Below are 228,878 nucleotides of genomic sequence, written 5' to 3' on the forward strand. Positions count from 1 at the left end.
TGTGCTCTCCCGACCCCCCCACCGAGACCCGGTAGACCCACCTCCCCACCTCCTGGTGGGGGGGGGGGTGGCGGGCGTACAGGTTCCCCCCCCCCCCCCGCCAGCCGTGGGGGATGCGCCCGCCGATCCGCCCTTGCAGGCCCTTGACCCAGGCGCGGGACGGATGGTGGCCGGAGTCGAGCGAGCGGGCGTGCAGGCCGTCCGCGTACAGGGTGGTGTTCTCGCCGTCGAGCTTCTCCGTGACGACGACCTCGCGCCCGCGCAGCCCGGACAGGTCGCCCGCGCGCACGTCGTCGGGGGTCGCGCCGGGCGACCAGGGCAGGTGAGGGGTACGCGGATAGTGCACGCGCATGATCCCTCCCCCGTCGATTGGAGGTCACTGTACAAGCGGCGTGACAAGGCTCTCCAGCCAATATTCAGCGGGGATCGGCGGCCCGGCCGAGGTACACGCCTTCCGGCGCCGGCGAACCTGCGCACGCCCCGGACGCGCGCCACGTCCAGCGCGTCGAGCAAGCCGAGCTGACCGAGCCGTCCACCGGCTCCAGACGGGCGGCAGCCCGCTCACCGCGAGGGAGACGCCCTGCGCATCTCCCGCGACGCGGGCCGGCTCCGGCCGACGGCCGAAGCTCCGGACGCCGTTCGGCTTGCGTCTCAAGCGGCTTGAGATAAGAAGGTGGCCCCATGACCGACGACGAGCTGTACCCCATCGGCGACGCGGCCCGCCGCAGCGGCCTGAGCGTGAGCGCCGTCCGCTTCTACGCCGACACCGGCCTGGTCACGCCCACGGCGCTGAGCGAGGCCGGTCACCGCCTGTACGACATTCACGCCATCGCCCGGCTGGAGCTCGTCCGCACCCTGCGCGAGCTGGACGCCGACCTGGACGAGATCCGCCGCCTGATCGACGGCGGCACCACCCTGCACGACCTGCTCACCACCCACCTGCGGGTCGTCGAGCGCCAGGAGCGCACCCTGCGGGCCAGGCGCGCGGTGCTGACCGCCCTGATCAGGCAAGGCGGCACGGCCGCGCAGGCCGGCCTGATGCACAGGCTCGTCTCGATGACGGACGAGGAACGCGAGCGGATCATCGACGACTTCTGGAACGACGTCGGCGCGAACCTGGACGTCCCCGAGGGCTTCGTCGACCGGTTGCGCACGATGCGTCCCGTCCTGCCCGCCGACCCCACCGCCGCGCAGCTCGAGGCCTGGATCGACCTGGCCGACCTGGTGTCGGACCCGGCGTTCCGCGACGCGGTCCGCGCCTACCTGCGCGACGCCTACGCCGCGCCGGAGACCAGGCCGCTGGCGACGGCGCCGTTCCAGGAGTTCATCCACGTGAGCGGGGTGCCGCTCATGGAGGAGCTGCTCGCCGCCTGCCGTGCCGGGGAGTCGCCCAGGTCGCCGCGCGCGCAGCGGGCCGTCACCCGCTTCATGGAGGCGGCCACCGCGCTGTCCGGCACGCCGCTCACCGCCGAGGTGCGCGACCGCATGGCGGACGGGTATCGGCAGATTCCCGACATCGTCCGCCGGATGGCCGAGGAGGACGCCTCCTCCGGGAGCCTCGTCTACGACGACACTCACGGCCGGTACGTGTCGCTGGTGGCACGGATCAACGGGGTCGCGATCGAGGAGGGCCACGACTCCGTCCCCTATGCCTGGATCGCCGAGGCGATGCGCGCCGAGGAGCCGCCGTCGCCCTAGCGGACGGGCCGGGACGTCATCGTCCCGGCCCGCGATGACCGGCAGGGCACCGGCGTCAGGGGATCACGCAGGGGCGGCCCTGGCCGTCCACCCCGCTGGACTCCCTGAGGTTCACCGCCGACCCGAGCGGCACCGTCGTGCCGGCGCTGGGGGTCGAGAACAGCACGGTGCCGAACACGTCTCTGCAGGTGTTGTCGAAAGTGACCGCGCCGACCGTCAGGCCGGCCGCCACGATCGCCTGCCGGGCGCTGGCGTCGTCGAAGCTCTGCACGTTCGGCACGGCCGTGAGACCGCACTGGACGCGGAAGATTTCCCACGACTGGATCAGGGTCGCGTCGCTGTGGATGATGTCGGTGATCCGGCCGCCGCCGCCGACGGCGGTGAGGAAGCGGCCGTTGACGGTCCGGATGGCGAACCCGTCCCCGCCCTGGCGGATCAGCGCGAACTTCTCCCACGCCTGCAGCACGGTCGCGTTGGTGTGGACGACGTCGGTGGTGCGACCGCCGCCGCCGACGGCGGTGAGGAGGTGCCCGGTCACCGTCTTGATGCCGAAGTGCAGGTGGTCGGCGTCGCGAACGGCAGCGCCATGGCCGCCGAGGCGGGCCGCGTGAGCCCCGCCAGGCCGGCGGCGGCGAGCACCGTGGCCGCGATGACGCCGAACACGCGTCTGAGATTCATCGTTGTCTTCTCCTGCTTCGGCTCCTCGAGTGGGAGTCCTCATGTGCAGGGCGTTCCACGGGCGTTCCGGCGGATGGAACGGATCAGCGCGCCGCCGGTTTCAGGAAGGTTTCGGACCCTTGACAGGACGTGGGCCGCGCCTCAGTATCTTCACCACTAACTTTATTCCTAAAGAAAGTCCTCTCACATGGCAGGCACGGACCGCGGCGACCTCACCAGGACGGCGATCCTCGCCCTCCTGGGCACGGTCGGCCCGCTGAGCCGCACCGAGATAGCCCGCGAGCTCGACCTCAGCCCCGCCACCGTCACGCAGCTCACCAAGGAGCTCATCGGGCACGGAATGCTGGAGGAGCTGGACCTGAAGCCGTCACGCGGCGGCCGTCCCGCCCAGCGGCTCGGGCTGGTGGGCAGCGCCGGGCGGGCGCTCGGCGTGAAGGTGACGGCCGACCACCTGGTGCTGGTGGACGTACGGCTCGACGGCGAGGTGCTCGGCTCCTGGGAACGGCCCCACGACCCGGCGGCGCCCGACGCGCTGGAGCAACTGGCGGACGCGGTCGAGTCCGTGGTCCGCGAGATCTCCGGGGTGCCGCCGCTGCTCGGCGTCGGGGTGGGGGTGCCGGGCAGCGTGGACGACCAGGCCGTCGGCACCGTCAACGCGCCGACGCTCGGCTGGCAGGCCATGCCGGTCGGCGAACGGCTGCGCCGCCGGCTCAACCTGCCCGTCCTGGTCGAGAACGACGTCAACGCGCTGGCGGCGGCCGAGCGGTTGTACGGGCGGGGGCGGACGCACAGCGACTTCCTCGTGGTGACGATCGGGCGCGGTGTCGGTGCGGCGATCGTCGCCGATGGGCGGGTGTATCGGGGGGCGCGGGGTGGTGCGGGCGAGTTCGGGCACCTTCCGGTGGATCCTGAGGGGCCTGCCTGCGGGTGCGGTGCCAGGGGGTGCCTGGAGGCGTTCGTCGGCTCGGCGGGGCTGCTGGCCGCGGCCCGCGCGAGGCAGAGCGCGGCCCAGGGCGACGGCCGGACGCATGCGGGCCGGACGGACGCGCGCCGGTCGGAGGAGGAGCGGGCACACATGGACGCGCGCCGGTCGGAGAAGGAGCAGGCACACATGGACGCGCGTGACACGGGTGCGCGTGGTCTCGACGCGCGTGACCCGCTGGGGGCGGTGGCCGCGCTCGGCCGGGCCGCCGCCGGGGGCGATGGGGCCGCGCGGGAGGTGTTCGCCGAGGCAGGCGCGATCCTGGGCCGCGCCACCGCAGGCCTGATCAACGTGGTGGACCCCGAGGTCGTGGTGGTGCTGGGCGAGGGCACGGCCGACTGGCCGCTGTGGCGGACGGGCTTCGAACCGGCCCTGCGCGCCCAGTTGTACCCGGGCCGGCGCGACATCTCGGTCGAGGTGGAAAGCTGGGACGACACGAGTTGGGCGCAGGGAGCGGCGGCCCTCGTGCTGGCCACCCCGTTCGACTCCGCCGGCGCGGCGGGCGAGCAGGGCCGCCTGGTCCGCGCCCGCCTGATCGGAGCCACGACATGAGCGTCCGTCAGGCCTTGCCCGAGGCGCCGCCCCAGCCCCGGCCGCCCGTCGGCCACGCCCGCCCGAGGCGGCGCGGCGGCTGGCGCTACGCCGGCACGGTGGCGCTGTTCCTCCTGCCGAGCCTGATCCCTCTGACCCTCTACACCCTGATCCCGATGGTCGGCTCGTTCTGGACCAGCCTCCACGAGTGGGACCTCATCACCGACATGCGCTGGGTGGGCCTGGGCAACTACGCCGAGCTGATCGCCGACCCCGACACCCGCGCCGCGTTCGGTCACACCCTGTACTTCATCGCCGGCTACCTCCCCCTGGTCTACCTGGGCGGCCTGGGCCTGGCGGTGCTGCTGAACCGGGTGATGCCCGCGCGCGGCCTGCTGCGCGGCATCTACTTCCTGCCGGTGATCACGAGCTGGGTGGTCGTGGCGCTGATGTGGAAGTGGCTGCTCAACCCGGCCAGCGGCATCGTCAACTGGGCGCTCGGCCTGGTGGGGGTGAGCGGGCCTGGCTGGTGGACGGATCCGGACTGGGCGATGCCGTCGATCATCCTCGCCTCGGCCTGGAAGGACCTGGGCTTCGTGATGATCATCCTGCTGGCGGGGTTGCAGGCGATCCCCCGGGAGTACCAGGAGGCCGCGATGGTGGACGGGGCGACGGCCTGGCGCAGGTTCCGGCACATCACGCTGCCGCTGCTGTCTCCCTCGACGTTCTTCGTGGTGGTGATCTCGCTGATCAACGGCTTCCAGGTGTTCGACCAGGTCCAGATCATGACGGGCGGCGGGCCGGGCGGCGCGACGCAGGTGGTGGTCTCGCAGATCTACGACCTGACCTTCCGCTACGGCCGGGCCGGCGCCGCCTCGGCGCTGTCGTGGCTGCTGTTCGCGCTCGTACTGCTGGTGACGATCGTGCAGATCCGCGGCCAGAAGAGGTGGGTGACCTATGGCTAAGGTCCTGAGGTACCTGCTGGTGGGGCTGGGCGCGCTGGTCATGTTGTTCCCGTTCGCCTGGGCGGTGATCACCTCGATCACGCCGAGCGACGCGGTGCTGGCCGTGCCGCCGGACTTCACGCCCGAGGGCGCGAGCCTGGACGCGTACGGGCGGCTGCTGGAGACGCTGCCGTTCTGGCGGATCGTGCTGAACAGCGCCTGGATCGGCGCGGCCTCCACCACGTTGCAGCTGGTGACCAGCGCGATGGCGGCCTACGCGTTCGCCAGGCTGCCCTTCCCCGGCCGGGGCGCGCTGTTCGCGGTCTATCTCGCGACGCTGATGATGCCGCTGCCGGTGCTGGTCGTGCCGCTGTTCATCGAGATGCGCGCGTTCAACCTGGTGGACACCTACTTCGCGCTGCTGGCGCCGACGATCGCCTCGGCGTTCGGCGTGTTCCTGCTGCGGCAGGCCGTCAACCAGGTGCCCAGGGAGTTCGACGAGGCGGCGGTGCTCGACGGCGCCGGACATCTCCGCATCTTCCTGTACGTGGTGCTGCCGCTGATCCGCCCGGCCCTGGCCACCTTCGCCATCTTCGGCTTCATGGCGAGCTGGAACAGCTACCTCTGGCCGCTGATCATCATCAAGTCGCCGGAGTTCATGACCCTGCCGCTGGGTCTGGCGACCCTGCACGGCCAGTTCACCACGCAGTGGGACGTGGTGATGGCGGGCTCGGTCGTCAGTGTCGTCCCGATCCTCATCCTGTACGTCTTCGCGCAGAAGCACGTCATCGCCAGCGTCGCGCAGAGCGGGCTCAAGTAGAAGGAATCCCCCCATGTCACGACACATCAAGTTCGTCGGCGCCGTCGCGGCCGCCGCGCTGCTCGCCACCGCCTGCTCGCAGGGATCGGCCACCCGGGGCACCACCGCCGAGGCGGGCGGCAAGGTGACGCTGCGGTACTTCACCTTCTCCGCCGCGCCCGACCACGTGAAGGACCTCGACACGATCGAGAAGGCCTTCGAGAAGGAGAACCCGAACGTGGACGTGGTCGTCGAGACCGCCCCGTTCGACCAGTACTTCACCAAGCTGCAGACCAGCATCGCCGGCGGCACCGCGCCCGACACCTTCGAGCTCAACTACGAGAACTTCGTCACCTACGCCAGCGCGGGCTCCCTGCTCGACCTCGGCACCGTGGCGGGCGACGTGGACACCTCGGTGTACGCGCAGTCCTCGCTCGACGCCTTCAAGCGGGACGGCAAGCAGTACGCCCTGCCCGCCTCCTTCTCCACGGTCGTGCTCTTCTACAACAAGGACCTGTTCGACAAGGCCGGGGTGCCCGCGCCCACGGCGGACTGGACGTGGCAGGACGAGCAGGCCGCCGCCGAGAAGCTGACCGACAAGAAGAAGGGCGTCTACGGCGACTTCCAGCCGGTGCAGTTCTTCGAGTTCTACAAGACGCTGGAGCAGGCGGGCGGCGAGTTCCTTTCCGCCGACGGCAAGAAGTCGGCGTTCAACAGCCCGCAGGGCGTCAAGGCCGCCACCTGGCTGGTGTCCAAGGTGGGCAAGACGATGCCGACCGAGGCCGAGATCGGCGGCACCGCCGACTACGACACCAACCTCTTCAAGTCCGGCAAGCTCGCCATGTGGCACAACGGCATCTGGCAGTTCGCCGGGCTGAAGGACGTGCCGTTCGAGTGGGACGTCGTCGTCGAGCCCGGCGACTCGGCCAAGGCCAGCGCGGTCTTCCACAACGCGGTGGCGGCCTCCTCCGGCACCAAGCACGGCAAGGAGGCCTGGGCGTGGGCCCGGTTCCTGTCGGCGTCCGACACTGCGGCCACCACCCGCATCCAGTCGTCGTGGGAGCTGCCGCCGGTCTCCGACCAGCAGGTGCTGTCCGGCTACCTCAAGGACCCGGAGCCGGCCAACCGGCAGGCGGTCTTCGACTCGCTCAAGTCGATCGCGCTACCTCCGGTGATCAAGCGTCAGCAGGAGATGCAGGACGCGGTGACCAAGGAGCTCAGTGAGGCCGCGGCCGGGCGCAAGAGCGTGCAGGACGCGCTCACGGCCGCCGCCGCCGAGGTCGACGCGCTGCTCGGCTAGCCGTTCCCCGTTTCTACGTACTCAGGAGAGATTCGTTGTCCCTCGTCGCGCACAGCCTCGACGTGATCAAGAGTTTGCAGGCGCCGTCAGGGGCCTACCCGGCCTCGCCCACCTTCTCCGCCTACCGCGGCTACTCCTGGCTGCGGGACGGCGCGTTCATCGCCGAGGGGGTGAGCAGGCACGGCGACGTGGCCGGCGCGGACGCCTTCCACGCCTGGTGCGCCCGGGTGGTCGGCGACCGCGCCGGGCAGGTGGACGTGCTGGTGTCCCGCGCGGGGCGCGGCGAGGTGGTCACGGCAGCCGAGATGTTGCCGACCCGGTTCACGCTGGACGGGGTGGACGGCGACGACGACTGGTGGGACTTCCAGCTCGACGGGTACGGCACGTGGCTGTGGGCGCTGCGCGAGCACGCCGTCCGGCACGGCAGGGCGGTGCCCGGTGTGGAGAAGGGCGTCAGGACGGCGGCCCGGTACCTGACCGCGTTCTGGCACGTGCCCTGCTACGACTGGTGGGAGGAGCACGTCGAGCACCGGCACGTGGCGACGCTCGGCTCGATCCACGCGGGCCTGCGGGCCGCCGTCGCGCTCGGCGTGCTGAGCGCGGCGGAGTCGGCGGCGGCGGCCGAGGCGGCCGAGAGCATCGCCCGGCTGGTCACACAAGAAGGCGTCACCGGGAACGGGCAGGGGCATCTGCGCAAGTGGCTCGGCAGTGACGCGGTGGACGGCAGCCTGCTGGCCTGCGTCGAGCCCTTCGGCCTGTACCCGGCCGGCCACCCGGTCGGCGAGGCCACGGTCGCCGAGGTGGAGCGGCAGCTCGCCCGCGACGGCGGCGTCTACCGCTACCTCGCCGACACCTTCTACGGCGGCGGCCGCTGGCTGCTGCTGGCCGGTTTCCTCGGCTGGAACCACGCCCGCGCGGGTCGCCGGAAGGAGGCCGAGCGCTACCTGGAGTGGATGGCGGCGCAGGCGACCCCCGCGGGCGACCTGCCCGAGCAGGTGCCGGGCCTGCTGCTGGCCCCCGACCGGCGGCAGGAGTGGCTGGATCGCTGGGGCCCGGTGGCCACGCCGCTGTTGTGGTCGCACGGCATGTACCTGATCCTCGCCGATGAACTGGGGGTGACCGCGTGATCCGGCACAGGCCCCACGGCTCGGGGCATCCCTACGCGGACACGGAGGACCAGCGCGTCCCGGCCAGGCCGCTCGACGGTGAGAGCGTGGAGCTGCGGGTGCGCGCTTCCGCGGAGGTGGTCTCCGTCGTGTGCGACTGGTCGGTGAACGGCGCCGCACCCGCCGAACTGCCCCTGACCAGGCGGGACGGCCGCCGGGAAGCCGGCGCGGCGGAAGGGGCCGACGCGGCGACCGGCGCGGCCGAAGAGGCCGGCGCTGTCGGCGCGGTGGATGGTGGGCACCTGGCCGCCGCTCAGGCGCGTGCCGCCCGCGCCGCCGCCGGTTCCTGGGCCGTCCGCACTCCCGCCCTGCGAGCGGGCTCCCGCTACGCCTACCGCTTCCGTTCGAAGACGGCCGGCGGCGCCACCCGTACGAGCAGGTGGTTCGAGGTGACGGCGGCGAGCTGGTCGGACGCGGGCGGCAAGCTGGAGATCGCGGGCGATGACCGGGTCGTGCCGGGCAGCGTGCGCTGGCTCGCCGACGGCGACGGGCCGCTGCGGGTGCGGTTCGAGCTGGCACTGGAGCCGCGGGAGCACGTGGTGGGCTTCGGCGAGCGGTTCGACGCCGTGGACCAGCGGGGCCGGAGCCTGGACGCGGTGGTCTTCGAGCAGTACAAGGCGCAGGGCCGGCACGGCCGCACGTACCTGCCGATGCCGTACGCGATGGTGGTGGGCGGCGCGGCGAGCTGGGGCTGGCATGTGCGCACGTCGCGGCGCACCTGGTACGACGTGGGCGCGTCGCGGCCCGGCAGGATCGTGGTGGAGGCGGAGACCGGCCGGGACGGCGAGCTGGGCGTGCGCTTCTACGACGGCGAGCGCCCGGCGGACGTGCTGGACGCCTTCCTCGACGAGGTGGGGCGCCCGGCCGAGCTGCCCGACTGGGTGTTCCGGCTGTGGGCCAGCGGCAACGAGTGGAACACCCAGGAGCGGGTGCTGGCCGAGCTGGACCGGCACCGCGAGCACGGCATCCCGGTGGGCGCGCTGGTCATCGAGGCGTGGAGCGACGAGACGACGTTCACGGCGTTCCGCGGCGCCGAATACGAGCCGTCGCAGGACCCGCACCGGCTGGCCGACTACACCTTCCCCGCCGACGGGCCGTGGCCCGATCCGAAGGGCATGGTGGACGAGCTGCACCGCAGGGGCGTCAAGGTGCTGCTGTGGCAGATCCCGCTGCAGAAGATGCGCCCCCACCCGCGCCACCAGGCCGCGGTGGACGCCCGGCAGCTCGTCGAGCGCGGTTACGGCGTGCGCGAGGCGGACGGCCGCCCCTACCGCAACAGGGGCTGGTGGTTCCCGCTGGCGCTGATGCCCGACCTGTCCTCGCGGGAGGTGCGCGACTGGTGGACGGCCAAGCGCCGCTACCTGGTCGAGGAGGTCGGCGTGGACGGCTTCAAGACCGACGGCGGCGAGCACGCCTGGGGCCACGACCTGCGTTACGCCGACGGGCGCGACGGCGCGGCCGGCAACGGGCTGTTCCCCGTGCACTACGCGCGCGCGTTCGGCGATCTGCTGCGTGACTGCGGGAAGGCGCCGGTGACGTTCAGCAGGGCCGGGTTCGCGGGCTCGCAGCCGCACGGCGCGTTCTGGGCGGGCGACGAGGACTCGACGTGGGAGGCGTTCCGCTCTTCGATCCGGGCCGGGATCACGGCGTCGGCCTGCGGGATCGTCTACTGGGGCTGGGACCTGGCGGGCTTCTCGGGGCCGGTGCCGGACGCCGAGCTGTACCTGCGGGCGGCGGGCGCCTCGGCGTTCATGCCGATCATGCAGTACCACTCCGAGTTCAACCACCACCGCACCCCGATCAGAGACCGCACGCCGTGGAACGTGGCCGCGCAGACCGGGGACGAGCGGGTGATCCCGGTGTTCCGGCGGCTGGCCGAGCTGCGCGAGCGGCTGGTGCCGTACCTGGCGGAGCAGGCGCGGGCGGCGACGGCGGGCGGGGCGCCGCTGATGCGCGGCCTGTTCTTCGACCACCCGCACGACCCGCAGGTGTGGCGGCATCCGCTGCAGTACCAGCTCGGTGACGCGCTGCTGGTCGCGCCCGTGACGGAGCCCGGTATCAGCGAGACGTCCGTCTACCTCCCAGACAGGGAGGGCGGCTGGGTCGACGTCTGGACCGGGCGCGAGCTGCCCGGCGGGCGGACCGTGAGCCTGCCCGCGCCCCTCGACCGCCCGCCCGTGCTGTGCGCGGCGGAGCACTGGAGCCGATTGTCGTCGTTGTTCGCCGTTTGAGAGGAGCCACCCCCCATGAGCCGGTTACGGTCGGTCGCCGTCGTCACGGTGCTCGTCCTGCTCGCGTCCCTGGTCACCGCCCCCGCCTACGCCCTGGACGGCGTCCACCACAACCCGACCGGAATCGACGACCTCTACTCCTCCGAGCCCACGGAACGCACCCCGCGCGACCCGATGGCCGGCGAGCCGGTCCAGATCAACGCGACGACCTGGCCGATCGAGCCGGGTCAGAGCGTCTGGGTCACCTGGACGAAGAACGGAGCGGCGCAGACCCCGGTGGGCGCCGCCTGGGACCACAACAACGGCAACAACAGCTACTGGAAGATCAACCTCGGCACGTTCGCCAGGGGCGACAAGATCTCCTACACGGTCAACGCCGACGTGAACGGCGCCGGCCAGCGGAGCACCGGCCCGTTCGCGTTCACCGTCACCTCGTGGAGCACGGTGACGAACGTGACGGGGTTCGTGAACAACGGCACGTCGGTGGATGTCACGACCGGTGACAGCGCGGGGAGCTTCACGCCGAAGATCCGCTTCGCGTTCCCCGCGCTCGACCGGTTCCGCACGCAGATCGCCCCCAGCGGGTCGGGCCTGAACATCTCCGGCGTCTCCGGCTACACGGTGACGGACTCCGCGAGCACGCTGACGATCTCCACCGCCTCCCTCGTGCTGAAGATCCAGAAGGCGCCGTACCGGCTGTCGGTCTTCAAGGGCGACGGCACGACGCTGATCACCCGCCAGTACGACCCCGCCACGTTCCGCAACATCGGCTGGGCCAGCGACGGCGCCACCACCATCACGAAGATCGAGGACCACTTCCTGTCGCCGCCGGGCGAGCGCTTCGAAGGCTTCGGCGAGCGCTACGACCGCCTGGACCAGCGCGGCACCGACGTGCACCACTACGTCTACAACCAGTACCGCGACCAGGGCGCCACCCGCCGCACGTACCTGAGCGTGCCGTTCTTCCTCAACTCGGCCGGGTACGGCGTGCACGTCAGCGGCACCCGCTACGCGATCTTCAACCTGAACACGCACCTGAGCGACCTGGCCGGCTTCACCGTGGACACCGGCGGCGCGCTCAACTCGACGCTCGACTACCACTTCTTCGCCGGCTCCCCCGCCGAGATCGTGGACGACTACACGGCCGTCACCGGCCGGCCGCAGCTTCCGCCCAAGTGGGCGTTCGGGGTGTGGATGTCGGCCAACGAGTGGAACACCCAGGCCGAGGTGAGCGCCGAGCTGGCGAACGCGGGCACGTACCAGATCCCGCACACCGCGATGGTGCTGGAGCAGTGGAGCGACGAGGCCACCTTCTACGTCTGGCACGGCGCCACGTACACGGCCAAACCGGGCAGCGGCAAGCTGGCCTACGGCGATCTGACGTTCCCGGCGGGCAGCGCGTGGCAGAACCCCAAGGCCATGGTCGCCGACGCCCACAGCAAGGGGATCAAGATGATCCTCTGGCAGATCCCGGTGCTGAAGGAGAACTTCGACAGCAACCCGTCCACCCCGCCGCAGCAGCACCTCAACGACAAGGCCTACGCGCAGGCGCAGGGCTATCTCGCCAGGAACGCCACCAACGGCCCCTACCGGATCCCGACGGGGCAGTGGTTCGGCGACAGCACGATCCCCGACTTCACCAGCGCGGCGGCCACCGCCTGGTGGATGAGCAAGCGCGACTACCTCATCGACGAGGTCGGCGTGGACGGCTTCAAGACCGACGGCAGCGAGGCCGTCTTCGGCAGGGGCGTGCAGTTCGCCGACGGCCGCAAGGGCGACGAGATGCACAACGCCTACCCCAACAGCTACACCGGCGCCTACAACGCCTACGTCAAGGGCAGGAAGCCCGACGGGACGATCTTCAGCAGGGCGGGCACGACCGGCGCCCAGACCAAGTCGATCTTCTGGGCCGGTGACCAGAACTCCAGCTTCTCCGCCTTCCAGGAGGCGGTGCGGGCCCAGCTCAGCGCGGGGCAGTCGGGCGTGCCGTACACGGCGTGGGACCTGGCCGGCTTCACCGGCGACTTCCCGAGCGCCGAGCTGTACCTGCGCTCGGCCGCGCAGGCCACGTTCTCGCCGATCATGCAGTACCACTCGGAGAAGGCCAACCCGGGCGTCTCGGAGGCCCGCACCCCGTGGAACGTGCAGGCCCGCACCGGCGACCCGAGCGTGGTGCCCGCCTTCCGCAAGTTCGCCAACGTGCGGATGAACCTCATCCCGTACCTCTACACCGAGGCCAGGGCCGCCGCCACGACGGGCGTGCCGATGATGCGGGCCATGAGCTTCGCCTTCCCCGGCGACGCGGCGGCGGCCGGGCACGACCAGCAGTACCTGTTCGGCTCGCAGCTCCTCGTCGCGCCGATCACCACGCAGGGCGCCACGTCCAAGAACGTCTACCTGCCCGCCGGCGAGTGGTACGACCTGTGGAACGGCGGCCGCTTCACCGGCCCGGGCACCAAGACCTACGCCGCCGGCCTGGACACCATCCCCGTCTACGCCAGGCCCGGCGCGATCATCCCGCTCAACCTGAACGCCGACTACCAGCTCGGCGGCCAGACCGGCAACAGCGTCGACACCTATGCGAACCTGACCTTCCGCGTCTACCCGGCGGGCTCCACGTCGTACGCCTACTTCGAGGACTCCGCGAACGCCACCCGCACGATCACCTCGGCCGAGAACTGGGCCGCGCACACCGTGGCCGTCACCGTGCCCGCGCTCACCACGACCAGCACGCTGCAGGTCGCGAGCACGAAGCCGGCGTCGGTGACGGGGGCGACCGCGCGGGCGAGCCTGGCCGACCTGAAGGCCGCCGCCGAGGGCTGGTGGTGGGACCCGGTCCAGCAGCTCACCCACGTCAAGCTGGCCGCCGCCGCGTCCAGCCGCACCGTCACGCTGAACGGCGTGGACAAGGCGGCCTACGAGTCGGAGTTCGCGACCGGCGCCGGCACCTCCGCCAACAACGACCACGCAGGCTACACCGGCACCGGCTTCACCGACGGCTTCGCCACCTCGGGTGACGCGGTGACGTTCAACGTCAAGGCCGACGCGGCGGGCGGCCACCAGCTCAAGTTCCGCTACTCCACCACGGTGGCCGCCACCAGGACCGTCTACGTGGACGGCGTCGCCGCGGGCACGCTCTCGCTGCCCGCGCTGCCGAACTGGGACACCTGGGGCACGGCCACGCTGAGCACCTCGCTCACCGCGGGCGCGCACACCGTGAGGATCGCGTACGACGCCTCGAACACCGGTGGGATCAACCTCGACAACCTGGTGGTGGCCCGGCCATGACCCGACGTGCGATCGTCTTCCTGACCATCCTGCTCCTGCCCCTGCTGGTGGCGCCGCCCGCGCAGGCGGCGGTCCAGCGGGTGCAGTTCACCAGCGGCTCCACCTACCTGATCGTGGAGTTCCTGGACGACGACCTGGTGCACTTCGAGCTGGCCAACGGCACGTCGCCGGGCACCGGCTCGCCGCTGTTCACCACGCCGCAGATCGCCAAGACCGACTATCCGGGGCCGTCCAGCTTCAGCCAGTCGGGCAACACGCTCACCACGGCGGGGATGAAGGTCGAGGTGACGGCCGGCACGCTGTGCGTGAAGGTGTCCGACCCCGTCCGGCTGCTGTACGAGGCTTGCCCGCGCAACCTGGCCCAGGCGTGGAAGGGCCTGACGGTCAGCAAGGCGTCGGCGCAGCACGCGTACGGGCTGGGTGAGCAGTTCTTCACCGGCGGCAGCGCGGACGGCGACTGGGTCGGCCGCACCCGCGGCCCAGGCGGCCCGTACGGCAACGCGATGGCCTATGACGCCGACAACGGCCCGGTCGGCAACGCCCAGATCCCCGTCCTGTTCGCCGTCGGCGCCTCGAACCTGAACTACGGGCTGCTGCTCGACCAGGTCTACAAGCAGGAGTGGAACCTGACCGGCGACCCGTGGACGATCGACACCTGGGGCGACCAGCTCAGGTGGTACACGATGACCGGGCCTGACCTGCCCGACCTGCGCAAGGACTACATGGAGCTGACGGGCAGGCCGCCCGTTCCGCCGAAGAAGGCGTTCGGCCTGTGGGTGTCGGAGTTCGGCTACGACAACTGGGCGGAGATCGACAACCGGCTGTCCGGGCTGCGCGCCGCCGCGTTCCCGGTGGACGGCTTCGTGCTCGACCTGCCCTGGTTCGGCGGGGTGAGCGCCGGCTCCGACAACACCAGGATGGGCACCCTGGCCTGGGACACCGCCGCCTTCCCCAACCCGTCGGCCGCCATCGCCGACTACCAGGCGAACAAGGGCGTCGGCCTGATGACGATCGAGGAGTCCTACGTCGGCAAGAACCTGCCCGAGCACGCCGACCTCGCCACCCGCGGCCATCTCGTGCGGGCCGGGTGCGCGGCGTGCGCGCCGGCGTACCTGACCGTCAACGACTGGTGGGGCCGTGGCGGCATGATCGACTGGACGCAGAACGCGGCGGGCGACTACTGGCACACGCTCAAGCGTCAGCCGCTCATCGACGCCGGCGTGCAGGGCCACTGGCTCGACCTCGGCGAGCCCGAGATGTACGACGCGGGCGACTGGACCGCCGGCGTGCTGCCCGGCAAGCACGCCCACGCCGACTACCACAACGTCTACAACCTCAAGTGGGCCGAGAGCATCGCCCGCGGCTACGCGTCGGGGACGAAGCGCCCGTTCATGCTGGCCCGCTCCGGCGCGGCGGGCATGCAGCGGCACGGCGTGGCCATGTGGTCGGCCGACATCGGCTCCAAGCTGACCGCGCTCGCCCAGCAGCAGAACGCGCAGCTGCACATGTCGATGTCCGGCATCGACTACTACGGCTCCGACATCGGCGGCTTCCGCAGGGAGATGCTCAACTCCGACCTGAACGAGCTGTACACGCAGTGGTTCGCCAACGGCGCCTGGTTCGAGGTGCCCGTGCGCCCGCACACCGAGAACCTGTGCAACTGCGCGCAGACCTCCCCCGACAAGATCGGCCACACCGCCAGCAACCTGGCCAACCTCCGGCAGCGCTACGAGCTGACCCCCTACTACTACTCGCTCGCCCACCGCGCCTACCTGCACGGCGAGCCCGTCGTGCCGCCGCCCGCCTACTACTACCAGAACGACCAGAACCTGCGCGAAGCCGGCCACGAGAAGCTGATCGGCCGTGACCTGCTCGTCGCCGTGGTGGCCGGCGCGGGCGAGCGCGAGCGGGACGTCTACCTGCCCGCCGGCACCTGGTACGACTACGCCACCGGCGAGAAGCTGACCAGCACCGGCCAGTGGTTCACCGACCGGCCGCTGTGGGTGAACGGCGCCTTCAGGCTGCCGGCCTTCGCGCGGGCGGGCGCGATCCTGCCCAGGATGCACGTGGACGACAAGACGATGAACGTGATGGGCAAGCGCACCGACGCCACCACCAGGAACGAGCTCATCGCCCGCGTCCACGCCGGCGCCACGGCGACGAACTTCACCCTGTACGAGGACGACGGCGCCTCCACCGCCTACCGGACGGGCGCCGTCCGCACCACCCAGATCAGCCAGCAGCTCACCGGCGGCACGGCGACCGTCACGGTGGCCGCCTCCAGCGGCACCTACACGGGCGCTCCGGCCAGCAGGCAGAACGTCGTCGAACTCGTCACCGACACCCAGGCGTCGGCCGTCACCCTCAACGGCAGCCCGCTGACCCAGCACGCCACCAAGCCCGCCTTCGACGCGGCCACCAGTGGCTGGTACAACGCCGGCGGCAACCTCGTCGTCGCCAAGTCCGCCGCCACGTCCGTCACCACGGCCAAGTCGTTCGTGTTCACGCTCGGCCAGACGCCGGTGTCGGCCACCTTCACCTGCCACAACGGCACCAGCACGCCCGGCCAGTCGGTCTACGCGGTCGGCAGCGCGCCGCAGCTCGGCGCCTGGTCGGTGGCCAGCGCCGTCAAGCTGTCGCCGACCGCCTACCCGACGTGGACGGGCACGATCGGCAAGCTGCCGCCCGGCACCCCGGTCGAGTGGAAGTGCGTCAAGCGGCAGGAGGCCGGCTTCCCCGACACGGCCGACCAGTGGCAGCCGGGCGGCAACAACGTCCTCACGACACCGGCGAGCGGGAGCGCCGGCACCACCACCGGCACCTTCTGACCCAGCAGCGGCAAGCGGCGTGCAAGAGATCGGCAAGCCGCCCTTCCTACCGTCCTGGCAACACAACTGGATCATGCCAGGGGGAGAAAGCATGAGACCGTCACTCAAGACCATGGGGACGCTGGCGCTCGGGGGCGCGCTGGCGGCGTCCCTGCTGAGCGCCCCGGCCGCGTCAGCCGCGACGCTGCCGGGCTGCCCGGTGCCGCGGACGGCGAACGTCGATCACGGCACGGGCGTCATGAAGGGCACCTTCAACCTCAAGACCGCCCCGTACGCCGCGTGCGGCAACGTCGCCAGACTCCGGGCGGGCCAGGTCCTCTACTTCCACTGCTGGACCCTGAACAGGTACGGCAAGCACTGGGTGTACGCCCGGGTCAAGGGCAGCAAGACGTACGGCTGGATGAGCCTGGACAACCTGCGCTCGGTCAAGAACAGCCGCCCGACCTTCTGCCCGGGTGAGGACCACCGCTCCGAGGGCTGACAGACCTGAGAAACGGCGGTACCGGCTCGCTGGTGCCGCCGTTTCCTCATGTCAGGCCGGGACCGGTCTGCGTCTACGGTCTGAGTGTGCTCACCTTGCCGGACATCCTCGCCGACGCGGAACGCGGACACCTGCCCGAACCTGGCGCCGGGCCCACGATCGTCCCGCAGCCCTCCCCCAGGGACGCGGGGGTCATCGCCTTCACCGCGCACAACGTCATCTGCGCCGATGTCGACGAGGGCTGGATCAGGTCCCGCCTCCCCGACGACGGCGACCTGTCGGCGCCGCTCAACCCGCCCTTCCTCCGGGCACTGGAGGAACGCACGGGACGCCGGGTCAACAACCTCGATCTGCTCGCCCTGGCCCATCCCTGCGCCGGTGACCCGCCGATGGACCTGACCGAGATCACGGACGCGGCGCATCCGCGCGTCCGGCGCGCCCACCGCTACCGCGACGACGTACGCGTCTGGACCTGCCCGGGAGGGCTGCTGGTCCTGGGGCGGGGCGTCGCCGGCCGGTGGGAGGTCGCGATCGAGGTGGACGCGGGCCATCGGGGGGCCGGGCTGGGGCGGGCGCTGGCGCGTGCGGCCAGGCAGCTCGCCGCGCGCCCGCTGTGGGCGCAGATCGCGCCGGGGAACGCGGCCAGCGTCCGGGCGTTCCTCGCCGCCGGGTACGTGCCGATGGGCGCGGAGGCGCTGCTCGTTCCGGACGTGGGGGGAAGCGACAGCCGCGGCTGATCATGGCATCGTGGGCGCATGGGAAAGGATCTCGTCCGTGGCGCGGCCGTCGGCCTGGCGGCGGGCCTCGTGCTGGCGCATCCGGTCGCGCAGACGTACCGTCCGGACGTGCTGGACTACGTGGCCCACATCAACGTGGTCCTGGCCGTGAGCGTGGTCGTCCCCGCCGGTTGGTTGCTCGCCCACCTGCTGAGGATCACCCATCCCGTACGCGCCGCGCTCCTGGCCCCGCTTCTGTTACTGGTCGCCAAGAACGCGGCCGACCTCACCGTGACGAGCCCTTCCCCGGAGCTGGTCGCCTTCGCGTTCACCGCGCTGGCGGTCTTCAGCTACGCGACCGCCGCGGCGCTGACGGCCACGACGTCGCGCTTGCCCCGGGGCGTCGCGGCCGCCGCCGTGTCCGTGTGCGTGATCGCGTCCGCCACGGTCCAGCAGCAGCGGGACGAGGCCATGGACCGGCGGTTCCGCGAGGAGCTGACCGCCCTCTACGCCGCGTCCCTCCCTCTGGTGGTGCCGGAGGAGGTGCCCGGCCGCACGCTCGCGCACGTGTGGACGATCTCCGACGAGGTTCTGGCCCTGGACTACGCCGTGAACCGCGCGAGCGAGCCCGACGTGTTCGTGCAGATCTCGACCGGGGACCCGGCGGCGAGCTGCGCGGAGTGGGTGCGGGAGAGCGCGGACGGCTGCGAGCGCCTGGCGGCGGATCGATGGCTGGTCACCACGGGCGGCAGGATGGTGCTGTTCACCACCTCCGGGAAGCACCTCGTCCAGGTGGACTCGGCGGCCCTGGCCCGCGACGACCTCCTCACCGTGGGCGGCGCGCTGCGCCAGGTCACCGCGGGATACCTGGCCGCCCTGTCCTGACCCGCGTCACGACGGCGACGAGCAGCCCGAGCGCGCCGTACGCCGCGCCGAGCAGGCTGGTGGCCGCCCATCCGGCGGTGGCGTAGGCCCAGGTGGTGGTGATCGCGCCGAGCGCGGAGCCGAGCGAGTAGAACGCCATGTACGCGCCGATGACGCTGCTGCTGCGGCCGGGCCTGGCGGTGGTGAGCAGGTGCTGGCTGCTGACGTGCACGGCCTGCACGGCGAAGTCGAGGACGATCACGCCGGCGATCAGCAGCCACAACGACCACCCCGCCTGAGCGACGAGCAGCCACGACGCCGTGAGCAGGGCCAGCGCCCATCCGGTCACCGGGAACGCCCACCCCCGATCGGCCCACCGGCCCGCCCGGGCCGCGCCCAGCGCCCCCGCGAGCCCGGCGAGTCCGAACAGCCCGATCTCGGTGCTGCCGAAGTGCCACGGTGCGGCCCCCAGCGGGAGCGCCAGCCCGCTCCACAACGTACCGAAGGAGGCGAACAGGAAGAACGCGACCAGCCCCCGGCCGAGGAGGAGCCGGTCACCGGCGACCAGGCGGCCCAGTGACGCCAGCAGCTCCCCGTACCGGGCACGGGGGCGGTGCGGGTCGGCGGCGAGGGTGTGCCGGGCGGCGAGCGCGAGCAGCGCGCAGAGCCCGGCGATGACCAGGTAGACCGCCCGCCACCCGGCCAGTTCGCCCAGCGTGCCCGCGACGATGCGCACGCCGAGAATGCCCACGACGACGCCGGAGGTGACCGTCCCGATGTTGCGGCCCCGTTCGCCGGGCGGTGAGACGGCGGCGACGTAGGCCACCGCGATCTGCACGACCACCGCGAACAGCCCCGCCACCGCCATCCCGGCGATCGCCACGCCACCCTGACCCGCGGTGGCGGCGACGACCGCGCCCGCCCCGGTGAGCAGCAGGTGGACCGTGATGAGCCTGCGCCGGTCGAACAGGTCGCCGAGCGGGACGAGTAGCACCAGCCCCGCCAGATAGCCGATCTGCCCGGCGGCGACCAGCCGGCCCAGCGCCGCCCGTCCGAGCCCGAGGTCCTGGCCCGCGGCCTCCAGGACGGGCTGGATGCCGTAGACGGCCGACACCGCCACCGCGCACACCATCGCGAGCACGGCCCGCTGCCTTCCGGTCATCCCTGACACCCTCCGATAGGTTTCAATTCGCAACCTATTCGACGCTAGGGCATAATGGTTTCAGTTTGCAACTCACCTTGAGGGGGCCGGATGGACGTCACGCTCGCCGCGGGAAGCGCCTGGACCGACCCGGCCTGCCCGGTGGCGCGGACCGTCGATCTGGTGGGCGACCGGTGGAGCCTGCTGATCATCCGTGACGCGATGGACGGGGCGACCACGTTCACCGAGTTCCGCCGGCGGCTCGGGATCGCCCGCAACATCCTCACCGACAGGCTGCGCAGGCTCGTCGAGCAGGGCATCCTCGACAGGAGCGCCGACGACGGCGACGGCAGGCGGCACGCCTACCGGCTCACCGCCGCCGGGCAGGACCTGTTCACGGCCGTCGTGGCGCTGCGGCAGTGGGGCGAGCGGCACGCCTTCGCCCCCGGCGAGCCGCACTCCGTCCTGCTCGACGGTCAGGGCAGGGAGGTCGCCGAGCTGCTGCCGCTCGGCCAGGACGGCACGCCGCTGTCCGCCGGCGCGTCACACGTCCGCAAGATCGAGGACTGAGAGGCTCCGCAGCAACGCAGCGCCGGGCTGCGGGAACGTCCTGCTGAGCCCTGCAGGGCCGAGGCCGGGCACGGGCGTGCCGAACCGGCGGGCCAGGTCGCCCATGACGGCCCGCGCCGCGGCGGCGTCCGGCACCCCGGAGCGCACCACGTCGTGGACGCGGGCCTCGAACGGATCCCACGCCCCGTACGGCGCCCCTGGCTCGTCGAGGGCGAAGATCCGCCGGACCCGGCCGACGTGGTGGATCAGGCCGTCGAGCCGCGGCAGATGCGCGACGAGCAGCAGCTTCGTCGCGGACCGCCGACTGATCTCGATCATCCCTGGGTCGCCGTCGACCAGGATGGTACGCCGGTACGTGCCGCCGTCCACCGCCTCGACGGCCGGCGTCGCGCGGGCGGACAGGTGCCGCAGGGCGTCCGCGAAGTCGAGCGTCCCGTCGTGGGCGAGCCTGACGGCCAGCCCGCCGTCGGCCCGCAACCGGTCGGCGACCCGCCGCCGCGCCCGCAGCTCGCCCGGCGTGGCCCGGAACACCTCGGCCAGGACGCGGTTGAGCTGCCGCACGCTGCCGAACCCCGCCGCGAACGCGATGTCGGCCACCCGCAGATCCGTGTCGTCGAGCAGCCGCCGGGCGAAGTGCGCGCGCCGCGATCGGGCGAGCTGGTCGGCCGTCACCCCGGCGTACTGGAGGAACACCCGCCGCAGGTGCCGCGGCGACACGCCGAGCCGGTCGGCGAGGCTGCCCTCGGTCGCGTCGTCCAGCGCGCCGCCCGCGATCAGCCGCACACCCCGGCACACCAGCTCCGGCATGCCGTCGGCCACCGTCAGATCGCGCCGGTACGGGCGGCAGCGGTGGCAGGCGCGGAACCCGGCCGCCTCCGCGGCGGCGGCGAACGGGAAGCGGGCGGTGTTCGCGGGGAGGGGGCGAGCCGGGCAGTCGTCGCGGCAGTAGATGCCGGTGGTGCGGACGGCGCCGACTGCGTTCATCACTCCAGCATGGCACCACGCGAAGTGCGGGGGCGAGGTTGACCGAATATGGCCAGATCCGGCGGCCGGCGGGCCGTGAGAATCGGGGCGTCCATCAGACAGGAAGGTCGCCGCGATGAGCTCCGTATCGAACAAGCAACTCGTCATCGACGCGTGGAAGGTCTTCGCCACCCGCGACGCCGCCCAGGTGCGCGCCGTCTTCACGCCCGACGCGGAATGGCTCGCCCCGGCGGGCAACGCCACGTCCCTCGCCCTCGACGGGACACACCACCTCATCGGCCGGGAGCGGATCGTGCGCTTCCTCACCGAGGAGTTCTCGACGGTGTTCGTCGACGACGTGTCGCTGCGCTTCGGTGGTTGTTACGCCGATGGTGACGTGGTGGTGGTCGAGATGCGGTTGCTGGCGACGCTGAGCCATGGCGGGCATTACGACAACGAGTACTGTTTCGTGTTCGAGCTGGAGTCGGGGTTGATCAAGCGGGTCCGCGAGTACATGGACACGCAGCGCGGCGCGGCGTGGTTCCGTTCGCCCGCTCCGGCCGGCCCTGACGAGCGACCCTGATCAGCGGCACATCCCGTCGATGAGGTCCGAGAAGTGCGGGAACTCCGCCCGCGCGGCGGCCACGATCTCGGCGGGCGGACGGCCGCGGCCGGACGCGTACCGCTCGGCGATCACGCGGAAGGCCTCGTTCGGCTCCGCGGACACCTCGGGGTCGTCGGCGGCCTCGCCAGGGCCCAGACCGGCGGCGAACAGCCACAGGAGGTCGCCGAGATCCCGGGCGATCACGTCGCGCTCCCCCTCGGAGCCGATGTGCACCACGGGCTGGCCGGTGATCGCCGCGCCCGGTCTCGTCAGCCAGAAGCCGGTGTAGTCGCCCGCCCCGGTGGTGCCGAAGAAGCGGAACTCGCCGCCGTCCACCTCGGGGTTGCCGGTCCACAGGCGCCACCACCACGCCGTCCGGTCGGGCTCCTCGAACTGGGGGTAGAGCTGGAAGTCGCAGCCGCGGTCCTCGTCCGTCTCCTCGTCGTACTCCCACTCGAAGCCGATCCTGGCCACTTCGGTGAGGGCCGCGGGGAGTGCGAGGTCTGCAGTCGTGTCCGCCACGACGAAGAGATTAGCGCCTGCGGGGGGTTCCTTCCGGCGTGAAGGTGAAGGTGTCCTCGAAGGTTCCCTTCCGCGGCGGACGGTGAGCAGGACGGGCTCGTTTGACATCTCAAGCTAATGGGTTTAGCTTTAGGGCTACTAAGTTGAGCCTGGAGGCAGAAATGACCGAGTTCCTCACCGTCGACGGCGGACAGCTTGCCTACGACGTGACAGGGCAAGGCCCCCTGATCGTGCTGGCCCACGGCATGGGCATCACCCGCAGCGCCTTCCGCCACCTGACCCCCCTGCTGACGGACGCCGGCTACCGGGTCGCCGCCCTGGACATCCGCGGCCACGGCGAGTCGACCACCGGCTGGCCCTCCTACACCCGCACCGACGTGGCCGGCGACATCGCCGCGCTGATCCGGCACCTGGGCGGGCCGGCCGTGGTGGTGGGGCACTCGTTCTCCGGCGGGGCCGCGACCATCGTGGCGGCGCGGCACCCCGAGCTGGTCAGCGCCATCGTGGAGCTGGGCCCGTTCACGCGGGCGCAGAAGATCGACGTGGGCGGGCTGCTGAGTGTCGCGCGGCACCGCAAGGGGATGACGCGGCTGATGGGCGCCGCGATCTTCAAGAGCCCCGGCCTGTGGAAGAGCTACCTGGACGTCGCCTACCCCGGCGTCAAGCCCGCCGACTACGCCGAGTACGTCACCGCGCTCGAAGCCGGCCTGCGCCGGCCGGGCAGGATGGCCGTGGTGGCCACGATGGGGCAGTCGGCGCCGACCGACGCGGGCGAGCACCTGGCGGGCGTCCGGTCCCCCGCGCTGATCGTGATGGGCGCGCAGGACCCCGACTGGGCCGCCCCCGAGGCCGAGGCGAACGGCATCGTGGCGGGCATGGCGCCCGGCGTGGGCAGTGTCGTCATGATCGAGGGGGCGGGTCACTACCCGCACGATCAGCGCCCTGCCGAGGTCGCGCAGGCGATCCTCGGGTTCCTGAAGAAGTGACCGGCGATAGACGAGAAGGGGGCCGTGAATGGCCAGGGCGGCGTTGTCCCGTGAAGCCGTGGTGGAGATCGCGCTGGGGCTCGTGGACGAGGAGGGGGAGCCGGGGCTGACGCTCTCGGCGGTGGCCGCGCGGGCGGGCGTGGCCACCCCGTCCCTCTACAAGCATGTGCGCAACCTCGCCGAGCTGCGCGAGCTCCTGTCCGTGCGGATCATGAACGAGATGGCGGACGAGACGAGCGGCGCCGTGCTCGGCAGGTCGGGCGGCGAGGCGGTCCGGGCGCTGATGGAGAGCTGGCGCGGGTACGTCCTGCGCCACCCGCGCCGCTACTCGGCCATGCTGCAGACGCCGGGCCCCGGCCTGGCGCAGGCGCAAGCGCGGCTGGTGGGCATCGTGCTGGCGGCGCTGCGGGCGTACGGGATGAGCGACACGGAGGCGATTCACGCGACGCGCTGCATCCGGGCGGCGATGCACGGGTTCTCGGTGCTGGAGGCGGACGGCGGGTTCGGGCTGCCGGAGAACGTGGACGAGTCGTACCGTCTGCTGATCGACGTGATGACCTCGGGGCTGGGCGAGGCGGCCCGGTAGGGAATACCCCACTGCGTGAGGCGTGCAGGCGTGACTGATCGCGCATGATCTTCACGCCACAGTGGAGTCATGTCGAAATTGCTCGCCGCCGCCGTCGCCGGCGCTCTGATCGCCGCCCCTGTGGCTCCCGCCTTCGCCGCGGCCTCTTCGCCGCAGTCCGCTCTCGACCTGCTCACCGGGCAGGACGGCATGGCGGGCGCGCTGAGCCAGGTGCGTGCCGCGGACGGCACGAGCGTGACCCTGCGTTCCGGCACCGCGCGGCGGGGCACCGGCAAGCCGATGGTCGGCCCCGAGGGCCGGTTCCGGATCGCCAGCATGAGCAAGCCGATCATCGCCGCGACCGTGCTGCGCCTGGCCGAGCAGGACAAGCTCGACCTGGCCGCGCCGGTGGAGCGGTATCTGCCCGGCGTGCTGCGCGGCACGGGGGACGGTGCGGCGATCGACGGGCGGAGGATCACCGTCCGGATGTTGCTGCAGCAGACCAGCGGCCTGCCCGAGTTCCTCGACGCCGTCGAGTGGAAGGAGCCGTTCCCGGACTTCCTGCGGGTGGCGCTGTCGCGCAAGCCCACGGCGCTCGGCTCGTTCGCCTACGCCAACACCAACTACCTGGTCCTCGGCATGATCGTGACCGAGGTGACCGGCAAGGACTTCCGGCAGGCGAGCCGCGACCTGGTGCTGAAGCCGTACGGGATGCGGGACACGTACTGGCCGGCCAAGGGCGACTACGGCATCCGCGGCCCGCACGCCCACACGTACGGGGTGCATCCGGCCCGCCCGCAGGACGGCGAGGTGGATCTGACCGACCGGCTGCCCACCTACGCGTTCGGGCCCAGCGGCGGCCTGGTCTCCTCCCCTCGGGACCTCAACCGGTTCTGGAGCAAGGCTCCGCTGCGGACGTTGACGGCCGAGACGGTGCCGGTCGAGGAGGAGGGCTGGCCGGAGGGGGCCCGGTACGGCTACGGGGTGGCGCGGATGGAGTCGGGCTGCGGCCAGGTCTACTTCGGGGCCGGGGACATGCCGGGGGCCGCGGTGTTCAGCGGCAGGAACCGGGCCGGGCGTGCGGCGACCGTGTACGTCACGGGCGTCCCGCAGAACCGGCAGCACCTGATCGGGGCCTTCGTCGCGGCCATGTGCGGCCGCTAGCCGACCGGCCCGCCGCCGGCGCGGTCGCCGGCCCCCGGCAGTACGGCCGGTGGTCAGCCGACCCAGCGGTGGTAGGCGTGCACGTCGACGTTGCTGCCGCAGACGACGGTGACGACGTGCCGTCCGGCGAACCGGTCGCGGTCCTCGAGGATCGCCGCGACCCCCAGCGCGGCCGACGGTTCGACGACGAGGCCGGCGTGGCCGAGCAGCAGCCGCATCCCTGCGATGATCGACTCCTCCCGGACGAGGACGGCGTCGTCGGCGACCAGGAGCAGGTCGTCGAGGACGGCCGGGATGGGGCGGCGGCCCGCGACGCCGTCGGCGATGGTGTCGGTGGAGTCGGTGGTGACGACCTGCCGCTTGTGGAAGGAGTACGTCATCGCCGGCGCGCCCAGCGGCTGCACGCAGATCACCTCGACGCCCGGCGCGAGGTCCTTCATGACGTGCCCGATGCCGGTGGCCATCGCCCCGCCGCCGAGAGCGATCAGGACGGTGTCGAACGGCGTCTTGGCGAGGCTTTCGACCAGTTCGAGGCCGATGGTGGCGGCGCCCTCGCAGGTCTCGATGTCCAGGCTGTCCTCGACCAGCCGGATGCCGTCGCGGCGGGCGATCTCCGACGCCCGGTCGCGGGCCAGGTCGAAGTCGCCGTCCACCAGCTCCAGCCGCGCGCCGAACGCGCGGATGCGATCGAGCTTGGCCACGGGCGCGAAGCGGGACGCCACGACGGTGACGTCGAGCCCGCGGCCGCGGCCCGACCAGGCGAGGGCCTGGCCGAGGTTGCCTGCGCTGGCGCACACGACGGCTCGCGAGCCGCCTGCGGCCAGCTCGCTCGCGATCACCTCGGTGCCGCGGCCCTTGAAGCTGCGGACCGGGTTCGCCGTTTCGAGCTTGACGCTCACCGCGCAGCCCAGCTCGGGCTCCAGCGTCTCGCAGCGGTACAGGGGGGAGTCGAGGAAGAGGGGGTCGATCGACCGGCGGGCCACCCGGATCCGCTCGGTGTCGAGGCGCGTCTGCTGCACGCCACCGGAGCCTAACAGCCCCGCCGGCACCTCATGCGTCCCAGGTGACCGGCAGGCTCTTGACCCCGTAGACGTCCGCGGTCTCCGGCCGCAGGGCCACCTCCTCGGCCGGCACGGCCAGGCGCAGCGTGGGGAAGCGGGCGAGCAGCGCGGTGAACGCGACGCGCATCTCGACGCGGGCGAGCTGCTGCCCCAGGCACTGGTGGATGCCGTGCCCGAAGGCCAGGTGACCGCCCTCCTCCCGGCCCAGGTCGAGCACGTGCGGGTCGGCGTGACGCCCGGGGTCGCGGTTGGCGGTGTTGTACGACAGGATGACCGTCGTCCCCGCCTTGATCGTCTGGCCGCCCAGCTCGACGTCCTCCAGCGCGACCCGCTGGGACTGCTTGACGACGCTGAGGTAGCGCAGCAGCTCCTCCACGGCCGGCTCGGCGAGCGCGGGGTCGGCGCGCAGCGCGGCGAGCTGCTCCGGGTCGCGCAGCAACGCGAACGTGCCCAGCGCCAGCATGTTCGTGGTGGTGTCGAGCCCGGCCGCCAGCAGGATGAGGCTGACGTCCTGCAGCTCCTCGTCGGTCAGGTCGCTGTCGGTGAGGTCGCTGAGCACGTCGTCGGTGGGGTCGGCGCGCTTGGCGACGACGAGTTGCCCGAGGTAGGTCTGCACCGCGGTGTAGGCGGCGATCAGCTCCTCGTCGCTGGTCTCGCCGCTCATGAACTTGTCGACGTTCTCCTGGAAGGAGTCGCGGTCCTCGTACGGCACGCCGAGCAGCTCGCAGATGACGATGGCCGGGATGGGCTTGGCGAACGCGGTCACCAGGTCGGCTCCGGGCCCGGCCTTCTCCATGGCGTCCAGGCAGGCGGCGGTGATCTGCTCCACGCGCTCGGTGAGCAGCCGCATGCGCCGCACGGTGAACTTGCCGACCAGCGGCTTGCGGTAGCGGCTGTGCTGGGGGTCGTCCATGAGCAGGAACTCGCCGGGCGCGGCGGGCGGCACTTCGATGTCGCCGTAGTCGACCAGCGGGTGCTGCTTCATCAGCTCCTTGCGCGAGCTGAACCGCGGGTCGGCGAGCACCGCCCGCACCAGGTCGTAGCCGGTGACGAGCCAGCCCTGGTGCCCGCTGGGGAAGGGGAAGCGGCTGATGGGGCCGTGCTCGCGCGCCTCGACGAGCTCCTTGGGCGGGTCGAAGGGGCAGCCGGCGGCCCGCTCGGTCGGCATCGTCGTCAAGGTGTAAGGGGAGTCGCTCTTGGTCGTCCTCGTCCGGTGAAGTCAGGTGCGGTTCAGCCTTCCTGACGGCGCTGACACGGGGCCGTCATCGCGCTGACACGGAAGCCATAATCGCGGCTTATGGGAGCGATCAGAACTAGCTGTTGGACTTCTAGATCCGTTCTCGGCAGGCTGGAAGAGACCCCGAACACGAAACTGGAGAAACCGTCATGAGCGAGAAGGCCATGCGGCCGGAGGACATCACCCGGCTCTTCGTCGAACGTTCCAACGCCGGGGACGCGGCCGGAGTGGCCGCGCTCTACGAGGAGGACGCCGTGCTCGCCTACCCGCCGGGCAGCAGGACCGTCGGCCGGGCCGCCATCCGGGCCCTCTGGGAGAAGGTGCTGGCGAACCGGCCGCACTTCGAGGCCGAGGAGCCGCTGCCGACCCTGGTCAGCGGCGACCTGGCCCTCACCTCGACCCCGCCGCGGGACGGGGCCGGGGCCAGGGCGCAGGTGGTGCGCCGCCAGCCGGACGGGAGCTGGCTGCGCGTCCTCGACCAGCCCGAGTTCGTCACCCCGCCCCGCTGACCCTCGACCGGCGGCCGGCCTGCGTCAGCCCGCCCCGCTGACCGTTCAGCTCGCGGCGAGCGTGGTGTCGGCCAGTTCGCGCCAGTCCAGCTCCCGGCCGGCCCGCACCGCCTCGGCGTACTCGTTCTCGCCGAGGCGGCCACGCGCCTCGTCGGCGATCCTGGCGGCGTCCGGCTGCGAGTGGTCCACGGTGCCGCGCACGCCCTCGCTCGCCGCGAGCAGCCGCACGGCCTGCTCGTCCTCTCCCCTGCGCAGCGCCAGGTCCGCGATCCCGATCAGCACCTCGGCGATCAGCGGCGGGAACGCGTGGTCCACGACGGTCTCGAGCGCCGCCGCCCGGTGGGCGCGCGACTCCTCCAGGTCGTCGGTGAGGTAGCCGTACAGGTTCGAGGCTCCGGCGCTGAGCCCCTCCCCCAGATCCGTGTGGACCAGGATGCCCTGCACGGTGGCCAGGTGCTGCCGCGCCCGCTCCGGCTCGCCACGCCAGCGCGCCAGGTGCGCCTTGGCCATCTCCAGCTGGGCGAGCGCGTCCGGCCATGTGATCCCGCCCGCCCTCAGCTGCGCCCCTTCCAGTGCGGACGCGCTGGCGCGCTCGTCGCCCAGCAGCCAGTAGAGCTGGGCCTGCCGCGCCCGCAGGATCACCACTTCCTCGGTCGCGCCCAGCTCGGTCAGCGCCACCACCGCCTCGTCGTAGAACGCGCAGGCGCGCACGAACTCGCCGCGCATGGCGAGCCGGTCGGCCAGGAACATCAGGGCCAGCGAGATCCCCCACCGGTCCCCCAGCGTCCTGAACTCGGCGAGGGCGACCTCGGCGTCGGTGTCCACGTCGGTCTCGTCACCGCTGAGCGACAGCCGCAACCGGCCGCGGGCGAGCCGCGCCTGCGCCCGCACCCACGGGTCGTCCGCGGCGATGAGCGGGTCGAAGGCGGGCAGGAACTCCGTCGGCCCCTGCAACATCCGCTCCAGCGGCACGACGAACCCGAGCAGCGGGCCGCTGGACCCGCCGCTGCGCTGGATGTAGCGGTGCGCCTCCTGGATCCACTCGCGCGCCTTGAACTGGTCGCCGTACCCGGACGTCACGAACACCGTCACGATCGTGTACGCCAGCGCCCGCACCTCGTCGGGCACCTCGCCCTCCAGCGAGGCCGCCGCGATGCTCAGCTCCGTGCCCTCGGCCCTGTCGCCGCCGAGGTACCAGAACCAGCCCGCCGCGCCGACCAACCGCATCGCCTCCAGGGCCCACCCCTCGGCGATCGCGCCGCGCAGCGCCACCACGATGTTGTCGTGCTCGACCGCGAGCCTGGCCATCCACTCCAGCTGCTCGCCCCGCCGCAGGTGCGGCTCGGCCGTCTCCGACAGCTCGGTGAAGTACGCCAGATGCGCCCGCCGCGCCGACTCGCTCTCGCCCGCCTCGGCGAGCCGGTCCGCCGCGTACTCCCTGATGGTGTCGAGCATCCGGTAACGCGGCGCGCCCTCGCCGTCCTCCAGCAGCAGCGACTTCTCGATCAGCGCGGTCAGCACGTCGAGGACGAGCTCCCCGGCGAACACCTCGCCCCCGCACACCCGTTCGGCCGCCTCCAGGCTCGCCCCGCCGGAGAACACCGACAGCCGCCGCAGCACGCCGCGCTCTGCCTCGCTGAGCAGGTCCCAGCTCCAGTCGACGACCGCGCGCAGCGTCTTGTGCCGGGGCAGCGCCGTACGGCTGCCGCTGGTCAGCAGGCGGAAGCGGTCGTCGAGCCGGCGCGCGAGCTGGTCCACCGACATGGTGCGCAGCCGCGCGGCGGCCAGCTCGATCGCCAGCGGGATCCCGTCGAGCGCGGCGCAGATCCGCGCCATGGCCGCCAGGGTCCCGGGGTCGGAGCCGATGTCCTTGCGCACCAGCTCGGCCCGGTCGCGCAGCAGCCGTACCGCGGGCGAGGCCAGCACGTCGGCGGGCGGGGCGCCCTTCTCCGGCAGCGCCAGCGGCTCGACCTGCCACAGCACCTCGCCGGTGATGCCCAGCGGCTCCCTGCTCGTGGCCAGGATCCGCAGCCTGCGGCACTCGCCCAGCAGCCGGTCCGTGAACTCCGCCGCCGCCTCGATGACGTGCTCGCAGTTGTCCAGCACCAGCAGGATCGCGCGCTCCCGCACCGCGGCGATCAGCCGGTCCATCGTGTCGCCGCCGCGCGCGTTGCCGAGCAGCCCCTGGTCGCGCAGGCCGATCGCGGTGAGCGCCGCCTGCGCCAGCTCGCCGCCGGCCCGCACCGAGGCCAGCTCCACCAGCCACGCGCCGTCCGGCAGCTCGCCGAGCATCGTCCGCGCCGTCTCGGCGGCGAGCCTGGTCTTGCCGGAACCGCCCGGCCCCGTCAGCGTGACGAGGCGGTGCTTGACGGCCAGCCCGGCGACCGTGGAGACGTCCTCCTCCTTGCCGACGAAGCTCGTCAGCTCGGCGCGCAGGTTCGTCCTGCCGCTGTCCGCGCGCTCGCCCAGCTCGCCGCGCAGCAGCGCGGTGTGCAGCGCCGACAGCTCCGCCGACGGGTCGGCGCCCAGCTCGTCGGCCAGCCGCTCGCGCGTGCGCTGGTACAACGTCAGCGCCTCGTTGCCGCGCCCGGCCTCGGCCAGCGCCCGCACCAGCGCGGCCACGAAGCCTTCCCGCAGCGGGTACGTCGCCACCAGCTCCGTCAGCTCGGAGACCATCTCCGAGCCGCGCCCGAGGCGGATGTCGGCGTCCACGCGGTCGCTGAGCGCGGCGACGTGCAGCTCGTCGAGCCGCGCGACCACGGCGTCGAACGCCTCGCTGTCGCGCAACGCGATGTCCGCCATGGCCGGGCCGCGCCACAGCGCCAGCGCCGGCCGCAGCAGCTCCGCCCGCGCCGCCGGCTCCGCGGCGCGGGCCTGGCTGACGAGCTGCTCGAAGCGGCACACGTCCACGTCCTCGGCGGCGACCGCCAGCCGGTACCCGCCGGACTCCGCCTCGATCACGCCGTCCGGGAGCACTCTGCGCAGCCGCGACACCAGCGCTTGCAGGGCGTTCACCTCATCGGCGGGCGGCTGCTCGCCCCAGATCCAGTCGACCAGCCTCGACCGGGTGACGATCCGCCCAGGCTCGAGAGCCAGCACGGCCAGCAGGGCCCGCAGCCGCGCCCCGGGAACCTCCACCGGGGCCCCGTCACCGTTCCGGACCTCGAACGGCCCGAGCAATCCAACTCGCACGACGGTAATTGTGCCGAAGTATGGCGACGCCGACGAATCGGCGGGCCGGTGCGGTCAGCGTGCCGCGTACCGAAGGCCGATACGACCAGCGCCGCCGTGGCCACCCACCGGCCCCGGCCGATGGGCCGTCGCGGCGCGACCAACCACGACGGCCGCGCCGCCGGCCCCGTGCCACGTCCGGACGCCGGAGGAAGATCCATGACGCCTCGCCCCGGCGAGCGGCGCGTGTAGGTTGTGGTGATGTCCACGCTGGGCCTCTTACCAGGCCGGTCGCGGGTGGCCGCGGGCGTCGTCACCGCCGTCCTGCTGACCGCCCTGACCGGCTCCACGGGCGGGCTGACGACCGCCCGCCCGTACGACCTCGGCTGCCCCGCCTGGACGGAGCGGCACCGGAGCATCGACGCCACGCGGGCGCAGGACCGCGAGCGCGCCTTCCTCTGTCTGGTACGGGACGCGGGCGGGCCGATGTTCCCGCCGGGCGAGCCTGACCAGGCCCTCCTGGGGCGCGGCAGGGCCCTGTGCGCCCAGCCGGGCTGGCGCAGAGCCGACGAGTGGCTGCGCAGCGGCGACTTCACGATCAACCTGCACGGCCTGGACAGCGCGCTGGTGTTCCTGTGCCCCGACGCCGTCGGCGGCGCGGCCCTGCGCCCCTCGGACGAGCTGCTGGCCGCCGACGAGGCCGATTATGTCGCCGCGAGCAACGCCGCCTGCCGCGACCCGTGGCCCCGCACCCGGGCCCGCGCGCAGGGGACGGCCGCGTACTTCACCTCCGAGGGCGGCGGCTACCACCTGGCCGACGACCGGGACCCGGCCAACGAGGACGGCGTCGAGCACGACTACGACGGCCTGCTGGCGGCCGGGGAGACCGGCGTGGCCGTCCGGACGATCGGGGGACGGGGCCTCTGCGTGACCGTCAAGGCGTTCGGCGAGGCTCCGCCGCTGCGGCTCAAGGGGTGGCAGGAGGTCGCCGAGGTGGGCGTCACCAGCCGCAGCGGCCGGCTGGCGGTGCCGGTGTTGCGGCCGGGCGGCGAGGAGGGGGCCGGGCGGGCCCTGCCGAACCTGGCGATCGACGGGCCGGGACACTACCGGGTGCGCGTGTACGCGCGGGCCGATGCGGACAGCGCCGGCATGCTGCCCGCCGAGTGGCATCTGATCGTGGTCCATCCCGGGCGCTCCAGGAAAGAGGTCGTCCACCGATAGCGGAGCCGATCATGCGAACTGCAGTCGCCGTGCAAGCGGCGCCTGATCCACTACCGGCGTAAGTACGGACCAGGCGGCCCGCCGAGGCCCGCCGCCCAGTGTGAGGAAGAAGCAGGGATGGGATCGATCGTCTTCGGGACCGCCGCCGTGATCGCCGCGATCGTCGGCGTGGTGCTGTTCGTCAGATTGAGGCGGAAGCCGGAGACGCGGGCCGGGGCGTACGTCAGCGCCACGTTCCTGTTCCTCGGCGCGGGGGTGCTCACCATGGGCTCCATCTCGTTCGCGAGCCTGGAGTCCACCGCGCTGCGGACGTTCACCGCGCAGGAGCGGGCGGCGGCGGTGCCGTGCAACGCGACGGTCCTGGGGGCCGAGCAGACCTCCAACAAGCAGAACGGCCGCTACTTCTGGCTGCTGCGGCTGCGCGTCACCCCTCAGTCGGGCAGCCCGTACGACATCGAGCGCACCACCCGGCTCACCTCGTCCATGGGGGAACGCCTGGAGAAGGGCAACGTGGTGCTGCCCTGCCTGGTGGCGCCCGCCGACAACACGCGCATCGAGATCGCGGCCCTGGCCTGACTCAGGTCGCGGCCGCGACCCGGCCGCTCTCGCGGACGCAGGCGTCGACGACGGCCGCGAGCAGCCCGGGAAAGCGGCCGTCGAGATCACCGGGCCGGAGGCTGTTGATCTTGGTGGTGCCCTCGTAGTGCTGCCGGATGATGCCCGCCTCCCGCAGCACGTTGAAGTGGTGGGTGGCGGTCGACCGGGAGACGGGCAGGTCGAAGGTTCCGCAACTGAGGTCGCGCCCCGCGACGGCGAGCTGCGCGATCATCGAGCGGCGCACGGGGTCGGCGACCGCTTCGAGGAACTGCTGGAGGGTGACCTCGGCGGCCGGGGGGTTGTCCACGGTGCGCGGGCTGGTCTTCGGGCGGGCCACGCGGTCTCCTCCTCGGGCGATCAGGGCTGGCACGCCATGCTACGACGGCCGTCGCGGGACCGCGTCACCTCGCGGGCGGCTGCAGCACGAGCGTGCCGCTGCCGGTGTCCAGCTCGGCCGTCGTGCCGAGGGGGACGGCGTGCGGGTCGGGGCCGTGACCGAGCTCCAGGCCGCCGAGCACGGGGACGCCCAGCGGGACCAGCCGGTCGCGCAGCACGTCGATGAGGTTCCAGCCCCGGTCCGTGTAGTCCTCGAACCCGGGGAAACGGCCCAGCGCGACCCCGCGCAGACCTTCGAGCGCCCCGGATCGGATGAGCTGGGTGAGCTGCCGGTCGATCTGGCCGATCCCGACGGTGCGTTCGGCCTCGATCAGCAGGATCGCCCCGTCCAGGGCGGGCAGCCCGGCGCCCGCCATCCCGGCCATCGAGCCGAGGTGCCCGCCCATGAGGTAGCCGGTGGCGCGGCCCGGCACCTCGGCGGCCACCGACATGAGGTGCGGGTTGCGGTGCCGCACCGACGGTTCGGTGCTGGTGAGCAGGTGCTTGACGGTGGCGACGGCGTTCTCGCCGACCAGGCAGCCGTGGATGACGGGCACCCGGCAGCCGTGCCAGATGGCCAGGTGCAGGTACGTGATGTCGCTGAAGCCGACGAGCGGTTTGGGGTCGGCGCGGATGGCGCCGAGGTCGAGCCCGTCGATGATCCGGTAGGCGCCCGCGCCGCCCCTGGTGGTGATGACGGCCCGGATCTCGGGGTCGGCGAAGGCGGCGTTGAGGTCGGCGAGCCGGTCCGCGTCGTGCCCGGCCAGGTAGCCTCGCTGGTCGAGGACGTGCGCGCCGACCTTCACCGCCAGGCCCCAGCCCCGCAGGATCTGGATGAGCTGCTCCACCGAGGCGGCGTCGGGGAAGCTGGCCGGGGAGACGATGCCGACGTGGTCGCCGGCCCGCAGCCGCGGCCAGGGGGTTCCGGGGGTCGTGCTCGAAGTGGTCACCGTGCCTCCTGTTCCGGGTCCGAGAAACAGCAGTCTCGCGTAAAGGTCAGTGCACCCCGCCCGGCACCGGCCGCTTGCGCGGCGAGGGGCGGCCCTGGAGCATCTCCTTGCCGACGCGCGCCGACGTCCCGGGAGTGCCCCTGTGATCACCGACGATCTCTTCGAGCCGGAACTCGTCCTCTGGGAGGCCTTCCCGACAGCGCGTCCCGTGGACCTGCCCGGCGCTCCCGTGCGGGCGGCGACGATCGCGCGGCTGCTGCTCGGCGCCCAGGAGCGCCAGCCGGGGCGGACGCCCGGCGTGCACCTGTCCGGAGCCAGGATCACCGGCCGGCTGGACCTCTCGCACGCCGAGGTGCAGCACCCGCTGATCCTGACCGGATGCGAGTTCGAGGAGGCCCCCGTACTCACCGGGGCCCGCACAGGACCGGTCGATCTCACCGGCTCCCGGCTGCCCGGCCTGCGGGCCGCCGACGCGGTGATCGGCGGGGGCCTGAGGCTGGAGGGGTGCGTGTTCGGCGGCCCGGTCCTGCTCGGCGGCGCGCACGTGTCCGGGACGCTGGACCTGGGCGGCGCGGCGATCCACGCGGACCCGGCCGTGCACGCCGACGGCCTCGTCGTCGACAGGGACCTGCTGTGCGCGGACGCCGCCGTACACGGAGAGTTACGCGTCGCGGGCGCCAGGATCGGCGGCACGCTGATCCTCGACGGCGCGCGGGCCGGGCTGCCGGGCGGTCGCGCCCTCACTGCCGAGGGGATCGTCGTGGACGGCGGGCTGCTGTCCCGTCACGGTTTCCGCTCGTACGGCGAGGTGAACGTGCAGGACTCCCGGATGGGACGCCGATGCGTGTTCAGCGGAGCCCGGCTGTCGAACCCCGGCGGCCTGGCCATGAACGCGGAGCGGCTCACCGTCGAGGGCGCCCTGCTGCTGAACGACGGTTTCACCGCCGAGGGCGAGGTCCTCCTGCGCGCCGCCCACGTGTCCGGCCAGCTCTCCCTGGCCCATGCGAGCCTCGCCGGCCCGGCGGGACGCGCGCTCAACGCGCCGCTGATGGAGATCGGCAGCGGGCTGCGCGCCACCCCGGCCTTCACGGCGGCGGGAGAGGTGTTCCTCGACTCCACGCAGGTGCGCGGATCCGTCAACTTCGACGGCGGGAAGCTGTCCAACCCGGGGGCGACGGCGCTGTCCCTGCGGCGGCTGGGCGTCACCGGCAGGCTGAGCTGCAGCGAGGGCTTCACCGCCGACGGCGAGGTCCTGCTCGTCACCGCCAGTGTCGAGGGCAGCATGGAGTTCCACGGGGCCACGATCCGCAACCCCGCCGGGCGTGCGCTGACGATGTGGGAGGTGGTTGTGGGCGGCGGCGTCGACTGCTGCGAGGGGTTCACGGCCGAGGGGGCCGTCTCGGTCAGGAACGCCCGGATCGCCGCCACGCTCTGCTTCGCCGAGACCACCGTCGACGGCGACCTGCACCTGCGTGGCGTCGAGGCGGCGTCGCTGAAGATCGGGCCGCAGACGGTGCTGCTGCGCGCCGCCGACCTGCGGCACACCCGGGTGGGGGTGCTCGACGACGTCCCCGACAGGTGGCCGGCCGACCTCCGGATGAACGGCTTCGCCTACGACGGCCTGGAGACGCCCCTGCCCGTCCGGGATCGGCTCGGCTGGCTGGGCAGGCAGGCCTACCAGCCGCAGCCGTACGAGCAGCTGGCCGCTGTCTACCGCAGGCACGGGCACGACGAGGCCGCCCGTGACGTGCTGCTGGCCAAGCAGCGCCGGCTGCGGACGGGGCAGCGGCTGGGGGCGCGGGTGTGGGGGCACCTCCAGGACTGGACCGTCGGGTACGGCTACCGGCCGCTGCGTGCGGCGCTGTGGCTGGCGGCCCTTCTGGTCGTGGGCACGCTGGTGTTCGCCGTCCAGCAGCCGCCCGCGCTCAAGCCCGGCGAGGCGCCTGCCTTCAACGCGTTCCTGTACACGCTGGACCTGCTGCTGCCGATCATCAGCTTCGGGCAGGAGGGCGCGTTCGGGCCTCGTGGGTGGCAGCAGTGGTTCGCCGCGGCGCTGATCGCGGCGGGGTGGATCCTCGCGACCACCATCCTGGCCGGTCTCACCCGCGCCCTGTCCCGCCAATGATCAAGCTCATCGTTGGCGGCGCAACCCCCGCAGGAAGGACCAGAGCGGGGATCGGGCCGGCTTTCCCGCGGCCTCGTCCGCGACAGGCGCCTGCGGGGCGGGCGGCTCGGCGCCGCCGCTCCGCACCGGTGCCGGCCCCTGGGCCAGCTCGTACTGGACGGGCAGCGACCGCAGCGCCCGCATGAACGGCGAGGGCCGCCACGGGAGCTGGTCGGCCGGGAGCGCCAGCTTCACCTTGGCCAGCCGCTTGAACAGCCGGTGCACGGCGATGACGGTGATCCGGGTCGCCAGGAGCTGCCCGAGGCAGTTGTGCGGCCCCGCGCCCCACGCGAGGTGCGCCCGGGTGGTGCGGATGGCGTGCCAGTCGATCGCGCCGGCGAAGCGCGGGTCCTGGTGGGCGGCGGCGACGGAGAGCATCACGGGGTCGCCCGCGGCGATGGTGTAGTTGCCGAGCTTCACGTCCGTCAGCGCGTACCTGAAGGTGAGGTTGGCCATCGGCGGGTTGAGCAGGGCGACCCTGTTGACCGTCTCGTCGATGGCCCCCACCGACACGCTCTCGCGCACGTCGGGGTTGGCGGCGACCTCGACGACCACGTTGCAGACCAGGCTGGCGGTGAAGTCGAGCAGGCCGGGCAGCATGAGCAGCTCGCGGGCCAGCTCGTCCTGGGTGATGTCCGGCTTGGCGTTGATCATGTGGGACGGCAGGTCGTCGCCGGGCGTCCGGCGCTTGGCCTCGCCCAGCTCGGTCATGGCGGCGTAGAGGCGCTCGAAGGCCGCGGCGGCGTCCGGGCCGGCGTCGATCATGCGCCAGATGTCCATGACGACGTCCTCGCCACGGGCGGCGGGGAAGCCGAGCATGCGGTTGGCGACCATGAGCGGGAGCGGGCGCGCGTACTGGGCGGCCAGGTCGGCCACCCCCGTGGTGCCGCCTTCGGCAAGCACGCCGATGAGGTCGTCGGCGTACTGCGCGACGGCCTGCTCCAGTCGCTGCGCCTGAGGGTGGCCGTGGTTCTGGAACGGGGCCAGCGCGGCGGTCCAGGCGTTGCGCAGCTCGTGCTGGACGGCGCCTTCCTGGAACGTGGAGTTGTTGACCTGGAAGACGGGGTGCAGCGGCCAGTCGGCCGGGATGCGGCCCGTCGCGTGGGCCTTCCACCGGTCCAGGCGCTTGCTCCAGACGCCCCCTGAGTTCTGCAGGACGCGGAGCACCTCCTCGTACCCCAGGACGAACCAGACCGGCACCCCGAGGAGGTCGACCGGCGCGACCGGCCCGTAGATCTTGCGCAGTCTCTCGTGCACCTGCGCGGGGTTCGCGTCGTAGTCCCTAGTCAGCAGTGGCTCGGCGGACGCCGGTGCCGGGGAGGCGGGGGGCTGCTGGGGCCACGGGCCTTGGGTCACGTGCTGAACTACCTCTCTGCTCGCTGCTCCGCCGTCACCTCGTCACAGATCATGAACGAGTGACACGCTCTGGGAGCTTACGGCTGTTTCACGCAGAAGGTGTGCAGCACCACGAATTGTAACCAAAGCCCGCGCGATCTCGGCGGCGCCGTACCGCTCCGGCTAGGGTCGAGCGCATGAAACCTGAGGAAATCCCCCTCTTGCATGCTCTCGGCACGCCGACGATCTCGCCCGACGGGAAGCATGCGATCGTCGCCGTCACCAGGCCCGATCTCGACGCCGACGAGTACCGCGGGGGCCTGTGGCTGGTTCCGTCGGACGGTTCCGCCGAGCCTCGCCGCCTGACGGGAGGCCCGAACGACGCCGACCCCGCCTACTCGCCCGACGGCGCGTGGCTGGCCTTCGTCCGGGGCGGCGACGGCGCCAAGCCGCAGCTCTACGTGATGCCGACCGGCGGCGGCGAGCCGCGCAAGGTGACCGGCCAGCCGCTCGGCGCCGGCTCCCCGGCGTGGAGCCCCGACTCGCGGCGGCTGGCGTTCGTCGCGCGCGTGCCCGAGGAGGGCAGGTACGGCGACGGCGAGCCCGGCAAGGAACGGCCGCGCCGCATCACCGGCTTCCAGTTCCGGCGCGACAACCTGGGCTTCTTCATCGACCGGCGGGCGCACGTCTTCGTCGTCGACCCGTTCGCCGACGACCCCTCCCCCACCCGGGTGACCGAGGGAGACTTCGACCACGGCGAGGTGACCTGGAGCCCGGACGGCTCGCTGCTGGCGTTCGTGGCCGCCCGCCACGACGAGCGCGACAGCACGCTCACCGGCGACGTGTGGGTGTGCGCCCCCGACGGCTCGGAGCTGCGCCGGGTGACCGCCACCGACCTGGCCGTGGCCGCGCCGCGCTTCACCCCTGACGGCGACGCCGTGTGCTTCCTCGGCGCCGACGCCGGGTCCGACGGCCGCAGGCTGGTCTGCAGGAACCTGGGCCTCTGGCTGGCGCCGCTCGGCGGGGGCGCGGCTCGCCGCCTCACTGACGAGGAGCGCTTCCACGTCGCCGAGAGTTCCTACGTCCCCACGGCCGGCGGCGTGCTCGTCACCGTGGAGAACCGGGGCGCCAAGGACCTGCTGCGGGTGCCGTACGCGGGCACGGAGCCGGATGTCCTGATCGACGGCCCGCGCGAGGTCACCGCCGTCGCGCACGCGGCGGGCGTCACCGTCGCGACCGTCGCCGACACCCGCACGCCCGGCGAGCTGGTCGCGCTGCGTGAGGAGGGCGAGACCACCCTCACCTCCTTCGGCCGCGACCTGGACGTGCTGCCCATCGAGGAGGTCACCGGCACGGCCCCCGACGGCTACCCGGTGCACGGCTGGATCGTCCGCCCGGCGGGCGCGGGCCCGCACCCGGTGCTGCTCATGATCCACGGCGGCCCCTTCACGCAGTACGGCTGGCACGTCTTCGACGAGGCGCAGGTCTACGCCTCGGCCGGGTACGCGGTCGTGATGGGCAACCCGCGCGGCTCGTCCGGCTACGGCCAGGCGCACGGCCGGCACATCCTCGGCGACGTCGGCCGCCTGTCGGCCGTGGACCTGCTGACGCTGCTGGACGCCGCCTTGGCCACCGGCGGCCTGGACGCCTCCCGCGCCGGTGTGCTGGGCGGCTCGCACGGCGGCTTCATGACCACCTGGCTGGCCGCTCACCACGGCGAGCGGTTCAGGGCGGCGATCAGCGAGCGCGCGCTGAACGCGATCGACAGCTTCCACGGCAGCAGCGACATCGGCTGGTCGTTCACCCGCGACCTGTACGGCGAGGACCCGGCGAGCTGGGTGGAGCAGGCCCCGCTCACGCACGCCGACAAGATCGAGATCCCGTTCATGATCATTCACTCGGAGCACGACTGGCGGTGCCCGGTGGAGCAGGCGCAGCGGCTGTTCGTCAAGCTCCGGCTACGCGGGGTGGAGACCGAGATGCTGCTGTTCCCCGGGGAAGGCCACGAGCTGTCCCGCTCGGGGCTGCCCAGCCATCGGGTCGCCCGCTTCGAGGCCATCCTCGACTGGTGGGGCCGCCACCTCTGACCCCGTCCCGCCCCTTACGGTGGTCTCATGAACATCTGCGTCTTCCTGTCGGCCGCCGACCTGTCCGAGACCTACACCCGTCCCGCCCGCGAGTTCGCCGAGCTGATCGGCAAGGGCGGGCACACGCTGGTCTGGGGAGGCTCCGACGTGGGCCTGATGAAGGTGGTGGCCGACGGGGTGCACGCGGCCGGCGGGCGGCTGATGGGCGTCTCGGTCGACTTCCTGGTCCACAAGGCGCGCCGTGGCGTGGACGACATGGTCGTCGCGGCGGACCTCGCCGAGCGCAAGAGACTCCTGCTGGAGAAGGCGGACGCGGTGGTCATCATGGTGGGCGGCACGGGCACGCTCGACGAGGCCACCGAGATCCTGGAGCTGAAGAAGCACGGGCGGACGGACAAGCCCGTGGTGCTGCTGAACACGGCGGGGTTCTACGACGGGCTCAAGGAGCAGTTCCGGCGGATGGAGGACGAAGGGTTCCTGCCTCGTCCCCTTACCGACCTGGTGTTCTTCGCTGAGGAGCCGGTGGGGGCGATGGCCTATCTGGAGGAGTCGCTCGGCATGCGCTGAGCGTCCTCCGCGACGGCCTGGCTGTCCGCGGATGCCCCGGGCACTCCAGGCGCGACGGCCTCGCGGACGGCGGGCGCCGCCGCCTCGCCTCCCCCGCGCGCGACGGCCTCGCGGACGGCGGGGGCGATCTCCTGGCCCCAGCGGGCCAGCGTGGTGGCGTCCACGGCGCCGTGCCCGGCGGCGAAGAGCGTGAAGCCCGAAGCGCCGTGCTCCAGCACCGCCGAGGTCAGCTCCTCGACCCACTGTCCGGCGGAGCCGCCGACCCACCGCCCGTCACCGTCGCGGGTGGCGGGCAGCGGCCGGTCGGTGATCCGCCCGGGCAGGTTGAAGACGGTGCGGATCTCGCGCGGATCGCGCCCCGCCGACGCCGCCGCCTCGTCGATGACGGGCCGGGACGCCCGGTAGCGCGCGCTGAGCCAGTCGGCCGCGTGCCCCGGGATCCAGCCGTCGGCCACCCGGCCGGTGGCGGCCAGGGACTTGGGCCCGACAGAGCCGGTCCACACGGGCGGCGCGGCGACGGGCGCGGGCTCGATCTGGCGCACCTGGTAGTGGACGCCCTCGAACGTCACCGGAGGGCCACCGCCGGACAGCAGCTTGACCAGGACGATCGCCTCCTCGAAGGCGTCAACGGCGTCACCGGGGGCCAGCTTCGGCACGCCCATGTCGGCGATGCGGTCCCACAGCCCGCCGGCGCCCATGCCGAGCACGACCCGGCCCTGCGACAGGGCCGACAAGGAGGTCACGGTCCTGGCCAGCATGGCGGGCGGCCGGGTCGGCAGGTTGGTCACGTTGACGAGACCGGCCAGGCGGCTCGTCCGCCCGAGGACGAAGCCGAGCGCGGCGTAGGCGTCCAGGCGCCCGCCGATGTAGGGGTGGTCGGCCAGGGTGAACAGGTCCAGCCCGTCACGGTCGGCCTGCTGGGTGAGACGCGACAACTCGGGTATGTCGTCGAGCCCGGGATGCGTGCCGAATCCGAAGACGACATCAGGTGCGGACATTTCTCCGCCTTTCAAAAAAGGTCGCAGTTCGTGTCACGAACCATATTAGTTCGTGACACGAACTGCAACCTCAGCGTTCCACGAAGACCATGGGCACCTGATTGTCCGCCACCACGCGGCCGAGCAGACCGGCCAGCGCCTCGCGCTCGTCCTGGGCGAACCCCGAGATCAGCCCATCGACCCGGCGGCACGTCTGCGCGTAGAACTCATCGGCCAGCTTGGCGCCCCGCCGCGTCAGCCCCACCCGCACCGCGCGGGAGTCGTGCGGGTCAGGGGTCCGCTCCACCAGGCCGTTGCGCTCGGTGCGGTCCACCAGACCGGTCAGGCTCGACTTGGCCAGGCCCAGCACCGCACCCAGCTCGCCCATGCCGTACGACTGCGCCATCAGGACGCACAACAACTGGCCCTGCTGCTGGGTCAGCCCGAACTCGCGGGCGGAGGCCTCGTACACGGCGTTCACCAGGAACGTGGACCGCACCAGCCCGACCACCGCGCCGATCGGGCCCTCGACTTGCTCATTCACCGCCCAAGAATAGCAAAATTCGCGGCGCGAACTAACGCTGAGCCGTGGGTTCGGGGTGGACGAGGGCGCTGTCGGCGATGTGCAGGACGGCGTCCGCGCCGTCGAGGGCCGAGGCGTCGAGCGGGAAGTAGCCGTACTGCTGCGGCCCGGTGCCGGTGCGGACGCGGGCGGCGCCGGGCAGGTCGGCCGGGGTGAGCCCCCAGGTGGTGACGCGCGACTGCAGCAGCCCCTCGAACGTGTCCGGCTCGGGCTCCGCGACGCCGATGGGCTCGCTCCGGCCGAGGCTGCCGGCGACGAAGGCGTACCGGTCGCCCAGCAGGTGCCCCACCAGGGCGCCCGCGCCGATCCAGCGGAGGTCCAGGTCGGCTGCGCTCATCGTGGTGACGGACTTCTGCAGGTGTGCGTTGTGCGCGTGGACCAGGGTCGGGCCGCGCCCGGCCTCGATGGTGCGGATGTCGAGGAGGTTCTGGGCCATGAGCGCGTCGCGGGTGGCCGACAGGCGGGTGATCCGCTCGTTCCGTTCGAGCGGGACCGCGGCCTGCTTGTGGTAGCGGAGCAGGCCCAGGCCGGCGGTGAGGTGCGTCCTGGCCCTGAGCCATGCGGCGCGTGCGGTCGCTTGCGGCTCGCGGGCGTGCAGGGCGGCGAGCAGGTCGCCGGCGATGGCGCGCAGGCGCCCGGCCTCGGCGCTGTCACCGGGCGACATGGCCGGGTCCATGATCGCCTCGGTACGGCTCCACCGTTCGTCGTCGCCCGCGACGCCGGCGATGTCGAGGTCGAGCCCCAGGTAGTCGCGGGCGTGTTCGAGGTAGCGCCGCGGGCTTGGCGCGTTGAAGTTCTCCGTGGACGCGTCGAAGCCGTGCAGGGCCAGCCGCTGCTCCGGCGGCCGGCTCTCGTTGTGCTCGCGCATCCAGGTGAGAAGCTCCCTGTTGGCCTCCTTGGCGCCCCAGCCGTGGGAGAAGCCCTCGTTCAGCGCGGTGTCGAGGTCGCCGACGCCCTCCCGTACGTAGTCGTCGGCGGTGAGCGCGGCCACGCGGTCGATCTCCAGGGCGATCGACCGGAAGCCGCGCTCGGCCAGCCGGGCGAACAGCTCGTTGCGGACCCGCCCGAAGGCGGGCACCGTGTGGGTGGGCTCGCCGACCGCCAGCAGGTCGCATGACGGGGTGATGAAGTCGCTGATGTCCTGACTCATGTGTGTAAATCGTATCGCTGAAACGTCGATTGAGACTTCGGCGGCGAGCTGCCTGGTGGTGGATGGAGAAGTCTCAAACGAGCAGACCTCCCGTCACCATGAGGCGGGCGGAGCCGGAGCGGTTCGGAGCGGGCGCGTGCAGGAGGTGGGGGTGCAGGAAGACCACGTCCCCCGGCTCCCCCGTCAGCTCCACGACCCGCACCGGAATCCCCGACACCGTCACCTCCGGACGCCCGCGGAGGTCCCGCAGCCGGGGATCCATGCCGAACACCGCGTCGCGCACGGCGGGCGAGCGTCCCGGCTCGGCCTCGCCCGCCTCCCGCAGGAACCGCGCGACCAGCCGGTGCGAACCGGACAGCACCACCGTGCCGCCCCCTCCCCTGCCGACGGGCGCGAGGTAGCCGAGCCACTTCAGCAGCAGGCCGACCCCGTTCGCGCCCCGCGCGGGGAAGTCGAGGTGCCAGCCTCCGGTCGGCACCTCCCACGGCCCCGGCGTCGGGAACGTGACCAGCGGGCCGCCCCAGTTGCCGGGCCGGGGCCAGTCCTGGCGGCCCAGCAACGCGCCGATCGCGGCCACGACGGCGGGCGAGCCCAGCCGGTCGAACACGCCGACCTTGCTCAACCGGCCGAGCCCGCCGGGTTGCGCCGGGGTCCAGGTGCTTGGCCGTTTGGGGTCGATGCCGTGCTTGCGGGCCAGGGCCGACCACACCGCCCCGGCCATCTCGGCCGCCGCCGTCGCGGGGAAGGCGCGATCGAGGCGGGCGTAACCGTGTTCGTCGTAGTGCGTGCGAAGAGCGTGGCCGTGCTCGTCGTCGTGCTTGCGTGGAGCGTTGACGTCCATGGGGCGGATCGCCTCTCGGGTCGTGACCCCCGGGCGCGGCGCGGGCGCGCGGCGGCCCACGCCGACTCGACGGTCGGTCGCGGGCGGGCCGGTGAGCACGCCCCGGACGGCGCGCTCCAAGGTGAGGCGCCTGGCATGGTGCCTGCCCCGAGCTGAAGCGCTTGGATGGCGCGCCAGGGGCGGGTGCCGTCGTCACCTCAGGCTAGCGCGGGCGTGAGCGCGGCGGCATCGCGTTTTGCGCCGGACGCCGCCTAGCTCGCTGCGTTTCGTATCGTGTAACTTCGTTTCCATTGCCCGGCGCAGGGAAGGGACGTTCATGGGACCTCATCCGCACGGCTGGTGGATCGTCCTGCACCTGGTGCTGTTCGTCTTCTGGCTGGGCGGCGACCTGGGCGTGTTCTACTCCAGCAGGTTCGTCCTCGACCCGGCGTCCACCCCCCAGGCGCGGGCCACCGCGTTACGGATCATGAGCGGCCTCGACCTCGGGCCGAAGATCTGCCTGGTGCTCTTCCTGCCCAGCGGGGTCACGCTGATGGCGCTGGAGCCGCACGGGGCCGAGCTGTTCGGAGTGCGCTTGTTCCCGCTCTGGTCGGTGGTGCTGGTGTGGGTGCTCGCGCTGGGGTGGCTGGCGCTGACGGTGGCCGATCACCGGACGCACGGGCGGTTCCCGGCGGTACGGCGGGCCGACTGGGCGATCCGGCTGGGGCTCGTCGCCGTGATCGCCTGCTCCGCCGTCTACACGCTGGTCGCCTCGCGGCCGTTCGGGGTGGAGACCAACCCCCGGTGGCTGGGGGCCAAGCTGTTGCTGTACGCGCTGACCATCGCCGCCGGGCTGGGGATCCGGCTCAAGCTGCGCGCGTTCGGGCCCGCGTTCGCGGCGTTGAGCGCGTCAGGGTCGACGCCCGAGGTGGAACGCGCGTTGCGCGGCTCCGTGGACGGCTGCCTGCCGTATGTGTGGACGATCTGGGCCGGAGTGCTGGGGGCCGCCGTGCTGGGGGTGCTGAAACCGGGCGCCACCTTGTGACAGGCGCGCGGGCTCAGCCGTGGTAGCCGAGCCGGGCCGACAGGCGGGCCGCCGTCTCCAGCAGCGGCTGCGCCGCCTCCTGCAAGTGCGGCTTGAAGCGGGTGGCCGGGCCCGCGACGCTCACGGCCGCGATCACCAGCCCGTCGTGGTCGAAGATCGGCGCGGCGACGGAGGCGGCGCCCTCCTGACGCTCACCGAGCGAGGTGGCGTACCCCCGGCGCCGGACGGTGGCGAGCTCGGCGCGCAGCTTGTCGGGCTCGGTGATGGTCTTCGGGGTGAGGGCGTCGAGCTGGTGCCTGACCAGGTACGCCTCCACCTCCTCCGGCCGGAGGAAGGCGAGGATCGCCTTGGAGGAGCTGCCCGCGTGCAGCGGGTAGGGGATGCCGAGCGAGACCTCCATGCGCAGCTCCTGGGCGGGCACGGCCTGGTCGACGTACAGGCGGGTGTCGCCGCGCCGTACGGACAGGGTGACCGTCTCGGCCGTCTGCTGCGACAGGCGGCGCAGCTCGGGGCCGGCCATGGCGCGCAGGTCGGTGCGGGCCATGTAGGCGCGGCCGAGCGCGATGGCGGCGTGCCCGAGGGAGTAGCGCCTGGTGACGGGGTCGAGCGCGATGAGCTCGCGGCTGCGCAGGGCCGTCAGGATGCGGTGCACGGCCGCCTTGGTCAGGTCGAGCTCGGTGGCGATCTCGGTGACGCCCAGGTCGGGGCGGCTGCTGCGGCCGAACAGCAGCAGGACGTCCATCGCCCGCTCCACCGACGCGATGGACCTGCTCTGGCTCTCGGTCTCGGCTTGAGCGCTCACCCGCCCAGTGTATTTCCGTGAGCCCGGGTCGAAGCCACATGATCCGCCGGTCCACCGCGGCAGGCCGCCGACCGCCTTCGCGGTCAGCGGCCGCCCGGCCGGCTCGCACCGCTCCGACGAGCGCGCGCAACAGCCCGCCGGCGTGCGGGTGCGGGTGCGGGTGGCGACGGGGCGCTCAGCTGACGCCGACGCAACCGGCGAGGGGAACCTCGGCGAGGAACGACGGAGCCGTTGGATCAACGGCGGGCGTGGAGTTGATGGTGTGCGTGGTGAGGCACTCGGCGATGACGATCGGATCGACGACGGCGTTCGCCGCGGGCGCGGTGAAGCACACGGCGGAGCAGAGGCCCGCCACCGTCAGGGAGGCGATGGCGAACAGGCGCTTGCTGTGCTGCATGGGGGTCCTTTCCGGACGAGCGATGATCGTGCGTGCCACTGATCTACCGGTGGCCCGTCTGCACCCAGTTGCCGTCGTGACAGGTGAAATAGTTGGTTCCGCTCCAGTCCCAGGCGCCTTCCCCGTGCTGGTAGTAGGTGCGGTTGAACCAGCTCCAGTAGCAGCCCTGCTCAGCGTGAGCGGTGCCGGTGAAGCCCGGCGCGAGTGCGGCCAGGGCCGCACTGGTGGCCAGGACGGCGGCGAGTTTGCGGGCATGGCGTGTCAAGGGGTCCTCCCGACCGTGCTGGATGCCTCTGGTGTGAGGCGTCCCGTGGTTGCAGGGTCCCCGCGGCCTCCCGGGATGCCAACGGTAAGTAATCAATCTCTTACTATTGGTGACTGTTCTCTCATGACGCCGAACCAGAGGCCCACGGTACGGAGACCGCGTCACATTGACACCCAAGAGCCAACTCGTTACCTTCAGCGTTACAGCGTTTCCCATGTTGAAACAGCGAGGAGCAGTGGCGACTGACGGCGAGGCCTTCCGCGCGGTCATGGCGCAGTGGCCGAGCGGCGTGGTGATCGTGACCACCGGGAGCGGGGGCCATTGGCACGGGATGACGGCCAGCGCCTTCTCCAGCGTGAGCCTCGACCCGCCGATGGTGCTCGTCTGCCTCGCGCGCGGCACCCGCACCCACGACCTCGTGAGCGGGCACGGCGCGTTCGCGGTGAGCATCCTCGGCAAGGACCAGGCGGTGCTCGGCAGCAGGTTCGCGGGGCCGGACGCCGACCGGTTCTCCGGGGCCGCCTGGCAGACGGGGCGGACGGGGTCGCCCGTGCTGGCCGACGCCGTGGGGTGGCTGGACTGCCGGGTGGCGCACGCGTACCCGGGAGGGGACCACACGATCTTCGTCGGGACGGTGCTCGCCGCCGCGACGCCGCGGCAGGTGCCGCCCGTGCTGTTCCATTCGCGAGCCTGGAGTCAGCTCGCCGATCCGCTGCCGGAGCGGATCTCGGTCGCCGACACCGGGCTGGTCGCCGTGCTGCGGGCCCGGGGGTTTCCCGAGGTGCGGGTGGCGGCGCTGGCGCGGGGGTCGCGGTGTGCCGGGGTGCGGGTGCGGGTCTTCGACGGGTACGGTGACGCGCTCCGGGCCGGGGATCTCGACCTCGCGACCGCGTCCGGGCTGGTCGTCCGGCCGGGGCAGGTCGCGGATGTGGTGGCGGCCGGGGCGGGGGCGGTGGAGTTCCGCGCCAGCGACACCGGAGCCGGGACCGGGGCGCTGGTGGGGGCGGCGCGGGAGGCCGGGTTGACGGTGGTGGCGCGGTTGCCCGACGCGTTCGCCACCGGCGGCGAGCGGCGCGTCGTGGCGGAGGTCGCCCGCCTGGCCGCGCTGGGCTGCGACGAGATCGCCCTGGAGGAGGGCAGGTCGCCCGCCACGCCCCTCCGGCTGCGCAAGCTCCTGCAAGAGGCGGCCACCGTCGCGGGAGGCGCCGCGCTCAGGGTGGCGCTCAGGGAGCGGCACGGCATCGGCCTGGTGAACGCGCTGGTGGCGATGAAGAGCGGGGTGTGGCGGTTCGACACCACGCTGGGCGGCGTGGACGGCGCGCTGCCCGCCGAGGACGTCCTGTTCCTGGCCGGGGAACTGGAGGTGACCAGCACCGCGGACCGGGCCGCGCTGGTCGCGGGCGCGGCGGAGCTGGAGCGCTCCTGGGGCTCGGTGCTGCCGGGACGGACCTATCGATTCGCGGACCAAGCACACTGACGCACTGCGAAGGGGCGAACGTGACCGACACGCTGACGGGCGAACGGCTCGTCGACGACATGACCGGGGCCGAGCGCGACAGGGCGCAGCGCGTGGAGTCGGTGCTGCCCGCGCTGCGCGCCGCCGCCGCCAAGGCCGACGAACAGGCCCGCTTCCCGATCGAGCACGTGGCGCTGCTGCGGGAGGCCGGGCTGCTCGGGCTGGTGGTGCCGCGGGAGTACGGCGGGCTCGGCGGGACGCTGCGCGACCTGGCGGCGGCCACGTACGCGATGGGCACCGCCTGCCCCTCGACCGCGCTGGCGTACTTCTTCCACAACACCAGCGCCTCGCGCGGCCTGCTGCCGCTGGAGGCGATCGAGGCGGGCCTGTTCACCGGCGAGGAGGTCCCGGTCGTGCGGGCCTTCGCCGAGAAGCTGCTGACCAGGATGGCCTCCGGCGCGTGGCTGGCGAACTTCGCCTCCGAGTCGGTCAAGAGCTCCGGCGCCAACATCACGATCGCCACCACCGCCCGCCGTACGGAGGGAGGCTGGATCCTGGACGGCGAGAAGTCGTTCGGCTGCGCGACCGGGGTGGCCGACTACTACCTCACCACGGCCAAGCTGGAGGGGCACGAGACCGCCGACGGCCTGGTGACGTTCTTCGTGCCGCGTGACGCCCCCGGCGTCTCCGTCCGGGCGCCCTGGGACGGGCTCGGCATGCGCGCCACCGCGAACAACGGCATCCGGCTGGACGAGGTGTTCGTGCCCGCCGACGAGGCCCTCACGATCCCTGGCGCGTTCACCCGGATGTTGAGGATGAGCCGCGGCAGCTTCGTCGGCAACCAGCTCGCCATCGCGGCCGTCTACACCGGCTGCGCGCAGAACGTCTACGACGTCGTGATCGAGCAGCTCACCGGGAAGACGTTCGCCGACACCGGGCGGCCGATCGCCTCCTCCCCCGTGCACCAGCAGCTCATCGGCGAGATGACCGTCCAGTTGGAGACCGCCTTCCTGTGGTTGCGCAGGCAACTGCTGCTGGAGACGTCCGAGCCGCCGCTGCGCCCGAAGGCGGAGGTGTTCCGGCAGTGGCGCCTGGGCAAGGGGTCGGTGACGGAGTGCTGCTTCCAGGTGGCGCTGACCGCGTTCAAGGCGTCGGGCACGTCGGGGGCGATGATGGGCGGCGTCGTCGGGCGGGCGCTTCGCGACCTGGCGATGGGTCTGGTGATGACCTTCCCGGCCGAACGCGGCCGGCTGGAGGTCGCCCAGCTCGTCACCCAGGACAAGGAGAACGAGCTGTTCGCCGTGGCGGACCGGCCATGATCCGCGACCTGGTGGACGGGGTGTGGGCGGACTGCCCGGACGATCTCGGGTTCGACCTGGAGGACCCCGCCACGGGAGAGGTCAGGGGGCGGGCGCTGGGCTCGTCCGGGGAGCGGGTCGAGCGGGCGCTCGCGGCGGCGGCGCGCGTCCCGCTGCCGTGGGCGGCGGCCGAGCGGCGGGCCGAGCTGCTGGAGGCGGCGGCGGACGCGCTGGCCGGGCGGGTGGCGGAGATCGCCCGCCTGGAGTCGTACGCGACCGGGGTGCCCATCCGGCAGACCGCCGGCCTTGGCATGATCGTGCACGGGTCGTTCGCGCTCGCCGCCGCGCAGGTGCGGGCCGGGCTGCTGCTGTCGGTCAGGGACGGGGTGGAGGTGCACCGGCTGCCGTGGGGGCCCGCGCTCTGCCTCGTCCCGTGGAACGCGCCCGCGCCGATGGCCGCGCACAAGGCCGCCAGCGCGCTCGCGGCGGGCTGCCCGGTGATCGTCAAGGTCAGCGAGTACGCCCCCGACGGCACCCAACTGCTGGCCGAGGTGCTGCACGAGGTGCTGCCGCCCGGCGTCTTCCAGCTCGTCCACGGCGGCCCGCGCACCGGCGCGCGGCTCGCCGCGGACCCGCGGATCGCCGCCGTGTCGTTCACCGGCGGCCTCGCGGGCGGCAGGTCGGTCGCCGCCGCGTGCGCGGCCGGCCTGCGCCCCGCCCAGCTCGAACTGGGCGGCAACAACCCGCTGATCGTCATGCCGGACGCGGAGACCGGGGCCGCCGCCGACGCCGCCGCCCGGCTGCTCACCACGCTCAACGGGCAGTGGTGCCGCGCGCTGGGGCGGCTCGTCGTGCCGCGCGAACGGCTCGGCGAGCTGGTGGCGGCCACCGGAGAACGGCTGGCCGCCCTGCGGGCCGGGGATCCGCTGGCGGAGGAGACGGAGTTCGGGCCGCTCGTGCACTCCGGGCATCTGCGGCGGGTGCGGGAGGCGGTGGCCGGCGCGGGAGGGCGGGCGGTCTCCTACGGGACGGTGCCGGACAAGGGGAACTTCCTGGCGCCGACGCTGATCACCGGGGCCGACCTGGCCGAGGAGGTGTTCGGACCGGTCGCCGCCGTGGTGCCGTACGACACCGTGGAGGAGGCCGTGGCGGTGGCCAACGCGACCCCGTACGGGCTGGAGGGGTATGTGACGGGCGGGGACGAGGAGCGGGCGCTGGCGGTCGCCCGGCAGGTCAGGGCGGGTGAGGTGAAGGTCAACGGGGCCAGCGTGATGAGCCTGCACCTGTTCACACCGCGGCCCGCCTGGGGGCTGTCGGGGGTGGGTGAGGAGGGGACGGCGGAGAGCGTCCTGTTCTTCACGGGGGCCCGGGTGGTCGGAGTGGAGCGGACGCCATGAGGCGCCCAGCGGCCGGAGCGCGGCTGTGAGGCGGGTGCTGGTGGCCGGTGCCGGGCCCGTGGGGCTGGCGGCGGCGCTGACGCTGGCGCGGGGCGGGGTGCCGGTGACCGTGCTGGAGGCCGGGGACGGGCTGGCGGCGGAGTCGCGGGCGTCCACGTTCCACCCGCCGACGCTGGAGATGCTGGCCTCGCTCGGCGTCCTGGACGAGCTGATGGCGCGCGGCCTGGTCGCCCGCACCTTCCAGTACCGCGACCGCCGCGGCGGCCCCATCGCCACGCTCGACCTGGCGGTGCTGGCCGGGGACACGCCGTACCCGTTCCGCGTGCAGTGCGAGCAGAGCAAGCTCACCCCGATCCTGCGCGAGCACGTCGAGCGGCTCGGCGGCGAGGTGCTGTTCGGGCAGGAGGTCGCGCGGGTCGCCGCCGAGGAGGACGGGGTGCGGGTGACGACCGGGCGCGGCGGGCACTTCACGGGCGACTGGCTGATCGGCGCCGACGGCGCGCACTCCGCCGTGCGGCGCTGTCTCGGCATCCCCTTCGAGGGCCTCACCTATCCCGAGCGTTTCCTGGTCGCGTCCGTCCGCGAGGACCTGGAGGCCATGCTGCCGGGCCTCGCGCCGATCAACTACGTGTTCGACCCGGACGAGTGGCTCGTCCTCCTGCGCACCCCCGACCACTGGCGGGTGCTGCTGCCCACGCCGGACGGCACCGCCGACGAGCAGGAGCTGGCCAGGCTTCCCGGACGGCTGCGCGCGGTCGCCGGCCCCGGCCGGGACTGGGAGGTGGCGCACGCCTCGCTCTACCGGGTGCACCAGCGGGTGGCGGCGCGGTTCATGGACGGGCGGGTGCTGCTGGCGGGTGACGCGGCGCACGTGAACAATCCCCTCGGCGGGCTCGGCATGAACAGCGGCATCCACGACGCGGTCCTGATGGCCTCCTCGCTGGTGAACGGGGCCGTCGAGGTGGTGGGCGGCGCGGCCGTCGAGGCGGTGGCCGGGCGGAGGCGGGAGGTGGCGCTGGGGCACGTGCAGGCCATCAGCCACGGCAACTGGGCGAGGATGCGCTCCCCCGGCAGGCACGACGAGCTGCGCGCCCTGGCGGCCGACCCGGCGGCGGCGCGGGCGTACCTGCTGCGCGCCTGCCTGATCTCGTCGCTACGGCCGTGATCACCAAGGAGAACCCGGCGCGGACCACCGAGGTGGTGGGCGTGCTGCCGATCACCGGCCCCGCCGGGGTGGACGCGGCCGTCAGGCGGGCCGAGGCCGCGCGCCGCGACTGGTCGGCGCATCCGATCGCCGGCAGGGTCGCGGCGCTGCGGCGCTGCGCGGCGGCGATCGCGGGCCGGGCGGAGGAGCTGGCGGTGCTGCTGGCCAGGGAGTCGGGCAAGCCGCTGGCCGACTGCAGGGGCGAGATCGGGTTCGCGCTGGCGTACCTGGAGTGGGTGTGCGAGCGGGCGCCGGACGTGCTGGCGGAGCGGGTGACCGACGACGGCGCGGGGCGGCTGGTGACGCGGCGCAGACCGTACGGCGTGGTGGCCTGCGTGACCCCGTGGAACGCCCCCGTGATCCTCACCATGACCAAGCTGGCCCCCGCGCTCGCGGCCGGGAACACGGCCGTCGTCAAGCCGTCGCCGCTCGCCCCGCTGGCGGCCGGCGCGGTCGCCGCGGCGCTGCCGCACGTCGAGGTCGTGCACGGCGGCGCGGAGACCGGGCAGGCGCTCGTCACCCATCCCCTCGTCCGCAAGGTGGCCTTCACCGGCGGTGACGCGGCGGGCCGGGCGATCGCGGCGGCGGCCGGTGCGATGCTGACGCCGTCGGTGCTGGAGCTGGGCGGCAACGATCCCGCCGTGCTGCTGCCGGACTTCGCGCTGACGCCGGACGACTACGAGCGGCTGGTGATGGCCTCGTTCGCGACCAGCGGGCAGGTGTGCATGGCCGCCAAGCGGCTGTACGTGCCGCGGCGGCGGGCCGGGGAGTTCACGGAGGCGTACGTGGCGGCGGCCGAGCGGATCCTCCTGGTGGGCGACCCGCTCGTGCCCGGCGTCACCATGGGGCCGGTCATCTCCGGTGAGGCCGCCGCCAGGGTGCGGGAGCTGGCCTGGGGGCGGGGGGTGGCGGTGCCGCTGGGGCGGGCCACCGGGGACCTCAGCGCCGGATATTTCGTGACTCCGGTGCTGGTGGGCGGGCTGGCGGATGACGATCCGCTGGTGGTCACGGAGCAGTTCGGGCCTGCCGTGCCGCTGCTGGTGTACGACGGCGAGGAGGAGGTCGTGGGCCGGGCCAACGCCAGTGAGCTGGGGCTGGGCGCGTCGGTGTGGTCGGGGGACGAGGAGCGGGCGTTCGCCGTGGCGGGGCGGCTGGAGGCGGGGTTCGTCTTCGTCAACACGCACAACAGGACCGGGATGTCGCTGCGGGCTCCGTTCGGCGGGGTCAAGCGGAGCGGGTACGGGCGTGAGTACGGGGAGGAGGGGCTGCTGGAGTACGTGCAGACGGCGGTGACGCATGCGCCGGCGGCCTTTCGGCCCGGGGGTTCCGGAATGCCCGCCACCGCCTACCCGGATCGCGCCTGAGCCGCCCCGCGAAGGCCGGAGCGCGCCTGAGCCGGTCGCCGCGGGGTGTCATCCGGCGGCGGCCGTCCGGCGAATCCCCCACACCGATGCGGTCGAGGAGGGCTCATGGGGAGCTGGCCGTTCGTGGGGCGGGATGGGGAGCTGGACACGATCCGGGCGTGCCTGGGGCGAGGCGGCGCGCAGGACGGCGGATCGAGGGGCGGCGGATCGAGGGGCGGCGGATCGAGGGGCGGCGGATCGAGGGGCGGTGACACGAGGAACGACGAGGTCGGGAGCGGCGGGGACGCGGAGGGGATCGTGATCTCCGGTGAGGCGGGCATCGGCAAGACCCGCCTGGCCAGGGAGATGCTGGCGCTGGCCGGCGACCTGGGCTGCCACACCGAGTGGGTGGCGGCGACGGCCTCCCTGGCCGCGATCCCGTTCGCCGCCGTGGCGGGCCTGCTCCCCGCCGGGCACGTCCCCGACGGCCAGGGCCTGCCGGTGCTGGCGGCGGCGGCACGGGTGCGGGAGCACGGCAGGGACCGGCGCGTGGTCGTCGGGGTGGACGACGCGCACCTGCTCGACACCGGGTCGGCCGCGCTCATCGGCCATCTCGCCGCCCAGCACCTGGCGTTCGTGGTGGCGACCTGCCGGGCGGGCGAGCCCGTCCCCGACACGATCACGGCACTGTGGAAGGACGGCCAGGCGCCGTGGCTGGACCTCGGGACGCTGCCCGCGTCCGCCGTGGACCGGCTGGTGGACCACACCCTGGACGGGGACGTGGACGGGGTCACCCGCCGCCGTCTGCGCGACCTGGCGGCGGGCAACCCGCTGGCGTTGCGCGAGCTGCTGTCGGCGGCCGTGGCCGGGCAGGCGCTGCACCGGCGGCACGGCGTGTGGCACCTGGCGGGGCACTACCGGCCTCGCGGCGCCGTCCAGCAGCTGCTCGCCGACCGGCTGCGCCCGCTCGGCGCGCGCACCCCGCTGGTGCTGGACCTGCTGGCGTGCGGCGAGCCGCTCCCGCTGGCGCTGCTGGAGCGGCTGGTGGACGCGGCGGCGATCGAGGAGGCGGAGGCGCACGGGCTGGCCGTGTCGGAGCGGGCGGGCGAGCGCGTGCAGCTCAGGCTGGCGCACCCGCTCTACGGCGAGGTGCTGCGCGCCGGGTTGTCTCCGGGCCGTGCCAGGCAGTTGTGGTGGCGGCTGGCGGGGGCGCTGCTGGAGACGCCGCTGCGCCGCCGCGACGACCTGTTGCGGGCCGCGCTCTGGCAGGTCGAGGGCGGGGCGGTGGCGCGCGCGGACATCGTGCGGACGGGCGCGCGCCAGGCCGTGGACCGGGCGGATCTGGCGCTGGCGGAGCGGCTGGCGCGGGCCGCCGGGCAGGCCGAGCCGTGCGTCGAGGCGGACGCGCTGCTGGCGCAGGTCCTGGAGTACCGGGGCCGCAGCGCCGAGGCGGCGGCCGTGCTGCGCGAGCAGCCGCCCGCCGGGGACGAGCTGCCGGCCTGGGCGCTCGCCCGCGCCGAGACCCTGTACTGGGGCAGCGGCGACGCCCCCGCCGCCGAGCGGACGCTCGACCTGGTGCGCGGCCTGCCCGGCGAGGACCTGGCCGAGGGCGTCCGGACCTGGATCCTGCTGTTCGACGGCCGCTGCGCCGCCGTGCTGGAGGTCACCGAGCGGCTGCTGTCCGCGCGCTCGGCGAGCGCGCAGTCGGCCATCTGGGCCACCGCCGCCGCCACGGCCGCCGCAGGCTTCCTCGGACGGGCCGCGGACGCCGCCGCCTATCACCGGCGCGGCCTGCGCCTGGCCGAGGAGCGCCGGGCGGAGCTGCCGTGGGGCGTGGTCGAGCTGAGCATCGCCCGGTCGCTCGCCCACCTGGCCATGGGCGAGCTGGACGCGGCCTGGACGGTCGCCGACGAGGGGTACCGGCAGGTGCTGTCCGGGCAGAGCCCGATGATGTCGGCCGGGCACGTCGGGCTGCGCGGGCTGGTGGAGCACGCCCAGGGCAGGCCGGACAGCGCCGGGCGTTCGCTGCGGGAGGCCGTCAGCGCGCTCGACGGCCGCGACACCTTCCGCCTCACCCACCTGTTCCTGGCGGGGCTGGCCGCCGCCAGCGCGCTGGGCGGCGCGGGGGCCGACGCGCGCGGCTGGATGGAGCGCGCCGAGGCGACAGGCAACGACGCCAACCGGCTCTTCGCGCCGTGGACGGTGCTGGCCGGCGCCTGGACGCTGGCAGCGGAAGGGCGGCTCACCGACGCCACGCACACCGCCGCGTACGCCGCCGACCTGGCGCGCGGCATCGGCCTGCCCACCGTGGAGGCGTCCGCCCGCTACGACGTGCTGCGGCTCGGCGGGAACGGCGAGGGGCGGCGGCTCGGCGAGCTCGACGGCGTCCTCGGCACGCCGTTCAGCGGGGCGCTGGCCGCGGCGGCCGGGGGGCTCAGGCGCGGCGACGGGCAGGTGCTGTCGGCTGCCGCCGACTCCCTGGTGCGGCTCGGGCAGCGGCTGCTGGCCGCCGAGGTGGCGACGGGGGCGGTGCGGGCGTACCGGCAGGCGGGGCTCGCGGGGCGGGCGGCGATGGCGTCGGAGCGGGCGGCGGCGTTGCGGGCCGGGTGTGAGGGGGCTGTCACGCCGCTGCTCCATCATGAGCGCGTCACGGCGGTGCTCACGCGGCGGGAGCGGGAGGTGGCGTTGCTCGCCGTGCATCACAGCAGCCGGGTGATCGCCGAGCGGCTGGGGTTGTCGGTGGCGACGGTGAACAACAATCTGGCCCGGGTGTACGGGAAGCTCGGGGTGGGGAACCGGGCCCGGCTCGCGGCGCTGCTCGACGCCGCTCCACCGGGCAACGGGACCGCGGGTCCGCCGGGTGACGCGCGCGGAACCGGCGGCTCCTCAGGCCGCGAGTGATGGACCGGCCGGCTGGTGTGCCGGCCGGTCCTGAGGGTGCGCGGTCAAGCCGCTCGCACGTCGAACGAGACCGTGGCCCTGGCCTGCGAGGTGTTGTACACGCACGCCGACACGGCCACCACGTCCGCCGGCACCGTGATCGGCTGGTCGAAGGCGGTGCCGGTCACGTCGAGGATGGTGCGGTTCTGGTCGTCCTGGTCGACTCCGGAGATCTTGAACCGGACGGGCACGTCCGAGCTCGCCACGAACCGCAGGCTGCCCGAGACGAGCCCGCCGCAGAAGTTCCCGCCGCTCACGTGCGGCGTGAGCACCGCGGTGTGCGGCCCGACCCCGGCCTGCCCGGCCGGGTCCTTACCGGTCATGGTGAACTTGACGACCATGCGGAACCCGTCGGTACGCGGGTTAGTCGCGCACATCCGGTAGAAGCGGAACCCGCCGTCCGGGTGGGTGACGGTCGGGTAGGTGTCGATGTCGGCCGTGACCCGGCGGAAGATCTCCGTCTCCGCCCCGCCGGCCGTGGCGGCGGCTCGTACCGTCCACACGGCGGGCCCGTTGTTGTTGGTCGCGTGGATGACCACTCCGGCACCCGACCCGGTCTGGTCCGTGCAGACGGTGCTGCCCGGGGCGATCCAGCCGGCCTCGGCCTGCGCGGGAACGGCCACCAGTGCCACGCCTACGAGGCCCGCCACCAGGGCCAGGGCCAGGACCGTGATGCGTCTTGTCACCGATGTGTCTCCTCCCACTCAAGGGTCCGGCTACAGCGTGATCGGTGGCGGCGGGCCGCGATAGATGAACGGCTCTCATCCATCGCGACGCCGCCGGGGCGCGGGTTCATCACAGGCCGTTGACGGAAACCGTTCAGCCGCCGGTCTCGTAGTCGACGACGGCGCGCGCGGCCAGCCGGGGGCGCAGCCAGCCGGCCAGCTCCAGGTGCGCCGGGTGCTCCTGGTAGCCGCGCAGCGCCTGCGCCGACTCGTGGACGGTGGTCATGCACAGGTCGTACGAGACCGGCGACCCGACCACGTCCAGGCCGACCGTCAGCTCCTTGATCTGCTCGACCCGCCCCCGCAGCCCTTCGAGCAGTTCCTTGGCCCTGGCCGCGTCGCCGGGGTCGGCGAACTTCATCAGCACCACGTGGGTCAGCACGGGCCGCCTCCTCTGGACATTCGCGTATGGTTCGCGAGATCCTACTTGTTGGAAACAGCGTTTCTCCAGAGGTAACAGGAGGCCGCGTTGGTGCGCGTCGCCGCAGTGCAGTACGAAGTCGGCACGGATCCGCAGGCCAACCTCGCGGCCGGGCTGCGCCTGATCGACGCGGCCGCCGGCCAGGGCGCCGAGCTGATCGTGCTGCCCGAGTTCTGCAACCACCTGTCCTGGTACGAGAGCCGCGAGCACGCCCGAGCGCTGGCCTGCCGGCACGGCGACGCGTTCCTCACCGCGATCGCCGCGCGGGCCGCCCGCCACCGCGCCCACATCAAGATCGGCGTCACCCTGGCCCGCCAGGACGGCCGCACCACCGGCGCCTCCCTGCTCTACGGCCCCGGCGGCGAGCTGCTCGGCGAGGCCGACAAGCAGGTGCTGATGGGCGCCGAGAACGACCACCTCGACCCGGGCGACACGGCCGGGCCCGTGGTGCGGACCGCGGTGGGCCGGCTCGGCATGTACGCCTGCATGGAGGGCGTGATCTGCGAGGTCACCCGCGGGCTGGCGCTGCGCGGCGCGCAGGTGCTGCTCAACAGCCTCAACTCCTTCGCCGTGGACGAGGCCGCCCTGCACGTGCCCGTCCGGGCGGCGGAGAACAAGGTGTGGGTGGTCGCCGCCAACAAGGTCGGGCCGCTGATCCCGGCCGATCGGCTGGCCCAGGTGAGCGCCGGGCTCGGGGTGCCGGTCGAGTGGCTGCACGGGGCGGGTGAGAGCCAGGTCGTCGCGCCGGACGGCACCGTGGTGGCGCGGGGGCCGCGTACCGGCGAGGCGGTGGTCGTCGCCGAGATCGACCCGCCTGCCGCCGACGCCGAGCGCGCCCGCCACTTCGCCACCCGGCGGCCGGGCCGGTACCTGCCGCTCACCGCGCAGGGCCGCGAGCGCACCGGCCCGCCGGGCGCTGCGACGCTTCCGGTCGCGGTGGTGCGCGGCGACGCGGGGCTGGTGCGGCGGGCCGTCGATGAGGGGGCCCGGCTGGTGGTGCTGCCCGAGGGCTCGGTGGTGACGGCGGAGGAGGCCGCGGACGCGGTGAAGGGGACGGACGCGCACGTCGTCACCGGCGCGGGCGTTCTGGTGGCGGCCGGCGGAGCGGTCGCGCGGGTCGACGACGTCTACGACCTGTCCTGGGGCAGACTGGCCGTGATCACGGGGAGCGCCGCACGGCACCCCGAGGAGTTCAGGCTCGCCGCCCTGGCCGACGCCGACGTGGTGGCCGTGCCGTTCACCCCGGCCGAGCCCTGGGAGCTACGCCTCGGCCTGCTGGAACGTTCGGCGGAGAACCGGCTCAACATCGTCGCCGCCGGCCAGGACGGCCCCGGCGGCCTGGCCGGGGCGATCCTGGCGCTGCCCGCCGACTTCACCCTGTGGACGAGGTGGCAGGGCCCGTTCACGGGGCAGATCAGTCACCCCATGGTGACTCACGTCAAGAACTCGGATCTGCTCGTCCAGGGCGCCGTCTCCCCCGCCCGGAGCGTCAACCGGCTCGTCTCGCGCGGCACCGACCTGGTCGCGGGCCGGCCGTGGCGGCTGGCGGGCGCACTCGTGGAAGGCCCCAGCGAAGGAACCCCCGTGAAAGAAACCCTGCAGCACGTGGAGCAGATGCTCGACGAGTCGCCCGTGATCGACGTCACCGAGACGTTCGAGCGGCTCAAGCGCATCCTCGAAGAGCTCAAGGCCAGGATCGACGCCAGGTTCGAGCTGAGCGCCGACCCGGCCTCGCCGGGCGCGTACGGCACGCATCCGGACGGCCCCGGCGGGCGGCTGGACGCCTACGCGGGGCCGGAGATCGACTGGCTGGTGCACTCCTGGCTGGGCAACCCGACGGCGAGCTTCGCCAACCTGCACCTGACCGCCTGGCTCGGCCCGCACGTCAGGGTGCCGCACCTCGGCATCGCGCTGCTGGTCTGGCCGGAGGGCTGGTTCTACCAGGACTTCATCCCCCGGGCGAGCCTCACGGCCGACGGCGGGCACTTCGACCGCTACTACGCGCCGCTGGACGCGCAGTGGCTGGCGTTCAAGGAGGAGAACCCGGACTTCGCCTGGTTCACCAGCCGGGCCGGGTTCATCCGCGCCAGCCTGTCGCCGAACGCCTACTGCTACTCCTTCCCCCGCTCGCCGGGGAACCTGGACATCGTGCGGGACCTGCTGCACGCCCGGGTCGGGCGGTGGCTGGAGTGGGTGGACGAGGCGGAGCCGGTGCCTGAGGGTGAGCGGGCGGCGCTGGCGGCGGCCGACCTGGCGGTGCGCCGCAACATCGCCGAACGTGACCCGGCCAACGTGATGGGCGTGCGTTACTTCGGGCAGGAGCTGACGGACCGCCTGGTGCGGGGCCTGTGGGGCGGCGACCGCACCCTGCCGAGGCCCTCATGAGCGTGTCCGAGCCGATCGTGCGGTCGTTGTGGTGGGCCGCCAGGACCGGCGGCGAGCCGCCCTTCGACACCGCCCACCTCAAGGTCCACTACCCCGCCGCCCCCGGCGGCGACCGCCTGACCGGCGTCTTCCCCCCGCACGGCGGCCCGTACCCGGTGGTGCTGTTCGTCTCGGGCATCAACGTCGGCCAGGACGCCTACCGCTGGCTGGCCGTCGAGATCGCGAGCGCCGGCTTCGTCTGCGTGACGTTCGACCGGGTCGGCGAGCTGTTCGGCGGCGAGCACGGCCTGACCCCCGGCGTGGACCTCGACGCCGCCGCGCCGGCCGCGTACGGCACCCGCCCGACCTGCCCCGCCATCGGCGCCGTGCTGGCGTCGCTGAACGAGATCGAGCTGCTCAAGGGCGTGCTCGACCTCGACAGGGTGGCGCTGGGCGGGCACTCGGCGGGCGGGTCGGTGGTGCTGCAGTCGGCCCGGCACTTCCCGCAGGTGCGGGCGGTGTTCGCGTACGGCGCGCACACCATGGTGGCGACCATGCTCGGCTGGCCGCCGGGGACCGTCCTGCCCGCCCAGGTGGACTGCCCCGTCCTGCTGTCGGTCGGCACCCGCGACGGCGTGATCTCGGGCAGCGCCGACCGCTACGGCCAGGAGGGCCACGGCCACGACCCGGTCACCCGTACCTTCGAGGAGGCTCTGAGCGGCGGCGAGCACCTGCTGGCCGTCCTGGAGGGCGCCAACCACTTCGCCGTCGCCGACCCCGTCGATCCCACGGCGGCGCGCGCCTTCCTCGACCTGCCCGCCACCGCCGACCGCCGCCCCGAGCTGGCCAGGCTGATCACCTCCTTCCTGCGCGCCCACCTGCACGGTGACGCGCGGGCACGCGCGGCGCTGGACGGGCTCGACCTCAGGAGGAGCCATGCTTAAGAACTTCTGGTACGCCCTCGAGTTCAGCCATGCCGTCGAACGCAGGCCGCGCAAGGTGACGTGCCTCGGCCAGGACTTCGTCCTGTGGCGGCGCCGCGACGGGCAGGTGGCCGTGCTGTCGGACCTGTGCGTGCACCGGGGCGGCGCCCTGTCCATGGGCACGCTGGCCGGCGAGGACCGCATCGCGTGCCCGTACCACGGCTGGGAGTACGAGCCGGACGGCACCTGCGTGAAGATCCCGGCCAACCCGCCGGGACGCGGCATCCCGAAGAAGGCGCGGGTGGACGCCTATCCGTGCGTGGAGCGTTACGGCCTGGTCTGGGCGTTCCTGGGCGACCTGCCGGAGGAGCGGCGCCCGCCGATGCCGCACTTCCCCGAGCACGACGACCCGGCCTTCCGCGCCGTCTACTGGGAGACGACGGTGGAGGCGAACTACGAGCGCACGATGGAGAACGTCGTGGACGCGGCGCACACGCCGTTCGTGCACGGCACCGCGTTCGGCAACCCGGACCGGCCGGAGATCCCCGACTTCGACGTCACGCAGGACGAGTGGCAGGCGGAGGCCGACATCCTGCTCAGCCCGCCGCCACCGAAGGGCCTGTGGGGGCTGCTGCGCTCGGGGGTGCGGCCCGAGCACGTGGTGGTCACCAACGGCTGGTACCTGCCGAACATCGTCAAGCTGCACGTACGGCTGCCGTTCGGCGACCTCATCCTGTACGACCACAACATCCCGCTCACGCAGGGCCGCACCCAGGTCAAGATCGTCGGCTACCGGAACTTCTTCACCGGCAAGTGGGCCGACGGCAACGCGCTCAAACGCATCGGCCGGATCTTCGAGCAGGACCGGCCGGTGGTGGAGTCGCAACGGCCCGAGCTGCTGCCGTTCGACCTGTCGGCGGAGCTGCACATCCGCAGCGACGCCCTCCAGGTCGCCTACCGGCGGCGGCGCGAGCAGCTCATCAGGCAGGGCTGGTGGGTCGGCGGCGACGACGTGGTGACGGGCGACGTGCCGCGCCGCCAGGCCACCGTCATCCCCTCGCCGGCCCGCCGCGAGAACCCGGAGCTGGCCCGCGCCTGGGTGCACAAGACACGCGGCACCGACGCCGAACCCGAGGAGGAACAGTTGTGAGCCTGCCCGCCACGCTGAGCGAGCACACCCTGGAACGCCTGGCCGCCGCGCTGGGCCTGCGGGCGGCCGAGGACCTGCCGCTGTCCTCGCCGATGTCGCCCGCGCCGGTCGGCCGCCTGCGCGTCCTGCGCCCGGCCACGGATGCGGACGTGGCCAAGGTGGTCGCGGTGTCGCTGGTGGTGCCGCCGATCGGCCTGGACAGCCACATGATCTTCGCGTTCACCCGTCCAGGCTCCGCGGTCCCGCACTTCACGCTGGACGCGGTCGCCTCGGCCGACTACCACGCCATGCACCTGGACCTGATCCCCCGCGCCGACCTCGCCGTCCACCTCGGCTACCTCGACGTCTGCTTCCTGCCGCTCACCGAGCCGCTGGAGAGCGCCTGGCGGCTGGACGGCCTGTCCCCGGCGGCGGTCGGCCCCCGGCAGCGGGCCATGATGTCGCCCTGGATGCTGGTCTGCCGCGCCACCGAGGAGGCGTTCGCCAAGCTCGGCCCCACCGTGGACACCTACCTCGACCACTGGCTGCGCCTGCTGGCCTCGGGCGTGCCACCGGCCGGCGAGGACCCGGCCGCCCGCGACCGCGCCAACCGGGCGAACCTGTTCTCCCCCGAGGTGGACCCGGTCTGGCACCAGGTCACCAGGCTGCTGGGCGAGGAGCAGGCCGAGCGCGTGCGCGGGGAGTTACTGTCATGAGCGGGCCGAGCGAGTGGCAGCAGCGCATCCAGGGCGAATGGCACGGCCGCCCGTCCCTGTTCGACGCCGGCGGCACCTGGCGGGGTTACGAGGACATCCGCCGTTCCTCGGTGTTCGACGCCGGCACGGTCACGTACTACATGGACGGCGGGCTGGAGGGCGGCGGGCCGCTGGCCGGCCGGTTCAAGCTGGGCGCGCCGTTCGCGTTCGGCGTGACCGACGCGGGCGGCGACCGCCTCTACACGGGCCCCGACTTCTACGGCGCGGGCACCCCGTACGGGGGCTTCGTGGACGCCCGCTACTACGGGCCCGGCTGGCAGGTGGACCTCAACACCTGGAACCAGACGATCGGCGACACCCAGGTGTACTCGTCGCTGCTGTTCCAGGGCCCGGCCGTGGCGGGCTGCTTCAACGGCCTGTACACGCGCGACCCCGCCCTGGTCGACGGCTGGCTGCGCGACGAGACCGTCAACGGGCCGGTGCCGTTCATCCTGCCCACGAAGGACGCCGGCGCGTACGGCGGCGCCTGCGAGGTGTTCGGCCCGGACCGCAAGCCGCTCGGAAGCGTGCGGGTCACCGTCGAACTGGAGCCGATCGACCTGCTCAGGACCCGCCACCACGTCACCTGGACGGGCGCGCTGGAGCGCCGCCACACGGTGGAGGTGCGCAGGGACGGGTTCCGCTCCTTCTGCGAGGGGCCGGGCGCGTGGGGCAACGCGCAGGCGTACGGCCGGGCGAGCTACCCCAGCCTGCACTTCGCGGACGGGACGCGGCTGGCCGGGCGCGAGTTCATGATGGACGCCACGCCCGGCATGGGCGCGGGCGCCACCCTGGCCGTGGCCTACGAGCTGTTCGAGGGCAACGCGATGGCCGCCGTCCTGCACGGGGTGCTGACATGGTCATCGTCCTGACGGGCGCCACCCGGGGCATCGGCCGCGGGCTGGCCGGGGAGTTCCGCGCCCGCGGCCACGAGGTGGTCGGCTGCGGCACCAGCGGCGGCGACGTGAGGTGTGACGTCCGTGACCGCGAGCAGGTGGCCAAGCTCTGGGACACGGCCGTGGAACGGCACGGCCGCGTGGACCTGTGGATCAACAACGCGGGCATCACGCACGCCCGCCAGCCGCTGTGGGAGCTGGACGCCGACGAGGCCCGGCGGGTGCTCGACGTCAACCTCGCCGGCGTGCTGAACGGCTGCGCGGTGGCGTTGCGCGGCATGGCGGCGCAGGGGCACGGCCACGTGTGGAACATGGAGGGCCTCGGCAGCGACGGCCGTACCGTGCCGGGCCTGGCCGTCTACGGCGCGAGCAAGCGCGCGCTCACCTACCTCACCCAGGCGCTGGCCAAGGAGGTGCCGCCGGGCGTCTCCGTCGGGCTGCTCAGCCCCGGCATGGTCGTCACCGACCTGCTGCTGCGCGACCTGAACCCGCGCTCGCGGCGGGTGTTCGGCCTGCTGGCCGACCGGGTGGAGACCGTGACGCCGTGGCTGGCCGAGCAGGCCGTCGCGCGGGCCCGCAACGGCGCCCACGTGCGCTGGCTGACCGGCCGCAAGATCCTGACCCGTTTCGCGCTGGCCCCGTTCACCGATCGGAAGGTGCTGCCATGACCGACGCGCTCGGCTGGCGCCGCAAGTTCGGCGTGATCGCCCCGTCCACGAACACCATCGTCGAGCCCGACTTCTACCGCATGACCGTGCCGGGCGTGACGGCGCACTTCAGCCGCATCCACATCCGCGACCAGAGCATGGCCGGCGACGAGGGCATGGAGCGGCTGCTGGAGCAGATCCGCGCCGAGATCGGCGCGGCCTGCGAGCGGGTGCTGACGTGCGAGCCCGACTACATGGTGATGGGCATGTCGGCCGAGACGTTCTGGGGCGGCGCCGAGGGGAACCGGCAGTTCGTCCGGCAGATCCGCGGCCTGACCGGCCTGGAGGTCGCCACCGGCGCCGAGGCGTGCGAGCGGGCACTGCGCCTGTACGGGGCGCGCCGCATCGGCGTCGTCACCCCCTACCAGCCGGTCGGCGACGAGAACGTGGTGCGCTTCTTCTCCGAGATCGGCTTCGAGGTGCTCGCCATCAAGGGGCTGAAGTGCCCCACGGCGGTGTCGATCGCGCACGTCACCGAGGCGGAGCTGCGCGAAGCCGTCAAGGAGGTCGCCACGGGCGCCGACGCGGTCGTGCAGTGCGGCACCAACCTGTCGATGGTCGGCCTGGCCGACGAGGCGGAACGCTGGCTCGGCCTGCCCGTCATCGCCATCAACGCCGCCACCTGGTGGATGGCCCTGCGCGAGAACGGCATCGAGGACCGGGTGCACGGCGCCGGCAGCCTGCTGCGGGAGCACTGACATGGACTACCCGCTGGCTCTGGCGCTCGTCGACTTCCTGCCCGTGCTGGCCATGGCGGCCGGGATCGCGCTGCTCGTGCCGTACATCGCCCGCACCGCCGGGCCGCTCGCCGGGCGGGCCGCGCTGGCCGGAGGCGTGCTGGTGGTGCTCGGCGGGCTGCTCAAGGCGGTGTGGAAACTGCTGGTGGCGGCGGGCGGGCCGGACGTCGCCTGGCTGGCCGGGGTGCAGTTCTACCTGTTCGGGCCGGGGTTCGCGCTGCTGGCATGGGCGGTGCTGAGCGGCCGCAGGCCTGGGCTACCTGGGCTGGCTGGGCCGGTTGGGTCGGCTGGACCGCCGTCGAGGCCGGGGCCGCCGTTCTGGGCGCTGGCCGGCTTCGCGCTGGCGGGCGTCGCGGGCGCGCTCGCCACCGGCGCCACCTGGCCGCTGCTGATCGTGACCACCGTCTGCGCCACGATCCTCGGGGTGCGGCTGCTCCTGCTGTCCCGGCATCCCGCCGGGCGGGCGCTGTTCGGCTTCAACCTGCTCGGCACGTACGTCATGGGGCTGCTCGCCTCGCGCCCCGAGCAGACCATCGCCCTGCAGTGGGTGGAGGAGACGCTCAACACGCTCATCTGGACGGCCTTCGCCGTGGCCGTCCAGCGGCTGACGCGGGAGGACGTTCCCGCCGGCGGCCGCTCCGAACTGACAGGAGAGACGCCATCGCCACTTCAGTGAGGCGGCTGATCGCCGCCCTCGCCCTCGCCGTCGCCGTCCTCGTCGTCCCCGCCTCCCCCGCCGGGGCCGCGCCCGCGTGGGTGAGCTCGTACGAGCTCCAGATCGGCGCGGACCCCGCGACCGTCTACCTGCCGCCCGGCAGGACCGAGCTGCCCGTCGCGCTGCTGCTGCAGGGCGGCAACGTGCCCAGGGAGAGCTACGGCCGCTTCGCCAGGACGGTCGCCGGATTCGGCTTCGCCGTCGCGGTGCCCGACCACCGGCGGGCCGTCGGGCCGGTCAGCGGGCTGTACCCGGAGAGCGCGCAGCTCGCCGCCACCGTGACGTGGGCCGCGCAGGAGAACACGCGCGCGGGCTCGCCGCTCGCCGGGCGGCTCGACGCCGACCGGCTGGTGCTGCTCGGGCACTCCTTCGGAGCCGCGGCCGGGCTGTTCGCCGCCGGGAACGCGTGCGTGCCGCCGTTCTGCTTCGGCCCCGTCTACCAGCGTCCCGCCGCGCTGCGCGCCGCCGCCTTCTACGGCGCCGCCACCGCCACGCAGGGCGGGCCCGTGGTGCCCGTGGCCAACGCCGGGGTGCCTGTCGCGCTCGTCCAGGGCGAGGTGGACGGCGTCAACCCGCCCGCCGCCGCGCGCGCCACCTACGACGGGCTGTCGTCGCCGCCGAAGGCGTACGTCACCGTGCACGGCGCCAACCACTACGGCGTCACCGACACGCAGACGCCCGCGGGCGCCCTGCCCGACCCCTCCGCGCAGACCGTCACGCAGGACGCCAGTATCGACGCCACCGCCAGGTGGAGCGCGCTGTTCCTGCGCGCCTCGCTGGGCGACGCGCTCGCCGCGGCCTACGTGTACGGCTTCGGCGACGGCTCCGACGACAGCGTCACCGTCGTGTCGGTGCGCGGCACATGAGCTCGGTGACCGTGGTGGAGGTCGGGCCGCGCGACGGACTGCAGAACGAGCCGGTCCTGCTCGGCACCGACGACAAGGTCGCCTACCTCGAGGCCCTGGCCGGGGCGGGGCTGACCAGGATCGAGGCGGTCAGCTTCGCCCACCCGCGCCTGGTCCCGCAGATGGCCGACGCCGAGCAGGTGATGGCCAGGGCGCCCAGGCGCGACGGCCTGTCCTACATCGGGCTCGTGCTCAACGCGCGCGGCCTCGACCGGGCGCTCGGCGCGGGCGTGGACGAGGTGAACGTCGTCCTGGTCGCCACCGAGACCTTCTCCCTGCGCAACCAGAACATGACCGTCGCCGAGGCCCTGACCTCCTTCTCCGCCATCGCCGGGCGGGCCTCCGGGGTGCGGGTGACCGCCACCGTCGGGGCCGCGTTCGGCTGCCCCTTCGAGGGGGAGGTCCTCGCCGAGCACGTGGCCGAGCTGGCGTGGCGGTGCGCAGAGTCGGGGGCGGACGAGATCGCGCTGGCCGACACCATCGGGGTGGGGGTGCCCGCGGACGTGCGGCGGCTGGTGGCCGCCGTGCGGGAGCGTACCTCGCTGCCGCTGCGGTTCCACTTCCACAACACCCGCAACACCGGCTACGCCAACGCGCTGGCGGCCGTGGAGGCCGGGGCTTCCGCGCTGGACGCCAGCAGCGGCGGGATCGGCGGGTGCCCGTTCGCGCCCGCCGCCACCGGGAACATCGCCACCGAGGATCTGGCCTACGCGTTGCGCAGGTCCGGGGTGGGGACGGGGGTGCGGATCGATCGGCTCGTCAGCGCCGCCGCCTTCATCGGGGAGCGGCTCGGGAAGCAGGTTCCTGCGCTGCTCGGCCGGGCGGGCGACTTCCCGCCCGAGGCCGCTTCCCCATCGCAGCCCGCGCAAGGCGCCGCCCCTGAGCGGCGCGGCTCCGGGCGGGGGGCCGTCGGGTGACGGTGCGGCTCTCGATCGCGGGCGGCATCCGCGAGGTGGCCGCCGCCTCGCCCGACGCCGTGGCGGTGGTGGACGGCGACCGGCGGCTCACCTACCGCGGCCTCGACGACCGTTCCAGCCGCCTGGCCAACGCCCTGCTCGCCGCCGGGCTGCGCACGGGCGAGCGGGTGGCGGTCCTGCTGGGCAACCGGCTCGAATACCCGGAGGTCGCGGCGGGCATCGCCAAGGCGGGCCTGGTCATGGTCCCGCTCAACCCCCGCTCCACACCCCCGGAGACCGCGTACGTGCTGGGCCACTCCACCGCCCGGGCCCTCATCGCCGACCAGGCGCACGCCACCGCCGTGGAAGGCGTGACGCTCCCGCCCGTGACGTGGTGCCTGGGCGGCGCGGGCCTCGGCCCGTCGTACGAGGCGGCCCTGGCCACGGCGGGAGCCGCCGACCCGCGGATCGGTACCGGCGACCTCGACCCGTTCTGCGTCGCGTACACCTCGGGCACCACCGGCAGCCCCAAGGGCGTGGTGATCAGCCACCGCTCCCGCTGCCTCACCTTCTACGCCTCCGCCCTGGAGTGGGGCCTGGGTCCGGGCCGCCGGACGATCGCGGTGGCCCCCATGTACCACGGCGCCGGGTTCGCGTTCGGCTACACGCCGCTGTGCACGGGCGGCACCGTCGCGATGCTGCGGTCCTGGGACCCGGAGCGGCTCCTGGCGATGATCGAGCGGGAGCGCGCCCAGTCGGTGTTCCTCGTCCCCACGCACGCCCACATGCTGCGCGCGCTGGGCCCCGCCGCGCTGCGCGCGCACGACCTGTCCTCGCTCGACACCCTGTTCTTCAACGCGGCGGCGCTGCCGGGGCCGCTCAAGGAGTGGGTGCTGGACACGTTCCCCGGCGTCGGCGTGCACGAGCTGTACGGCTCCACGGAGGCGGGCATCGTCACCGACTGCCGGCCCCCGGACGCCCGCCGCAAGCTCGGCTCCGTCGGCCGCCCCTGGTTCATGACCGAGATCAGGATCGTGGACGGCGACGGCAACCCGGCCTCGCGCGGCGAGCTGTTCAGCCGCTCCCCGTTCCTGATGAACGGCTACCTCGGCGACCCCGGGGCCACCGCCGCCTGCACCACCCCCGACGGCTTCCTGACCAGCGGCGACATCGTCGAACGCGACGACGAGGGCTTCGTCTACATCGTCGACCGCAAGAAGGACATGATCATCTCGGGTGGCGTGAACATCGCGCCGCGCGAGGTCGAGGAGGTCCTGGCCGCGTTCCCTGGCGTGGCGGAGGCGGCGGTGGTCGGCCTGCCGGACGAGCGGTGGGGCGAACGGGTCACCGCGTTCGTGGTCGCCCTGCCCGGCGTCCGGCTGGAGCCGGCGGCGCTGGTCGCGCACTGCCGTACCCGGCTGGGCGGGCCCAAGGTGCCGCGGGCGGTGGAGCTGGTCGAGGCGTTACCGAGGAACGCCGCGGGCAAGATTCTCAAGCGCGCGTTGAAGGAGAGGCATGCGCCCCCACGTTGAAGTGATCCACGAGGACGACTACATCTGGCACGCCGCCGAACTGGCCGGCGGCGAGGGCCGCGCCAGCGAGCGGCGGCTGTCGGTGGACGAGGAGGACGGCTCCTGCTCGCTGCGCGTGGACTTCCACACCCGCTGGGGCCGCGGCCCCGGCATCCACCACGCCACCACCGAGTTCTACGTGCTGGACGGCTCCATGACGTACGGGGGGCGGCGCATCGGCGCGGGCGGCTACCTGTACCTGCCCAAGGGGGTTCCGGCCGACGCGGTCACGTTCGCGGAGGGCACCAAGGTGCTGCACTACAGGGAGTACGGCGACGCCGGCTTCGACCCGGTGGACAGCCCCGGCGCGCCCCGCTGGGAGGGCGCCCGCGAGGACGTCATCGTCGTCGACTCCGCCGCGATGACCTGGGACGCGGTGCCCAACCCCGGGCCGATGCCCGGCCTGTTCATCAAGTACCTGCACGTCGATCCGGTCACCGGCTTCTACACGCGGCTCGTGCACGCGCAGGAGGGGTGGGCCGATCACCGGCTGGCGCACCATCCCTGCTACGAGGAGGCGTACACGATGCAGGGGTTGATGGAGTACAACTTCGGCACGCTGGACCTGGGGACGTACTTCTTCCGTCCCGCCCGCGTCAAGCACGGCCACTTCACCTCCCTGGAGGGCGGCGCCACCTGGCTGCTGCGCTCCGACGGCGAGCTGTACAACTGGTACACCGAGAACTCGTGGGTGCGGTGGGGCGGCGAGTCCATCAACTGGGGGCCCGGCGAGGGGCGCACGCGCTTCTCCCAGTCGGCGCACGACCTCGGCCGGGGGTCCACGCGGCGCGGCGACCACGATCGGGAGCTGCTGAACGCGTCGCTGGGCTTCGCGCGCTCGCAAGGGGCGACGGACTCCGACTGGTTCCCGCCCGGCCACGGCCCCGACCCGAGCCTGGTGGCCGTCGCCAAGGCCATGGACGCCGCCCGCCTGCAAGGCGGCCACTCCCATGAGCACAACCATTCTCATGAGCACAGGCATGAGCACGGGCATGAGCACTCGCACGACCATTCGCATGGAGATGCGCACGGGGATGCGCACGGGGATGCGCACGGGGATGCGCACGGGGATGCGCACGAGCCCAGCGACGAAGCCGGGCGCGCGCACGGGCAGTGGGGTGCGGGTCCGGCCGAGCTGGAGCACGCGCACGAACGCGAGTCGCACAACTGGGGCCAGGGCCGCCCCTGGAAGCCCGGCGACCCGGTGCCCGCCCCCATCATCTCCACCCTTCCGGTACGCAGCCGTTCCCGTGGACGATGGGACGGCGACGGCATGTGAGGAGAACGGATGACGTACGTGCGGCGGCTGGCCGAGTTCGCGGTCGCGTGCAGGGACGGGGAGCTGCCGGCGGCGGTGCGTGAGGACGTGCCGGGCCGGGTGCTCGACGTGCTCGGCAACTGCCTGGCCGCCTACGCCGACCCGGACGGCGACGCCGCTCCCGCGGTGCTGCGCGCCGTGCGGCGGTGGGGCGGCAGCGGCGAGGCGACCGCGATCGGGAGCGGTGACCGGCTGCCCGCCCCGTCGGCGGCGCTCGTCAACGGCACCCTCGCGCACGCGCTCGACTTCGACGACACGCACCTGCCGTCCGTGCTGCACCCGAGCGCGTCCGTGGTACCGGCGGCGCTGGCCGCCGCTCAGAGCATGGGCGCCTTCCGCACGGGACCGGCAACGCCCCGGAACCCGCACCCGTCCGGGGGCGAGCTGATCGCGGCGATCGCGGCGGGCATCGAGGTGTGCGAGCGGCTCGGCATGGCGTCCTACCTGCCGGAGGAGCGCAACTCGCGCTTCTTCGAGCAGGGCCAGCACGCCACCTCCATCTGCGGCACCCTGGGAGCCGCCGTCGCCGCGGGGCTGCTGTTCGGGTTGACGGCCGGGGGAATCGCGGACGCGGTGGGCGTGGCGGCCTCGATGGGCGCCGGGCTGATCGAGGCCAACCGCACGGGCGGGACGGTCAAGCGGGTGCACTGCGGCTGGGCCGCGCACGCCGGGGTGTCGGCGGCGGTGCTGGCCGCGGAGGGGCTGACGGGGCCGCCGACGGTGCTGGAGGGGCGGTTCGGGTTCTTCCAGGCGTGGCTGGGCGGCCGGTACGACGCCGAGGCGCTGCTGGAAGGGCTGGGCGAGCGGTGGGAGCTGCTGCGCACCGTGTACAAGCCGTACCCGACCAACCATTTCACCCACCCGGTCATCGACTGCGCGCTGGCGTTGCGGCGCGGCGGGCTGGATCCGGCGCGGATCGCAGAGATCGAGGTGGGGGTGCCCGCGCCGGTGTTGCGGACGATCGCGGAGCCGTGGGAGGAGAAGGTCAGGCCGCGTTCGCCGTACCACGCGAAGTTCTCCGCCCCTTACACGGTCGCCGCCGCGCTGCTGGGCGGTGGCGGGCTCGGGCTGGCGCTGGAGGACTTCGCGACGCTGGACCCGGCGCGGCTGGAGCTGGCGGGCCGGGTGCGGTGCGTGGCCGACGCGCGGGCCTCGGAGATCTTCCCGGCGGCGTTCGCGGCGGTGGTGCGGGTGCGGCTGCGTGACGGCTCGGCGCTGGAGCACCGGGTGGACTCCTCGCGTGGCGGCCCTGAGCATCCGCTGTCGGCGGCGGAACTGGAGACGAAGTTCCGCTCCAACGCGGGCCGGGCGCTGCCGCAGGAGCGGGTGGGCGAGCTGGCGGAGGCGGTGCGGAAGCTGGGGGCCGGGGGCGCGGCGGACGACGTCCTGGCGCGGAGCGTCCGCCTCGGCTGAGGTCGGCCCGCACCATGTCCTCGGCGAGTCCGTCCGGCACGCCGGGCACGCCGGCATCCTGCGCGAGGGCCTCGACGGCCGGACCGGGTCGCGCCCCCAATACGAGCAGGCGATCGACGAGGAAGCCCGTGCGGCCTACCGCGCGAAGATCGAGCAGGCCGCCAGGACGGTCGCGCCCATCAGGGCTTGACCACGATCGCGCCACCGTGGCCCCGCCCAGGTTCACCTCGATCGCGAGGCAGGAGTCACTGCTTGACCGTGAGCAGGCCGTACAGCTTGCTGATCTTCTCCTGGCCGGCGATGAGCGGCAGCGTGTCGAACGTCAGGTTCCAGTCGGTCACCTTGCCGCTCCGGTGGCCGAAGCGCTCGATGATGCCGAAGGTGATGTCACGGCCATGGCTGCGGACCGTGCCGTACCACTCCTGGTAAGTGGCGTTCCTGGTGCGGACCGTCTGCCCTGGTTCGAGCTTGCCGGCGGGGGTGCCGTCCTGGCCGGCCTCGAACTTGCCGACCAGCTTGCTGATGTAGGCGAGCTTGGCGGATCGGGTGCGCAGCGTGCGCTCGCCGAGCCCGATGCCTGACAGCGGCGCCGTGCCGACGCCGTCCACCAGCGCCTCGGCGTTCTTGCCGTTCCAGGCGGCGGCGCGGGCGAGCAGGTCCTTGGTCAGCCGGCTCACGCGCATCGCTTCGCCGGTGGCGCGTTCGCCGGAGTCGGTGATGCCGCCGAACATGTCCTCCAGGCGCAGCTCCGCGGGGGCGATCGGGTTGAACCAGGTGAACCTGTCGTAGTAGCGCCGTCCCTGCACCACGTCGCCGTCCTTGTTCAGCACGACGCGGTAGACGGCGGGGTAGTCGATGGTGTGACCGTGCACCACGATCCGGTTGTCGGCACCGTACATGACCGTGTTGCCGCCGATGGCGATGCGGGTCGGACGCATGTTGAAGGACGGGACGAGCGTCAGGCTGTTGGAGATCGACTTCTTGATGTTTTCCCTGCCCTGGACGATCGGGCCGGCCGCCTCCCAGAGGGTGGCGTCCTGCGACCAGAGCTTCTCGTACGCCGCCACCCGCGCGTCGAAGCCGTCCTCGGTACGCATGGCGCCGAAGGTGGTCTGCCGTCCGATGAAGGTACTGGCCTGCGCGGTCATCCGCCCCTCGATCTGCGGGGGCGCCGGTTCCTGGGCTTGAGCCGGAGTGGCCATGACACCGCTAGTGAGAGCACCGGCCACAAGGGCGAGGCTGAGGTTTCGCTTCACGTTCATGACCATCATTCAGCCCTGCATCGCCCATACCTGTCGATTACCTACCAAGTAGGCGGATTTCGCCCAGCGCATGGAGGTGGCCCGCTGCGGGCGGAGCGCGCCCGCTCACCCCACGAGATGACGCCTGGCGGGTGCGGATCCCGGCAGGCGGGGCCGGCTGCGGAGGTGCTCGTCGAGTGCCAGCGCCCGGTGCAGGGCGGGCAGGGCGGCGGCGGGGTCACCCGCTCGGGCGTGCGCCTGGCTGAGGTGGCGGTAGGCCAGGCACTGGACGTCGGCGGCGCCGAGGCGTTCCGCGGCGAACACGGCGGTCTGCCAGACCTGGACGCGCTCGCGCACGTGGCCGCGGCGCCGGAGCATCTCGTCCATCGACCAGGCGATCCGCCAGGCGTCCTCGTTGCGGTCCTGGTCGGCGGTCCAGCGCAGGAGGGACAGCAGGCAGTCGTGTTCCGCGTCGAACCACTCCAGGGCGTCCTGCTCGGTCGTCAGCGGGGTGAGGTCGACGCCGTGGGCGGGTGGGTTCAGGGGGATCGGGCGGCTGTGCGGAGCCAGGGTGAGCCGGCCGCGGTGGGCCGTGTGCAGGTAGTGGTCGATCAGCCGGCTCAGCGCGGTGGCCGAGGAGGCGGGGTCGGCCTGCTCGATCGCGTACAGGCGGGTCAGGTTGTGCAGGTGGTAGCGGCCCGGCCGGTGCTGGGTCACCAGGTGCGCGGCCTCCAGCAGGCGCATGAGGGTACGGGTGCGGGCGGCGGGGACGGCGGCCAGCGAGGCCGCCGCGGCGAGGCCGACGTCGGGCACCGGTGCCGGGCCGAGGGCCAGGAACAAGCGCTTGGCGTCCTCGGCGAGGGTCAGGCAGGAGGCGTCGAGGGCAGCGCGCAGGCTGGAAGTGATCTCGCGGTGCACGCGGGAGGCGGCGGCGTCGTGCGGGCCGGGGGCGTCGTGCCCGCCGGGGGCGGCGCCGTGCGGGCCGGGGGTCGCCTCGCCGGGGGCTGGTGTGTTCAGGCGGGTGGTGGTGGTGGTGCGTGGTGCGGAGGTGAGGGCGTCCGGGGGCAGGTGGGGCCGGGCCGCGACGAGGGCCAGCGTCAGTGGCAGGCCGGCGCAGTGGCGCAGGAGGTCACGGACCGCGTGGGGACGGGTGGCGCCGACGGTGCGGACGAGCAGCCGCGACGCCTCCTGCTCGCTCAGCCCTTCCAGCGGCAGCACCCGCCCGGCAACCGTCCCGTCCGGAGACCGGCGGCTGGTGACCAGGACGGCGCTGGAGGCGGTGCCGGGCAGCAGCGGCTCCACCTGCTCGACGGAGGCGGCGTCGTCGACCAGGACGAGCATGCGGCGCCCGGCCGTCATGCGGCGGTACAGCGCGGCCTGGGCCTCGGGTGCGGAGGGCAGGGTGCGGGGGTCGGCGCCGAGCGCGGCCAGGAAGCCGCGCACCGCGTCCTCTGCCGTCACGGGCGGGGTCACGGGGTCGGAGCCGCGCAGGTTGACGTGGAGCTGCCCGTCCGGGAAGAGACCGGCGTTGCGGTGGGCCCAGTGCAGGGCCAGCGACGTCTTGCCGGCGCCGCCGGTCCCGACGATCACGACCACCGCCGCGGCGCCGTCCGGCGACGGGGTTCGGCCGAGCCCGCCCAGCTCCGTGCCGTCCGGCGACAGCACCTCGTCGAGCCGGCTCAGCTCCGCCTCCCGCCCCTCGAACGGCTGCCCGCACACCGCCGGCAACTGCCTGGGCACCACAGCCGACGACACAGCGGGCGACACGGCGGGCGACACGGCAGGGGCTTCCGGTTCAAGGGGCGGCGGGGCGGTGTGCGCCTGCTCGAACCACATGTGCGTCCCCAATGCGACCTCTTGCCCTGATCGTCCGCGCCGATGAAAGATCGACTGTAGCCGCTCACACACGACTCAAGCGGACGAATCAGGCAAGTGGGCCCAGGGACCGCGACCCGCCCCTCAGCCGTCGCGCTCGAAGACCGGCAGGCGGCGGCCGTCGTCCAGGTCCCGCCAGGCGAGCCGGACACGCTGGTCACAGCGCCACTCGGTGTCCCCGATCAGGTGCGTCAGCAGCACCGGCCCCTCGTCGAGCCTGACCCTGGCCACCACGTACGGCACCGGCCACCCCGGTGACGGCGGCCGGTGCACCACGGTGAAGGAGTCGACGGCGCCGAGCCCGGCCGACTCGTGCCAGGCCAGGTCGGTGCCACCGCAGCCGGTGCACAGGGCGCGCGGGTAGTGCTGGAGGTGGCCGCAGCCCGTACAGGACTGGAGGAGCAGCCGGCTCTCGCGGGTGGCCGCCCACCAGGGCGCGGTGAGGTCGTCGCTCATCGGTCGGCTCCCAGCAGCACGGTGGCGTGGGTGGAGAGGATCCCGCCGACGCCGTGTGCGAGCGCGACCTCCACCCCGGGGACCTGGCGCGGCCCGCACTCCCCGCGCACCTGCCGGACCGCCTCCACCAGCAGGAGCAGGCCGTACATGCCGGGGTGGCAGTACGACAGCCCGCCGCCCGTCGTGTTGAACGGCAGCCGCCGGGACCGGACGAGGTCGCCCGCCTCGCCCGGCCCGCAGAACCCGAGCCCTTCGAGGGTGAGCAGGACGGTGATGGTGAAGGAGTCGTAGAGCTGGGCCACGTCCACGTCGCGCGGCCCGAGCCCCGCGCGGGCGAAGGCGCGCCGCCCCGCCGCGATGGTGCCGGTGCGCAGCAGGTCCGCCGGGGCGGCCATGCCGTCGTGGGTGGTGGACTCACCGTACCCGAGCACGACGACGGGGTCCTGGCGCAGGTCGCGGGCGCGTTCAAGGGTGGTGAGGACGAGGGCGGCGCCGCCGTCGGTGACCAGGCAGCAGTCCAGGGCGGTGAGCGGGCTGGAGATCATCGGCTGGGCGAGCACCTGCTCCACGGTGAGCGGGCCCGCCCGGTGGCGGTAGGCCTTGGGGTTCAGCAGCGCCCACTCGCGGGCGGCGACCGCCACCTCGGCCAAGTCCTCGCGGCGGGCCCCGCGCTCGTGCAGGTACCGCTGGGCGGCCATCGCGTAGTACGACACCGGGTACAGCGGCCCGTACGGCGCCTCGAACTCGGCCTGCGGCGTGTGCGGCTCGACCACGCCCGCCAGCGAGCGCGACCGGGCGCTGCGCTGGTCGGAGCCGTAGCTGATCAGCACCGTGGTGCACTGGCCCGCCTCGATGGCCTGGACGGCGCGCGCCACGTACATCTCGAAGGCCGACCCGCCGGCGAACGTGGAGTCCGTCCAGGCGGGCTGGATGCCCAGGTACTCGGCGACCTGCGCGGCCGAGAAGCGCGAGGCCCCGGCCGTGGCCAGGCCGTCGATCGCGCCGAGCGGGAGCCCGGCGTCCCGCAGCGCCCCGGTGATGGCCTGGGCCTGCAGGTGCAGGATGGACTTGCCGGTGACCCCGAGGTCGGACTCGGCGGCACCCACGATGGCGACGCTCATCCCGGCCGCACCTCCGCCCCGGCGGGCGCGACCGCCACCCTGCCGTCCTCGACCACCTCGACCTGCTGCTCGACGGTGATCAGCCCGCCGTCGTGGCCGGTGACGCGCCCGGTGCAGCGGACGGTCTCCCCCGCGAACACCATGCTCCTGAACCGGAAGCGCAACCGGACGACGCGGGCTCGCGGGCCCAGCCAGTTCTGGAGCTGCTCGGCCAGCAGCGCGCCGAAGAGCTGGCCGTCCACCACCGGCCGGTCCAGGCCCTCGGGGGCGTAGTGCAGCCGGTGCCAGTCCCAGGTGGCGCCCGCGTAGGCGATCATGTCGGGCAGCTCGATGCGGCGCAGCAGCGGCGGGATCAGCGTGCCGGGATCCATATCAGCGTCTCCTCGTTGACCGCCAGCAGGTCGCCGTGCTGGTTGCGGTAGGTGGCGCGGGAGGTCACGAAGAGCTTGCCCGCCTTCTCCTGTACGTCCTGGACGCGCCAGGTGGCCGTGATGACGTCGCCGGGGCGTACCGGCTGGTGGAACTCGTAGGCGTTGCCGCCGCGCACCAGCCGGGCGCCGGGCACGTCCAGGTGCCAGGAGTGGCCGGCGGAGCCGTCGGCGTCCCTGGGCAGCCCGGTGTACTGGTTGGTCTCGCAGATCAGCGTGGGCGGGGCGACGACGCCGTCGTAGCCGTGCTCGCGGGCGTAGGCGTCGTCGGTGTAGAGCGGGTTGTCGTCGCCGACCGCCTGCGCGAAGTAACGCAGCGCGGCGCGGCCCAGCTCCTCCGGCGCGGTGTACGACACCTCCCGGCCGACCATCGCCTTGAGCTCGTCGATATTCACGGGAACACCGCCGTCGGGACGACCTCGATGAGGAACTCCGGGCGCAGCAGGGCCGAGCAGACCACCGAGGTGCGGGCGTGGGCGCCGGGGAAGCGGCGTTCGCGTAACCCGTCCAGCTCGTGGTAGCGGGGCAGGGCGGCGGGCGTGACGTACTCGACGAGCCGCACCACCGCCTCGCCCGCCAGCCCGGCCTCGCGCAGCACCGCCTCGATGGCGGTGTAGACGTGGTCGGCCTGCGCGAGCAGGTCGCCGCCGGACACCGCCTGCTGCGTGACCGGGTCGAGCGCGCCGAAACCCGACATGAACAGCGTGTCGCCGGCCGCGACGCCCGGCTGGTAGGTGAGCGTGTCGTAGCGGGTCCAGCCGGGGTTGACGCCGCGCAGGGGGTGCAGGGAGGCGAGCGCGTCGAGCGACACCATCGCCCCCTCGGCCACCGGGTGGTCGACGAGGATGCCGGCCGCGCCGGGGTAGCCGCCCTCGCCGCCGCCGAGCAGTTCCTTGCGGGGCCGGCCGCAGCGGGGGTAGTCGGCGCGGGTGGCGGTCGCGGTGTAGTCGGTGGTGCGGACCAGGGCGTGCAGGCCGGTGCCCGCCGCCTCCAGCAGGCGGGCGGCTGTTTCGAGGCAGGAGCGGTACTGGTCGCGGAAGGGCGCTGTCAGGTCGGCGGGCAGGGTGGTCGGGAGGTGGACGATGTCGCCGGCGATCGTGACGACGCCTGCGGGGGTGGGGATGCGGTGGCCGCCGCCGGGGTGGGCGGTGACCTCGACGGCGACGCGGTCGTGCGGGGCGATCAGCCGCTCGACCGGCACCCTGGACACGGTGACCGCGCCGAATCCCGCCGCTTCGGCGACGCTGCCCGGGGTGACGTATTCGACCACGTGCACCACGTCGTCGCCGCTCAGCCCGTTCCGTGCGAGCACCGACGCGGCCCGCGCGTAGGCCTCGGCCGCCGTGGGGGCGGGCAGCGCGGGCAGCCGTACGGTGCCATGCGCGACGGACACGCCCACCGGCGCGCCGTCCTCTTGCCGGTCGTTCATCGAACCTCCCGTCCGGCCGCGAGCCCGGCCATCAACGTCGTCACCCCGGGCAGCTCCTGCAGCCGCAGCAACCGCTCGACCACCGCGACGGGCAGCCCACCGGCCAGCGCCTTGCGCCGGGCCAACTCGTCGATCCCCGGATCACCGGGCCCGCCCGAGCTGCGCGGCACCTGCGCGACCGCCCCTCCGCCGTCCGCGTACCGCACCCGCAGCCGCCCCGGCTGGTCGGCCGCGACGCCGGGAAAGGCGACCACCTCGTGCGTGATCCGCGCCGCCAGCGCCGCCACCTCCGGCCGGTCCACCCGCTCGTAGGTGCGCACGCCCACCTCGCCGTCGAGCAGCATCGCCGCCACACTCCACGCAAGACTGAACTTCGCCTCGTACGGCGTGCGCGGCCGCTCCTTGCCCGGCCCGCAGACGATGGCCGCCGCGTCGGGATGCACCTCGGCCACGACGCTCTCGACGTCCTGCGGGGAGGGGACGGTCGCGGCGGCGTCGAGGGCGGCGTGCAGGAGCTGGCAGGCGGGATACGGCTTGATCGTGATCCGGGTGACCTCCCACACCTCGCCGAGCCCGGCCGCCGGCCGCAGCCCCGCCTCGCCGAGCAGCGCCCCGTACAGCCCGTGCTCGCCTTCCAGCACCGTGCCGGGGCCGGTGGCGCCTGCCCTGGCCAGGCGGGCGGCGAGGATCCCTGAGTGCGCGGCCAGCCCGGGGTGCAGCCGTTTGGTGTCGGCGCCGGTGCTGAGGAACTCCAGCAGCCCGCCCGCCTGGCTGCCCGCGATGCCGAGCGCGTCGACCGCCTGCGGCGGCGTCAGCCCGTACAGGCGGGCGGCGACGAGGGCGGCGGCGAGGACGCCGCACACGGAGGTGGCGTGCAGCCCGCGCGCGTGAAAGCCGTGCGGCACGGCGGCGCCCAGCCGGCAGATCGTCTCGTATCCGGCCAGCGCCGCCACCAGCACCTCCTCGCCGGTGGCGGCGGTCTCCTCGCCCACCGCGAACGCGGCCGCCAGCACCGGCGCGGTCGCGTGGACGAGGCCGCCCGCGTGGGTGTCGTCGAAGTCGAGCGCGTGCACGAGGGTGCCGTTGGCCAGCGCCGCCGCCGGGGCGCCGACGCGGTGCCGGGTTCCGATGACGGTCGCCTGCGGTGGGCCGCCAAGGCCCAGCGCCACCTCCACGGCGGGCGCCGCGTGCGGGGCTCCGGCGATGGCGCAGCCGAACCCGTCGATCAGGTGCCGCCTCGCCGCCGCCACGGCCGGCTCGGGGACCGCGTCCAGGGTGAGGCCGAGCGCCCAGGACGCGAGCCTGGCGGCCTGGGTCGGGGCAGCACTGCCCGGGGAGGCACTGCTCGGGGCCGTCATGGGCTGTCCCCGAAGGCGCCCGCCGCGCGCAGCTCCGCGAAGCGTTCCGCCGGGTAGCCGAGCAGCCCCCGCACGACCTCCTCCGTGTGCTCCCCCCGTCCCGGCGCCCGCCGGTGCTCGGCGGGCTCCTGCCCCACCCGCACCGGCGAGGCGAGCTGCCGCACCGTCCCGTACCGGGGATGGGCGGTCTCCACGACCAGTTCCCTGGCGGCGGTGTGCGGCTCGCGCAGAGCCTGGTGCACGTCGTTGACCGGCCCGCAGGGGATGCCGACCGCCCGCAGCTCGGCCAGCCACCCCGCCACGTCCCTGCCGCGGAAGATCGCGGCCAGCCGGGGCAGCAGGTCCCCGGCGTGCAGGCGGCGCGTGGCGAAGGTGGCGTAGCGGGGATCGGCGGCGAAGCCGGCGCCGGGCGACTCCCGGTCGAGGATGGCCGCCAGCCGCTGCCAGAACTTCTCCTTGGCGCACCCCACGACCAGCCACCCGTCGGCGGCCTCGAAGCTCTGGAACGGCACCAGCGACGGATGGGCCGAGGACGCGGTGCGCGCCGGGACGTAGGAGGTGTTCAGCGCCCACGTCCCGACGTAGGTGAGCATGCCGATGGCGGTGTCGTACAGGGACAGGTCGCAGTCCATGCCGGTGCCGTCGCGGCGGGCGGCGTGCACCCCGGCCAGCAGCGCGATGGCGGCGACGAGCCCGCCGGAGTAGTCGACCAGGGACAGCCCCGACTTGGCGGGCGGCCCCGACGGCTCGCCGGTCAGGTCCATCCAGCCGGCCAGGCCCTGGAGGATGTAGTCGTAGCCGGGCTCGGCCGCGCGCGGCCCGGTCATGCCGAAGCCGGTCAGCGAGCAGCACACGACGCGCGGGTTGAGGTGCTTGAGGTCGGCGTAGCGCAGCCGCATCTTGGCGGGCACGTCGCCGCGCAGGTTGGAGTAGACGGCGTCGCCGTGCCGGACGAGGTCCTCGAAGACCGCGCGGCCGGCCGGGACGGACAGGTCCAGCGAGATGGATCTCTTGTTGCGGTTGAAGGTCTCGAAGAACAACGAGTCCTCCTCATCCGCGTAAGGAGGGACATAGCGGCCGACGTCGCCGCCGGCGCGCGGGTCCTCGATCTTGATGATCTCGGCGCCGAGGTCGGCCAGGTGCACGCTGCCGAACGGTCCGGCGCCGTACTGCTCCAGGCTGACGACTCTGACGTCCTCCAGCGGTCTCATAACTGTCCGATCAGCTCGATGATGCGGGCCTGGTTCCGGCGGATCTGCCCGGGCGTGTTGCCGTGCACGGCCGGGGTGAGCTTGACCGTGTCGGCCAGCCCTTCGTAGCGGGCCAGCCGCCCGGCCACCTGGTCGGGCGTGCCCGCCAGGACCAGCGGGTCGATCATGTGGTCCGGCACGCCGGGCCGCTCGCCGGCGCGGAAGGCGGCGACGGCGGCGGCGTGCTCGGCGGCCAGGTCGTGGAAGGCGAAGAAGTCCCGGTAGGTGGCGACGCCGGCGTAGAAGGCGAGCGTGCCGGCGGCGCGGCGGCGGGCGGCGGCCGGGTCGGGGTCGAGGGAGCAGCAGGCGGAGACGACCACGTCGAACTCCTTCCTGTCGCGGCCGTCCAGGCCCGCGCTCAGGTTCGGCAGGACGCGTTCGCGCAGGTAGGCGGGCGAGCACAGCTCGTGGGAGAGCCAGCCGTCGCCGATGCGGCCGGCCAGCCTGGTGAGCTGCGGCCCGACGGCGGCCAGGTAGATGGGGACGCGGGTGCGGACCGGCTCGTAGGGCCGCCGGAAGCCGGGGGCGTGCAGGCGCTGGCACTCCCCCTCGTACGCCATCGGCCCGCCGGCGACGACGGCGCGGATCACCTCGACGGTCTCGCGCAGCCGGGTGAGCGGCCGGTCCCAGGCCACGTTGTGCCAGTCCTCGTTGAGCCGCCGGGTGCCGGTGCCCAGGCCGAGGACGAGCCGGCCGCCGGTCAGCTCGTCCAGGTCGAGCGCCTCCAGCGCGGTCACCAGGGGGCTGCGGGTGAAGGCGAGCGTGACGGCGGTGCCGACGCCCGCGCGGGTCAGCGCGCCGGCGACGGCGGCGGCGCTGACGGTGGCGCTGCGGTGCAGCTCGGGCACCCAGACGACCTCGGCGCCTGCCTGCTCGGCGGCCCGGGCGGCGGCGGCCAGCTCCGCCAGCGTCTCCCCCCACGGGCCGTAGGTGATCCTCACGACTCGGGCCGGTCAAGTGGCTCGGGCCGGTCAAGTGGCTCGGGCCGGTCGAGCGAGGGCCGGTCGGGCGAGGGCCGGTCGGGCGAGGGCCGGTCGAGCGAGGGCCGGTCGAGGGGGGCGAGCCGGTCGAGCACGGCCTGCTCCTCCCACACCTCGCCGTACTTGGCCTGGATGTCGTACAGGCTGGCCTCGTGCGAGGCGGGCGTGCGGTCGCCCACGGCCTGGCGCACCACGATCGGCACGAAGCCGTGCTGGACGGCGTCCACGGCGCTGGCCCGCACGCAGCCGCTGGTGGACACGCCCGCGATGACCAGGGTGTCCACGCGCAGCGCGGTGAGGGTGGAGGCGAGGGTGGTGCCGAAGAACGCGCTGGCGTACTGCTTGACGACGACCACCTCGCCCTCCTGCGGCGCGACCTCGGGCATGAGCCGCCCGGCGGGGCCGTGCAGGTCGCGCAGCGGCGTCGCCTTGCGGTAGAACAGGCCGCCGTCGAGCCCGCCGGGGGTGTGCGCGACGCGGGTGTGCAGGACGGGCACGCCCGCCCGGCGGGCCGCCGCCAGCACGCGCGCGGCCGAGCGCAGGCAGTCGCGCGAGCCCACGTAGAGGCCGCCGTCCGGCTCGAAGTAGGCGGCCATGAGGTCCACGAGGATCAGCGCGGGCCGCTCGCCGAACGGCAGGACGCCGTCGTAGGGGTCGGCGTGGGGGCCGGCTTGGGGGTCGGTGTGGGGGTCGGTGTGGGGGCCGGCTTGGGGGCCGGTGTGGGGGTCGGCGCGCATGTCAGATGATCCCCTTCTCGCGCAGCGCGGCCCGCTCCTCCTCCGGCAGGCCGAGCAGCCCGCCGTAGACCTCGTCGTTGTGCTGGCCCAGGGCGGGCCCGGCGGTGCGGACCGCGCCGGGGGTGTCCGACAGCTTCGGCACGACGTTCTGCATGGCCAGCTCGCCGAACTCGGGGTGCGGCACCCGCACGATGGCCTCGCGGGCGGCGAAGTGCGGGTCGGCGAACATGTCCTTGGCCGTGTAGATGCGCCCGGCGGGGACGCCGCCCTCGTGCAGCGTGCGCAGCAGGTCCTCGGCGGGCAGCTTCGCCGTCCAGGCGGCGACGAGCGCGTCCAGCTCCGCCATGTGCTCGCCGCGCGCGCCGTGGGTGGCGTAGCGGGGGTCGGCGGCCAGCTCGGGGCGGTCCATGACGCGGGCCAGGCGGGCGAAGACGCTGTCCTGGTTGGCGGCGATGAGGACGGCCTCGCCGTCGGCGGTCGGGTACACGTTGCTGGGCGAGACGTTCGGCAGCACGGGGCCGGTGCGTTCGCGCTGGTAGGAGGCCTGCTGCCATTCGGGCAGCAACGACTCCATCATGGCCAGCACGGCCTCGTAGATGGCCGAGTCGACGACCTGGCCCCGGCCGCTGCGCTCGCGCTGGTGCAGCGCGACCAGGGTGCCGACGCAGGCGTGCGTGGCGGCCAGGGAGTCGCCGAGCGAGATCCCGGCCCGCGACGGCGGCCTGTCGGGGTCGCCGGTGACGTGGCGGATGCCGCCCATCGCCTCGCCGATCGACCCGTATCCGGCGCGCGGCGCGTACGGGCCTGTCTGCCCGAAGCCGGTCACCCGCGTGATCACCAGCCGCGGGTTGATCGCGTGCAGTTCCTCCGGCGACATGCCCCAGCGTTCCAGGGTGCCTGGCCGGAAGTTCTCCAGCAGCACGTCCGCCCCGGCCAGCAGGCGTTTGACCAGGTCCTGGCCTTCCGGGGTGCGCAGGTCGCAGGTGACGGACTTCTTGTTGCGCGCCACCACCGGCCACCACAGCGACCGCCCGTACGGCTTCTCCCTGCCCCACTGGCGCATCGGGTCGCCGCGCCCCGGGTCCTCCACCTTGATCACCTCGGCGCCGAAGTCGCCGAGCAGTTGCCCGCAGAACGGGCCGGCCAGGAGCTGGCCGAGTTCGACGACGCGCACGTCGTCCAGGGGCAGCGCGCCCATCTCCACTCCCTCAGCGGTGCAGGTACGAGCCCGACGGCTCGCCCGCGGTCTTGCCCTCGTGGAAGGCCACCCGGCCGCCGACGACCGTGGTCACCGGCCAGCCGGTCACCCGGACGCCCTCGAACGGGCAGTGGTCCTGCCCCGACAGCAGCAGGTCGGTGCTGACGGTCCTGCTCAGCTCCGGGTCCAGGACGGTGAGGTCGGCGTCGAAGCCGACCCCGAGGCCGCCCTTGCGGCCCCACAGGTTGAAGGCGCGGGCGGGGTTGGCGGCGGCGACCTCGGCGATCCTGGTCAGCGGCAGCCCGCGCCGCAGGTGCCCTTCGGAGAACAGCACGGGGTACAGCAGCGCCGTGCCGCCGAACCCGGGCCGCGCCGGCCACAGGTCCTCGCCCTTGTGCTCCTCCATGCAGCAGGCGTGGTCGGAGGCCACCCAGTCGATCCGCCCGTCCGCGACGCCCGCCCACAGCGCCTCGTTGTGCTCGCGGGTGCGGATGGGCGGGTTGACCTTGCCGCCCAGGCCGCCGCGCGCGTCCAGGTCGTCGTGGTCCAGGCACAGGTGGTGCAGGGTGGTCTCGCGCCTGGCCGGGGTGCGAGCGGCCGCCTCCAGCGCCTCGGCGCTCGACAGGTGCAGCAGGTTGACCTCGACGCCGGTGTGCCCGACGAGCACGGCCGCCTCGGCGATGGCGAGCTGCTCGGTCAGCGGCGGGCGGGCCTGGGCGTAGGCGCGCAGGTTCTGGGGGCCGCCGCCGGCGCGGACGCGGTCGATGAAGACGCGCATCAGCTCCGACTGCTCGCAGTGCAGGCTCAGCGACAGCCGCCGGCCGGGGTGGGCGGCCTGCGTCCCGGCCAGCTTCTCCATGATCAGGTACAGGTGGCCGAGGTCGTACTCGTCGCTCATGGTGAACGCCCGCGCGTCGCGGCTGTTGGCCGCCAGGTCGAAGCCCTTGTAGAACATGTAGTACTTGAACGAGGTGACGCCGTGCTCGGCGACCAGGGCGGGGATCTCGTCGATCTGGCCGGAGGTCATCGGCGCCAGGTGGAAGCCGTAGTCGGTCCAGGCGCGCCCGGCGACCGCGGCCAGCACCTCGGGCAGGATCACGCCGTACGGGCCGGTCTTGCCGAGGTAGTGCTGCCCGGTCCTGAAGTAGGACAGCACCGTCGTGGCCCCGCCGACCAGGGAGGAGCGCGTCTCCTCGAACGCGTCCACCCCCAGGTCGCGGTAGATGCCCAGGTGGAAGTGGGCGTCCACCGCGCCGGGTAACACGATCTTCCCGGTGGCGTCCAGCACCTCCTCGCCGCCGTCGAGGTCCTCGCCGATGGCGGCGATCCGGCCACCGCGCACGGCCAGGTCGGCGCGGACCTCGCCGTGGTACGGCAGGACCAGGGTTCCGCCCTTGACGAGCAGGTCGTATCGCATCATGGTGTCCCTTCCGCGGCGGTGTGGCCCATCCGGGCCGAAAGTTGGCGGGTGGTCTCCAGCAGCGCCGCCGCGCACCGCTTCTCCTGGGCGCGGAAACGCTCCAGCGGCCCGCACACGCTGATCACCCCGGCCGGCCGCCCGTGGTGGTCGAGCACGGGCGCGGCGACGGACGCGGAGCCCGGCTGCCGCTCGGCCTGCGAGCGGGCGTAGCCGCGCCGCCGCACGGCCGCCAGCTCCCTGCGCAGCGCGGCCTCCTCGACGGGCGTGCGCTCGGTCAGGCGGGTCAGCGGCTGCGTGGCGAAGTAGTCGTCGATCTCCTCTTCCGCCAGGTACGCCAGGAACGCCCGCGACGACGCGCCCGCGTGCAGCGGGTACGGCACGCCCAGCGTCACCGCCATGATCACCTCCCGGCTGGGGGTGGCCTGGTCGACGTAGACGCGCGCGTACCCGGTGCGGATCGACAGCGTGGCCGTCTCCGACAGCGCCGTGGACAGCGCGACCAGCTCCGGCGCGGCCAGCCTGCGCAGGTCCAGCCGGTCGAGGTAGGCCAGCCCGAGCCGCATCGCGGTCAGGCCGAGCGAGTAGCGCCTGCTCTGCTCGTCCAGGTCGATCAGGCCGCGCAGCCGCAGCGACGCCAGGATCCGGTGCACCGCCGCCTTCGACAGCTCCAGCCGCTCGGCGATCTCGGTCACGCCGAGGGTGCGCGCGGCCGGGTCGGCGAACAGCACCAGCACGTCGGCCGCGCGCTCGACGGTCGCGACGGTCTGGCTGGCACCGTCCGCGCCGCGGCGCCGGGGGCGCTCGGTCGTCGGCATGAAAGTCCCTACTCCTCGGCGGCTTCCTGACGTACAGTTTGGAACAGCTTTCCTCGTATTGGAACACCCCAGAAGGATGTCGTCGCGTGGAAGTTCCGTGGGAGGCGCTGGCCGGAGCCGAGGTGTTCGACCTGGCCCAGCCGATGCGCACCGGCATGCCCCAGTCGCCCAACCATGTGCCGTTCCGGATGCTGCTGGAGCGCCGCCACGGCGACATGGTGCGCGCCGACGGCGGGTCCGCCGCCAACGAGGTGATCGTCACAGGCGGCCACGTGGGCACCCACGTCGACGCGCTGGCCCACGTCTCACAGGAGGGCAGGCTGCACGGCGGGCTCCAGGCGGCGTCGGTGCAGGGCCACCACGGGTTCACGGAGCTGGGCATCGACGCCTTCGACCCGTACGTGGGCCGCGCCGTGCTGCTCGACGTGGCCGCCGCGCACGGCGTCCAAGCGCTGCCGCCCGGCTACGAGATCACCCCCGCCGACCTGGACAGGGCCGCCGACGGGCTGACGGTGCGGCCCGGCGAGGCGCTGCTGATCGGCACCGGCTGGTCACGGCACTGGGCGGAGCGCGAGCTGTTCACCGGCCAGTCCGGCGGCGCGCCAGGCCCCGGCGCCGCCGCCGGCCGCTGGCTGGCCGAGCGGCACCCGCGCCTGGTCGGCGGCGAGAGCATCGCCTTCGAGCACATCCCCGCCGGGCGCGGCCACGCCACCCTGCCGGTGCACCGGATCCTCCTGGTCGAGGCCGGGATCAACATCGTGGAGACGATGCGCCTGTGGCCGCTGCTGGACGCCGGCCACCGCGAGGTCCTGCTCATCGTCAACCCGCTGCCGCTGGTCGGCGCGACGGGCGCGCCCGTCAGGCCGCTCGCCGTGACCGTACGCCGACAGGTGTAGCGCGAGTGCCGACCCCGGGCTGATTCGTCGCGCCCCGCGCCGCCCGCATGCTGATCACATGAAGGTGATGCCCGCCAGGGGTGCGCGCAAGGTGTGGGTCATGCTGGCCGCCGCGGTGGTGTCCGGCGCCGTGCTCGTGACCCCGTACGCCGGGCTGGACATCGCCGGCAACAGGCTCGACATGCGCGGCGGCGCGCACTACGCGCTGCTGGTGGCGCACGTCTTCACCGCGCTGGTCGCGCTCGTGCTGGGCCCGCTGCAGTTCATTGCGGCCGTACGGGCGCGGCGCCGCCTCCACCGCACGATCGGGCGCTGCTACCTGCTGGCCGGGGTGCTGCCCTCCGCGCTGGCCGGGATCCCGGTGGCGCTGCTGTCGGGCCGCCTCGTCACGCAGGCCGGCCTGACCATCCCCGCCGTGTTGTGGCTGGTCACCGGCGCTCTGGCCTACCGGGCGGCGCTCCGCCGCGACTTCGCCCGGCACCGGGAGTGGATGATCCGCAACTACGCGCTGACGTTCCTGGCCGTCACCTCACGGATCGTGGTGCCGCTCATGCTGGTGGCACAGCTCCCCTTCGGCGTGACAGCGGCCTCCATCGCCGACCGCGTCACCGGCCTGATCCCGGCCGGCCAGGTGCTCGGCTGGGTCGTCAACCTCGCCGTCACGGAGGCCCTGATCAGGCGGTCGCGACGCGCGTAGCGCTACGCCTGTGAGGAAACGGCCGTTGCGTACAATGCGGATCATGGATCCGACCTCCTCGTCCGCCCGTGGCCGCAACAAGCGCGGCCAGGGCGAACGGCTGCGCCGCGACATCATCGACGCCACGCTGCGGATGCTGGACGAGCTGCGCGACGACGAGGCGCTGTCACTACGCGCCGTCGCCCGCGAGGTGGGCATCGCCGCCACCTCGGTCTACATCCACTTCGCCGACCGCGACGCGCTGGTCTTCGCCGCCCTGGAGCAGTGCACCCGCGACCTGCTGCACGACCTGGAGGCCGCCGAGACCGGCGGGGACGACTCGGTGGCCCGGCTGCGGGCGCGCCTGCTGTACCTCGGCTCGTGGGTGCGCGACCACGCCGGGCTGTACAAGGTGCTGCACGAGAGCACCATCAACCAGCGCATGCACCTGGCGTTCAAGGAGGAGCTGGCCGTGCGGACCACCGCCGCCGTGCGGCGCTGCATGGACGAGGGGCTCGCCCCGGCCGGGGACGCCGCCGAGGTCGCGCTCGACCTGCGGGCGGCGGTGCACGGCGCGGTGTCGATGCGGGTCAACGAGCCCGCGCTGGCGCTGCCGCCGCTGGACGAGCAGGTCGATCGGTTCCTGGTCAAGCTCGTCGGCGTACGCGCCGCGCCCGCCTAGCGGCACCCAGGCCCGTTCAGGAGCGCCGCGCCCGTACAGAAGCCTCGGGCCCCCATGACGTCCCGGTTGCCGAGCATGGCGAGGTCCTCGACCGGGGTGACGAACATGCGAGGCTCACTGAACACTTGCATCGCTTCCAATACATTTGTATAGAATCCTGATCGTGCGACCAATCTCCGAAGAGGACCTGACCACCCGGGCCCGCATCCGCGACGCCGCCATGACGCTCTTCGCCGAGCAGGGGGTCAAGGCCACCACCGTCCGCGGCATCGCGGAAGCCGCCAAGGTCTCCCCCGGCCTGGTGCAACACCACTTCGGCACCAAGGAGGCCCTCCGGCTGGCCTGCGACGAGTACGTCCTGACCTACATCCGCGCCCAGGTCGCCGCCGGCGTCACCGACCGCAACCTGAGCAACCCCGAGTTCGTCGACAGCGTGCACCGCACCGCACCGCCCCTGATGAAGTACCTCGGCCGCGCCCTCGTGGAGGGCTCACCCGCCGCCGCCGCCATGTTCGACGACCTCGTCACCGTCACCGAGGAACACCTCTCCAGCGACGACCCCGCCGCCGGGACCGACCACCGCGCCCGCGCCACCGTCCTGACCGCGATGAAACTCGGCCTCACCGTGCTGCACGAGCACGTCTCCCGCGCCCTCGGCACCGACCTCTACGGCCGGCAGGGCGCACTGCGCGTCGGCAAGGCCCAGCTCGACCTGATCAGACCCGAGTTCCTCGGCCGCGAGCTGTTCGAGCAGGCGCGAACCGGCCTGGAGAAGTACGAAGGACAACAATGAACGCCGCAGTGCACGCCCACGGCCTGATCAAGACGTTCGGCAGGACCCGCGCCCTCGACGGGCTCGACCTCACCGTCGACACCGGCGAGGTCCACGGTTTCCTCGGCCCCAACGGCGCGGGCAAGACCACCACGATCCGCATCCTGCTGGGCCAGATGCGCGCCGACGGCGGCCGGACGGAACTGCTCGGCGGCGACCCCTGGCGCGACGCCACCGAGCTGCACCGGCGGCTCGCCTACGTGCCCGGCGACGTCACCCTGTGGCCGTCGCTGACCGGCGGCGAGGTCATCGACCTGCTGGGCAGGGTACGCGGCGGCCTCGACCCCGAACGCCGCGCCGAACTGCTCGAACGCTTCGAGCTCGACCCGCGCAAGAAGTGCCGCACCTACTCCAAGGGCAACCGGCAGAAGGTCGCGCTGGTCGCCGCGTTCGCCTCGGACGTGGAGCTGCTGATCCTGGACGAGCCCACCTCCGGCCTCGACCCCCTCATGGAGGCCGTCTTCAACGACTGCGTCCTGAAGGAGAAGCGCGACGGCCGCACCGTGCTGCTGTCCAGCCACATCCTGTCGGAGGTGGAGACGCTGTGCGACCGCGTCAGCATCATCCGCGCCGGACGCACCGTCGAGACCGGCACCCTCGCCGACCTGCGCCACCTCACCCGCACCTCCGTCACTGCCGAGCTGGCGGGGCCCGCACCCGGCCTGGCCACCCTGCCCGGCGTGCACGACCTGACCCTCGACGGCGCCCGCGCGCACTTCCAGGTGGACGGCGACGCCCTCACCGCCGTGCTGGCCGAGCTGGCCGGGGCGGGCGTGCGCACGCTCACGACCCGCCCGCCCACCCTCGAAGAGCTGTTCCTGCGGCACTACGAGAGAGCCACCCGATGACCCTCCCGCGGCACGACGAGGGGGCCGCCCGATGACCGGCACCCTGGCGCTGGTCCGGCTGATCCTGCGCCGCGACCGCGTGCTGCTGCCGGTGTGGATCGCGATCACCGCGCTGCTCCCCGCCGGCATCGCCGCCGCCACCACCGACCTGTACGCCGACCAGGCCGCCCGCGACGCATTCTCCGCCGCCTCCATGAGCAACCCCGCCCAGCTCGCCACCCGCGGCGCCATCTACGCCACCGGCGTCGGCGGCCTGACCGCCTGGACGCTCGGCTCGTCCCTCGCCCTGATCGGCGGCCTGGTCAGCATCCTGCTGGTGACCCGGCACACCCGCGCCGAAGAGGAGACCGGGCGGCGCGAACTGCTCACCTCGGGCGTCGTCGGCCGCCACGCCCCGCTCACCGCCGCGCTCACCGTCGTCCTGGCCGCCAACCTGCTGCTGGGCCTGCTGTCGGTGCCCGGCCTGGTCGCCACAGGCCTGCCCGCCGGCTCCTCCCTGCTGTTCGGGCTGTCCACCGCCGCCGGCGGCTGGGCGTTCACCGCGGTGGCCGCGCTCACCGCACAGCTCACCGCCTCGTCCGGCACAGCGCGCGGCCTGGCCGTCGCCGCCGGCGGGCTCCTGTTCGCGCTGCGGGCGCTGGCCGACACCACCGGCGAGCCCGCCCTGGCATGGCTGACGCCGTTCGGCTGGGTCCGCCTGACCAGGCCGTACGCCGGCGACCACTGGTGGGTGCTGAGCCTGGCCGCGGCCTTCACCACCGCCCTCGTCGCAGCCGCCTACGCCCTGTCCACCCGCCGCGACCTCGCGGGCGGCCTCCTCCCCACCCGCCCAGGACCCGCCGCCGGCGGCCCCTCAGGCGCGTTCGGGCTGGCCGGACGGCTGCACCGCACCACCCTCACCGGCTTCGCCATCGGCTTCGGCCTGCTCGGCGCGCTGCTCGGCGTCTCGGCCCGCGGCCTGGACACCCAGCTCGGCACGCCGCAGCTCCAGGAGCTGGCCGCGACCGTCGGCGGACCGGGCGCCCGCGTCTCGGAGGTGTTCTTCACCTTCGTCATGTACGTCCTCAGCCAGCTCGTAGCCGGAGCCGCGCTGGTCTCCGCCCTGCGCGCCCGGGGCGAGGAGGCGGCAGGCCGGGCCGAGCTGCTGCTGTCCACCCCGGTCAGCCGGCTGCGCTGGGCGCTGAGCCACCTCGCCTTCGCCACCGGCGGCCCCGTGCTGCTGCTGGGCGTGCTCGGCGCGGCGGCCGGGCTCACCAGCGGGGACGTCCCAGGGGTCACCGTCGCGACGCTGGCGTACCTGCCGGCGGTGTGGACCGTGGCCGGGATCGCGACGCTGCTGTTCGGGGTGCTGCCCCGGCTGGCGGCGGCGGTGAGCTGGACGGCGCTCGGGCTGTTCCTGGCCGTGGATCTGCTGGCGGAGTTCGAGCTGGCCGATGGGGTGGTGCTGACGCTGTCGCCGTTCGTGCACGTGCCCGCGCTGCTGCTGGACGGGCCCCGGTCGCCGGTGATGCCACTGGTGGGGCTGACCGTGCTGGCGGCAGGCCTGGCAGCGGCCGGGCTGGCGTCGCTGCGCCGCCGCGATCTGGCACCCACAGCCTGAACGGACCCCTTCGCCGGAATACCGCGTGACCTGCCGCTGTTCACGCCACCAAGTTCAAACTTAAACTTCTGACGAAGGGAATTTCCGATGGCCATCGCCTTCATGCTCATCATGAGCCTCATCGTGGGCGGCTTCCTCACCGGCGCCATGATCGCCATCGTGCTGAACGGCATCCGAGACCACCAGTGGCCCGTCCTATGGCGGCGACGCGTGGTCTACCGCGGCTTCATCCCCCGCTGAACACCCATAACCTTGATCCATGGTGCGCTTCGCGATCGGCCTGCCCAACGTCGGCGAGTTCGGCGACCCGACCCTCCTCACCGAACTCGCCGTCACCGCCGAAGAACACGGCTGGGACGGCGTCTACCTCTGGGACCACCTCCTCTACCACGACCCCGGCTGGCCCGTCGCCAACCCCACCGTCACCCTGTCCGCCATCGCCGCCCGCACCCACCGCGTCCGCCTGGGCATCCTCATGACGGCACTCCCACGACGCCGCACCCAGACCGTCGCCAAGGAGACCGCCAGCCTCGACCGGCTCTCCGGCGGCCGGCTCGTCTTCGGCGCCGGCCTCGGATCCATGGACACCGAATACACCGACTTCGACGAGAACCCCGACCTCAAGGTCCGCGCCGCCAAACTCGACCGCGGCCTCGACGACCTCACCCGGCTGTGGCAGGAGCTCCCGCCAACGCCCGTCCAGCACCCCCGCATCCCCATCTGGATCCCCGGCCGCTGGCCCACCCGCGCCGGGTTCCGCCGAGCCGCCCGCTGGGACGGCGCCATGCCCACCTTCCACGACTACGGCCAGGACCGCCCCGTCCCACCGGACGAGTTCGCCCGCGTCGTCGACTTCCTCGGCGAACAGCGCGGCACCCTCGACGGCTACGACATCGCCCTCGAAGGACGCGCCGCCGACGGCTTCGTCGACGCCTACACCGCAGCCGGCATGACGTGGTGGATCGAGGCCATGGGCTGGTGGCGCGGCGGCGTAAACGACGCCCGAGCCACCATCACCGCCGGCCCACCCCACTAAGCACACAACCCGGGACATACCCCTCCACCAGCCAAAACTACAGAGCGCGGCATCCCCCGCACCGGCCCCCGCCACCTATAAGGTGCCACGCGGGCCGCACACGACAAGGGGATGCCGATGCTCGACCACACCACCACCACAGGCACACCGCAAACCGACCCCCACACCCTCGACCTCGACCTCGCCGCAGCGGGCGTCGTCGGCGTCATCATCACCTGGGCCGACAACAACGGCATCCCCCGCTCACGCACCGTCCCCATCGAACAACTCACCGCCGCCACCCAACGCGGCCTCGGCATCACCCCGCTCTTCGCCGTCTTCGACTCCCACGACACCATCACCTTCGACCACCCACCACTCGGCACCCCCTCCGGCGACATCCGCCTGTTCCCCGTCACCGACCGCATCGTCCAGCTCGCCGGACAACCCGCCTTCGCCTGGGCCCCCGGCCGCCAGGTCGCCGCCGACGGCTCCCCCTGGCCCTACGACCAGCGCACCGCACTCGAACGCCAAGTCGCCCAGGCCGCCGAGATCGGCATCCAGCTACGCGCCGGATACGAAATCGAGTTCCACCTCAGCGCGGCCGGCGACACCGACGACGACCCCCACCCCATCTACGACGGCCCCTCCTACGGCCCCACCAAAATGCTCGCCGTCGACGCCTTCGCCGAACAACTCCTCAGCGACCTCGTCCGCAACGGCATCCCCATCGGCCAGCTCCACGGCGAATACGGCCCCGGCCAGTACGAACTCAACATCGCCCCCACCGACCCCGTCACCGCCGCCGACCGCCAGCTCCTCACCCGCCAGACCATCCACGCCGCCGCCCGCGCCCACGGACTACGCGCCGCCTTCGCCCCGCTCGTCACCTCCGGACACGTCGGCAACGGCTGGCACCTGCACACCTCACCCTCCCGCGCCGGCACCAACCTCCTGTCCGGCGGCGACGGCCCCGCCGGCCTCACCCCCGAAGGCGCCGCCTACCTCGCCGGGCTCCTGCGCGACCTGCCCGCCATCGTCGCCATCACCGCACCCAGCCTCTCCTCCCTGCAACGCCTGCGACCCGGCTACTGGTCAGGCGCCTACACCTGCTGGGGCGTGGAGAACCGCGAAGCCGCGCTCCGCCTCGTCCCGTCCACCCCACTGCTCGGCCCGCAACACGCCAACGTCGAGCTCAAGCCCTCCGACGCCGCCGCCAACCCCTACCTCGCCCTCACCGCCGTCATCGCGGCCGGCCTGGCCGGCATCGAGGACGGCCTCACCCTGCCCGCCCCCGTCCAGGAGGACCCGGCCACCTGGAGCGACCAGCGGCGCGCCCAGCACGGCGTCCACCGGCTGCCCACCACCGTCGAACAGCAACTCGACGCACTCCAGGGCAACCCCCGCATCCGCGCCGCGCTCGGCGACGAGATCGTCGGCGCCTTCCGCGCCGTACGCACCTCCGACGCCAACCGCGCCGCCGACCTCGACCCCGCCGACGTCATCCGCGCCTACCGCTGGCTCTACTGACCACTCCCGCTTACGCCACCGGCTCGCACGACTACTGGTCAGGCGCCTACGTACGCCCACCGCCGGCTCCACCGACCCTTCACCCCTTGCGCCCCACCGCGCACACCGCACTGACCACGCCCGACGACGCCTGCGGCGGCCCCGGCCGCCACAGCGGCGTCGGCACCACACCGGGAGGCACCAGCTCCAGCCCCTCGAAGAACCTGCCGGACGGCAACGCCTTCACGAATCGCCGCACCAACCCCGCGCCTTTACATTGTAGATTCACTGCTGGAGCAGGTCGAGCACCGCGTTGACGGCCGGGGTGGCGGTGCGGATGAGGGCGTGCGTGGTCCTGGTGATCTCAACAGTGGCGATGGCCCGCAGCACCACCCCCTCGGGGACGCCGACCACGGTGGCGACCAGCTCGGGGACGAGGCCCGCGCCCAGCCCTTCCCGCACCATGCGCAGCACGAGCGCGTAGTCGTCGGCCGTGTGGACGACGTTCGGCCGGAAGCCCGCCAGGGCGCAGGCCCGGTCGAGCATCTCGTGGTCGCTGGTCCCCTCGGAGCCCGCGATCCAGGGCGCTTCGCGCAGCGCGCGGAGGTCGATCTCGCCGGCCGCCGCCGGATGGCCGGCGGGCAGCGCCATCAGCATCGGCTCGACGCCGAGGAACCGGCGCGTGACCCCGGCCGGCGGCTCCTGCGGGATCAGGCTGTAGGTGAACGCGACCGCCACGTCGCACGTGCCCGCGCGCAGCGCCTCGACCGCTTCGCGCGGTTCCAGCTCGTGCACGATCACGTGCAGGCCGGGATGGCGGGCTCTGGCCGTGGCGATGGCGGGCAGCAGCCGGGCGACGGCCGCCGTGGCGAAACAGGCCACGCTGACCGGCCCTCGCGGCGTCGAGGCCGAGCGGAGATCCTGCTCGGCGGCGTCCAGTGCGTTCAGGACGACGCGCGCGTGCCCGACGAGCCGCCGCCCCTCGGCGGTCAGCCGGACCCGCCGCCCCGCCCGCTCGAACAGCGGCACCCCGGCCTCCCGCTCCAGGGCGGCGAGCTGCTGCGAGACGGCGGACGACGTCAGGCCGCACACCTCGGCGACGGCCGTCATCGTGCCGTGCTCGGCGAACTCGCGCAGCAGGCGCAGCCGGACCGGATCCAACATCAAGCACATCTTATAGATCAGTGCAGAAATACTAAGTGGACGTTGCCGTTCGGTCCGGTCGAAACTGTCGGTCCACCCACTGATGAGGAGAGCGACATGCTGACCGTTGTAGAGGTGCCGCAGTGGCGGGGATCGTTGTCGCCCACCGCCCCCCGGCTGGCCGAAGGGGCCGCCCGGCTGGCGGCGATGGTGCCGGGGGCGTCCGCGCACGTGCGGGTCGGGACCGGTGACACCCTCGCGGAGACGGCCGCCCGGGTACGGGAAGCACTCCCCCGTGACGGGTTCGTCGTCACGGTCGGCGGTGACTGCGGCGTCGAGCTGGAGCCGGTCACGGCCGCGCTGCGCCGGCGCGGCGACCGGCTGCACGTCGCCTGGTTCGACGCCCACGGCGACATGAACACCCCGGAGTCCTCGCCCTCGGGCGCCTTCCACGGCATGATCCTGCGCACGCTGCAGGGCGAGGGCCCCGACGATCTCGTCCGCTCCCCCGTTCTGCGCCCCGGCCAGATCGCGCTGGCGGGCACCCGCGCGCTGGACCCGGCCGAGGCCGACCACATCGAGCGGGCCGGGATCGGCGGCCTGGACTCCATCGGCCCTGACGCGGTCGTCTACGTGCACGTGGACCTCGACGTGCTGGACGGGATCACCTCGGTCGGCTACCCCGAGCCGGACGGCCTGTCCGCTGAGGCTCTCGCCGAGGCCGTCGAGGGGCTCGCCGCCCGGCACGAGATCGCCGGGCTGGGCATCACCGAGTACGCGCCCGCCGATCCGCGCGACGAGAAGCTGCTGCGGAAACTGGTCCCCCGGCTGGTCGAGGCGTGCACCGCCTGAAGGTGCCCACCCTTGTTGGCCAACAACCGTTGACACCGATGCGGAGGCGGTGGTTAAGTTGTGCCAACAAGCGTTGACCTGAAGGGAAGGCGTCATGGCCGAGGTGATCATCGTAGGGGCAGGCCCCACCGGGCTGCTGCTCGCGGGGGACCTGGCGGAGTCGGGCATCGAGGTCACGGTCCTGGAGCGCCGTGACGGCAAGGTGTCCAACCTGTCCCGCGCGTTCGGCGTGCACGCCCGCACCCTGGAGCAGCTCGACGCCCGCGGGCTGGCCGACCGGCTGGTGCCCATGGGCGCCGCGCTGAGCAAGGTGCGGCTGTTCGAGCGGGTGGAGGTGGACCTGGGCACGCTGACCAGCCGCTTCCCGTTCCTGCTGATCACTCCGCAGTACAACGTGGAGCACCTGCTGCTGGAGCGGGCGCTGAAGGCGGGCGTGGAGATTGTCTACGACGCCGAGGTGCTCGGCCTGACCCAGGACGCCACCGGCGTCACTGTCACCACCCCGGCCGGCGAGCGCCGCGCCGCCTACGTGGTGGGCGCCGACGGCTACCACAGCGCGGTGCGCCAGGCCGTCGGCCAGCCCTTCGCCGGCAAGTCCGTGCTGAAGTCCATCATGCTCGCCGACGTGAAGGTGGCCGAGCAGCCGGCCGAGATGCTGACCGTCAACGGGGTGGGCGACGCGTTCGCGTTCGTCGCCCCGTTCGGCGACGGCTACTACCGGGTCTTCGCCTGGGACCGCCGCCACTCCGTGCCCGACGACGCGCCGCTCGACCTGGACGAGGTGCGCGAGGTCACCCGGCACGCCCTGGGCACCGACTTCGGCATGCACGACCCCCGCTGGCTCTCGCGCTTCCACAGCGACGAGCGGCAGGTGCCCGAGTACCGGACGGGCCGGGTCTTCCTCGCCGGGGACGCCGCCCACGTGCACTCCCCCGCCGGCGGCCAGGGCATGAACACCGGGCTGCAGGACGCCGCCAACCTGAGCTGGAAACTCGCCGCGGTGCTGCGCGGCGCGCCCGAGGCGCTGCTCGACACCTACCAGGCCGAACGCCACCCGGTCGGCCGGTCGGTGCTGCGCAGCAGCGGCGCCCTCATCAGGGCCGCCATGATCGAGTCGGCCGCCGGGCGCGCCATCCGCGGCTTCGCCGCCCGCCAGGCGCTGTCCATCCCCAAGATCCACAAGAAGATCACCGGACAGCTCACCGGCATCGGCTATCACTACCCGGCGCCCGAGCACGCCCACGAGCTGGTCGGCACCCGCGCCGGCGACCTCCCGCTCGCCGGCGGCGACCGCCTGTACGAGGCGCTGCGCGAGCGCCGCTTCGTCCTGGTCGGCGACGCCGACGTCACCGGCTGGCAGGACCGGGTCCGGGTGGAGCCGCCCGCTGAGCCCGGCGGCCCCCTGGTGCTGGTCCGCCCCGACGGGTACGTGGGCTGGGCGGGCACCGGCACCGCCGATCTCCACCGCGCCCTGACCGAGCTCGCCGGCCCGCCGGTGATCCGCTAGCCGGGCGGCACAGGGGTAGTGTTCGCATGAGGAGGGTCCGGAGGCGTGGCCGCGACCGATCACCTGCTCAAGGTGAGGTGAGTGAGCCATGGCTTACATGTCGAACCTTCTGACGCACGACCGCTGGGCCGTCGTCCGCGTCACCGGCACCGCCGACGACCGGCGGATGCCGGCGCTGCGCGCCCAGCTCGACCAGGCCGTGGACAGGCATCCGCGGGTGGCCGTGGACCTGTCCGGCTGCCGGCTGACGGGCACCCGCTGGATGAGCGTCCTGCTCGGGGCCGGGCGGCGCGCCCACGACCGCGGCCACCTGTTCGCCGTCGTCAGCCCTCCGCCGCACGCGGCGCGCCTGTGCCTGCCGGTGCTCGCCAGGGGCGGGCGGCTGCTGCTGTGCGAGCACACGGAGCAGTTGCCGAGGCTGGAGCGACCCCACTAAAAGGACGAGTACCAATAAATCGGCGGGAACCCGTCGAGTCCGTACGACGTCCAACCAGAGCTAGCGCCCGCGCCGGGCATCCACGCCACCGACTTGGCGGTGCCGGCGCCGTAGTCAGACGTGTTCGCCTACGACCAACGACGCGAGTCAGCCCTTTTCGTACGCCGCCGTGGCGATCGCCGCCATGCGCCGGGGAGGACTCCCGTCCCCGATCCGTTCCCACCGACACCCGTGGAGGACCAGGTGACGCCCATGCAGCCGGACGAAAAACGTCCCCGCCACAGGCGGATCCCGCAACATCTCCTGAAGATCGCCACCATCGCGATCGTCGCGGGCAGCGGCCTCGCGGTGACCGTTTCGGCCTCCGCCGCCACCCCGGCCCCGTCCCCGACCGAAACCCCCACCACCACGCCGACCGCACCGACCACCACGCCGATCCCCACGACCACGCCGACCGCGACGCCGATCCCCATCGAGCAGCTGCCGCCCATCAACCCGCTGGCGTTCATCGGCACGATGCACGGCGAGTTCGCGGTCGCCACCAAGGACGGGTGCGGCACCGTCACGCTGATCACCCAGACCGGGCAGGTGACCGCGCTGACGGTCGACTCCATCACGGTGCGCAGCCAGGACGGGTTCGAGCAGGCGTACACGATCGAGGACGCCACCCGTCAGCCCCGGGTACGGCTCCGCGACGGCGAGGAACGGCAGATCGCGCAGGACAGCTGGGTGTCGGTGACGGCCACCACGGACGGGCAGACGGCCAGGGCGGTCTACATCCTCGACCTGTCGCAGCCCATCCGGCTCTACCCGCGGAACAAGAGCGAGTGGCGGCGCGCCAAGCAGTGGTGGGGGATCGTGCCGAACTGGCAGACCCCGGCGCCGTGCCCCACCCCGACCCAGACGGTCACGCCGACCGACGTCCCCACCGAGCCGCCGACCTCGGCGCCGACGGAAACACCGACAGAAACGCCTACGGAAACGCCGACCGAGACGCCAACCGAGACACCGACAGAGACGCCAACGGAAACCCCGACGGAGACGCCGACCGAAACTCCGACCGAAACTCCCACCGAGGAGCCGACGGAGACCCCGACGCCGGCCTCCTGACCTGATCCGTGCGCTCGTGCAGTTGATCGGCGCATGTCACCCGGGCGGCCACCCTCACCCGAGCCCGCTCAGAGCGCCCGCAACTCGGCGACCGCCTCCTCCAGCGTGGGCCGCAGCTCCAGCACCCGGTCGAGCCCGCGCTGCCGGAACACCGCCCTCATCAGATCCCCGGTCGCGCACACCAGCGCCAGCCCGCCCAACTCGAGCGCGTGCCGGTGGGTGGCGAGCAGCACGGTCAGCCCGTACGAGTCGGCCGAGGTGAGCGCGCCGAGGTCGATCGCCACCCGGGGCAGCGCCCTGGCCAGGGCGGACTGGAGCAGGGGGCAGGTGTCCATGTCGAGCTCGCCGCTGACGGTGACCACGGTGACGTGGGAGTCGAGCTCGGTCTCGGTGATCCGCAGGCGTTCCGTCATGGGGCGCCTCGCTGGAGGCATGGGCCGCCTCGCTGGTGGGCCTCCGTCAACCAGGTGATCATCGTGACGACTCTATCCGGATCCCGGCCGGTCGCCGTCCGCGGTTGGCGTACACGCTGCCGTTTCTTGACGACGCCCGCGCGCGGTCACCATGAGGTCACTGTGAGATCACGGCGCGGTGAGATCATGGCGCGGTCAGCGCCGCGTCGAGGTCGGCCCCGTGCCGCTCCAGCCACGCCTCGCGCCGCTTGATCCGGTCGCCGATGCCGTCCTGCCACATGCGCGCCCACCCGCCGCCCAGTTCCTCGGCGTTCTGCCGCATCAGGACCCACGACCGCCGCGTCCGCATGACGGCCACCTCCACCACCCGTGACCGGTCCACTTCCGACATTCCGTACGCGTCGGCGAGGATCCTGCACCGGCGCGGCACGTCCACCTCCCGCAGCAGCGGGTCGGCGTCGGCGGGGTCGCCGAGCGGCGCCCAGTACAGCATCGCGTTGCACAGCTCGTCGGCCCTGGTGACGGGCTTGGCGAGGTCGAAGTCGATCAGCGCCGCCGCCTGCCCGTCGCGGAAGACGATGTTGTCCGGCGTGTAGTCCATGTGGCCCACCAGCTCCGCCGGGTACGGCGGCGGGGGCGGCGTGCCCGGCGGCTCCGTCACGCCGATGCCCGGCCGCACCCCGTCCGGCACGGCGAAGCCCGCGACGGCCTCGTGGTAGGCGCGCACGAGCCGCCCCACCGAGGCGAGCCGCCCCTCGTCGGCGATCCACGGCGGGCGCGGCCGTCCGGCGACCTCGCCGGGCAGGAAGCTGAGCACCTCCCGCCCGGCCGCGTCCACGCCGAGGAACCGCGGAGCGCCGTCGAATCCCGCCTGCTCCAGGTGCCGCAGCAGCGCGTGCACGAGCGGCGCGTTCGGGCCGACCGGGCGGCGGACGGTGTCGCCGACGCGCACGACGCCTTCGGTGACGTCCCCGCCGGCCAGCGGGATCTCGGCGTGGGGCTCGGACGGCTCGGCGTAAGTGATCGCGTTCATCGCACCTCAGAGGACGGTCGGGGAGCCCCCATGATCGCATGCGACGGGGGTGAGCAGCGGCCGCTTGGCCGTCCGGCCGTCGCCCGAGGAACGCCCGCGCAGCCGCCGCCCGATCCACGGCCCCGCGAACGTCGCCACCCACCGCGCCTCGGTCGCCGCCGCCCGCCAGACGCCCGGCGCGGGAAGCAGCGGCAGCGGCGCCATCCACGTGTCGTCGCTGCCCGGCACCTCCAGCGCGTGCGCCACCGCGGCCGCGAACCTGGCGTGCCCCGCCGGGCTGGCGTGGAGCCGGTCACTGCTCCACATGCGCGCATCGGTGATGTACGTCAGCGGGAAGGTGTCCACCAGGGTGACCCCGTGGCGGGCGGCGGCCTTCCTGATGCGCTCGTTGACGTCCAGGACGCGCGGAACCAGCCGCCGGGCCAGCGGCGCGATCTTGCCGATGTCCGGGAACGTCACGGTGACCACGTGCGCGCCCGCCCCCACCAGGGCGGCGAACATCTCCTCCAGCACCCCGGCCACCCGCGCGGCGTCGAAGCCGGGGCGGATCACGTCGTTCATGCCGGCCATGACCGTCGCCAGGTCGGGCCGCAGCGCCAGCGCGGCGGGGAGCTGCTCGTCGCGGATCTGCTCGGCGTTCCTGCCGCGCACGGCGAGGTTGGCGAACAGCAGGTCCGGCTCGGCGCGGGCCAGGTGCTCGGCGAGCCGGTCGGCCCAGCCGCGGTGGCCCAGGACGTCGTCGCCGTCGCCGAGCCCCTCCGTCTGGCTGTCGCCGAGGGCGACGTACCTCGTGTACCTCATCGCACCCTCCTTTTCGCGCGTTCCTCCAGCGTCCGCGCGGTCTCCAGGCACCAGTCACGCATCTCCCGCTCCAACCGGCAACCGGCCAGGCAGGACAGGTAGGGGCCGACCCGCTCGCCCGCGCGCAGGAACTCCTCCTCGTCGAGGTCGCCGCGCAGCCGCCGCAGGGTCTGCTCGAAGAAGGCCAGTCTGGCGGCGGCCTCCTCGGCGCGTTCCCGTAGCTGGGCGATCAGCGGGGCCGCGTCCACCAGGTCGGCGGCGTGCACCTTGACGGCAAGGTCGTCGCGCAGCAGCAACGGCTTGGCGGGGGTGGCGGCGAAGGCGGCCAGCTCGTCCAGGCCGGCCTGGGTGACCTTGAACACCCGCTTGTTCGGCCGGCCCCGCTGGACGACCTCGCGCCCCGCGACCAGGCCGTCGGCCTCCAGTTTCGTCAGCTCGGCGTAGAGCTGCTGAGGGGCGGCGTACCAGAAGTTGGAGACGCCGACGTCGAAGATCTTGGTGAGCTGGTAGCCGCTGTACTCGCCGTCGAGCAGGGCGGCCAGCACGGCGTGCCGGAGAGCCACTTCGCTAGTCATCTCCATTACTACTCATGTCGATGACTATAAGCTCCTTGCGCCGGTCGCTGCAAGGGCGACGCCTTTACGTTGTAGATCACTGAAAAGTCACCGGTCGGAAGTCGTACGTCATCCGCTCCCCTCGCCTCCGACGTAGAAGAGGCATACCGAAGCGAGGAGATCCGAGATGCGCACCACTCGTACGACGATGCGGCCCAAGCCGGCACGCCCGCGTCCGAACCTGGATCTGCGGACGCCGTCCGGGCGCCGGCTCCCATACTGAGCCGCCCGCCTCCGGACCACGGAGGCGGGCACACCGTCAATCGGGGCGAGCGGCCGCGATCACGCGCGTCAGCGACTCGTGCAGCCGCTGCAGCTCCTCCAGGCTCATGCCGAGCCGCGCCACGATGGCGGGCGGGATCTTCTCCGCCTGCGCCCGCAACGCGCGCCCCTCAGGGGTGAGAGTCACCGCCAGGGCACGCTCATCCTTGCTGCTGCGCTCGCGCCGGATGTAGCCGAGCACCTCCAGCCGCTTGAGCAGGGGCGACATGGTGCCGGGGTCGAGCTGGAGCAGCTCCCCCAGCTCCTTGACCGACAGCGGCTCCCGCTCCCACAACGCCAGCATCGCCAGGTACTGGGGATGCGTCAGCCCCATGGGCTGCAACAGCGGCCGGTAGAGCGCGATCACGCTGCGCGAGGCGACGCTGAGGGCGAAGCACACCTGCCGGTCCAGCGCGAGCAGATCTGTCGTCTCCGTCACAGCCTCCATCGGCGCGCACCTCCGTCGTTCCCTGGTAGTTTACTTGGTGTACAAACCATTAGGGCACAAACAGATTTTCGGCGGGTTGGAGGACTCCCGTGTTTCACCGCAAGCCGCTGGAGGAGCGCATCGCCGAGCGCCAGGCCAAGTTGCCGCCCCTGAAGGAGGGCAAGCACTTCGAGCACGGCCCGGCCAAGTTCGTGTTCGTGTCGCTGCTCGTGGCCGTGGCGCTCATGCACGTCGTCGGGCTGGCCGTCGTCATGCACTTCTACTCCTGACGGGACGGCCCGCCCCGCGCTCAGCGGCGGCGGCAGATCATCATCTCGGTCGTCGGGCTCTCCCGCAGCAGCCGGACGAGCCGCCGTTCCAGCGGGTAGAGCAGCGAACCCGCCATGCCACCGGTCCGCTCGCTCAACGTGACCGCGCGCAGCAGGCCGCCCCACAGCTTGCGCCAGACGGGGTTCGCGTCGACCTGGGCGTTCATCAGGACGAGCATCGGCATCCGGCGCATGACGTCGAAACCCGCCTCGTCCAGAGCGTGCGTGATCCACGGCAGCGTGTGGTTGACCTGGTGGTCGCCCCGTTGCTCGGGCCGCTGCAGGAAGTTCTCCGACAGGACGAAGATCCCGCCAGGACGCAGCGCCGCCGCCACCGAGTGCAGCGCCGCCCGGTAACGGGCGTCGTCGGTGATGTGGAAGAGCATGTCCATGGCCGAGACCGCGTCGAACGAGCCGGGCTCCAGCACGTCACCGGGCTCGGCGATGTCCACCTCATGGAACTCCACGCCGGGGAAGCGCCCGCGCAGCCGCTCCACCGCCGCCGCCGTGAGGTCGCAGCCGACGATCGACTTGACGCCCAGCCCCTGCCAGCGGCGCACGTAGAAGCCCGTGCCCGAGCCGATGTCGAGCACGCGCGCGTCCGGCAGGTGCAGCGGGATCGTGGCGGCCTCGCGGTCGAAGACCTCCGCGCGCACGCGGTACATCCAGGTGTTGAACGCCCGGCCGAGCGCCGCGTAGCCGACCCCGCTCTCGGTCCAGTCGGACTGCAGGCGGCGCTCCCAGAAGCCTTTCAGCTCACCATGCGTCTTCATCCGGCCAGGCTAACCGTCACGGCCGCACGACGCCCGCAGGTCAGGCGATCTCGACGTGATCCAGCTCGGCCCAGCGGTTGTGGTACTGCAGGCGCAGCGTGTTCCAGCCGCGGGTCAGCGGCAGCGACGCCGTCACCTGCCGCCAGACGTCCCAGCCGTGGTGGAGGTAGTCGAGGGTGAAGCGGGTGGAGCCGTTCACCGTGACGGCGTGCTGCGCGTCGCCGTAGCCGGCGGCGTAGGTGACGTGCGCGGTGAAGCGGCCGGTCCGCGGCGCGTAGACGCGCAGGTCCACGAAGCTGTCCGGGTGGTCGAGGCCCGCCACGACCGTGCCCTGCGAGGCGCCCACGGCCCCCGGGCGCACCCGCGCGTGGTTGACCCGCCCCGCCTCGGCCTCGTAGCGGACGCGAGGGGCCGCGCGGCCGTCCGCCTCGGGCGGGGCGTCCAGGGTGCGGGTGCCGCGGAAGGTCTCGCCGGTGATGCGGTAGCCGTGCGCGGCCTCCGCGCCGGTGTGGGCCGGGCCGACGTCGAGGGTGTCCGTGGTCGTCCAGGCGCCGTCGGACTGCTGGCCGACCGTGTAGCCGAACTCGTTGAAGTCCCACTCGGACGAGACGAACGCGGTGGCGACGGTCAGCGAGCCGCGGCCCGCGGTCAGGGACGGCGGGAGGTCGAGGTGCTGGTCCGCCCACCCGGCGGCGCCGTCGGGCAGCGGCTCCCAGTGGCCGGCTGAGACGCCGTTCACGGTGATGGCGGCGCGTTGCCTGGAGACCTGGGCGTCGAGGCGGCGGATCAGCCGGACGGGGCCGCCGGCCGGGTCGATCCTCATCGTGAAGCTGCTCGAACCGCCTGGGCCGAAGGCCCGGCCGTCGTCGGTGCGGGTGTTCCTGCCGCTCGTCCAGGCGACCGCGGTGATCGTGGACGCGATCGCGACGGCGACCAGCGCCGCCACCAGCAGCAGCAGGGGCGTCCTGCGCCGCTTCGGGGCGGGCCCTGCGACCGGCCCCGCGACCGGCCCCGCGTCGCCCGCCGTCCCCGCCTCACCCGCCGCGGTGGCGGGCATGCGGGCCAGCCGTACCCGCTCCCAAGCCCTCTCCCAGGCAGGCAGCCGCTCCTCGGGCACCTGGCAGGCGCGCAGGAAGGCCACCATCACCGCCTTGCGCGGAAAGCGCCGCCCCGCCAGCATGTCGGCGCACGTGGCGCGCGGCAGCCGGGTGCCGCCCGCCCGGTCGGCGCGCGCCTGCAACTCGCGCAGCGACACGTCCGCCCGCGCGAACTGCTCGGCCAGCAACGCCACCAGCTCCGCATGGCTGTGCACCGTCTCCGGCGCGGGCCCGCCCTCCTGCCCCGCCGCCGGCGGCCGCGTGTTCGTCGGCCCCGCGCTCGCCGGCCCCGCGCTCGCCGGCCCCGCGCTCGCCGGCCCCGTGTTCGCCGGCCCCTCGGACCCTGGCCCGCTCCTGACCCCACCCACGCCGGAAAGTATACGAACCATTACGCACCGCGTCCGGGTCTGGCCGCGAACTGTCCGAGTCCGGCGCTCTCCCGGACCACCTCGGACGAGTCCGCACGGGTCCGTCCGCCTCCCTGTTGGACACCCCGCCGGCCCCGTTCAACTGGGACAGCGCCGCCCGGGAACCCCCGGATCGCGGTCGACCCACTCGAGAAAGCAGCACCACCATGCGTGAGAACCTCCGTCAGGCCGCCACCCGCACGTCCCGTCTTCGCAGCGCGCTCGCCTCCTGCGGCGTCACGGCCGTGGCGGTCGTCGCCTCGCTGTCCCTGCCTGCCTCCGCCGCCACGCAGCACTCGGCGGCCACGGAGCTGGAGCGCGCGAGGGCGGCGTGCCCGTCCGGTTACGTGTGCATCTACCCGGACGCGTCCGCCAGCGGCGACCCTGACATGTACTTCGAGTACGGCTCTTACAACCTGGAGAACGTCTTCGGCAACCGCCTGGTCGTCAACAACCAGACGGGCGGCGCGGGCGTCCGCTTCTGCAAGTCCTACGGCGGCCAGAACTGCGGCGACCGGTACGCGCCCGGCGACTATGTCCTGAACCTGTCGCCGATCAACTCCATCATGCTGGAGCCGTAACCAGAGCCGGTCAGGCCGGGCCTTCCCCCTGAGGCCCGGCCTGACCCGTCCGCCGGGAAAGACGCCGCGGACCAGCCCCCACCTCGGCAGACAACCGCTGGTTGTGCCCGCGGGCGCGTCCGTTGTTTGAGCGCGCTCCCCTCCCCCGTGTTGGATCGGCATCCGGTTCGGTGCGATCGGGGGAGCGGGATGGCGGGCGGCGACGGTCTCGGGCGTGACTTCGGCCGGTTACAGGCGGCGTACGCGACCAGCTCCCTGGGGACGTGGCTGGCGCTGGACTCGCTGCCGCTGATCGCCGTCCTCGTGCTGGACGCGAGCGCCGCGCAGCTCTCCTGGATGGCGGCGGCGGCCGGGGCGGCCGGTGCTCTGCTGGCCGTGCCGCTGGGGCCGTTCGTGGAGTTCCGGGCGAAACGCCCGCTGATGGTGCGCGCCGACCTGGTGCGTTTCCTCGTGCTCATGAGCGTGCCGGCCGCGTACCTGCTGGGGTTGCTGAGCTACGCGCAGCTCCTGGTGGTGGCCGTGGTGGTCGCGGTGTCGGACATCGTCTTCGTCGGGGCGAGCGGCGCGCACCTGAAGGCCCTCGTCCCCGACCGGCAGCTCGTCCGGGCCAACGGCCGGTTCGAGACGATCATCTGGGTGTCCACGGCCGTCGGCCCGCCGGCCGGCGGCGCGCTCGTCGGCCTGCTCGGCCCGGTCGCCACGGTCGTACTCAACGCCGTCAGCTACGCGCTGTCCGCGCTCGGCATCCGCGCGATCGCCGCGCCCGAGCCCGCCCCGCCCGTGCGCGAGTCCGGCGGCTCCCGGATGGCGCAGGTGGCGGCGGGCTGGCGCGTCATCGCCGCCGACCGGGACCTGCGCCTGCTGTTCGCCAACACCGTGCTGGTGAACGCCCTGATCATGGCCACCGCTCCGCTGCTGCTCCACCTCATGCTGCACGACCTGGGCTTCACGCCGCTGGAGTACGGGCTCGGCTTCGGCGTCCCCTGCCTCGGCGGCATCGTGGGGGCGCGGCTGTCGCGGCCGCTGGTGCGCCGGTTCGGGGAGCGGCGGATCCTGCTCGGGTTCGGGGCGGCGCGGGCGCTCTGGCTGGTGGGGCTGGCGTTCGTCGGGCCGGGCACGGGCGGGCTCCTCGTCGTGATGGCGACCGAGATGGCGATGATCACGTGTGTGGGCGTCTTCAACCCGGTCCTGGTGACGTACCGGATGCGCAGGCCGCCTCGGGAGACGCTGGCCCGCGTGCTGACCGCCTGGACCATCACCGGCCGCGCGGTCACCGCCGCGGCCACCGCTCTGTGGGGTGTGCTGGCCGGGCTCGCCGGCGGGCGGGCGGCGATCGCCGTCGCGGGCGTCCTCCTCATCGGCACCATCGCCCTCCTGCTGCCGTTGACAGGTTCTCAAAAAGTGTCAATGTGACGGACATGGCGGTGGACGAGCGGGAGCGCGAACAGGCGATCCTCGACGCCGCGGCCGGTCTGCTGCTGCGGCTCGGCTACGACAAGCTGACCATGAGGGACGTCGCCGAGGCGGCGGACCTGCACCGGGGCCTGCTCTATCTGCGCTTCAAGTCCAAGGACCAGCTCGTCGAGGCCGTCCTGGTGCGCGAGCTGGGCCGCTACGCCGAGACGTGGCGCGGGCACCTGGAGGCCGATCCGCGGGGCGGTGACGTGGCCGGCGTCTACCGGGCGATGGTGCACGTGCTGAAGACGCTGCCGCTGGCCGCGGCGATCAGCGCGCGGGATCCGGTGGTGTTCGGCAAGTACCTGCGCAAGCCCAGCAGCCTCTTCCAGCGGCGGGCGGGCGCGTTCGGCATGCGGGAGTTCCTGCGGCTGATGCAGGAGGCGGGCACGATGCGGCGTGACGTGGACGCGCGGGCGGTGGGGTTCATCCTGGACGCGTTGACGCCCGCGCTGCGTGAGTCCTTCATCGCCGACCGGGCGCGGCCCGCCGACCCCGACCGGCCCAGCTCGGACGAGGTGCTGGCGGCTCTGGCCGACCTGCTCGATCGTGCGCTGACGCCGCCGGGCGGCGCTGACCTCGCGGCGGGGAAGGCGCTCCTGCTGGACGGGGTGGACCAGGTACGCGCCGCGCTCGGCACGGCGTCCGGCGGCACGCCCGGCCCCGCGCCCGGCCCCGCGCCCGGCCCCACATCCAGTCGTCGTGAAGGAGAGCCGTCATGACCGAGTTCGTGCTGCCTCTGGACGACGAGCGCGCCACCTTGGAGCGAGCCGGTGGTCGTGGACGGCGAGGCGGGCACCGTCACCAGACAGGCCCGTTGACCCGGCGCGAGGTGGGAGGGGCCGGTGAGCCAGGCAGGCCCCGGTGCTCTCACAGGTCGCCCCTGCGCCAGACGTCCGCCTCGGCGCGCAGGGCGTTTTCGTCCGGAGTCCCGGGACGGGCGCGGGCGAGCCATTCGCGCAGGAGGCGGGACAGGAGGGCGGCGTGTTCGGGGCGGGCGGTGCCGTGGACGGCGAAGTACGTGACGAGCGGATCGCCCGCGTCGCAGCGGGCGCACAGCAGCACCTCGCCGAGCCCCCGCACCGGGCGGCCCGACGCGTTCGTCCAGGTGCGCGGCAGGCGCAGGACGGCCAGGATCTCGCCGGTGCGGCAGCGGGGGCAGGCAGGCGCGCCGCCCGGCAGCGCCTTCACGCGTCCCCGCCGATCGCCGTGGCGCCCAGGAGCGCCTTGATGTCGCCGTAGAAGGCCGGGCCCGGCGCGACCTGGAACGGGGCCAGGTCGAGCAGCAGGTCACCGGCGTGCCGGCGGTGCAGGTGCACGTGGACGGGCGCGCGCCCCGGATGGGCGGTGAGGATGTGCTTGAACTCGCGCACGATCCGCGCGTTCAGGTGACCTTCCCGGATCGAGATGACCACGGGCGGCTCGGCGCCGGCCGTGGCGACGTCGAGCACGGCGATCTCCTCGCCGTACACGCTGATCGTCTCGTCCCGCACGTTGATCCGGCCGCGCACGGAGATCACCCGGTCCTCGGCCAGCGCCTCGCCGTACAGCGTGTACGTCTTGGGGAAGATCAGGCACTCCACGGCGGCGTCGTGGTCCTCCAGGGTGACGATCGCCCACGGGCTGCCCTGCTTGGTGACCTTGCGTTGCAGGCCGGAGACGATGCCGCTGATCCTGACGGTCCCGTCCTGGCGTCCGGAGGCGAGCAGGTCGGCGATCGTGGTATCGCGGCCGGCGTCCAGGACGCTCTCCGCGCCGTCGAGGGGATGGCTGGAGACGTACAGGCCGAGCATCTCGCGCTCGTAGGCGAGCAGGGTGGCCTTGTCCCATTCGCCGTCCGGGACGGCGATCGAGAAGGCGCCGCTCCCGGCGGCCTCGCCGAAGAGGGTGTCCTGGCCGTGGGCCTGGTTGCGTTTGACGTCGATGACGGTGTCGACGGCCTGCTCGTGCACCGCCACCAGGGCCTTGCGGTGGTGCCCGAGCCCGTCGAACGCCCCCGCCTTGGCCAGCGACTCGATGACGCGCTTGGCGCAGACGACGGACGGCACCTTGGTGAGGAAGTCGTCGAAGCTCGCGTAGCGGCCCTTGGCCTCGCGGGTGGTGACGATGGCGTCCACGACGCCGGCGCCGACGTTGCGCACGGCGCCGAGGCCGAAGCGGATGTCGGAGCCGACGGCGGTGAAGTCGAGCCTGCTGGCGTTGACGTCGGGCGGCAGCACCTTGATGCCGAGGCGGCGGCAGTCGGACAGGTAGACGGCCATCTTGTCCTTGTCGTCGCCGACGGAGGTGAGCAGCGCGGCCAGGTATTCGCAGGGGTGGTTCGCCTTGAGGTAGGCGGTCCAGTAGGAGACCAGGCCGTACCCGGCGGTGTGCGACTTGTTGAAGCCGTACCCGCTGAAGGGCACGAGCACGTCCCAGACCGCCTTGGTCGCCTCGGCGGAGAAGCCGCGTCCGCGCATGCCCGCCGAGAACCTGTCCCACTCGGCGTCCAGCACCTCCTTCTTCTTCTTGCCCATGGCGCGGCGCAGCAGGTCGGCGGCGCCGAGCGAGTAGCCGGCGAGCTGCTGGGCGATGGCCATGACCTGTTCCTGGAAGACGACCAGGTGGTAGGTGTCGCCCAGGATGGGCTCCAGCGCCTCCGCCAGCTCGGGGTGGATCGGCTCGACCCGCTGCTTGCCGGTCTTGCGCAGCGCGTAGTTGGTGTGGGCGTTCATCTCCATCGGGCCCGGCCGGTAGAGCGCGTTCACGGCCGCGATGTCGGTGAACGTGGTGGGCTGCATGAGTCTCAGCAGGACGCGCATGCCGCCGCTGTCGAGCTGGAAGACGCCGAGCGTGTCGCCGCGGGCCAGCAGCTCGTACGTCGTCGCGTCGTCGGTCGGCACCTCGAAGATGTCGATGTCGAGACCCTTGTTGGCGCGCACGTTGGCGATCGCGTCGCCGATGACGGTGAGGTTGCGCAGGCCGAGGAAGTCCATCTTCAGCAGGCCCATGTCCTCGGCCTGGGTGAACGGGAAGCCGGTGATGATCGGCCCGCCTGCCTTGGGCTTGACCAGCGGGATCACGTCGATGAGCGGCTCGCTGGACAGGATCACGCCGGCGGCGTGCACGCCGGTGCCGCGGGTCAGGCCCTCCAGGCCGGTCGCGGTGTCGATGACCCGTTCGACGTCGGGGTCCTGCTCGTACATGGCGCGCAGCTCGGCCGCCTCGCCGTGGCGGGGGTGGCCGGGGTCGTGGATGGCCGACAGGGGGATCTCCTTGCCGCCGGCCGCGGCGGGGAAGGCCTTGGTGATGCGGTCGCCCACCGCGTACGGCAGGCCGAGGACGCGGCAGGAGTCCTTGACGGCGGCCTTGGCCTTGATGGTGTTGAACGTGACGATCTGGCAGACGCGGTCGTCGCCGTACTTGCGGGTGACGTAGTCGATCATCTCGTCCCGCCGCCGGTCGTCGAAGTCGAGGTCGACGTCCGGCATGGTGACGCGTTCGGGGTTGAGGAAGCGCTCGAAGATGAGCTGGTGCTCGATCGGGTCGAGCTGGGTGATGCCGGTGCAGTACGCGACCATCGACCCGGTGGCGGAGCCGCGTCCGGGGCCGAGGCCGATGCCGTGCTCGCGGGCGTACCGGCAGATGTCGGCGACCACGAGGAAGTAGCCGGGGAAGCCCATGGCGCCGATGACCGACAGCTCGTGATCGATGCGGTCGAGCACCTCCCGGGGCGGGTCGCCGCCGTAGCGGCGGCGGGCGCCGGCGAGCGTCTCGGCGCGCAGCCAGCTCGCCTCGCTCTCGCCGTCGGGGACGGGGAAGCGCGGGGTCAGGTCGCGGTGGGCGAACACCTCGGCGTAGTCGCCGACCCGTTCGGCGATGGCGAGGGTGTTGTCGCAGGCGCCGGGCACCTCGGAGTCCCACAGGGCCCGCATCTCGCGCGCCGTCTTGACGTGGTAGCCGCTGCCGGAGAAACGGAAGCGGTCGGCGTCGGCGAGCCGCTTGCCGGTGCCGACGCACAGGAGCGCGTCGTGGGCGGCGGACTGGTCCTCGGTGACGTAGTGGGAGTCGTTGGTGGCCAGGGGCGGCAGCGCGAGCCGCTTGCCGAGTCTGAGCAGGTCGTCGCGGACGCGGCGCTCGATGGGCAGGCCGTGGTCCATCAGCTCCAGGTAGTAGTCGCCGTCGCCGAAGAGGTCGCGGTGGCGGGCGGCCGCCTCGACGGCCCGCTCGTACTGGCCGAGGCGGAGCCGGGTCTGCACCTCGCCGGACGGGCAGCCGGTGGTGGCGATGAGGCCGGCGCCGTGCTCGGCCAGCAGCTCATCGTCCATGCGCGGATATTTCTGGACGTGTCCTTCGAGCCAGGCCCTCGACTGGAGGCGGAACAGGTTCCGCAGCCCCTCCGCGCCGGCCGCCCACATCGTCAGGTGCGTGTAGAGGCCGCGCCCGGAGACGTCGCCGCCCTCGCCGGTGTCGTCGTTCGAGCGGCGCAGGGCGAGGTTGTCGCTGTAGTAGACCGGTGCGCGGTGGTGCCGGGAGGTGGGCGCGACGTACGCCTCGATGCCGATGACCGGCTTGACGCCGGCCTTGGTCGCGGACCGGTAGAACTCATACGCCCCGTGCACGTTGCCGTGGTCGCTCATCGCCACCGCGGGCATGCCCTGCCGGGACACCTCGTCCATCAGCAGGCCGACCTTGGCGGCGCCGTCGAGCATGCTGTACTCGGTGTGCACGTGCAGATGGACGAAGGACTCCACCGATGGATCACCCCTGCTGGTTGTAGGCTCGGGAACGGCCCGCGCAATTCGACCCGAGAGCAGGTGGCGTTGTCCAACAATCGACACGCCGGTCCGGCACAACCTCCGGTTGTAGAGGAAGGTGAGGCGGACCTGGATCTCGGCGCGGTGCGCGCCTTCGTCGCCGTCACCGAGGAGCGGTACTTCAGCGAGGCGGCGGCCCTGCTGGGGGTCAGCCAGCAGGCCGTGTCGAAGCGGGTCGCGAAGCTGGAGTCCGATCTGGGGCTGAGGCTGTTCCGCCGCACGCGCGACGGAGCCGAGCTGACCGAGGACGGGCGGGCGTTCCTGCCGCACGCCCGCGCCCTGACCGGGCTCGCCGACCAGGCGCGCGAGGTGCTGCGCAGGCGGCGGCGGGCGCTGCGGGTGGACGTCCTGGACACCCGGCTGGCCCCGGTGGACCTGATCAGGGACTTCCACCGGCACGACGAGAGCGTGGAGGTGGAGATCGTCACCTCCAACGGGCTCAGGAGCGCCCGCGCCGCGCTCGACCGGGGCTCCGTGGACGCCGCCTTCTGCAGGGCGTCCGGCCCGCTGGAGGAGCTGGACGGCGTGCCGGCCTTCCTGGAGCCGGTGCACCTGCTCGTCAGCCGCGGCCATCCGCTCGCCGGCCGCGCGTCGGTGCCGGTCCCGGAGCTGGCGGGGTCGGTGGTGTGGATGCCGGGCAACGTGCCGGGCAGCGAGTGGGCCGAGTTCTACCGGCTGCTCGGCGACGCGTTCGGCTTCCGCATCGACGCCTCGGGGCCCGACTTCGGCTGGGACCACTTCGTGGCCGACGTCGGCGCGGGGCGGGGGGTGAGCCTCGTCGGGGAGACGATGCGGCTGCCGTGGCATCCCGGCACCGTGCGGATCCCGCTCGTCGATCCGGCGCCCGTGTACCCGTCCTCGCTGCTGTTCCACCGGCGCAACCGCCATCCGGTGCTGGAGGCGCTCGTCCGGTTTGTGCGGGGCAACCGGCCGCCGTTCGACCCTGCGCGGCAGTGGCTGCCCGAGGCCGACCTGGCGGTGTTCAGCTGACCTTGGGGGTGGCGCGCATGCTGACGTACACGCAGGGGGTGCCGCCGGGCAGGGTGACGAAGACGACCGGGATGTGCGCCTCGCCGTACGGGCCGCCGGTCGCGGCGAACACCGCGCGCGACGCGGACCTGGAGACCGGCACCAGGGCCGACTCCAGCGGCGGCGACAGGTGCGCCATGTCGTCCACGAACGCGTAACGCAGGCGCGGCCCGCCGTCGCCGGCCCTGAACACGGTGATGGCGACGCCTTCCCGCCGGTACGTGCCGAGCAGCGGCTCCAGGTCGATCGCGGGCGGGACGGGCGGCGGGGCGAACGGGGGCGGCATGCGCACCCCGGTCACCGCGGCGACCAGGCCGGGGATCAGCTCGTCGTACAGGCCGGTGAAGCCGCCGCCGTTGGCCAGCAGCACGGCGGCGAACCCCGCGCCGGGGATGACGCGCAGGTAGGAGTGCTGGCTGACGGCGCTGCCGTCGTGGCCGAAGCCGGGGACGCCGCCCAGGTCGTACAGGCTCCAGCCCAGGCCCCAGGCGGCGGCCGAGACGGTCCACTCGTCGGGGCTGTCCACCTCGCGCCGCCGCATGGCGGCGGCGGACTCCGCGGACAGCACGCGGACGCCGCCCGGGGCCAGGCCGCCGTCCAGGTGCATGCGGGCGAAGCGGGCGATGTCGCCCGCCGAGGCGATGATCCGGCCGCCCGGCGCGACCGAGCGCGGCATGAGGTCCCACGCCGGGGCCGGCTCGGGGTCGTGGCCCGGCGCGCCGAGGTGGCCCATGGCCACGCGGAAGCGCAGCGCCTCCTCGGGCAGCGTCACCGTGTGCTCCAGGCCGAGCGGGCCGAGCAGGCGTTCCCGCAGCGCCCGGTCCCAGGTCAGGCCGGTCAGCACCTCCACGACGCGGCCCAGCACGACGTAGCCGAGGCTGCCGTAGGAGAACGCGGCGCCGGGCGGCAGGTCCAGCGGCACGCCCGCGGCGGCCTCGGCGTAGCGGGCCAGGCAGTCGTCGCCGCGCCCGGTGTCGTGGTTGAAGTCGTTGGTCACACCGCCGGTGTGGGACAGCAGCCGCCTGATCGTGATCGCCTCGTGGCCGGGCGGGGTGAACCCGGGCAGCACGTCCGTCACGGGCGCGTCGAGGTCCAGGGCTCCCGAGTCGGCGAGCTGCATGATCAGGGTGGCGGTGTAGGGCTTGGCCATCGAGCCGGCCAGGAAGAGCGAGCCGGGCGCGACCGGCACGCCGGTGCCGCGGTGCAGCACGCCGGAGGCCAGCTCGTGCACGGCGCCGCCGGTCAGCACGGCCAGCGCCGCGCCGGGCACGCGGTGGGCGGCGCGCAGCTCGTCGAGCCTGGCCTGCCAGTGCTCCTCGTCGAACGTCATGAGAACCTCTCTCCGCACAGTGTTCGTACACCGCACACCGTACGGACAGAGAACAGTGTGCGCAACCCGCACAGCGTGCGGGAGTGTGGAAGATCACAGAAGGCCGGGATTTACCCGTATGATCCCGTCGTGGATGAGAACGCCCCCCAGGGCATCGACCCGACGGTCCCCAGCGTCGCGCGGATGTACGACTACTACCTGGGCGGCAAGGACAACTTCGCCGCGGACCGGGAGGCGGCCGAGCAGATCATGCGGCTCGCCCGCGAAGCCGGCTCCGACGTGCGCGAGGTCGCCCTGGCCAACCGTGGGTTCCTCATCCGCTCCGTACGGCACATCGCCGAGTCGGGGGTGCGGCAGTTCCTCGACATCGGCGCGGGGCTGCCGACGCAGGACAACGTGCACCAGGTGGTGCAGCGGGTCGCGCCGGGCTCGAAGGTCGTCTACGTCGACAACGACCCGATCGTGCTGACCCACGCCCAGGCCCTGCTCGCCGACAACCCCGACACGTTCTCCGTCCAGGGGGACCTGCACCGGCCCTCCGACATCCTCCAGGCCGCCGCCGCCCACCTCGACTTCAGCCGGCCCGTCGCCGTCGTGCTGGTCGCCGTCCTGCACTTCTTCCACGACGACGACGAGGTTTCCAAGATCGTCTCTACGCTGCGGGACGTACTGGTGCCGGGCGGGCATCTGGTGCTTTCGCACGGGTACGTCGAGCCGGACGAGGGCGACCCCGCCAAGCTGGCCGAGGCCCGGGGGGTCTACCGGCGGTCGGCCTCGGGGGCGATCGCCTGGCGCGACCGGGAGACGGTGCGCGGTTACTTCGACGGGCTGGAGCTGCTGGAGCCGGGGGTGGTGCCGGCTCAGGAGTGGCGCAACGACGACCCGTACCGGCCGCCGGGGCTCGCCAAGGGCGGCGTCCTCGGCGCCGTCGGCCGCCGCGCCTGAAGCCCTCTCGCCGACCGGGGATCAGAAGGTGCGTGAGGCGTCGCAGGTGGCCGCTCCCACCACGCACAGGAAGCTGTTCGCGTAGGCCGAGGGCTGGTGGATCGTGCCGGGGTTACGGAACGGCGGCCCGTCCGGCGTGCCGTCGGAGCGCACCACCATCTCCTCCGTCTTCCCGTCCACCGTCACCGTGACGACGATCTCCCAGGAGATGTCCCAGGTGCTGCTGACGGCGAGGATCTCGAAGACGACGGGCTCGTTGAGCGCGAGATGCACGAACTTCTCGTCGAAGTACGCGCGGGCGGGCCGGCCGTCCTCCCCTTCACTTGCCAGGCGTTCCGTCGTCGGGTTCTCCTCGAAGATCAGGTAGCCGGCCTCGATGTCCGCCGAGCCGCCGACGGGGCCCTGCAGGCGGGCGCCCGTGGGCGGCTTGCGCCGTTCGACGACGCGGCCGGTGATGTCGGTCACCCTGACCTCCCCGCGCCGCCGTCCCGTCAGCGCCAGCTTGAACCGGGTCATGGCCGCGTCGCAGGCGCTGGTGAGGCAGTACGCGGAGTGCCGGATGCCGCCGTGCGCGGCGGCGAACGCGACGACGGCCTGCTGGTCGGACGGAAGGTTCTCCAGCTCGCGGACGGCCTCGGGCGGCAGCGGGCGGTCGAACACCCAGCTCTGGTCGATGTCGTCCTCCCAGGACTCCTCGATGCCGACGCGGAGCGGCGGCTCCGAGGCGGACACGCCCTCCTTGACGTCCTCCTGGAACGGCCCGATCACGACCGTGGCGACGAAGACGATCACGGCCAGCGCGATCGGGAGGGAGATGCCGGTGAAGACAGCCATTCTCCGCTGCGACCGGCTCTCCGGCGGCCCCGGCGGCCCCGGTGCTCGCGGGACGGCGGGTGGGAGCGGCGGCGGCCAGCGGGTCGCGGGATCGGGGGGAGGCGCGTCACGCCTGCGGGCCGGCGGCGGAGGGGCCTGCGGAGGGGCCTGCGGAGGGGACGGTAACGCCGCCGGGGGGACCCATCTCGTCGCCGGGTCGGGAGGAGGAGCCTTCTGCAGATCGGACGGCTCGCCGGAAGCGTCCGGCCCCGTGGGGCGTCCTCCCCCTGATGCTGCCATGGAGCCATGATGCGGCAGTGAGCGTGGCACGGTCCAGACCGGCCCGGCCACGATCGGCTGACACTCCCCCTCTGGCCCGCGCGGGCACCCGCGTCTACCGTGGCATCTGAATCCCCCAGCGAATCGGAGGCCTCGCCATGCCTACAGAGATCAGCGGAGGCGACCGGGAGGCGACCCGGTACCTCATCGACGAGGCCCTCGGCTACGTCTACCCGGGCGCGCTGCGCGCCGCCGCCTCGCTCGGCGTGGCGGACCTGCTGGCCGGCGGGCCGCTCACCGTGGCCGACCTGGCCGGGCGGACCGGCGTGCACGAGGACGGCCTGCGCAGGGTGCTGCGGGTGCTGGCCACACGCGGCGTCTTCGAGGAGCTGCCCGACGGCCGCTTCGCCCTCACCCCGACCGGGCAGTCCCTGCGCTCCGACGTGCCGCTGTCGGCGCGGCCGGCCGTCCTCATGCTCACCGACACCACGCTGTGGCGGCCCGCCGGCGAGGTGGAGCTGTCCCTGAGGCAGGGCGGCTCGGTGTTCGAGGACCTGTTCGGCATGTCGTTCTTCGACTACATCGCCCGCAACCAGCAGACCGCCGCCGCCTTCCACACCGGCATGGCCGCCTTCTCCGACCAGGAGAACGAGCTCATCGCCGCCTCCTACGACTTCCCCGGGTCCGGGGCGGTGGTCGACGTCGGCGGCGGGCACGGCGGGTTCCTGCTGGAGATCCTGCGGCGGCGCCCCGGCCTCGACGGCGTGCTGATGGACGAGGAGCACGTGGTCGCCGGGCACCGGCTCGACACCGAGGAGGTCAAGGGCCGGTGGCGGCTGGCCCCCGGCGACTTCTTCACCGAGGTGCCCGCCGGTGCGAACGTGTACGTGGTCAAGCGCATCCTGCACGACTGGGACGACGACGGCTGCGTGACCATCCTGCGCAACTGCCGGCGCGCCATGGTGCCCGGCGGGCGGATCCTGGTCGTCGACGCCGTCATCCCGCCGGGGAACGAGCCGCATCAGGCCAAGGCGGTGGACATGATGCTGATGACCGCGTTCCCCGGGCGGGAGCGGACGGAGCCGGAGTTCGCGCGGCTGCTCGCGGCGGCGGGCCTGCGGATCGCGCGGATCGTGCCCACGGGGACGGTGGTGTCGATCGTCGAGGCGGTCGAGCAGTAGCGCGCCCGGATCACAGGCAGGACAACCGGACCGGGCCCGCCGCCATCGACTGGTCGCCTGTCGTGTTGCCCTTGCCGGTGTCCCTGATCTCCACCATCACCAGGCCGCTGGCCACCGTGACGGTCGACGGCGCCGCCACCCACGTGCCCTGGCGCATGCGCTGGTCGAGCGTGAACTCCGCGACCGTGCGGGCGCCCTTGTCGAAGCCGTCGCTGACCGTGTACCAGACGCGCTGGCCGGCCAGTCCGGACTTGGGCACGTACACGCCCACCACGCACTCGTGCCTGCCGCTCAGGCCCGTGGTGAAGCGCCACTGGAAGGTGTTGGCGGGCTGACCCGCGGTCTCCGGGTCGTAGGTGCGGTCCGAGAAGAGGAAGCCGTCGCCGCAGCCGGCGCCGGTCCAGCCGCCCGCCTTGGCGTCCTTCCAGCCGTTCCTGTTGGGGCCGCCGATGATGTTCACGCTGCGGCGGGTGTCGCGGGGGCAGCTCGGGCCCGCCACCGCCGAGAAGGCCAGGCGGGGGGTGGTGGCCTTGCGGGTCTGGTCACCGGGTTGCCTGGTTGCCTGGTCCTGCTGGGTGGACGGGGTCGCGGTGGTGGTGGTGGTGGGACCGGCGGGGGCGGCGAGTGCTGTGGTGGTGGGCTGCTCGTCCTGGTTGAGGAGGAAGGTCGCGGCGAACAGAGCGGCTTGGGCGAGGACTCCGGCGATCACCCACAGCTTGATGGAGCCGCGCGATCGGCGTGCGGGAGGCGCCGCCGCAGGAGGTGCCGCCGCAGGAGGTGCCGCCGCAGGAGGTGCCGCCGCAGGACGTGCTGTCTCAGGGGCTGCCGTCGCCGGAGTCGCGGCGGCATGCTGGACGCGGGCTGAAGGCGCGGGCGCTCCTGCTGGACGCGGCCCCTCTCCTGGACGGGACGCCTCCGCCGGACGGAGCGCCTCCACGGGGCGGGGCGACGGCGCGGGCCCCTCCGCCGGGCGGGACGACGGCGCTGCGGCTGCGCCCCCAGCCGGGCGGGTCGTCGGCGCCGGGGGCGGCGTCCGGCGGGGCGGTGGGATGGCGACCGGACGGACCTGCCGGAACTGCACCGTGGCCGCCGCCTCCTCACCCCCCGCGGATCGCCGCTCCGGCTCAGGCGGCGGCGACGCGGGCACGGGCCGCTGTCCCTGCCTGTGCCGCCCACCCGCCGATCTCTTGCTCGTCATAGTGGCCCCCTGGATCCCGGATGCCGCCCTCCCTCGGAGCGGCTCTCCGCTCCTGAATACGACCGGACACGATGACCGGCCTGCTCGCCACGATGACCGGCATTGACCACGACCTGCGTGGACAAATCCCCGGTACCTGAGGATGACGCCCCGCTCGTCCTCCAGCCGGATGGCCTGACCGGCCGCCCACGGTCCACCATCGAAACCCTCAGATCCTGAGGAGGATGCATGAAACGCGCCATGACCGCCTTCCTCGCCGCGTTATCGCTGGGCGCCGTGACCCTGGCCGGCACCGCCACCGCCGCTCAGGCCGGCGGCGGGCTCGACAGGGAGAACCTGCGCCGGACCTTGGACGCGGTGCACGAGGCCGGCATGTACGGCACCTACTCGCACGTCGTGGACGCCGGCAGAGCTGGAAGGGCGCCGCCGGCGTCGCCGACGTCGAGACGCGCCGCCCGGTACGCCCCGACCTGGTGCACCGGGTGGGCAGCATCACCAAGACGTTCACCGCCGTGGCCGTCCTGCAGCAGGCCGGCAAGGGCACGATCGACCTGGACGCGCCCGTCGCCCGCTACCTGCCCGGCCTGATCCAGGACGGGCGCGGCGAGCGGATCACCGTCCGCATGCTGCTCAACCACACCAGCCACATCTCCGACTACGACCATCTGATCTTCCAGCGGGTCGAGGACCTGGACGCCAACCAGTTCCGCACCTGGCGGCCGGAGGAGCTGGTGAGCCTGGCGCTGGCGGCCCCCGCGACCGGGCAGCCGGGGGCGCTGCCCGGCGAGTACTCCAACACCAACTACCTCATCGCCGGCCTGCTGCTGGAGAAGGTGACGGGCGTCAAGGCCGAGCGGTACATCACCGACCACGTGATCCGGAAGGCGGGGCTGCGGCACACGTCGTTCCCGCGCACGCCGCACATCCCCGGCCCGCACTCCAAGGCGTACGAGGGGCTGTCGGGGCTGATCGACCCACCCAAGGACTACAGCGTCTACGACATGTCCTGGGCGGGAACGGCGGGCGCGATCACCTCGACGATGGAGGACCTCAGCCGCTTCTACCGGCTGCTGCTGCGCGGCGAGCTGCTCGACGCGCGGCTGCTCGCCGAGATGCAGAAGACGGTCCCCCTGCGGGCGGGCGACGGCGTGGCGGCCTACGGGCTCGGACTCGTGCCCGCCGACCTGCCGTGCGGACGGTTCTGGGGGCACGAGGGAGGCGTCATCGGCATGACCACGGTGTCGGTGACCAGCGCGGACGGGAACCGGCAGGTCTCGATCGGGTTCAACCTGACGGGCTATCAGCGGGTGGACGAGGGCGGCAACCCGGTGCCGCATCCCATCGACGCGGCGGTGGTGGCGCACTTCCAGGCCGCGACGTGCGGCACCGTGGACGCCACCGTGGACGCCACCGCGGACGCCACCGCGGACGCCGCGCCGCCGTTCCCGCGTCTCCTGCTCGACAGGATCCCGATCAAGGGCTGACGCGTCTCGGACGGGTCGCGACGGCCACGACCGGGGCGACGGCCAGCAGGAGGGCCAGGACGGCGAAGCCGTACGGCAGCCCCGCGACCGTGGCGACGCCGGCGACCAGCAAAGGGCCGCCGGCGTCGCCCAGCTCGCGGCCCAGCTCGGCCGAGCCCATGGTCTGGCCGAGCCGTTCGCGGGGGGTGGCGGCGGCGAGCGCGGCGAAGCCGAGCGGCGTGATCAGGCCGGTGCCCGCGCCGATCAGCACAGCGGCGGCGAGCACCCCGATCAGGCCGGGCAGCGTCGCGCACAGCAGGCCGGCGGCGGTGACGGCCAGGCCCGCGATCATGCCGGTGCGGGCGGTCAGCCGCCCCGCGTCCAGGGCGCGGCCCGTCCACGGCTGGACGAAGGCGGCGGTGGCGGCCAGCACCGAGACGGCGGCGCCCGTCGCCACCGTGCCGAGGCCCGTCGCCGCGCCGGAGACGGGCAGGAAGCCCACCCCGACGGACAGGGCGGCCGTGGCGGCGGCCAGCGCGGCGGTCGGCGCGAGGAAGGACCGGTCGGCCAGCCGCCGGGCCAGGTCGAGCAGCGTCTGCCTGGCCTTCGGCAGTGGCGGCGTGGCGGGGACGGCGAGCGCCGCCCAGCAGGCGACCACGGCGGCCAGCACGGCGAGCACCACGAACAGCAGCCGCAGGCCGCCGATCCAGGCCAGGACGCCGCCGAGGAGGGGGCCGAGGGTGTAGCCGATGGACTTGTAGAACCCGTACCCGCCGAAGGCCCGGCCGTGGCCCGTCGCCGGAGTGAGGCGGGCGACCAGGGCGGAGGCCGATGGGGAGAAGGCCGAGGCGGCGGCGCCCTGGCCGAGGCGGGCCGCCCACAGCCAGCCGGGGCTGTCGGCGATCGCGTACAGGGCCGAGGCGAGGGCGAAGGCGATCAGGCCGCCGAGGAGGACGGGCTTGGCGCCGACGCGGTCGGCCAGGGTGCCGAAGATGGGCTTGAGCACGACTTCGGCGCCGTCGTACAGGGCCAGGAGGCCGCCGAGCACCAGGAGCGAGGTGACGGCGTCCTCGGCGAAGCCGCCCAGGTTGGCGGCGATGCCGTGCGCGCCGAACGCGGTGGTGAAACCGGCGGCGTACAGCGGCCACAACGCCTGCTTCGGCGCGTGACCGCCCGCGCCGGCCGCCTCGGGTGGCGTGCCCCTCCCGCCCGGCCCCGCCGCCAGGTCGCTCGCGTCCCTGCCACCGGGCCCCGCCGCCGGGTCACTCGCGTCCTTGCCGCCGGGCCCCGCCGCCGTACCGCTCGCGTCCTTGCCGCCGGGCTCCGCCGTCGTACCGCTCACGCCTGTTCCTCCTGCCGGGCCCGATCAACCTGCCCATTCTGCTCGATCCGCGCATCCACGGCACGAGCCGGCCCCGTGACCAGCGGCAGGTAGACCTCGTCGACGATCTCGACCAGCACCTCGTCGGGCACGGTCGGCGCCCCCCGGGTGACGAACTCGTTGCGCAGCAGCCCGATCGCGACGGTCGCCACCCTGGGCGTGACCTCGATGCCCGCCCGCCGCAGCACGTCCTGCCACATCCCCGCGCCCCCGTCCGTGGCGCGCGAGTGCAGGACGGCGAGCAGCTCGGGGTCGTCGGCCGCGCCGGACAGCAGGCCGCGCAGGATCTCGCCGAGCGGCGACGACCAGTGGCTGTTGGCGGCGCGCAGCAGGGCGAGGACGTCGCCGCGCAGGCTGCCGGTGTCGGGAATGACCGTGCGGGTGACGGCCAGCTCGGCGTAGGCGGCGACGCCGAGCGCGGCACGGTTGGGCCAGCGGCGGTAGAGGGCGTTCTTGTTGGTGCCCGCCCGTTCGGCGACCCGCTCCATGGTCAGCCCGGCATATCCGGATTCGAGCAGCTCGTCCTGCGCGGCCTTGAGGATGGCCCGCTCCAGCTCTTGACCTCGACGCCTCATGCACAGCAGGGTACGGTACGGACCGTACCTTGCGGAAGGGATGACGACATGCGGGGCAAAGGCATCGTGTACGACACCGGCATCGTGATCGGCGACCACGACACCAGGCAGACGTTCGACCTCGGCGCGGTGCGGCACGACCTCCAGGCCATCGCGCGCGACCTGCACTGCACCGCCGTCAGGATCATCGGCTCGAACCCCGGCAGGCTGGAGGCCGCCGCCCGCGAGGCCGTCGCCGCCGGGCTGGAGGTGTGGTTCTCGCCGTTCACCGCCGACCTGACGCCGCCGGAGCTGCTCGACCTGTTCGCCGACTGCGCCGGGCGGATCGACGGCACCGGCATGGTGTTCGTGGCGGGGGCGGAGCACAGCCTGCTCAACCGGGGGTTCCTGCCCGGCGACACGATCGGCGACCGGGTCGGGCTGCTGTCCGAGCCGGAGACGCTGCGCGCGCACCTCGGGCGGGTGCCCGCGCTGGTCAACGCGTTCCTGGAGGACGCCGTGACCGTGGTCAGGGAGCGGTTCGACGGGAGGATCACCTACGCGTCGATCCCCTTCGAGTCGGTGAACTGGGAGCTGTTCGACATCGTCGGGGTGGACCTGTACCGGTCAGCGGAGATCGCCGACCGGTATCGGGACGGCGTGCGCGGCCTGGTCGCGCAGGGCAAGCCCGTGGCGATCACCGAGGTGGGCTGCATGACGTTCCGGGGCGGCGGTGATCTCGGGGCCCGGGGGACGGAGGTGGTGCGGTACGACGGGCACCGGCCCGCCGGGCTGTCCCGGGCGCTGGCGCGGGACGAGGGGGAGCAGGCCGGGTACCTGCGGGAGGTGATGGACGTGTTCGAGCAGGAGGGGGTGGACAGCGTGTTCGTCAACACCTTCGCCCAGTTCGACATGCCGGGCGAGCTCGACGCGGCCAGTTACGGGGTGGTGCGGGTGACCGGGGCGACGTCGTGGGAGCCCAAGGAGGCGTTCCGGCTGCTGGCCGGGCGCTACGCCTGAGCGCCACGCGGCGCGGGCGGCGCGGGCGGCGCGCCACCCGTGCCGGTCACTTCCTCCGTGTCTCGCTCAACGCCACGTGGATGTGGTCGTTGTGATCGGTCCTGAAGTCCTTGGCCCTGATGACCTGGTTGTCGATCCGGCTCCAGGCGCCGATCCCGAGATCGACCTCCTTGCTCTCCTTCTTCGCGTCCGTGAACTCGTACCTGCCGGTCCTGAGCAACGCGCTCGCCCACCCCGTCACGAACCGCGCATCGCCCTTGACCTGGCTCCCGGCTGCGTAGTAGATCCGCACCACGTTCTTGTTGTCGATCAGCTTGCCGAGCCGCGTCCTGGTCGCCTCCGCCCACTCCGTGACCTGGCGGAGCCCGTCCTCGTCGGCGTTCATCGCGGCCTTGGTGGCGGCGACCAGCCTGTTGTAGTTCAGGCCGCCCGACCCGAGCGCGCCGGCGTCCACGCCGGAGAACCGGTAGGGGTGGAAGGCGTCGATGTCGTTGCCGGTCAGGTGCGTCCCGTGGCCGAGGTTGCGCGCGTGCTCGCCGGAGATGTCGTTGATGCGCGGCAGCAGCGCCTTGTTGGCCGCGACGGACAGCCAGCCGTGGGCGAAGGAGGAGCACCAGTCGTCGCCGCCGCGCTTGTCGTCGCGCTGCCCGTACCGGTCGAACCCGGCGGGCATCCGCCACAGCGGGAAGAAGTCCGCGGAGTCCTTGCGGGCGGTGATCACGGTGCCGTCCCGGTCCTTGCCGAACAGGCTCACCCGGTACCCGACGCGGGTCACCTCCGACGGCTTGCCCTTGACCTTGGAGGGGTGCTGCTCGTCGAAGGTGGCGCGGACCTTGAGCTCGTCCCTGCCGATGCTCTTGACCCCCTCGCCGCCGTCGGCGGTCGGCGCCGCGCGCGTGACCGTCTGCAGCACCGGCCTGCCGGCCTGCGGGCTGGTGTTCAGCAGGTCCACCCGGACGCAGGTGAGCTCGACGCCGGTCGGCAGCAGGTACTCGACGGTGAGGTAACGCTGCTGGACGTTCGCCTCGTTCAGGCGCGGGATGCTGACCCTGTCGTCCCTGGCGGCCTTGGCGTACTTGGGGCTGGTGCTGCGCGGGACCCGGTCGGGGGTGATCGCGGTGACCTCGAGGGCCGACTCGCCGGGTTCGGCGTCCGAGACGTCGCAGTCCTTCTCCGTGGTGTCCGGATCCAAGCCCTCGCCGGGATCCGAGCCCTCGTCGGGGTCCAAGCCTTCCTCGGGGTCCAAGAGCTCGTCGGGCGACTCGGGGCTGGCCGCCGTGGCGGCCCACGCGGTCGCGCCGCCGAGCTGGAGCGTGCCCGCCGAGATCACCGCGACGGCGGTCACGGCGACGGCCAGGAGCCTGCGCGGGCCTAAGCGCCGGAGCGTCATGGCGCCCTCCGCTCCGCGGCGCCGGTCAAGCTGATCATGCTGCCTCCTCAGTCGGTGTCTGAGGTCGTTTGTACGGCGCCGCGCGTTGACCAGCCAGGACAGCACATTGACCAGCGATGTCCATGGTGATCGAGCAGGGTGCGGATAGCATGGGCGGTGGCGGCCGTCCGCGCCCAACCTCCGGCGACCTGCCCCAGCCGGGTCACCTCCAGGAGGCAAAGGGAGGCTCACCTCTCGGGCGGAGCGCAGCCGTCCCCCGGGGCGCGCGCCCGCCGCCGCGGCCGCTGGGGGGCGAGCGGAGGGCGCGCGGGAGACGTTCCATGACCAAGCACGCTGACTTCAAGCGGCGGGTACGCGCCCGCATGGCCAAGACCGGCGAGTCGTACGCGATCGCGCGCCGCCGGCTGCTGGGCGAGCAGCCCACGCCCACCGAGGAGCGGATGGCGGCGGCGCTGCACATCAGCAACGGCGACTGCACCGACCTGGCGGGCACCGGCCTGGCCAGGCACATCGTGTACTGGCGCGACGTGCTGCACGAGGGGCCCGTCCCCGCGCTGGCGCACGAGGAGCTGCGCCGGGTCAGGACCGCGTTCCTGATGGGCGCGGACGCCGACGACCACGCGGAGGGCACCCGCATGTTCCAGCGGCGCGACGCCGCCGTGGAGGCGCACCGCGACGGCGAGTACGTGCTGTGGTTCGAGGCCGACCTGTACGACCAGCTCCAGATCGTGCAGATCCTGTCCCGCCTGGCCGAGCTGGAGGTGCCCGCCGGGCGGGTCACGCTGATCTGCATCGGGGAGCATCCCGGCATCGCCCGCTTCGGCGGCCTCGGCGAGCTCCGGCCCGACCAGCTCGCCGAGCTGCCCGCCACCCGGGCCTGCGCCACCCTCACCCCGGACGCCCTCGACCTGGCCACACGGGCGTGGGCCGCCTTCCGCGCCCCCGCGCCTGACGGCCTGCCCGCCATCGCCGCCGTCCGCTCCAGCGAGCTGCGCTTCCTCGGGGAGGCCTTCGACCGGCTCAGCCGCGAGTACCCCTCGACCCGCGACGGGCTCTCCCTCACCGAACGCCGCATCCTCGCCGCCGCGGCGCAGGCGCCCACGGCGAGCTCCACTGCGGGCTCCACGGCGGGCTCCACGGCGAGCTCCACTGCGGGTGACGTGTTCGTGCGCGCCTCGGCCCGTGAGGCCCGCCCCTACCTCGGCGACACCTGGTGCTACGCGGCCATCGACCGCCTCGCCCGCGCCCCGCACCCCCTGCTGTCCGCCCTGCCCGCGGACGGCCCCGCCGGGCCCGCCACCGAGGTCCGCCTGACCGGCATCGGCGCGCGGGTGCTGGCCGGCGAAGCCGACCATGTGACGCTCAACGGGATCGACCGGTGGATCGGCGGCGTCCACCTGACCGGCCACGACGTGCGCTGGAGGTGGGACGAGGGCAGGGAATGCCTGACGGGGTGGGACTAGGGCGGGGGAACCCGGACGGAGAACACGATCCACGCGGTCGTCAGGTGCAGGGGGATGACCAGGAGGGCGAGCAGCCCGAGCGGGTAGACGGAGTCGCCGGTGCGGACGGCCGCGTCCTGGATCGTGCCCGACACCTCGAACGCGCCGAACACCGGGGCCTCCAGCGGCACCTCCACCCGCACCGTGCGCTGCTCACCAGGTCGGATCGTGCCGAGCTCCGGCGGGGTGATCGTCGCGCCTGGCGCGCCCTTGGGCCCTGCCGCCAGGGTGACCGGGGGGTCGGTGGCGGGGGCGGCGCCGTCGTTCCTGATCGTGATCTCCAGCGGGGTGGTGCCGGACAGGCCGAACAGCCACCACCACGACGGGCCGTCGGGCAGGCTCGTGTTCACGATCGTGAGCTCGGGGTCCAGGCGGGCGGGTGCGGCGGGTCGCGCCGCGGCCTGGGGAGCGCCGGTCAAGGTGAGGGGGGTCGTCACGGTGGTGGCGGCTGCCACGCCGGTGGCGGCGATCACGCAGGGGCATGCGGCCGGCGGGGGTGAGAGGGTGAGGGAGGCGGTGGCGGTGCCGGCGGTGAGGACGACGGTGGTGACGCCGGTGGAGACGGCGCAGTCGGCGGAGCCCGCGCGGCGGTCGTTGCCGCACAGCTCGATGAGCACGTTGCCCTGGGGCCAGCCGGACAGGGTGACGGTGATCATCTCACCGGCCGTGGCCTGTGCCCGATCGAGGCTGATCGCGGGCGCGCCGGCGGAGGCGCCGGCGGACGCGGGTGTCATGCCGAGCAGTGGGCTCATCAGCGCCCACACGAGCAGGATCGCCGCCCTCATTGCCGCCGCCCTCATAGCCGCCACCCTCATGGCCGCCACCCTCACTGCCGCCGCCGGCGGCGGACCCGCAGCGCGACGACCGTCGCGGCGACGGCGACCAGGCAGGCGGCGAGCAGCAGCCACGGCACGGCCCACCGGCTCGCGGCACGCGCGATCGGCTCGGAGACGGCCACTCTCGGGCTGAGCTCCACCGTGGCGGTGACCCGCCCCGCCGGGAACACGCCCTCGAACCGTTCCTTGACCGTCAGCGAACTCCCCGGCAACACCTCGGGCAGTTCCTTGCCCCGCTCCCCGAGCGCCCACCCCAGCGGCCCCGCCAGGCTGACCTGGCTGCCCGCGCCGAGCCGCACGTTGCCGGTGTTCCGCAGCGTGTACGTGACCTCGGCCCCGCCCCCGGCGAATGGATTGACCGGATTGTCGTAAGCCACGTCCAGGGAGGTGAACTGGATGGCGGGCCGCAGCGGCCCCGCCACCCGCAGGTAGACCCGCGCCGCCACCCGCCTGTCGACCTTGATGCGCTGCCCGTCGCCCGACAGCGCCTCCCCCGACACCGACCCGATCACCCCGCCCACGTGATCGCCCGGGGTGGCGTCGGCGGGCACGGTGACGGCGAACGGGACGTCTGCCCGCTTGCCCGGCGCGATGGTGTGCGTGGCGGTGGAGACCGCGATCCAGGTGCCGGCGTCGGTCGGGCCTCGGTCGGCGGTGAGCAGCGCGAACGATCCGTCGGACGTGGTGAAGGCGTCGGTGCCGTAGACGTTGACGGTCAGCGGCTCGGTGCCGAGGTTGGTGACGGCCACGTAGTCGGTGAGGGTCTGACCTGGCTGGACGTCGTAGACGAAGTAGTCGCGGCCGGTCGGGCCGCTCGCCGAGGACGGCTGCACCGCCCAGCGGAACTCGTCGGCGCCGCCGGGCATGACCCAGCCGGCCAGCAGGGCGAGTGCGGCGACGAGCTGCTTCATGGTGATCCTTCGTACGAAGAGGGGATGGGTGGTCGCCGGGCCGTTAGCCTTCGGGGTGAGGGTGGTGGACGATTGAGGCGTCCACCACCCCGCTTACGACAGCGTGAGCGTCAACGTGGCGCTGTAGCTGCCCGGCTTGGCCCCGGACGGGATGCCGAGGTTGAGCCCGGCGCCGCAGTCCGTCGCGCCGGCGCCCTTGCCGGCGGCGGCGGTGCACAGCGCGGCGGCCGTGCCGAACCCGGTGCCCGGCTGCACCGTGCCGCCCGGCGTGACGCCGTCACCGGTGGCGGTGGGCGTCCAGCCGAGCTGGGCGGCCGGGATGGTGCCCGCGTCCCCGGTGAAGTCGCCCACCTGACCGACGAGGCTCCACCCGGAGGCGCTGCCGCGCTGGTCGGTGACGGTGGCGGTGTTCATCTGGCCGGTGGCGGTGCCGCCGACCGTCGCGGCCGACAGGGCCACCGCGTTGCCCGCCACCGACAGCGACAGGGCGCCGCCGGTGACGTTCACGGACAGCGTCTGGTCGGCCGAGGCGACGGGGCCGGTGCCCGGGTCCGGATCGGGATCCGGGTCCGGGTCGCCGCCGCCGGTCTTCCAGGTGACGGGGATCTGCACGTCCTGCGAACGGTCGCCGCCCCGCGTGTGGTCGGCCCTGGTGTAGATGACGCACTGCACACCGGCCGCGGTGCAGTCGGTGCCCTGGTCGTCCACGGCCTTGACGTCCAGGTTGAGGTCGAACCCGCCCTTCCCGTTGCCTTCGTCCGTGTACGGCTTGGCGATGCCGACCCCGTACGGCGGCGGGTTGGACGAGATCCAGTACATGCCGTGGCTCTGCCCCGTCATGTCGATGCCGCCCACGCACGGCGTGGCCACCTGCCCCGCGCCGTTCGACACGCACAGCGCCAGGTAGATGCCCTTGGCGATGTCGTATCCGGTCCCGGTGACCCGGATGCTCTCCCCGGCGGGGTCGATCTCGGCCTTGGCGGCCGTCAGCGTCTGGCCCTCGGGCCCGGTGGCGTCGACGTCCGCCAGGGCGGGTCCTGCCAGCGAGCCGAGGGCGAGCGCCATGCCGGTCACCACCACTGCGGCGCGCCGCAGCTTCATGGTGCTCATGTTCCTCACTTCCTGTGATGGGGGTTTCGGGGCGTGACGCCCCGGTCGCGCCGGAAAGGCTCCGGCGACGTCTCTACCGGCGGGCGCCGGCGCGGATCTCACGGCCGATGAACATGAGCATTCCGCCGCCCGCGAGGACGGCCAGCCCGATCACGGTGGCCATCCACACGTCCACGCCGGTCTTGGCCAGTTGGGTGCGTTTGGTGGGTTTGGGGGTGGGTGTCTGCTCGACCTTGGCGTCGATCTGCGTGTCGGTGTCGCCGCTCGGCGTGACCTCCGGCGTGGACGTCGGGCTCGCGCTGGCCGACGGGCTGGCGCTGGCCGACGGGCTGGCGCTGGCCGAAGGGCTCACGGACGGGCTCGCGCTGGGAGTCGTGGAGCCGCCTCCCGTGAACGTGAGCGGGATCCGCACGTCCTGCGTACGGTCGGCGCTGCGCGTGTGGTCGGCCCTGGTGTAGACGACGCAGGTGACCCCGGCCGCCGTGCAGTCGGTGCCGATCTCGTCCCTGGGCTTGACGCTCAGCTTGATGCTGAAGCCGCCCTTGCCGCCGCCCTCGTCGGTGTACGGCATCGCGAGGTCCTTGCCGTAGTCGGGCGGGTTGGAGGAGATCCACTTGGAGCTGCCGCTGCTGCCGCTCATGTCGACCCCGCCGACGCAGGGCGTGGCGAGCTGCCCCGCGCCCTTGTCCACGCAGACGGCCACGTAGATGCCCTTGGCGATGTCGTAGCCCTTGCCCGTGACGGTGATCTCCTGACCGGCCGGCGCGAGCGCCGCCCCGGACACCGTCAGCGTCTGCCCCTGAGAACCCGTCGCCGACTCGTCGGCGGCGCGCGCCGGGCCCGCGAGCAGGCAGATCACGCTCGCCAGGATTCCCGCCGCGATCAGCGGTCGGGCCGTAACCCACACGTGGACACTCCCTTGTCTCCCATGTACATTGATCTCGCTCTTGTTAGGTGAGCCTTACCTAAGTTGGCCGGTGTATTGGATCACCTCGCGAGGGAGAAAGTCAACATTTTGATGACACGACGTCATAAAGCTGGCGCCTGGGGCCTGCTGCTGCTCCCCCTGGCGCTCGCCCTCTCGCCGGCGCCGGGCGCCACTGGCGGCGCCGGTCAGCGGCTCACCGTCTCCCAGGCAGACGGCCTGTCCCCGGACGGGCAGACGGTCACCGTCACCGGGTCGGGCTACGACCCCGCCAAGGGCGTCTACGTCGCCTTCTGCGTCCTGCCGAAGCCCGGCGAGCTGCCCACGCCCTGCGGTGGCGGGGTGGACATGTCGGGTGCGTCCGGCTCGTCCAAGTGGATCTCCTCCAACCCGCCCAAGTACGGGGAGGGGCTGGCGCAGGCGTACGGGGCGGGCGGCTCGTTCACCGTGCAGCTCAAGATCAGCCCGGTGATCGGGGTGGCCGCCGAGGGGTCGCAGGTGTTCGACTGCCGTGAGGTCGCCTGCGCGGTCGTCACCCGGGCCGATCACACCCGCACCGCCGATCGCACGCAGGACGTGTTCGTGCCCGTCACGTTCTCGGGCGGGTTCCCCACGGTCGCGGTGGCGGCGGGTGGCGGTGGAGTGCTGCTGCTGGGTGCCGCCGCGAGCGCGGTCGTCGTGGTGCGGCGGAGAAGGCGAGCATGAGGCCTCCCCTCCGGCTCCGCGCACCCCGGGTGGCGTCGCTGCTGGTCCTGCTCGTCGCCGCCTGCGCCTGCGCGGCCACCGCACGGCCGCCCCTGGCCACCACCACACCCGCCCAGGCGGCCCAGCAGCCCTCGGCCCCACCCCTGGAGATCCTCCCCGGCACCCCGGAACCGAAGCTCCCCACCGAAGTGACCTCCGCCGACGGCAAGCAGGTCACGATCACCGACGCGTCCAGAATCCTCCCGCTCACCGGCGCCATCTCCGAGGTCGTCTTCACCCTCGGCCTGGGGAACCGCGTCGTGGGCAGGGACATCGCCGCCACCTTCCCCGAGGCCGCGCACCTCCCGCTGGTGACCCGCGCCCACGACGTCTCCGTCGAGGGCGTGCTGTCCCTGCGCCCCACCGTGATCCTGGCCGACGAGGAGACGGGCCCGCCCGAGGCGATGGAGCAGCTCCGCGGCTCGGGCATCCCCGTCGTCATCGTCAAGCCCGCCTGGAGCCTGCCCGAGGTGGCCCCCAGGATCGAGGCGATCGCCCGGGCCCTGGGGGTGGCCGAAGCGGGAGAGCGGCTGGCCGGGCGTACCGAGGCGCAGGTGAGGGCGGCGCGCGCGAAGGCGCCCGCCGGGGCGGCCAGGCCGCGCGTCGCGTTCCTCTACCTGCGCGGCACGGCGGGCGTCTACCTGATCGGCGGAAGGGGATCGGGCGCCGACTCGATGATCGAGGCGGCGGGCGGCATCGACGCGGGCACGGCGATGGGCCTGACGAAGGCGTTCACCCCGATCACCAGCGAGGCGCTCATCGCCGCCCGGCCCGACGTCATCCTCGTGATGAGCAAGGGGCTGCAGTCGGTCGGCGGGATCGACGGCCTGGTCAAGATCCAGGGCATCGCGCAGACGCCCGCCGGGCAGCGGAGGCGGGTCGTGGACGTCGAGGACGGGTCGCTGCTCAACTTCGGGCCGCGCACCGCCCGCGTCCTGGAGTCCCTGGTGGAACGGATGCACCAGGCATGAGATCCCGTCGTGGCGCCCTGCTCGTCACCGTCCTGGCGGGGGCGCTGGCCGCCGTGTTCCTGACCTCCGGCGCGAGCGGCGCCTACCCGGCGGGCCCGTCGGACGTGCTCGGCTCCGTCCTGCACAGACTGGGCGCGGGCGCGCCGCTCGACCCGCTCACCGAGACCGTCCTGTGGGACGTGCGTTTCCCGCGCGTGCTGCTCGGCGTGCTCGTCGGCGCGAGCCTCGGCGTGGCGGGCGCGCTGATGCAGGGCGTCTTCCACACGCCGCTGGCCGAGCCCGGCGTCATCGGCATCTCCTCAGGGGCCGCGATGGGCGCGGTGCTGGCGATCGTCACCGGGTTCACGCTGCTGGGGACCTGGTCGGTGAGCGCCGCCGCGTTCGCCGGCGGGCTGGCGTCGGTCGTCGGCGTCTACCTGGTGGCCAGGAGCGGGGGCCGGGCCGAGGTGATCACGCTGCTGCTGACGGGCATCGCGCTGAACGCCTTCACCGGCGCGGTCATCGGCCTGCTGACGTTCTTCTCCGACGACGCCGAGCTGCGTTCGATCACGTTCTGGACCTTGGGCAGCCTGAGCGGCGCCACCTGGCAGACGGTGCTCGCCGTCGTCCCGTGCGCCGCGCTGGGGCTGCTGGCCGCGCCCCGGCTGGCCCGGCCGCTCGACCTGCTCTCCCTCGGCGAACGGCCGGCCCGGCATCTGGGGGTGGACGTGGAGCGCGTACGGCTGATCTGCATCGTGCTCGTCGCGCTGCTCAGCGCGGCGGCGGTCGCGGTCGCGGGCATCATCACGTTCGTCGGGCTGGTCGTGCCGCAGCTCGTCCGCATGGTCACCGGGCCCGCGCACCGCATCCTGATCCCCGCCAGCGCGCTGGGCGGGGCGGTGCTGCTCACCGTGGGCGACCTGGTGGCCAGGACGGTCGCGGCGCCCGCCGAGGTGCCGCTGGGCGTGCTGACCGCGCTGGTCGGCAGCCCGTTCTTCTTCTGGCTGCTGATGCGTACGCGGGCCAAGCAGGGCGGCTGGGCATGATCCCCGCACGCCCGCCCGCCGGGACGGCATCCGGCGCCCCCGCACGCCCGCCCGCCGGGGCGGTGTACGCCGCGGTCCGTGCGGTGCGGTTCGGCTACGGCAAGGCCGAGGTGCTGCGCGGGGTGGACCTGGACGTGCGGGCCGGCGAGGTGCTCGCCCTCGTCGGGCCGAACGGCTCGGGCAAGTCCACGCTGCTGTCGGTGCTGGCCGGGGACGAACGGCCGGCGTCCGGCACCGTGCGCCTCGACGGGCGGCCCGTGTCCGGGTGGACGGCGCGCGAGCAGGCGCTGCGCCGGGCCGTCCTGCCGCAGCAGCCCGGATTGTCCTTCCCGTTCACGGTCGAGGAGGTGGTGATGATGGGCCGGGCGCCGTGGGCGCGTACCCCGCAGGAACGCTACGACGAGGAGATCGTCGAGGCGGAGCTGGAGCGCACCGCGACCGCCGGGTTCCGCGCGCGGCCGTTCCAGGAGCTGTCCGGCGGCGAGCGGGCGCGGGTCTCGCTGGCCAGGGTGCTCGCCCAGCGCGCTCCCCTGGTCCTGCTGGACGAGCCGACGGCGGCGCTGGACATCCGCCACCAGGAGGCCGTGCTGTCCATCGCCAAGGAGCAGGCGGCGGTGGGTGACGCGGTGGTCGTGGTGCTGCACGACCTGGCGTTGGCCGCCGCGTACGCCGACCGGGCGGCGGTCCTGTCGGAGGGCGTGGTGGCCGCCTGCGGCGCCCCGGCCGAGGTGTTCACGGACGAGCTGCTGTCGGACGTCTACCGGCACGCCATCGAGGTGATCCCGCACCCGAGGACCGGGATCCCGCTGGTGGTGGCCCGGCGATGAGGCTGCTCGCGGCACGCGCCGCCGGGGCGTTCGGCGAGCTGGTGCTGACCTGCGGGATCGTGCTGACCTTCTTCGCCGTGTACGGCCTGTACGGCACGGACGGCGAGATCGAGGAGCAGCAGGCCCGCCTGTCCACCGTGTGGGCCACCACCACCGCGCCCGCTGCCGTGCCCGCTTCCCGGGAAGAGGCCGAGCCGGTGAGCCGGATGAGCATCCCCCGGCTGAAGAAGAGCTGGGTGGTGGTGGAGGGAGTGTCGCAGAAGGCGCTGCGGCGCGGCCCCGGCCACTACCCGGAGACCGCGCATCCGGGCCAGGAGGGCAACTTCGCCGTCGCCGCCCACCGGATCCCGGCGTTCTTCTGGGACCTCGACCGGCTGCGCGAGGGCGACCCCATCGTGGTGCGGACGCGCGGCGCCTCCTACGTCTACCGCGTCACGGAGCAGCTCGTCGTGACGCCCGACGCGGTGGACGTGCTGGCCGCCGATCCCGGCGAGCGGCTGCTCACGCTCACCACCTGCCATCCCAAGATGGCCAACCACCAGCGGCTGGTCGTCCACGCGGAGCTGGCCGAGACCGTCAGGAAGGACGTCTGAGATGTACGCCTGGCTCTGGCGGCGCCTGCCGGGCGGGCCCGGCACCCGGCTGCTGTGCTGCGCGGTGCTGCTGGCCGCCGTGGCCGCCCTGCTCTGGTTCGTGATCTTCCCCTGGGCCGAGAGCCTGCTTCCCTTCGACGACAGCGTCGTCGGACCGACCCGAGAAAGCTGACCCATGCGCGTACTACGAAGCCTCGTCGCCTCGGTCCTGGCCGCGGCGGCCGTGCTGACCGCCGCCCCGTCGGCACACGCCGGCACCATCGCCATCGACGAGGGTTCCCTGGATTGGGGCGTCAAAGAACGCTTCCGCTCCTACATCACGGGCTCCATCGCTCACGGCACCATCACCGCCGGCGACGGCGCCACCGTCAACACGGACGGCACCTTCCGCTTCCCGCTGACCGAGGGCGTCTACGACACCGGGCAGCGCACCGCGCTGCTCTCCTTCTCCGGTCAGGTCCGCTTCACCGGTCACAACGGCGCGCTGGACCTGGTCGTCGCCAACCCGAAGGTGGCCGTCGGCGAGACCGGCAGCACCCTGTACGCCGACGTCACGAGCCTCCCGCTGGACGGCACCAAGCCCATCTCCTACCCCCTGGTGGCCTTCGCCGCCCTGACCCCGGAAGCCACCAGCGGCGCCATGCCCGCCACCCTCAGCGCGGCCGGGGTGCCCGCCTTCGCCGACTTCTACCCGGAAGGCGAGCCGCTCGACCCGCTCACCGTCGCCTACGACGGCCCGACCGGCTCTCCGGCGCCCGGCTCCACGGCCCCGGTGCCAGAAGGGGCGGGGGGCGGACCGGGCGAGCCCGGGGAGGAGTGGACGCCGCCCGGCACCGCCAAGCACACCTCCGAGCCGGTCCCGCCCGGCCTGGCCATCGCCTCGGTGGACGTCGACCAGCGGCGCAACCGCGTCTACGTGGCGGGAGGCGGCAAGGTCACCACGGTGCCGGGAGGCACGGCCGTGGAGATCCCGGGCGCGCAGTTCGTCCGCGTCGATCCTGGCAGCGGCGAGGCGTACGTGCTCAGCGGGCGCACCTACGCCCAGGCCGGCGACCAGAGCACCGTGGCGCTGTGGCGCGCCGACGGCGCCAAGCTGCTCGACCTGGGCGCCACCTACGCGCAGGACCTCGCGCTCGACCTCGGCCGCGACCGCGCCTACGTGATCCACTACGAGGCGGGCGGCAACCTGAGCGACGCCAAGCTCTCCGTCCTGACGCGGGACGGCGAGGGCACGTGGACCCGCTCGGCCACCGTCAACCGGCCGTACGCCTCGTCCGTGGCCGTCGCCCCCGACGGCACCCCTTACACGGGGGCGGCCGTCAAGCCCGGCATCGTCCGCCACGCTCCCGGTGACCTCGCTCCCGCCACGGTCGCCGAGGACGCCTACGGGCTCCTGGCCTTCGCACCCGACGGCACGCTCTACGCGGGCAGCCTCTTCGGCAACGCCGCCAAGATCACATCGTCGGGCGTGCAGACGTTCAGAACGGTCCTCTACCAGACGGCCATGCAGGTCAACCCGCGCACCGGCGACCTGTACGTGGCTCGCGCGCTCGGCTCGGACGTGCTGGTCTACCGGGACGGCGAGCTGGTGGAGGAGGGCATCGCGGGCGGGGTCGCCCGGCGCGGCATCGCCATCGGGCCCGATGACAAGGTGTACGTGCCGGACGACGGCCAGGACCGCCTCGTCGTCCTGACCCGCAACGTCTCCCCTGCCGTCACCCGCGACCCGGAGGACGTCACGGCGCGGGAGGGCGAGCAGGTCACCTTCACCGCGGCCGCCTCGGGGACGCCCGCGCCCACGGTGGCCTGGCAGAGCAGAGCGGCCGAGGGCGGCCAGTGGGCCGCCGTTCCCGGTGCGGACAGCGCCACACTGACGGTCCGGGCGGGGGCCGACGGGACGCGGTACCGCGCGGTCTTCACGAACGTGGCCGGGTCCATCGCCACCGCGGCCGCCACCCTGAGCGTCGGGAGTCCGGGGGCGGGCTCCGCCACGCAGACGCTCGCCGCCGAGGTGGTCGCGGGGCCGCTGTCGCTCAGCGTGGCGGGCACCGGAGCCAGCCTGCCGGACGTCTCCGCCGGGCAGTCGGCGTCCGGGGAGCTCAACCCGGCCACCGTCACCGACCTGCGCGGAACTGCGGCGGGATGGAGCCTGGTGGGGCAGGTCACCGACTTCACCTCGACCGGCGGCGGCACCATCGCCGCCGGATCGCTGGGGTGGGTTCCCCGGACGGACGGCAACGCCGCGCCCGGCCCGGGGGCGGGGCTGGGGCAGGCTGCCACGCTCTGTGCCGCCGGTGCCGGTAGCGGGAGCGGGGTCAGCGCGTGCTCGGCCGGCCTCAGCCTTCAGGTTCCGGACGGCACCCGGGCGGGGGCTTACACGGCCACGCTGACGCTGACGCTGTCGTAGCCTGGGCGACCTGTGCGGCCACCGTGACGGTGGCCGCACAGGGGTCTGGTCATGCCTCTACCAGCACGCGCACGTCCCACGGCCCGAGCCGCAGCTCGGCCCCCGCCGCATGCTCACTGCCGTCCAGCACGTCGCGGACCGCGACAGGGACGGTCACGGCGGTCTCCGCCCAGCTCCAGTTGTGCAGGAACCGCACCCGCCGCCCGTCCCGCGCCGTCGCGCCGGTGGAGGTGACGCCGGACGGGGCCGGGTGCCACGGGCTGGTGCCCGGGGCGAGCCACCGGAACAGGGCCTGCCCGAGCGAGGGGTTGGGGAGGGTGCCGACGCAGGTGATGCGGCCCGCGCCGTGCGCGCGCGTGGTGACGGCGGCGAAGCGGCCGAAGTGCGGGTGCCGGTAGGTGGCCAGCACGTCGGCTCCCCCGGCCAGCAGCCCATCGGCCCACCGCGTGGCAGCCCAGCCACCCGGGTCACCGTCCGGCACGGCAGGCGTCACCGCGCCCCCCGGCGACGCGAGCGGCGAGCCCTCCACCGCGTGCACCGGCAGCTCACCGTCGAGGTTGCTGAACTCCTCGTACCAAGCCCCCGCCACCTCCGCCAGCCGCGCAGGCTGCACCTCCCGCCGCGCCCGGGCCTCATGATCGGCGTAAGCGGTCCGCGGCCCGATGACGAGGTGCCCACCAGCCGCCGCGTACGCCGCAAGCCAGTCGAGCGTGGCGTCGTCGGCCACGTACAACCCGGCGGCCACCAGCACCGGGTGCCGCCCGGCCACCACCGCGGGCTCCTCCCCCACGGCCTGCCCCGCGTGCAGCACCCGCGCCTGCAGCCCGGCGTCGAAGGCACCCCGGTAGAAGGCGTCGAAGACGGCCTCGTACGAGCGCCGGTCGGGCCCGCCGCCGGCCTCCGGGAAGGGGGGCTGCGCGGCGAGCGCCCACTTGCTGGGGTGCGAGTACAGCAGGGCGACGTCACCGTCCGGCGTCAGGCCTTCGACCAGGTCACCGGCCTGCTCGAGCTCGGCCCCGATCCGGGCGACCTCCCGGTACGTGCGCCCCGGCCGCCCGCTGTGCGGCAGCACCCCGCCCCAGTACGTCTCGGCGCCGAACACCAGCGTCCGCCACTGCCAGTATTCGATCATCGAGGCGCCGCGGGACACGAGCGCCCAGGCGGCCTGCCGCCACTGACCGTCGTAGGCGGGCTGGTTGACCCAGGGCGCGCCGATGGCCTGGGCGTTGGTCTCGGTGACGAGGAACGGCTCCTGCCGGGAGGAGTACATGCGGTCGGCCACCCGGTAGAACGCCCACGTGTCGCGGGTGCGCCAGTCCTGGGCGGCGTGCGGCCTGGCGGGCAGGGCGAGGCCGTCCTGCATGGCGTAGTAGGGGTTGCCGGCGGTGACGTCGAGCGCGGCGGTCAGCTCGTCGTCGGCGACGGCGGGACGGTCGTAGGCGATGCAGGTGGTGACGAAGTGTTCCGGGCGGGCGTACTCGCGCACGATGCCGGCCTGCCAGCCGATGAAGCGGGTCACCTCGTCGGCCTGGAAACGCCGCCACGCCTGCTCGTACTGGGGCTGGGCGTTGCCGTCGGGGGTCCACAGGTCGGCCCAGGTGGACAGCCGGTGCGACCAGTAGACCAGGCCCCATTCCTCGTTGAGCGTCTCGACGTCGCCGTAGTGGTGCCGCAGCCGGTCCACGAAGCGCTGGAAGACGCCGTGGTTGTGCAGGAGGTGCAGGCCGGGCTCGTTGTCGACCTGGTAGCCGATGATCGACGGGTGGTCGGCGTACCGTTCGACGACGCGCCGGATGACGCGTTCGGCGTGGAAGAGGAACGCCGGGTGGGTGAAGTCCATCTCCTGGCGGGCGCCCCAGCCGATGCGCCGCCCGGTCTCCCGCTCCCCCGCGATCTCCGGGTAGAGGCGGGTCAGCCACGGCGGCGCGGCGTAGGTGGGGGTGCCGAGGATGACGCCGATGCCGCGCTCGTGGGCGCCGTCCAGGGTGGGTTGCAGCCAGTCGAGGTTGAAGCGGCCGTTCTCGGGCTCCCAGGTGGACCAGACGGACTCGCCCACGCGGATCACGGAGAAGCGGGCCTCGGCCATCAGGTCCAGGTCGGTCTTCAGCAGCTCGCTGGGATGGTACTCGGGGTAGTAGGCGGCGCCGAAGAGCACTCGCGACACGGATGTTCCTCTCATTGTTTGACCCCGCCCGCAGCCAGGCCGCTCTGCCAGTACCGCTGGAGCAGCAGGAACGCCGCGATCAGCGGGATGATCGACAGGAGCGACCCGGTGACGACGAGGGGGATGACGTCGCCGCTGCCGCCGGCGACCGTGGCCTGCGCGGCCCAGTTGGCCAGGCCGACGGTCACCGGGTACAGCGACGGGTCGTTGAGCATGATCAGCGGCAGGAAGTAGTTGTTCCAGGTGGCCACGAGCGTGAACAGCAGCACGGTGACGAAGCCGGGCGCGAGCAGCCGCATGACCACCTTCCAGAAGATGCGCAGCTCGCCGGCGCCGTCGATGCGGGCGGCCTCCAGGAGGCTGTCGGGCACGGCGTCCTCGGCGTAGACGCGCATGAGGTACAGGCCGAACGGGTTCACCAGTGACGGCAGGATGATCGCCCACGGGGTGTTGACCAGCCCGACCTGCGCGAAGATCAGGTACGTGGGGATGGCCAGCGCCGTGCTCGGCACCATGATCGCGCCGAGAACCAGGCCGAACAGCGCCTTCTTGCCGCGGAAGCCGAACTTGGCGAAGCCGTAGCCGCCGAGCGCGCACAGCAGGGCCGCGCCGCCGGCGCTGACGACGGCGTACAGGGCGGTGTTGAGCAGCCAGCGGCCGTAGACGCCGTCCTCGGCGGCGAAGACGTCGCGGATGTTGCCGGCGAGGGCGAGGTCGTCGGCGAACCACAGGCCGAAGCTGGAGAACAGGTCGGCGGTGGTCTTGGTGGCGGCGACCAGCAGCCAGAACAGCGGGAGCAGGAAGTAGATGAGGAAGGCCAGCATGCCGATCGTGAGCAGGGGGCTGCGACGCCTGCGGGGCGCCGCGCTCACGCTGCCGCCTGTGGCCGGGGTGGGAGGCGCGGTGACGGTGGCGGTCATGTGCGCCTCCGGGTGAGGGCGAGCTGGACGGTGTAGGAGACCGCGACGATGACCAGGCCGAGCAGGAACGACACGGCCGCCGCGTAGTTGAGGTCCTGACTGGTGAAGGCCAGGGAGTAGGCGTACAGGTTGGGGGTGTAGGCGCTGTCGATGACGCTCGGCGCCAGGCGCTGCATGAGCTGCGGCTCGTTGAAAAGCTGGAAGCTGCCGATGACCGAGAAGATCAGCGCCATCACCAGGGCGGGCCGCAGCGCCGGGATCTTCACGCTCCACGCGGTGCGCCAGGCGCCCGCCCCGTCCACGGCCGCCGCCTCGTACAGCTCGGAGGGGATGGCGCGCAGCGCCGCGTACAGGATGATCATGTTGTAGCCGGCGAACTCCCAGGTCACGATGTTGGCCAGCGAGCCGAGCATGAGGCCGCCGCCGAGCAGGTTGGGCGCGGGCAGGCCGAGCGACTCCGCGAGCTGGGCGATCGGGCCGAACTCGGGGCCGTACAGGTAGCCCCACATGAGCGCGGCGACGACGCTGGGCACCGCGTACGGCACGAAGATGCCCAGCCGGATGAAGCGGGACAGCCACAACATGCCGCTGTCGAGCGCGAGCGCGAACAGCAGGCCGAGCAGCAGCATGAGCGGCACCTGGACGAGGAAGAACTCGGCCACCCGCAGCACGCCGCCGAGCAGCCGCTCGTCGGTGAGCGCCCGCACGTAGTTGTCGAGGCCGACGAACGTCGTGCCGCCGATGAGCTGCTCCCTGAACAGGCTCAGGTATCCGGCGTAGGCGAGCGGCACGACCAGCATGGCCACGAACACGATCATGAAGGGCGCGATGAACAGGTATCCCGCGGCCGACCTGCGCGGGCTGGTGCGGGCGTTCACTGGGCGACCTTGAAGCCCTGGCTCTCCGCGTACGTGGTGATCCGCTGCTGCCACTGGTCCAGCGCGGCGTTGGTGTCGCTCTTGTCGGCCAGGGACTTGCCGACGGTCTCGTCCCAGTCGTTGACGGTCTGGTCGAGGAACGGCGGCCAGCCGAAGCCCTTGTCCACGGTGTCGCTGATGCCGGCGAAGAGCTCGTTGACGGCCTGCCCGCCGTAGAACTCGGGCTTCTGCCCGGCGAAGGCCGGGTCGCTCAGCAGCGCCTTGGTCGGCGGGAAGAGGAACTGCTCCGTCGCCATCATCTTGGTCGACCCGGGGTCGGTGTTGAGGAACTCGGCGAACTTGGCGGCGGCGATCGGGTTCTTCGTGCTCTTGATGACGGCGCTGGTGGAGCCGCCCCAGTTGCCGGACTTGTTCTCGCCGGCCGTCCACTGCGGCAGGGGTGCCGCCCGCCACTTGCCGCTGGTCTCCTTGGCGTTGCTGGCCAGGAACACCGGCCCCCAGGCGGCGGTCAGCCAGGTGGCGTACTTGCCCTTGTTGAGCGCCTGGTACCACTGGTCGGTGAAGTCGGGGTCGGCGGAGACGACGCCTTCCTTGACGAGCCCGCCCCAGTAGCCGCCGAGCTTCTTGGAGACCTCGTCGTTAACGCTAACATCGATGTCCTGGGCGCTCGCCATCTGGAACGGTTTGCCGCCCGCCTGCCACAGCAGCCCCATCCAGGCGCCGTTCTGGTTGGAGGCCAGGTTGGTCAGGTAGACGTCGGGGTCGGCGGCGTGCAGCTTGCGGGCCGCGGCGGCGAACTCGTCCCACGTCCTGGGCGGCTCGATGCCGTGCTTGTCGAAGATGTCCTTGCGGTAGAGCATGCCCATCGGGCCGGTGTCCTGCGGGATCGCCCACACCTCGCCGTTCTTGCCCGTGACCTGGCCCCACGTCCAGTCCACGAACTTGTCCTTCAGCGCCTCGGCGCCGTAGGGCCGCAGGTCGAGCAGGCTGTCGATGATGGTGAAGGTCGGGATGTACTGGAACTCGATCTGCACGACGTCGGGGGCGCCGCTGCCGGCCTTGAGCGCGGTGCGCAGCTTCGTGTACTGGGGCTCGCCCTGCCCGGCGTTGACCACGTTGACCTTGATCGCCGGGTACTTCTGCTCGAACAGCGCCACCTCCTTGCCGATGTCCGGCACCCAGGTCCAGAACGTCAGCTCGGTGGGGGTCCGCATGGCCTTGTCGATGTCGGCCTGGCTCACGGCCGCGGCGGGCGGCTCGCCGGCGGCCGGTTCGGCACCGCCGCCACCGCCGCAGCCGGCCAGGAACAGGGTCGCGGCGGCCGCCGTGGCGAGCCATCGGGTACGTGGCATGGTCATGTCTTCTCCTTGGGGGGTCGGGTGGACTGACGCTTCACCAGGTTCGTGGTCGGCAGGAGAGGCTCCGGCGTCGCCGCGCGGCCCTCGATGCGCTCGACGAGCAGTGCGAGGCCCTGCGCGACGGAGGCCGCGAAGTCCTGCCGGATGGTGGTCAGGGGCGGCGACAGGTACGCGGCGGCGGGGATGTCGTCCATCCCGATCACGCTCACCTGCTCCGGCACCGCGCGGCCCGCCTCGGCCAGGGCGCGCAGCACGCCGATCGCCATGTCGTCGTTGGCCACGAACACCGCCGTGACCTCGGGGTCGGCCGCGAGCGCCCGGCCCGCCGCGTAACCGGAGGCGGGTGACCAGTCGCCCGACGGCATCGGCGGCTCGGGCGCCCCCGCCGCGGCCAGCGCCGCGCGCCAGCCGCGCACGCGCTCCCGGGAGGCCCACCACCGTTCCGGTCCCGCGACGTGCCACACGGTGACGTGGCCCAGGGCGAGCAGGTGCTCGGTGGCCTCGCGGCCCGCGTCCACGTTGGACGGGCTGTTGATGATCACGTCGGGGCCGGTGAGCCCCGGCATCGGCCCCAGGCTCAGCACCGGCACGCCCGGCTCGACGCGCAGCTCGCCGACGTCGATCGGCTCGGACAGCACGATGCCGTCCACGCCCTGCTCCAGCAGCGTCTCCACGGCCCTGGCCACGCCGCCGTCGTCGTCCTCCAGGGTGTTCACCACGCTGAACGCGTAGCCGATCCGCCTGGCCCGCCGTTCCAGCTCGATGAGCTGCGAGGCGGGGCCGTAGAGCGCGCTGCCGAGCGAGACCACCCCGATGCGGTGGAAGCGGCCCAGGTTGAGCGCGCGGGCGGCCGTGTTGCGGCGGTAGCCGAGCTCGCGCGCCGCGGCGAGCACCCGGCGGCGGATCTCGTCGCTGACGTACGGCTCGCCGTTCATCACACGGGAAACGGTCTTCTGCGACACCCCGGCCAGCCTGGCGACGTCCGTGCTGCCGGGAGGCCTGCGTCTGGTCTCGGACATCCGCAGCTCCTCGCGTCTGACTACGTAGTCAGCCGTGGCTAGTACTGTGCGTGCCCGGTGACGTGATTGTCAAGGGAAGGTTTCCGGCCGGTTCCGGGCTCATTCCTTGGCGCGCGGGAGAGCTTCGTTTTGCGAACGATTCGCAGTACCCTCTCGGGCACGGAAGGGTAAGGGGGATTCTCGCCCGTGAGCGCTCACACAGGCTCTGCCGCACCGGCACGGACCACGTTCGCCACCGACGACATGGAGCAGGTCCGCGAGTATCTGGGCCGGATCTACGGCACCCGGCTGCTGATCGGCCGCGTCAGCGAGGGGAGCAGCCGGCTCGCGCTGTCGGTCGTGGACGCGGGATCCTTCGTGATCACCGACCTGACCCTCCCCGGCACGCAGAAGTGCCGCAACCAGGACATCGAGACCGTGCGGATCGGCGTCGTCGTCAGCGGCACCGTCACGATCGACGACGGGGACGCCGTCAACCGCTACGGCCCCGGCGACGCGCTCGTGGCCACCTTTCCCAGCGACGACCTCGTCTCGCACGCCGAGGAGCTGCGCATCCGCACCGTGAGCCTGCCTCTCGACCTGCTGGCCGACGTCGCGGGCGTCGCGCTGAACGGCGAGCCGCCGCGGCTGCTGTCGCGCTCGCCCCTCGGCCCCGCCGCCTCCCGGACGATCGCCAACACGCTGGCCCTGACCGACGAGCTGCTGTCCGGCCAGGCCGCCCGGCATCCGCTCGTCGTCGGCAACGCCGCGCGGCTGCTGGCGGCCGGCATCCTGGCCACCTTCCCCACCACGCTGACCCTGCGGGAGGAGGCGCGCGCCGATCACGCCGACGCCACCCCCGTCGTGCTGCGCCTGGCCACGGCCTACATCGAGGAGCACTACGCCGAGCCCGGCCTGTCGCTGGCCCACATCGCCGCCGCGGCGTGCGCCACGCCCCGGGCCGTCCAGTACGCCTTCCGCCGCCACCACGACATCACGCCGATGGGGTACGTGCGCCGCGTGCGGCTGGCCGCGGCGCACGCCGATCTGCTGGCCGCCGATCCGGCCACCGGCGCCACGGTCAGCGCCATCGCCGCCCGCTGGGGCTTCTACCACCTGGGCAGGTTCTCCGCCTACTACCGCCGCGTCTACGGCCACACCCCCAGCACCACGCTGACCACCTGAGCCCAGCGGCGTCACTCCTCGCCACATCCCGACCCGCCTGAGCGCGCCGGCGTCACCCCTCGCCACATCCCGACCCGCCTGAGCACGCCGGCGTCACCCCTCGCCGCACCCCGACCCGCCTGAGCACGCCGGCGTCACCCCTCGCCGCACCCCGACCCGCCTGAGCACGCCGGCGTCACCCCTCGCCCCATTCCCGGTCGGCGCGCTGAAGGCGGATCGCGAGGTAACCGGCCCTGAGGCGTTCGCGCTGCTCGGCGAGGTCGCGGCGGATCCTCCTCCCGGCGGCCATGACGCGCCTGGCATCGGCCTGGATCTCGCGCGCCTGCGACCTGATCCTCTCCGCGTCCGTGCACACCTCCGCGACCTGTTCCACCAGGCAGGGGCCGTCATCATCACGCCAGGCCGCCGGATCACGGCTCACGACCTGCATACCGCGTCGTCCTTCCCTCGCCAAAGGACCCGGTGTCGCTCTTTCACCATGGCTCGCTCCGCCGCGCGGGTCAGGTCGGGCGACGAACCGGTTCATCCGGAAAACGAACAACGTCGCCGCTCAGCCGCGCGTCCGCCGCCGTCCCTGTTTCGGCTGCCCGGCGCGGACGCGTTCGAGATGCCGCTCGTACAGCTCCCTCGACCTGCTCAGGAAGAGCCGCACGCGCTCCAGCTCGGCGGCGTCGTAGCCGTCCATCACCGCCTCCCCCTCGGTGGCGATGGGCCCGTACAGCTCCCACGTCCTGGCGGCGGCCTCCTTGGTGATCCGGATGACGACCTTGCGCCGGTCGGACGGGTCCGGCGAGCGGGTGAGGTAGCCCAGCTTCTCCAGCCGGTCGAGCATCGCGGTGACGCTGCCGGTGGTCAGCCCGAGCGCGGGGCCGAGGACGCTGGGCGTGACCGCGTCGTGGGTGCCGAGGATCTCCAGGCAGCGCAGGTCGGTGCGGTTCACGCCGAGAGAGATCGCCGCGGCCTCGTCGTAGGTGTCCACGGCCGCCTGCATCTGCTGCATCTCCTGGGCGACGGCGGCTTTCAGCTCGTCCAGATTTTCACTTGACATTCAAGCTTCTTGCCTTTCAAGATAAAAGTGTCTCGACCATCAAGATACATGACCTTCAAGGAGACTTCCATGCACGTCATCGTGATCGGCGCGGGGACCGGCGGCATGTGCCTGGCACACGGGCTGCGGCGGGCCGGCGTGTCCGTGGCCGTCTACGAGCGCGACCGCACCAGGGCCGACAACCTGTACGGCTACCGCGTCGGCATCGACTCCACCGGCAACCGGGCCCTGCGCGCGTGCCTGCCGCCCGACCTGTTCGACACCTTCGTCGCCACCTGCGCCCGCGCGCCCCGCTTCTTCAACGTGCTCACCGAGAAGCGCGGCACCACCGCCTCCTTCCCGCTGCGCCCCGACGACGACCCGGTCAACAGCGAGCGCTCGGTCTCACGGATGACGCTGCGCCAGATCCTGCTGACCGGCATGGAGGACGTCGTCCGCTTCGGCAAGGAGTTCACCCGCTACGAGAGCAACGCCGACGGCACCGTCACCGCCCATTTCGCCGACGGCACCAGCGCGACGGGCGACCTGCTGGTGGCCGCCGACGGCACCGGCTCCCGGGTGCGCCGCCAGTACCTGCCGCACGCCGCGATCGAGGACTCCGGCATCGTGGCCATCTCCGCGAAGGTGCCGGTCACCGAGGAGACCAGGGCGCTGCTCACGCCCGAGATGTTCCACGGCATCTCCTCGGTGTTCGCCCCCGGCGGCCTGTTCTGCATCTGGCACGTCATGGAGTTCAAGTGGGACAGGGACGGCGGGCTCAAGCACGAGGTGGGCGGCAACGAGCGGGAGCTGATCGAACGCTGGCCCGGCCTGCTCTACGACAACACCCGCGACTACATCAACTGGGGCCTGTCGGCGGCGGCGCGCAGGTTCCCCGCCGGGGTCATGGACCTGGGCGGCGAGGAGCTGATCGAGGTGGCACTCGGCATGACCGGGAGCTGGCACCCCGACCTGCGCAGGCTGTTCGCGCTGGCGGAGCCGGAGACCTGCTTCCCCGTCAGCATCCGCACGTCCGTGCCGGTCGAGCCGTGGCGCAGCACGAACGTCACCCTGCTCGGCGACGCCATCCACACCATGACCCCCGGCCAGGGCGTCGGCGCCAACACCGCGCTGCGCGACGCCATGCTGCTGTGCCGGGAGCTGGCCAAGGGCGGGCCCGTGGTCGAAGCCGTGGCCGCGTACGAGCGGGAGATGATCCCGTACGGCTTCGCCCGCGTGCAGGACTCGCTGGCCCGCATGGACGGCGACGCCGCCATCCACAAGCCGGTCATCGGCCGCGCGGTGCTGGCGATGACCCGCGCCTACTTCGGGGTGACCGACCGCGTCCCCGCGCTCAAGCGCAAGTTCCTGGACGACATGTACGCCTACCGCGGCGCGGAGGAGCACGCCGTGGACAACTCATGACGGTGGACGCGCCACCCCGCCATGTCAACGTTTTGACATCATGACGGAAAAATCCATATGCTGCACAGCATGCCCGTTTTCAGCGTGTCCGCTCTGGGCGCTCTGGACACCTGCCACCGCGACCGCGCCGTCCGCGCGCTCGTGCCTGCTCTGCATGCCCTCACCGACGGGCAACGGGACGCCCTGGGCTCCGTGCTCGGCGCGCTGACGTCTCTCTGACGCGTCACCGCCTCCAGCGTCCCTCCTTCACAGACAAGGCACCCGCATGTCCTCCACCACCGTGGACGTCTCCACCCTGCCCGCGCACGCCCCGCCGGGCAGGCGGTCCAACCCCTGGCTGACGCTCGTCGCCGTCGCCATCGGCCTGTTCATGGTCAACCTCGACGGCTCCGTCGTCGCCATCGCCAACCCCGAGATCGGCCGCGACCTCAACGCCTCCACCGCCGACCTGCAGTGGGTCACCAACTCCTACCTCATCGCGATGGCCGCCCTGCTCATCCTCGGCGGCAAGCTCGGCGACCGGTTCGGCCGCCGCACGTACTACATGATCGGCACGCTCGGCTTCACCGCCGCGTCGGTCGCGATCGGCGTCGTCGGCTCCATCGAGGGCGTCATCGCCTTCCGCGCCGCGCAGGGCGTCTTCGCCGCCCTGCTCATCCCGAACACGCTCGGCCTGCTGCGCGCCGTCTTCCCGCCCGGGAAGTTCGGCATGGCGGTCGGCCTGTGGGCCATGGTGGCCTCCTGCTCCACCGCGCTCGGGCCGATCGTCGGCGGGCTGCTCGTCGAGCACGTCACCTGGGAGTCCGTCTTCCTCATCAACCTGCCCATCGGCGTCGCCGGCCTCGCCTTCAGCGCCCTCGTCCTGCCGCAGAGCAGGAACTCCACCGGCCACCACCGCTTCGACCTGCCCGGCGTCGTGCTGCTCGCCATCGGCCTGATCGCGCTGGTCTTCGGCGTCATCAAGGGCGAGACATGGGGCTGGACGTCCGGCGGCACGCTCGGCGCGCTCGCCGCCGGCGTTCTCGTCCTGGTCGTCTTCGGCTGGTACGAGACCCGCCTGGCCCACCCGCTGCTGCCGATGCGGCTCTTCCGCAGCCCCGCGCTCACCATCGGCGCGATCGTCACCGCGGTCAACTTCTTCGTCCTGCTCGGCGTGGTCTTCTTCCTCATGCTGTACCTGCAGAACGTGCGCGGCTTCACGCCCGTCGAGTCCGGCGTGCGGACGCTGCCGCTGAGCCTGGCCACCGTGGTCGCCTCACCGCTCGGCGCGGCGGTCACCGGACGGTTCGGCGCCCGCGTGTCCATGCCGATCGGCATGGCGCTGCAGGCCGTGGCCTCCTTCTGGATGCTGACCTGGGACGCCCACTCCTCCTACGCCGCCATGTGGCCGCCGTTCCTGGCGCTCGGGCTGGGGGTCGGCATGGTGATGTCCGCCTCCTCCGACGCGATCGTGGGCAACGCGCCCGCCAGGGACGCCGGGGTGGCCGGGGGGCTGCAGGCCACGGCGTTGCAGGTCGGCGGGGCGCTCGGGACGTCCGTGCTGGTGTCGCTGATCAGCGCCCGGGTGGGCGCGACGCTCACCGGCGAACTGACCGGCGCCGGCGTTCCCGCCGGCGTCGCGGCGGGATTGGCGGGCGCCCGGGACGCCGTCGCGATGGGCGTCTCGCCCGTTTCCGGGGGGATGTCCGGGCAGGTGGCGGCCGCCGTGGCCGAAGGCAGCGGGGCGGCGTTCATGAACGGCGTGCACACGGCGGTGCTGCTCACCGGCGCGCTCTGCGTCGTCGGCGGCGTTCTGGCCGCCGTCGGCGTCCGCCGCACCGGCACGCCTGGTTGACCTGGAGTGCGCTCCAGGGGCCAGGGTGGTCCCATGCACAACACCATGAAGACCCGCACCATCGGCGACCGGCAGGTCGGCGTCATCGGCCTCGGCGCCATGCCGATGTCGGTCGCCGGCCACATGCCGGACGAGGAGCAGTCCATCCGGACGATCCACGCCGCCCTCGACGCCGGCATCACCTTGATCGACACGGCCGACGCCTACACCCCGTCCCACGAGGACGTCGGCCACAACGAACGCCTGGTGGCCCGGGCCCTGTCCCTGTGGGGCGGCGACACCGGCGCGGTGCTGGTCGCGACCAAGGGCGGGCACACCCGCACGCCGGACGGCTGGGACGTGGACGGCAGCCCCGCCTACCTGCACCAGGCCTGCGACCGCTCGCTCAAGGCGCTCGGCGTGGACAGCATCGGCCTCTACCAGCACCACCGGCCCGACCCGAAGGTGCCCTACGAGGAGACGATCGGGGCGCTGAAGGAGCTGCACGACGCGGGCAAGATTCAGGCGGCGGGCATCTCCAACGCCAACCCCGAGCAGATCAGGCTCGCGCACGGCATCCTGGGCGAGCGGCTGGTGAGCGTGCAGAACGAGTACTCGCCGCGGTTCCGCTCCAGCGAGCCGGAGATCGACGTGTGCGCCGAGCTCGGGCTGGCCTTCCTGCCGTGGTCGCCGCTCGGGGGCATCGGGCGTACCGGGGAGCTGCGCGCCGCCTTCGTGGAGATCGCCGACGCTCACGGGGTGTCGGCGCAGCAGGTGTGCCTGGCCTGGGAGCTGGCGCGCAGCCCTGTCGTCATCCCGATCCCCGGGTCCAGCCGGCCGGAGAGCATCGTGGACTCGGCCGCCGCGGCCTCGCTGGAGCTGAGCGAGGAGGAGCTCGCCCGCCTCGGGTGAGCACCCCTTCACAACGCCCGCGCGCGCAAGATCCTGACGTGGACGTCGCTGCCGACCGGCGGCAGGTCGGCGGCGAGCACGTCCCCGGGCTGCAGGCAGGTCAGCGGACCTGAGCAGGTGTCCACGTCCACGCGAGTGGCGATGCCGAGCGCGACCGTCCGCCGCAAGGTCCCGGCGGCCACCACCTCACCAGGGGTGGCGCCACCGGCCGGCCCGAGCACGAGCCGGGTGTGCTCGGGCCGCGCCGCCAGCGTGTGCGGCTGACCGGTGAGGGCGGGTGGCAGCAGGTTCGTGTATCCGAGCAGCCGCGCCGTGTCGGCGTCGCTCGGCTGGTCCAGCACCTCCGCGGTCGGGCCGTGCTGCCGGATCCGGCCGCCGATCAGCAGCGCCGTGTCCTCGGCCAGGGCGAGGGCCTCCTGCCGGTCATGGGTGACCAGGATCGTGGCGGTGGGCTGCCCGGCCAGCGCGGCGCGCAGGTCGGCGAGCAGGTCCGCGCGGGTGGTGCTGTCCAGCCCGCTGAACGGCTCGTCGAGCAGCAGCACCCGGGGGGCGGCGGCGAGCGCGCGGGTGATGCTGACCCGCTGGGCCTCGCCGATGGACAGGCTGCGGGCGTCCCGTCCCGCCAGCGGCGCGAGGCCGAGCGCCTCGATCCACGGCCACGCCCGCTCGCGCGCCTCGCGCCGGCTCACGCCGCGGAAGCGCAGCCCGCTGATCACGTTCGCCGCCACGGTGCCGCGGCGCAGGATCGGCCGTTGCAGCACCGCCGCCAGCGCGCCCCGCATCAGGGACGGCGTCGCGGGGCGGCCGTCGAGCAGGACCTGGCCGCTGACCCGGTGCTGGCTGAGCAGGCCGAGCGCGCGCAGCAGGGTGGACTTGCCCGCGCCGTTCGGACCGAGCACGGCCAGCGTGCGCCCCGCCGGGACGTGCAGCTCCGGCACACTGACCAGCTCCCGGCCACCGCCGCCCTGCGCGGACCGGCCACCTGAACGCACTCGCAGGTCCCGGCACCCGATGCCGGCGCTCGGGTCGCTCACCGCGGCACGGCCCGTCGCTGCTGCGCCATCGTCAGCGCCAGGTTCACCCCGAACGCGATCACCAGCAACACCAGCCCGAACGCGATGGCCAGGGAGAACTGCCCCCGGCTGGTAGCCAGCACGGCGGCGGTGGTCAGCACCCGGGTCTGCCCGGCCAGATTGCCCCCCACCATCTGCGCGGCCCCGACCTCACTCACCACCGCCCCGAACCCCGCCATCGCCGCCGCCAGCAACGGCAGCCTGGCCTCCCCCAGCAACGCCGCGAACGCCCGGACCGGAGTCGCCCCCAGCGCCTGCATCTGCACCCGGAAATCCGGATCCACCTGCTGCACCGCCGCCGCGACCAGCGCCACCACGATGGGCGTGGCGATGGCGCCCTGCGCGATGACCATCGCGGCGGGGGTGTAGAGCAGCTCCATCCCGCCCAGCGGCCCGCTACGCCACAGCAGCACGGTGACGAACAGCCCGATCACCACCGGCGGCATGCCCATCCCCGTGTTGGCCGCCGCCAGCGCGATCCGCCGTCCGGGAAAGCGGACCAGCGCCAGAGCCGCGCCCAGCGGCACGCCCACGAGCAGGGCGACGGCGGTCGCGGTGAGCGAGACCCGCAGGGTCAGCAGGATGATCGACCAGCTGTCCTCGTCCCCGGACCAGAGCAGCCCGACCGCCTCCACCAGCCCGTCGAACAGCACGTCCATCGCTCACTGACCCAGCTTCGCCTCGTCCGCGCCCGCGTCGGGAGTGAACAGCGGCTGGCCGAACTTCTCCTTCCCGTACGCGCCGATGAGCTGCTGCGCGGGCGCGGCGACGATCCAGTCGGCGAACGCCTTCGCGCCCTCCGGCCGGACGCGGTCACCGGCCTTCTTCGTCATCTCGATGACGTGGTAGACGTTCAGCAGGCTCGGATCGCCCTCGCTGAGCACCTCCAGCTCCAGGGTGTCGCGCTGGGTGAGGTAGGTGGCCCGGTCCGACAGGGTGTAGCCGGCCTTCTCGCTGGCGACCCGCAGGGTCTCGCCCATGCCCTGCCCGGTGGACTGGTACCAGGAGCCGCCGGGGGTCACCGCGGCCTTGGACCAGATGTCCTTCTCCTTGGCGTGCGTCCCCGACTCGTCGCCGCGCGAGACGAACGCCGCCCGGGCGTCCGCGATCCTCTTCAGCGCCTCCGCGCTCTTCGTGCCCCGGATCTTCGCCGCGTCGGCGGGCGGGCCGAGCAGCACGAAGTCGTTGTGCATGACCAGCCGACGGGAGCCGGCGCTCCCTTCGGCCACGAACTTCTCCTCCGCCGCGGGCGAGTGCACCAGGAGCACGTCCGCCTCGCCGCGCCGGCCCAGCTCGATGGCCTGGCCGCTGCCGACCGCGAGGGTCTTGACCTGCCAGCCGCTGTCGCGGGTGAAGGCGGGCAGCAGCTCGTCGAGCAGCCCGCTGTCCTGGGTGCTGGTCGTGGTGGCCAGAATCAGTGACTTGTCCGCCGCGGGGCTCGATGCCGCCGGGCCGGCTGTGGAGGGGGTGGTCCCGCAACCGGCGACCAAGACCGCCGCGACCCACGCGCCGATGAGCAAGAGCCTTCTACGTATCATCGTGGCCCTATCTGTGCTACTGCAGAGCAGTGCAAGTGTAAATTACCCAAGCGTGACCCGATATCGGGAAATCTGCACCGACCTCGCGCATCAGGTGACGGCGGGAACCCTGCACCCCGGCGACGAACTGCCCGGCATCCGCGAGCTCGCCCAGCAGTGGCACACCACCGCCTCCACCGTCAGCCGCGCCCAGCGCGCCCTCGCCGACGCCGGCGTGCTGGAGCTGGCCGACCGCCGCCGCGCCCGCATCGCCCCCGGCGCCGCGCTCGCCGCCCGCCGCTTCCTGCACGTGGACGCGGTCTTCACGCTCGCCGGCAGCGACGACCCCGCCCTCGACCTCCTCACGGGCACGATGGACGGCAAACTGAGGATCGTCACCCGCGAGGGCAGCGTCGCCGGCCTCAGCGCGGTACGCCAGGGCCACGCCGACGGAGCCGCCATCCACCTGCTGCACCAGACCGGCGTCTACAACGCGCCCTTCGCGCTCGGCATGCTGCGCGGCCACGAACCGCACCTCATCCACCTCTGGCGGCGCGAACAGGGCCTGATCGTCGCCCCGGGCAACCCCCACCGCATCACCCGGATCGCCGACCTCGCGGACCGGCGTGTCTCCGCCCGGCGCCCCGGCACCGGCACCCGGATCCTCCTCGACCGGCTGCTCCTGGCCGCCGGCCTCGACCCGGACGGCCTGCGGGGCCCGCAGGTGGGCTCCCACCTCGAAGCCGCCCTGGCCGTCGCCACCGGCACCGTCGACGCCGGCCTCGGGGTGCGTTCCGCCGCCACCGACCTGGGCCTCGAGTTCGTTCCGCTGACGTGGGAGGACTTCGACATCGGGCTGACCGGGCAGGCGCTCGGCCCGGCCGTCCACCTCATCGCCGCGCTGCGCACCCCCGCCCTGCGGCGCAGGATCGCCGCGCTGGGCGGCTACGACACCTCCCGTTCCGGCACCGTCACGAAACTCCCCGGCAACGTCGCGCGACACGTACCCACAGAACCGGAGCACGCACATGGGCCTGGGCGAACTCCCGCACGACCATGACGAGCACCCCCACTCGGGCGGCGCCGTCCACCACCTGCCCGCCGGCGCCAGACCGGAGGCTCCGCGCGATACGTCCCGGCTCGTAGCCGGACCTGGCGCAAAACCCTTTGAGACGGCGCGGGCGCGCTGGCTAGCCTGCCGTCCATGATCTCCCTCGCGCGGCACCGCCTGACCCCTGCCGAGACCGGCCCCGCGCTGCGCGCCCTGAGCGAGTGGACGCCCGCCGACGCCCCGTCCGGCGGCCTGCATCCCGGGGACGTGGGCTGGCAGCTACGGTTCGGCGACGCGGCCTTCTTCCTCTGGACGGACGGCACCGCCCCCGCGGCGGTCGGCTTCCTCGACGGCCCCGTCCTGCGCGTGACCGCCGCGCCGGACGCCGACCTCGAGGCGCTCGCCGCCGACGCGGAGGAGCTGGGCAACGACCAGTGCGACGGCCTGCCCATGCCGGGGTGGGGGTTCGACGAGGAGGCCTGGGCCGTCCTGTCGTGGACCCCGCGCCCGGTGACGAGCCGCGCCCAGCCGGTCGGCGAGTCCGACGCCGCCGACCGGGTGCTGGTGCAGCGGTCCGCCTTCGCGGGATCCACGTTCACCGTCGAGCGGTGGCGCACGATGAAGGAGTCGCCGGCGGGCGGGCTGGCCGTCGAGACCCTCGTACGCACCCCGTCGGGAGAGCCCGCCGCCGCCGCGACCGGATGGTTCGCGGGCGCGGGCCGGTGCGGCCTGCTCGAACCGGTCGGCACCCACCCGGACCATCGCGGGCACGGTTACGGGCGCGACGCCGTCCTGGGCGCGTGCGCGGCCCTCGCCGAGCGGGGGTCCAGCGCGGTCGCCGTCCTGACGCCGGCCGGCAACGAGGCGGCGGTGGCGCTCTACCGGTCGGCGGGGTTCACGGTCCTGCGCGAGAACCACGACCGGGTACGCCCTCGGCCCGCCTGAAGCCCTGCCGGGCCGGTCACCTGCCGGTCCGCCAGGCGTTCAGGAACGGCCATTTGACGTCGAGGTTCACCAGCTCGATGACCCGCCGATCGTCGAAGATGATGCGCTCGTTGCCCTTGTAGTAGCTGAATTTCGGCGTGTCCTTCTCGATCTCCAGGGAGATGTCGTCGAGGTCGCTGCGGAACCGCTTGGGCAGCAGCGCCTCACCGTAGAACGGCAGGGTGGGCACCTCGAACGTCTTGGAGAACAGCATGGTGGCGGATCCGCCCCGCACTCCAAGGTGCTGGATGGGGGCGGCCTTGGGGTCGGTGGAGTTGAAGTCGGTCAGGCCGTCGTACGGGATGGGGATCCTGAAGGGGCCGCTGACGATGCCGCTGTCCTCGAAGATGATCGCCTGGGTGCCCTTCGTCCAGGTGTGCCGCCAGCGGAACTTGGGCCCGCTGAACGCGATCGCCGCCGCGTCGATGTCGCGGGTGAACTGCTTGGGCAGGAACGGCCACTTCTTCTTGATCGACGCCGGGCCCTCGATGAGCCCGCGGTCGTTGAAGATGGCGTACTGGCTGCCGATCAACGCCATGTGCTTCCACAGGTTCCGCTCCTTCACCGTGGTGACCGCGTCGAAGGCGCGCAGTTCCGCGGCGGGTGAGCGGTCCTGGGGCGCGACGGCGGCCGTCGCGGACGGGGGTGCGGTCGCCGCACCCAGGGCGGCCACGGCCACCGCCAAGGCCAGCAGCCGCACTCTTGATCTCATCTTGCGCACGCTCCACTCCCATCGCCGGGTCGAGTTGCTCGAAGGTCACGAACGGTTCGCCCGGCAGGCGGCGGTGGATGAGGGGTGAACCGTCCAGGTGTGCCCGGTCCTGCCTGCGCCATGGCGGGCGGGTGATCAGGGCCGGGGCGTGGTCCGCGCTAAACTCGGCGGCGACGGCCAGGTCAGATCGGGATCGGACGGCGGGGCGCGGCATGGTGACCATGGAGGACGTTGCCCGGCTGGCCGGTGTGTCGAAGATGACCGTCTCCAACGTCGTCAACAACCGTGACGGCGTCAGCGACCAGGTGCGCCGGCGGGTGCTGGCGGCCATCCGGGAGTCGGGTTACCGCGTCAATCTCTCCGCCCGCTCGCTGAAGTCCGGGCGCACGGGCGTTCTCGGCCTGGCGGTGCCCGAGATCGACCTGCCGTACTTCAGCCATCTGGCCTCCCTCGTCATCGACGCGGCCAGGAGCCGGGGCTACCACGTCGCGCTGGAGCGGACCGGCGCGGTGGAGGCGGGCGAGGCCGACGCGCTCGCCCATTCCCGCATCCTGCAGTTCGACGGCCTGATCATGAGCGCCGTGGCCCTCAACGGGCTGGACGACCGGCTGACGGAGGCGGGCCATCCCATCGTGATGCTCGGCGAGCAGGACTTCGGCGACCGTCTCGACCACGTCGCCATGCCGAACGAGGAGGGCGTCAGGGCGGCGACGCTGCACCTGGCCGATCAGGGGTGCCGCCGGATCGGGATCGTCTCGGGCGTGCCCCGCGACGGGGTGAACGTGATCACCCGCCGCTACCACGGCTACCTGGCCGCGCTGGCCGAGCGCGGCCTGGACGCCGATCCGCCCCTGCTGCTGCCGCTGGAGGACATGACCATGGAGGCGGGCCGCGACACGGCGTACCGCATGGTGGATTCGGGGGTGGAGGTGGACGGGCTGGTGGCGGTGACCGACACCGTCGCCGCCGGGGTGCTGCGCGGCCTGGCCGACCGCGGTCTGCGGGTGCCGGACGACGTCCGGCTCATCGGTTTCGACGACGTCCCGCAGTCGCGGTTCCTGGTGCCCTCGTTGTCGTCCGTGGCGCCGGATCACCGGTGGATGGCGGAGACGGCGGTCGATCTGGTGGTGCAGCGGATAAGCGCGCCGTTGCGCCCGGCCGGCCAGTACGTGGCGCCGTTCGAGCTCATGATCCGCGAGTCGACACGCTGACTCGCCCTTGACGGTCGCGCTGTTCGCGTTAACACTCGTGCACATCTCCAAGTGCTCGGTCGTTACCGGTCCTCCCCCAGGCCGGATGTTAACGCTAACAAAGGAGTCCGCCGTGAATCTCCGCCGCAGAGCACTCGCCCTCCTGGCCGCGTTATGCGCGGTCCTCGTGGTCAACGCCTCCCCGGCCGCCGCCGCCAACACCGCCTACGTGTTCGCGTACTTCACCGAGTCCCCGAACATGAACGGCGCCAACTACGGCCTGCACCTCGCGGTCAGCCAGGACGGACTGAACTGGACCCCGCTCAACCAGAACAACCCCGTCGCCACCCCCACCGCCGGCACGCTCGGCCTGCGCGACCCGTTCATCCTGCGCAAGCAGGACGGCACGTTCGTCATCCTCGCCACCGACCTCAACGGCACCGACTTCAGCCAGAACAGCCAGTACCTGCACGTCTGGGACTCCACCAACCTGACGAGCCTCACCGGCTACCGCCGCATCCGCATGCACACCCTCAACACCCACACCTGGGCGCCGACCGCCTTCTGGGACGCCTCCCGCGGCCAGTACGGCATCGTCTACTCGGCCAACAACGGCACCGACGTCTTCATGGTCAACTACACGACCGACTTCCGCACCGTCACCGCCAACCAGGTCTACTTCAGCCCCGGCTTCCCCGTGCTCGACGGCGACATCGTGGTGGACGGCTCGACGTTCTACCTCTACTACAAGAACCTGTCCAACGGGCTGCTGTACGGGGCCCGCTCCTCCACCGGCGCCGCCAACAGCTACACCACCTACACCAGCGGCCTGCGCCAGGGCAACGCCATGGAAGCCCCGCTGCTGATCAAGAACAACGCCGGCACCGGCTGGTGGCTGTGGGGCGACTCCTTCAGCCCGGTCAACAACGACTACTACGCCTGGTCGTCCCCGAACGTCGGCGGCAACTCCTGGACGGTGCTCGACCAGCGCGCCTACACCCCGCCGCTGAACGCCAAGCACGGCTCCATCGCCGGCATCAGCGCCGCCGAATACAACGGCCTGATCTCCCGGTGGGGGACTCCCGCCTGGACGCGACTGAAGTCCTCGAACTTCCCCGACCGGTACGTGCGCCACGCCGACCTCGCCGGCCGCCTGGACGCCTACCCCTTCGACCCCTACCAGGACCAGCTCTGGCGGATGGCGCCCGGACTGGCCGACAGCACCGGGGTGTCGTTCGAGTCGGTCAACTACCCCGGCCGCTACCTGCGGCACAGCAACTACGCGATCCGGCTGGACATCAACGACAACACCGCCGCCTTCCGGGCGGACGCCACCTTCTACCGGGTCGCGGGGCTGGCCGATTCGGGCTGGTCGTCGTTCCGGTCGTACAACTTCCCTGACCGGTACCTGCGCCACTCCGGCTACCTGCTGCGCGTCGATCCGATCAGCACGGCCACCGATCGCGCGGACGCCACCTTCCGCCTCACCCCCTGACCCCGGGTCCAGGCGAGACACGACGCTCCAGTCGTACGACTTCCCCGACCGCCGCCTTGGCCATTCCGGGCCGGCGCGACGTTCCGCCTCACCGGCTGAGCGGCTCCCGTGCGGGCCGCGTCACCACGCGGCCCGCACGTCCCTGTAATTCCTTGACGGAGTGAGTACTCACTCCGTACCGTGTCGGGCATGACGAACTCCACGAACCGGCGCCGCGCGCCGGCCATGAGCCCCGAGCAGCGCCGCGAGATGATCGTGCGCGCCGCCCTCCCCCTGGTGGTCGAGTACGGCACGTCCGTGACCACCGCCCAGATCGCCCGGGCCGCGGGCATCGGCGAAGGCACCATCTTCCGCGCGTTCGGCGACAAGGAGACCCTGCTGGCCGCCTGCATGGCCGAGGCGGCGCGGCCCGACGACACGCTCGCCCACGTGGCGGCGATCTCCCTGGACCTGCCGCTGGCCGAGCGGCTGGAGGAGGCGGCCGACACGCTGCGCGGCTACCTGGCCAGGATGGGCGCGGTCGCCGGCGCCCTGGCCGCCTCCGGCGGGCTGCGCCGCGAGCCCGGCCTCCTCGCGGGCGCCCGCCCCGGCCAGGAGGCCGCCACCGGCACGAGCGACGCACGCGCGGGCTCCACCGCCGGGAGCAGCACGTCCGCGGGTTCGTCCGGCACGGCTGACGGTCCCTCCCAGGGTGCGGCGGCCCCTGGCGGCGGTGGTTCGCCCGGGGGCCCGGTCTCCGGCAGGGAGGCCTCGATGGCCGCCACCCGCGAGGCGCTCACGGGCCTGTTCGAGCCCGAACACGACCGCCTCAGAGCCGCCCCCGAACGCCTCGCCGACGCCTTCGCGTTCATGACCATGGCGGTGGGCCGGGGCGGCCCCTCCCCTCTCACCTCGGCCGAGCTGGTGGATCTCTTCCTGAACGGCGCGCTCCTCAAGGAGGGCGAACAGGGATGACCCCACCGGGCCTGTACAGCGACCTCCCGTCCCGCAGCCGCAAGCCGGTCACCTACGCCCTGCTCACCTCCTCCGTCAGCGTCCCGGTCTACGGCCGCTTCTCCGGCCTCCACTGCCGCGGGTCGGAGAAGACCTGGCGGGAAGGTGGGTGGTGGCAAGCTTCATGGGAGCCGACGCGCGTCAACGCTCAGGCTGCGAGCCCTGGGGTGGAGCGAAGGCCGTCGCAACGGGACGGATGACGCGCGGGCGCGTTGGGATCAGGCGCGACCTGTGACGTGTGAGTCCACGGCGATCATGTCCCGGCATCAGGTGCCGCCTGCCCGCCGCCGTCTTCCCGGCCGGCGTCACACGGCACGCGGCCATGAGAAGCGGCGCGACGATCACTTGTCAAGACGCGTTCCGCGCGGGCGGCCGGGATATACTCGCCAGTCAAAGCGATGCGGCCATATCGAGAAGGTGGTGACATGGCCGAGCGACGTACCCGCGGGCCGGGAGCGCACCATGAGGAGCGCCGTCATCAGATCGCCGACGCGGTGCTCGCCATCGTCGCGGAACGCGGCCTGGCCGCCGTGTCCCTGTCCGAGGTGGCCGTGCAGGCGGGCATCTCACCTGGCCGCGTGCAACACTATTTTCCAGCCAAGCGGCAGCTCATCGAGGCCGCCTTCGAGCGTGGCAACGCCCTCAGCAGCGCCCGCGTCAGGGAACGGACCGGCCGCGACCTCGACGCCGCCGAGCCGCGCCTGGTGCTCACGGTGGTGCTCACCGAGCTGATCCCGTACGACGCGACGACCGAGGCGCACCTGCGGGTCCGGCAGTCCTTCCACGCCTTCGCCTTCGCCGACGAGACCATCGCGGCCCGGCTGCGCGTCCTCTACTCCGACCTGCACGGCCGGTTGGGCGACCTCATCCGCGTCGGCCAGCGGGCCGGTCACGTCTCCGCGGGCCTGGACGCGCGACGGACGGCCGTGGCGCTGGTGGCCCTGGCCGAAGGGCTGGCCGCCAACGTCCTCATCGGCGTCACCAGCGCCGATGACGCCCGGGAGAGCGTGCTGGGCGCCGTCGCCGATCTCTACGCGGCGTAGCCGGACGTCGAGCGGCTCAGCCCTCCCGATGCCCCGGGCGTGCGGGCAACCGCCGCAGCAGGCTCAGGGCGGCATCCGTGATCACCGTGCCGGGCTGTCGCGCCTGCCTCCAGGAGGGGGAGCCGATGTGAACGGCAGATCGCCGGCGTCGTACAGCGCCGCGACGGTGATGCCGTCGCAGGTCGTGGTGGCAAGCTCCTCCTGCGAACGCACCAGCTCCAGTCCCGTCACGGCTCGTCCTTGATCTCGCAGAGCACCGCCCCGGCCGTGACCGTCGCACCGGCCACCGCCGACAGCCCGACCACGGTCCCGGCCTTGTGGGCGGTGAGCGGCTGCTCCATCTTCATGGCCTCCAGGACGACGACGGTGTCCCCCGCCTCCACGGTGTCGCCATCGGCGACCACGACCTTGACGATCGTCCCCTGCATGGGGCTCACCAGGGCATCGCCACCCGCCGCCGGAGCCGCCGCGCTCCGGCCGCGCCGAGGGGCGGGGCGAGCCGCGGGCTTGGCGGCGCCGCGTCCGGCGAGCCCTGCGGGCAGGACGACCTCCAGGCGCTTGCCCCCGACCTCGACCGTGATGCGCTCCAGCTCACCCGCCTCACCACCCGCGACGGCCGGCCCGGCGTACGGGGTGATGTCGTTGGCGAACTCGGTCTCGATCCATCGGGTGTGCACGGCGAAGTCGACGAAGGCCGGGTCCGTGACGACCGCGCGGTGGAAGGGCAGCGCGGTGGGCATGCCGTCGATCTCGAACTCGGCCAGGGCGCGGCGGGCACGCTGCAGGGCCTGCTCCCGGCCGGCGCCGGTGACGATCAGCTTGGCGATCAGGGAGTCGTAGCAGCCAGGCACGGTCTCGCCCTGCTCGTACCCGCTGTCCAGGCGGACGCCGGGGCCGGAGGGAGCACGCCAGCGCGTGATCGTTCCTGGCGCGGGCAGGAAGCCGCGGCCCGGGTCCTCGGCGTTGATCCGGAACTCGATGGAGTGGCCGCGCGGCGCCGGGTCGTCGTAGCCGAGCGGTTCGCCGCCGGCGATGCGGAACATCTCGCGGACCAGGTCGATGCCGGTGACCTCCTCGGTGACCGGGTGCTCGACCTGCAGCCGCGTGTTGACCTCCAGAAACGAGATCGTGCCGTCCTGCCCGACGAGGAACTCGCAGGTGCCCGCGCCGACGTAACCGGCCTCGCGCAGGATGGCCTTGGACGACTCGCGCAGCAACGCCTCCTGCTCCGTGGTGAGGAACGGGGCGGGCGCCTCCTCCACCAGCTTCTGGTGGCGGCGCTGGAGCGAGCAGTCGCGGGTGGAGACGACCACCACGGTGCCGTGGGCGTCCGCCAGGCACTGGGTCTCGACGTGGCGCGGCCGGTCCAGGTAACGCTCGACGAAGCACTCGCCCCGGCCGAACGACGCCACCGCCTCACGGACAGCGCTGTCGTACAGGTCGGGGATCTCCTCCAGCGTGCGGGCGACCTTGAGCCCGCGCCCGCCGCCGCCGAACGCCGCCTTGATCGCGATCGGCAGCCCGTGCTCCCGCGCGAAGGCCACCACCTCGCCGACGCCGGCCACCGGGTCGGCGGTCCCGGCGACGAGGGGCGCGCCGACCTTCTGCGCGATGTGCCTGGCCTGAACCTTGTCGCCGAGCGCGGTGATCGCGGACGGCGGCGGCCCGATCCAGGTCAGCCCCGCGTCGAGGACGGCCTCGGCGAAGGCGGCGTTCTCGGCCAGGAAGCCGTAGCCGGGGTGCACGGAGTCGGCGCCGGACCGCGCCGCCACCTCGACGATCTTCTCGATCGACAGGTACGTCTCCCCGTCGAGCGCGTACGCCTCGTCGGCCATCCTGACGTGCAGCGCGTCGCGGTCGGGTTCGGTGTAGACGGCCACGCTGCCGAGGCCGGCGTCCCGGCAGGCCCGGATGACGCGGACGGCGATCTCGCCGCGGTTGGCGATGAGCACCTTGCGCAGGCTCACGACTGTCCTCCGAAGTTCGGCTCCCGCCAGCGGCCGGGGCCGGGCGTGAGGGGGCGCCGCAGCGGGGGGCGGTGGCGGCGCGTCACGGGTACGGGTTCTGAACGGGCGGCGTGCAGGGCGACGAGCAGAGCGGCCAGTTCCTCGGGCGTCGGGGTGCCTTTGGTGATCTTCACAGCGGGATGTTCCCATGCTTCTTGGGCGGCAGGGCGTCGCGTTTGCCGCGCAGCAGCCGCAGCGCGCGGGTGACCTCGCGGCGGGTCTCACCCGGCCGGATCACCTTGTCCACGTAGCCGCGCTCGGCCGCCAGGTAGGGGGTGGCCAGGGTGTCCTCGTACTCGGCGATCAGCTCGGCGCGCAGCGCCTCGGGGTCGCCGGCGGCGGCCAGGCGCTTGCGGTGCAGGATGTTGACCGCGCCCTGGGCGCCCATGACGGCGATCTGCGCGGTGGCCCAGGCCAGGTTGACGTCCGCGCCGAGGTGTTTGGAGCCCATCACGTCGTACGCGCCGCCGTACGCCTTGCGGGTGATCACGGTGACCAGCGGCACGGTGGCCTCGCCGTAGGCGTACAGGAGCTTGGCGCCCCGCCGGATGATGCCGTTCCACTCCTGATCGGTGCCGGGCAGGAAGCCGGGCACGTCCACCAGCGTCAGCACCGGGATACTGAAGGCATCACAGGTGCGGACGAACCGGGCGGCCTTCTCGGAGGCGTCGATGTCGAGCGTGCCCGCCAGCCGCATCGGCTGGTTGGCGACGACGCCGACCGGGCGGCCCTCGACCCGGCCGAAGCCGATCACGATGTTGGGCGCGAACAGCTCCTGCACCTCCAGGAACTCGCCGTCGTCCAGCAGCGCGGCGATCACCTCGCGCATGTCGTAGGGCTGGTTCGGCGAGTCGGGGACGAGCGCGTCCAGGGCCGGATCGTCCGGCAGGTCCGCTTCGACGTGCGGGTGCGGCGGCTCGTCGAGGTTGTTGTCCGGCAGGTACGACAGCAGCGCCCGCGCGTAGTCGAGGGCGTCGTCCTCGTCGGAGGCCAGGTAGTGGGCGACGCCGCTGCGGCTGTTGTGCACCCGGCCGCCGCCCAGGTCCTCGAAGGACACGTCCTCGCCGGTGACGGTCTTGATGACGTCCGGGCCTGTGACGAACATGTGCGACGTCTCGTCCACCATGATCGTGAAGTCGGTGAGCGCCGGCGAGTACACGTGGCCGCCCGCGCACGCGCCCATGATGAGCGAGATCTGCGGGATCACCCCGGACGCCCGGATGTTGCGGCGGAAGATCTCCCCGTACAGGCCGAGCGAGACCACCCCCTCCTGGATCCGCGCCCCGGCCCCCTCGTTGATGCCGATGACGGGGCAGCCGTTGCGCATCGCCAGGTCCATCACCTTGCAGATCTTCTGCCCGTACACCTCGCCCAGCGAGCCGCCGGCCACCGTGAAGTCCTGCGAGAACACGCACACCTGGCGGCCGTCCACCGTGCCGTAGCCGGTCACCACGCCGTCGCCGTGGCCGAGCGATCCCTTGGCGAGCGCGTCCAGCTCGACGAACGAGCCGTCGTCCAGCAGCCGCTCGATCCGCTCCCTGGCGGTCAACCTGCCCTTGGCGTGCTGCTTGGCCGCCGCGCGCGCCTCGGCGGCGTGCACCGCCTCGTCCAGCCGCTCCTTCAGGCGGGCGAGACTGCCCGCGGTCCCCTGCGCTGCCATCCACCACCATCCGTAAGACTGAGTTTCATAAGTACGGTACTCAGTTCCGCAAGTGTTGAACACCCCTGTTTCCCGGGAGAATGACCCCTGTGCCGAAACCGCCGATCAAACACCGCCTCGCCGAGGCCGCCGTGGCGCTGTTCGACGAGCAGGGCTACGACGCGACCACCGTCGACGACATCGCGGCGCGCGCGGGCGTGAGCCGCAGCACGTTCTTCCGCTACCACCGCTCCAAGGAAGACGCGATCTTCCCCGACCACGACGCGCTGCTCGACAGGATCGACGCGCGGCTGCGCGCCTCCACGGCCGGCACCGCGATCGTCGCCATCACCGACGCCGTGCGCATCGTGCTCGCCCACTACGTGGACGACGCCGAGGTCTCACTCCGCCGCTACCGCCTCGTCCGCCAGGTCCCCGCCCTGCGCGACCGCGAGATCGCCAGCGTGGCCCGCTACCAGCGGCTGTTCCGCGAGTTCGTCGGCGCGTGGCTGGGCGACTCGCCCGACGCCGGGCTGCGCGCCGAGCTCATGGCGGCCTCCGTGGTGGCCGCCCACAACCAGGTGCTGCGGGGATGGCTGCGCTCCGGCGGCACGTACGACCCGAGCGGGCCGCTCGACCACGCGCTCGGGTACGTCATCGCCACCTTCCGCCATCTCGAACAGCCCCAGGACGACGACCAGGTCGTCGTCGCCACCTTCAGCCGCGCCGCGACGCCGCAGGCCGTCATGGCGGCCATCCAGCAACATCTGGAGTCCGGCGGCTGACGCGTCCCGCCGACGGTGACCGGCATGGGACTACGCATCGGTGCCTTGATCGTCGATTGTCAGGATCCCGGACGGCTGGCGCGGTTCTGGGCTGGTGATCAGCCGCCTGGAGGGGCTGGGGGCCACGCGCGCCGACGCCGGCCAGGGCGGCGACGTGCCGTGGGTGGTGATGGCCGACCCGGAGGGCAACGAGTTTCGCGTGCAGAGCGCCCATGCGCCGGACGTCCGGGCGGAGTGGCTGCGACGGTACGAGTCGCACCAGTTGCGCGGCCAGCTGTTCCAACCCGTGGAACTGCATGGAACGCCCCAGGGGGTGAGCGGACGACAGATCGACCCCGAAAGGGCGCGAGATGGCCCCATCCCCCTGGGCGGACGGCGCGGACTGCCCGCACGTTCACCCCCGTCCCCCGTCGACCTGGCTGCACTACGGCCTGATCCCGGCGCCCGACCGGCGGCCCGCCCTCTACGCCGAACTGCGCGCCACCGCCACCGCCCTGCTGGACGGCGGCAGGGCCCGCGAGTTCTTCTTCATGCACAAGCCGCCCGGCCTGCGCGTCCGCTTCCAGTCCGCGCACGCCGGCACGCACGCCGGCACGCGCGCCGGCCTCGACGGCGAGCTGAGCGAGGTGCTGGACGGGTGGCGGCGCGACGGGCTGCTGCGGGAGTGGCGCGGCGGCGTCTACGAGCCTGAGGAGTACCTGTTCGGCGGCCCCGTCTCCATGGCCGGCGTGCACCGCGTCTTCACCGCCGACTCGCTCGCCTGGCTCGGCCACCACGCCGCCCCTGCCGGGGTGCGCGCCGGGCAGGCGTGGACCATGTCGCTGCCGATGATGCGCGCCGTGCTGGACTCGCTGGACATCGCCGGCTGGGAGGACCTGGACGTCTGGGACCGCCTGCGCCGCCAGACCGGCCGCCGCCTCGCCGACCCCGGCCGCCTGCCCGCCGGCGCGGTCACCGTCGCCTCGGCCCTGCGCGCCGCCTGGTCGGCGCCGCACCGGCTCGTCGCCGCCCTTCCTCCGCATGCGGCCGAGCTGGTCGAACGTTACCGGGAGGCGGTGATGGCGGCTGGGCGGCGGTGGCTGGACAGCTACTTCACCGTGGGGCAGCCCGCCGTCGGGCCCAGGGAGGCGGCGGCGTTCGTGATCGTGTTCCACTGGAACCGGGCCGGCCTGTCCGCGGCGCGCCAGGCACTGATCGTGGAGGCGCTCATGGCCAGGCCCGGCGAGACGCTGGCGGCCAGGCCGGGGCTCGGCGGCGATGAGGCGCTCCCAGCCGGTTCGCACGGCGATGAGGCGCTCCCAGCCGGTTCGCACGGCGATGAGGCGCTCCCAGCCGGTTCGCACGGCGATGAGGCGCTCCCAGCCGGTTCGCGCGGCGATGAGGCCGGTTCGGGCGGCGGTGAGGCGCGATGACGGCGCTGTTGCGGACGGCGGGGCTGCCGGTGCGGTTGTGGGTGGCCGCCGGGTCGCCTGAGCTGTTCGCGCTGCTACGGACGCTGGAGCGGGCCGAACGCGACCACGCGGCGCTGGGGGTGGCGCTGGCCGAGGCCATCGGGCGTGAGGTGGTGCCGTCGGCGGAGCTGACGGTGGTCGAGCGCCGGCTGGCGCTGGCGGCACGACGGCGGCTGCACCGCGCCCTGCCGCTCACGTCCGGCGACCACGCACGACTCGCCGAGCTGGCCGATCGTCTTGCGAGCGCGTCCGCACCCCGCTGGACCGCGAACGGGAGCGACCGCCCCCTTGCCGCCGCACTGGACCGGGCCGGAAAGTTGTGGCAGGCGCTGGAGGACCTGCGGGCGAGCGTCGCGCGCCACCACGACGGCGAACGCGAGCGCCTGGCCGCCGCCGCGTACGAGTCGCTGCTGCGCACCCCGGCCGGACGGAACGCCCTGCGGGACGGCACGATCCCGGTCGGCGCCGAGGTGGCGGAGCGGCTGGCCGCGGGGCGCACCTGGGCGGACAGGGGACTGCGGCACCGTTCCGACCACCTGTGGCGCATGATCGCCAGAGGCTCGGCGAAGGTCACGCCCAGAAGCTGGCTGGGCCACGTGGCCCTGGTCCACGCCGGCGAGGCGGCCACTCCGTCCGGGCCGCTCACCCTCACCGGCGAGTTCTCCACCGACTGGATCGAGAACGCCCACAACACCCACACCGCCCCCGGCGGCCTCCCCGCCCCGGACGCCCGCGTGTCCTTCGCCCCGCTCAGCCACCTGACACCCACCCAGGTGGAGGTCCTGGCCCTCGACCCGCGCGAGGACGTCGTGCTCACCCCGGTCCGCATCCGCCGCACACCCCTGATCGACGCCCTCTCCCACGCCTTGAAGCAAGGAGCCCGCCCGCTGGCCGAGGTGGAGACGGCCCTGCTGCCCCCTCAAGCACGCCCGGAGGAACGCGAGACCCTCCGTCACTTCGTCTCCCGCCTGGCAGCGATGGGCGTCCTGCAGATCCGCCCGCCCGCCACCCGCCGCAGCGAGCCCTGGCGCTCCACCACGTCGGCGACCCCACGCGTGGACGGCGGCTACCTCGACGTCTACCGGCGCACCACCAGCACGATCCCGGACCTCGGCACCCTGCGCCAGGCGATCACCGGAGCCCTCCGCCTGCACGCCCTCACCCCTACGACCCACCACGACGTACCCGCCCACGTGCACGACGACGACCGCCCGGTCCTGGACATCCTGCGCGACCAACTGGCCGGCCTCCCCCACTCCCCCGCCCGCCGCGCCCGCGACCGCCGCCACGGCTGGCCACCCCCACACGGCGGAGCCTACGAACGCCTGCTGACCTGGCTGAACGACCAGGCCGCCGCCTCGACGGGCCCGATCGACCTGAGCCAGACCGTCCTGGACACGTTCGGCGCGCCCCCGCGCCGCACCCCCTGGCCCCTGGACGCCATCGTGCGCCCCCTCCCCGGCCACCGCTGGGCCCTGGACCTCATCGGCCCCGCCGCGGTACTCGACGCCCGCTTCGTCACGACTTTGGAACGTTTGAACGGCCCCCTCCCCCAGGCCGACGCCTACCGCGCGTTCCTCCGCCACCTGACCGCCGCCACCGGCGTCCCCTCCGTCGAGGTGCTCTTCCCGTCCCTGTCCCGGTACGCCGCCAACGCCGTACGCCGCCCCCTCTACACCACCGCCTGGACCGGCGACCCTGACCTGCCCGCGTACTGCGACGGACCACCGCGCAGCGGAACGACATGCTTCCTGCCGCTCGGCGACCTCACCGCGCGGCGCGAGAAGGACCGGGTCGTGGTCTCCCATCGCGGCGAGCCCATCAGGCCGCTCTACCACTCCGTCCGCAACGCCCCACCCCCGTGGGACCTCCTGACGGCGCTGCTGCTCGGCTCCTCCCCCCAGACCGCCGCCTGGCGGCGCAGGCTACGGCACCCGCTGGCCGCCCTGCCGGACCGGGACCACGTCCCCCGGCTCACCGCCGGACCTTCGCTGGTGCTGTCGGCGGCCCAGTGGCGGGTCCCGCCCGCCCTGCTGCCCCCGCCGGGCGCGGGCGAGCTGGCCAAGGCCCGGCGCCTGATCCGCCTGCGCGACCGCCTGGGCCTGCCGCGCTGGATCTACGTCTCCACCGGCCCGGGCGCGGCCCGGCCGCAGCCGTGCGACCTGGAGAGCCTGTACGCCGCCCGCGTGCTCGAACAGGCCGCCGCCCAGGCCACGACGGACGGCACCGACCTGGTGATCGAGGAGATGCTCCCCTCACCGGACGAGCTGACGGTCCTCGACCTGGCCGACCCCGGCGGGTCGCCCGTGGCAGCCGAGCTGATGATCCGCATCCCCGCCGACGGGAGCGACGAGACGTCCCTGCCCGCAATCGTCCAGGAGAGGAGGTGAAACGCATGGAGAACAACCCGTCCAAGGTGATCGCGTTCGGCGACCTCGACGCGCTCATCCAGGAGCTCGAGTCGCAGTTCGACGACAGCGTCATGCTGCCGCAGGACGTCCTGGGCCAGACCCAGGGCTGCACGCAGACGCCGAAGTGCACCGGTAGCTGCCCGTGCTAGCAGCGCTCCTTACCCGTCGCCACCGGCGGAGGAGGTGAAACACATGGAGCACAACCCGTCCGAGCTGGTCGCCTTCGACGACCTCGACACGCTCATCCAGGAGCTGGAATCGCAGTTCGACGACAGCGTCATGCTGCCGCAGGACGTCCTGGGCCAGACCCAGGGCTGCACGCAGCACCCGAACTGCACCGGTAGCTGCCCCTGTTAGCGGACCGGCCCGCTGAGGAGAACGGGTGAGCCGCCGGCGGGGAATGGCCGCCGGCGGCTCACCCTCTCACCCAACCATCTACCTGACCGAGGGAAGGGCTGGCGCTTCGATGACGGCGTCCACACGTGAGAACGACACCTTCGCGCTGATCGGCCCGCTGGCCAGGCGGGTGCTGACGGCGTTCGCGGAAACGGCGCCGGCGGGGCGGCGCGGCGAGGAGTACAGCATCGACTTCGGCCCCGCCGTCATCGCCTCCCTCCTCACCGGCCCGCCCGCACCGAGCCCCCACAAGCCAGGCCCGCACGAACCGAGCCCCCACAAGCCGGGCCCGCACGAACCGAGCGCCGTCGTTCGCGGGACGGGCCCCGGCGAGCCGGAGTCACGGGCGCTGGCCGCCTGGCTGCACCAGCTCCGCGCCGCCTGCACCCATCCCGGCCTGTACGGGTGGGGCGGTGCGGGCTACCTGCTCGGCCTGCGCCTGGCCACCCCCGCCTGGCCCGCGCTGGCACCCCTGGCCGCCCGGCTGCGGCGCGAGCTGGCGCGCGAACACGTGCACTGGCACCGCCACCCCCTCGCCTGGTACGACTACGACATCGTCACCGGCACAGCCGGAACCCTGATGGTGCTCGCCACCGACCCCGATCTCCAGCCCGGCGACCTGGACCTCGCGGTGAGCCACCTGACCAGGCTGTGCTCCGACGACGAGCTGACCGGGCTGCGCGTCGGCAGCTACCGCGACGAGCCCATGCGAGGCTGGAACCACGGTCGCGTCAACACCGGCGTCGCCCACGGCGCGGCCGGAGTGACGCTCGCACTGTGCGCCGCCGCCGACGCAACCGGCCTCCACAACCCGCCCGCCGCCCGGCCGGCCCAACCCGACGCCGGACCCGCCCAACCCGACGCCGGACCCGCCCGACCCGACGGCCGACCCGACGACAGGCCGGCCGACCGGCTCGCCACCGCACTGACCCGCCTCTCCCGCTGGCTGACCGCCCAGAGCCGCGTCAACGACGACGGCATGATCACCTGGCCGCAGGCGGGCGACATGAACCGCCTCCAGCGCCGCCCACAGGCCTGGTGCTACGGCACACCCGGCGTCTCCTGGGCGCTGTGGGAGGCCGGACGGATCCTCGGCGACGACGAGACACAACGCTTCGCCCTGACGGCCATGTCCACCTTCCTCGAAACGTACGACGAGAACGTGGACCGCCCGGACGTGAGCATCTGCCACGGCCTGCCCGGATTGATCCTGCTGTGCGACACCTTCGACCGGCACACCGGCCTGGAGGGCGCGGCGACGCTGCGCGACCACCTGGCAGGCCGCCTCACCGACCGCCTCGCAGAGGTCGCCGAGCTGTCGGCACAGGACAACAACACCCTGCTCAGCGGCGCCGCCGGAGCATGCGCCGCCCTCCTGACCGTGTACGGCGGCAACCGCGCCTGGCTGCCCGCCCTCGGCCTCCGGTGAGCGACGATGCCCACCCCTGCCTCCGTCGAGACGCGGACGGCCCGCACCCCGGCCGGGTTGTGGCGCCGTCTGTCACGCGCCCCCGTGTGGGCCCTGCTGCGGATCCTGCCGCGCGCCTCGCGCCCCCTCACCCTGGCGCTGGCCGTGCTCATGCTGGCCGACGCCGTCCTGGCGCCCGCGCTGATGATCGCGATCTCCGCCCTGATCGGCGGCCTGCCCGCCCTCCTCTCCCCGGGGGCGGGCACCCCCGTCCCGGACGTGCTGACCGCCTTCGCCCTGCTGGTCACCGTGTACGCGGCGAGCCTGCTGACCGGCCCCGCCGTCAGAGTCACCTCCTGCCGCCTCGGCCGCCGCACGGCCGCCCTGCTGGCCCGGCTCACCATGGACGGGATGCTGCGCCCGCCGGGCATCGGCCCCCTGGAGGACCCGGGCGTGGCCGACCGGGTGCTGATGGCGCGCGGCGAGGCCGCCGGTCTGCTCCCCGTGACCAGCGCCGTCACCGCGCTGCCCGCGCTGGTCTCCTCCCGCCTGGCGGGGCTGAGCGCCGCGGCGCTGCTGCTGGGTTTCCGCTGGTGGGCGCCGATCCCGCTGATCGTGACCTGGACGGCGGTCGGGCTGTGGCGCAACAAGGAGGTACGCCGGGCGGTCGAGGCGCAGGCGGGCACCACGACCGAGCTGCGCCGCGCCGACTACCTGCGCACGCTGGCACTCGACGGCGCGGCGGCCACGGAGGTGAGGATCTTCGGCCTGGCGGGCTGGCTCGCCGAACGCTTCACGGAGGCTTGGCTGGCAGGAATGGGCGGTCTGGGCCGCACCGGCTCCCCAGACGGCACCGGCTCCTCAGACGGCACCGGCTCCTCAGACGGCACCGGCTCCTCAGGCGGCACCGGCTTTTCAGGCGACGCCAACGCCGCACGCCGCGCCAGCACCTCGCGCCGCGGCAAGGCGTTCGGCGGCTCCAGGGCCTCGGCTCGCGACGGGCTCGCGCTGCTGCTCCTGGTCCTCTCGCACGCCGCCGTCCTCATCCCCCTGGCCGCCGATTCCGCCACCGGCCGGATCAGCGTCGCGCAGACCGCGCTCTACCTCCAGGCGATCGCGGCAACGGCGGCCCTGGGCTGGCTGGGCGACCTGGAGTGGACGCTCAGCAGGGCCGCCGCCGCTGTGCCGCCCGCGCTGGAGCTGGCCGCGCTGCCCGACCCGGCTCCCGTCGTGAGCGGCCCGCGCCCCGCCACCGGGCTGCCGCGCCGGGGCATCTCCTTCGAACGGGCCCGCTTCGCCTACCCCCGCCTGGCCCGTCCCGTGCTCGACACGCTGGACCTGTGGATCCCGGCGGGCTCGTCCCTCGCGCTGGTGGGCGACAACGGCGCGGGCAAGAGCACCCTGATCAAACTGCTGGCCCGCCTGTACGACCCGCAGGAGGGCCGCGTCACCGTGGACGGGACGGACCTGCGCACCCTGGACGTCGAGGACTGGCGGCGGCAGGTCGCCGTGGTGTTCCAGGACTTCCTGCGCCACGAGCTGACCGCCCGCGACAACATCCTCTTCGGGGCGGTGGACCGTCCGCCGGACGAGGGGGCTCTGCGGGAGGCGGCCAGGCTGGCGGCGTTCGACGAGGTGGCGGCGGGGTTGCCGGGCGGCTGGGACACTCCGCTGTCGCGGCGCTTCGACGGGGGTGTGGATCTGTCCGGCGGGCAGTGGCAGCGGCTGGCGCTCGCCCGCGCCCTGTACGCGGTCGAACAAGGCGCGAGGGTGCTGGTTCTGGACGAGCCGACGGCGCATCTGGACATCCGGGCCGAGGCCGAGCTGTACGAGCGGTTTCTCGACCTGACGCGTGGCATCACCACGATCCTGGTCTCGCACCGCTTCGCCACCGTGCGGCTGGCCGACCGGATCTGTTACCTGCACGGCGGGCGGGTCGCCGAGCAGGGCACCCACGAGGAGCTGCTGGCGGCGGGTGGCCGTTACGCCCGCGCGTTCGCCCTGCAAGCCACCGCCGTGACCGGCGGCGACCGAACGCACACGCCACCGCCCAGCACCGCCACCGCCACCGCCCAGCCCACGCAGACGCCACCGCCCGCCACTGCGGTTAGAGGTGATTCCCGTGCGTGACCGGCTGCGCGCCACCGCCCTCCTCATCACCACCGCCTTCCACGCCGACCGCTGCACCGCGCTACTCGTCCTGACCCTGGCCCCCGCCGTGGGCGCCTGCGGCGTCCTCACCGCCCTCGCCGTGGGCCAGGCCACCGACGCAGCGGTGAGGCAGGACGCCCAGGCGGCCCTGTCGGCCGCCGCCCTGCTGGTGACCTCCGTCGTCATCACCTTCTCGGCGGGCGCCTACGTCTCCACCCTCCGCATCCGCCTCCAGCAACACGTCGGCCTCCTGCTGGACCACCGCCTGATGACGCTGGCCGCGGGCGTCCCCGGCCTGGCCCACTTCGAGCATCCGGCGTACCTGGACCGCATGGACCTGCTGCGCGCCGGCCGCGCCCAGCTCAGCGGCGCCTTCGGGGCGCTGGTGGAGAACCTGAGGGCGGTGTTCGAGCTGCTGGCCACGGTCGTGGTGCTCGCCTCGGTGCATCCGGCGCTGCTGGTGCTGCCGGTGTTCGCGCTGCCGGCGCTGTTCGCCGCGCACGTGGGCGACCGGCTGGTGGGGCGGGCCGAGTGGGACACGGCCGGGCAGGACCGGTTGCGCCGTACCCTGCTGGATCTGGCGTGTTCGCCGGTGGCCGCGCGGGAGGTGCGCCTGTATCGGCTGGCGGGCGAGCTGACCCGCCGCCACGACGGGTTGCGGCACGACGTGGACCGGGTACGCGACCGGGCCGACACATGGGCGGGCGTGTGGTCGTCGGCCGGATGGCTGATCTTCGGGGCAGCGTATCTGGGGGGCGTGCTGGTGTCGGTGCTGGCGGTGGCGCAGGGCCGGGGCTCACCCGGCGACGTGGTGCTGACGCTGGTGCTGGGCGGTCAGCTCGTCGGCACGGTGTCGGCGACCGTCGCGCTCGGCGGCTGGCTGCAGCAGGCGTTGCGGGCGTCCGGACATCTGCTCTGGTTGTCGGATCACGCCGCCGCGCACGTCCGCGAAGGCGGCGCGGCGCCGCCACCGGCGGCGGGCGCCGATCTGGTGCTGGACGGGGTGAGTTTCACCTATCCGGGCACCGGGCGCCCGGTGCTGCGCGAGGTGTGCCTGCGGGTTCCCGCGGGCAGCACGGTGGCGATCGTCGGGGAGAACGGCGCGGGCAAGACCACGCTGGCCCGGCTCATCGCCGGCCTGTACGAGCCGGACGCGGGCACGATCTCCTACGGCGGCGCCGATCTGGCGGAGCTGGACGTGGTGGCCTGGCGGCAGGGCCTGACCGCCTGCCTCCAGGACTTCCAGCGGCTCGAACTGCCGCTGCGCACCGGCGTCGGCGTCGGCGACCTGCCCAGGGCGGACGACGCGCGGGCGGTGTCGGCGGCGCTGGAGGCCGGAGGAGGCGGCGACCTGCCCGGCCGGCTGCCGTACGGGATGGACACCCCGCTCGGCGCGGTGCTGCCCGGCGGCGTGGAGCTGTCGGCGGGTCAGTGGCAGAAGGTCGCGATGGGCCGGGCGATGATGCGCCGATCGCCGCGCGTGCTCATCCTGGACGAGCCGACCGCGAGCATGGACGCCGCCTCCGAGCACGCCCTGTTCGCCCGGTACGCGGCCGCCGCGCGCGCCGCCCAGGACCCGCCGATCACGGTGCTGGTCTCGCACCGCTTCGCGACCGTCCGGATGGCCGACCTGATCGTGGTGCTGGACGGCGGCCGGGTGCTGGAGGCGGGCGGCCACGCGGAACTGCTGGCGCGCGGCGGCGTGTACTGCGAGCTGCACGCCCTGGGCCTGCGCGGATACGAGGGCTCCTGAACGCGCCGCTGAAGGACCTGCCGCCGTCCCCGGCGTCGCGTTCAGCGCCCCGTCGACTGGCGTTCGACCAGCTCGGCGGGGAGCCGGGTGCTGGTCCTGGGCCGGTCCGGGTCGGCCATCCTGCGCAGCAGCAGGTCCACCCCGGCGGTGCCCACCTCGTCGGCCGGCAGCCTGATGGTGGTCAGGGCCGGCTGGAGGTAGGCGGCGAACGGGTGGTCGCCGTACCCGAGGACGCGCACGTCATCGGGCACGCTCAGGCCGCACTCCCGGATGGCCCGGTAGACGCCCAGCGCCACGTAGTCGTTCGCGGTGACCACCAGGTCCGGGTGGTTGCCCGGCGTGATCACGTTGGCGGCCAGCGCGTACGCGTCGTCGGGGCTCCACGGCAGGCTGGCGCCGCTCGTCCGCCGGGTGGGCACCTTGAGCACGAGCGAGTGCTCGTGCGCGACGCCCAGGTCGTCGAGCGCGCGGCGGAAGCCCGCGATCCTGGCGGCGACCGTGCTGACGCGCAGGTCCTCCTCCAGCAGCCAGATCCGCCGGACGCCGGGAGGGGCCACCCGGACGATCGCGTCACGGATGGCCGACTCCACGTCGATGCCGACGAAGTCCAGCCCGCGGCCGGGGATGTCGCGGCTGAGCTGCACCACGGGGATGCCCGCCTCGCGCAGCGCGTCCCACACGTCGCTGCTGGACTCGGTGGCGACGCCGAGCACGCCGTCCACGCCGAACCGCAGCAGCTCCTGGACGGCGCGTTCCTCGTTGTCCGCGGAGTCCTCCGTCACCAGGAGCAGCACGGAGTAGCCGCCGGCCCGGCACTGCCGTTCGACCGCGGAGATGAGCGCGGCGTAGAACGGGTTGGACGGGTTGGTGATGACCAGGCCGACGACCATGGTGCGGCCTGACACGAGCGAGCGGGCGTGGCTGTTCGGGACGTACCCGAGCCGCTTGGCCTCGGCGCTGACCAGGGCTCTGGTGTCCTCGCTGACCTGGTCCTTGCCGGCGAGGGCGCGCGACACGGTGTTGACCGACAGGCCCAGCCGGTCGGCCACGTCCCGTAGCGTCACCCGTTGCGAACGTGCCATCCCGTCATCCTCCGGCTCAGCTCTTGCCCACCAAGTAGATCCGCAGTCTGGCAGCCGCGGCGGCGTCGCCGGAAACCCTGCAGCGTACGCGCAGCCACTGGCCGAAACCGCTGACCGGCCAGCTCGTCATCCCCGGCTCCTCGACCCGCACCGGCGGCACGTCGGCGGGGCACCAGGTGAGGCCGTCCGGTGAGATCTCGGTGGTCAGCTCCAGCGTCCCGGTCAGCTCGTGCGCCTGGACGAAGAAGCGCGCCTCCGCGGCCCACGGCAGCTCGTACGGCTCGGTGGCGAGTTCGTCGTTCACCAGCGCGGCGCGTTCCAGCACCGCGGTCATGGTCGATCGCATCGTCGTCACCAATCCACCGAGATGAGCACGGAGTCGAGGAAGAGGAAGTTGCGGATGCCGGCGTGGGTCCGGACCGAGAAGTAGAAGTTGAGCAGGTTGTCCAGGGTGCTGTAGCGGTCGGGGTAGATCGGCACCGGCACGTCGCTCATGTCCATGACGCGGTCGTTGAGCCGCAGCTCGACGTTCTTGCGGGTGGAGGTGTCGATGTCCCAGCGCAGATAGTGCCAGTTGATCTTGGTGGGCACCTCGTTGGCGCACAGTTCCAGGGGGTCGCCGAAGTAGCGCCAGTCGTCCGGGTCGGGCGCGGTGAAGTCGGCCGCGTACGGCAGGGCGAACTTGCCCTCCTGGTGGTCGCGCGGCGTCGGCTCGGGCACCACCGGATACATGAACCGCTGCGTCATCTCGCCCGCCAGGTTCGTGTTCTGGTAGCGGATCACGTTGTGATAGCGCACCCCGTTGTCGGCGCAGATGTCGGTGGCCACGGTGAACGCGCCGAACTGCGACTCCGACGGGTGCCGGTTGCCGTCCCAGGCGACGCTGGCGGGCAGCTCGTGGCCGACGGTAGCCTCCGCCTTGTACGCGAAGTACGTCTCGATGCGGACGCGGCCCCGCCCGGCCATGGTGAGCCGGCGGATGCCTGTGGCCGTGTGCCCCGGGTAGGGGCGGGTGGCGAGCTTCAGCGCGTAGTTGCCGCTGAGCGTGCCGTGCGTGCCGACGTCGAAGAACGAGCAGGAGGAGAGCTGCGGCGGCCGGAAGTCGCGCATGTGCTCGTCGACCGTGCCGAGGTCGCCCCGGCCGTCGTAGTTGCCGATCAGCTCGGTCCAGCCGTGGGTGGTCGAGTCGAACCGGTCGAAGCACAGGATCCGGCCGAGCGGATCGTACTTCGACAGCCCGGCGTCGGTGGCCGGCGCTGCGAGTCCCATGCGCAGTCCTCTCTCATTAACGCTCACGTAAACACCTGATTGCCGAAACCCTTGACCTGCTGAGCAGGCCACTCGTAATGTTGCGGCCACATTAACGTTAATGGTCCGAATGCGGGTGCGCAATCAGCAAGCTGGATTGAGGGAGCCAAGGATGACGAAACGGCTGAGCCGGGCGACGATCGCCTCCACGGTCGGCACCGCGCTCGAGTGGTACGACTTCTCGCTGTACGGCACAGCCGCCGCGCTCGTGCTGCCCCAGGTGTTCTTCCCCGCCGGCGACCCCGTGGCGGCGACCCTGTCGTCGCTGGCCACGTTCGCCGTCGGGTTCTTCGCCCGGCCCGTCGGCGGCATCGTCATCGGCGTGCTCGGCGACCGTATCGGCCGCCGCACGATGCTGTTCGTCACCCTGCTCCTGATGGCGGCGGCGTCCACGCTGATCGGCCTGCTGCCCTCCTACGCCTCCATCGGCGCGGCAGCACCGGTCATGCTCGTGGCGCTGCGCGTCGTGCAGGGGCTCGGCGCGGGCGGCGAGTACGCGGGCGCCATGCTGATGTCCGCCGAACACGCCGAGACCCGGTCACGCGGGCTGAACGCCAGCGCCCCGACCCTCGGCAACGCGGTCGGCTCGCTCGTCGCGACGGGCGTCTTCTTCCTCGTCTCCGCGGTCATGCCGCACGACGCCTTCATCGACTACGGCTGGCGCATCCCGTTCCTGCTCAGCGTCTTCGTCGGCGTGGCCGGCGTGATCGTACGGCTGAAGGTCTCCGACACCCCCGAGTTCCGCGAGGCGCGCGACAACGCCGGCCCCGGCGGCGAGCACGCGATGGCGCCGCTGCGGGCGCTGTTCGCCTCCTCCCGCCACAAGATCGTGCCCGGCATGCTCATCAGCATCGCGCCGAACGTGATCAGCTACCTGCCGTCCGTCTACGCCCTGACCTACCTGACCACGCACGTGCACACCGAGGCGTGGGTCGGCCTGATCGGCATCGTGATCGCCAACCTGGTCAAGCTCGTCACCGTGCCGACCGCGGGCTGGCTCTGCGACCGGTACGGGCGGCGGCCGGTCATGGTCGCCGGATCGGTGGCGGCGGCCGTGCTGTTCTACCCGTTCTTCTTCATGCTCGACACCGGCACCCCCGTCGTGATCTGGGCCGCCTTCGTGATGATCTACACGCTGTGCAACGACCTGACGCTCGCGTCGCAGGCCACGATGATGTCGGAGCTGTTCGACGTCCGGTACCGGTACACGGGCGTCACGTTCACCCGTGAGATCGCGGGTGCCGTCGTCGGTGGTTGCATCCCGTTCGTGGCGGCCTGGCTGGACGGGTGGTCCGGTGGGCAGCTCTGGCCGATCGTGGTGGTGTCGGCTGCGCTGTGCCTGCTGTCGGCGCTCGGCACCAGGTTCATCGAGGAGCCCGCCCACCTGCGTGAGCCGGTTCCGGCTACGCGTTGAGGCCGCACGGGGCATCGGCGCCCCGCTCCCGGGCGCGGCGCGGACCACACCGAAGGCGGAGATCGCGCGGCGTGCCGGAATATCCGCCGAACGGTGGCCGGTGGAGCGCCCGCGCCGCCCATAATGCGAGGAAGACGCATCACAACGGGAGGCCGTATGACGACCCCCGCCTCCGGGGTGGGCTCCAGGCTGGGCCGCGCGCTCCTGCTGGGGCTGGCCGTCGCGCCACCGGCGGCGCTGGGCGTCGCCCTGTGGGAGTGGGTGCGGCAGAACGTCACCGCGGCGGTGCTGCTCACCGCCGGGTACGAGCTGGTGCTGCTCGCGGGCGGGTTCGCCGGGAAGGTCTTCGGCGACTTGCAGGACCGGTGGGTGAAGAGCGCGGCCGACCGTGCGGACGAGCTGCTGCGGCGTACCTCGTCACGGTTCGAACGCGACTACCGCCGGCAGGTGCGTGAGACGGTCAGGTTCGTCGACCAGAAGGGGTTGATCACCCGGGGCGACGCCCCGGAGCTGGAGCAGATCTACGTCGACGTGAGCCTCGAATCCCGCCCGCCCCGCGAGAGCGCCGGCGGCGCGCTGGTCGCCGGCCTGCCGGCGGTCTCCCACGAGCGCCGCTCGCTCGGGGACTTCCTGCAGCGGGGCCGCCCCGCCGTGCTGGCGCTGATCGGCGCGCCCGGCACGGGCAAGACCACGCTGCTGCGGCACACCACCCTGCGCCTGTGCTCGCACGACCGGGCCCTGCCCGTCCTGCTCTACCTGCGCGACCACGCCGCGGACATCGTCGAGCGGCCGGACGTCGGACTGCCCGAGATCATCGCCGCCCGGCTGGGACGGCTGCGCGAGCAGGAGCCGGCCGGCTGGTTCGACGGCCGGCTGGAGCGGGGCCGGTGCGTCGTCCTGCTGGACGGCCTGGACGAGGTGACCCGCGAGGAACACCGCCGCCTGGTGGTGGACTGGGTGGAGCGCCAGATCGCCCAGTACGCCCAGAACGACTTCGTGATCACCAGCCGACCCTACGGCTACCGCGAATACCCGCTCGACAGCGCGGCCGTGCTGCTCGTCCGGCGCTTCACCGCCGAGCAGATCGCCATGTTCGTCCACGCCTGGTACCGCGCGGCCGATCGGGCCCCCGGCCCCTCCAAGGGCGGCCCGGAAGCCCTGCTGGCGGAGCTGCGGCGCAACACGCAGCTCTACGACCTGGCCGCCAACCCGCTGCTCCTCACCATGATCGTCAACGTGCACCGCATCCGCGGCGACCTGCCCGGCACCCGCGCCGAGCTGTACGCCGAGATCTGCCGCGTCGTGCTCTGGCGGCACGACGTCAGGCGCCCCGGCACCTCGCTGGACGGCGAGCCCAAGGAGCAGGTCTTGCGCGAGCTGGCCTACACCATGATGGAGCGCGGCACCCGCGACCTGCCCCGCGCCGAGATCACCGCCCTGATCGAGGCGTCACTCGCCCGCCTGGCCCCGGACGACCCGCCGCCCCCCGCCACCCTGCTCACCGACCTGGAGAACAGCGGCCTGCTGCTCGAACGCGAGGCCGGCGCCTATTCCTTCTCCCACCAGACCTTCCAGGAGTATCTGGCCGCCGCGCACATCCACGACCACCCCGACCTGCGCCCCGGGCTGCCCGCCGCCGTGAACGACCCGTGGTGGCGCGAGACGATCCTGCTGTACGCGGCGCGCGCCGACCCCACCGCCATCGTGCGGGCCTGCCTGCTCTCCCGTACGGTGCCCGCGCTGGCGCTGGCCTTCGACTGCGTGGACGAGGGCCGCCCGATCGCCCCACGGGTGCGCGCCGAGCTGGAAGGGCTCCTCGACACCCCGCAGGACGGCGACCCGGAGCGGAACCGGTTCCTGTCGGCGGTCGCGGTCCCCCGTCACCTGCGTGACGTGGTCCGCGTCAGTGACCAGGTGGCGGTGTGCTCCCGCCCCGTCACCCCCGACCTGCACCGCCGGTTCGGCCTGTCCTCGCTGACCTGGCCCGAGGACGTCGAATCCTTCCTGACCTCGGTCAACGACCTGTTTCCCGGCGGGCCCGTCTACCGGCTTCCCACCCGCGACCTGGCCGCCGACCCGGCCTTCGCCGTCATCGCCGACCCGGCCGCGCGTCCCGTCTGGGTGGCCGAGCCCGGCGGGCCGCCGGGCCTGCACACGGCCGGCCCGCTCCCGCACCCGTTCACCGCCACGCCGCAGGAGGTGACCGACCGGGTGCAGGAGGACCTCAAGGACGCCAAGGTGCGCGACACCGCGCTGCTCGCCTGTCTCCTCTACCGGGTCTACCTGCGCAAGGCACTGAACAGCAACGTTCCCTACCAGGAGGAGTTCGGCAACCTGTTCCAGCTCGCCGAGTTCGTCAAGGATCCGCGGCGGGCGCGGGAGCGCGAGCTGGTCAAGGCCGACCTGGACGACTCAGGGGCGTACCACGACCGGGTCCTGCGGTTCGTCCACGACCGCACCGACCTGCTCAAGTCCGACATCGACCAGGTCCAGAGCCTCGTACGCGGCCTCACCCGCGACCGCCGGCTCGCCGACGCCCCCGGCGTCGATCTGGCCGGAGCGCGGCGCGCCTGCCTCATCGGCGGTATGGCGATCTTCCTGTGCCGCTGGATCGCCGCCAACAAGCGGGCCCCTGTTGTGGAGGTCCGGGCCTCCGCGTCCGCCTCGATCCTCCAGCCCGACCGGGGCCGGCCACTCAGGCTCTTCCAGCTCGTACGGACGTATCTGCTCAAGTCCGGCGCCCCGCCACTACCTCCGCAGGCCCTGCTGGCCGCCGTCCGGGACGGCGTCGCGGAGCTGTCCCGGCTGACCGGCCTGGGCGGGGACCGGGTGAACCTGGAGAGGGTGGGCACGGAGGCGCGCATGGCCTACGACGTGGCCACGTCGCTGCGGGCCGTCGCCGAGGAGGGGCTGGCCGGGACGGGGACGTCCGACGCCGACTTCGTCCGCTGCGTGCGGCTGGGCGCGCTGGCGGTGGCCGCGGGGATCATGCACAAGCCGACGCTGAAGCCCGTGGCCAGAAGCTTCTGGGAGATCGCGGTGGGGATCACGGCGCTCGAACGCCGCGTCACCGGCTCCTCCGCGGACGCGCTCATCCTGGTCCGCTCCTGACCTCAGCACGACGGCGACGGAGGCGATCAGGAGCGATCAGCGGCGATCAGCACTGCCTCGCCGACCGGGGACGGGCCCGCCCCGCCCCCTCGGCCACCCGCCGGACGACGAGGGCGTCAGTCATTGTGGTATCCGCCATCAGGCTGGTAACCGCCGTCAGGCTGGTATCCCCCGTCAGGCTGATATCCGCCGGCCGGGGAGACCGGGATGCCGGATGCCTCCCAGGGGAACTGCCGCGCGACACCCGGCGCCGCCGCAGTCCTCTCAATGCAGCTTCCGGTGCACGAAGCCGCCCCTGCCGCCGTCCCACCGAACGTCACCATGGCCGTAGCCAGCAGACCCGCCGTCGCCGTGGTGGTCACGATCTTCCTGATCATCTTTACCCCGTTTCCCGGTTGGCTGTCGTCGGCGTCCAGGGCTGAGAGCCTCCGCAGGCACCAGTCGCTCTCCCCGCGCGGTGCCCTCTGCCGGATCGCCTCCTGAACCGTACGGGCCTGTCGTTGAGGAGGCTGTTACCGAGGACACTAAAGTGACGTTGGCTCGTCTCATCGCGCTCGCCGGCGGGTGTCGCATGGTCAGTCCGAGCGGGCGGTGAGGCGTTCCCAGTTGCGGTGGCCGATGTCGGCCTTCTGCCCGTCGGTGAAGGGCGCGTTCTCCAGGAAGGAACGGGCGGCGCCGTCGCTGGTGTCGACATAGGGAAAACCGCCGGGCCGGAAGCCGTAGGTGAAGGGGTAGTCGGTGGAGTACAGCATCCGGTCGGTGCCCATGACCTCGGCGGTCCAGCGCAGGTAGCGTGGGCTGTTGGTGCCGCTGCCCGCGACCCAGAAGTTCTGCTTGAAGTAGTCGGCGAGCGGCCGCTGGAGGCCGCCGGCCTGGGCGAAGAATCCGATGTGGTCGAGATAGAACAGGACGACCTCGCCCCAGTGCCCGGCGATCACCTGCAGATCGGGGAACCGGTCGAAGACGCCTGAGAAGATCATCCGCAGGTACTGGACACCCAGGTCGTAGTACCAGCCGATCGCCGCTCCGGCCAGCGGCGCGCCGATCGGGCCGATGCCGGCGTAGTAGGCGTCGATCACCGGCTGGACCGGCGTCTGCGGGTGGAAGTGCAGCGGCACACCGAGCCGCTCGGCGGTGGCGTACAGCTCGTCGTTGCCGGGGTGGTCGGCCGGTTTGTCACCGGTGCGGCCGTACAGCATGGCGCCGGGGAAGCCCAGCTCGCGCACCGCCCGCTCCAGCTCGGCCGCGGCGGCGGCCGGCGACTGGGTGGGGATCGCGGCGAACGCCTGAAAACGGTCGGGGCGCGAGGCGACGATCTCCGCGAGCTGGTCGTTGGCCTCGCGGGCCACCGTGATCGCCTCGGCGGCGGGCAGGTCCTGCACGCCGGGTGAGGACATGGACAGTACGGCGACGTCGATGCCCTGGTCGTCCATGTGGGCCAGGCGCTGCTCGCCGGTCTCGCGCAGGTTTCTGGCGATCGGGCTGTCGCCGAAGCCGCGGGCGGGGATCTGTGGCGATCCGGCCCGCTGGTACGCCTCGTGGACGGCGGGTACGACGACGGTTTCTTCCACTCCGATGATCCGCAGACGGTCGGACATGCTGACGCTCCCCAGATGGCTGTCTCCGATGGCAACGAGGACACGTTATCACCGTAAACAGCACAGCGTTAACAGCGATATGATCTGCGATACGTAAGAGGCGTTATCATTGATACATGGTTGACAGAGCGCGTGAGCAGACCCGCCGCCGGATCATCGACGTCGCGATCGACCTGCTGGAGCGCGGCGGCCGCGACGCGGTCACCACCCGCGCGGTCGCCGACGCCGCCGGGCTGCAACCACCGGCCCTGTACCGGCTGTTCCGCGACAAGGAGGGGCTGCTCGACGCCGTGGCCGAACACGGCTTCATCCGGTTCCTCGCCGCCAAGCACCTCGACCCGGACCCGCAGGACCCGATCAGGGAACTACGCGTCAGCTGGGATGTCGCCGTCGAGTTCGGGCTGGCCAACCCCGCGCTGTACGCGCTCATGTACGCCGAGCCCGCCAGATCCACCGCCGCCTTCCGGGCCGGCCTCGAACACCTCATGGAGCGCGTCCGCCGGCTGGCCCTCACCGGCTTGCTGCGCGTGGAGGAGAACCTCGCGGCCCAGATCATCCACGCCACCGCCCGCGGCGCCGTCCTGACCTGGCTGTCCCTGCCCGAACCGCAACGCGATCCCGCCCTCCTCCTCGCCCTGCGCGAAGCGATGATCACCGCTGTCACCACCCAGGAGGCGGCCGTGCAGGAACAGGGCCCGGCGGGCGCCGCCCGAGCCCTGCGCGCCGCCTTGCCCGACCAGAACGTTCTCAGTCACGCCGAACAGCGGCTACTGACGGAATGGCTGGATCGGCTGTCCGCATAGCCGTGAGCGCCGGACGCCGACGGCTGTCCGCCGCCCCCTCACACCCGCTAGGGCCAGGGGACGACGACGTCGCGGGTGACGGTTCCGGCCGTGGTGCCGTTGCACAGCACGCCCTGGCCGGTGGAGATCATGACCGTCGAGCAGCCCTCGTTGTCGGTGACGACCAGGGCCACCCGGTACGTTCCCGCTCGCGCGTAGCGGTGGCCGGTCCGGGGATCGGCGGTGGTGCTGGTGGCGCCATCGCCGAAGTCCCAGTGGTAGGCGGCGACGCGCCCGTCGGGGTCGGCCGAGGCCGAGGCGTCGAAGGTCACCGATCGGCCACCGGGCCTGGCGGTGAAGGCGGCGACCGGCCCCTGGTCGGGCAGGACGGCGGCCGAATTGTAGGCGGGCTCGCTGCCACCGGTGGGGAAGGGCGCGCCGGGCAGGGGCCGCATCGTCCCGCCGGGGCCGATGCGGAACGCGCTGAGCCCTCCGGTGGGGCCCTCGGTGACGTCGGGAAGGCCGGTGGAGGCGTACAGGAATCGTCCGTCCGGCAGGGTGACGATGCCGACCGGACCGAGGCCGGCCGGGACCGGCGGACCCTTGACCGGCGTGAGCGAACCGTCGGCGCCGACGGAGAAGCCCGACACCGCGCCGTCGCCCGGAGTGGTGCCGCCGCCGCCCGCGGCCGGGCTGGCGACGTGGACGAAATGTCCGTCGGGTGAGGTGGTGATGCCTTCCGGGAAGGTGGACACGTCGTACGGCGAGCGTGGCAGCGCGGTCAGCGTGCCGTCGGAGCCGATCGCGAAGCCGTAGACCTGCGAGGTGTCACTGCAGGTCAAATAGATCCGGCGGCCGTCGGGAGAGATGGTCATGGCGCCGCAGAACCGGCCGAGCCTGATCGGCGGCTTGATCTCGGTGATGGTGCCGTCGCCGTTGATGGCGAAGGTGCTGATCGCACCGACGGAGTCGAGCCGGTCGGGGCCTGGATCACCGTGGCCGACGTACAGGAAACGGCCGTCGGGCGTGACCGCCAGCCCGCGCGGGTTGGCCACGCTGGTTTCGGTGGGCGCGCCGGGCAGCGGTCTGAGCCGGCCGTCGGGGGCGATCGTGAAGCCGGCCACCGACTTGCTGAAGACGTGGGCGACGTACAGGAGGCGCCCGCTCGGTGTGACGACGATGCCCAAGGGGGTGTCCCCGCCGGTCTCGACGGTGTCCGCGCCGTTGGGCAGCGGGGTCAGCCGCCCTCGTGGCCCGACCGCGTAGGCCGAGATCGTCCCCGCCTCGTCCCCGCCCGCGTTGGACGCGTAGGCCAGGCGGGCGTCCGGGGTGAACGCCATCTGACGGACGCCGGGGCCCGCGGGCACGGGGTCGCCGGTCAGGACCGGGCGCCCGTCGGACAGGTCGACGACGAACCTGGAGATGCTGGGGGAGTCGCTGTTGGACACATAGACGACGCGCTCCCCCGCGAACGCCTCCTGAGGGGTGCCGCCGGGCGGGATCAGCGTGGCCGGAACCAGCAGGGCGGCGAGAGACAACAGGCGGCCAGTACGCACAAGGCCCTCCGTGCATCGAATGTAGTCGCGTTTTCAATCACCAAGGCGTGCCATCGCGTTCCGTGCCGTTCCATCGGCGTTGCGGCCTCGACCCGTATGTTGTACGGTACAGCGTACGGTTACTGTTGAGGGGAGAAGCGGATGTATGAGCCGAGCAACGAGGAGCTGGCGAGCGTCGAGCAGTGGTTCGCCGAGTACGACGCGCTGGCCGAGCAGGGCGCGATCGAGAAGCTGGCCGACCTGGCCGTCTTCCCGATGAACTTGGCCACCGACGTGCCAGGAGGCCACGCGGCCGTGCGGCAGTGGACGCGCGAGGAGTACCTGGAGGCGATGCGGGAGGCCATGGGCGGCGGCACTGCCGGGCTGGACCTGCGGTCGAAGCGGGTCCCGCACTTCCTGAGCCCGAACCTCGTGGTGGTGGAGACCGAGGCGACCATGACGATCGAGGGCGCGCGGCAGGAGATGCACTACGCCGATCTGCTCGTACGCACCGAGGACGGCTGGGCCTTCCAGACGATGGTGCAGAGCGGCTGGGGCCACGGCTGGGCTCCGGCCAGGCGCGGCTGACGCCGTTGCTCCAGCCCCTCAGACCGCAGGCCCGCCGCCTGCTCCGGCGAAGGGTGAGGACCGGCGACGGCAGGGCCGCGAGGCGAGTCCCGTCAGGGCGGCCGCACAGCGGTGACCTTCGGTGCGGCGCCCATGCGGGCTGCCGTGCGCCGTCCGTCGCGGGCAGCCCGTCCGGGCCCCATCCCGGCCGGCTTTCAGCCGGCGACCGGGGAGGCGATGACCACGGTGACGTCGGCGGGCGTGTCGTCGGTGCGGTAGGAGTGCGGGGCGTCGCCGGCGAAGGCCAGCATGTCGCCGACGTCCAAACGGCGCAGATCGTCCGCCGGACCCGCGAGGAGGCCCCCGGAGGCGACCAGGAGATGCTCGACGGTGCCGAAAGCGTGGGGAACGCCGTCGATGGCGGTGTCCGGCGGGAGCCGCAGCCGCCAGATCTCGAGACTGTGGCCGCCACTGATGCGGCGCAGCAGCTCGCGGGTGGGTTCGTCCCGGCCGGCGACGGTCGAGGCGAGGTGGACGGTGCCGGGGTCGCCGTGGCGGATCAGCAGGTCGGTGAGCGGGATGGCCAGGGCGACGGCGATGGCGTCCAGGGTGTCGAGGGTGGGGTTGCCCAGGCCCGCCTCCAGTTGCGACAGGGTCGCCTTGCTCAGCCCGGTTCGCCGGGCCAGCTCGGCCTGGCTCATGCCGCGCTGCTGCCGGCGACGGTGGATCTGGGCGCCGGCCGCGGCGGCGGCGCTGCTGGCGGGACGGCGATCCCGGCCGGGGGCGCTCATCGCAACGGCCTGTGGGCGGCGGTGTAGGAGACGCGGATGCGGCCCTTCTTCAGCTTCACGGCGGAGACGGTCACCTGTAGCAGGTCGGCGAGGCTGCGCACGTGGGTGCCGCCGCAGGGGGCGGCGTGGACGTCGCCGATCCGTACGACCCGGTGCCCGTCGCCATCGTGGTCGGCGGTGACCGGCAGGTCCTCGGCGATGGCCGCGCGGACGAAGGCGCGCAGCCGGTCGGCGGCCTTCTCCCGCTCCCCCGCATCGGCGAGCTGTGCTCCGGTCGCGGGCGGGGTGAGCTCGATGCGGGACTGGCCGGGGAAGTGGTTGCTGCCGGCCAGCGTCCAGCCTTCGGCGCGGCAGGCCGCTTCGACGAGGTGACCGGCGGTGTGCAGCGCGGCGTGCAACAGACGCGGGCCTGGATCGATGCGCGCGTGCACGGGATCGCCTTCGGACAGGTCGTCCAGCCCGGTGCCGGAACTCTCGATGGGGTGGAGCACCACCAGGCCGGTCGCGGCGTCGCGTACCGGCACGATCTCACAGTCGGCCAGCCAGCCGCGGTCGGCGGGCTGGCCGCCGCCTTGGGGGTGGAAGAGGTTGTGCCGTACCGCGAGCCACTTGCCGCCGGTCTCGTCGCGCCCGGTCGCGGTCACGCTGGTGTGGACGTCGGTGAGGTAGGTGTCCTCCAGGTACAGGGCGTCCTGGGAGCCCGTCCGGCACTCATTGAGCTGAACCATTCGTTCATCTTATCGAACGACTGGCGGCGCGTAGATGCTGCGATGCGCGTACAGCAGGTTCTCCCCTGCTTCCGCCGCCACCCCGAAAGGATCCGCCGGGCTGTCGTGCAGGTCCACGGGCATCGCCTCGCGCGCACTCAGGAACCACACCATCCCGGCGATCGGCCTGGCAGCGGGGAAGGGGAACGGCACCTCGTCCCCGTTGACATGCAGGATCTCGTACAGGGCGCTGCTCACATCCGGCACCTCGGCGCGCACCTCATCCTCCCCGGCCTCCGGCTGGATGGTGCGGTACGCATCCCGCCCCGCCTCGACGAGCTGCCCGAAGTCCTCGACGTAATGATCGGTACGGGTCAGGACCGAGAGCACGCCGCCGGTCCTGGCGGGTTCCGGCGCCGTCTGGCTCGTCACTGTGACGGAGGCGAGGGCATCGTCATAGGACGCGAGCGCCTGCAGCACGACGCCGCGCTCGGCGGAGGAATCCGTGCCGGCCGTCAGTGCGGCCAGATGCCCGTCGATGGCCTCCATCAGTGATTGAGCCGCGAGCCGTAACGCCGCGACACTGCTCTCATCCGTCTGCGTAGCCTCATCGGCCATGCGGTCACCCTCCATCTGCCGTGAGCCGGTGTCTTCGCGCCAATCCCACCTGACGGAGGAACGATGATCAAGTAGGTGCGCCGCGGCAGCAGCCCGCCTGCCCTTACCCGCCCGCGACTCCGCCACGGCGGCGTGCGTCGGCAGTTCCGAACGCGGCTCGTCAGCCGTGGTGAGCCGCCACCGCCGCGTCGAACAGCACCTGCAGCTCCCCCACCCGCTCGGGCGTGGCGCGCGGGGCGACCACGGCGGCCAGTTCGGTCAGCGGCAGCGGCAGGCCGCGCGCGGCCAGCGCCGCCGCGCCCGCCTCGTCGCCGGCGATGCCCTCCGACGCCATGATCGCGGTCAGCCGCCGCCACAGCCCGGCGTCGTCCAGGGCGTCGGCGATCGACTCCGGACGTCCGGGCGCGCCGGGGCAAACCGTCCGCCACCGGTGGCTGCCCGCGCCGACCCGTTCCGGCTCCGAGCCCGGCAGGTGGACGGTGGCGTGGGTGCCCGGCGGCACCTCGACGTCGAGCGTGAGCGTGCCCTCCGCCACGCGCCAGGCGACCGCGGCCCTGCCGTACCTGGTCTCCAGGTCAGCCTCCGCCCAGGTCAGCCCGAACCCGGGGAGAGGGCGCACGTCGAGCTCCCGGTAGCCGGGCGCGGCGGGCGCGAGCCCGGCCACCCGCCGGTGCAGCCAGTCGGCGATCGCCCCGAGCGCGTAGTGGTTGAAGGAGGTCATCTGCCCGGGGTTGACGCGGCCGTCGGGCAGCATGCTGTCCCAGCGTTCCCAGATCGTGGTCGCGCCCATGGTGACGGGGTAGAGCCACGAGGGGCATGCGCGTTCCAGGAGCAGGCGGTAGGCCAGGTGCGGGTGGCCCGCGTCGGTCAGGGCGTCGGCGATGAGCGGCGTGCCGACGAAGCCGGTGGCCACGCGGAAGCCGTTGGCCCGCACGAGGTCGGCCAGCCGGGCGCCGGCCGCCTCGCGCTGGCCGGGCGTGGGCAGCAGGTCCCACGACAGCGCCATCGCGTACGCGGTGGGCGTGTCGCTCATCAGCCGCCCGCCCGGGGTGACGTAGGCGGCGGCGAACGCCGCGCGGACCTTGGCGGCCAGCGCGCGGTACCGCTCGCCGTCGTCGCGGCGCCCCAGCACGTCGGCGGCCCTGGCCAGCAGATCGGCGCTCCTGACGAAGTGCGCGGTCGCGACCAGGTCCTTGTCGGTGCGGGCCGCCCCTGGCTCGTCGGGCGGCGCGGCCGGGTCCAGCCAGTCGCCGAACTGGAAGCGGCCGGTCCACAACCCGTCCTCACCGGCGAAGGCGTTGAGGCGCTCGACCCAGGCGCGCATGCTCGGGTACTGCTCGCGCAGCACTTCGGGGTCGCCGTAGCGCTCGTACAGCGTCCAGGGGACGATCGTGGCCGCGTCGCCCCAGGCGGCCGCCGCGGGCAGGATGTTGTGGTGGATGTTCGGCACGACGAACGGCACGCAGCCGTCCTCGAACTGCTCCACCGCCAGGTCGCGCAGCCAGGAGGCCAGGAAGTTCGAGCAGTCGGCGAGGAAGGCGGCCGTCGGCGCGAAGACCTGGATGTCGCCGGTCCAGCCGAGCCGCTCGTCCCGCTGGGGGCAGTCGGTGGGCACGTCGAGGAAGTTGCCGCGCATGCTGCGCACCACGTTGTCGTGCAGGGTCTGCACGTCGGGGTCCGAGCAGCGGAAGCGGCCGGTCGCGGGCAGGTCGGAGCTGAGCACGACGGCCTCCACGGACTCGATGTCCTCGGGCTCGACGCCGTCGAGGCTCGCGTACCTGAACCCGTGGAACGTCAGCGACGGCTCCAGCACCTCGGTCCCGCCGCCCGCCAGCAGGTAGCGGTCGGTGGCCTTCGCGCTGCGCAGGGGGCGGGTGCCGAGTTCCCCCTGATCCAGGACCTCGGCGTGCCGGACGACGACCTCCTGGCCCGGCCGGCCCCGTACGCGCAGCCGTACCCAGCCCACGAGGTTCTCCCCGAAGTCCACCAGCAGCACCCCGGACGGCGAGCGGAAGGGGACCCCGCCGGGCACCACGGCGACCGGGCGCACGGGCGGCGTGTCGGCGGGGAAGAGCCGGTCGAGCGGCTCGTCGAGCACGTCCACAGGCTCGGCGGGGCCGCGGCCCGCGCGCAGGTCGGTGCTCTGGCCGTCGTACAGGTCGTCGGCGAGCACGCCTGTCGTGTGCGCCCGCCAGGTCTCGTCCGTCGCGACGACGTGGCGGCTGCCGTCGGCGCACTCGATCTCCAGTTGCGCGAGCAGCGCCAGCCGGTCGCCGTAGAACGCGCGTTCCCCTCGCCAGTACAGCCGGCCCCGGTACCAGCCGTTGCCCAGCAGCGCGGTGATCTCGTTGCCGCCCGCGCGCAGCAGCCCGGTCACGTCGTGGGTGCGGAAGCGCAACCGGTTCTGGTACGACGTCCAGCCGGGCGCCAGTTCCTCGTCGGTCACGCGTTCGCCGTTGATCCGCGTCACGTGCAGGCCGAGCGCGGTGACGTGCAGCCGGGCCCGCGTCACGGCCGCGGGCAGCTCGACGGTCCTGCTGAGCAGGGGCGCGGCGGTGAGCAGGCCGCCGAGCGTGCGAGGCGAGACAAAACGCGCCTCCCAGTCCTGCGCGCCGAGCGGCGGATTCTCGAACGGCAGCGGGTCGCTCCACGGCGTCCACGCGCCGCCGGACCTGACGCCGACCCTGACCGTGCCCCGGGCACGGGCGGCCAGCGGTTCGAACGGCCAGGTCACGCCGATCTGGCCGGCGTCCTCCTCGACGTGGGTGACGGGCGCGCCGCCGTCGAGGGTCAGCTCGATCCTGCGGGCGTCGAAGCCCGCCGCCGCCCGGCCGACCTGCCACGACAGGCGGGGGCGCGGGCCCGGCATGCCGTCGAGGCGTAGGCCGGTCGGTGCGGTGAGAACGTCGTCGGTCGCGGCGGTCATCGGGTGGCCTCCTCGGGGGCGGCGGCTTGTTCGGCGGACGCGGCCTGCTCGGCGGCCAGGGCGCGGCGGCGCATCGGGAAGATCCACGCCCAGCCGATCACGGCGGCGATGAGCACCGCGCTCAGCAGCACTCCCATCAGCGCCCGCGGGCTGGAGTCCGCGATCGCCGGGGTGACCAGGGCGAACCCCGCGGCCACGAACCGCGTGAAGGCGATGGCGATGCCCTGCGCGGTGCCCCTGATCAAGGTGGGGAAGAACTCCTGCGCCCACACCTTGAAGATCACCTCGCCGGCGAAGCCCGCGCCGATCGTGATGCAGAACTTGAGAATGATCAGCGTCACCGTGTTCACGCCGGCGATCAGGGGGATCGCCGCTCCGGCCGCCATGATGAGGACGCCGAGCGTGTAGAGCGTCATGCGAGCGGGCCCGTCCACGAACTTCATGAAGATCAGGACGGTGCCGAACCCCAGCGGGTACGCCAGCAGTCCGACGAGTGTCGCGGTCGAGACCTCCGCGCCCGCGACCTCGGTGAACAGGAACGTCTGGAACTGGCCGAAGGTGTTGGCGACAAGGTTGCCGATCGCGTAGAAGAGCCCGAGGCCGATCACCGCGCCGAGCAGCGGCCCTGACGCGAGCCTGCGCAGGGAGTCGCCACGGGAGACGGAGCCACGGGAGACGGAGCCACGGGAGACGGAGCCGCGGGAGACGGAGCCGCCGGTGGGCGCCTGCCGCTGCCGGTCGCGTTCGCGTACCCACTCCTCGGACTCGCGCAGGCGCTGCCGGAGGACGAGCACCACGGCGGCGACGACCAGCACGTGGAGGTAGATGATCCGCGCGCCCGTCGCGCCGAGGCCGGAGACCAGGAAGCCGATGAGGTAGGCGGCCAGGCCGCCGCAGCTCCACAGGACCTGGGAGAAGGCGACGAGCCGGGCGCGCCGGCCCTTCGGCGCCTCCTCGGCCACCAGCGCGAGCGAGGTCGGGATGTCGGCGCCCATCGCCAGGCCGGTGACGCCCACACCCACGAAGATCATCCATGGGTCCGCAGCGAAGGCGAGCAGGGCCAGACCGGCCAGGAACACCACCAGGTCGTAGGTGAAGACCCGGCGCCTGCCCAGCAGGTCGCCGAGGCGCCCGCCGAGGAGCGCGCCGACGGCCAGGCCCAGGGTCAGGATCGACGAGGCCGCCCCGATCATCCAGGGGGTCAGGCCGAGTTGCTGTTTGTACAGGACGAGCGCGGTGCCGGTGCCCACGATGGTGGCCGCGTCCATGTAGGACGCCATGCCGCCCAGCACGGCCGTGCGCCAGGCCCGCCGGGACGGGTTGTCCGTCGTTGCCATGAATACCTCTCGAAGGGGGATCATACGACCCTGCACGTCACAGGCCCGCACGTTGTCAGGACGTGATTGTAGATCGATCTACACAAAGCGCAAGAGCCTTGTTCTGTCCCATCGGTACGTGACACGCGTTCACCCGACCCGAAATCCCGCCCCGGCCGCGGATGTCGCTATGTTGCTGACATGACCTCGACGCGCCCGACGATCTCCGACGTGGCGGCCGCGGCCGGAGTGTCGCGGGCCGCGGTGTCGAAGGTGCTCCGCGACGCCTACGGCGTGAGCCCCGGCATGCGCGAGCGCGTGGAGAGCGCCATCGCCGAGCTGGGCTACCGCCCCCGCGAGGCCGCCCGCGCCATGCGCACCTCGACGCGCACGATCGGCGTGGCGGTCCCGCTGCTGCGCGGCCAGTTCTTCGCCGACATCCTCGACGGCGTGTACGAGGCCCTCGACTCCGGGCCGTACCGCATGCTCGTCTCACCGTTCGGCCACGAGTCCGACGAGCGCAACCCCGGCATGGAGTCGCTGTGGGACCGCGAGGTCGAGGCGCTGATCGTCGTCTCCCCCAAGGTCGGCACCGCCTGGCTCGACGCCTTCGCGCGGCGGCTGCCCACCGTGGTCGTGGCCCGCCACGACCACGGGAAGCACTACGACAGGGTCGTGGACGACGACCGCGCGGGCGCGGCGCTGGCCGTGGAGCACCTGGCCGGTCTCGGCCACCGCCGCATCACCCACCTGTCGCACGACGTCACCGGCCCGGGAGTGCTCAGCCCGCACGCCGTGCGCGAGGCCGGTTACCGCGAGGCGATGCGGCGGCTCGGCCTGGAGGACCACATCGAGGTCGTGCACTGCGGCGGCAGCGAGGCCGCGACGGAGGAGGCGACGAACGTGCTGCTCGACGGTGCCGAGCGGCCCACGGCCCTGTTCGTCGGCTCCGACCAGGGGGCGTTCGGCAGCATGCGCGCGCTGGCCGGACACGGCCTCCGGGTGCCCGAGGACATCTCGGTCGCCGGCTATGACGACACCCAGTTCGCCTCACACCCCCGCTTCTCCCTCACCACCGTCGCCCAGTACGGGACGACGATGGGGCGGGTGGCGGCGCAGTTCGCCCTCGAACGGGCCGAGGGCCGGACGGAGCAGCGCGCGTGGGTGTCCGAACCGGCCCTGATCGAACGCCACTCGACGGGCTCCCCGCCGGGATGACGCCTGTGTGGAGATGACGGATGCCGTGTCATCGCCCTGCGCCCGCGCGGGACGGCTCAGCTCATCGCCGGCGCGGCGCCACCGCGGACCGACGGTGCGCGGCGCCACCGCGGACCGACGGCCGGTCACCGGGCATCGACCAGCACGCAGTCGCCGACCGGGCCGTCGGAGACCATGTCCCGGACCCCGGCCTGCACGAACTCACCGCCGACCTCCTCGGTGACGAACTCCAGCACCGCCGTCTGCCCCGGCCTCAGCACGGACGGGTCGATGCGGAACCCCGGCCCGTCCGCCTCCTCCTCGGCGGTCAGCGGCGACGCCAGGCGTACGCCGGGCGCCCAGGTGGTGCTGCGCGGCTGCTTGCAGGTCTTGCCGACCGGCATGTAGTCGACGACCGCGTTCACCCCGCGCCCGCGGAGCTCGGCCTGCAGGCCCTTGGGATCCTTGGCCTCGTAGATGTGGACGGTGATGGTGCCATCCGGGTTGTCGCGCAGCGCGTAGGCCGGCGACGGCGAGGCCAGGAGAAAGGCGGCGCCCGCCGCGCATACGGCCGCGGCGGCCATCGCGACGCCGCGCCGGCGACGCCGGGTGTGTTCGTGGACGGTGATCTGGGCCATGACCTGCTCCTTGAGTGCTCGTCTGCGGCCCTCGGGCAGCCGGTGCCGCAGCGGCGGCAGCAGCGCGGCCAGCTCTTCGCGCTCATCCATCGCCTGTCTCCTCTGCTCGTGGTGCGGTGGGCCGGGCCGCGTCGTTCGCGGCCACCCTCTGTCTGTCCGCCCGCCCCGCCCCGGTTCGCAAGGCGCGCTCCAGGTTGCGGCGGCCCCGCCACAGCCGGGACTTGACGGTGCCGATCGGAACGGCGAGCGCCTGCGCGACCTCGGCGTAGTCCAGCTCCGCCCAGACGTACAGCGCGACCACCTCCCGATCGTGGTGACCGAGCGTGGCCAGTGCCCGCGCCACCGCCTCGACCTGCTCGCGGTCGGCGGCCGGCCCGGTCACGTCCCCGAGATGGCCGAGGGGCGGTTCGGCACGCAACCGGGCCAGCAGGTCGTGGCGGCGGCGCCGGCCGCGCCGCTCGTTGCGGGCGAGGTTCGTCGCGATGCCCAGCAGCCACGGCCGCAGCGACCCGCCGTCGGGGGTGAGGCCACGCCGGGCGCGCCAGGCGTGCAGGAACGTCAGCGACGTCACGTCCTCCGCCGCCGACCAGTCCCCGAGCAGAGCCAGGGCGTGCCGGTAGACCGTGCCGGAGTGTTCGTCGAACAGCGCGGCGAACGCCTCGTGGTCCCCGGCGCGGATCCTGTACCGCATAGAGGTGTCCATACCTCCTTCACTGTCCGCCTCCCCCGCTCCGGTTCGCCAGGTAGGCGGCTCAGCATTCGAGCCGGGGCCGAGCCTCCGTCTCACGCGGTATCTCTGACCGTGCCCGCGGCCGGTTCGTCACAGCCGACGCCCGCGCTCATGCCAGCCCGGTCTCGGGCGGACATCGGCACGACTCCTCGGACGACTCCGCGAGCCGACGTCATCCCCGAGTCCGGACCTTCACGCGACGCGCTGCCGCCCGCCGCCCGGCTCTCCCGGCTCACCCGCGCGACCCGGCAGCTCGAAGTCGGGCCTGATCGCGTCGATGACGCGCGGAGCGGGCAGGCCGGGATGGGCACGTGTGCTTGCGCTGCCGCCGCCCGATAAGGTCGGCGTGTCGCCCCACCGGATCGATGAGCAGGAGACCATGCGACCCTTCCCTGGCCACGAGCAGAGTCTGCCTGCCGACGTGTGCGCCGATCTGTCCCTACTGCTGTGGGGGCGCTGGGCGATCACAGGTCTGCAGCTCGCCAGCGGGGAGATGGGTCCGGCGTACCTGATCAGCGCCTCGTCCGGGGAGTGGTCGCTGTTGTCCGCCTACCCCTGCGAGGCCGCGGCGCAGTGGTCGGCCAGCCTCTACCGCGGGCCGGACGAATATGTCGTCCTCGGGCGCGAGGAGTTCACCCGCATCGTCGCGGGCACGCACGACGACCGGACGCGCGTCTGGGCCACGAAGGAGCATCTCCTGCTGCCGCCGGAGGAACACGAAGACGGCCCGGCCGGCGACGAGCCCGCGGGGATCGACGGCGAGACACGGATGGACTACAGCGGTTTCATGACCATCCACGGCAGCAGCGCCGTGTACACCGAGCTGCTCAGTCGTCACCGTCAGTTCGGCCGCTTCGTCATCACGGGGAGCGACCTGCTGGCGCTGGACGAGGGCGTCTACATCGAGGCCAGCGGCCCCTGACCGACCGAATGCGAACGCCTCGGCCACAAGCTCCGAGTCGCCCTCGTCGAGGCAGGACGACGCAGCGGATCCTCCCGATCTGACCAGCGGCGAGATGGCCGAGCCGGCAACATCGCGATGCGGCCGTGCGTGGCTCCCGCTCCATCGGCACCGACGTGCTGCCGTTCCTGGTGAATGCATGTTCCGCGTCGTGTGGCGGCGCTGCAGGAGCCGACGGAGGGGCCCGCTTCGGGATCCGCACCAAGCTCCTGCTTCTTGTGAGCGAGTGAGTCGCGAGAGCAGTGGCAGCGGACCCGCGCCGCCAGGAGCGGGCAAGAGAAGTGATCGGGTCCGGGCGGAGGCGGTCGCCCGCGCCCTCAGAGGACGCGGGCGAGGATGGCTCAGCCGAGGGCCGGGCCCGGGATCGGAGCGTAGCCGCCGAACTTGTGCGGCGGCAGGACTGAGGGACCGGGCTCGATGTTCAAGCCCAGGGATCCACTGGTGAGGCGGGCCAGCAGGAACCCGGTGCCCGGAGCGTTGGGGCCGGTGCCGAACGCCGCCGGGTTGCCGGTGACCGTGCCGTCGATCCGCTCGAAGCCGCGGAAGGCCGCGCCCGGGGCGGTCGTTTTGTTGACATAGAGGGCGTCATCGGCGCCCCGGGCGTAGTAGGCGGTGACATTGGCCTGGAAACTGATGGCGATGTCGCTGGTGACGGTGCCGCCGAGCGGCTTCCAGACGTACGGGACGGTGTACAGGTTGAGCGTCCACAGACCGTTGTCCGCGCCTCGGGCGGCGATGAAACCGCCGCCGAAGACGGCGTCCTCTGCGACGGCGATGTTGCTGGTCACCTGCAGATCGGCGAGCGGCTCGAAACCGGAGACGCCGCTGGTGCTCACCCTGTTGACGTAGACGCGGTGGTCGGCTCCCCGGATGAACACCCGGATGGTGTCGATCGGGACGACGAAGGTGCGGGTGGCGGTGATGTCGCTGGTGGCGTAGCCGCCGAGGCTGTTCCAGCCACTCCACGCGCCGCCGTTGAGGTTGTTGGTCCACACGGCGCCGTCGGTGCCGCGAGCGAAGATCCGCACGCTGGTCGGCGGCACGAGGTTGGGGACGATCGCCTCGACGTCGCCGGTCACGGTCAGGCCGGGCACCTGCGAGTAGCCGGTGACGGCGCCGGACGGGGTGATCGTGTTGGTGTACACCTGGTCGTCGGTGCCGCGGACGAAGAAGTGCGTGCCGTCCGAGTTCACCACCACCGACGGATCGCCGACGATCACGCCGCCGAGCGACTGGAAGGCGCCGAAGGTGGAGCCGGAGCGGGGGCTGTACAGCAGCGAGCCGTCGGCGCCGCGTACGGCGACGCCGGTCGCGACGGGGGTGCTGGCGCGGTTGAAGGCCACGGCGGGGGTGCCGAGGTCTGGGAGGTCGGCCGCGTACGGCGGCGGGACGGCGGAGGTGGAAGGGGATGCGGAGGCGGAGGGCGCGAGCGCCAGAACTCCTGCGGCGACGGCCAGGATCACGCCTGCCGTCAGGGTCTTGCGTAACCAGTGAGGCTCGGTCATCGAAGTCCCTTCTTTGGAGAGGTGACCCGTATTCGTTCATGGACGGCATGTGGATCACCGGCGGCGCGTGAAGATCGGCTGGGGGTCAGGTCTCGCAGACGAGGCGGGGCGGTGCCGGCCAGGTTGGGCGAGCTGGGAGTGGTTCTGGCCGGCCGGTATCGGGAGGACCGGACGTGCCGCGAATTCCGCGCTGGAGCCCCTGGGGACGCTGCTCGGCACCCCAGTCCGGCAGCTTGGCGGGGGGCGCTCGACATGATGTACGTGAACGAGCGGGCACTTCGGGCTGCGTCTGGGCCGCCGGGAGGTGTCCCGGCGCAGCGGCCCGGCCTCGGCCCAGATGCTCGGTACCGATGTGATCGTGACCGAGCATTCTGGCCTCGTCCTGGGACGGCACGAGGACGCGCCGCGCCCGATCGGTCAACTTCTGGAACATGCCGTCACTCCCCGGGGAAGGCGCCGCTGAGGCAGGCTTTGACGAAGTTGCCCTTCACGTGTTCCCGCCAGATATCGGAGACGCTGCCGTCCGGGTTGTCGGCGGGTATGTCGTCGCCGGCCCCGCCGCTGTCATAGGCCTGCTCGCAATGCGCGGCGTCAACACGTACGTCACGGATGCGAAGCTGCTGGTGGGCGTCGGCGCCACGGCGGCCGGCCGTCCGCAGATGGCTCAGGCGTTCGTCCATGGTGAGGCCGTGACCATCCACGGCGATGCCGCAGCCGGCTACGGCCGTGGCCATGACGGCGGCGATCACCACGGTGCTTCGCCGCCGGCCCGGAAACGTGTTCGTGCGTACCCGGCCACTGCTGCGACCAGCGCCGCTGCCGGCGGTACGGCGCTGCGAGTTCACCGCGACGGCATCACTCATGGCCCCACCGCTTCTGGACTGGCCCGACACCCGCGAGCGATTCCGCGAGTGAGGGCTCTCCGGAACGCCGAGCCACCACCCGAGTCATCGGTTGTGGTGCCGCCGGAGAACTTGACCCAGACGCTGGTGAACGCGGTGACGGAGTGGGCAGAGGCGTGATCTCCTCGTTCTTCACCGCATGGCCGTTCCCCGGGTGGCCGAGGCGGTGGTGGGGGTAAGGAGCGCCGCGGTGCCGATCGTCGGCTTCACGGACTTTCGTTCCCATGTGCGAGGCCCTCACGTGGCAGTTCTCGTCTGAAGAGACGCGGTAGCCATCCTGCGCCACCGCACCCCCCGTGTCGTCGGCACAGAGCGCAGGTCTCTTGGCGACGAGCGCAGTCCCGTGGTGGTCCGGCGTGATGCCGGCGTCCGGTCCCGCGTCGTTACGCGAACGCCTGCTGCCGATGTTCGCGCGGGCTCATGCCGTAAGCGCCACGGAACGCGCGGCTGAAGTCGGCCGTGGTCTTGAAGCCCCAGCGAAGCGCGATCTCGCCGATCGGCCGGTCCTTCAGACGCGGGTCGGCGAGGTCGGCTCGGGAGCGTTCGAGCCGGCGTCGCCGGATGGTCGCGCTGACGGTCTCGGGCCGCTGCTGGAAAAGTACATGCAGGGTGCGTACGGAGATGTGATGGTGCTCGGCGATGACGGCCGGGCCCAGGCCGGGGTCGCCGAGGTGGTGGTCGATGTAGGCGTCGATGCGTGCGGCGAGCACGCGATGATGGCTGTCGCCCGGCAGCTGGCGGCCGGGGTCAAGGTGGCCGGCGAGGAACGCGGCGGCCAGGTCCAGGGCGATGGTGCCCAGGCGAGGCAGGTCCGCCGGGTCGCAGTCGGCGGCCTGCTCGCGTACCCCGGTGAGATAGCGCGTCAGAATGGCTCCCGTGCCGGACCTGGCAGGCAGTTTGCGTGCCAGCAGTCGGTCCACCTTGTCATGGGGCAGCGGCAACGCCCGCTTCGGGATGAACATCAGGGTCAGCCGGGTCAGCTCGCCGGCGTCGACGAACTCGGTGGCGAAGGGGTGGGAGGTGCCGAACAGCGCGATGTCGCCGGCTTCCAGCACGGAGTCGTGGTGCCCTTGCTCCAGCCGTACGGGACTGTTGTGAACCAGGAAGAGCCAGTAGCCGTCCGGGTCGTGGCGCCGGATGAGAGCCGGGGTGCGTCGGCCTCTGAGCGGTGACGTCGCGTACTCGGCCACCCGTGCGACGGTCAGGTCGACCGAACGCGCCTGGCCCCGGAAGTCGTCGGCGTGTTCGGTGGACAGCGCGATCGGCGCGATCTCGTGGGAGGACAGGTGCGCCCACCACTCGAGGCGATCCTGCCTCGGCACCAGGTCTGTGGACACGGAGGCCACAGAACCGCGTCCGGCGCCGCGATGAATCCACGAGGTGTCGTAGGAGTGGTCGCACTCCGTCTCCGCGCCCTCCGGCTGAGCCGCAGGACCGAGGGCGGCGACGCCGCTCCCCCGTCTTGGCCGCACGCCTTCTACATCCCTGAAAGAGAGCTTTGACACGATATTAGCCTTTCAATCCTGCGGCTCAATGAGCTGAACACCTGACGGGAACGGCACTCCCGCGATGCGGGGGGCGCACAGACGGACGCGCGATGACGGGATCGATCAACGCCGTCCTTCCCGGGCGTGGCGGATCCAAGGGGACCGCTGCCGGCTTCGAGGCTGGCAGGTTCGATCGTTGTCCGTAACAGTTCGACAGGAATTCGCTGATGAAGTGCGGACAACGCATTGTCCGCGGACAACCGTTTCTGCTGCACTGATCAACGGTTCGAACGCGAGGAGAGGCTACTGCGGTGACCGGCAGAGTGGGTAGACCTCAGGGTCGAGCGAGAGGCAGCAGCGAGCAGGCCAACGCGCTGGCGGAGTTTCTGCTGACGCTGACCGGCGGGATGACCATCCGTGAGCTCGCCGCGCGCTACCCGGTCGGCAAGACGCTGTGGGGCCAGTACCGGTCAGGCGAGAAGATCGTCCCGCTGGATCTGCTCACCCGGCTGGTGAAGGACCACACACCGGATGAGCGCTCCTGCCTGCAGCGGCTGGAGACTGCCGCACGGCTGCACTCCGCGGCTCGCGACGCGGCGGCGGAGACACCGGCCGCAACGACGCCGTCCACCGCCGCGACTCCACCGGTAAGGGAAGAGGCGATGGTCCCCGAGTCGCCCGGCGATGCCCCAGAAGCGGACGAAGCGCCGGTGAAGGGGCGCCGGCGCGGCCGCCCGCTGATGTTCGCCGCGGGTGGCCTTGTACTCGTCGCTCTCGCGCTCCTCATCCCCCTTGTCCAGCCAGGCCCGGCCGGTACGCCCGTCGCGGGCACCTCGCTCGCGGAAGGCGGCGTCTTCGCCATCGGAGCAGGTGGACAAGGCATCTTCCAATGGGACGGTACGGACGCGGCGGGGTGGACCAGAATCGGCGAGCACGCCACACACCTCTGGTCCGGGCCCGCGGGCCTGTTCGCCGCCGGCACGGACAACCGGCTTCACAGGTACGGTGGACGGCCCGGCCTCTGGTCGGCCATCGGCGACGCGGGCCACGACATCGCGGTCAGCGGTAACGCTGTCTACCGGCTGGACGCGAACCGCGAGGCCGTCCGGGTGTGGGACGGGCATGGCACGTCCTGGACACAGATAGGAGGTCCCGCCGCACGCTTGTACGGCGGCGATCCCGGCCTGTTCGCGACCGACCCGAACGACGGACGGATCTTCCGTTACCTTGGCAGCCCCGGTCATTGGGAGTTCGTCGGCACCGCCGGAGCTTCGTTCGCGCTGACCGGCAGCGACCTGTACGGGCTCAACCCGGAACGCACGGCAGTCAACCGCTGGGTGCCTGAGCAGCAACCGGCTCCCGTGCTGCCCTGGGTGCACGCCGCCGGTCCGGCGGGCACCCTGTACGGGGGCGCCTCGGGGCTCTACTCCACCGATCCGTCGGGCAGGAGGCTGCGCATCCTCTCGCCGGAGGCCGGAAGTCCGGGCACCGGCCAGGGCTGGCGGGACATCGGCGCGGCGGGCGCGGAAGTCGGCGTCGGCCGGCGGGGGGTGTACGTCCTGACCGCCGACCGCTCGGAGATCGTCCAGTGGTCCCGTGACACGGCTGCCTGGCGCCGCGTCGGAGGCCCGGCCCAGGCTCTGGCAGTGACCTCGCCGCCCGGGGACTGAGCCGCCGCTCCGGCTATCGATCAGCGGCTAACGTTCAGCGAGGTCGCGGTAGGTGTCTCTGACGACCAGGAGGCGGTCGCGGCGGAAGCGGGGTGGCTCGGCATCCCGCACCTCCCGCCCGCGTGCGGACCAGAAGGCCTCAGCAGGGACGTCGTCCTGCCCCTCGGGGATGAACTTGAGCACTTCGTCCATGGCCGCGCGCGCCATGGAGAGCGTACGGCGAGCGCTCACCGGATCTTCGGGAACGTTGCCGGCGGTGAAGTCGGCGAGCCACATCCACTCCCCCGCGTCGAGCAGTTGAGAGGCCTCAGGGCCGCCGAAGGCCGGCCAGCCGGTCGGGATGGTCTCGCGCCGGGGCAGCGAGAAGTGGTGTTCCCGTTCTGTCTCGCAGCCTTCGCAGATCCCCGAGTAGCGCTTGACCAGCGATCCTCCAAGGCTCACCACGCCGCTGTCCCAATCGGTCTCCACTGAGCCGCACTCGCACGGGTTCAGGTCGAGGTACACGAGAGCCTCGTCGCGGGTGCGGGCAACCGGCCATTGCGTCACACGCGCAACCTACAGGGAGCCGGCGCGAACGCACTACTGTGTCGCCATGCGGGCACCCACACCGATGGAGGAGCGGCTCCAGGAGGCGCACGAGCGAGGAGACCTGACCGCCTGCCTGACGCTGTTACGGTTCGCCGACTTCGCCTGCCCGGTGAGTGACGCCGCCGCCAGAGGCGAGCAGCAGGTGGCCTGGCCGACCGTGACGGGCGCCGATCGGGTCTGGGTGGCCGTCTACACCTCGGCGGAGGCGATGCGCGAGGCCACGGGCGGCGCCGTCGGGCACTTCCGGGTCCTCTCGCTGGTCGAGCTCGCGGCGGGCTGGCCCGATCCGCGCTGGGGGCTGGCGGTCAACCCCGGGTGCGAGCCGTCGTTCCTGCTCGAGCCGGGCACGCTCGCGCGGCTGGCGGTGCCCACGCTGGAGCAGGACCTGGCGGCCGAGCCTGGCAGCGGCATCCCGATCGTGCAGAAACTGCTGCAGGTCACGCAGCTCCAGGAACTCCTGGACGAAGAGCACCCGCTGATCTCCGGCTACTGCCATCACGCCCTGGACGTCGCGCACATCGCGACGCCCTCCGTCCTCGCCGACGCACTGCTCCAGGAGGACACGCTCACCGCGCAGGGCGCGGTCAACCTGTTGCGCTGGCCGGCGATCGGGCTGGAGCTCTATCGCACCCCGTACGGCGGCACCGACGAAGCAGGGCGCGCGGCGGTGGCAGGCTGGGTCGTGGAGGAAGCGCCGTTCGCCGGGATGGGCCTGGTGGCGAACGCGAGCCAGACCATCAGGGAGTACAAGATCGACGCCATCGCTCTTCCCCACGCCGCGGAGATCGTGGAGCTGGCGGCCGACGGGCAGGAACGTACGCGGGCCAGGTACGACGCCGACCACGGCCGCTGGATCCTGGTGGAGGGCGAGTGAGTCAGCCGTCGTACCGGGCCCGCTGGTCCGGAACGGACTACGAGGCGTCTCCGGACCTCGCCGGCGGCCGGCTCCGGATGCGCCTGTACGGCACGGCGCCCGCGGACGGCTTCGAGGAGATCGGCCCCGGCCGGTTCCTGCGCACGGTGCCGGCGGCGGACTGCTCCGCGATCTGGCATGTGACCACGGTCTGCGAGTGGCGTGGCGCTCCCTTTCTGGTGCACACGACGCACGGGACGCGGTTGCTCATCGAGTACACCGGCGGCGACGCGCTTCAGGCCGCCGGACTCGGTCTGGAACGGGTCGAACGCGGCGTGTACCGCCTCTGGGTGCGGCGCGACGAGGTGATGGCGATGAGCGAGAAGGCCGTGCCGGTGAGGACATAGCACAGAGCGCGGCGTTTGTTGGCATGTGACGCAGAAGGTGCTCGCGGACCTTTCTCACCATGATCCATCGCCGCTATGGTCACCCCCAGCTAGGGGGTGTGCGTTGCTGGAAGACCGTGATGTGGCAGGGCTGCGGGCTTACGCCGATGAGCTGCGCGACACTTTCATGCGCATGCAGCGCGAGGCGAGCGACCTCAACGCGCGGGCCCAGGCGATCCGGATCACCGAGAAGTCGCTCGACGGGCTGGTCTCGGCCACCGTCAGCGTCCGCGGCGAGCTGATCAGGCTGGATCTCGACCCTCGCGTGTTCCGGCGTCCCGATGCCAGAGGCCTGGCGGACACGATCACCGACACGGTGCGGCGAGCCGCCGCCAGGGCCGTCGAGGAACTGGTCGAGCTGTTCGAACCGGTGATACCGCCCGAACAACTGCGCGCCCATCTGGACGGCGATCTGGACACCGTGCTGGATCAGCTCTCCAGCGGCATGTCGGGGGAAGGACGCCGCCAATGACCACCGGCGACTCCGCGGACGTGCACGTCCGCGCAACGATCACCTCCAGCCTGAACCACTGGGACGCCATGGCGGCCGACCTGAGCGCCTCCTGGCCCGGCATCGCCGCGCGAATCCGCGCGTTGAACGCCGTCCACCCTCAGGGCGACGGCGCCGACGGCAAGTCCTTCGACATGAACTACCTGGCCGGCGGCGGCCCGGAGAAGTTCCTGCGTGAAACCGAAGACCTGATCAAGGAGATCTCCGGCTCCGGCCCGCTGCTGCGCGCGACGGTGACCAACACGCTCACCGCCGAGCAGGCGATCGAGCTCGGCCTCGCGAACACTTACCGCCAGGCATGATGGCGGGCAGAACCAATGCCAACGACGCCCGCAAACCCGCAGCAAGTGCCCACGCATTCGACGGCGGCATCGCCACCAAGGACGTCGAGCCCGTCTGGCAGACCGAGGCGTTGCCTGGCTGGGTGGTCCATCACCTGATCCCGCTCCTCACCGCCGGCCAGAGCTGGCCCAAGGGCAGCGAGAGCAAGCTGTGGGAACTGCGCGTCGAGTACGTCAAGCTGATGAACCTGCTCATCGGCACCCTCGACCCCACCGCCGCCACGGTGCAGAGCCTCAACGGCAGCCTCCAATCCCCCGCCAAACCGGCCGTCTTCAAACGGCTCGCAGCCCTGTCCGACGACAAGGCCGGCGTGGTCGCCAAGGCACAGGAGGCCTTCTCCTACGCCAAGATGGTCGACAACTTCGCCCGGGAGACCCAGTACTCCAAACTCTCGGTCAACGTCGCGTTCTGGGTGGCGGTGATCGCCGCGTTCATCGCCCTGGTCGCGGCCGGCTTCGCCCCGCTGGCGAGCCTGCTGCTGCGCAGCGCGGGCACGGCGGGCGCGAGCCGGATCGCCCTGATCATGCAACGCCTGGCCCTCGCGGCCTCCCGAGCGGGCACCGTAGCCAAGAGCGGCCAGATCACCAAACTCGCCGCGGCCGGCACCGGCAGCAAGTTCCTCAACGGAGCACTGGTCTACGAACTGTTCGAGGAGATCACCGAAGAGGTCTTCATCGACGTCTGGGCGCAGTACCAGCAGATCAAGATGGGCACCCGCGACACCTGGGACTGGAAGAAGATCCAGGCCGCGGCGATCGGCGCCGGCACCGGCGCGGTCATCGGCACCAGGCTCGGCGGGCCGGTGTCCCGCTTCACCAACGACCTGCCCGGCATCTCCCGGCTGAACAGGATCGCCGGCGACAAGAGCGGGGTCGGCAACGCCTTCCTGCGCTTTCCCGGCCGCGCGCTGAACACGGGCCTGAACAACATGGTCGCCTCGCCTGCCGGCAGCATCGTCGCCAACTACGTCGTGTACGACCAGTTCTCGCTGCCGGGCGCGGAGGGCATGTACGGCGGCTTCCTCGGCGGCGCCGGACGCACCAACACCATCAGCCCGTTCAATCCGTCCGTCGTGCTGGCGATCGCCAACCCGATGTCCACCCTGAGCAGCGCGTTCGACACCGCGATCACCACGCCACCCGACAGCCTCGCCACCGTCGGCGCCGTCCCCGCCGGGCCGCAGCCCGGCTCTCCCGGCAACTCCGCCGCGCTGGCGTTGCCGTCCCAGCAGCAGGCGGCCGACCTCACCGGCCCGGCCAGACGCGACCGGGGCGGCACGATCACCGACCCCGTCCTCCCGCATCCCACCCCGAAGCGGACAGCAGCCGCACCGGCGCCCGACATCATCACTCCCGACGCGAACCAGACGAACCGACCGCAGAACGACGACACCGCCGACGCGCGGCAAGTCCTTCCGGCTGTCCAGCAGGACGAGAAGCCGGAGATTCAGGACCAGAGCACGGGCCAGGCGCAGCCTGCCAGGCACGCGGGTTCGCCCGCCGATCAGCAGGCCACGCCCACCGGAGAGCCGGCTCCAGCCGAACCTTCGGCCGTATCCGCAGGACCACCGGAAGCAGGCAGCACCCCGGAGCCGACCGGCGTCTCCGAGCCGACCAGCACCCCAGAACCGGTCAACGCCCCAGAACCGGTCAACGCCCCAGAACCGGTCAGCGCTCCGGAGGTGGCCGCCGCTCCGGAGGCCGCCGACAGGCCCGACGGTGTCGGCGAGCCTCAGACCGTCCTCCCGCCGGAAGTCACCACCCCCCGGCAGGACACCGCCACGCCCGACACCGCCACGCCCGACACCGCCACGCCCGACACCGCCACCGAGGCGGCTTACACCACCGGCTCCTCGGCCTCGCCCTCGTCAGCCTCGCCCGCCCCGATCCAGCAGCCCTCGAACGGCACCCCCGCAGCAGGCCTGATCACCCGGCTGATCGGAGCGGCCCGCCGCACCAGAGACGCCTACGCGCTCGTCACCGGCCGCCCTGACAAGGACAGCGGATTCGTCGCCGACGGCCGCCACCCTGATGTGCCCTCGCTCACCGTGCAGGAGGCCAGGGCGGCGTTCGAGGCCGAGGTCCGCGCCTCCGACCTCGGGGCGACGGTCACCGGCCTGCGCTGGACGGGCCCCGGCACCCTGGTGGTCGAGCTCAGCGACCTGCCTGCTCAGACGTTCGTCCTCGAGGTGGGCCCGGTCCGTCGGGGGCACCTCGGCCGTACCGTGGTGGGTGAGGGCGATGTCAACGAGGTACGCCTGGCTCCGCGCGTAGCCCCCGATCAGGTGGCCCGGCTGGTGCTGCACGAGATCGTCGACACCCTGCACGCCAGGAACCATCCTCGCCAGCACCTGCTCCGGCGGTTGGGCACCCTGCTCACCAGCCGGAACGAGTGCCTGACGGCCCGCCGGCACGAGGAAGCGTTCCTGACCCGCAGGATCGGCGAAGTGAGCGCCGCCGAGCAGCCCGCCCTCATGGCGCAGCGTGACGCCGTGCGCAACATCCTGCTGGCTCACGGTCTGCCGAGGCTGCCGGCCATCAGCCCTGCGCCGGATCCGGTACCCGCCCCCTCGCCGGTGACCGACCCGCTCACCCGGCTGCGCGAACGTGATCAGGCGGTCGCCTCGGCCAGACACGATCTGGAGCAGGCGCTGGCGGGACAGATCGACCGGCTCCTGCAGATCGAGATGGCGCTCCAACTGCAGGCGATGGCGGCGACCGGCACGGCTGCGAACCCGCTGCTGACCGCGGTCTCGCGGACGAGGGCCGCTTACGAGAACGCTCAGTCGCTCCTCCACACCGCGACCGGTTCCACCACGCGGGTGACTGACTTCGCCCAGGCGTTGCACACCGCTCGCCTGCTCCACCAGCTGTATGAGGAACAGGTGGAGGCGCTGGTCACGGTCCCCGCCCTGCCGGAGAGGCCGCAGGATCCGGAAGCGCTCCGCCGGCACATCGCCGCGTTGCATGCCGTCGCCTCCGGCCTCACCGGCGCGGCGTGGACCTCACCCGGCACGGCGGCGGATCAGCAGGCCGCGGCAGCCTCAGCGGTGCGAGCCGCCGAAACTTATCAGAGCCTCCTGGACGAGGTGGACGCGGCGCGGGTGGTGCTCGCTCCGCCGGACGTGCTGGTCACACAGCTGCTACGGCTCGGCGCCACCTACGAGCGGCACTACCGGCAGATCACGGCGCAGGATCGGGCGGCGAGCACGCGCGGCGCCCAGAACATCGACGAGCTGCACCGTGCCCTGCTCGATCAGGTTTCCGGCCGCAAGAGCGCGGCCGTGGCACTGCGCGCCACCGTCGAGGCGCTCGGTGAGGTCGTCACGACCCAGGGCGATTCGGTGACCGCCTACAACCTGGCGGCCGGCCACGCCTACGCCCTCGCGGCAGAAGCCCTGGCCGCCCAGCGCCGTGGCGAGGCCCGCCTGTGGCAGACCAGGGCGGAAAACCTCAGCCGCGTCGCCGAGTTGCAGCAGACGGCCTGGGAGCTGGCGAGAGCCGCCCGCGACGCTCACCAGGAGCTCGCCGACCTGCTGGCCGAGGTGATCGCGGGAACATCGATCGACTACAGCCGGTTGAGCGTCCTCACGGACGCGGCCGCCGCGGCCCTGCACCGCTATCAACAGGAGATCGACCAGCTTCCACCGGCGATGCCACCCGGCCTTCCCGGACTGTCCGAGGTGCCGTCCACGGCACAGACACGGCTCCGGACCCACATCCAGGAAAGAGCCGAGGCGCTGGAGGCCGCCTACCGGCACAACGCCGACCTCAGTCTCAGGCACTGGCGCGACGCCGAGACAGCGAACCTGGACCTGCTCGAAGCCCGGGACAAGGCGACGAAACACGCGCGCAAGCGCGACGACAGCGCCGGCGAACGCGTTCGCAGAGAAGAGGCGAACGCCAGGGTGGCGGAATCCACCCTGGTCCACCACCTCCGCATGGAAGAGCAGTACGCGGCCGCCGCGACCGCCGCCCTGCACGCGCTCCAAGCCATCGAACCGGCGCTGGCCGCCCTGGACGAGGTGACCACGCCGCACGATCCCGCGACCCCGCAGGTCGAGCAGGCTCTGCGAGAGCTGACGACTCGCGAGGAGACCTACGACTCGGTGTACCGGGCGACGCTGCCGCCCGTGGAGGCGCTGACCGGGAGCAAGATCGCGGGCCCGGTCGCGAACCTCACCGCGCTGACCGAAGCGGTCAACGAGCTGCTCACGCAGCAGGGAGTGGCCGCGCGGATCACCGAGGAGGAGCTGCGCTGGTCGATCCGCCAGGCCTTCCACACCGCGCTCTCCCCGGACGGCATGATCCTGCGCCTGAACACGACCACCGGCGCGCAGCTTCGGCTCCGATTGAAGCTGGACGACCTCAAGGAGGTCGCACGACCGGACAGCTCCCACTCCGAGACCATGTTCGGGCTGCTGCGTCAGGGCGGCGGCCAGACCGCCACGACCGACCTCCGCTCGCTCAGCGGCAACATGAACCTGCCCCTGATGGCCTGGATCCGAGCTTTGCTGGACGCGATTCCGATCGGCGCTTCCCTGTATGCCGACCTCGCCAGGGCAGTGGCGCACTTCGGTGTGCTGAACGCCAAGGCCAGACGGGGTCGCGGCCACACGGTCACCACCTCGGCGCAGAGCACCGCGCTGGGCGGCAACGTCGAGGACAACCGGGGCATGGCCGCGATGTTCGACGCCAGAGCCACCTGGGAGGTGGAACTGCTCACGCCGTCCGGCCGCCCGGTGCGGCGAGCGCTGCCCGCCGATGACGAAACCGCGCGTCAGAGCCTGTGGGTCTCTCATGCCTACCTGTCCGGCCCTGCCGAGACCATCCAGCTTCCGGAAGCGGACCGGCGGCGGGGTCCCTTTCCTGAGCACGTCGCCTCCAGTATGACCGGCCTGCCCACGCTGGCCGGCCAGGTGACCGACCGGCTCGCGAGCGCCGGGCTCAGCCCCGTGGCCCGTGACCAGATCACCACAACGATCACCGAGGACCTGCCCAGCTACCTGGGTGAGGCCATGAACGACCCGTCGGGTCTGCGCCGCGCCATCACGGTGAACGGCCAAGTAGTAGGCCTGGTGACGGTGCGCACCAGAGTGGTGTCCGACGGCGAGCTCGTCGGCGGCCCGACCACCAAGCAGCACCAGGAGCGCCTGCGCAACGCGTCTTCCAACGCGGGCCAGAGCCGGTCCGACAGCCACGACGGAGGCCTCGGACTGGAGGTGGGCGCCAACGTGGATCCGGAGGGCAACCCCGCCGGGAACTTCCCTCCGCACGTCAGCGCGGGAGTCGATCGGGGGCAATCGTCTTCGGTGTCCACCAGCGCGAACGCGGTGGCGATCCATCCGAGCGTGCAGCGCTGGGCAGGCCATACCCAGGGCTATCTGCTGGACCTGGAGCACACCGTGACGATCCAGCTGTTCGGCACGGGCTCGCACACGGTGCGTACCGTTTCCGGTACGAGCACCGGGCTGTTCCGCATTCCGGAACCGGACGCCTACCGCTACGGCCTGCCGGTCGATGCGGCGGCGGAGGCCGGGCACGACCCGGACGGAACCGTCCTCCTCAGGGACGATCCCGTCGCGGCAGATCCGCCTGGCAGAGTCGGTGAGCTGCCCTCCTGGTACGGCGACGGCCCGGGACAGACCCGCGGCGCGGGCCCCGCACTGGTACAGCAGATCACCGGCATGGACACGATCCGTGCACGTGTCGAGGAACAGCTACGGGCCAAGGGCCTGCTGCCCAAGCTCAAGAACGGCGTGCCCGCCTACTCCTCGCTCCCCTGGGTCAGGGCGAGTCAGATCGCCAACGAGCAGCTCATCGCCGAACAGTTCTCGGCGTCGCGCCTGGAGGCGGGCTACGACCAGGCCGCGCAAGAAGGATTGTTCATCAACCTGGTCCATCACGGGGAGGGCCTCGCGGCCAGGCACTACACCCTGCGCATCAAGCTGTCGCAGGATTTCGATCATGTCGATTACCAGGGTGTCACCGACGCCGAGCCGGTGGTGAACCTGGACATCGGCTCGGACACCTATGTCACGTCGCACACTCACGGCACGTCTTCGCAGACCACCTGGAAGGCCGGTGAGGGTTTCACCAACGACCCCGGGGCCGACGTCGGAGGAGTGAACGGCTCCTACAGTCAAGGCGAGAGCGGCCAGGCCACGACCGTCACGGGAAGCACCGTCAATCAGGTCGTCCTCATGGAGAGCGGTGGACTGACCGCCGTCTTCCGCATCCGGCACACCGTCAGTGTCGATCTGCTGCTCGGCCCGGGCCACGAGGATCACCTCGTCGAGGATCAAGCCGGTGACGCGCGGGTCCTGCTTCCCGCCGATCTCCTTCCTCTCGCTCCGTCGAAGGACGGGCACCCCCGGCCGGAAAGCCCTCGTCATCCGACGTCGCGGAAGGCCATGGGGCTGGCCAGAGTCGTCCACCTCGACGTCGGCGACACGGCGACGGACGCCGCGGATGAGCTCGCCGACCCGATCGACCGCGATTCGCCCCTGTTCCAGCATCTGGCGGCGTTCTTCGACGTACGCAATGTGATCAGCCACCCCGAAGTGTTCTCCTCCGACTCCACCGACAGGTTCTCCTCCGGCCACCGCACGGGAGTGGACACCCTGACGGCGACCGGTGAACCGCGGAACGAGCCGGTCTCCCTGTCCCTGGCACCGGGCGAGTCCCGCTTCCTGTCGGCCACCGATCTGGTGGTCGGCGACATCAACCTCACACTCGGCTCCCACGCCGGCTCCGCCCAACGGTCCGCATCTCAAGGGGCTGGAATCACGACCGGGGTGCCGCTGCCGGGACAGGTGGGCTCCGAGGGCGGTGCCGGAGGCTCTCGATCAACGACCTCGGCACACGAGCGGAAGGTCATCGCCGGGCCGGAGCGGCTGGGCATCGACACGGGCAAGCAGTACCTCTTCGCGATGGACGTCACCTCGGGACTGACCGCGGGCGTCGGCGGCGAGGCCGCCGAGGCACACAGGGGTACCGTCGTCTACCAGCTCGCCGAGCGCGACGCGCTCGACCTGTACGCGAGCGGAGAGGTGAAGCTGCCCCTGCACCAGGCGGCCGACGCGGCCGAACGGCTGATGAGCGGCGACCTGCAGCTCAGCCGCCGGATCGCGGTCAGGTTCCTGAACCGCTACCTTGCGGACCTGGCCGACGCGCGGAAGCGGAACGCGGGCTGGCCGGTGGTGCCCGGCGTTCCCCTCACCGCGTGGCACACGACTGGACGGGCCCTGGCCCGGCTCCTTGAGCTGTTCCCTGACGACCGGCTCACCGAGTTGCTGCCGCCGGGCGTGTCTCCCGGTCCGCCGAGCGAGACGGCCGACGACACTCGCGACCGCCTGTTGAGCAAGGCCGAGTTCTACTCCCACGTCATGGGCAAGCTGGAAGCCGACGCCAAGCGGCTGGAGAACGGGGAGGTCCCCGGCGAACTGGCGCCGAACTACAGCGACTCCATCGGCATGAGCACCGTCAAACAGGTCGACCTCCACCCCGCCGGAGAACCGGACACGGACGTGGACCTGCTGAGCCAGATCAGGGACGCGGTCAACGAGGTGGCGCCGGGCGCACTCGACCAGGACACCAAGCTGTGGCGGGGCCTGATGACCGACTTCTCCCGCGAGACCTGGCTGGGGAAGATCGACAGCATGCTCGACCCGGACTCGCCGGGCAACGACTACACCGTCGAGATCGACGGGGTCGAGGACCTGCTGGAGGTCACCGTACGGGCTGAGCTGGGCGAGGATGTGGCGTACCGGGGAGAGGTCTTCGACTACGGCCAGATCTTCCAGACCTACTCCATGCTCGAGGAGAACGTCTCCGAGTCCTCGAGCGCGGCCGTCAGCCCGAGCGGCAAGCTGGGCCAGGAAGCGTCGGAGAACAAGGACTCAGGCGCCACAGGCGTCAACCGCGGGCATACCGGCAAGGGCGCGAGCAATGCGCAGCAGACCCGGGTGCAGCGGGTGGCCTCGTTCAGGGGTCCCCTGGGGGAGGTGCGCCAGGGCATCAGGCTCTCCATCGAGGTGCGGAGAGTTCCCAAGACGCAGAAGGCGCGACCGGGCCAGGGAGTCCCGCGGCTGCCGCGGTCGGCCTCCAGGCACGTGTCGGGCACCATCGACAGGCTCATCCCGGCGGGCATGGTCGCGCGCCCCGGCACAGTCGCCGCTCCCGCACCCGCCGTCCCCGATCCCCGGCTGATTCCCGTACCCGAGAACTTCGCCGTCGAGACCACCCGCGTCAGGAACCTCGCGGCAACCATCGAGCAGAGGCTGAAGGACGAGCTGGGTGTCAACCTCCACCCCTCCGACGCGAAGGCGCTGGCCCGGCTGTTATCAGGAAATTTCAGGAACAGCCTGTTCGAGCGGATGACCGCCAAGGACGGGTACATGGTGCTCCAGGTGCCCGGCAACGACGGAACGACCGTGCGCATCCACCTCGGGGCGGTGCTGTCCGAACCCGTGGTGATCGCCGCCGGTCTCGAAGCCACCGAGATCGGCCAGGCCGACCGCCGGCAGTGGACCACCTCGGCGAGCGCGGACCGCACCCGGCTGCGTCCGACCGGAGTCGCCTTCGGCAGCGACGGACGTGACGAGTTCCTGCCACCTGATATGACGGGCGATCTGGCGGCCGGCAACCGTGACCTGATCGTCGACAGCTCATCGGTCAGCGGCGGCAACCGGGCCGAGACCAGCGTCTTCGAGGAGGGCGACGCCTCCTCTGTCAGGTTCCGGGTCGACTACCACGTACGCTTCGAGGTCTGGTCGGACCCGGACACCGACCTGAAGCCGTCGCACGTCACGCCGGCGCGGCACGTCGCGACGGGCGACGTCGACGTGATCCTCTTCGACGAGGTCATGCGGGCGATCCAGAGGCAGGCGGAAACCCCGGCCCCGGTCGCCGCCCTCGCTGAGCAGCGCGTGCGGAACGTGCCCGGCCAGTCCATCGCCTCGTACGGGCAGCTCAGGATGGCCCAGCTGCTGTCCCGCGAGCGCGAGACCGACGTCCGGGTCACCGTCCACCTCGCCGGCCGTCAGCCGCAGACCTTCATCGCCACCCCCGACGGCCGGCTGTATTCCATCGGCGGCGACGATGCCTTCGCGAGGCGGTTCGCCGGCCTGCCGTCCCCGCTGATCGCGGCAGCCGAGCAGCACGGCATCGACCTGCACGAACTGCACGAGCGCACCAGGACGGACGCCAACGGCAGCCTCGCCGAGCACGTGCGGAGAGAGCTGAGCCGGCTCGCCATCCCCCGGCCCGAGCCGGCGGCGCCCAGCTGGCCGGTCGCCACCGATCCCGACGACCTGGTTCACGGCGATGTCACCCACGGCTCACCGCACGAGGCCTCCAGCTTCATCCCGGACGGCCGTACCAGCCCCGACGACCTCACGCCGGCCGAAGCCAGACAACTGAGCGACGGAAACCTGCTCCCGGAAGACTTGGGCGACGCCGTCACCGCCATCACCTGGCAGTCGGACACCGAACTCGTCATCCACCACACCACCCTGGGCGAACTCCACTTCACCATCCAGATCGGCCCCGTCGAAGGCGGCTACCTCGGCCAGACCCAAGCCGAACAAACCCCCCGCACCTTCACCATGACCCTCACCCCCCGCGTCCACCAGAACCAAGTCGCACGACTCGTCCTCCACGAAATCAGCGACGTCATCCAACACCAACTCGAAAAAGCACACACCCACACACCCGGACAACCCACCCGCGACGAATGCGCCACCGCCCGCCGCAACGAACTGCGCTACCTCAACCGCAAACACGAGGCGGCCCTGGCAGAGGGCGACACCACCACCGCCGACCGGCTCGCCCAAGAGATCACCGCACTCCGGAACGACCTCGACGGACCCGCCCATTCGACACGCACGCCCCAGCTCAACATGAACCCGGCTATCTGGCCAGGAGAGCGGTATGCGAACGTCTACGATCCGCGCGAATCACCCTGGGCCCACCAGTGGGAGGACCTGCGCGCATCTGCCACGCCCATCCCGGTGGAGATCATCGAGCCCTCCACGTCAGGGGCGGTCCGCGTCGAAGTACGCCGGATGCTGGTGCCGTGGCAGGGCTCGACGCGCCCGGTCACGGAATTCACGCTGCGGGTGCTCTACCGTGCGGATCCCGACGTGGGCCCCGACCAGATCGCCCTCGCCCACGCCAACCTGCTCAACGGCGTCGACCTCTACTACAACCATCAACACCAGTTGCCCGACGGGTCACAGTTGCACGTCCGGGTGGAGTTCGTCCCCGCGCCGGAATCCGTTCCGCCCGAAGGGGTCATCAAACTTCGCGCGGGCTCCGGCACGATGGCCGCCGACTACGCCGACCGGCGGAGCTGGTACGGCGACGGCGAGCTGATCCGCACGCCGCTGGAGCAACTGGCGGCCTACCGCCGGCGCGAGCCCATTCACTACATGAACTGGTACGCACGGCAGGAGCCCGTGGTGTTCGCGCACGAGGTGCTGCACTTGCTCGGCCTGTTCGACGAATACGTCAAAAGAGGGGTCCCCGGCATGGAGTGGCTCGGCGCCCCGGGGGTCCGCGCGGACGCCAACCTGGCGGGGAACGGGTCGCTCCGATGGTCGAGGCGCCTGCCGATCCTCGACAGGGACGGCCGTTGGGTCACCGAGATCACCGGCCTGCGTGACCGTTATCTGGAGCACTTCTACGCGCTCATCCCGGACGGTGACGCGCGGGCGAAAGTTCCCCTCCGCCGCCCGCTCACCCCGGTGGACGCCGAGGAGTGGACGCGTCCCGCCTACGTTCGCAACGCCTATCTTCCCCGCGACATCGGCGGCCTGCTCGACACCTTCCCCGCGAGAGACCGGCCGCTGCTGGACCACCTCATGCTCCTCGACCGCATGGCGGGGCTGTTCTCCTACCTGCCCCGGCCGACGCTCGACCGGCAGCATCTGGAGTACACGGAAACGCTCATCGAGGCGGCGCGGGAGATCTTCGAGACAGGGCCCGAGCACTCCTTCGTGTTTCCGGAGCTGGGCTGGCTCAACCATCTGTGCGGCCGCCTGGCGCCCGGTGCGATGCCGCACCATGAGGTGCTGCGCCAGGAGATCAACCGGCTACTGGGACGCGACCTCTCATCGCCCGTCCACAACGCCCTGACCCGATATCTCATAAAGACCACGGCCGCAGTGTCTCCCCTGGCCGGCGAGACGGGCCCCGCGACGGTGCACAGGGCTGTCGTCAACAACGTCTACCGCTTGATGCTGGACCTGCGTCAGGCTCCGCGGCTTCACCCCACCTCGGTGGCGGCGCTGACACAGGCGATCGCCATTGCGGAGGATCTGGAACGCGAGATCGCCGCGAGCGCGTCACCGCCCGCCAGCGCGCACCCCGCCGGGGAGTGGACCCGCCCGGAGGGGGCTCCCGGCGGACGTCACCCCGTCGACATGGGCCATCTGGCGGCGGTGTTCCCCAGAGGCGAGCGTTCGTTGCGCGAACATCTCAGCCTGCTGGAATTCATGCAGTGGCTGTTCCGCCACGAGCCACGGCTGACCGGGTGGCATCTGGAGTACACCGACGCGCTCATGGAGACAGCGCGCGAGATCCACGAGGTGCCGTCCGGGCACGTCGTCGACGCCCGCTCGCTTGATGCGCTCGCGTCCCTGGCCGGCCTCCTGCTCGGCCAGGTTCCGCCGCGTCCGCGGCTGCTGTACGCGGCGATCAACGACATGCTGGCGCGCGACGCCGCGGCACCTGTCGAGAGGCGACTGGTTCAGTACCTTATGAGCGTCGCGGCCGCCGTGTCCGCCCTGCCCGGCGAAACGGGTCCGGCGACGATACGCAGGGCCGTCATCGATGAGATCAACCAGCTGGAATCCAAGCTGAGCGGTACGGCCCTGCTGAACCGCGGCAGAGCGGAGCAGCTCGCGCGCCGGCTCGCGACAGCGAAGGAACTGGAACGCGAGATGACGGATGGGACTGACGGCCCTGCCGGCGGTGCGGTCACCCACGGCTCACCGCACGAGGCCTCCAGCTTCATCCCGGACGGCCGTACCAGCCCCGACGACCTCACGCCGGCCGAAGCCAGACAACTGAGCGACGGAAACCTGCTCCCGGAAGACTTGGGCGACGCCGTCACCGCCATCACCTGGCAGTCGGACACCGAACTCGTCATCCACCACACCACCCTGGGCGAACTCCACTTCACCATCCAGATCGGCCCCGTCGAAGGCGGCTACCTCGGCCAGACCCAAGCCGAACAAACCCCCCGCACCTTCACCATGACCCTCACCCCCCGCGTCCACCAGAACCAAGTCGCACGACTCGTCCTCCACGAAATCAGCGACGTCATCCAACACCAACTCGAAAAAGCACACACCCACACACCCGGACAACCCACCCGCGACGAATGCGCCACCGCCCGCCGCAACGAACTGCGCTACCTCAACCGCAAACACGAGGCGGCCCTGGCAGAGGGCGACACCACCACCGCCGACCGGCTCGCCCAAGAGATCACCGCACTCCGGAACGACCTCGACGGACCCACCTCCGCACTCTCCGTCGACGACTTGATCAACTGGGATGCCGAACAGCCGCCGGCTCCGGATGTCGGGAGCGAACCGGAACAGATCGGGGCGAACCTCTCCAAGGTGACGCTGAGCGACGACTCTCCGGCACTGCTCCTGGAGCACTCGACCCGTCAGGAGCGGAACATCGCCCTGCTCATGGCTCAACTGGCCGGCCGCCTGGGACTGATCTCGAACGCCAGAGCGGCCGGCGACCTGAACATTCTGATCGGCTGGACACCCGCCGACGCCTCGTCCGGCTTCCTGGGCACCCGCGAAGCGGTGCTGACCGGATACCTGGTCGCCTTGGCCGATGTCACACCGTTCGTCACCGAGCCGACCTTCCACCTGCACCCGGACAGCACCGCCCTCCTGGAGCTGTTCCTGCGCGAGGACGCTTCTGGAAACCGCGAGTGGCTGAGCAACCCGCTGTCCCCGTCGGACGTCCAGACGCTGAGGAGCATGCTGGAGGACCTGCGCACGGACTTCGCCGAGCTGGGCCTTCTCCCCCAATTCGGTCAAATCATGGCACGGCACGAATCGCTGGCCGGCGGTCCGCTCGCCGTCAACGCGATCGGTGCGGAAAGCGTCATCGCCGCCGCGCAGGGGCAACTCCTGCGCCTCGGCGACATCGGCCGGCTCAGGGGCATGGACGAACATCCGCCCGCCACCCGGGCAAGCACGGGCCCCATCCCCGGGCACCGGCTGATCAACGCGGCTCGCCGCCTGCGTCACAACGTCCAGCAGCTGGTCGAGGCCGTGTCGAGACCGGAGCTGCGAACCGTGGTCACGTTCGCCGATGGGTCGCAGGCCCAGAAGATCCCCTTCTTCGCAGCGTCGGAGGTGCTCGTCCGTGCCCTCGTGAGGAAGGCGCTCGGTCTCGAAGGCCCAGCGGTCGACATGGACGAGGCGGCGGCGTATGTGTGGCGCACCCATGGCAGCAACGATCTGCGGGCGAGCCTGGCCACTGGCATCCGCGAGGTGATCAACGTATCCGGTCGCACGGCCGAGGTGGTCTTCGGTGATGGTCAGCGGGCGCTGCGCCACGAGTTCCCGACCAGCGCCGCGGCGGACGAGTACGAAGCGAGACTCGAAGAGGCTCACGAAGTCACGGACGGCAAGCCCGGCTCCCACCGCGGCACTCCGTTCATCGTCTACGAAGCGCTCACGGACCCTCTGGAGCCCACCGCCGAGGCACAGGCCCGACTGGCCACCCGGGCGCTGTACATCATGTTGAGCCGTAACCAGCCGATGGACCACGCGACGCTGCGGCGGCTGCTCGACGCCAACCCCCTCCTGATCCATTTCGGCGAGGCTTTCGACTGGGAGTTCCGAGTGGGCGCGCCGGTGCTGTCGGCCTCTGACGTCGCCGACCTCACCGCCCGCTTCGAAGCACTTCGCGGCATCTTCGACCGGCTCGGCCTCAATAGCCAGTACGACCGGATACTCAGAACTTTGAGCAGGTTCACCGGCTCCGACGAGACCCGGCTGATCCCGCTCGCGCTCGCCGGCCCCGCGGCGACCGTCGAGTATCGCGTGCCCCCATGGCGCCCTCCCCCTGGTCCCCTTCTGGGCGACCTCCTGCGGAACGGCCACCTGCCGCACGTGAACGCCCAGCACCAGAGTGACGTGATCTCCCGCGCCGATGCGGAGCTGGCGGAACTGCCGAGCAGGGAGGGATACGTGTTCGCCCGGCTGCCCGACAGCGTGATTCCTCATGGGATCCGGCCCGGCGCGGAGTTCACCGTGGACACTCTGCTCGACGGCGTCGACAACGTCGCCCAGCTCGCCGAGGCGCCTCACGGCGTCAGGGTGACAATCCTGGCGTCCGACTACGTCCCGGTCGGTGACCTGTCGGGCAAGCCGCATCACGCCCTGTTCAGATCCGGTGTGCGATTCGCCGTTACGGCCGTGCTGACCACTGATGACGGCGAGACCCACTACATCCTCATCCAGCAGCCCGCTCAGACCAGGACGGAGCCCGTGGTCACGCCGGCGATCGGACTCACCCCCGGCCTGGCGAACGAACTGGCGCCCCAGCTTCACAACGCGGTCAGTGAAACTCAAGCGGGCATGCGCGTCCGCAGCGGCTCGGACGACGCGCGCCCCGCGGCCCGTCCCGTCGACGGCGCCTTCGTGGTCGAGGGCCGTTACTCCGAGAACGGCATGGTGGTCAACGGCCGGCCTCTCCCGGCCGAAGTGGTCTCGGCGATGTTGCTGAGCTCTCCCAGCCTGCCGCCGGACGCCGCGATACTCCTCACCGGCCCGCACGACGGAACCACGGCCTTCGCGCAGAGCCTCGCCCGATTCACCGGGCGGATCGTGCTGACCGCCGACGGCCCGATCGAGATCAGCCCGCAAGGCAACCTGCGCGCCGGCAACGCCGGCCGGTCACCGGGACGTCTGCTGATCTTTCTGCCCGCCGACACCTCCGCCACCGCGGCGCAACAGCTGCGGGCCTGGCTCAGTCCCGCGCTCGCGTCCCTGCCTGACGACCCGTCGACCCAGGTCATCAGAGGCGCCCGGCCGGCGCGCACCGTCCCGCCTCCGCCCCTCGCGGACGTCAGCCCTGGTGATGCGCCCGCCGGCATGGCCGGCCGGATCTCCGCAGCACCGCTGAGCGACCGGCATCGGGGCCTGATCTTCGCCCATCGTCAAGAGGTCAGCGCAGGCATCTGGTATCGCGACGAGAGCTCTTCGGTCATGCCGACGGCCGATCCGCGCCTGCTACGGCCGTCCACAGGCATCATCGACGTGGCGATCGCCGGCGACGGCACCGGGTTCCTCATCGGCTCGCAACGGCTCAGCGCGGCCGACCTGGCCACCATGCTCGCCCACGACCCGCGCGTGATCGGCGAGCCCAACGCCTGGATACGCATCCTGGGCTGCGAAACGGCGCGGAACCAGGCAGTGCTGCAGGAGCTGGCGGACCGCATCGGCCGGTCGATCCTCGCCGGCAACGAGATCGTCTACATCGGCGCCGACAGGCACCCGCACACCGCGGCGGTGCAGGAGTACACCCCGGACGGCCGGCCGCTCTTCCCGCGCGACGACAACGGGCAGTGGCTCCAGGCTCACCCCGCAGCCCCGGTGGCGACGCCCGACCGGCCGGCCTCGGTCACGCCACCACCAGCCGCTCATCGGCGTGGCCTGCCCCCGTCCCTGCTCGAAGCGGCACTGGCCGCCCGGCCGGCCGATTGGCAGATGTTCGCGGAACAGGGCGTGGACGGCACGGTGGAACATCTCGATGTAGGCAACGGCGTCAGAGTCGTTCGGAAGCGAACAAGTATCCAGCAGGTCAAAGCGGAGATACTCGCGGCGATGGTGGGGCGGCACATCGGCGCCGACGTCCCTGTCGTGGTCGCGCACCCGTCAGACCCGAAGGCGGTCTTCATGGAGTACGTCCATGGCTTCCCTCTCCCGGACATCAACGCGAGAAATCTGCGGGGCGCCATCCTGATCGAACTACTCGATCTGCTGGTCTTCAACGAGGACCGGCACAAGGGCAACTTGAGAATCACAGACCGCGGCCTCGCGGGTTACGACCATGGCCGCGCCCTTCCTCTCGAGAAGCCGAAGTCCTTACACCCGGGGCGAGCTCTTGGGGGGAATTTCGTCGCACGCAACGCCGACGGCCATGCCGTGTGGGTGGACAACCCGCTGAGCCGGCAGGACGTGGAATTCCTCATGGAGGTCATGCAGTCCTTGCGTCCCCATTATCAGCACTCCGGCTTCCACGTCGCCTACGACGCGGCGCTGGACCAGCTCTACCACATCGGCATGCACGCCAAGGGCGACATCTCGTTGATCGCTCCGGCGGCTCCCGCGCCGGCTCGGGTCCAGCATCATTTCGGCTGGGACTTCGACGACCACAACGAGATCGTCCAGGACGTGACCCGGCGACTGGCCGGCGGCGAGGACGTCGCGTCCGCCGTGCCGTACATGACCCGCGACGCGATCAACCTGGACCTGGGGTTCGGGCTGGAGCTGGAATTCACTCACGTGGGCGGGGACATGGGGGCCTGGCACGAGGACATCGCCGCGATGGCCCGTGAGCTGTACCGGGCGGGGCTGGCCGCGAGTCCGGAGGTGTTCCCGCACCACCGCGCTCCCGCCTCGATGACCGGCCGCTCACACATGGAGTGGGAGAGCATCGGCGATCGTCTCGGCGGCGAGTTCATCACCGGTATCCTGCGCGACACCGATCGGACGTGGGCAGAGCTGCCCCTCATCACGGAGATCATCCGGTCGCACGGCGGCGAGATCACCCCGGACGCCGGCGGACACATCCACGTCGGCGCTCCCCGCCTCGGCGCCGACGTGAACGCGCTGCACCGGCTGCTGGCGCTCTACTACGGCTACGAGGACGTACTGTTCCGGCTGGGGCAGGATCCCAGGGATCCCTACGGCATGCACCGGCCCTACCACGCGTGCCAGCCCAACATGCTCACCAGCACCGCTGAGACCTCCCCGGCGGCGCTGCGCGCCGCCAACAACCGTCCCTCCGCACTCAACCTGTCCAGCGTCGTCGGCACGGACGACGACCACGTCGAGTTCCGCCACAACGACGGGCACCTGGACCCCTCGATCATCCAGGCGCGGGTCAAGCTCGCCGTGGCCATGGTGAACTACGCCCTCCACGGCGGGGAGTACCTGCCTCCACGCGAGCAGCTCGGCCTCCACCTCGAAAGCGATCGGAGCCCTCATGAGGACGCGGCCTCCTTCATCGACATGGTGAACACCCTGTTCACCCGTCAGGCTGACAAGGAACAACTGACCGCCCTGTTCGCGATCAACCAGTGGCAGGCGGCCTCGGACGACGGACGATGGGCACCGAGATGAGCGTACGCATCAGGAACACCTCCGCTGCCGAGGCTCCGCCTCCACAGCCGATGAAGGCCGACGGCTCCGAGTACACCTACGAGGTCGTGGACGGCTGGTGGCGAATCTACGGTGATGAGCACGCGGAGCTGATCGCCGAACTCATCCCCAGCTATTCGGGCACTCTGGAGGACAGGGAAGCCTTCGCCCGCGCCGCCGCGGCGCGGCTGCAAGCGACGCTGGCCGCCGAAGGACCGTTCGGCGGATGCACCGCTGCCGAGCGTGAGGCGATCCTGGCCGACCGCGCGCGACCGCCTTCGGCTGGGCACTGGAGCGCGGCCGTGCCTCTTGTGCTCGTCACCACCCACTGTCCCCCGCCGAGACCGACGGGCAACATCGTCTGGATCGACCCCACCGACGAGTCCACGCTACTGTCGACCCTCGGGCAGGCGGGCTTCGTTCAGGTGAGGCCCGTATGAGCGGGCTCAAGGTGGTGGAGATCAGCTCGGACGTGGTCATCGGCACGCTGAGGCGGGACGGAGACCTGCTCGAGTACAGTTCGGCCGACGTTCAGGCCATGATCGAGACGATGGCCGCCTCCCGGGGCTGGACCGCGGCCGAAGCCTTCGACAGGCTACGCGGGTGGAGCAACGGGTACGTGGAGATCGTTCCTGAGATCTCGGTGGCCAGGGTGTTCGACGGGGTGAGGGACGGTGTGCCGTACTTCCTGCCCGGCCGTCCACGGGTGCACGATCCGCGTTTGACCGGCTATCTGAAGGCCGGGGCCGCCGTACTCTCGACCACGCACCTGGACCTCGACCGGCTCGACCCGGCGCGGGGTGCGGTGGTGCCGCTCACCTTCCGGACCGACGGCACCTGGGTGTGGACGGACACCATCATCTACTACCTCGAAGAGCACGGTATCCGTCCGGATGAGGAGCTCTGCGCGCACATCGCCGCGCAGGGCTTCCGGTGCCCAGCGGTGAACCAGGCCGTCGCCGAGCAGACCCTGCGTGCACTACGCCGGTCCACGTCTTCTCCGCGCGCGCCCCACCACCGTACGGGGCCATGACGAGCACGCCAACCCGGTCGAGGCGCCCCTTCACGGCCCGCCCCTTGGTGTGATTGGCGGGGAGCGCAGGATGTCTGGGCATCGAGCGCAGATCATCCGCGAATGGAACTGGCCCCGGCCGCGGTGCGGCCATGATGTCGGGGAGCCAGGCGGTGGAGGATCTCGCATGCGATCCTTCCGGACAAGATGGGGTGCTCCGCCATGATCGATCGAGTGCTTCCGGCGACCGCGCTGGTTCTCGGTCTCGTCGCTGTTCCCTGGGGCGCTGGGCCGGCGATGGCGGAATGCGATCCCGAAGCGGGCGTGGTGACGTTGCCCGCGGACGAGCCCTGGGCTCAGAGAAGGCTCGACATCAAGAGCGCCTGGCAGCTGAGCACCGGCGCCGGCGTGCGGATCGCCGTCATCGACAGCGGCCTCGACACCAAGCACCCGCAACTACGCGGATTCTCTACCTTCATCGACATCACCGGCACCGGCTACACCGACTGCGTCGGTCATGGCACCGCCGTCACCGGGATCATCGCCGGCCGCGCCTATCCGGGCGTCTCCTTCCACGGCGTGGCCCCGCAGGCGACCGTCATCGAGCTCAAGCAGAGCAACCAGTCCGAGGGCCATGTCGCCAATCTGGCCACGGCCATCGACAAGGCGGTGCAGCTGAAAGCCGACGTCATCAACGTCTCGATCAAGGCGGCCGACAACCCCGTGCTCAGGGCGGCGGTGCACAACGCCCTGGCCAGTGATTGCGTGGTCGTCGCCGCCGCCGGCAACATCACGGAGAAGAACAAGGATGTGCCCGCGTACCCGGGCTCCTACGAGGGGGTGCTGGCCGTCGGTTCGGCCACTCCTGACGGACGGCGTGCCGACTCCTCCAGCACGGCGACGCCTGTCGGCGTTCTCGGGCCGGGTGTCGGCATCACCGCTCCCTGGCCGCGCGGCGCGTACAGGCTGGATCTTGAGGGATCCAGCTTCGCCGCCGCCTATGTGTCCGGGACCGCCGTGCTGGTGCGCGCCCGGTTCCAGCATCTCGACCAGGAGCAGGTGCGGCGGCGCATCATCGCCACGGCCGACGGCTCCGTCGGCCAGGGCACAGGGGCGGGCATGGTCAACCCGGTCCTGGCGGTCAGCGCCGTGCTGCCCTTCGAGCCCGCGGGCCGGCCGGTGGTGGCCGCGCCTCCGCCCGCGCCGATCCCGGCGGACGCGATCGCCAAGCTGCCGCAGGAAGATGTCGTGACCAGGGACCTCGCGCTGGCGGTCTTCGCGGGAGCGCTGATCCTCGCGGCCGTGATCGGCGGGCTCGGGCTGGTGCTGCCGCTCGGCAGAAGCCGGGGCTGGCGCGTCGATCCCCCGGCCTAGCTTCGTACGGCGAGCCAGCCGTCCTCCTTGCATGTTTCTCTCCACGCTCAGAAGCGAAAGGATCACGATATGCACCCGTTACAGCCGGGTGACCCCAAGAGGCTGGGCGACTACGTCCTGTCGGAACGACTTCCAGGCGGACCGCGCGGGGCGGCCTTCCTCGGACAGAAGTCGGACGACGCGCCCGTCCGGGTGATCAAATTGTTGACCGGAATGCCGGAGCAGGACGCGGAAGGTGTCGCCCGCCTTGCCGCGACCCGGCGTGTTTCCAGCTCATATGTCGCAAGGACCGTGGACGCCGGCCTCCACGACGGCCACCCCTACGTCGTACGGGAGCATGTGGAAGGGCGCAGCCTCGCCGAGACGGTGGCGGCCGACGGGCCGCTCGACGCCGGCGCCGTGGAACGGGTGGCGGTCGCGGTGCTGACCGCGCTGACCGCCACCCACCTGGCGGGCATCACGCACCGGGGTCTGACCCCGGACAATGTGATCCTGGGCGCCGACGGCCCCCGGGTGACCGACTTGGACCTCGGCGACGCCGCCGGCGAGATCGGCTATCGCTCTCCCGAGCAGGTGAAGGGTGAGCCGTACGGGTCTTCGACGGACTTGTTCGCGTGGGCGGCCACGGTGGTCTTCGCGGCCACCGGAAAGGCGCCGTTCGACCACGAGGCCGACGCGGTGCTGACCGGGGTGCCCACGGTGGGGGCGCTGGCCGAGCCGCTGCGAGGAGTCGTTCTCGCAGCATTGTCCAAGGACGCCGGCCAGCGGCCGACCACGTACAAGGCGATGTTGCGCCTGCTCGGCGGCCAGGAGGCCGACGCGGGGGCCACGGCGAAACTGTCAGCGGCGCAGGAGCCGGTTCAGCTTCCGCTGAACGGGCCGCTGTCTCTGCCGCCAGGAAGCGGGAATCCGCCGCAGGGAAGCGGGAATCCGCTGCTCGAAGGCGTGCCGCTGCAACCGCCGCCCCCTCCCCCGCCGACGCCTCCCCAAGCGTGGGGGCCGCCACCGACGCAGGAGCCGCCGCAGCGGCCCAGAATGTGGCGGGGGTCGGTCGTGGACGAACCCGGCCCGCGACGCAAGTTCCCCGTCGCCCTGGCGGCGTCCGTGGCGGCGCTCATGGTGCTGTCGGGCGTGGGCCTCTGGGGCGCGAGCCACTATACGGACGCCCAGCGGATCGACTCGTTCGGCGTGGCCGCGGGCGGCAAGGCCACCAGCGACGCCGGCAAGCCGGCGGACGCGGCGAAGAGCGCGGTGGCCGATCCCGGTGACGGCACGGCTCCGCAGCCGGGCGGGCCGGACAGTGACGTGCCGCAGGAGGAGGTGACCGTGCCCTGGGCGACCTCCAGCGAGGATCCGTACGGCGTGGGACCGCTCGTCCTGCCCACCGAAGAGCCGTCGAGCAGCTCCAGCGCGCCGGTCTACAGCACGGTGCCGACGCCCTCTCCCCTGCCGACGCAGCCTGTTCCCACCGCCCAACCGGCGAGCACCGCCCAACCGACCACCACACCACAACCGACCACCACACCACAACCGACCACCACACCACAACCGACCACCGCGCAGCCGACGACCACCGCGCCGAAGAGCCCGCCGGCGACCAAGACCGTCACGGCGAAGCCGACCGACAAGGTGACCCCGACGCCGGAACAGTCCGAGGAGCCCAAGGCGTCTCCCACGAAGAGCACCGAAGCCCCGCCTGCGACCCCGTCACCCGCCAAGCCGTCTCCCGCGAAGAGCACGCAGGCGCCGGCGCCGCCCACGACACAGGCGCCCGCTCCCGAGCCCACCAAGAGCGCGGCGCCGCCGCCCGCACAGCCGGAGCCGAAGAACCCCTACTCGGCGGCTCAGGTGTGCGGGGCGGGGTTCTACGTGCAGCGTTCACAACCCTTCAACGGCGGTGAGACCTTCCAGCTCTACAACACCGGCACCAAGCAGAACTGCGTGGTGACGATGAAGTACGCGGGGGTGGGCACGGCAAGCCCTGTCAGCGCGACACTCGATGTCCAGGGCGGAGAGAGCGCGACTGACCGCGGCGACTACAAGTACTACGCCGGGCCGGTGAAGCTGGCCGCTCCGGGCAAGTGCGTGAAGTTCTCCGGCAGCGTGGGTGCGGGGAGCACCAGCGCGGGCTGGGCGAACTGCGGCTGATCCAGCGCGCGGCGTTCGGCCTGGCTCAGCCAGGCCGAACGCTGATCCGCCGAGCCGCAGCGCCCCCCGCCTGGACCGCGGGAGGTGCTCGCTAGGCTTGCTCCGGCACGGGCAGCTCCCCGATGATGACCTGCTCAAACGCAGGAGCGTCCGTGACGGTGACCGCATCCGTCATGCCGGGGTCCACGAACTGGCGGAGCAGCGCGCCGGCGAGCAAGGCCAGGGCAGCGGCCGAGCCGTAGACCGTGAGCATCTTGAGGAGCACGCCCATCGCCTTCCGCTGAACCTGAGAGGCCGCCGCGGTCGTCACGCTGTTGGCGAAGGGGTCAACGGGGGCAGACCGAAAGGCGAAAGCGAGGACGAGCAGCAGACCGCCCAGCGAGGCGGATGTCAGCGCGGCCGTGGCGGACATCTTCGCCAGCTGATCGAGGGTGCCGGCCAGCTCCCTGTAGACGTCGCCGGTTTTCGCCACCTCGCCGGTGAACCGCGCGGACTCGTCCGCCATCTGCGGCCGGCCCATCTGCTCCCAGTATCTGGTCTCGGCCAGGAGGGTTGTCACGCTCGACTTCGCCTGATCGACGTCGTGAGTCACGGCCCGCACGTCGCGCGCCTTGTCACGGATCTCCTCCGGGTCGGACAGCATCGTGCCGATGATCGCGGCACACATGTCGCAGATGACGGCGAACACGGGATTGGTCGTCGTGCGGGCGGCCGCGGCGCAGCCGGATACTCCCAGCACATAGAGGGCCGACCCGTCTTGGTAGTGATCATTCACTACAGTTCCTTCGGTGTGCTGCTGGCTTCGGCGTCCTTGATGACCTTGGCGCCTTCGGCCAGTTGCTGCTGCCAGCGGCTCAGTTGGTTCTTGGCATGTTTGAGGTAGTCGGCGGCGTTGTTGCGCGCCGAGTCGTAGGCGCCCTCGAAGGCCACCGTTCCGACGAGACCGAAGCCTGGAAAGCCGGGCGTGGCGTGTCTAATCGCGTTCTCCGCCTTGGCGAACTGGTCTCCCGGTGAGGAGGAGCCGCCCTCGGGGGAGGGAGCGAGGTCGCTGCCCAGTTTCTGCATGGTGTCGGGAGATGCCTCACGCCAGTCGCCGTAGACGCCTCCGTCGCGTAGAACGGTTGCTCGGTCCTTGGGGGGCTCCGGTTCGGGTGTGGCCTTGCTCGCGTCGGTGTTCGGGGTTCCCGTGCTGGGGGTTCCGGTGCTCGGGGTTCCGGTGCTGGGGGTTCCGGTGCTCGGAGTTCCGGTGCTGGGGGTTCCGGTGCTCGGAGTTCCGGTGCTGGGGGTTCCGGTGGTCGGGATTCCGGTGCTCGGGACGCCACCGACACCGCCACCGCCGCTGCCTCCGCCATCCGATGTCTTCGCGTCGTCTCCTGAGCTTTCACCGCCCTCGGGTGCAGTGCCGCTGCCGGCTTCGGTTGTCGGCGGGGTGGCGGTGGGGGCGCTCACCGTCGGGGCGGGGGTTGCGGCAACCGGTTCCGCAAGGCTGGTGGGTGGAGGAGGAGTTTCTGCCAGGTCCTGTGCCGTCGTGGACGTGGACGAGGGCGCTGTCGTGGCCGGCGTCTCCGCGGCCTGCGTCGCGGTCGTGGCCGGTGCTTCCGTGGTCTGCGTCGCGGTCGTGGCCGGCGTCTCCGCGGCCTGCGTCGCTGTAGTTGAGGTGGGTACGGGGTCCGGCGGGGCAGGCGCGTCGGGACCGGCGGCTTCGGGACGGGAGGCGCCGGGGCTCGTGGTGGAAGGCTCGGCCGGGAAGGCCCCAGGCGAGTCGGCATCGCCGCCGTCCGGCCGCCCGCCGTCCGGCCGCCCCTCGCGCGAGCCGGGATAGACGGTCTCGTCCCGTGCTTCGGCCTCGGCGCCGGACGGTTCCCCTGCCGGATCACCGGTCGCGGCGCCCGGCTCCCATGCCGGGTCTCCGGCCGCCGCCCCCGGCTCCCACGCCGGATCTCCGGCCGCCGCCCCCGGCTCCCACGCCGGGTCTCCGGCCGCCGCCTCCGGCTCTACGAACCCGGGCTCTCCTGGAGAGCCGCTCACCTGCCCGGGGCCGTCGCCGCTGGTGGCGTCGGCCGGGCCAGGGTGATTCCAGGAGACATCAAGGCTCGTCGAGCCCGGCGCGGTGGAGGCGGTGACCATGGTCACCTCACTGGCCGCGAGTGACTGCCGGTCCTCGGCCGTGGCCCAGTTGAGAAGGCTGTCGATACTTCCGAACTCGGCCATCCACGCCTCCCGAAATTTCTTTCCACTAGCCGATTCGCTCAGAGACGGCGTCGTCTGTGTCGCCGCCCCAGACGTCGTCATCCTCGAGAAGCCAGGTGTTCTTCTCTCTTTCCTCGGTTTCCCCGGCCGCCGTCCCTGCCCCCGCCATCGGCATGAACGGCATGCCGCCGCTGACCGCGGAGGCGGGCCTGGCGTTGAGCGGTCCTGTTCCTGAGCCGGTCATGAGATTGCCACCTGTACCGGGGCCGGTGGGGGCGGCGTAAGGGTGGCTGCCGTTCGGTGTGGAGGCGTGGTTGCCCGGGTCCCAGCCGGCCGGACGCTGGAAGTCTTCGAGCATGGTGCCGCCGGCTGACGGTTGCACGCCGCTGGTGTCCGGTATCCCCGCGTTGGTGGTGAGATCCTGGTCAGGGATACCGGACTTCGTGGTACCCATGCCAGGAGTGCTGGGGTTGCCGTCGTTCAGGTTGCCGTCACCTGGCATGCCGCCGGTGGGATTGGTGCTGCCGGGGACTTCGCCGTCCGTTCCCGCGCCGCTTGAGTCCGCGTCACCATCGGGGTAGGCCAGGTCCGGAGAGGTGCCGTCCGGCAGGTTGGGCAGGTCTGATTCGACGGACGGGGGCGTGCCGGTGCCGTCCAGGCCGGGGCCCTGAAGGTCGCCGCCGGGTGGTTTGAATAGGTTCGGGTCGATATGGTAGTCGTCTTGCTCCGGGTCGAAGGTGAGCTCCGGGCCGGGAAGCGCGTCAGGGTTGAGGGCGGGAATGGCCTTGCGCACAGTGGCGGGGAGCTGCTCGTAGATTCCGAGCAGGTCATTGTTGAGCAGTCGCAGATGCTGGCCGGCGAGCTCGTCCCGGGAGCCCCAGTCCCACCCCCCGTTCATCGTCCGGTAGTAGCCGGGGATGCTGTCGTCCCAGGTCGCGTAGTTGTTCGTGCTCCACGACCCGCTCTTGTCCTGGACGAAGTCCTGGTGCTGCCGTAACCGCTTGCCGAGCGCCTGTAGCTGCTGGCCCACTGCCCGGAACTTCTCCGCCAGCTCGCGGGCGGTGGCGTGCAGGGTGCGCAGGGACTGCTGCGATTCGACGGACGAGGTCCCTTCCCAGACCTGAGCCATCACCACCGCCTGCGACATCAGGGTGTCCTTCAGCGTGGTGAGTTTGACCGCGGCGGCCAGGTAGGAATCTGCCATGCGCTCGAAGGTCGCCGGGTCGATCTTCATGAAGAAACGCGTGACCGTTGCGACGCTCCGGCCGTCGTCCTCGACGGAGAACTCCACCTTTCCGGCCGGGCGAAGGTCGATCTTGTCCGTCAGGTTCTCAGCCATCTCATCTCTCGTTCGCCTGGTTGGCCTGCCTGTAACTCGCCGCGCTCGCGCCGATCAGCCTGACTGCGGCTTCGGCCGCTGGGGTGAGCTCGCTGTAAATCGCGGTCAGCGTTTCGTGACTCTTCTTCAGTGCGTCGGCGAAGAGAACGCCACCATCCCACTTGCCTACGTCCTCGATCGCCTCGTCGAGCATGCTCACTGTGAAGCTGTGAGATTGCACATCCGAAAGGGAGCCTTCGCCACCGCTGGACAACCCGTTCAGTGCCCCCCGAAGAGCGGCGGCCACAGCGTCGAATTTATCCGGGTCGTACTGGACGGTGTCTCTGTCCGCGACAAGTCCGGGCCAGTTCTGCTCCAGTTCTGGCCCGTCATCCGCTGCTGCCACAATATCCTCCCGCAGGCGGCTGATCGCGTCAGCCTGCTCGACTTTGTTTCCTTCGGCAAAAGGGTGACATTCACCCCTACCGATGCTCCGCAGAATGTGCGTACCATTGGTCGGCGTGCAGACCCGTAAAGATCTTTATCAGGCTCATAAATTCCTGACCCAGCGACTGGGTCTGGCGCTGCTGCAAGGTGAGCCCGACCTTCCCGAGTCGCCTATGCGGCGATACAATGTGGGAACGTTCGCCGGTATTCTTCTGATGGTGCTGATAATCGCCGGGTTCGGAATCTGGGGCATGCTCCAGCCCGGCGGGGCCACCAAACTCAAAGAGGCTGGCCAATTGCTTGTCGAGGAGGAGACCGGCGCCTCCTATATCTACAACCAGGGTGACGGAAAGCTGCAGCCTGTCGCGAATTACGTCTCC

201 protein-coding genes and 2 pseudogenes (1 of these 203 running past the window's edge) are annotated in these 228,878 nt (G+C 72.5%); 110 read left to right on the forward strand and 93 right to left on the reverse strand.

The features are described from left to right. Positions 1–352, reverse strand: a 352-nt coding sequence (locus FXF51_RS20990; RefSeq protein ID WP_187414480.1) for an RNA ligase family protein, incomplete at its 3' end; no start/stop codon positions are given. A gap of 329 nt (positions 353–681) precedes the next feature. Here FXF51_RS20990 and FXF51_RS20995 point away from each other — a divergent pair. Next, complete coding sequence (locus FXF51_RS20995; protein WP_148436234.1) at positions 682–1,698, forward strand: MerR family transcriptional regulator; 1,017 nt, start codon at positions 682–684, stop codon at positions 1,696–1,698. Positions 1,699–1,753: 55 nt separating this feature from the next. Here FXF51_RS20995 and FXF51_RS21000 read toward each other — a convergent pair whose 3' ends face one another. Both FXF51_RS21000 and FXF51_RS60875 read right to left on the reverse strand, forming a co-directional pair. After that, positions 1,754–2,236: a PASTA domain-containing protein gene (locus FXF51_RS21000; protein WP_148436235.1), complete on the reverse strand. Its 483-nt coding sequence runs from the start codon at positions 2,234–2,236 to the stop codon at positions 1,754–1,756. After that, positions 2,233–2,376 (reverse strand): hypothetical protein, encoded by a 144-nt coding sequence (locus tag FXF51_RS60875; protein WP_187414481.1) that lies wholly within the window; start codon positions 2,374–2,376, stop codon positions 2,233–2,235. The genes FXF51_RS21000 and FXF51_RS60875 overlap by 4 nt, the downstream gene beginning before the upstream one ends. Before the next feature lie 187 nt (positions 2,377–2,563). Between FXF51_RS60875 and FXF51_RS21005 the strand changes: the two genes are divergently transcribed. The 11 genes from FXF51_RS21005 (at position 2,564) to FXF51_RS21055 (ending at position 18,527) form a co-directional block, all read left to right on the forward strand. Beyond that, on the forward strand, positions 2,564–3,910 hold the full coding sequence (locus tag FXF51_RS21005; protein WP_148436236.1) for an ROK family transcriptional regulator: 1,347 nt from the start codon (positions 2,564–2,566) through the stop codon (positions 3,908–3,910). Beyond that, positions 3,907–4,854: a carbohydrate ABC transporter permease gene (locus tag FXF51_RS21010; protein ID WP_148436237.1), complete on the forward strand. Its 948-nt coding sequence runs from the start codon at positions 3,907–3,909 to the stop codon at positions 4,852–4,854. Before FXF51_RS21005 ends, FXF51_RS21010 begins: the two co-directional genes overlap by 4 nt. Further along, positions 4,847–5,653: a carbohydrate ABC transporter permease gene (locus FXF51_RS21015; protein WP_148436238.1), complete on the forward strand. Its 807-nt coding sequence runs from the start codon at positions 4,847–4,849 to the stop codon at positions 5,651–5,653. Before FXF51_RS21010 ends, FXF51_RS21015 begins: the two co-directional genes overlap by 8 nt. 13 nt (positions 5,654–5,666) lie before the next feature. Next, on the forward strand, positions 5,667–6,932 hold the full coding sequence (locus FXF51_RS21020; protein ID WP_148436239.1) for an ABC transporter substrate-binding protein: 1,266 nt from the start codon (positions 5,667–5,669) through the stop codon (positions 6,930–6,932). Between the two features lie 35 nt (positions 6,933–6,967). Next, positions 6,968–8,059, forward strand: a complete 1,092-nt coding sequence (locus FXF51_RS21025) for a glycoside hydrolase family 15 protein (protein WP_148436240.1) — start codon at positions 6,968–6,970, stop codon at positions 8,057–8,059. Further along, entirely contained in the window at positions 8,056–10,329 is a 2,274-nt protein-coding gene (locus tag FXF51_RS21030; RefSeq protein WP_148436241.1) for a TIM-barrel domain-containing protein, read from the forward strand. The genes FXF51_RS21025 and FXF51_RS21030 overlap by 4 nt, the downstream gene beginning before the upstream one ends. 15 nt (positions 10,330–10,344) lie before the next feature. Continuing rightward, entirely contained in the window at positions 10,345–13,617 is a 3,273-nt protein-coding gene (locus tag FXF51_RS21035) for a TIM-barrel domain-containing protein (RefSeq protein ID WP_148436242.1), read from the forward strand. Further along, positions 13,614–16,445, forward strand: a complete 2,832-nt coding sequence (locus FXF51_RS21040; protein WP_148436243.1) for a TIM-barrel domain-containing protein — start codon at positions 13,614–13,616, stop codon at positions 16,443–16,445. The genes FXF51_RS21035 and FXF51_RS21040 overlap by 4 nt, the downstream gene beginning before the upstream one ends. 91 nt (positions 16,446–16,536) lie before the next feature. Next, complete coding sequence (locus FXF51_RS21045; protein ID WP_148436244.1) at positions 16,537–16,926, forward strand: hypothetical protein; 390 nt, start codon at positions 16,537–16,539, stop codon at positions 16,924–16,926. An 86-nt stretch (positions 16,927–17,012) separates the two neighbouring features. Beyond that, positions 17,013–17,663: a GNAT family N-acetyltransferase gene (locus FXF51_RS21050; protein WP_148436245.1), complete on the forward strand. Its 651-nt coding sequence runs from the start codon at positions 17,013–17,015 to the stop codon at positions 17,661–17,663. A gap of 18 nt (positions 17,664–17,681) precedes the next feature. Next, complete coding sequence (locus FXF51_RS21055; RefSeq protein ID WP_148436246.1) at positions 17,682–18,527, forward strand: hypothetical protein; 846 nt, start codon at positions 17,682–17,684, stop codon at positions 18,525–18,527. Here FXF51_RS21055 and FXF51_RS21060 read toward each other — a convergent pair. Continuing rightward, a complete protein-coding gene (locus FXF51_RS21060) occupies positions 18,496–19,668 on the reverse strand; it encodes an MFS transporter (RefSeq protein WP_148436247.1) in 1,173 nt (390 codons plus the stop codon). The two genes, FXF51_RS21055 and FXF51_RS21060, sit on opposite strands and share 32 nt — an antisense overlap. A gap of 90 nt (positions 19,669–19,758) precedes the next feature. On the opposite strand from FXF51_RS21060, the gene FXF51_RS21065 reads away from it, so the two are divergent. Then, positions 19,759–20,217, forward strand: a complete 459-nt coding sequence (locus FXF51_RS21065; RefSeq protein WP_148436248.1) for a winged helix-turn-helix transcriptional regulator — start codon at positions 19,759–19,761, stop codon at positions 20,215–20,217. On the opposite strand, the gene FXF51_RS21070 is transcribed toward FXF51_RS21065, so the two are convergent. Continuing rightward, positions 20,191–21,201, reverse strand: a complete 1,011-nt coding sequence (locus FXF51_RS21070; protein ID WP_187414482.1) for a helix-turn-helix domain-containing protein — start codon at positions 21,199–21,201, stop codon at positions 20,191–20,193. The two genes, FXF51_RS21065 and FXF51_RS21070, sit on opposite strands and share 27 nt — an antisense overlap. 115 nt (positions 21,202–21,316) lie before the next feature. Between FXF51_RS21070 and FXF51_RS21075 the strand changes: the two genes are divergently transcribed. Next, positions 21,317–21,763: a nuclear transport factor 2 family protein gene (locus FXF51_RS21075; RefSeq protein ID WP_148436250.1), complete on the forward strand. Its 447-nt coding sequence runs from the start codon at positions 21,317–21,319 to the stop codon at positions 21,761–21,763. Here the strand turns inward: FXF51_RS21075 and FXF51_RS21080 are convergent, their stop codons facing one another. Next, positions 21,764–22,306 (reverse strand): SMI1/KNR4 family protein, encoded by a 543-nt coding sequence (locus FXF51_RS21080; RefSeq protein ID WP_262379707.1) that lies wholly within the window; start codon positions 22,304–22,306, stop codon positions 21,764–21,766. It lies immediately after the preceding gene. Positions 22,307–22,467: 161 nt separating this feature from the next. On the opposite strand from FXF51_RS21080, the gene FXF51_RS21085 reads away from it, so the two are divergent. The 3 genes from FXF51_RS21085 (at position 22,468) to FXF51_RS21095 (ending at position 25,021) form a co-directional block, all read left to right on the forward strand. Continuing rightward, entirely contained in the window at positions 22,468–23,292 is an 825-nt protein-coding gene (locus FXF51_RS21085; protein ID WP_148436251.1) for an alpha/beta fold hydrolase, read from the forward strand. A 28-nt stretch (positions 23,293–23,320) separates the two neighbouring features. Continuing rightward, entirely contained in the window at positions 23,321–23,878 is a 558-nt protein-coding gene (locus tag FXF51_RS21090) for a TetR/AcrR family transcriptional regulator (protein WP_148436252.1), read from the forward strand. 69 nt (positions 23,879–23,947) lie between these two features. Further along, entirely contained in the window at positions 23,948–25,021 is a 1,074-nt protein-coding gene (locus tag FXF51_RS21095; RefSeq protein WP_148436253.1) for a serine hydrolase domain-containing protein, read from the forward strand. Positions 25,022–25,074: 53 nt separating this feature from the next. Here the strand turns inward: FXF51_RS21095 and FXF51_RS21100 are convergent, their stop codons facing one another. Beyond that, a complete protein-coding gene (locus FXF51_RS21100) occupies positions 25,075–26,040 on the reverse strand; it encodes a threonine/serine dehydratase (protein WP_148436254.1) in 966 nt (321 codons plus the stop codon). 31 nt (positions 26,041–26,071) lie between these two features. Then, positions 26,072–27,250: a cytochrome P450 gene (locus FXF51_RS21105; RefSeq protein ID WP_148436255.1), complete on the reverse strand. Its 1,179-nt coding sequence runs from the start codon at positions 27,248–27,250 to the stop codon at positions 26,072–26,074. A gap of 218 nt (positions 27,251–27,468) precedes the next feature. Here FXF51_RS21105 and FXF51_RS21110 point away from each other — a divergent pair, with 218 nt between their 5' ends. Continuing rightward, positions 27,469–27,828 carry a YybH family protein gene (locus FXF51_RS21110; RefSeq protein ID WP_222871392.1) on the forward strand — a complete coding sequence of 120 codons (360 nt, stop codon included), beginning with the start codon at positions 27,469–27,471 and terminating at the stop codon, positions 27,826–27,828. Between the two features lie 45 nt (positions 27,829–27,873). Here the strand turns inward: FXF51_RS21110 and FXF51_RS21115 are convergent, their stop codons facing one another. Then, the gene (locus FXF51_RS21115; RefSeq protein ID WP_148436256.1) at positions 27,874–31,020 is read right to left on the reverse strand and encodes a BTAD domain-containing putative transcriptional regulator; all 3,147 of its coding nucleotides are present in this window, start codon (positions 31,018–31,020) and stop codon (positions 27,874–27,876) included. A gap of 240 nt (positions 31,021–31,260) precedes the next feature. Between FXF51_RS21115 and FXF51_RS21120 the strand changes: the two genes are divergently transcribed. Together FXF51_RS21120 and FXF51_RS21125 are read left to right on the forward strand one after the other, a co-directional pair. Further along, complete coding sequence (locus tag FXF51_RS21120; protein WP_148436257.1) at positions 31,261–32,220, forward strand: hypothetical protein; 960 nt, start codon at positions 31,261–31,263, stop codon at positions 32,218–32,220. Positions 32,221–32,337: 117 nt separating this feature from the next. Further along, positions 32,338–32,796: a hypothetical protein gene (locus tag FXF51_RS21125; RefSeq protein ID WP_148436258.1), complete on the forward strand. Its 459-nt coding sequence runs from the start codon at positions 32,338–32,340 to the stop codon at positions 32,794–32,796. Position 32,797: 1 nt separating this feature from the next. Here the strand turns inward: FXF51_RS21125 and FXF51_RS21130 are convergent, their stop codons facing one another. After that, positions 32,798–33,154: an ArsR/SmtB family transcription factor gene (locus FXF51_RS21130; RefSeq protein WP_148436259.1), complete on the reverse strand. Its 357-nt coding sequence runs from the start codon at positions 33,152–33,154 to the stop codon at positions 32,798–32,800. Positions 33,155–33,218: 64 nt separating this feature from the next. Further along, positions 33,219–34,142, reverse strand: a complete 924-nt coding sequence (locus tag FXF51_RS21135) for an LD-carboxypeptidase (RefSeq protein ID WP_148436260.1) — start codon at positions 34,140–34,142, stop codon at positions 33,219–33,221. Positions 34,143–34,284: 142 nt separating this feature from the next. Between FXF51_RS21135 and FXF51_RS21140 the strand changes: the two genes are divergently transcribed. Next, entirely contained in the window at positions 34,285–36,267 is a 1,983-nt protein-coding gene (locus FXF51_RS21140; protein WP_148436261.1) for a pentapeptide repeat-containing protein, read from the forward strand. A gap of 6 nt (positions 36,268–36,273) precedes the next feature. Here FXF51_RS21140 and FXF51_RS21145 read toward each other — a convergent pair whose 3' ends face one another. After that, positions 36,274–37,563 carry a cytochrome P450 gene (locus FXF51_RS21145; protein ID WP_222871393.1) on the reverse strand — a complete coding sequence of 430 codons (1,290 nt, stop codon included), beginning with the start codon at positions 37,561–37,563 and terminating at the stop codon, positions 36,274–36,276. A 275-nt stretch (positions 37,564–37,838) separates the two neighbouring features. On the opposite strand from FXF51_RS21145, the gene FXF51_RS21150 reads away from it, so the two are divergent. Together FXF51_RS21150 and FXF51_RS21155 are read left to right on the forward strand one after the other, a co-directional pair. After that, complete coding sequence (locus tag FXF51_RS21150) at positions 37,839–39,728, forward strand: S9 family peptidase (protein ID WP_148436263.1); 1,890 nt, start codon at positions 37,839–37,841, stop codon at positions 39,726–39,728. A 27-nt stretch (positions 39,729–39,755) separates the two neighbouring features. Further along, a complete protein-coding gene (locus FXF51_RS21155; RefSeq protein WP_148436264.1) occupies positions 39,756–40,295 on the forward strand; it encodes a TIGR00730 family Rossman fold protein in 540 nt (179 codons plus the stop codon). Here FXF51_RS21155 and FXF51_RS21160 read toward each other — a convergent pair. The 4 genes from FXF51_RS21160 to FXF51_RS21175 all read right to left on the reverse strand — a co-directional run bounded on the left by FXF51_RS21160 (position 40,265) and on the right by FXF51_RS21175 (position 43,966). Continuing rightward, positions 40,265–41,293, reverse strand: coding sequence for an LLM class flavin-dependent oxidoreductase (locus tag FXF51_RS21160; RefSeq protein WP_148436265.1), 1,029 nt, complete (start codon positions 41,291–41,293; stop codon positions 40,265–40,267). The genes FXF51_RS21155 and FXF51_RS21160 overlap by 31 nt on opposite strands. Positions 41,294–41,363: 70 nt before the next feature. Continuing rightward, positions 41,364–41,816: a MarR family winged helix-turn-helix transcriptional regulator gene (locus tag FXF51_RS21165; RefSeq protein WP_148436266.1), complete on the reverse strand. Its 453-nt coding sequence runs from the start codon at positions 41,814–41,816 to the stop codon at positions 41,364–41,366. 31 nt (positions 41,817–41,847) lie between these two features. Then, on the reverse strand, positions 41,848–43,005 hold the full coding sequence (locus FXF51_RS21170; protein WP_148436267.1) for an erythromycin esterase family protein: 1,158 nt from the start codon (positions 43,003–43,005) through the stop codon (positions 41,848–41,850). A 73-nt stretch (positions 43,006–43,078) separates the two neighbouring features. After that, positions 43,079–43,966, reverse strand: coding sequence for a phytanoyl-CoA dioxygenase family protein (locus FXF51_RS21175; protein WP_148436268.1), 888 nt, complete (start codon positions 43,964–43,966; stop codon positions 43,079–43,081). Between the two features lie 196 nt (positions 43,967–44,162). Between FXF51_RS21175 and FXF51_RS21180 the strand changes: the two genes are divergently transcribed. Then, positions 44,163–44,870, forward strand: coding sequence for a hypothetical protein (locus FXF51_RS21180; protein WP_148436269.1), 708 nt, complete (start codon positions 44,163–44,165; stop codon positions 44,868–44,870). Positions 44,871–44,883: 13 nt separating this feature from the next. Here FXF51_RS21180 and FXF51_RS21185 read toward each other — a convergent pair whose 3' ends face one another. The 3 genes from FXF51_RS21185 to FXF51_RS21195 all read right to left on the reverse strand — a co-directional run bounded on the left by FXF51_RS21185 (position 44,884) and on the right by FXF51_RS21195 (position 46,334). Then, a complete protein-coding gene (locus FXF51_RS21185; RefSeq protein ID WP_262379708.1) occupies positions 44,884–45,672 on the reverse strand; it encodes an IclR family transcriptional regulator in 789 nt (262 codons plus the stop codon). Between the two features lie 175 nt (positions 45,673–45,847). Beyond that, on the reverse strand, positions 45,848–46,069 hold the full coding sequence (locus tag FXF51_RS21190; protein ID WP_148436270.1) for a hypothetical protein: 222 nt from the start codon (positions 46,067–46,069) through the stop codon (positions 45,848–45,850). A 43-nt stretch (positions 46,070–46,112) separates the two neighbouring features. Continuing rightward, positions 46,113–46,334 (reverse strand): hypothetical protein, encoded by a 222-nt coding sequence (locus FXF51_RS21195; protein WP_148436271.1) that lies wholly within the window; start codon positions 46,332–46,334, stop codon positions 46,113–46,115. Between the two features lie 235 nt (positions 46,335–46,569). Here FXF51_RS21195 and FXF51_RS21200 point away from each other — a divergent pair, with 235 nt between their 5' ends. The 6 genes from FXF51_RS21200 to FXF51_RS21225 all read left to right on the forward strand — a co-directional run bounded on the left by FXF51_RS21200 (position 46,570) and on the right by FXF51_RS21225 (position 55,933). After that, on the forward strand, positions 46,570–47,811 hold the full coding sequence (locus tag FXF51_RS21200) for a flavin reductase (protein WP_187414483.1): 1,242 nt from the start codon (positions 46,570–46,572) through the stop codon (positions 47,809–47,811). Between the two features lie 20 nt (positions 47,812–47,831). Further along, on the forward strand, positions 47,832–49,109 hold the full coding sequence (locus tag FXF51_RS21205; RefSeq protein ID WP_148436273.1) for an acyl-CoA dehydrogenase family protein: 1,278 nt from the start codon (positions 47,832–47,834) through the stop codon (positions 49,107–49,109). Continuing rightward, positions 49,106–50,485: an aldehyde dehydrogenase family protein gene (locus FXF51_RS21210; RefSeq protein ID WP_148436274.1), complete on the forward strand. Its 1,380-nt coding sequence runs from the start codon at positions 49,106–49,108 to the stop codon at positions 50,483–50,485. The genes FXF51_RS21205 and FXF51_RS21210 overlap by 4 nt, the downstream gene beginning before the upstream one ends. A gap of 25 nt (positions 50,486–50,510) precedes the next feature. Further along, positions 50,511–51,650: an FAD-dependent oxidoreductase gene (locus FXF51_RS21215; RefSeq protein WP_148436275.1), complete on the forward strand. Its 1,140-nt coding sequence runs from the start codon at positions 50,511–50,513 to the stop codon at positions 51,648–51,650. Then, complete coding sequence (locus FXF51_RS21220) at positions 51,647–53,053, forward strand: aldehyde dehydrogenase family protein (RefSeq protein ID WP_148436276.1); 1,407 nt, start codon at positions 51,647–51,649, stop codon at positions 53,051–53,053. The genes FXF51_RS21215 and FXF51_RS21220 overlap by 4 nt, the downstream gene beginning before the upstream one ends. Before the next feature lie 105 nt (positions 53,054–53,158). Further along, on the forward strand, positions 53,159–55,933 hold the full coding sequence (locus FXF51_RS21225; protein WP_148436277.1) for a LuxR C-terminal-related transcriptional regulator: 2,775 nt from the start codon (positions 53,159–53,161) through the stop codon (positions 55,931–55,933). 44 nt (positions 55,934–55,977) lie between these two features. Here FXF51_RS21225 and FXF51_RS21230 read toward each other — a convergent pair whose 3' ends face one another. Both FXF51_RS21230 and FXF51_RS21235 read right to left on the reverse strand, forming a co-directional pair. Further along, positions 55,978–56,658, reverse strand: a complete 681-nt coding sequence (locus FXF51_RS21230; protein WP_148436278.1) for a hypothetical protein — start codon at positions 56,656–56,658, stop codon at positions 55,978–55,980. Positions 56,659–56,791: 133 nt separating this feature from the next. Further along, complete coding sequence (locus tag FXF51_RS21235) at positions 56,792–57,079, reverse strand: Dabb family protein (protein WP_148436279.1); 288 nt, start codon at positions 57,077–57,079, stop codon at positions 56,792–56,794. Between the two features lie 90 nt (positions 57,080–57,169). Here FXF51_RS21235 and FXF51_RS21240 point away from each other — a divergent pair, with 90 nt between their 5' ends. From FXF51_RS21240 to FXF51_RS21305, 13 genes are read left to right on the forward strand one after another with little or no spacing between them, the layout of a single operon-like run. Then, the gene (locus tag FXF51_RS21240) at positions 57,170–59,503 is read left to right on the forward strand and encodes a nitrilase-related carbon-nitrogen hydrolase (protein WP_262379709.1); all 2,334 of its coding nucleotides are present in this window, start codon (positions 57,170–57,172) and stop codon (positions 59,501–59,503) included. Then, positions 59,500–60,426 carry an alpha/beta hydrolase family protein gene (locus FXF51_RS21250; RefSeq protein ID WP_187414484.1) on the forward strand — a complete coding sequence of 309 codons (927 nt, stop codon included), beginning with the start codon at positions 59,500–59,502 and terminating at the stop codon, positions 60,424–60,426. Before FXF51_RS21240 ends, FXF51_RS21250 begins: the two co-directional genes overlap by 4 nt. Further along, positions 60,419–61,555: an aromatic ring-hydroxylating oxygenase subunit alpha gene (locus FXF51_RS21255; protein WP_148436280.1), complete on the forward strand. Its 1,137-nt coding sequence runs from the start codon at positions 60,419–60,421 to the stop codon at positions 61,553–61,555. Before FXF51_RS21250 ends, FXF51_RS21255 begins: the two co-directional genes overlap by 8 nt. After that, entirely contained in the window at positions 61,552–62,250 is a 699-nt protein-coding gene (locus FXF51_RS21260; RefSeq protein ID WP_148436281.1) for a hypothetical protein, read from the forward strand. Before FXF51_RS21255 ends, FXF51_RS21260 begins: the two co-directional genes overlap by 4 nt. Continuing rightward, positions 62,247–63,161: a hypothetical protein gene (locus FXF51_RS21265; RefSeq protein ID WP_148436282.1), complete on the forward strand. Its 915-nt coding sequence runs from the start codon at positions 62,247–62,249 to the stop codon at positions 63,159–63,161. The genes FXF51_RS21260 and FXF51_RS21265 overlap by 4 nt, the downstream gene beginning before the upstream one ends. After that, positions 63,146–63,853 (forward strand): SDR family oxidoreductase, encoded by a 708-nt coding sequence (locus FXF51_RS21270; RefSeq protein WP_148436283.1) that lies wholly within the window; start codon positions 63,146–63,148, stop codon positions 63,851–63,853. Before FXF51_RS21265 ends, FXF51_RS21270 begins: the two co-directional genes overlap by 16 nt. Further along, complete coding sequence (locus FXF51_RS21275) at positions 63,850–64,590, forward strand: arylmalonate decarboxylase (RefSeq protein WP_148436284.1); 741 nt, start codon at positions 63,850–63,852, stop codon at positions 64,588–64,590. The genes FXF51_RS21270 and FXF51_RS21275 overlap by 4 nt, the downstream gene beginning before the upstream one ends. Before the next feature lies 1 nt (position 64,591). Next, positions 64,592–65,305: a hypothetical protein gene (locus FXF51_RS21280; RefSeq protein WP_148436285.1), complete on the forward strand. Its 714-nt coding sequence runs from the start codon at positions 64,592–64,594 to the stop codon at positions 65,303–65,305. Next, positions 65,302–66,210, forward strand: a complete 909-nt coding sequence (locus tag FXF51_RS21285) for an alpha/beta hydrolase (RefSeq protein WP_148436286.1) — start codon at positions 65,302–65,304, stop codon at positions 66,208–66,210. The genes FXF51_RS21280 and FXF51_RS21285 overlap by 4 nt, the downstream gene beginning before the upstream one ends. After that, the gene (locus FXF51_RS21290) at positions 66,207–67,166 is read left to right on the forward strand and encodes a hydroxymethylglutaryl-CoA lyase (protein ID WP_148436287.1); all 960 of its coding nucleotides are present in this window, start codon (positions 66,207–66,209) and stop codon (positions 67,164–67,166) included. The genes FXF51_RS21285 and FXF51_RS21290 overlap by 4 nt, the downstream gene beginning before the upstream one ends. Beyond that, positions 67,163–68,677, forward strand: coding sequence for a class I adenylate-forming enzyme family protein (locus FXF51_RS21295; RefSeq protein WP_262379710.1), 1,515 nt, complete (start codon positions 67,163–67,165; stop codon positions 68,675–68,677). The genes FXF51_RS21290 and FXF51_RS21295 overlap by 4 nt, the downstream gene beginning before the upstream one ends. Then, positions 68,661–69,995, forward strand: coding sequence for a DUF4437 domain-containing protein (locus FXF51_RS21300; protein WP_148436288.1), 1,335 nt, complete (start codon positions 68,661–68,663; stop codon positions 69,993–69,995). Before FXF51_RS21295 ends, FXF51_RS21300 begins: the two co-directional genes overlap by 17 nt. A gap of 9 nt (positions 69,996–70,004) precedes the next feature. Beyond that, positions 70,005–71,447 (forward strand): MmgE/PrpD family protein, encoded by a 1,443-nt coding sequence (locus FXF51_RS21305; protein WP_148436289.1) that lies wholly within the window; start codon positions 70,005–70,007, stop codon positions 71,445–71,447. A 245-nt stretch (positions 71,448–71,692) separates the two neighbouring features. Here FXF51_RS21305 and FXF51_RS21315 read toward each other — a convergent pair whose 3' ends face one another. From FXF51_RS21315 to FXF51_RS21380, 14 genes are all read right to left on the reverse strand, one after another. Beyond that, complete coding sequence (locus FXF51_RS21315; RefSeq protein WP_148436290.1) at positions 71,693–72,649, reverse strand: hypothetical protein; 957 nt, start codon at positions 72,647–72,649, stop codon at positions 71,693–71,695. A gap of 165 nt (positions 72,650–72,814) precedes the next feature. Beyond that, entirely contained in the window at positions 72,815–74,524 is a 1,710-nt protein-coding gene (locus FXF51_RS21320; RefSeq protein ID WP_148436291.1) for an NB-ARC domain-containing protein, read from the reverse strand. A 123-nt stretch (positions 74,525–74,647) separates the two neighbouring features. Further along, positions 74,648–75,019 carry a Zn-ribbon domain-containing OB-fold protein gene (locus tag FXF51_RS21325; protein ID WP_148436292.1) on the reverse strand — a complete coding sequence of 124 codons (372 nt, stop codon included), beginning with the start codon at positions 75,017–75,019 and terminating at the stop codon, positions 74,648–74,650. After that, complete coding sequence (locus FXF51_RS21330) at positions 75,016–76,140, reverse strand: acetyl-CoA acetyltransferase (protein ID WP_148436293.1); 1,125 nt, start codon at positions 76,138–76,140, stop codon at positions 75,016–75,018. The genes FXF51_RS21325 and FXF51_RS21330 overlap by 4 nt, the downstream gene beginning before the upstream one ends. Then, positions 76,137–76,511 carry a MaoC/PaaZ C-terminal domain-containing protein gene (locus tag FXF51_RS21335; protein WP_148436294.1) on the reverse strand — a complete coding sequence of 125 codons (375 nt, stop codon included), beginning with the start codon at positions 76,509–76,511 and terminating at the stop codon, positions 76,137–76,139. The genes FXF51_RS21330 and FXF51_RS21335 overlap by 4 nt, the downstream gene beginning before the upstream one ends. After that, positions 76,493–76,963, reverse strand: coding sequence for a MaoC family dehydratase (locus tag FXF51_RS21340; RefSeq protein WP_262379711.1), 471 nt, complete (start codon positions 76,961–76,963; stop codon positions 76,493–76,495). Before FXF51_RS21340 ends, FXF51_RS21335 begins: the two co-directional genes overlap by 19 nt. Continuing rightward, complete coding sequence (locus FXF51_RS21345) at positions 76,960–77,997, reverse strand: RidA family protein (RefSeq protein WP_148436295.1); 1,038 nt, start codon at positions 77,995–77,997, stop codon at positions 76,960–76,962. Before FXF51_RS21345 ends, FXF51_RS21340 begins: the two co-directional genes overlap by 4 nt. After that, entirely contained in the window at positions 77,994–79,355 is a 1,362-nt protein-coding gene (locus FXF51_RS21350) for an MmgE/PrpD family protein (protein ID WP_148436296.1), read from the reverse strand. Before FXF51_RS21350 ends, FXF51_RS21345 begins: the two co-directional genes overlap by 4 nt. Then, positions 79,352–80,566: a CaiB/BaiF CoA transferase family protein gene (locus FXF51_RS21355; protein WP_148436297.1), complete on the reverse strand. Its 1,215-nt coding sequence runs from the start codon at positions 80,564–80,566 to the stop codon at positions 79,352–79,354. Before FXF51_RS21355 ends, FXF51_RS21350 begins: the two co-directional genes overlap by 4 nt. Beyond that, positions 80,563–81,546 (reverse strand): LLM class flavin-dependent oxidoreductase, encoded by a 984-nt coding sequence (locus FXF51_RS21360; protein ID WP_148436298.1) that lies wholly within the window; start codon positions 81,544–81,546, stop codon positions 80,563–80,565. The genes FXF51_RS21355 and FXF51_RS21360 overlap by 4 nt, the downstream gene beginning before the upstream one ends. Further along, the gene (locus FXF51_RS21365) at positions 81,543–82,322 is read right to left on the reverse strand and encodes an isochorismatase family protein (protein WP_148436299.1); all 780 of its coding nucleotides are present in this window, start codon (positions 82,320–82,322) and stop codon (positions 81,543–81,545) included. Before FXF51_RS21365 ends, FXF51_RS21360 begins: the two co-directional genes overlap by 4 nt. Before the next feature lies 1 nt (position 82,323). After that, positions 82,324–83,520: a CaiB/BaiF CoA transferase family protein gene (locus tag FXF51_RS21370; protein WP_148436300.1), complete on the reverse strand. Its 1,197-nt coding sequence runs from the start codon at positions 83,518–83,520 to the stop codon at positions 82,324–82,326. 10 nt (positions 83,521–83,530) lie between these two features. Further along, positions 83,531–84,940 carry a dihydroorotase gene (locus FXF51_RS21375; protein WP_148436301.1) on the reverse strand — a complete coding sequence of 470 codons (1,410 nt, stop codon included), beginning with the start codon at positions 84,938–84,940 and terminating at the stop codon, positions 83,531–83,533. Continuing rightward, a complete protein-coding gene (locus FXF51_RS21380; RefSeq protein ID WP_148436302.1) occupies positions 84,937–85,755 on the reverse strand; it encodes an IclR family transcriptional regulator in 819 nt (272 codons plus the stop codon). The genes FXF51_RS21375 and FXF51_RS21380 overlap by 4 nt, the downstream gene beginning before the upstream one ends. Positions 85,756–85,841: 86 nt before the next feature. Here FXF51_RS21380 and FXF51_RS21385 point away from each other — a divergent pair, with 86 nt between their 5' ends. From FXF51_RS21385 to FXF51_RS21420, 9 genes are all read left to right on the forward strand, one after another. Further along, on the forward strand, positions 85,842–86,651 hold the full coding sequence (locus FXF51_RS21385; RefSeq protein ID WP_222871394.1) for a cyclase family protein: 810 nt from the start codon (positions 85,842–85,844) through the stop codon (positions 86,649–86,651). A gap of 58 nt (positions 86,652–86,709) precedes the next feature. After that, positions 86,710–87,348, forward strand: a complete 639-nt coding sequence (locus tag FXF51_RS21390; RefSeq protein WP_222871395.1) for a DUF2306 domain-containing protein — start codon at positions 86,710–86,712, stop codon at positions 87,346–87,348. A gap of 43 nt (positions 87,349–87,391) precedes the next feature. Beyond that, on the forward strand, positions 87,392–88,009 hold the full coding sequence (locus FXF51_RS21395) for a TetR/AcrR family transcriptional regulator (RefSeq protein ID WP_187414485.1): 618 nt from the start codon (positions 87,392–87,394) through the stop codon (positions 88,007–88,009). 163 nt (positions 88,010–88,172) lie between these two features. Next, positions 88,173–88,802, forward strand: a complete 630-nt coding sequence (locus FXF51_RS21400; RefSeq protein ID WP_148436303.1) for a TetR/AcrR family transcriptional regulator — start codon at positions 88,173–88,175, stop codon at positions 88,800–88,802. Next, positions 88,799–89,689 carry an ABC transporter ATP-binding protein gene (locus FXF51_RS21405; protein WP_148436304.1) on the forward strand — a complete coding sequence of 297 codons (891 nt, stop codon included), beginning with the start codon at positions 88,799–88,801 and terminating at the stop codon, positions 89,687–89,689. The genes FXF51_RS21400 and FXF51_RS21405 overlap by 4 nt, the downstream gene beginning before the upstream one ends. Before the next feature lie 31 nt (positions 89,690–89,720). Continuing rightward, positions 89,721–91,289, forward strand: a complete 1,569-nt coding sequence (locus tag FXF51_RS21410) for an ABC transporter permease (protein WP_148436305.1) — start codon at positions 89,721–89,723, stop codon at positions 91,287–91,289. A gap of 87 nt (positions 91,290–91,376) precedes the next feature. After that, positions 91,377–91,529 (forward strand): hypothetical protein, encoded by a 153-nt coding sequence (locus FXF51_RS60880; RefSeq protein WP_187414486.1) that lies wholly within the window; start codon positions 91,377–91,379, stop codon positions 91,527–91,529. A 19-nt stretch (positions 91,530–91,548) separates the two neighbouring features. Further along, positions 91,549–92,325 carry an LLM class flavin-dependent oxidoreductase gene (locus FXF51_RS21415; protein WP_148436306.1) on the forward strand — a complete coding sequence of 259 codons (777 nt, stop codon included), beginning with the start codon at positions 91,549–91,551 and terminating at the stop codon, positions 92,323–92,325. Between the two features lie 117 nt (positions 92,326–92,442). After that, positions 92,443–93,834, forward strand: coding sequence for a glutamine synthetase family protein (locus tag FXF51_RS21420; RefSeq protein ID WP_148436307.1), 1,392 nt, complete (start codon positions 92,443–92,445; stop codon positions 93,832–93,834). A 79-nt stretch (positions 93,835–93,913) separates the two neighbouring features. On the opposite strand, the gene FXF51_RS21425 is transcribed toward FXF51_RS21420, so the two are convergent. Next, the gene (locus FXF51_RS21425; protein ID WP_262379712.1) at positions 93,914–94,072 is read right to left on the reverse strand and encodes an SAM-dependent methyltransferase; all 159 of its coding nucleotides are present in this window, start codon (positions 94,070–94,072) and stop codon (positions 93,914–93,916) included. Positions 94,073–94,098: 26 nt separating this feature from the next. After that, positions 94,099–94,977: a LysR family transcriptional regulator gene (locus FXF51_RS21430; protein WP_187414487.1), complete on the reverse strand. Its 879-nt coding sequence runs from the start codon at positions 94,975–94,977 to the stop codon at positions 94,099–94,101. A 96-nt stretch (positions 94,978–95,073) separates the two neighbouring features. Between FXF51_RS21430 and FXF51_RS21435 the strand changes: the two genes are divergently transcribed. The 4 genes from FXF51_RS21435 (at position 95,074) to FXF51_RS60885 (ending at position 98,861) form a co-directional block, all read left to right on the forward strand. Then, positions 95,074–95,808, forward strand: coding sequence for an arginase family protein (locus tag FXF51_RS21435; RefSeq protein WP_148436310.1), 735 nt, complete (start codon positions 95,074–95,076; stop codon positions 95,806–95,808). A gap of 94 nt (positions 95,809–95,902) precedes the next feature. Next, positions 95,903–97,315 (forward strand): FAD-dependent monooxygenase, encoded by a 1,413-nt coding sequence (locus tag FXF51_RS21440; protein WP_148436311.1) that lies wholly within the window; start codon positions 95,903–95,905, stop codon positions 97,313–97,315. A 97-nt stretch (positions 97,316–97,412) separates the two neighbouring features. Continuing rightward, on the forward strand, positions 97,413–97,751 hold the full coding sequence (locus FXF51_RS21445) for an STAS domain-containing protein (protein ID WP_187414488.1): 339 nt from the start codon (positions 97,413–97,415) through the stop codon (positions 97,749–97,751). Positions 97,752–98,003: 252 nt separating this feature from the next. After that, the gene (locus FXF51_RS60885) at positions 98,004–98,861 is read left to right on the forward strand and encodes a hypothetical protein (protein WP_187414489.1); all 858 of its coding nucleotides are present in this window, start codon (positions 98,004–98,006) and stop codon (positions 98,859–98,861) included. 68 nt (positions 98,862–98,929) lie between these two features. On the opposite strand, the gene FXF51_RS21455 is transcribed toward FXF51_RS60885, so the two are convergent. The 5 genes from FXF51_RS21455 to FXF51_RS21475 all read right to left on the reverse strand — a co-directional run bounded on the left by FXF51_RS21455 (position 98,930) and on the right by FXF51_RS21475 (position 102,431). Beyond that, positions 98,930–99,274 carry an STAS domain-containing protein gene (locus tag FXF51_RS21455; protein ID WP_187414490.1) on the reverse strand — a complete coding sequence of 115 codons (345 nt, stop codon included), beginning with the start codon at positions 99,272–99,274 and terminating at the stop codon, positions 98,930–98,932. Between the two features lie 184 nt (positions 99,275–99,458). Continuing rightward, entirely contained in the window at positions 99,459–100,307 is an 849-nt protein-coding gene (locus tag FXF51_RS21460; protein WP_148436314.1) for a phosphotransferase, read from the reverse strand. 6 nt (positions 100,308–100,313) lie between these two features. Then, on the reverse strand, positions 100,314–101,108 hold the full coding sequence (locus FXF51_RS21465) for an SGNH/GDSL hydrolase family protein (RefSeq protein WP_148436315.1): 795 nt from the start codon (positions 101,106–101,108) through the stop codon (positions 100,314–100,316). After that, positions 101,105–101,683: a PadR family transcriptional regulator gene (locus FXF51_RS21470; protein WP_262379713.1), complete on the reverse strand. Its 579-nt coding sequence runs from the start codon at positions 101,681–101,683 to the stop codon at positions 101,105–101,107. The genes FXF51_RS21465 and FXF51_RS21470 overlap by 4 nt, the downstream gene beginning before the upstream one ends. 298 nt (positions 101,684–101,981) lie before the next feature. Beyond that, a complete protein-coding gene (locus tag FXF51_RS21475; RefSeq protein ID WP_148436316.1) occupies positions 101,982–102,431 on the reverse strand; it encodes a MarR family winged helix-turn-helix transcriptional regulator in 450 nt (149 codons plus the stop codon). Between the two features lie 89 nt (positions 102,432–102,520). On the opposite strand from FXF51_RS21475, the gene FXF51_RS21480 reads away from it, so the two are divergent. Beyond that, complete coding sequence (locus FXF51_RS21480; protein WP_148436317.1) at positions 102,521–102,700, forward strand: hypothetical protein; 180 nt, start codon at positions 102,521–102,523, stop codon at positions 102,698–102,700. Positions 102,701–102,720: 20 nt separating this feature from the next. On the opposite strand, the gene FXF51_RS21485 is transcribed toward FXF51_RS21480, so the two are convergent. Both FXF51_RS21485 and FXF51_RS21490 read right to left on the reverse strand, forming a co-directional pair. Continuing rightward, positions 102,721–103,512, reverse strand: coding sequence for a class I SAM-dependent DNA methyltransferase (locus FXF51_RS21485; protein WP_148436318.1), 792 nt, complete (start codon positions 103,510–103,512; stop codon positions 102,721–102,723). Between the two features lie 40 nt (positions 103,513–103,552). Next, the gene (locus tag FXF51_RS21490) at positions 103,553–104,977 is read right to left on the reverse strand and encodes a CBM35 domain-containing protein (RefSeq protein ID WP_148436319.1); all 1,425 of its coding nucleotides are present in this window, start codon (positions 104,975–104,977) and stop codon (positions 103,553–103,555) included. A gap of 206 nt (positions 104,978–105,183) precedes the next feature. On the opposite strand from FXF51_RS21490, the gene FXF51_RS21495 reads away from it, so the two are divergent. The 3 genes from FXF51_RS21495 (at position 105,184) to FXF51_RS21505 (ending at position 107,774) form a co-directional block, all read left to right on the forward strand. Further along, positions 105,184–105,597 carry a hypothetical protein gene (locus tag FXF51_RS21495; RefSeq protein ID WP_148436320.1) on the forward strand — a complete coding sequence of 138 codons (414 nt, stop codon included), beginning with the start codon at positions 105,184–105,186 and terminating at the stop codon, positions 105,595–105,597. 189 nt (positions 105,598–105,786) lie between these two features. Continuing rightward, a complete protein-coding gene (locus FXF51_RS21500; protein ID WP_148436321.1) occupies positions 105,787–107,010 on the forward strand; it encodes an MFS transporter in 1,224 nt (407 codons plus the stop codon). Positions 107,011–107,015: 5 nt separating this feature from the next. Beyond that, positions 107,016–107,774 (forward strand): TetR/AcrR family transcriptional regulator, encoded by a 759-nt coding sequence (locus tag FXF51_RS21505; protein ID WP_262379730.1) that lies wholly within the window; start codon positions 107,016–107,018, stop codon positions 107,772–107,774. A 148-nt stretch (positions 107,775–107,922) separates the two neighbouring features. Here FXF51_RS21505 and FXF51_RS21510 read toward each other — a convergent pair whose 3' ends face one another. After that, positions 107,923–108,243 (reverse strand): DUF6300 family protein, encoded by a 321-nt coding sequence (locus FXF51_RS21510; protein ID WP_148436323.1) that lies wholly within the window; start codon positions 108,241–108,243, stop codon positions 107,923–107,925. Further along, complete coding sequence (gene dnaE, locus FXF51_RS21515; RefSeq protein ID WP_148436324.1) at positions 108,240–111,785, reverse strand: DNA polymerase III subunit alpha; 3,546 nt, start codon at positions 111,783–111,785, stop codon at positions 108,240–108,242. Before dnaE ends, FXF51_RS21510 begins: the two co-directional genes overlap by 4 nt. Positions 111,786–111,854: 69 nt before the next feature. On the opposite strand from dnaE, the gene FXF51_RS21520 reads away from it, so the two are divergent. Beyond that, a complete protein-coding gene (locus FXF51_RS21520) occupies positions 111,855–112,838 on the forward strand; it encodes a LysR family transcriptional regulator (protein WP_222871397.1) in 984 nt (327 codons plus the stop codon). Here FXF51_RS21520 and FXF51_RS21525 read toward each other — a convergent pair. Next, positions 112,831–114,207 carry a serine hydrolase domain-containing protein gene (locus tag FXF51_RS21525; protein WP_148436326.1) on the reverse strand — a complete coding sequence of 459 codons (1,377 nt, stop codon included), beginning with the start codon at positions 114,205–114,207 and terminating at the stop codon, positions 112,831–112,833. The two genes, FXF51_RS21520 and FXF51_RS21525, sit on opposite strands and share 8 nt — an antisense overlap. Positions 114,208–114,336: 129 nt before the next feature. Here FXF51_RS21525 and FXF51_RS21530 point away from each other — a divergent pair, with 129 nt between their 5' ends. Further along, positions 114,337–115,152 carry an SAM-dependent methyltransferase gene (locus tag FXF51_RS21530; protein WP_262379714.1) on the forward strand — a complete coding sequence of 272 codons (816 nt, stop codon included), beginning with the start codon at positions 114,337–114,339 and terminating at the stop codon, positions 115,150–115,152. Positions 115,153–115,173: 21 nt separating this feature from the next. Here FXF51_RS21530 and FXF51_RS21535 read toward each other — a convergent pair whose 3' ends face one another. After that, a complete protein-coding gene (locus tag FXF51_RS21535; protein WP_187414491.1) occupies positions 115,174–115,986 on the reverse strand; it encodes a hypothetical protein in 813 nt (270 codons plus the stop codon). Positions 115,987–116,402: 416 nt separating this feature from the next. Between FXF51_RS21535 and FXF51_RS21540 the strand changes: the two genes are divergently transcribed. After that, positions 116,403–117,425: a methyltransferase gene (locus tag FXF51_RS21540; RefSeq protein WP_148436328.1), complete on the forward strand. Its 1,023-nt coding sequence runs from the start codon at positions 116,403–116,405 to the stop codon at positions 117,423–117,425. Between the two features lie 10 nt (positions 117,426–117,435). Here the strand turns inward: FXF51_RS21540 and FXF51_RS21545 are convergent, their stop codons facing one another. Continuing rightward, on the reverse strand, positions 117,436–118,134 hold the full coding sequence (locus tag FXF51_RS21545; protein ID WP_148436329.1) for a hypothetical protein: 699 nt from the start codon (positions 118,132–118,134) through the stop codon (positions 117,436–117,438). Between the two features lie 713 nt (positions 118,135–118,847). Between FXF51_RS21545 and FXF51_RS21550 the strand changes: the two genes are divergently transcribed. Continuing rightward, entirely contained in the window at positions 118,848–120,107 is a 1,260-nt protein-coding gene (locus FXF51_RS21550) for a serine hydrolase domain-containing protein (protein WP_262379715.1), read from the forward strand. Here the strand turns inward: FXF51_RS21550 and FXF51_RS21555 are convergent. Beyond that, positions 120,097–121,428 (reverse strand): MFS transporter, encoded by a 1,332-nt coding sequence (locus FXF51_RS21555; protein WP_222871398.1) that lies wholly within the window; start codon positions 121,426–121,428, stop codon positions 120,097–120,099. The two genes, FXF51_RS21550 and FXF51_RS21555, sit on opposite strands and share 11 nt — an antisense overlap. Continuing rightward, positions 121,425–122,042, reverse strand: coding sequence for a TetR/AcrR family transcriptional regulator (locus tag FXF51_RS21560; protein ID WP_187414492.1), 618 nt, complete (start codon positions 122,040–122,042; stop codon positions 121,425–121,427). Before FXF51_RS21560 ends, FXF51_RS21555 begins: the two co-directional genes overlap by 4 nt. Before the next feature lie 48 nt (positions 122,043–122,090). Here FXF51_RS21560 and FXF51_RS21565 point away from each other — a divergent pair, with 48 nt between their 5' ends. Next, positions 122,091–123,041, forward strand: coding sequence for a hypothetical protein (locus FXF51_RS21565; RefSeq protein ID WP_148436330.1), 951 nt, complete (start codon positions 122,091–122,093; stop codon positions 123,039–123,041). Positions 123,042–123,087: 46 nt separating this feature from the next. On the opposite strand, the gene FXF51_RS21570 is transcribed toward FXF51_RS21565, so the two are convergent. Further along, a complete protein-coding gene (locus FXF51_RS21570) occupies positions 123,088–124,431 on the reverse strand; it encodes a hypothetical protein (protein ID WP_148436331.1) in 1,344 nt (447 codons plus the stop codon). A gap of 320 nt (positions 124,432–124,751) precedes the next feature. On the opposite strand from FXF51_RS21570, the gene FXF51_RS21575 reads away from it, so the two are divergent. Then, positions 124,752–125,894 carry a hypothetical protein gene (locus FXF51_RS21575; RefSeq protein WP_262379716.1) on the forward strand — a complete coding sequence of 381 codons (1,143 nt, stop codon included), beginning with the start codon at positions 124,752–124,754 and terminating at the stop codon, positions 125,892–125,894. Here FXF51_RS21575 and FXF51_RS21580 read toward each other — a convergent pair. The 4 genes from FXF51_RS21580 to FXF51_RS21595 form a co-directional block, all read right to left on the reverse strand. After that, complete coding sequence (locus tag FXF51_RS21580) at positions 125,891–126,733, reverse strand: hypothetical protein (protein ID WP_148436332.1); 843 nt, start codon at positions 126,731–126,733, stop codon at positions 125,891–125,893. The two genes, FXF51_RS21575 and FXF51_RS21580, sit on opposite strands and share 4 nt — an antisense overlap. A 26-nt stretch (positions 126,734–126,759) precedes the next feature. Further along, positions 126,760–127,680, reverse strand: coding sequence for a WxL protein peptidoglycan domain-containing protein (locus FXF51_RS21585; RefSeq protein ID WP_148436333.1), 921 nt, complete (start codon positions 127,678–127,680; stop codon positions 126,760–126,762). Positions 127,681–127,773: 93 nt separating this feature from the next. Next, complete coding sequence (locus FXF51_RS21590) at positions 127,774–128,790, reverse strand: hypothetical protein (RefSeq protein ID WP_148436334.1); 1,017 nt, start codon at positions 128,788–128,790, stop codon at positions 127,774–127,776. 73 nt (positions 128,791–128,863) lie between these two features. Next, positions 128,864–129,697, reverse strand: coding sequence for a hypothetical protein (locus FXF51_RS21595; RefSeq protein WP_148436335.1), 834 nt, complete (start codon positions 129,695–129,697; stop codon positions 128,864–128,866). A gap of 111 nt (positions 129,698–129,808) precedes the next feature. On the opposite strand from FXF51_RS21595, the gene FXF51_RS21600 reads away from it, so the two are divergent. Genes FXF51_RS21600 through FXF51_RS21625 form a run of 7 tightly spaced genes read left to right on the forward strand, consistent with a single transcriptional unit; the run spans position 129,809 to position 136,282 of the window. After that, a complete protein-coding gene (locus FXF51_RS21600; protein WP_148436336.1) occupies positions 129,809–130,420 on the forward strand; it encodes a hypothetical protein in 612 nt (203 codons plus the stop codon). Next, positions 130,417–131,430 carry a hemin ABC transporter substrate-binding protein gene (locus FXF51_RS21605; protein WP_148436337.1) on the forward strand — a complete coding sequence of 338 codons (1,014 nt, stop codon included), beginning with the start codon at positions 130,417–130,419 and terminating at the stop codon, positions 131,428–131,430. The genes FXF51_RS21600 and FXF51_RS21605 overlap by 4 nt, the downstream gene beginning before the upstream one ends. After that, positions 131,427–132,455 carry a FecCD family ABC transporter permease gene (locus FXF51_RS21610; protein ID WP_148436338.1) on the forward strand — a complete coding sequence of 343 codons (1,029 nt, stop codon included), beginning with the start codon at positions 131,427–131,429 and terminating at the stop codon, positions 132,453–132,455. The genes FXF51_RS21605 and FXF51_RS21610 overlap by 4 nt, the downstream gene beginning before the upstream one ends. Next, positions 132,452–133,282 (forward strand): heme ABC transporter ATP-binding protein, encoded by an 831-nt coding sequence (locus tag FXF51_RS21615; RefSeq protein ID WP_148436339.1) that lies wholly within the window; start codon positions 132,452–132,454, stop codon positions 133,280–133,282. The genes FXF51_RS21610 and FXF51_RS21615 overlap by 4 nt, the downstream gene beginning before the upstream one ends. Then, positions 133,279–133,875, forward strand: a complete 597-nt coding sequence (locus FXF51_RS21620) for a class E sortase (protein ID WP_148436340.1) — start codon at positions 133,279–133,281, stop codon at positions 133,873–133,875. Before FXF51_RS21615 ends, FXF51_RS21620 begins: the two co-directional genes overlap by 4 nt. A 1-nt stretch (position 133,876) precedes the next feature. After that, positions 133,877–134,047 (forward strand): hypothetical protein, encoded by a 171-nt coding sequence (locus tag FXF51_RS60890; protein WP_187414493.1) that lies wholly within the window; start codon positions 133,877–133,879, stop codon positions 134,045–134,047. Between the two features lie 3 nt (positions 134,048–134,050). Continuing rightward, on the forward strand, positions 134,051–136,282 hold the full coding sequence (locus FXF51_RS21625) for an HtaA domain-containing protein (RefSeq protein ID WP_148436341.1): 2,232 nt from the start codon (positions 134,051–134,053) through the stop codon (positions 136,280–136,282). Positions 136,283–136,331: 49 nt separating this feature from the next. On the opposite strand, the gene FXF51_RS21630 is transcribed toward FXF51_RS21625, so the two are convergent. The 5 genes from FXF51_RS21630 to FXF51_RS21650 are packed head-to-tail and all read right to left on the reverse strand — an operon-like array spanning position 136,332 to position 142,621. Further along, positions 136,332–138,446 carry a beta-galactosidase gene (locus FXF51_RS21630; RefSeq protein ID WP_222871399.1) on the reverse strand — a complete coding sequence of 705 codons (2,115 nt, stop codon included), beginning with the start codon at positions 138,444–138,446 and terminating at the stop codon, positions 136,332–136,334. 11 nt (positions 138,447–138,457) lie between these two features. After that, the gene (locus tag FXF51_RS21635; protein WP_222871400.1) at positions 138,458–139,366 is read right to left on the reverse strand and encodes a carbohydrate ABC transporter permease; all 909 of its coding nucleotides are present in this window, start codon (positions 139,364–139,366) and stop codon (positions 138,458–138,460) included. Beyond that, positions 139,363–140,244, reverse strand: a complete 882-nt coding sequence (locus FXF51_RS21640) for a carbohydrate ABC transporter permease (protein WP_262379717.1) — start codon at positions 140,242–140,244, stop codon at positions 139,363–139,365. Before FXF51_RS21640 ends, FXF51_RS21635 begins: the two co-directional genes overlap by 4 nt. Beyond that, positions 140,241–141,602: an extracellular solute-binding protein gene (locus tag FXF51_RS21645; protein WP_148436343.1), complete on the reverse strand. Its 1,362-nt coding sequence runs from the start codon at positions 141,600–141,602 to the stop codon at positions 140,241–140,243. Before FXF51_RS21645 ends, FXF51_RS21640 begins: the two co-directional genes overlap by 4 nt. After that, on the reverse strand, positions 141,599–142,621 hold the full coding sequence (locus FXF51_RS21650; protein ID WP_148436344.1) for a LacI family DNA-binding transcriptional regulator: 1,023 nt from the start codon (positions 142,619–142,621) through the stop codon (positions 141,599–141,601). The genes FXF51_RS21645 and FXF51_RS21650 overlap by 4 nt, the downstream gene beginning before the upstream one ends. A gap of 186 nt (positions 142,622–142,807) precedes the next feature. Here FXF51_RS21650 and FXF51_RS21655 point away from each other — a divergent pair, with 186 nt between their 5' ends. Then, on the forward strand, positions 142,808–143,785 hold the full coding sequence (locus FXF51_RS21655) for a helix-turn-helix domain-containing protein (RefSeq protein ID WP_148436345.1): 978 nt from the start codon (positions 142,808–142,810) through the stop codon (positions 143,783–143,785). 175 nt (positions 143,786–143,960) lie between these two features. Here the strand turns inward: FXF51_RS21655 and FXF51_RS21660 are convergent, their stop codons facing one another. Then, positions 143,961–144,215, reverse strand: a complete 255-nt coding sequence (locus FXF51_RS21660; protein WP_148436346.1) for a hypothetical protein — start codon at positions 144,213–144,215, stop codon at positions 143,961–143,963. A 120-nt stretch (positions 144,216–144,335) separates the two neighbouring features. Beyond that, the gene (locus FXF51_RS21665; protein WP_148436347.1) at positions 144,336–144,833 is read right to left on the reverse strand and encodes a MarR family transcriptional regulator; all 498 of its coding nucleotides are present in this window, start codon (positions 144,831–144,833) and stop codon (positions 144,336–144,338) included. A 69-nt stretch (positions 144,834–144,902) separates the two neighbouring features. Here FXF51_RS21665 and FXF51_RS21670 point away from each other — a divergent pair, with 69 nt between their 5' ends. From FXF51_RS21670 to FXF51_RS21685, 4 genes are all read left to right on the forward strand, one after another. Continuing rightward, complete coding sequence (locus tag FXF51_RS21670) at positions 144,903–146,237, forward strand: FAD-dependent oxidoreductase (RefSeq protein ID WP_148436348.1); 1,335 nt, start codon at positions 144,903–144,905, stop codon at positions 146,235–146,237. A 69-nt stretch (positions 146,238–146,306) separates the two neighbouring features. Continuing rightward, the gene (locus FXF51_RS61955; RefSeq protein ID WP_222871401.1) at positions 146,307–146,456 is read left to right on the forward strand and encodes a hypothetical protein; all 150 of its coding nucleotides are present in this window, start codon (positions 146,307–146,309) and stop codon (positions 146,454–146,456) included. A gap of 46 nt (positions 146,457–146,502) precedes the next feature. Further along, the gene (locus FXF51_RS21680; protein ID WP_148436349.1) at positions 146,503–148,071 is read left to right on the forward strand and encodes a DHA2 family efflux MFS transporter permease subunit; all 1,569 of its coding nucleotides are present in this window, start codon (positions 146,503–146,505) and stop codon (positions 148,069–148,071) included. A gap of 33 nt (positions 148,072–148,104) precedes the next feature. Then, positions 148,105–148,962 carry an aldo/keto reductase gene (locus FXF51_RS21685; RefSeq protein ID WP_262379718.1) on the forward strand — a complete coding sequence of 286 codons (858 nt, stop codon included), beginning with the start codon at positions 148,105–148,107 and terminating at the stop codon, positions 148,960–148,962. Between the two features lie 8 nt (positions 148,963–148,970). Here the strand turns inward: FXF51_RS21685 and FXF51_RS21690 are convergent, their stop codons facing one another. Genes FXF51_RS21690 through FXF51_RS21700 form a run of 3 tightly spaced genes read right to left on the reverse strand, consistent with a single transcriptional unit; the run spans position 148,971 to position 151,555 of the window. Next, positions 148,971–149,996: an ABC transporter ATP-binding protein gene (locus FXF51_RS21690; RefSeq protein WP_148436350.1), complete on the reverse strand. Its 1,026-nt coding sequence runs from the start codon at positions 149,994–149,996 to the stop codon at positions 148,971–148,973. Beyond that, positions 149,993–150,694, reverse strand: coding sequence for an ABC transporter permease (locus FXF51_RS21695; protein WP_148436351.1), 702 nt, complete (start codon positions 150,692–150,694; stop codon positions 149,993–149,995). The genes FXF51_RS21690 and FXF51_RS21695 overlap by 4 nt, the downstream gene beginning before the upstream one ends. Before the next feature lie 3 nt (positions 150,695–150,697). Further along, the gene (locus FXF51_RS21700; RefSeq protein ID WP_222871402.1) at positions 150,698–151,555 is read right to left on the reverse strand and encodes a substrate-binding domain-containing protein; all 858 of its coding nucleotides are present in this window, start codon (positions 151,553–151,555) and stop codon (positions 150,698–150,700) included. Positions 151,556–151,625: 70 nt separating this feature from the next. On the opposite strand from FXF51_RS21700, the gene FXF51_RS21705 reads away from it, so the two are divergent. Then, a complete protein-coding gene (locus tag FXF51_RS21705) occupies positions 151,626–152,612 on the forward strand; it encodes a substrate-binding domain-containing protein (protein ID WP_148436353.1) in 987 nt (328 codons plus the stop codon). 144 nt (positions 152,613–152,756) lie between these two features. Beyond that, positions 152,757–153,548 (forward strand): GNAT family N-acetyltransferase, encoded by a 792-nt coding sequence (locus FXF51_RS21710; protein WP_148436354.1) that lies wholly within the window; start codon positions 152,757–152,759, stop codon positions 153,546–153,548. Positions 153,549–153,564: 16 nt separating this feature from the next. Here the strand turns inward: FXF51_RS21710 and FXF51_RS21715 are convergent, their stop codons facing one another. Then, positions 153,565–154,299: a hypothetical protein gene (locus FXF51_RS21715; RefSeq protein WP_148436355.1), complete on the reverse strand. Its 735-nt coding sequence runs from the start codon at positions 154,297–154,299 to the stop codon at positions 153,565–153,567. Between the two features lie 221 nt (positions 154,300–154,520). Between FXF51_RS21715 and FXF51_RS21720 the strand changes: the two genes are divergently transcribed. The 4 genes from FXF51_RS21720 to FXF51_RS21735 all read left to right on the forward strand — a co-directional run bounded on the left by FXF51_RS21720 (position 154,521) and on the right by FXF51_RS21735 (position 159,020). Further along, positions 154,521–155,510 carry a LacI family DNA-binding transcriptional regulator gene (locus FXF51_RS21720; protein ID WP_148436356.1) on the forward strand — a complete coding sequence of 330 codons (990 nt, stop codon included), beginning with the start codon at positions 154,521–154,523 and terminating at the stop codon, positions 155,508–155,510. A 112-nt stretch (positions 155,511–155,622) separates the two neighbouring features. Further along, entirely contained in the window at positions 155,623–156,984 is a 1,362-nt protein-coding gene (locus FXF51_RS21725) for a glycoside hydrolase family 43 protein (protein ID WP_262379719.1), read from the forward strand. Positions 156,985–157,173: 189 nt separating this feature from the next. Beyond that, on the forward strand, positions 157,174–157,938 hold the full coding sequence (locus FXF51_RS62720; protein ID WP_262379720.1) for a TetR/AcrR family transcriptional regulator: 765 nt from the start codon (positions 157,174–157,176) through the stop codon (positions 157,936–157,938). Between the two features lie 464 nt (positions 157,939–158,402). Then, positions 158,403–159,020 carry a TetR/AcrR family transcriptional regulator gene (locus tag FXF51_RS21735; RefSeq protein ID WP_148436358.1) on the forward strand — a complete coding sequence of 206 codons (618 nt, stop codon included), beginning with the start codon at positions 158,403–158,405 and terminating at the stop codon, positions 159,018–159,020. Between the two features lie 81 nt (positions 159,021–159,101). Here the strand turns inward: FXF51_RS21735 and FXF51_RS60895 are convergent, their stop codons facing one another. From FXF51_RS60895 to FXF51_RS21750, 4 genes are read right to left on the reverse strand one after another with little or no spacing between them, the layout of a single operon-like run. After that, positions 159,102–159,251: a hypothetical protein gene (locus tag FXF51_RS60895; RefSeq protein WP_187414494.1), complete on the reverse strand. Its 150-nt coding sequence runs from the start codon at positions 159,249–159,251 to the stop codon at positions 159,102–159,104. Further along, positions 159,248–160,981, reverse strand: a complete 1,734-nt coding sequence (locus tag FXF51_RS21740) for an acetyl/propionyl/methylcrotonyl-CoA carboxylase subunit alpha (RefSeq protein WP_148436457.1) — start codon at positions 160,979–160,981, stop codon at positions 159,248–159,250. Before FXF51_RS21740 ends, FXF51_RS60895 begins: the two co-directional genes overlap by 4 nt. Before the next feature lie 2 nt (positions 160,982–160,983). Then, positions 160,984–161,160, reverse strand: a complete 177-nt coding sequence (locus FXF51_RS21745) for an acyl-CoA carboxylase epsilon subunit (protein ID WP_148436359.1) — start codon at positions 161,158–161,160, stop codon at positions 160,984–160,986. Then, positions 161,157–162,686 carry an acyl-CoA carboxylase subunit beta gene (locus FXF51_RS21750; RefSeq protein WP_148436360.1) on the reverse strand — a complete coding sequence of 510 codons (1,530 nt, stop codon included), beginning with the start codon at positions 162,684–162,686 and terminating at the stop codon, positions 161,157–161,159. Before FXF51_RS21750 ends, FXF51_RS21745 begins: the two co-directional genes overlap by 4 nt. A gap of 89 nt (positions 162,687–162,775) precedes the next feature. On the opposite strand from FXF51_RS21750, the gene FXF51_RS21755 reads away from it, so the two are divergent. The 9 genes and pseudogenes from FXF51_RS21755 (at position 162,776) to FXF51_RS21785 (ending at position 173,020) form a co-directional block, all read left to right on the forward strand. Beyond that, positions 162,776–163,450: a TetR/AcrR family transcriptional regulator gene (locus FXF51_RS21755; RefSeq protein ID WP_148436361.1), complete on the forward strand. Its 675-nt coding sequence runs from the start codon at positions 162,776–162,778 to the stop codon at positions 163,448–163,450. Between the two features lie 94 nt (positions 163,451–163,544). After that, positions 163,545–163,640 (forward strand): annotated as a pseudogene (locus FXF51_RS21760) (VOC family protein); the annotation flags it as partial. 160 nt (positions 163,641–163,800) lie between these two features. Then, positions 163,801–164,862 carry a thiopeptide-type bacteriocin biosynthesis protein gene (locus tag FXF51_RS21765; RefSeq protein WP_148436362.1) on the forward strand — a complete coding sequence of 354 codons (1,062 nt, stop codon included), beginning with the start codon at positions 163,801–163,803 and terminating at the stop codon, positions 164,860–164,862. Then, complete coding sequence (locus tag FXF51_RS21770; protein ID WP_148436363.1) at positions 164,859–167,291, forward strand: lantibiotic dehydratase; 2,433 nt, start codon at positions 164,859–164,861, stop codon at positions 167,289–167,291. Before FXF51_RS21765 ends, FXF51_RS21770 begins: the two co-directional genes overlap by 4 nt. Further along, on the forward strand, positions 167,288–167,461 hold the full coding sequence (locus FXF51_RS60900; RefSeq protein WP_187414495.1) for a hypothetical protein: 174 nt from the start codon (positions 167,288–167,290) through the stop codon (positions 167,459–167,461). Before FXF51_RS21770 ends, FXF51_RS60900 begins: the two co-directional genes overlap by 4 nt. Before the next feature lie 43 nt (positions 167,462–167,504). Further along, positions 167,505–167,669, forward strand: coding sequence for a hypothetical protein (locus tag FXF51_RS60905; protein WP_187414496.1), 165 nt, complete (start codon positions 167,505–167,507; stop codon positions 167,667–167,669). A 109-nt stretch (positions 167,670–167,778) separates the two neighbouring features. After that, on the forward strand, positions 167,779–169,137 hold the full coding sequence (locus FXF51_RS21775; RefSeq protein WP_187414497.1) for a lanthionine synthetase LanC family protein: 1,359 nt from the start codon (positions 167,779–167,781) through the stop codon (positions 169,135–169,137). A 6-nt stretch (positions 169,138–169,143) separates the two neighbouring features. Further along, on the forward strand, positions 169,144–171,246 hold the full coding sequence (locus tag FXF51_RS61965; protein ID WP_222871403.1) for an ABC transporter ATP-binding protein: 2,103 nt from the start codon (positions 169,144–169,146) through the stop codon (positions 171,244–171,246). Further along, positions 171,239–173,020, forward strand: coding sequence for an ABC transporter ATP-binding protein (locus FXF51_RS21785; protein WP_148436365.1), 1,782 nt, complete (start codon positions 171,239–171,241; stop codon positions 173,018–173,020). Before FXF51_RS61965 ends, FXF51_RS21785 begins: the two co-directional genes overlap by 8 nt. A gap of 41 nt (positions 173,021–173,061) precedes the next feature. Here the strand turns inward: FXF51_RS21785 and FXF51_RS21790 are convergent, their stop codons facing one another. The 3 genes from FXF51_RS21790 to FXF51_RS21800 are packed head-to-tail and all read right to left on the reverse strand — an operon-like array spanning position 173,062 to position 175,371. Continuing rightward, the gene (locus tag FXF51_RS21790) at positions 173,062–174,102 is read right to left on the reverse strand and encodes a LacI family DNA-binding transcriptional regulator (protein WP_148436366.1); all 1,041 of its coding nucleotides are present in this window, start codon (positions 174,100–174,102) and stop codon (positions 173,062–173,064) included. Positions 174,103–174,118: 16 nt separating this feature from the next. Next, positions 174,119–174,448, reverse strand: a complete 330-nt coding sequence (locus FXF51_RS21795; RefSeq protein WP_148436367.1) for a hypothetical protein — start codon at positions 174,446–174,448, stop codon at positions 174,119–174,121. A gap of 5 nt (positions 174,449–174,453) precedes the next feature. Continuing rightward, the gene (locus FXF51_RS21800; protein WP_148436368.1) at positions 174,454–175,371 is read right to left on the reverse strand and encodes a DUF6772 family protein; all 918 of its coding nucleotides are present in this window, start codon (positions 175,369–175,371) and stop codon (positions 174,454–174,456) included. Positions 175,372–175,522: 151 nt separating this feature from the next. On the opposite strand from FXF51_RS21800, the gene FXF51_RS21805 reads away from it, so the two are divergent. Next, positions 175,523–176,824: an MFS transporter gene (locus tag FXF51_RS21805; RefSeq protein ID WP_148436369.1), complete on the forward strand. Its 1,302-nt coding sequence runs from the start codon at positions 175,523–175,525 to the stop codon at positions 176,822–176,824. A gap of 156 nt (positions 176,825–176,980) precedes the next feature. Continuing rightward, complete coding sequence (locus tag FXF51_RS21810; RefSeq protein WP_148436370.1) at positions 176,981–179,935, forward strand: NACHT domain-containing protein; 2,955 nt, start codon at positions 176,981–176,983, stop codon at positions 179,933–179,935. A gap of 575 nt (positions 179,936–180,510) precedes the next feature. On the opposite strand, the gene FXF51_RS21815 is transcribed toward FXF51_RS21810, so the two are convergent. Further along, on the reverse strand, positions 180,511–181,533 hold the full coding sequence (locus FXF51_RS21815) for an amidohydrolase family protein (RefSeq protein WP_148436371.1): 1,023 nt from the start codon (positions 181,531–181,533) through the stop codon (positions 180,511–180,513). 116 nt (positions 181,534–181,649) lie between these two features. Between FXF51_RS21815 and FXF51_RS21820 the strand changes: the two genes are divergently transcribed. After that, entirely contained in the window at positions 181,650–182,336 is a 687-nt protein-coding gene (locus FXF51_RS21820) for a TetR/AcrR family transcriptional regulator (protein ID WP_148436372.1), read from the forward strand. A 47-nt stretch (positions 182,337–182,383) separates the two neighbouring features. Here FXF51_RS21820 and FXF51_RS21825 read toward each other — a convergent pair whose 3' ends face one another. Next, complete coding sequence (locus FXF51_RS21825) at positions 182,384–183,871, reverse strand: PKD domain-containing protein (protein WP_148436373.1); 1,488 nt, start codon at positions 183,869–183,871, stop codon at positions 182,384–182,386. A gap of 141 nt (positions 183,872–184,012) precedes the next feature. On the opposite strand from FXF51_RS21825, the gene FXF51_RS21830 reads away from it, so the two are divergent. Then, positions 184,013–184,438 carry a nuclear transport factor 2 family protein gene (locus tag FXF51_RS21830; protein WP_148436374.1) on the forward strand — a complete coding sequence of 142 codons (426 nt, stop codon included), beginning with the start codon at positions 184,013–184,015 and terminating at the stop codon, positions 184,436–184,438. 194 nt (positions 184,439–184,632) lie between these two features. On the opposite strand, the gene FXF51_RS21835 is transcribed toward FXF51_RS21830, so the two are convergent. The 5 genes from FXF51_RS21835 to FXF51_RS21855 all read right to left on the reverse strand — a co-directional run bounded on the left by FXF51_RS21835 (position 184,633) and on the right by FXF51_RS21855 (position 190,796). Next, positions 184,633–185,208, reverse strand: coding sequence for a helix-turn-helix domain-containing protein (locus tag FXF51_RS21835; protein WP_148436375.1), 576 nt, complete (start codon positions 185,206–185,208; stop codon positions 184,633–184,635). Further along, positions 185,205–185,936, reverse strand: coding sequence for a metal-dependent hydrolase (locus FXF51_RS21840; protein ID WP_148436376.1), 732 nt, complete (start codon positions 185,934–185,936; stop codon positions 185,205–185,207). Before FXF51_RS21840 ends, FXF51_RS21835 begins: the two co-directional genes overlap by 4 nt. A 9-nt stretch (positions 185,937–185,945) precedes the next feature. Continuing rightward, positions 185,946–186,533 (reverse strand): hypothetical protein, encoded by a 588-nt coding sequence (locus FXF51_RS21845; protein ID WP_148436377.1) that lies wholly within the window; start codon positions 186,531–186,533, stop codon positions 185,946–185,948. Positions 186,534–186,693: 160 nt separating this feature from the next. Continuing rightward, complete coding sequence (locus FXF51_RS21850) at positions 186,694–189,459, reverse strand: family 78 glycoside hydrolase catalytic domain (protein WP_222871404.1); 2,766 nt, start codon at positions 189,457–189,459, stop codon at positions 186,694–186,696. Then, entirely contained in the window at positions 189,456–190,796 is a 1,341-nt protein-coding gene (locus FXF51_RS21855) for an MFS transporter (protein ID WP_187414498.1), read from the reverse strand. Before FXF51_RS21855 ends, FXF51_RS21850 begins: the two co-directional genes overlap by 4 nt. 180 nt (positions 190,797–190,976) lie before the next feature. Between FXF51_RS21855 and FXF51_RS21860 the strand changes: the two genes are divergently transcribed. After that, positions 190,977–191,993 carry a LacI family DNA-binding transcriptional regulator gene (locus FXF51_RS21860; RefSeq protein ID WP_148436379.1) on the forward strand — a complete coding sequence of 339 codons (1,017 nt, stop codon included), beginning with the start codon at positions 190,977–190,979 and terminating at the stop codon, positions 191,991–191,993. 125 nt (positions 191,994–192,118) lie between these two features. On the opposite strand, the gene FXF51_RS21865 is transcribed toward FXF51_RS21860, so the two are convergent. From FXF51_RS21865 to FXF51_RS21875, 3 genes are all read right to left on the reverse strand, one after another. Further along, positions 192,119–192,700: a hypothetical protein gene (locus FXF51_RS21865; RefSeq protein WP_148436380.1), complete on the reverse strand. Its 582-nt coding sequence runs from the start codon at positions 192,698–192,700 to the stop codon at positions 192,119–192,121. Next, on the reverse strand, positions 192,693–193,301 hold the full coding sequence (locus tag FXF51_RS21870; protein WP_187414499.1) for an RNA polymerase sigma factor: 609 nt from the start codon (positions 193,299–193,301) through the stop codon (positions 192,693–192,695). The genes FXF51_RS21865 and FXF51_RS21870 overlap by 8 nt, the downstream gene beginning before the upstream one ends. A 231-nt stretch (positions 193,302–193,532) precedes the next feature. After that, on the reverse strand, positions 193,533–193,721 hold the full coding sequence (locus tag FXF51_RS21875; protein WP_148436382.1) for a hypothetical protein: 189 nt from the start codon (positions 193,719–193,721) through the stop codon (positions 193,533–193,535). On the opposite strand from FXF51_RS21875, the gene FXF51_RS21880 reads away from it, so the two are divergent. Next, entirely contained in the window at positions 193,720–194,262 is a 543-nt protein-coding gene (locus FXF51_RS21880; protein ID WP_148436383.1) for a hypothetical protein, read from the forward strand. The genes FXF51_RS21875 and FXF51_RS21880 overlap by 2 nt on opposite strands. Before the next feature lie 380 nt (positions 194,263–194,642). Here FXF51_RS21880 and FXF51_RS21885 read toward each other — a convergent pair whose 3' ends face one another. The 4 genes and pseudogenes from FXF51_RS21885 to FXF51_RS21900 form a co-directional block, all read right to left on the reverse strand. Then, positions 194,643–195,806 carry a hypothetical protein gene (locus FXF51_RS21885; RefSeq protein ID WP_148436384.1) on the reverse strand — a complete coding sequence of 388 codons (1,164 nt, stop codon included), beginning with the start codon at positions 195,804–195,806 and terminating at the stop codon, positions 194,643–194,645. Between the two features lie 334 nt (positions 195,807–196,140). Then, positions 196,141–196,239: pseudogene (locus FXF51_RS63790) on the reverse strand (Clp protease N-terminal domain-containing protein); the annotation flags it as partial. Positions 196,240–196,243: 4 nt separating this feature from the next. Next, positions 196,244–196,669, reverse strand: a complete 426-nt coding sequence (locus FXF51_RS21895) for a hypothetical protein (RefSeq protein ID WP_148436385.1) — start codon at positions 196,667–196,669, stop codon at positions 196,244–196,246. Positions 196,670–197,091: 422 nt separating this feature from the next. After that, complete coding sequence (locus FXF51_RS21900; RefSeq protein WP_222871405.1) at positions 197,092–198,045, reverse strand: helix-turn-helix domain-containing protein; 954 nt, start codon at positions 198,043–198,045, stop codon at positions 197,092–197,094. Between the two features lie 461 nt (positions 198,046–198,506). On the opposite strand from FXF51_RS21900, the gene FXF51_RS21905 reads away from it, so the two are divergent. After that, positions 198,507–199,865 (forward strand): hypothetical protein, encoded by a 1,359-nt coding sequence (locus FXF51_RS21905; protein ID WP_148436386.1) that lies wholly within the window; start codon positions 198,507–198,509, stop codon positions 199,863–199,865. 27 nt (positions 199,866–199,892) lie between these two features. Here the strand turns inward: FXF51_RS21905 and FXF51_RS21910 are convergent, their stop codons facing one another. Further along, the gene (locus FXF51_RS21910; protein WP_148436387.1) at positions 199,893–200,411 is read right to left on the reverse strand and encodes a hypothetical protein; all 519 of its coding nucleotides are present in this window, start codon (positions 200,409–200,411) and stop codon (positions 199,893–199,895) included. Positions 200,412–200,457: 46 nt separating this feature from the next. Between FXF51_RS21910 and FXF51_RS21915 the strand changes: the two genes are divergently transcribed. From FXF51_RS21915 to FXF51_RS21955, 9 genes are all read left to right on the forward strand, one after another. Continuing rightward, entirely contained in the window at positions 200,458–201,327 is an 870-nt protein-coding gene (locus FXF51_RS21915) for an SseB family protein (protein WP_148436388.1), read from the forward strand. Continuing rightward, on the forward strand, positions 201,324–201,713 hold the full coding sequence (locus tag FXF51_RS21920) for a hypothetical protein (RefSeq protein WP_148436389.1): 390 nt from the start codon (positions 201,324–201,326) through the stop codon (positions 201,711–201,713). Before FXF51_RS21915 ends, FXF51_RS21920 begins: the two co-directional genes overlap by 4 nt. Before the next feature lie 103 nt (positions 201,714–201,816). After that, on the forward strand, positions 201,817–202,224 hold the full coding sequence (locus FXF51_RS21925; protein WP_262379721.1) for a YbaB/EbfC family nucleoid-associated protein: 408 nt from the start codon (positions 201,817–201,819) through the stop codon (positions 202,222–202,224). After that, positions 202,221–202,565: a hypothetical protein gene (locus FXF51_RS21930; RefSeq protein WP_148436390.1), complete on the forward strand. Its 345-nt coding sequence runs from the start codon at positions 202,221–202,223 to the stop codon at positions 202,563–202,565. The genes FXF51_RS21925 and FXF51_RS21930 overlap by 4 nt, the downstream gene beginning before the upstream one ends. Then, positions 202,562–219,991: a hypothetical protein gene (locus tag FXF51_RS21935; RefSeq protein WP_187414500.1), complete on the forward strand. Its 17,430-nt coding sequence runs from the start codon at positions 202,562–202,564 to the stop codon at positions 219,989–219,991. Before FXF51_RS21930 ends, FXF51_RS21935 begins: the two co-directional genes overlap by 4 nt. Beyond that, on the forward strand, positions 219,976–220,449 hold the full coding sequence (locus tag FXF51_RS21940) for a hypothetical protein (RefSeq protein WP_148436392.1): 474 nt from the start codon (positions 219,976–219,978) through the stop codon (positions 220,447–220,449). The genes FXF51_RS21935 and FXF51_RS21940 overlap by 16 nt, the downstream gene beginning before the upstream one ends. Beyond that, complete coding sequence (locus tag FXF51_RS21945) at positions 220,446–221,042, forward strand: hypothetical protein (RefSeq protein ID WP_148436393.1); 597 nt, start codon at positions 220,446–220,448, stop codon at positions 221,040–221,042. The genes FXF51_RS21940 and FXF51_RS21945 overlap by 4 nt, the downstream gene beginning before the upstream one ends. A 201-nt stretch (positions 221,043–221,243) precedes the next feature. Next, positions 221,244–222,395 (forward strand): S8 family serine peptidase, encoded by a 1,152-nt coding sequence (locus tag FXF51_RS21950; protein WP_187414501.1) that lies wholly within the window; start codon positions 221,244–221,246, stop codon positions 222,393–222,395. A 69-nt stretch (positions 222,396–222,464) separates the two neighbouring features. Then, positions 222,465–224,543 carry a serine/threonine protein kinase gene (locus tag FXF51_RS21955; RefSeq protein ID WP_148436395.1) on the forward strand — a complete coding sequence of 693 codons (2,079 nt, stop codon included), beginning with the start codon at positions 222,465–222,467 and terminating at the stop codon, positions 224,541–224,543. A gap of 91 nt (positions 224,544–224,634) precedes the next feature. On the opposite strand, the gene FXF51_RS21960 is transcribed toward FXF51_RS21955, so the two are convergent. From FXF51_RS21960 to FXF51_RS21985, 4 genes are read right to left on the reverse strand one after another with little or no spacing between them, the layout of a single operon-like run. Further along, positions 224,635–225,318 carry a hypothetical protein gene (locus tag FXF51_RS21960; RefSeq protein WP_148436396.1) on the reverse strand — a complete coding sequence of 228 codons (684 nt, stop codon included), beginning with the start codon at positions 225,316–225,318 and terminating at the stop codon, positions 224,635–224,637. Then, complete coding sequence (locus FXF51_RS60910; protein WP_187414502.1) at positions 225,318–226,754, reverse strand: hypothetical protein; 1,437 nt, start codon at positions 226,752–226,754, stop codon at positions 225,318–225,320. The genes FXF51_RS21960 and FXF51_RS60910 overlap by 1 nt, the downstream gene beginning before the upstream one ends. A gap of 25 nt (positions 226,755–226,779) precedes the next feature. Further along, complete coding sequence (locus tag FXF51_RS21980) at positions 226,780–228,072, reverse strand: WXG100 family type VII secretion target (RefSeq protein ID WP_148436399.1); 1,293 nt, start codon at positions 228,070–228,072, stop codon at positions 226,780–226,782. Position 228,073: 1 nt separating this feature from the next. After that, on the reverse strand, positions 228,074–228,457 hold the full coding sequence (locus FXF51_RS21985) for a hypothetical protein (RefSeq protein WP_148436400.1): 384 nt from the start codon (positions 228,455–228,457) through the stop codon (positions 228,074–228,076). Between the two features lie 115 nt (positions 228,458–228,572). Here FXF51_RS21985 and eccB point away from each other — a divergent pair, with 115 nt between their 5' ends. Next, a protein-coding gene (gene eccB / locus FXF51_RS21990) for a type VII secretion protein EccB (protein WP_262379731.1) crosses the window boundary here: on the forward strand, positions 228,573–228,878 show its beginning. The gene runs 1,125 nt beyond the window's last position; only the first 306 of its 1,431 coding nucleotides appear in the window; the start codon lies at positions 228,573–228,575; its stop codon lies beyond the right edge, outside the window.

The sequence above is a fragment of the Nonomuraea sp. PA05 genome (assembly GCF_008086045.1).
Classification (GTDB): domain Bacteria; phylum Actinomycetota; class Actinomycetes; order Streptosporangiales; family Streptosporangiaceae; genus Nonomuraea; species Nonomuraea monospora.

Coding starts and splice junctions, on each gene's coding strand:
- FXF51_RS20995 (WP_148436234.1), top strand. CDS start 682: ATGACCGACGACGAGCTGTACCCCATCGGCGACGCGGCCCGCCGCAGC.
- FXF51_RS60875 (WP_187414481.1), bottom strand. CDS start 2,376: ATGAATCTCAGACGCGTGTTCGGCGTCATCGCGGCCACGGTGCTCGCC.
- FXF51_RS21005 (WP_148436236.1), top strand. CDS start 2,564: ATGGCAGGCACGGACCGCGGCGACCTCACCAGGACGGCGATCCTCGCC.
- FXF51_RS21010 (WP_148436237.1), top strand. CDS start 3,907: ATGAGCGTCCGTCAGGCCTTGCCCGAGGCGCCGCCCCAGCCCCGGCCG.
- FXF51_RS21015 (WP_148436238.1), top strand. CDS start 4,847: ATGGCTAAGGTCCTGAGGTACCTGCTGGTGGGGCTGGGCGCGCTGGTC.
- FXF51_RS21020 (WP_148436239.1), top strand. CDS start 5,667: ATGTCACGACACATCAAGTTCGTCGGCGCCGTCGCGGCCGCCGCGCTG.
- FXF51_RS21035 (WP_148436242.1), top strand. CDS start 10,345: ATGAGCCGGTTACGGTCGGTCGCCGTCGTCACGGTGCTCGTCCTGCTC.
- FXF51_RS21040 (WP_148436243.1), top strand. CDS start 13,614: ATGACCCGACGTGCGATCGTCTTCCTGACCATCCTGCTCCTGCCCCTG.
- FXF51_RS21045 (WP_148436244.1), top strand. CDS start 16,537: ATGAGACCGTCACTCAAGACCATGGGGACGCTGGCGCTCGGGGGCGCG.
- FXF51_RS21055 (WP_148436246.1), top strand. CDS start 17,682: ATGGGAAAGGATCTCGTCCGTGGCGCGGCCGTCGGCCTGGCGGCGGGC.
- FXF51_RS21060 (WP_148436247.1), bottom strand. CDS start 19,668: ATGACCGGAAGGCAGCGGGCCGTGCTCGCGATGGTGTGCGCGGTGGCG.
- FXF51_RS21065 (WP_148436248.1), top strand. CDS start 19,759: ATGGACGTCACGCTCGCCGCGGGAAGCGCCTGGACCGACCCGGCCTGC.
- FXF51_RS21070 (WP_187414482.1), bottom strand. CDS start 21,201: ATGAACGCAGTCGGCGCCGTCCGCACCACCGGCATCTACTGCCGCGAC.
- FXF51_RS21075 (WP_148436250.1), top strand. CDS start 21,317: ATGAGCTCCGTATCGAACAAGCAACTCGTCATCGACGCGTGGAAGGTC.
- FXF51_RS21085 (WP_148436251.1), top strand. CDS start 22,468: ATGACCGAGTTCCTCACCGTCGACGGCGGACAGCTTGCCTACGACGTG.
- FXF51_RS21090 (WP_148436252.1), top strand. CDS start 23,321: ATGGCCAGGGCGGCGTTGTCCCGTGAAGCCGTGGTGGAGATCGCGCTG.
- FXF51_RS21095 (WP_148436253.1), top strand. CDS start 23,948: ATGTCGAAATTGCTCGCCGCCGCCGTCGCCGGCGCTCTGATCGCCGCC.
- FXF51_RS21105 (WP_148436255.1), bottom strand. CDS start 27,250: ATGCCGACCGAGCGGGCCGCCGGCTGCCCCTTCGACCCGCCCAAGGAG.
- FXF51_RS21110 (WP_222871392.1), top strand. CDS start 27,469: ATGAGCGAGAAGGCCATGCGGCCGGAGGACATCACCCGGCTCTTCGTC.
- FXF51_RS21120 (WP_148436257.1), top strand. CDS start 31,261: ATGTCCACGCTGGGCCTCTTACCAGGCCGGTCGCGGGTGGCCGCGGGC.
- FXF51_RS21125 (WP_148436258.1), top strand. CDS start 32,338: ATGGGATCGATCGTCTTCGGGACCGCCGCCGTGATCGCCGCGATCGTC.
- FXF51_RS21150 (WP_148436263.1), top strand. CDS start 37,839: ATGAAACCTGAGGAAATCCCCCTCTTGCATGCTCTCGGCACGCCGACG.
- FXF51_RS21155 (WP_148436264.1), top strand. CDS start 39,756: ATGAACATCTGCGTCTTCCTGTCGGCCGCCGACCTGTCCGAGACCTAC.
- FXF51_RS21160 (WP_148436265.1), bottom strand. CDS start 41,293: ATGTCCGCACCTGATGTCGTCTTCGGATTCGGCACGCATCCCGGGCTC.
- FXF51_RS21170 (WP_148436267.1), bottom strand. CDS start 43,005: ATGAGTCAGGACATCAGCGACTTCATCACCCCGTCATGCGACCTGCTG.
- FXF51_RS21180 (WP_148436269.1), top strand. CDS start 44,163: ATGGGACCTCATCCGCACGGCTGGTGGATCGTCCTGCACCTGGTGCTG.
- FXF51_RS21190 (WP_148436270.1), bottom strand. CDS start 46,069: ATGCAGCACAGCAAGCGCCTGTTCGCCATCGCCTCCCTGACGGTGGCG.
- FXF51_RS21210 (WP_148436274.1), top strand. CDS start 49,106: ATGATCCGCGACCTGGTGGACGGGGTGTGGGCGGACTGCCCGGACGAT.
- FXF51_RS21225 (WP_148436277.1), top strand. CDS start 53,159: ATGGGGAGCTGGCCGTTCGTGGGGCGGGATGGGGAGCTGGACACGATC.
- FXF51_RS21250 (WP_187414484.1), top strand. CDS start 59,500: ATGAGCGTGTCCGAGCCGATCGTGCGGTCGTTGTGGTGGGCCGCCAGG.
- FXF51_RS21255 (WP_148436280.1), top strand. CDS start 60,419: ATGCTTAAGAACTTCTGGTACGCCCTCGAGTTCAGCCATGCCGTCGAA.
- FXF51_RS21265 (WP_148436282.1), top strand. CDS start 62,247: ATGAGCGGGCCGAGCGAGTGGCAGCAGCGCATCCAGGGCGAATGGCAC.
- FXF51_RS21270 (WP_148436283.1), top strand. CDS start 63,146: ATGGTCATCGTCCTGACGGGCGCCACCCGGGGCATCGGCCGCGGGCTG.
- FXF51_RS21275 (WP_148436284.1), top strand. CDS start 63,850: ATGACCGACGCGCTCGGCTGGCGCCGCAAGTTCGGCGTGATCGCCCCG.
- FXF51_RS21280 (WP_148436285.1), top strand. CDS start 64,592: ATGGACTACCCGCTGGCTCTGGCGCTCGTCGACTTCCTGCCCGTGCTG.
- FXF51_RS21290 (WP_148436287.1), top strand. CDS start 66,207: ATGAGCTCGGTGACCGTGGTGGAGGTCGGGCCGCGCGACGGACTGCAG.
- FXF51_RS21300 (WP_148436288.1), top strand. CDS start 68,661: ATGCGCCCCCACGTTGAAGTGATCCACGAGGACGACTACATCTGGCAC.
- FXF51_RS21305 (WP_148436289.1), top strand. CDS start 70,005: ATGACGTACGTGCGGCGGCTGGCCGAGTTCGCGGTCGCGTGCAGGGAC.
- FXF51_RS21315 (WP_148436290.1), bottom strand. CDS start 72,649: ATGGCCACTCCGGCTCAAGCCCAGGAACCGGCGCCCCCGCAGATCGAG.
- FXF51_RS21320 (WP_148436291.1), bottom strand. CDS start 74,524: ATGTGGTTCGAGCAGGCGCACACCGCCCCGCCGCCCCTTGAACCGGAA.
- FXF51_RS21325 (WP_148436292.1), bottom strand. CDS start 75,019: ATGAGCGACGACCTCACCGCGCCCTGGTGGGCGGCCACCCGCGAGAGC.
- FXF51_RS21330 (WP_148436293.1), bottom strand. CDS start 76,140: ATGAGCGTCGCCATCGTGGGTGCCGCCGAGTCCGACCTCGGGGTCACC.
- FXF51_RS21335 (WP_148436294.1), bottom strand. CDS start 76,511: ATGGATCCCGGCACGCTGATCCCGCCGCTGCTGCGCCGCATCGAGCTG.
- FXF51_RS21345 (WP_148436295.1), bottom strand. CDS start 77,997: ATGAACGACCGGCAAGAGGACGGCGCGCCGGTGGGCGTGTCCGTCGCG.
- FXF51_RS21350 (WP_148436296.1), bottom strand. CDS start 79,355: ATGACGGCCCCGAGCAGTGCCTCCCCGGGCAGTGCTGCCCCGACCCAG.
- FXF51_RS21355 (WP_148436297.1), bottom strand. CDS start 80,566: ATGAGACCGCTGGAGGACGTCAGAGTCGTCAGCCTGGAGCAGTACGGC.
- FXF51_RS21365 (WP_148436299.1), bottom strand. CDS start 82,322: ATGCGCGCCGACCCCCACACCGGCCCCCAAGCCGGCCCCCACACCGAC.
- FXF51_RS21370 (WP_148436300.1), bottom strand. CDS start 83,520: ATGGGCGCGCTGCCCCTGGACGACGTGCGCGTCGTCGAACTCGGCCAG.
- FXF51_RS21375 (WP_148436301.1), bottom strand. CDS start 84,940: ATGATGCGATACGACCTGCTCGTCAAGGGCGGAACCCTGGTCCTGCCG.
- FXF51_RS21380 (WP_148436302.1), bottom strand. CDS start 85,755: ATGCCGACGACCGAGCGCCCCCGGCGCCGCGGCGCGGACGGTGCCAGC.
- FXF51_RS21390 (WP_222871395.1), top strand. CDS start 86,710: ATGAAGGTGATGCCCGCCAGGGGTGCGCGCAAGGTGTGGGTCATGCTG.
- FXF51_RS21395 (WP_187414485.1), top strand. CDS start 87,392: ATGGATCCGACCTCCTCGTCCGCCCGTGGCCGCAACAAGCGCGGCCAG.
- FXF51_RS21405 (WP_148436304.1), top strand. CDS start 88,799: ATGAACGCCGCAGTGCACGCCCACGGCCTGATCAAGACGTTCGGCAGG.
- FXF51_RS21410 (WP_148436305.1), top strand. CDS start 89,721: ATGACCGGCACCCTGGCGCTGGTCCGGCTGATCCTGCGCCGCGACCGC.
- FXF51_RS60880 (WP_187414486.1), top strand. CDS start 91,377: ATGGCCATCGCCTTCATGCTCATCATGAGCCTCATCGTGGGCGGCTTC.
- FXF51_RS21415 (WP_148436306.1), top strand. CDS start 91,549: ATGGTGCGCTTCGCGATCGGCCTGCCCAACGTCGGCGAGTTCGGCGAC.
- FXF51_RS21420 (WP_148436307.1), top strand. CDS start 92,443: ATGCTCGACCACACCACCACCACAGGCACACCGCAAACCGACCCCCAC.
- FXF51_RS21430 (WP_187414487.1), bottom strand. CDS start 94,977: ATGTTGGATCCGGTCCGGCTGCGCCTGCTGCGCGAGTTCGCCGAGCAC.
- FXF51_RS21435 (WP_148436310.1), top strand. CDS start 95,074: ATGCTGACCGTTGTAGAGGTGCCGCAGTGGCGGGGATCGTTGTCGCCC.
- FXF51_RS21440 (WP_148436311.1), top strand. CDS start 95,903: ATGGCCGAGGTGATCATCGTAGGGGCAGGCCCCACCGGGCTGCTGCTC.
- FXF51_RS21445 (WP_187414488.1), top strand. CDS start 97,413: ATGTCGAACCTTCTGACGCACGACCGCTGGGCCGTCGTCCGCGTCACC.
- FXF51_RS60885 (WP_187414489.1), top strand. CDS start 98,004: ATGCAGCCGGACGAAAAACGTCCCCGCCACAGGCGGATCCCGCAACAT.
- FXF51_RS21455 (WP_187414490.1), bottom strand. CDS start 99,274: ATGACGGAACGCCTGCGGATCACCGAGACCGAGCTCGACTCCCACGTC.
- FXF51_RS21460 (WP_148436314.1), bottom strand. CDS start 100,307: ATGAACGCGATCACTTACGCCGAGCCGTCCGAGCCCCACGCCGAGATC.
- FXF51_RS21465 (WP_148436315.1), bottom strand. CDS start 101,108: ATGAGGTACACGAGGTACGTCGCCCTCGGCGACAGCCAGACGGAGGGG.
- FXF51_RS21470 (WP_262379713.1), bottom strand. CDS start 101,683: ATGACTAGCGAAGTGGCTCTCCGGCACGCCGTGCTGGCCGCCCTGCTC.
- FXF51_RS21475 (WP_148436316.1), bottom strand. CDS start 102,431: ATGGAGGCTGTGACGGAGACGACAGATCTGCTCGCGCTGGACCGGCAG.
- FXF51_RS21485 (WP_148436318.1), bottom strand. CDS start 103,512: ATGAAGACGCATGGTGAGCTGAAAGGCTTCTGGGAGCGCCGCCTGCAG.
- FXF51_RS21495 (WP_148436320.1), top strand. CDS start 105,184: ATGCGTGAGAACCTCCGTCAGGCCGCCACCCGCACGTCCCGTCTTCGC.
- FXF51_RS21500 (WP_148436321.1), top strand. CDS start 105,787: ATGGCGGGCGGCGACGGTCTCGGGCGTGACTTCGGCCGGTTACAGGCG.
- FXF51_RS21505 (WP_262379730.1), top strand. CDS start 107,016: ATGGCGGTGGACGAGCGGGAGCGCGAACAGGCGATCCTCGACGCCGCG.
- FXF51_RS21525 (WP_148436326.1), bottom strand. CDS start 114,207: ATGACGTTCGACGAGGAGCACTGGCAGGCCAGGCTCGACGAGCTGCGC.
- FXF51_RS21535 (WP_187414491.1), bottom strand. CDS start 115,986: ATGGCTGTCTTCACCGGCATCTCCCTCCCGATCGCGCTGGCCGTGATC.
- FXF51_RS21540 (WP_148436328.1), top strand. CDS start 116,403: ATGCCTACAGAGATCAGCGGAGGCGACCGGGAGGCGACCCGGTACCTC.
- FXF51_RS21550 (WP_262379715.1), top strand. CDS start 118,848: ATGCATGAAACGCGCCATGACCGCCTTCCTCGCCGCGTTATCGCTGGG.
- FXF51_RS21560 (WP_187414492.1), bottom strand. CDS start 122,042: ATGAGGCGTCGAGGTCAAGAGCTGGAGCGGGCCATCCTCAAGGCCGCG.
- FXF51_RS21565 (WP_148436330.1), top strand. CDS start 122,091: ATGCGGGGCAAAGGCATCGTGTACGACACCGGCATCGTGATCGGCGAC.
- FXF51_RS21570 (WP_148436331.1), bottom strand. CDS start 124,431: ATGACGCTCCGGCGCTTAGGCCCGCGCAGGCTCCTGGCCGTCGCCGTG.
- FXF51_RS21575 (WP_262379716.1), top strand. CDS start 124,752: ATGACCAAGCACGCTGACTTCAAGCGGCGGGTACGCGCCCGCATGGCC.
- FXF51_RS21580 (WP_148436332.1), bottom strand. CDS start 126,733: ATGAGGGCGGCGGCAATGAGGGCGGCGATCCTGCTCGTGTGGGCGCTG.
- FXF51_RS21585 (WP_148436333.1), bottom strand. CDS start 127,680: ATGAAGCAGCTCGTCGCCGCACTCGCCCTGCTGGCCGGCTGGGTCATG.
- FXF51_RS21590 (WP_148436334.1), bottom strand. CDS start 128,790: ATGAGCACCATGAAGCTGCGGCGCGCCGCAGTGGTGGTGACCGGCATG.
- FXF51_RS21600 (WP_148436336.1), top strand. CDS start 129,809: ATGACACGACGTCATAAAGCTGGCGCCTGGGGCCTGCTGCTGCTCCCC.
- FXF51_RS21605 (WP_148436337.1), top strand. CDS start 130,417: ATGAGGCCTCCCCTCCGGCTCCGCGCACCCCGGGTGGCGTCGCTGCTG.
- FXF51_RS21610 (WP_148436338.1), top strand. CDS start 131,427: ATGAGATCCCGTCGTGGCGCCCTGCTCGTCACCGTCCTGGCGGGGGCG.
- FXF51_RS21615 (WP_148436339.1), top strand. CDS start 132,452: ATGATCCCCGCACGCCCGCCCGCCGGGACGGCATCCGGCGCCCCCGCA.
- FXF51_RS21620 (WP_148436340.1), top strand. CDS start 133,279: ATGAGGCTGCTCGCGGCACGCGCCGCCGGGGCGTTCGGCGAGCTGGTG.
- FXF51_RS60890 (WP_187414493.1), top strand. CDS start 133,877: ATGTACGCCTGGCTCTGGCGGCGCCTGCCGGGCGGGCCCGGCACCCGG.
- FXF51_RS21625 (WP_148436341.1), top strand. CDS start 134,051: ATGCGCGTACTACGAAGCCTCGTCGCCTCGGTCCTGGCCGCGGCGGCC.
- FXF51_RS21635 (WP_222871400.1), bottom strand. CDS start 139,366: ATGACCGCCACCGTCACCGCGCCTCCCACCCCGGCCACAGGCGGCAGC.
- FXF51_RS21645 (WP_148436343.1), bottom strand. CDS start 141,602: ATGACCATGCCACGTACCCGATGGCTCGCCACGGCGGCCGCCGCGACC.
- FXF51_RS21650 (WP_148436344.1), bottom strand. CDS start 142,621: ATGTCCGAGACCAGACGCAGGCCTCCCGGCAGCACGGACGTCGCCAGG.
- FXF51_RS21660 (WP_148436346.1), bottom strand. CDS start 144,215: ATGCAGGTCGTGAGCCGTGATCCGGCGGCCTGGCGTGATGATGACGGC.
- FXF51_RS21665 (WP_148436347.1), bottom strand. CDS start 144,833: ATGTCAAGTGAAAATCTGGACGAGCTGAAAGCCGCCGTCGCCCAGGAG.
- FXF51_RS21670 (WP_148436348.1), top strand. CDS start 144,903: ATGCACGTCATCGTGATCGGCGCGGGGACCGGCGGCATGTGCCTGGCA.
- FXF51_RS61955 (WP_222871401.1), top strand. CDS start 146,307: ATGCCCGTTTTCAGCGTGTCCGCTCTGGGCGCTCTGGACACCTGCCAC.
- FXF51_RS21680 (WP_148436349.1), top strand. CDS start 146,503: ATGTCCTCCACCACCGTGGACGTCTCCACCCTGCCCGCGCACGCCCCG.
- FXF51_RS21685 (WP_262379718.1), top strand. CDS start 148,105: ATGCACAACACCATGAAGACCCGCACCATCGGCGACCGGCAGGTCGGC.
- FXF51_RS21695 (WP_148436351.1), bottom strand. CDS start 150,694: ATGGACGTGCTGTTCGACGGGCTGGTGGAGGCGGTCGGGCTGCTCTGG.
- FXF51_RS21710 (WP_148436354.1), top strand. CDS start 152,757: ATGATCTCCCTCGCGCGGCACCGCCTGACCCCTGCCGAGACCGGCCCC.
- FXF51_RS21715 (WP_148436355.1), bottom strand. CDS start 154,299: ATGAGATCAAGAGTGCGGCTGCTGGCCTTGGCGGTGGCCGTGGCCGCC.
- FXF51_RS21720 (WP_148436356.1), top strand. CDS start 154,521: ATGGAGGACGTTGCCCGGCTGGCCGGTGTGTCGAAGATGACCGTCTCC.
- FXF51_RS62720 (WP_262379720.1), top strand. CDS start 157,174: ATGACGAACTCCACGAACCGGCGCCGCGCGCCGGCCATGAGCCCCGAG.
- FXF51_RS21735 (WP_148436358.1), top strand. CDS start 158,403: ATGGCCGAGCGACGTACCCGCGGGCCGGGAGCGCACCATGAGGAGCGC.
- FXF51_RS21750 (WP_148436360.1), bottom strand. CDS start 162,686: ATGGCAGCGCAGGGGACCGCGGGCAGTCTCGCCCGCCTGAAGGAGCGG.
- FXF51_RS21765 (WP_148436362.1), top strand. CDS start 163,801: ATGGCCCCATCCCCCTGGGCGGACGGCGCGGACTGCCCGCACGTTCAC.
- FXF51_RS21770 (WP_148436363.1), top strand. CDS start 164,859: ATGACGGCGCTGTTGCGGACGGCGGGGCTGCCGGTGCGGTTGTGGGTG.
- FXF51_RS60905 (WP_187414496.1), top strand. CDS start 167,505: ATGGAGCACAACCCGTCCGAGCTGGTCGCCTTCGACGACCTCGACACG.
- FXF51_RS21775 (WP_187414497.1), top strand. CDS start 167,779: ATGACGGCGTCCACACGTGAGAACGACACCTTCGCGCTGATCGGCCCG.
- FXF51_RS61965 (WP_222871403.1), top strand. CDS start 169,144: ATGCCCACCCCTGCCTCCGTCGAGACGCGGACGGCCCGCACCCCGGCC.
- FXF51_RS21790 (WP_148436366.1), bottom strand. CDS start 174,102: ATGGCACGTTCGCAACGGGTGACGCTACGGGACGTGGCCGACCGGCTG.
- FXF51_RS21795 (WP_148436367.1), bottom strand. CDS start 174,448: ATGCGATCGACCATGACCGCGGTGCTGGAACGCGCCGCGCTGGTGAAC.
- FXF51_RS21800 (WP_148436368.1), bottom strand. CDS start 175,371: ATGGGACTCGCAGCGCCGGCCACCGACGCCGGGCTGTCGAAGTACGAT.
- FXF51_RS21805 (WP_148436369.1), top strand. CDS start 175,523: ATGACGAAACGGCTGAGCCGGGCGACGATCGCCTCCACGGTCGGCACC.
- FXF51_RS21810 (WP_148436370.1), top strand. CDS start 176,981: ATGACGACCCCCGCCTCCGGGGTGGGCTCCAGGCTGGGCCGCGCGCTC.
- FXF51_RS21815 (WP_148436371.1), bottom strand. CDS start 181,533: ATGTCCGACCGTCTGCGGATCATCGGAGTGGAAGAAACCGTCGTCGTA.
- FXF51_RS21820 (WP_148436372.1), top strand. CDS start 181,650: ATGGTTGACAGAGCGCGTGAGCAGACCCGCCGCCGGATCATCGACGTC.
- FXF51_RS21830 (WP_148436374.1), top strand. CDS start 184,013: ATGTATGAGCCGAGCAACGAGGAGCTGGCGAGCGTCGAGCAGTGGTTC.
- FXF51_RS21835 (WP_148436375.1), bottom strand. CDS start 185,208: ATGAGCGCCCCCGGCCGGGATCGCCGTCCCGCCAGCAGCGCCGCCGCC.
- FXF51_RS21840 (WP_148436376.1), bottom strand. CDS start 185,936: ATGGTTCAGCTCAATGAGTGCCGGACGGGCTCCCAGGACGCCCTGTAC.
- FXF51_RS21845 (WP_148436377.1), bottom strand. CDS start 186,533: ATGGCCGATGAGGCTACGCAGACGGATGAGAGCAGTGTCGCGGCGTTA.
- FXF51_RS21850 (WP_222871404.1), bottom strand. CDS start 189,459: ATGACCGCCGCGACCGACGACGTTCTCACCGCACCGACCGGCCTACGC.
- FXF51_RS21855 (WP_187414498.1), bottom strand. CDS start 190,796: ATGGCAACGACGGACAACCCGTCCCGGCGGGCCTGGCGCACGGCCGTG.
- FXF51_RS21860 (WP_148436379.1), top strand. CDS start 190,977: ATGACCTCGACGCGCCCGACGATCTCCGACGTGGCGGCCGCGGCCGGA.
- FXF51_RS21865 (WP_148436380.1), bottom strand. CDS start 192,700: ATGGATGAGCGCGAAGAGCTGGCCGCGCTGCTGCCGCCGCTGCGGCAC.
- FXF51_RS21870 (WP_187414499.1), bottom strand. CDS start 193,301: ATGCGGTACAGGATCCGCGCCGGGGACCACGAGGCGTTCGCCGCGCTG.
- FXF51_RS21880 (WP_148436383.1), top strand. CDS start 193,720: ATGCGACCCTTCCCTGGCCACGAGCAGAGTCTGCCTGCCGACGTGTGC.
- FXF51_RS21875 (WP_148436382.1), bottom strand. CDS start 193,721: ATGGTCTCCTGCTCATCGATCCGGTGGGGCGACACGCCGACCTTATCG.
- FXF51_RS21885 (WP_148436384.1), bottom strand. CDS start 195,806: ATGACCGAGCCTCACTGGTTACGCAAGACCCTGACGGCAGGCGTGATC.
- FXF51_RS21895 (WP_148436385.1), bottom strand. CDS start 196,669: ATGAGTGATGCCGTCGCGGTGAACTCGCAGCGCCGTACCGCCGGCAGC.
- FXF51_RS21915 (WP_148436388.1), top strand. CDS start 200,458: ATGCGGGCACCCACACCGATGGAGGAGCGGCTCCAGGAGGCGCACGAG.
- FXF51_RS21930 (WP_148436390.1), top strand. CDS start 202,221: ATGACCACCGGCGACTCCGCGGACGTGCACGTCCGCGCAACGATCACC.
- FXF51_RS21935 (WP_187414500.1), top strand. CDS start 202,562: ATGATGGCGGGCAGAACCAATGCCAACGACGCCCGCAAACCCGCAGCA.
- FXF51_RS21940 (WP_148436392.1), top strand. CDS start 219,976: ATGGGCACCGAGATGAGCGTACGCATCAGGAACACCTCCGCTGCCGAG.
- FXF51_RS21945 (WP_148436393.1), top strand. CDS start 220,446: ATGAGCGGGCTCAAGGTGGTGGAGATCAGCTCGGACGTGGTCATCGGC.
- FXF51_RS21950 (WP_187414501.1), top strand. CDS start 221,244: ATGATCGATCGAGTGCTTCCGGCGACCGCGCTGGTTCTCGGTCTCGTC.
- FXF51_RS21955 (WP_148436395.1), top strand. CDS start 222,465: ATGCACCCGTTACAGCCGGGTGACCCCAAGAGGCTGGGCGACTACGTC.
- FXF51_RS60910 (WP_187414502.1), bottom strand. CDS start 226,754: ATGGCCGAGTTCGGAAGTATCGACAGCCTTCTCAACTGGGCCACGGCC.
- FXF51_RS21980 (WP_148436399.1), bottom strand. CDS start 228,072: ATGGCTGAGAACCTGACGGACAAGATCGACCTTCGCCCGGCCGGAAAG.